The sequence below is a fragment of the Arthrobacter sp. UYCu723 genome, assembly GCF_054059215.1.
This window is the reverse complement of the sequence record NZ_JBSSBW010000001.1, coordinates 3,113,387-3,344,072: the sequence shown is the minus strand read 5'-3', so window position 1 is coordinate 3,344,072 and position 230,686 is coordinate 3,113,387. Positions and strand designations below refer to the sequence as shown.

The 230,686-nt window shown below is 65.7% G+C and carries 186 protein-coding genes, 5 tRNA genes and 16 pseudogenes (2 of these 207 cut by a window edge); 78 read left to right on the top strand and 129 right to left on the bottom strand.

Annotated elements, in window-relative coordinates; translation table 11 throughout:
* Together istA (ACVWZ8_RS15665) and ACVWZ8_RS15660 are read left to right on the top strand one after the other, a co-directional pair.
* Nucleotides 1-555 (top strand): annotated as a pseudogene (istA, locus tag ACVWZ8_RS15665) (IS21 family transposase) (it extends 999 nt beyond the left edge of the window).
* A complete protein-coding gene (locus ACVWZ8_RS15660) occupies nt 552-1,301 on the top strand; it encodes an ATP-binding protein (RefSeq protein WP_058931834.1) in 750 nt (249 codons plus the stop codon). The pseudogene istA (ACVWZ8_RS15665) and the gene ACVWZ8_RS15660 overlap by 4 nt, the downstream one beginning before the upstream one ends.
* Before the next feature lie 372 nt (nt 1,302-1,673).
* Here ACVWZ8_RS15660 and ACVWZ8_RS15655 read toward each other — a convergent pair whose 3' ends face one another.
* Together ACVWZ8_RS15655 and ACVWZ8_RS15650 are read right to left on the bottom strand one after the other, a co-directional pair.
* Complete coding sequence (locus ACVWZ8_RS15655) at nt 1,674-3,419, bottom strand: glycosyltransferase family 61 protein (protein ID WP_456505112.1); 1,746 nt, start codon at nt 3,417-3,419, stop codon at nt 1,674-1,676.
* Nucleotides 3,420-3,977: 558 nt separating this feature from the next.
* Complete coding sequence (locus tag ACVWZ8_RS15650; protein ID WP_456505111.1) at nt 3,978-6,215, bottom strand: fibronectin type III domain-containing protein; 2,238 nt, start codon at nt 6,213-6,215, stop codon at nt 3,978-3,980.
* A 340-nt stretch (nt 6,216-6,555) separates the two neighbouring features.
* Between ACVWZ8_RS15650 and ACVWZ8_RS15645 the strand changes: the two are divergent.
* Nucleotides 6,556-6,894, top strand: a pseudogene (locus ACVWZ8_RS15645) (fibronectin type III domain-containing protein); the annotation flags it as partial.
* Between the two features lie 21 nt (nt 6,895-6,915).
* Complete coding sequence (locus ACVWZ8_RS15640) at nt 6,916-7,905, top strand: endonuclease/exonuclease/phosphatase family protein (RefSeq protein ID WP_456505963.1); 990 nt, start codon at nt 6,916-6,918, stop codon at nt 7,903-7,905.
* Between the two features lie 118 nt (nt 7,906-8,023).
* On the opposite strand, the gene ACVWZ8_RS15635 is transcribed toward ACVWZ8_RS15640, so the two are convergent.
* The 4 genes from ACVWZ8_RS15635 to ACVWZ8_RS15620 form a co-directional block, all read right to left on the bottom strand.
* The gene (locus ACVWZ8_RS15635) at nt 8,024-9,424 is read right to left on the bottom strand and encodes a glycosyltransferase (protein WP_456505110.1); all 1,401 of its coding nucleotides are present in this window, start codon (nt 9,422-9,424) and stop codon (nt 8,024-8,026) included.
* A 331-nt stretch (nt 9,425-9,755) separates the two neighbouring features.
* Complete coding sequence (locus ACVWZ8_RS15630) at nt 9,756-11,252, bottom strand: glycosyltransferase (RefSeq protein ID WP_456505109.1); 1,497 nt, start codon at nt 11,250-11,252, stop codon at nt 9,756-9,758.
* A gap of 121 nt (nt 11,253-11,373) precedes the next feature.
* Entirely contained in the window at nt 11,374-12,648 is a 1,275-nt protein-coding gene (wecC, locus tag ACVWZ8_RS15625) for a UDP-N-acetyl-D-mannosamine dehydrogenase (protein WP_456505108.1), read from the bottom strand.
* 101 nt (nt 12,649-12,749) lie between these two features.
* Complete coding sequence (locus ACVWZ8_RS15620; RefSeq protein WP_456505107.1) at nt 12,750-13,028, bottom strand: hypothetical protein; 279 nt, start codon at nt 13,026-13,028, stop codon at nt 12,750-12,752.
* Between the two features lie 58 nt (nt 13,029-13,086).
* Between ACVWZ8_RS15620 and ACVWZ8_RS15615 the strand changes: the two are divergent.
* Together ACVWZ8_RS15615 and ACVWZ8_RS15610 are read left to right on the top strand one after the other, a co-directional pair.
* A pseudogene (locus ACVWZ8_RS15615) lies at nt 13,087-13,351 on the top strand (UDP-N-acetylglucosamine 2-epimerase); the annotation flags it as partial.
* Between the two features lie 179 nt (nt 13,352-13,530).
* The gene (locus ACVWZ8_RS15610) at nt 13,531-15,225 is read left to right on the top strand and encodes a TIGR03767 family metallophosphoesterase (RefSeq protein ID WP_456505106.1); all 1,695 of its coding nucleotides are present in this window, start codon (nt 13,531-13,533) and stop codon (nt 15,223-15,225) included.
* Between the two features lie 345 nt (nt 15,226-15,570).
* On the opposite strand, the gene ACVWZ8_RS15605 is transcribed toward ACVWZ8_RS15610, so the two are convergent.
* Nucleotides 15,571-17,319 carry a fibronectin type III domain-containing protein gene (locus ACVWZ8_RS15605; RefSeq protein ID WP_456505105.1) on the bottom strand — a complete coding sequence of 583 codons (1,749 nt, stop codon included), beginning with the start codon at nt 17,317-17,319 and terminating at the stop codon, nt 15,571-15,573.
* 508 nt (nt 17,320-17,827) lie between these two features.
* Here ACVWZ8_RS15605 and ACVWZ8_RS15600 point away from each other — a divergent pair.
* Nucleotides 17,828-17,944 (top strand): annotated as a pseudogene (locus tag ACVWZ8_RS15600) (hypothetical protein); the annotation flags it as partial.
* 41 nt (nt 17,945-17,985) lie between these two features.
* Here ACVWZ8_RS15600 and ACVWZ8_RS15595 read toward each other — a convergent pair.
* Nucleotides 17,986-18,626 (bottom strand): annotated as a pseudogene (locus ACVWZ8_RS15595) (IS3 family transposase); the annotation flags it as partial.
* 515 nt (nt 18,627-19,141) lie between these two features.
* Between ACVWZ8_RS15595 and istA (ACVWZ8_RS15590) the strand changes: the two are divergent.
* Nucleotides 19,142-20,820 (top strand): annotated as a pseudogene (gene istA, locus ACVWZ8_RS15590) (IS21 family transposase).
* Nucleotides 20,817-21,633: pseudogene (istB, locus tag ACVWZ8_RS15585) on the top strand (IS21-like element helper ATPase IstB). The pseudogenes istA (ACVWZ8_RS15590) and istB overlap by 4 nt, the downstream one beginning before the upstream one ends.
* Before the next feature lie 391 nt (nt 21,634-22,024).
* Here istB and ACVWZ8_RS15580 read toward each other — a convergent pair.
* Nucleotides 22,025-23,065, bottom strand: coding sequence for an AAA family ATPase (locus tag ACVWZ8_RS15580; protein ID WP_456505104.1), 1,041 nt, complete (start codon nt 23,063-23,065; stop codon nt 22,025-22,027).
* 607 nt (nt 23,066-23,672) lie between these two features.
* Nucleotides 23,673-24,671, bottom strand: coding sequence for a capsular polysaccharide synthesis protein (locus ACVWZ8_RS15575; protein WP_456505103.1), 999 nt, complete (start codon nt 24,669-24,671; stop codon nt 23,673-23,675).
* Nucleotides 24,672-25,199: 528 nt separating this feature from the next.
* Here ACVWZ8_RS15575 and ACVWZ8_RS15570 point away from each other — a divergent pair.
* The gene (locus ACVWZ8_RS15570) at nt 25,200-27,596 is read left to right on the top strand and encodes a CDP-glycerol glycerophosphotransferase family protein (RefSeq protein ID WP_456505102.1); all 2,397 of its coding nucleotides are present in this window, start codon (nt 25,200-25,202) and stop codon (nt 27,594-27,596) included.
* A gap of 111 nt (nt 27,597-27,707) precedes the next feature.
* Here the strand turns inward: ACVWZ8_RS15570 and ACVWZ8_RS15565 are convergent, their stop codons facing one another.
* The 10 genes from ACVWZ8_RS15565 to ACVWZ8_RS15520 all read right to left on the bottom strand — a co-directional run bounded on the left by ACVWZ8_RS15565 (nt 27,708) and on the right by ACVWZ8_RS15520 (nt 43,746).
* A complete protein-coding gene (locus tag ACVWZ8_RS15565; protein ID WP_456505101.1) occupies nt 27,708-31,568 on the bottom strand; it encodes a CDP-glycerol glycerophosphotransferase family protein in 3,861 nt (1,286 codons plus the stop codon).
* A gap of 141 nt (nt 31,569-31,709) precedes the next feature.
* Nucleotides 31,710-31,982 (bottom strand): CDP-glycerol glycerophosphotransferase family protein, encoded by a 273-nt coding sequence (locus ACVWZ8_RS15560; protein WP_456505100.1) that lies wholly within the window; start codon nt 31,980-31,982, stop codon nt 31,710-31,712.
* Nucleotides 31,975-34,905, bottom strand: coding sequence for a bifunctional glycosyltransferase/CDP-glycerol:glycerophosphate glycerophosphotransferase (locus ACVWZ8_RS15555; RefSeq protein WP_456505099.1), 2,931 nt, complete (start codon nt 34,903-34,905; stop codon nt 31,975-31,977). The genes ACVWZ8_RS15560 and ACVWZ8_RS15555 overlap by 8 nt, the downstream gene beginning before the upstream one ends.
* A gap of 103 nt (nt 34,906-35,008) precedes the next feature.
* A complete protein-coding gene (gene wecC / locus ACVWZ8_RS15550; protein WP_456505098.1) occupies nt 35,009-36,283 on the bottom strand; it encodes a UDP-N-acetyl-D-mannosamine dehydrogenase in 1,275 nt (424 codons plus the stop codon).
* Nucleotides 36,270-38,177, bottom strand: coding sequence for a glycosyltransferase family protein (locus tag ACVWZ8_RS15545; protein ID WP_426978435.1), 1,908 nt, complete (start codon nt 38,175-38,177; stop codon nt 36,270-36,272). Before ACVWZ8_RS15545 ends, wecC (ACVWZ8_RS15550) begins: the two co-directional genes overlap by 14 nt.
* Nucleotides 38,177-38,905 carry an ABC transporter ATP-binding protein gene (locus ACVWZ8_RS15540; RefSeq protein ID WP_456505097.1) on the bottom strand — a complete coding sequence of 243 codons (729 nt, stop codon included), beginning with the start codon at nt 38,903-38,905 and terminating at the stop codon, nt 38,177-38,179. Before ACVWZ8_RS15540 ends, ACVWZ8_RS15545 begins: the two co-directional genes overlap by 1 nt.
* 145 nt (nt 38,906-39,050) lie before the next feature.
* Entirely contained in the window at nt 39,051-39,938 is an 888-nt protein-coding gene (locus ACVWZ8_RS15535; RefSeq protein ID WP_426978437.1) for an ABC transporter permease, read from the bottom strand.
* Complete coding sequence (locus ACVWZ8_RS15530) at nt 39,938-41,704, bottom strand: glycosyltransferase family 4 protein (protein WP_456505096.1); 1,767 nt, start codon at nt 41,702-41,704, stop codon at nt 39,938-39,940. The genes ACVWZ8_RS15535 and ACVWZ8_RS15530 overlap by 1 nt, the downstream gene beginning before the upstream one ends.
* Nucleotides 41,701-42,969, bottom strand: coding sequence for a glycosyltransferase family 4 protein (locus ACVWZ8_RS15525; protein WP_426978439.1), 1,269 nt, complete (start codon nt 42,967-42,969; stop codon nt 41,701-41,703). Before ACVWZ8_RS15525 ends, ACVWZ8_RS15530 begins: the two co-directional genes overlap by 4 nt.
* Before the next feature lie 3 nt (nt 42,970-42,972).
* Nucleotides 42,973-43,746 (bottom strand): hypothetical protein, encoded by a 774-nt coding sequence (locus tag ACVWZ8_RS15520; protein ID WP_456505095.1) that lies wholly within the window; start codon nt 43,744-43,746, stop codon nt 42,973-42,975.
* A gap of 266 nt (nt 43,747-44,012) precedes the next feature.
* Here ACVWZ8_RS15520 and ACVWZ8_RS15515 point away from each other — a divergent pair, with 266 nt between their 5' ends.
* Nucleotides 44,013-44,516 (top strand): DUF3515 domain-containing protein, encoded by a 504-nt coding sequence (locus ACVWZ8_RS15515; RefSeq protein WP_456505094.1) that lies wholly within the window; start codon nt 44,013-44,015, stop codon nt 44,514-44,516.
* Between the two features lie 34 nt (nt 44,517-44,550).
* On the opposite strand, the gene ACVWZ8_RS15510 is transcribed toward ACVWZ8_RS15515, so the two are convergent.
* The 6 genes and pseudogenes from ACVWZ8_RS15510 to murA form a co-directional block, all read right to left on the bottom strand.
* Nucleotides 44,551-44,886 carry a hypothetical protein gene (locus tag ACVWZ8_RS15510; protein WP_456506007.1) on the bottom strand — a complete coding sequence of 112 codons (336 nt, stop codon included), beginning with the start codon at nt 44,884-44,886 and terminating at the stop codon, nt 44,551-44,553.
* A 33-nt stretch (nt 44,887-44,919) separates the two neighbouring features.
* A pseudogene (locus tag ACVWZ8_RS15505) lies at nt 44,920-45,224 on the bottom strand (LCP family protein); the annotation flags it as partial.
* Nucleotides 45,225-46,028: 804 nt separating this feature from the next.
* Complete coding sequence (locus ACVWZ8_RS15500; protein ID WP_456505093.1) at nt 46,029-47,177, bottom strand: D-alanine--D-alanine ligase family protein; 1,149 nt, start codon at nt 47,175-47,177, stop codon at nt 46,029-46,031.
* 2 nt (nt 47,178-47,179) lie between these two features.
* A complete protein-coding gene (locus tag ACVWZ8_RS15495; protein ID WP_456505092.1) occupies nt 47,180-48,232 on the bottom strand; it encodes an NAD(P)H-dependent glycerol-3-phosphate dehydrogenase in 1,053 nt (350 codons plus the stop codon).
* On the bottom strand, nt 48,229-49,038 hold the full coding sequence (locus ACVWZ8_RS15490; protein WP_456505091.1) for a lysophospholipid acyltransferase family protein: 810 nt from the start codon (nt 49,036-49,038) through the stop codon (nt 48,229-48,231). The genes ACVWZ8_RS15495 and ACVWZ8_RS15490 overlap by 4 nt, the downstream gene beginning before the upstream one ends.
* A 9-nt stretch (nt 49,039-49,047) precedes the next feature.
* Nucleotides 49,048-50,373: a UDP-N-acetylglucosamine 1-carboxyvinyltransferase gene (murA, locus tag ACVWZ8_RS15485; RefSeq protein WP_426978447.1), complete on the bottom strand. Its 1,326-nt coding sequence runs from the start codon at nt 50,371-50,373 to the stop codon at nt 49,048-49,050.
* 742 nt (nt 50,374-51,115) lie between these two features.
* On the opposite strand from murA, the gene ACVWZ8_RS15480 reads away from it, so the two are divergent.
* The 4 genes from ACVWZ8_RS15480 to ACVWZ8_RS15465 all read left to right on the top strand — a co-directional run bounded on the left by ACVWZ8_RS15480 (nt 51,116) and on the right by ACVWZ8_RS15465 (nt 56,463).
* Nucleotides 51,116-52,570: a purine-cytosine permease family protein gene (locus ACVWZ8_RS15480; RefSeq protein WP_426978448.1), complete on the top strand. Its 1,455-nt coding sequence runs from the start codon at nt 51,116-51,118 to the stop codon at nt 52,568-52,570.
* 84 nt (nt 52,571-52,654) lie between these two features.
* Nucleotides 52,655-54,157: an aldehyde dehydrogenase family protein gene (locus ACVWZ8_RS15475; RefSeq protein ID WP_426978449.1), complete on the top strand. Its 1,503-nt coding sequence runs from the start codon at nt 52,655-52,657 to the stop codon at nt 54,155-54,157.
* 108 nt (nt 54,158-54,265) lie between these two features.
* Entirely contained in the window at nt 54,266-55,486 is a 1,221-nt protein-coding gene (locus ACVWZ8_RS15470) for a D-arabinono-1,4-lactone oxidase (protein ID WP_426978450.1), read from the top strand.
* A 125-nt stretch (nt 55,487-55,611) separates the two neighbouring features.
* A complete protein-coding gene (locus tag ACVWZ8_RS15465) occupies nt 55,612-56,463 on the top strand; it encodes an L-serine ammonia-lyase, iron-sulfur-dependent, subunit alpha (RefSeq protein WP_456505090.1) in 852 nt (283 codons plus the stop codon).
* A gap of 79 nt (nt 56,464-56,542) precedes the next feature.
* Here the strand turns inward: ACVWZ8_RS15465 and speB are convergent, their stop codons facing one another.
* Together speB and ACVWZ8_RS15455 are read right to left on the bottom strand one after the other, a co-directional pair.
* Nucleotides 56,543-57,541 (bottom strand): agmatinase, encoded by a 999-nt coding sequence (gene speB / locus ACVWZ8_RS15460; protein WP_426978452.1) that lies wholly within the window; start codon nt 57,539-57,541, stop codon nt 56,543-56,545.
* Complete coding sequence (locus ACVWZ8_RS15455; protein WP_426978453.1) at nt 57,538-57,693, bottom strand: hypothetical protein; 156 nt, start codon at nt 57,691-57,693, stop codon at nt 57,538-57,540. The genes speB and ACVWZ8_RS15455 overlap by 4 nt, the downstream gene beginning before the upstream one ends.
* Before the next feature lie 186 nt (nt 57,694-57,879).
* On the opposite strand from ACVWZ8_RS15455, the gene ACVWZ8_RS15450 reads away from it, so the two are divergent.
* Complete coding sequence (locus ACVWZ8_RS15450; RefSeq protein WP_456505089.1) at nt 57,880-59,412, top strand: PucR family transcriptional regulator; 1,533 nt, start codon at nt 57,880-57,882, stop codon at nt 59,410-59,412.
* A gap of 278 nt (nt 59,413-59,690) precedes the next feature.
* Here the strand turns inward: ACVWZ8_RS15450 and ACVWZ8_RS15445 are convergent, their stop codons facing one another.
* The 8 genes and pseudogenes from ACVWZ8_RS15445 to ACVWZ8_RS15410 form a co-directional block, all read right to left on the bottom strand.
* A complete protein-coding gene (locus ACVWZ8_RS15445; protein WP_456505088.1) occupies nt 59,691-60,710 on the bottom strand; it encodes an agmatine deiminase family protein in 1,020 nt (339 codons plus the stop codon).
* A complete protein-coding gene (locus ACVWZ8_RS15440) occupies nt 60,707-61,696 on the bottom strand; it encodes a nitrilase-related carbon-nitrogen hydrolase (RefSeq protein ID WP_426978457.1) in 990 nt (329 codons plus the stop codon). The genes ACVWZ8_RS15445 and ACVWZ8_RS15440 overlap by 4 nt, the downstream gene beginning before the upstream one ends.
* A 99-nt stretch (nt 61,697-61,795) precedes the next feature.
* On the bottom strand, nt 61,796-62,407 hold the full coding sequence (locus ACVWZ8_RS15435; RefSeq protein ID WP_426978458.1) for a TetR/AcrR family transcriptional regulator: 612 nt from the start codon (nt 62,405-62,407) through the stop codon (nt 61,796-61,798).
* Nucleotides 62,400-63,917, bottom strand: a complete 1,518-nt coding sequence (locus ACVWZ8_RS15430; RefSeq protein WP_426978459.1) for a purine-cytosine permease family protein — start codon at nt 63,915-63,917, stop codon at nt 62,400-62,402. Before ACVWZ8_RS15430 ends, ACVWZ8_RS15435 begins: the two co-directional genes overlap by 8 nt.
* Before the next feature lie 265 nt (nt 63,918-64,182).
* Nucleotides 64,183-64,317: pseudogene (locus ACVWZ8_RS15425) on the bottom strand (AAA family ATPase); the annotation flags it as partial.
* Complete coding sequence (locus ACVWZ8_RS15420; protein WP_456505087.1) at nt 64,260-64,832, bottom strand: nucleoside deaminase; 573 nt, start codon at nt 64,830-64,832, stop codon at nt 64,260-64,262. The pseudogene ACVWZ8_RS15425 and the gene ACVWZ8_RS15420, both read right to left, overlap by 58 nt.
* A gap of 45 nt (nt 64,833-64,877) precedes the next feature.
* On the bottom strand, nt 64,878-65,348 hold the full coding sequence (gene cynS, locus ACVWZ8_RS15415) for a cyanase (RefSeq protein ID WP_426978461.1): 471 nt from the start codon (nt 65,346-65,348) through the stop codon (nt 64,878-64,880).
* A gap of 34 nt (nt 65,349-65,382) precedes the next feature.
* On the bottom strand, nt 65,383-66,042 hold the full coding sequence (locus ACVWZ8_RS15410) for a carbonic anhydrase (RefSeq protein WP_354240211.1): 660 nt from the start codon (nt 66,040-66,042) through the stop codon (nt 65,383-65,385).
* Nucleotides 66,043-66,156: 114 nt separating this feature from the next.
* On the opposite strand from ACVWZ8_RS15410, the gene cynR reads away from it, so the two are divergent.
* Complete coding sequence (gene cynR / locus ACVWZ8_RS15405; protein ID WP_456505086.1) at nt 66,157-67,029, top strand: transcriptional regulator CynR; 873 nt, start codon at nt 66,157-66,159, stop codon at nt 67,027-67,029.
* 284 nt (nt 67,030-67,313) lie between these two features.
* Here cynR and ACVWZ8_RS15400 read toward each other — a convergent pair.
* The 3 genes and pseudogenes from ACVWZ8_RS15400 to ACVWZ8_RS15390 form a co-directional block, all read right to left on the bottom strand.
* A pseudogene (locus ACVWZ8_RS15400) lies at nt 67,314-67,514 on the bottom strand (IS1595 family transposase); the annotation flags it as partial.
* A 12-nt stretch (nt 67,515-67,526) separates the two neighbouring features.
* Nucleotides 67,527-68,552 (bottom strand): IS30 family transposase, encoded by a 1,026-nt coding sequence (locus tag ACVWZ8_RS15395; RefSeq protein WP_456504426.1) that lies wholly within the window; start codon nt 68,550-68,552, stop codon nt 67,527-67,529.
* A 54-nt stretch (nt 68,553-68,606) separates the two neighbouring features.
* Nucleotides 68,607-69,350 (bottom strand): annotated as a pseudogene (locus tag ACVWZ8_RS15390) (IS1595 family transposase); the annotation flags it as partial.
* Nucleotides 69,351-69,945: 595 nt separating this feature from the next.
* Here ACVWZ8_RS15390 and ACVWZ8_RS15385 point away from each other — a divergent pair.
* Nucleotides 69,946-70,113: a hypothetical protein gene (locus ACVWZ8_RS15385; protein WP_456505085.1), complete on the top strand. Its 168-nt coding sequence runs from the start codon at nt 69,946-69,948 to the stop codon at nt 70,111-70,113.
* Here ACVWZ8_RS15385 and ACVWZ8_RS15380 read toward each other — a convergent pair.
* On the bottom strand, nt 70,110-72,653 hold the full coding sequence (locus ACVWZ8_RS15380) for an AMP-binding protein (protein ID WP_456505084.1): 2,544 nt from the start codon (nt 72,651-72,653) through the stop codon (nt 70,110-70,112). The genes ACVWZ8_RS15385 and ACVWZ8_RS15380 overlap by 4 nt on opposite strands.
* Before the next feature lie 205 nt (nt 72,654-72,858).
* Between ACVWZ8_RS15380 and efeO the strand changes: the two genes are divergently transcribed.
* The 4 genes from efeO (at nt 72,859) to ACVWZ8_RS15360 (ending at nt 76,875) form a co-directional block, all read left to right on the top strand.
* On the top strand, nt 72,859-74,049 hold the full coding sequence (gene efeO / locus ACVWZ8_RS15375; RefSeq protein ID WP_456505083.1) for an iron uptake system protein EfeO: 1,191 nt from the start codon (nt 72,859-72,861) through the stop codon (nt 74,047-74,049).
* Nucleotides 74,046-75,449: an iron uptake transporter deferrochelatase/peroxidase subunit gene (gene efeB / locus ACVWZ8_RS15370; RefSeq protein ID WP_456505082.1), complete on the top strand. Its 1,404-nt coding sequence runs from the start codon at nt 74,046-74,048 to the stop codon at nt 75,447-75,449. Before efeO ends, efeB begins: the two co-directional genes overlap by 4 nt.
* Nucleotides 75,446-76,084, top strand: a complete 639-nt coding sequence (locus ACVWZ8_RS15365; protein ID WP_456505081.1) for a hypothetical protein — start codon at nt 75,446-75,448, stop codon at nt 76,082-76,084. The genes efeB and ACVWZ8_RS15365 overlap by 4 nt, the downstream gene beginning before the upstream one ends.
* A gap of 197 nt (nt 76,085-76,281) precedes the next feature.
* A complete protein-coding gene (locus ACVWZ8_RS15360; protein ID WP_456505080.1) occupies nt 76,282-76,875 on the top strand; it encodes a ferritin in 594 nt (197 codons plus the stop codon).
* 568 nt (nt 76,876-77,443) lie between these two features.
* On the opposite strand, the gene ACVWZ8_RS15355 is transcribed toward ACVWZ8_RS15360, so the two are convergent.
* A complete protein-coding gene (locus ACVWZ8_RS15355) occupies nt 77,444-78,850 on the bottom strand; it encodes an IS1380 family transposase (RefSeq protein ID WP_456503408.1) in 1,407 nt (468 codons plus the stop codon).
* Nucleotides 78,851-79,491: 641 nt separating this feature from the next.
* Here ACVWZ8_RS15355 and ACVWZ8_RS15350 point away from each other — a divergent pair.
* From ACVWZ8_RS15350 to ACVWZ8_RS15335, 4 genes are all read left to right on the top strand, one after another.
* Nucleotides 79,492-79,818: a GYD domain-containing protein gene (locus ACVWZ8_RS15350; RefSeq protein WP_426978470.1), complete on the top strand. Its 327-nt coding sequence runs from the start codon at nt 79,492-79,494 to the stop codon at nt 79,816-79,818.
* Between the two features lie 362 nt (nt 79,819-80,180).
* Entirely contained in the window at nt 80,181-80,579 is a 399-nt protein-coding gene (locus tag ACVWZ8_RS15345; protein ID WP_456505079.1) for a nuclear transport factor 2 family protein, read from the top strand.
* Nucleotides 80,572-80,919, top strand: a complete 348-nt coding sequence (locus tag ACVWZ8_RS15340; RefSeq protein WP_456505078.1) for a hypothetical protein — start codon at nt 80,572-80,574, stop codon at nt 80,917-80,919. The genes ACVWZ8_RS15345 and ACVWZ8_RS15340 overlap by 8 nt, the downstream gene beginning before the upstream one ends.
* A gap of 627 nt (nt 80,920-81,546) precedes the next feature.
* Complete coding sequence (locus ACVWZ8_RS15335; protein ID WP_456505077.1) at nt 81,547-83,157, top strand: DUF222 domain-containing protein; 1,611 nt, start codon at nt 81,547-81,549, stop codon at nt 83,155-83,157.
* 185 nt (nt 83,158-83,342) lie between these two features.
* On the opposite strand, the gene leuD is transcribed toward ACVWZ8_RS15335, so the two are convergent.
* The gene (leuD, locus tag ACVWZ8_RS15330; protein ID WP_426978475.1) at nt 83,343-83,945 is read right to left on the bottom strand and encodes a 3-isopropylmalate dehydratase small subunit; all 603 of its coding nucleotides are present in this window, start codon (nt 83,943-83,945) and stop codon (nt 83,343-83,345) included.
* A gap of 43 nt (nt 83,946-83,988) precedes the next feature.
* Entirely contained in the window at nt 83,989-85,443 is a 1,455-nt protein-coding gene (gene leuC / locus ACVWZ8_RS15325; RefSeq protein WP_456505076.1) for a 3-isopropylmalate dehydratase large subunit, read from the bottom strand.
* 138 nt (nt 85,444-85,581) lie between these two features.
* Between leuC and ACVWZ8_RS15320 the strand changes: the two genes are divergently transcribed.
* Together ACVWZ8_RS15320 and ACVWZ8_RS15315 are read left to right on the top strand one after the other, a co-directional pair.
* Nucleotides 85,582-86,301: an IclR family transcriptional regulator gene (locus tag ACVWZ8_RS15320; RefSeq protein WP_426978477.1), complete on the top strand. Its 720-nt coding sequence runs from the start codon at nt 85,582-85,584 to the stop codon at nt 86,299-86,301.
* An 80-nt stretch (nt 86,302-86,381) separates the two neighbouring features.
* Nucleotides 86,382-86,927, top strand: a complete 546-nt coding sequence (locus ACVWZ8_RS15315) for a DUF1697 domain-containing protein (protein ID WP_456505075.1) — start codon at nt 86,382-86,384, stop codon at nt 86,925-86,927.
* Between the two features lie 26 nt (nt 86,928-86,953).
* On the opposite strand, the gene ACVWZ8_RS15310 is transcribed toward ACVWZ8_RS15315, so the two are convergent.
* From ACVWZ8_RS15310 to ACVWZ8_RS15220, 19 genes are all read right to left on the bottom strand, one after another.
* Nucleotides 86,954-88,570 carry a GTPase gene (locus ACVWZ8_RS15310; RefSeq protein WP_426978479.1) on the bottom strand — a complete coding sequence of 539 codons (1,617 nt, stop codon included), beginning with the start codon at nt 88,568-88,570 and terminating at the stop codon, nt 86,954-86,956.
* A complete protein-coding gene (locus ACVWZ8_RS15305; RefSeq protein WP_456505074.1) occupies nt 88,567-90,348 on the bottom strand; it encodes a dynamin family protein in 1,782 nt (593 codons plus the stop codon). Before ACVWZ8_RS15305 ends, ACVWZ8_RS15310 begins: the two co-directional genes overlap by 4 nt.
* 94 nt (nt 90,349-90,442) lie before the next feature.
* A tRNA-Glu gene (locus ACVWZ8_RS15300) sits at nt 90,443-90,515 on the bottom strand.
* 64 nt (nt 90,516-90,579) lie between these two features.
* Nucleotides 90,580-90,651: transfer RNA gene (locus ACVWZ8_RS15295), tRNA-Gln, on the bottom strand.
* Nucleotides 90,652-90,789: 138 nt separating this feature from the next.
* Entirely contained in the window at nt 90,790-91,542 is a 753-nt protein-coding gene (locus tag ACVWZ8_RS15290) for an HAD family hydrolase (protein WP_456505962.1), read from the bottom strand.
* A 2-nt stretch (nt 91,543-91,544) separates the two neighbouring features.
* A complete protein-coding gene (gltX, locus tag ACVWZ8_RS15285) occupies nt 91,545-93,116 on the bottom strand; it encodes a glutamate--tRNA ligase (RefSeq protein ID WP_456505073.1) in 1,572 nt (523 codons plus the stop codon).
* A gap of 88 nt (nt 93,117-93,204) precedes the next feature.
* Entirely contained in the window at nt 93,205-93,981 is a 777-nt protein-coding gene (locus tag ACVWZ8_RS15280; RefSeq protein WP_426978481.1) for a fumarylacetoacetate hydrolase family protein, read from the bottom strand.
* Nucleotides 93,982-94,499: 518 nt separating this feature from the next.
* Nucleotides 94,500-95,297 carry an MBL fold metallo-hydrolase gene (locus ACVWZ8_RS15275; RefSeq protein WP_426978483.1) on the bottom strand — a complete coding sequence of 266 codons (798 nt, stop codon included), beginning with the start codon at nt 95,295-95,297 and terminating at the stop codon, nt 94,500-94,502.
* An 80-nt stretch (nt 95,298-95,377) separates the two neighbouring features.
* The gene (locus tag ACVWZ8_RS15270) at nt 95,378-96,490 is read right to left on the bottom strand and encodes a branched-chain amino acid aminotransferase (protein WP_426978484.1); all 1,113 of its coding nucleotides are present in this window, start codon (nt 96,488-96,490) and stop codon (nt 95,378-95,380) included.
* Between the two features lie 115 nt (nt 96,491-96,605).
* Nucleotides 96,606-97,658: a 3-isopropylmalate dehydrogenase gene (locus tag ACVWZ8_RS15265; RefSeq protein WP_426978485.1), complete on the bottom strand. Its 1,053-nt coding sequence runs from the start codon at nt 97,656-97,658 to the stop codon at nt 96,606-96,608.
* 158 nt (nt 97,659-97,816) lie between these two features.
* The gene (gene metG, locus ACVWZ8_RS15260) at nt 97,817-99,376 is read right to left on the bottom strand and encodes a methionine--tRNA ligase (RefSeq protein ID WP_426978486.1); all 1,560 of its coding nucleotides are present in this window, start codon (nt 99,374-99,376) and stop codon (nt 97,817-97,819) included.
* 9 nt (nt 99,377-99,385) lie between these two features.
* Entirely contained in the window at nt 99,386-100,153 is a 768-nt protein-coding gene (locus tag ACVWZ8_RS15255; RefSeq protein WP_426978488.1) for an ABC transporter ATP-binding protein, read from the bottom strand.
* Nucleotides 100,150-102,939: an FtsX-like permease family protein gene (locus ACVWZ8_RS15250; protein WP_456505072.1), complete on the bottom strand. Its 2,790-nt coding sequence runs from the start codon at nt 102,937-102,939 to the stop codon at nt 100,150-100,152. The genes ACVWZ8_RS15255 and ACVWZ8_RS15250 overlap by 4 nt, the downstream gene beginning before the upstream one ends.
* Before the next feature lie 215 nt (nt 102,940-103,154).
* Nucleotides 103,155-104,750 carry a phosphoglycerate dehydrogenase gene (serA, locus tag ACVWZ8_RS15245; protein WP_456505071.1) on the bottom strand — a complete coding sequence of 532 codons (1,596 nt, stop codon included), beginning with the start codon at nt 104,748-104,750 and terminating at the stop codon, nt 103,155-103,157.
* Nucleotides 104,751-104,880: 130 nt separating this feature from the next.
* Entirely contained in the window at nt 104,881-105,906 is a 1,026-nt protein-coding gene (gene ilvC / locus ACVWZ8_RS15240; protein ID WP_426978492.1) for a ketol-acid reductoisomerase, read from the bottom strand.
* A 104-nt stretch (nt 105,907-106,010) separates the two neighbouring features.
* Nucleotides 106,011-106,523: an acetolactate synthase small subunit gene (gene ilvN, locus ACVWZ8_RS15235; RefSeq protein ID WP_354239756.1), complete on the bottom strand. Its 513-nt coding sequence runs from the start codon at nt 106,521-106,523 to the stop codon at nt 106,011-106,013.
* 2 nt (nt 106,524-106,525) lie between these two features.
* On the bottom strand, nt 106,526-108,427 hold the full coding sequence (locus tag ACVWZ8_RS15230; RefSeq protein ID WP_456505070.1) for an acetolactate synthase large subunit: 1,902 nt from the start codon (nt 108,425-108,427) through the stop codon (nt 106,526-106,528).
* A gap of 422 nt (nt 108,428-108,849) precedes the next feature.
* Complete coding sequence (ilvD, locus tag ACVWZ8_RS15225; RefSeq protein WP_426978494.1) at nt 108,850-110,571, bottom strand: dihydroxy-acid dehydratase; 1,722 nt, start codon at nt 110,569-110,571, stop codon at nt 108,850-108,852.
* 148 nt (nt 110,572-110,719) lie between these two features.
* Complete coding sequence (locus ACVWZ8_RS15220; protein WP_426978495.1) at nt 110,720-111,658, bottom strand: LysR family transcriptional regulator; 939 nt, start codon at nt 111,656-111,658, stop codon at nt 110,720-110,722.
* A 103-nt stretch (nt 111,659-111,761) separates the two neighbouring features.
* Between ACVWZ8_RS15220 and ACVWZ8_RS15215 the strand changes: the two genes are divergently transcribed.
* The 3 genes from ACVWZ8_RS15215 to ACVWZ8_RS15205 all read left to right on the top strand — a co-directional run bounded on the left by ACVWZ8_RS15215 (nt 111,762) and on the right by ACVWZ8_RS15205 (nt 114,203).
* On the top strand, nt 111,762-112,724 hold the full coding sequence (locus ACVWZ8_RS15215; protein WP_426978496.1) for a sunset domain-containing protein: 963 nt from the start codon (nt 111,762-111,764) through the stop codon (nt 112,722-112,724).
* A gap of 160 nt (nt 112,725-112,884) precedes the next feature.
* Nucleotides 112,885-114,009: a PQQ-dependent sugar dehydrogenase gene (locus tag ACVWZ8_RS15210; protein ID WP_456505069.1), complete on the top strand. Its 1,125-nt coding sequence runs from the start codon at nt 112,885-112,887 to the stop codon at nt 114,007-114,009.
* Nucleotides 114,010-114,127: 118 nt separating this feature from the next.
* A tRNA-Lys gene (locus ACVWZ8_RS15205) sits at nt 114,128-114,203 on the top strand.
* Nucleotides 114,204-114,319: 116 nt separating this feature from the next.
* Here the strand turns inward: ACVWZ8_RS15205 and ACVWZ8_RS15200 are convergent.
* Nucleotides 114,320-114,460, bottom strand: coding sequence for a hypothetical protein (locus ACVWZ8_RS15200; RefSeq protein ID WP_456505068.1), 141 nt, complete (start codon nt 114,458-114,460; stop codon nt 114,320-114,322).
* 166 nt (nt 114,461-114,626) lie between these two features.
* Nucleotides 114,627-115,109, bottom strand: coding sequence for a MarR family winged helix-turn-helix transcriptional regulator (locus ACVWZ8_RS15195; RefSeq protein WP_426979711.1), 483 nt, complete (start codon nt 115,107-115,109; stop codon nt 114,627-114,629).
* Between the two features lie 95 nt (nt 115,110-115,204).
* On the opposite strand from ACVWZ8_RS15195, the gene bcp reads away from it, so the two are divergent.
* The 8 genes from bcp (at nt 115,205) to ACVWZ8_RS15155 (ending at nt 125,794) form a co-directional block, all read left to right on the top strand.
* The gene (bcp, locus tag ACVWZ8_RS15190; RefSeq protein WP_426978499.1) at nt 115,205-115,678 is read left to right on the top strand and encodes a thioredoxin-dependent thiol peroxidase; all 474 of its coding nucleotides are present in this window, start codon (nt 115,205-115,207) and stop codon (nt 115,676-115,678) included.
* 124 nt (nt 115,679-115,802) lie between these two features.
* A tRNA-Leu gene (locus ACVWZ8_RS15185) sits at nt 115,803-115,884 on the top strand.
* A 236-nt stretch (nt 115,885-116,120) separates the two neighbouring features.
* On the top strand, nt 116,121-116,798 hold the full coding sequence (locus ACVWZ8_RS15180) for a fasciclin domain-containing protein (protein WP_426978500.1): 678 nt from the start codon (nt 116,121-116,123) through the stop codon (nt 116,796-116,798).
* 251 nt (nt 116,799-117,049) lie between these two features.
* Complete coding sequence (locus tag ACVWZ8_RS15175) at nt 117,050-118,669, top strand: ABC transporter substrate-binding protein (protein ID WP_456505961.1); 1,620 nt, start codon at nt 117,050-117,052, stop codon at nt 118,667-118,669.
* Nucleotides 118,670-118,748: 79 nt separating this feature from the next.
* Nucleotides 118,749-120,254: a malate:quinone oxidoreductase gene (locus tag ACVWZ8_RS15170; RefSeq protein WP_456505067.1), complete on the top strand. Its 1,506-nt coding sequence runs from the start codon at nt 118,749-118,751 to the stop codon at nt 120,252-120,254.
* 88 nt (nt 120,255-120,342) lie between these two features.
* Complete coding sequence (locus ACVWZ8_RS15165) at nt 120,343-123,588, top strand: efflux RND transporter permease subunit (RefSeq protein ID WP_456505066.1); 3,246 nt, start codon at nt 120,343-120,345, stop codon at nt 123,586-123,588.
* 596 nt (nt 123,589-124,184) lie between these two features.
* A complete protein-coding gene (locus ACVWZ8_RS15160) occupies nt 124,185-125,333 on the top strand; it encodes an LLM class flavin-dependent oxidoreductase (RefSeq protein ID WP_426978503.1) in 1,149 nt (382 codons plus the stop codon).
* Nucleotides 125,333-125,794 (top strand): MarR family winged helix-turn-helix transcriptional regulator, encoded by a 462-nt coding sequence (locus ACVWZ8_RS15155; RefSeq protein ID WP_426978504.1) that lies wholly within the window; start codon nt 125,333-125,335, stop codon nt 125,792-125,794. The genes ACVWZ8_RS15160 and ACVWZ8_RS15155 overlap by 1 nt, the downstream gene beginning before the upstream one ends.
* A 42-nt stretch (nt 125,795-125,836) precedes the next feature.
* Here ACVWZ8_RS15155 and ACVWZ8_RS15150 read toward each other — a convergent pair whose 3' ends face one another.
* Both ACVWZ8_RS15150 and ACVWZ8_RS15145 read right to left on the bottom strand, forming a co-directional pair.
* Entirely contained in the window at nt 125,837-126,643 is an 807-nt protein-coding gene (locus tag ACVWZ8_RS15150) for a transglutaminase-like domain-containing protein (protein WP_426978505.1), read from the bottom strand.
* An 83-nt stretch (nt 126,644-126,726) separates the two neighbouring features.
* Complete coding sequence (locus tag ACVWZ8_RS15145; protein ID WP_456505065.1) at nt 126,727-127,266, bottom strand: hypothetical protein; 540 nt, start codon at nt 127,264-127,266, stop codon at nt 126,727-126,729.
* 16 nt (nt 127,267-127,282) lie between these two features.
* On the opposite strand from ACVWZ8_RS15145, the gene ACVWZ8_RS15140 reads away from it, so the two are divergent.
* From ACVWZ8_RS15140 to ACVWZ8_RS15130, 3 genes are all read left to right on the top strand, one after another.
* Entirely contained in the window at nt 127,283-127,564 is a 282-nt protein-coding gene (locus ACVWZ8_RS15140; protein WP_456505064.1) for a hypothetical protein, read from the top strand.
* Nucleotides 127,565-127,810: 246 nt separating this feature from the next.
* A complete protein-coding gene (locus ACVWZ8_RS15135; RefSeq protein ID WP_456505063.1) occupies nt 127,811-128,485 on the top strand; it encodes a DUF1684 domain-containing protein in 675 nt (224 codons plus the stop codon).
* 108 nt (nt 128,486-128,593) lie between these two features.
* Nucleotides 128,594-129,106, top strand: coding sequence for a GtrA family protein (locus ACVWZ8_RS15130; protein WP_426978508.1), 513 nt, complete (start codon nt 128,594-128,596; stop codon nt 129,104-129,106).
* An 80-nt stretch (nt 129,107-129,186) separates the two neighbouring features.
* Here ACVWZ8_RS15130 and ACVWZ8_RS15125 read toward each other — a convergent pair whose 3' ends face one another.
* Genes ACVWZ8_RS15125 through ACVWZ8_RS15105 form a run of 5 tightly spaced genes read right to left on the bottom strand, consistent with a single transcriptional unit; the run spans nt 129,187 to nt 135,110 of the window.
* Nucleotides 129,187-130,353, bottom strand: coding sequence for a cysteine desulfurase family protein (locus ACVWZ8_RS15125; RefSeq protein WP_456505062.1), 1,167 nt, complete (start codon nt 130,351-130,353; stop codon nt 129,187-129,189).
* An 8-nt stretch (nt 130,354-130,361) separates the two neighbouring features.
* A complete protein-coding gene (gene nadC / locus ACVWZ8_RS15120) occupies nt 130,362-131,318 on the bottom strand; it encodes a carboxylating nicotinate-nucleotide diphosphorylase (RefSeq protein ID WP_456505061.1) in 957 nt (318 codons plus the stop codon).
* Nucleotides 131,315-133,075 (bottom strand): L-aspartate oxidase, encoded by a 1,761-nt coding sequence (gene nadB, locus ACVWZ8_RS15115; protein WP_456505060.1) that lies wholly within the window; start codon nt 133,073-133,075, stop codon nt 131,315-131,317. Before nadB ends, nadC begins: the two co-directional genes overlap by 4 nt.
* Nucleotides 133,072-134,397, bottom strand: coding sequence for a quinolinate synthase NadA (gene nadA, locus ACVWZ8_RS15110; RefSeq protein WP_456505059.1), 1,326 nt, complete (start codon nt 134,395-134,397; stop codon nt 133,072-133,074). The genes nadB and nadA overlap by 4 nt, the downstream gene beginning before the upstream one ends.
* Entirely contained in the window at nt 134,394-135,110 is a 717-nt protein-coding gene (locus ACVWZ8_RS15105; RefSeq protein WP_456505960.1) for an NUDIX hydrolase, read from the bottom strand. Before ACVWZ8_RS15105 ends, nadA begins: the two co-directional genes overlap by 4 nt.
* A gap of 208 nt (nt 135,111-135,318) precedes the next feature.
* On the opposite strand from ACVWZ8_RS15105, the gene ACVWZ8_RS15100 reads away from it, so the two are divergent.
* Nucleotides 135,319-135,933, top strand: a complete 615-nt coding sequence (locus tag ACVWZ8_RS15100; RefSeq protein ID WP_426978514.1) for a maleylpyruvate isomerase N-terminal domain-containing protein — start codon at nt 135,319-135,321, stop codon at nt 135,931-135,933.
* Between the two features lie 41 nt (nt 135,934-135,974).
* Here the strand turns inward: ACVWZ8_RS15100 and ACVWZ8_RS15095 are convergent, their stop codons facing one another.
* Entirely contained in the window at nt 135,975-136,448 is a 474-nt protein-coding gene (locus ACVWZ8_RS15095; protein WP_456505058.1) for an Lrp/AsnC family transcriptional regulator, read from the bottom strand.
* A gap of 187 nt (nt 136,449-136,635) precedes the next feature.
* Between ACVWZ8_RS15095 and ACVWZ8_RS15090 the strand changes: the two genes are divergently transcribed.
* From ACVWZ8_RS15090 to ACVWZ8_RS15065, 6 genes are all read left to right on the top strand, one after another.
* Nucleotides 136,636-138,099 carry an amino acid permease gene (locus tag ACVWZ8_RS15090; RefSeq protein ID WP_456505057.1) on the top strand — a complete coding sequence of 488 codons (1,464 nt, stop codon included), beginning with the start codon at nt 136,636-136,638 and terminating at the stop codon, nt 138,097-138,099.
* Nucleotides 138,100-138,220: 121 nt separating this feature from the next.
* Nucleotides 138,221-139,270: a thiamine pyrophosphate-dependent dehydrogenase E1 component subunit alpha gene (locus ACVWZ8_RS15085; RefSeq protein ID WP_456505056.1), complete on the top strand. Its 1,050-nt coding sequence runs from the start codon at nt 138,221-138,223 to the stop codon at nt 139,268-139,270.
* A gap of 85 nt (nt 139,271-139,355) precedes the next feature.
* Nucleotides 139,356-140,327 (top strand): alpha-ketoacid dehydrogenase subunit beta, encoded by a 972-nt coding sequence (locus tag ACVWZ8_RS15080; RefSeq protein WP_456505959.1) that lies wholly within the window; start codon nt 139,356-139,358, stop codon nt 140,325-140,327.
* A complete protein-coding gene (locus ACVWZ8_RS15075) occupies nt 140,320-140,649 on the top strand; it encodes a biotin/lipoyl-containing protein (protein ID WP_018775751.1) in 330 nt (109 codons plus the stop codon). Before ACVWZ8_RS15080 ends, ACVWZ8_RS15075 begins: the two co-directional genes overlap by 8 nt.
* 4 nt (nt 140,650-140,653) lie before the next feature.
* Entirely contained in the window at nt 140,654-141,481 is an 828-nt protein-coding gene (locus ACVWZ8_RS15070; protein WP_426978521.1) for an alpha/beta fold hydrolase, read from the top strand.
* A gap of 71 nt (nt 141,482-141,552) precedes the next feature.
* Nucleotides 141,553-142,221, top strand: coding sequence for a phosphoribosyltransferase (locus ACVWZ8_RS15065; RefSeq protein ID WP_456505055.1), 669 nt, complete (start codon nt 141,553-141,555; stop codon nt 142,219-142,221).
* Nucleotides 142,222-142,350: 129 nt separating this feature from the next.
* Here the strand turns inward: ACVWZ8_RS15065 and ACVWZ8_RS15060 are convergent, their stop codons facing one another.
* The 3 genes from ACVWZ8_RS15060 to ACVWZ8_RS15050 all read right to left on the bottom strand — a co-directional run bounded on the left by ACVWZ8_RS15060 (nt 142,351) and on the right by ACVWZ8_RS15050 (nt 145,986).
* Complete coding sequence (locus ACVWZ8_RS15060) at nt 142,351-143,682, bottom strand: MFS transporter (protein WP_426978522.1); 1,332 nt, start codon at nt 143,680-143,682, stop codon at nt 142,351-142,353.
* Between the two features lie 261 nt (nt 143,683-143,943).
* Nucleotides 143,944-145,398, bottom strand: coding sequence for a 4-hydroxyphenylacetate 3-monooxygenase, oxygenase component (gene hpaB / locus ACVWZ8_RS15055; RefSeq protein WP_456505054.1), 1,455 nt, complete (start codon nt 145,396-145,398; stop codon nt 143,944-143,946).
* A 48-nt stretch (nt 145,399-145,446) separates the two neighbouring features.
* Complete coding sequence (locus ACVWZ8_RS15050) at nt 145,447-145,986, bottom strand: flavin reductase family protein (protein WP_456505053.1); 540 nt, start codon at nt 145,984-145,986, stop codon at nt 145,447-145,449.
* Between the two features lie 202 nt (nt 145,987-146,188).
* Between ACVWZ8_RS15050 and ACVWZ8_RS15045 the strand changes: the two genes are divergently transcribed.
* The 6 genes from ACVWZ8_RS15045 (at nt 146,189) to hpaD (ending at nt 152,859) form a co-directional block, all read left to right on the top strand.
* Nucleotides 146,189-146,905, top strand: coding sequence for an IclR family transcriptional regulator (locus tag ACVWZ8_RS15045; RefSeq protein WP_426978525.1), 717 nt, complete (start codon nt 146,189-146,191; stop codon nt 146,903-146,905).
* Between the two features lie 94 nt (nt 146,906-146,999).
* Complete coding sequence (locus ACVWZ8_RS15040) at nt 147,000-148,466, top strand: fumarylacetoacetate hydrolase family protein (protein ID WP_456505052.1); 1,467 nt, start codon at nt 147,000-147,002, stop codon at nt 148,464-148,466.
* Nucleotides 148,463-149,152 (top strand): GntR family transcriptional regulator, encoded by a 690-nt coding sequence (locus tag ACVWZ8_RS15035; protein WP_456505051.1) that lies wholly within the window; start codon nt 148,463-148,465, stop codon nt 149,150-149,152. The genes ACVWZ8_RS15040 and ACVWZ8_RS15035 overlap by 4 nt, the downstream gene beginning before the upstream one ends.
* 65 nt (nt 149,153-149,217) lie before the next feature.
* Nucleotides 149,218-150,162 carry a 4-hydroxy-tetrahydrodipicolinate synthase gene (dapA, locus tag ACVWZ8_RS15030; protein WP_456505050.1) on the top strand — a complete coding sequence of 315 codons (945 nt, stop codon included), beginning with the start codon at nt 149,218-149,220 and terminating at the stop codon, nt 150,160-150,162.
* Nucleotides 150,163-150,218: 56 nt separating this feature from the next.
* Nucleotides 150,219-151,724, top strand: coding sequence for a 5-carboxymethyl-2-hydroxymuconate semialdehyde dehydrogenase (hpaE, locus tag ACVWZ8_RS15025; protein ID WP_426978532.1), 1,506 nt, complete (start codon nt 150,219-150,221; stop codon nt 151,722-151,724).
* A 61-nt stretch (nt 151,725-151,785) separates the two neighbouring features.
* A complete protein-coding gene (gene hpaD, locus ACVWZ8_RS15020) occupies nt 151,786-152,859 on the top strand; it encodes a 3,4-dihydroxyphenylacetate 2,3-dioxygenase (RefSeq protein ID WP_426978533.1) in 1,074 nt (357 codons plus the stop codon).
* 88 nt (nt 152,860-152,947) lie between these two features.
* Here hpaD and ACVWZ8_RS15015 read toward each other — a convergent pair whose 3' ends face one another.
* The 4 genes from ACVWZ8_RS15015 to ACVWZ8_RS15000 all read right to left on the bottom strand — a co-directional run bounded on the left by ACVWZ8_RS15015 (nt 152,948) and on the right by ACVWZ8_RS15000 (nt 159,442).
* On the bottom strand, nt 152,948-154,336 hold the full coding sequence (locus ACVWZ8_RS15015) for an MFS transporter (RefSeq protein WP_456505049.1): 1,389 nt from the start codon (nt 154,334-154,336) through the stop codon (nt 152,948-152,950).
* 105 nt (nt 154,337-154,441) lie between these two features.
* A complete protein-coding gene (locus tag ACVWZ8_RS15010; protein WP_456505048.1) occupies nt 154,442-157,558 on the bottom strand; it encodes an AAA family ATPase in 3,117 nt (1,038 codons plus the stop codon).
* On the bottom strand, nt 157,555-158,742 hold the full coding sequence (locus ACVWZ8_RS15005; protein ID WP_456505047.1) for an exonuclease SbcCD subunit D: 1,188 nt from the start codon (nt 158,740-158,742) through the stop codon (nt 157,555-157,557). Before ACVWZ8_RS15005 ends, ACVWZ8_RS15010 begins: the two co-directional genes overlap by 4 nt.
* A gap of 55 nt (nt 158,743-158,797) precedes the next feature.
* Nucleotides 158,798-159,442 (bottom strand): aquaporin, encoded by a 645-nt coding sequence (locus ACVWZ8_RS15000; protein ID WP_456505958.1) that lies wholly within the window; start codon nt 159,440-159,442, stop codon nt 158,798-158,800.
* Here ACVWZ8_RS15000 and ACVWZ8_RS14995 point away from each other — a divergent pair.
* On the top strand, nt 159,380-159,511 hold the full coding sequence (locus ACVWZ8_RS14995) for a hypothetical protein (RefSeq protein WP_456506006.1): 132 nt from the start codon (nt 159,380-159,382) through the stop codon (nt 159,509-159,511). The two genes, ACVWZ8_RS15000 and ACVWZ8_RS14995, sit on opposite strands and share 63 nt — an antisense overlap.
* Nucleotides 159,512-159,561: 50 nt before the next feature.
* On the opposite strand, the pseudogene ACVWZ8_RS14990 reads toward ACVWZ8_RS14995, so the two are convergent.
* A pseudogene (locus tag ACVWZ8_RS14990) lies at nt 159,562-159,819 on the bottom strand (aquaporin); the annotation flags it as partial.
* A 270-nt stretch (nt 159,820-160,089) separates the two neighbouring features.
* Here ACVWZ8_RS14990 and ACVWZ8_RS14985 point away from each other — a divergent pair.
* Nucleotides 160,090-161,265 carry an ADP-ribosylglycohydrolase family protein gene (locus ACVWZ8_RS14985; protein WP_456505046.1) on the top strand — a complete coding sequence of 392 codons (1,176 nt, stop codon included), beginning with the start codon at nt 160,090-160,092 and terminating at the stop codon, nt 161,263-161,265.
* Between the two features lie 92 nt (nt 161,266-161,357).
* Here ACVWZ8_RS14985 and ACVWZ8_RS14980 read toward each other — a convergent pair whose 3' ends face one another.
* Both ACVWZ8_RS14980 and ACVWZ8_RS14975 read right to left on the bottom strand, forming a co-directional pair.
* Nucleotides 161,358-161,921, bottom strand: a complete 564-nt coding sequence (locus ACVWZ8_RS14980) for a DUF4395 domain-containing protein (protein WP_456505045.1) — start codon at nt 161,919-161,921, stop codon at nt 161,358-161,360.
* A gap of 82 nt (nt 161,922-162,003) precedes the next feature.
* A complete protein-coding gene (locus ACVWZ8_RS14975; protein ID WP_456505044.1) occupies nt 162,004-163,023 on the bottom strand; it encodes an exonuclease domain-containing protein in 1,020 nt (339 codons plus the stop codon).
* A gap of 138 nt (nt 163,024-163,161) precedes the next feature.
* Between ACVWZ8_RS14975 and ACVWZ8_RS14970 the strand changes: the two genes are divergently transcribed.
* Nucleotides 163,162-163,929: a VTT domain-containing protein gene (locus tag ACVWZ8_RS14970; protein WP_426979715.1), complete on the top strand. Its 768-nt coding sequence runs from the start codon at nt 163,162-163,164 to the stop codon at nt 163,927-163,929.
* Nucleotides 163,930-163,947: 18 nt separating this feature from the next.
* Here the strand turns inward: ACVWZ8_RS14970 and rdgB are convergent, their stop codons facing one another.
* The 6 genes from rdgB to clpS form a co-directional block, all read right to left on the bottom strand.
* A complete protein-coding gene (rdgB, locus tag ACVWZ8_RS14965; protein ID WP_426978545.1) occupies nt 163,948-164,610 on the bottom strand; it encodes an RdgB/HAM1 family non-canonical purine NTP pyrophosphatase in 663 nt (220 codons plus the stop codon).
* Nucleotides 164,607-165,365, bottom strand: coding sequence for a ribonuclease PH (gene rph, locus ACVWZ8_RS14960; protein ID WP_426978547.1), 759 nt, complete (start codon nt 165,363-165,365; stop codon nt 164,607-164,609). Before rph ends, rdgB begins: the two co-directional genes overlap by 4 nt.
* A 63-nt stretch (nt 165,366-165,428) precedes the next feature.
* Nucleotides 165,429-166,226, bottom strand: a complete 798-nt coding sequence (locus ACVWZ8_RS14955) for an MBL fold metallo-hydrolase (RefSeq protein ID WP_426978548.1) — start codon at nt 166,224-166,226, stop codon at nt 165,429-165,431.
* Nucleotides 166,223-167,263, bottom strand: a complete 1,041-nt coding sequence (gene murI / locus ACVWZ8_RS14950) for a glutamate racemase (protein ID WP_426978549.1) — start codon at nt 167,261-167,263, stop codon at nt 166,223-166,225. Before murI ends, ACVWZ8_RS14955 begins: the two co-directional genes overlap by 4 nt.
* Before the next feature lie 59 nt (nt 167,264-167,322).
* Nucleotides 167,323-167,889 (bottom strand): DUF2017 domain-containing protein, encoded by a 567-nt coding sequence (locus ACVWZ8_RS14945; RefSeq protein ID WP_354239677.1) that lies wholly within the window; start codon nt 167,887-167,889, stop codon nt 167,323-167,325.
* Nucleotides 167,882-168,250, bottom strand: a complete 369-nt coding sequence (gene clpS / locus ACVWZ8_RS14940) for an ATP-dependent Clp protease adapter ClpS (protein WP_426978550.1) — start codon at nt 168,248-168,250, stop codon at nt 167,882-167,884. Before clpS ends, ACVWZ8_RS14945 begins: the two co-directional genes overlap by 8 nt.
* 37 nt (nt 168,251-168,287) lie before the next feature.
* Here clpS and ACVWZ8_RS14935 point away from each other — a divergent pair, with 37 nt between their 5' ends.
* From ACVWZ8_RS14935 to ACVWZ8_RS14910, 6 genes and pseudogenes are all read left to right on the top strand, one after another.
* Complete coding sequence (locus ACVWZ8_RS14935) at nt 168,288-169,616, top strand: nicotinate phosphoribosyltransferase (RefSeq protein ID WP_456505043.1); 1,329 nt, start codon at nt 168,288-168,290, stop codon at nt 169,614-169,616.
* Nucleotides 169,617-170,297 (top strand): isochorismatase family protein, encoded by a 681-nt coding sequence (locus ACVWZ8_RS14930; RefSeq protein WP_456505042.1) that lies wholly within the window; start codon nt 169,617-169,619, stop codon nt 170,295-170,297.
* A gap of 119 nt (nt 170,298-170,416) precedes the next feature.
* Complete coding sequence (locus ACVWZ8_RS14925; protein ID WP_456505041.1) at nt 170,417-170,764, top strand: hypothetical protein; 348 nt, start codon at nt 170,417-170,419, stop codon at nt 170,762-170,764.
* A 161-nt stretch (nt 170,765-170,925) separates the two neighbouring features.
* Nucleotides 170,926-171,243 carry a ferritin family protein gene (locus ACVWZ8_RS14920; RefSeq protein WP_426978554.1) on the top strand — a complete coding sequence of 106 codons (318 nt, stop codon included), beginning with the start codon at nt 170,926-170,928 and terminating at the stop codon, nt 171,241-171,243.
* Between the two features lie 774 nt (nt 171,244-172,017).
* A pseudogene (locus ACVWZ8_RS14915) lies at nt 172,018-172,322 on the top strand (transposase); the annotation flags it as partial.
* 67 nt (nt 172,323-172,389) lie between these two features.
* Nucleotides 172,390-173,600, top strand: a protein-coding gene (locus ACVWZ8_RS14910) for an IS3 family transposase (protein ID WP_456505040.1) whose coding sequence is annotated in 2 segments (ribosomal slippage) — nt 172,390-172,636 and nt 172,636-173,600 — 1,212 coding nt in all. Because the reading frame shifts where the segments join, the coding sequence is not laid out codon by codon here.
* Nucleotides 173,601-173,695: 95 nt separating this feature from the next.
* Here ACVWZ8_RS14910 and ACVWZ8_RS14905 read toward each other — a convergent pair.
* A complete protein-coding gene (locus ACVWZ8_RS14905) occupies nt 173,696-174,940 on the bottom strand; it encodes an ISL3 family transposase (protein ID WP_456503559.1) in 1,245 nt (414 codons plus the stop codon).
* A gap of 255 nt (nt 174,941-175,195) precedes the next feature.
* Between ACVWZ8_RS14905 and ACVWZ8_RS14900 the strand changes: the two are divergent.
* The 3 genes and pseudogenes from ACVWZ8_RS14900 to ACVWZ8_RS14890 all read left to right on the top strand — a co-directional run bounded on the left by ACVWZ8_RS14900 (nt 175,196) and on the right by ACVWZ8_RS14890 (nt 178,258).
* Nucleotides 175,196-175,740: pseudogene (locus ACVWZ8_RS14900) on the top strand (recombinase family protein).
* Between the two features lie 247 nt (nt 175,741-175,987).
* Nucleotides 175,988-177,455, top strand: a pseudogene (gene istA / locus ACVWZ8_RS14895) (IS21 family transposase).
* The gene (locus ACVWZ8_RS14890; RefSeq protein WP_456505039.1) at nt 177,452-178,258 is read left to right on the top strand and encodes an ATP-binding protein; all 807 of its coding nucleotides are present in this window, start codon (nt 177,452-177,454) and stop codon (nt 178,256-178,258) included. The pseudogene istA (ACVWZ8_RS14895) and the gene ACVWZ8_RS14890 overlap by 4 nt, the downstream one beginning before the upstream one ends.
* 177 nt (nt 178,259-178,435) lie before the next feature.
* Here the strand turns inward: ACVWZ8_RS14890 and ACVWZ8_RS14885 are convergent.
* A pseudogene (locus tag ACVWZ8_RS14885) lies at nt 178,436-178,798 on the bottom strand (STAS domain-containing protein); the annotation flags it as partial.
* Between the two features lie 26 nt (nt 178,799-178,824).
* On the opposite strand from ACVWZ8_RS14885, the gene ACVWZ8_RS14880 reads away from it, so the two are divergent.
* Together ACVWZ8_RS14880 and ACVWZ8_RS14875 are read left to right on the top strand one after the other, a co-directional pair.
* Nucleotides 178,825-179,223, top strand: coding sequence for a MerR family transcriptional regulator (locus ACVWZ8_RS14880; protein WP_426978575.1), 399 nt, complete (start codon nt 178,825-178,827; stop codon nt 179,221-179,223).
* Between the two features lie 198 nt (nt 179,224-179,421).
* Entirely contained in the window at nt 179,422-180,510 is a 1,089-nt protein-coding gene (locus ACVWZ8_RS14875) for an IS630 family transposase (protein ID WP_456505038.1), read from the top strand.
* On the opposite strand, the gene ACVWZ8_RS14870 is transcribed toward ACVWZ8_RS14875, so the two are convergent.
* From ACVWZ8_RS14870 to ACVWZ8_RS14830, 9 genes are all read right to left on the bottom strand, one after another.
* The gene (locus ACVWZ8_RS14870; protein ID WP_456505037.1) at nt 180,497-181,024 is read right to left on the bottom strand and encodes a thymidylate kinase; all 528 of its coding nucleotides are present in this window, start codon (nt 181,022-181,024) and stop codon (nt 180,497-180,499) included. The genes ACVWZ8_RS14875 and ACVWZ8_RS14870 overlap by 14 nt on opposite strands.
* Nucleotides 181,025-181,139: 115 nt before the next feature.
* Complete coding sequence (locus tag ACVWZ8_RS14865) at nt 181,140-182,936, bottom strand: DEAD/DEAH box helicase (RefSeq protein WP_456505036.1); 1,797 nt, start codon at nt 182,934-182,936, stop codon at nt 181,140-181,142.
* Nucleotides 182,937-183,202: 266 nt separating this feature from the next.
* Nucleotides 183,203-183,520, bottom strand: a complete 318-nt coding sequence (locus ACVWZ8_RS14860) for a DUF3039 domain-containing protein (protein ID WP_426978578.1) — start codon at nt 183,518-183,520, stop codon at nt 183,203-183,205.
* Nucleotides 183,521-183,590: 70 nt separating this feature from the next.
* Nucleotides 183,591-184,373: a glucosamine-6-phosphate deaminase gene (gene nagB, locus ACVWZ8_RS14855; protein WP_426979716.1), complete on the bottom strand. Its 783-nt coding sequence runs from the start codon at nt 184,371-184,373 to the stop codon at nt 183,591-183,593.
* A gap of 120 nt (nt 184,374-184,493) precedes the next feature.
* Nucleotides 184,494-186,065: a transporter gene (locus ACVWZ8_RS14850; RefSeq protein WP_456505035.1), complete on the bottom strand. Its 1,572-nt coding sequence runs from the start codon at nt 186,063-186,065 to the stop codon at nt 184,494-184,496.
* Nucleotides 186,047-186,868 carry an ABC transporter ATP-binding protein gene (locus tag ACVWZ8_RS14845; RefSeq protein WP_426978580.1) on the bottom strand — a complete coding sequence of 274 codons (822 nt, stop codon included), beginning with the start codon at nt 186,866-186,868 and terminating at the stop codon, nt 186,047-186,049. The genes ACVWZ8_RS14850 and ACVWZ8_RS14845 overlap by 19 nt, the downstream gene beginning before the upstream one ends.
* 124 nt (nt 186,869-186,992) lie before the next feature.
* Complete coding sequence (locus ACVWZ8_RS14840; RefSeq protein WP_456505034.1) at nt 186,993-188,093, bottom strand: NADH:flavin oxidoreductase/NADH oxidase; 1,101 nt, start codon at nt 188,091-188,093, stop codon at nt 186,993-186,995.
* Nucleotides 188,093-189,139, bottom strand: coding sequence for a co-chaperone YbbN (locus ACVWZ8_RS14835; protein ID WP_456505033.1), 1,047 nt, complete (start codon nt 189,137-189,139; stop codon nt 188,093-188,095). Before ACVWZ8_RS14835 ends, ACVWZ8_RS14840 begins: the two co-directional genes overlap by 1 nt.
* A 150-nt stretch (nt 189,140-189,289) precedes the next feature.
* Nucleotides 189,290-191,134: a hypothetical protein gene (locus ACVWZ8_RS14830; RefSeq protein ID WP_456505032.1), complete on the bottom strand. Its 1,845-nt coding sequence runs from the start codon at nt 191,132-191,134 to the stop codon at nt 189,290-189,292.
* Nucleotides 191,135-191,473: 339 nt separating this feature from the next.
* Between ACVWZ8_RS14830 and ACVWZ8_RS14825 the strand changes: the two genes are divergently transcribed.
* Complete coding sequence (locus ACVWZ8_RS14825) at nt 191,474-192,667, top strand: AI-2E family transporter (RefSeq protein WP_426978584.1); 1,194 nt, start codon at nt 191,474-191,476, stop codon at nt 192,665-192,667.
* A gap of 12 nt (nt 192,668-192,679) precedes the next feature.
* Here the strand turns inward: ACVWZ8_RS14825 and ACVWZ8_RS14820 are convergent, their stop codons facing one another.
* Both ACVWZ8_RS14820 and ACVWZ8_RS14815 read right to left on the bottom strand, forming a co-directional pair.
* Nucleotides 192,680-193,495: an alpha/beta hydrolase gene (locus ACVWZ8_RS14820; protein ID WP_426978585.1), complete on the bottom strand. Its 816-nt coding sequence runs from the start codon at nt 193,493-193,495 to the stop codon at nt 192,680-192,682.
* Between the two features lie 23 nt (nt 193,496-193,518).
* Nucleotides 193,519-193,887, bottom strand: coding sequence for an ATP/GTP-binding protein (locus ACVWZ8_RS14815; protein ID WP_426978586.1), 369 nt, complete (start codon nt 193,885-193,887; stop codon nt 193,519-193,521).
* Between the two features lie 60 nt (nt 193,888-193,947).
* Here ACVWZ8_RS14815 and nucS point away from each other — a divergent pair, with 60 nt between their 5' ends.
* On the top strand, nt 193,948-194,643 hold the full coding sequence (gene nucS, locus ACVWZ8_RS14810; protein ID WP_426978587.1) for an endonuclease NucS: 696 nt from the start codon (nt 193,948-193,950) through the stop codon (nt 194,641-194,643).
* 183 nt (nt 194,644-194,826) lie between these two features.
* Here the strand turns inward: nucS and ACVWZ8_RS14805 are convergent, their stop codons facing one another.
* The 3 genes from ACVWZ8_RS14805 to ACVWZ8_RS14795 form a co-directional block, all read right to left on the bottom strand.
* Nucleotides 194,827-195,381 carry a hypothetical protein gene (locus tag ACVWZ8_RS14805; protein ID WP_456505031.1) on the bottom strand — a complete coding sequence of 185 codons (555 nt, stop codon included), beginning with the start codon at nt 195,379-195,381 and terminating at the stop codon, nt 194,827-194,829.
* Nucleotides 195,382-195,495: 114 nt separating this feature from the next.
* Nucleotides 195,496-196,758 carry an IS701 family transposase gene (locus ACVWZ8_RS14800; protein ID WP_456504078.1) on the bottom strand — a complete coding sequence of 421 codons (1,263 nt, stop codon included), beginning with the start codon at nt 196,756-196,758 and terminating at the stop codon, nt 195,496-195,498.
* A gap of 50 nt (nt 196,759-196,808) precedes the next feature.
* The gene (locus ACVWZ8_RS14795) at nt 196,809-197,513 is read right to left on the bottom strand and encodes a Fic family protein (RefSeq protein ID WP_456505030.1); all 705 of its coding nucleotides are present in this window, start codon (nt 197,511-197,513) and stop codon (nt 196,809-196,811) included.
* Between the two features lie 536 nt (nt 197,514-198,049).
* Here ACVWZ8_RS14795 and ACVWZ8_RS14790 point away from each other — a divergent pair.
* Nucleotides 198,050-198,253, top strand: coding sequence for a cold-shock protein (locus tag ACVWZ8_RS14790; RefSeq protein ID WP_024365900.1), 204 nt, complete (start codon nt 198,050-198,052; stop codon nt 198,251-198,253).
* A gap of 196 nt (nt 198,254-198,449) precedes the next feature.
* On the opposite strand, the gene ACVWZ8_RS14785 is transcribed toward ACVWZ8_RS14790, so the two are convergent.
* From ACVWZ8_RS14785 to ACVWZ8_RS14720, 14 genes are all read right to left on the bottom strand, one after another.
* Entirely contained in the window at nt 198,450-200,993 is a 2,544-nt protein-coding gene (locus tag ACVWZ8_RS14785) for a bifunctional lysylphosphatidylglycerol flippase/synthetase MprF (protein ID WP_426978589.1), read from the bottom strand.
* On the bottom strand, nt 200,990-202,336 hold the full coding sequence (locus tag ACVWZ8_RS14780) for an alpha/beta hydrolase (RefSeq protein WP_456505029.1): 1,347 nt from the start codon (nt 202,334-202,336) through the stop codon (nt 200,990-200,992). Before ACVWZ8_RS14780 ends, ACVWZ8_RS14785 begins: the two co-directional genes overlap by 4 nt.
* 5 nt (nt 202,337-202,341) lie before the next feature.
* Nucleotides 202,342-202,773, bottom strand: a complete 432-nt coding sequence (locus tag ACVWZ8_RS14775; protein ID WP_426978591.1) for a DUF2550 domain-containing protein — start codon at nt 202,771-202,773, stop codon at nt 202,342-202,344.
* A 9-nt stretch (nt 202,774-202,782) separates the two neighbouring features.
* Complete coding sequence (locus ACVWZ8_RS14770) at nt 202,783-203,067, bottom strand: F0F1 ATP synthase subunit epsilon (RefSeq protein WP_069952229.1); 285 nt, start codon at nt 203,065-203,067, stop codon at nt 202,783-202,785.
* A 1-nt stretch (nt 203,068) separates the two neighbouring features.
* Nucleotides 203,069-204,523, bottom strand: coding sequence for a F0F1 ATP synthase subunit beta (gene atpD, locus ACVWZ8_RS14765; protein WP_426978592.1), 1,455 nt, complete (start codon nt 204,521-204,523; stop codon nt 203,069-203,071).
* A gap of 81 nt (nt 204,524-204,604) precedes the next feature.
* Nucleotides 204,605-205,495 (bottom strand): F0F1 ATP synthase subunit gamma, encoded by an 891-nt coding sequence (locus ACVWZ8_RS14760; RefSeq protein WP_426978593.1) that lies wholly within the window; start codon nt 205,493-205,495, stop codon nt 204,605-204,607.
* A 76-nt stretch (nt 205,496-205,571) separates the two neighbouring features.
* Complete coding sequence (atpA, locus tag ACVWZ8_RS14755) at nt 205,572-207,209, bottom strand: F0F1 ATP synthase subunit alpha (protein WP_426979717.1); 1,638 nt, start codon at nt 207,207-207,209, stop codon at nt 205,572-205,574.
* Between the two features lie 87 nt (nt 207,210-207,296).
* The gene (locus tag ACVWZ8_RS14750; protein ID WP_426978594.1) at nt 207,297-208,121 is read right to left on the bottom strand and encodes a F0F1 ATP synthase subunit delta; all 825 of its coding nucleotides are present in this window, start codon (nt 208,119-208,121) and stop codon (nt 207,297-207,299) included.
* A complete protein-coding gene (locus ACVWZ8_RS14745) occupies nt 208,121-208,678 on the bottom strand; it encodes a F0F1 ATP synthase subunit B (RefSeq protein ID WP_426978596.1) in 558 nt (185 codons plus the stop codon). Before ACVWZ8_RS14745 ends, ACVWZ8_RS14750 begins: the two co-directional genes overlap by 1 nt.
* Before the next feature lie 53 nt (nt 208,679-208,731).
* On the bottom strand, nt 208,732-208,950 hold the full coding sequence (gene atpE, locus ACVWZ8_RS14740) for an ATP synthase F0 subunit C (protein WP_003804776.1): 219 nt from the start codon (nt 208,948-208,950) through the stop codon (nt 208,732-208,734).
* Between the two features lie 77 nt (nt 208,951-209,027).
* The gene (atpB, locus tag ACVWZ8_RS14735) at nt 209,028-209,828 is read right to left on the bottom strand and encodes a F0F1 ATP synthase subunit A (RefSeq protein WP_426978597.1); all 801 of its coding nucleotides are present in this window, start codon (nt 209,826-209,828) and stop codon (nt 209,028-209,030) included.
* 91 nt (nt 209,829-209,919) lie between these two features.
* Nucleotides 209,920-210,261: a hypothetical protein gene (locus ACVWZ8_RS14730; RefSeq protein WP_426978598.1), complete on the bottom strand. Its 342-nt coding sequence runs from the start codon at nt 210,259-210,261 to the stop codon at nt 209,920-209,922.
* The gene (locus ACVWZ8_RS14725) at nt 210,254-210,739 is read right to left on the bottom strand and encodes a hypothetical protein (RefSeq protein WP_456505028.1); all 486 of its coding nucleotides are present in this window, start codon (nt 210,737-210,739) and stop codon (nt 210,254-210,256) included. Before ACVWZ8_RS14725 ends, ACVWZ8_RS14730 begins: the two co-directional genes overlap by 8 nt.
* A 130-nt stretch (nt 210,740-210,869) precedes the next feature.
* A complete protein-coding gene (locus ACVWZ8_RS14720; RefSeq protein ID WP_426978600.1) occupies nt 210,870-211,994 on the bottom strand; it encodes an MraY family glycosyltransferase in 1,125 nt (374 codons plus the stop codon).
* 296 nt (nt 211,995-212,290) lie between these two features.
* Between ACVWZ8_RS14720 and ACVWZ8_RS14715 the strand changes: the two genes are divergently transcribed.
* Nucleotides 212,291-213,187 carry a glycosyltransferase gene (locus tag ACVWZ8_RS14715; protein ID WP_426978601.1) on the top strand — a complete coding sequence of 299 codons (897 nt, stop codon included), beginning with the start codon at nt 212,291-212,293 and terminating at the stop codon, nt 213,185-213,187.
* Here the strand turns inward: ACVWZ8_RS14715 and ACVWZ8_RS14710 are convergent.
* The 10 genes from ACVWZ8_RS14710 to argS form a co-directional block, all read right to left on the bottom strand.
* Complete coding sequence (locus ACVWZ8_RS14710) at nt 213,184-213,957, bottom strand: WecB/TagA/CpsF family glycosyltransferase (protein ID WP_456505027.1); 774 nt, start codon at nt 213,955-213,957, stop codon at nt 213,184-213,186. The genes ACVWZ8_RS14715 and ACVWZ8_RS14710 overlap by 4 nt on opposite strands.
* On the bottom strand, nt 213,954-214,703 hold the full coding sequence (locus tag ACVWZ8_RS14705) for an L-threonylcarbamoyladenylate synthase (RefSeq protein ID WP_426978604.1): 750 nt from the start codon (nt 214,701-214,703) through the stop codon (nt 213,954-213,956). Before ACVWZ8_RS14705 ends, ACVWZ8_RS14710 begins: the two co-directional genes overlap by 4 nt.
* Nucleotides 214,704-214,718: 15 nt before the next feature.
* Nucleotides 214,719-215,615 carry a peptide chain release factor N(5)-glutamine methyltransferase gene (gene prmC / locus ACVWZ8_RS14700; RefSeq protein ID WP_426978605.1) on the bottom strand — a complete coding sequence of 299 codons (897 nt, stop codon included), beginning with the start codon at nt 215,613-215,615 and terminating at the stop codon, nt 214,719-214,721.
* A 19-nt stretch (nt 215,616-215,634) separates the two neighbouring features.
* A complete protein-coding gene (gene prfA / locus ACVWZ8_RS14695; protein ID WP_354239597.1) occupies nt 215,635-216,708 on the bottom strand; it encodes a peptide chain release factor 1 in 1,074 nt (357 codons plus the stop codon).
* A gap of 248 nt (nt 216,709-216,956) precedes the next feature.
* Nucleotides 216,957-219,125 carry a transcription termination factor Rho gene (gene rho / locus ACVWZ8_RS14690; RefSeq protein WP_456505026.1) on the bottom strand — a complete coding sequence of 723 codons (2,169 nt, stop codon included), beginning with the start codon at nt 219,123-219,125 and terminating at the stop codon, nt 216,957-216,959.
* Nucleotides 219,126-219,450: 325 nt separating this feature from the next.
* On the bottom strand, nt 219,451-220,437 hold the full coding sequence (gene thrB / locus ACVWZ8_RS14685; protein WP_456505025.1) for a homoserine kinase: 987 nt from the start codon (nt 220,435-220,437) through the stop codon (nt 219,451-219,453).
* Nucleotides 220,438-220,439: 2 nt separating this feature from the next.
* Nucleotides 220,440-221,546, bottom strand: coding sequence for a threonine synthase (thrC, locus tag ACVWZ8_RS14680; protein WP_426978611.1), 1,107 nt, complete (start codon nt 221,544-221,546; stop codon nt 220,440-220,442).
* Nucleotides 221,547-222,863 (bottom strand): homoserine dehydrogenase, encoded by a 1,317-nt coding sequence (locus ACVWZ8_RS14675; protein WP_426978612.1) that lies wholly within the window; start codon nt 222,861-222,863, stop codon nt 221,547-221,549. It lies immediately after the preceding gene.
* Nucleotides 222,864-224,375, bottom strand: coding sequence for a diaminopimelate decarboxylase (gene lysA, locus ACVWZ8_RS14670; RefSeq protein WP_426978613.1), 1,512 nt, complete (start codon nt 224,373-224,375; stop codon nt 222,864-222,866).
* Nucleotides 224,376-224,380: 5 nt separating this feature from the next.
* Complete coding sequence (argS, locus tag ACVWZ8_RS14665; RefSeq protein ID WP_426978614.1) at nt 224,381-226,030, bottom strand: arginine--tRNA ligase; 1,650 nt, start codon at nt 226,028-226,030, stop codon at nt 224,381-224,383.
* Between the two features lie 199 nt (nt 226,031-226,229).
* Between argS and ACVWZ8_RS14660 the strand changes: the two genes are divergently transcribed.
* The 4 genes from ACVWZ8_RS14660 to ACVWZ8_RS14645 all read left to right on the top strand — a co-directional run bounded on the left by ACVWZ8_RS14660 (nt 226,230) and on the right by ACVWZ8_RS14645 (nt 229,332).
* Nucleotides 226,230-226,673: an FMN-binding protein gene (locus ACVWZ8_RS14660; protein WP_456505024.1), complete on the top strand. Its 444-nt coding sequence runs from the start codon at nt 226,230-226,232 to the stop codon at nt 226,671-226,673.
* 32 nt (nt 226,674-226,705) lie between these two features.
* Nucleotides 226,706-227,590, top strand: a complete 885-nt coding sequence (locus ACVWZ8_RS14655; protein ID WP_456505023.1) for an FAD:protein FMN transferase — start codon at nt 226,706-226,708, stop codon at nt 227,588-227,590.
* Nucleotides 227,587-229,122, top strand: coding sequence for an FAD-dependent oxidoreductase (locus ACVWZ8_RS14650; RefSeq protein WP_456505022.1), 1,536 nt, complete (start codon nt 227,587-227,589; stop codon nt 229,120-229,122). Before ACVWZ8_RS14655 ends, ACVWZ8_RS14650 begins: the two co-directional genes overlap by 4 nt.
* A 137-nt stretch (nt 229,123-229,259) precedes the next feature.
* Nucleotides 229,260-229,332 (top strand) — tRNA-Arg (locus tag ACVWZ8_RS14645).
* A 69-nt stretch (nt 229,333-229,401) separates the two neighbouring features.
* Here ACVWZ8_RS14645 and ACVWZ8_RS14640 read toward each other — a convergent pair.
* Complete coding sequence (locus ACVWZ8_RS14640) at nt 229,402-230,379, bottom strand: cation diffusion facilitator family transporter (protein ID WP_456505957.1); 978 nt, start codon at nt 230,377-230,379, stop codon at nt 229,402-229,404.
* A gap of 205 nt (nt 230,380-230,584) precedes the next feature.
* On the opposite strand from ACVWZ8_RS14640, the gene ACVWZ8_RS14635 reads away from it, so the two are divergent.
* Nucleotides 230,585-230,686, top strand: partial view of a M4 family metallopeptidase gene (locus ACVWZ8_RS14635; protein ID WP_426978618.1) — the start only. 957 nt of this gene lie beyond the right edge of the window; only the first 102 of its 1,059 coding nucleotides appear in the window; it begins with the start codon at nt 230,585-230,587; its stop codon lies off the right edge, out of view.

The window sequence follows — 230,686 nt, the reverse complement described above, 5'->3', positions numbered from 1 at the left end:
GGGCGCAAAGTAGGCCGGAACGGACACGTGGTCTGGGCAAAAAACTTCTACTCCGTCCCGTTCACCCACATCGGCGCGCATGTTGATCTTCGCGTCACGGACACCATGCTCGAGATCTATCGGGGTGATGAGCGCCTGACCAGCCACCTGCTGCTGCCCGTGACGACGACGAACCAGTATCGGACGAACGAAGCCGACCTTCCCGAGGGGCACAGCTGGCAAGCCTGGGACCGGGCCCGGATCGACGCCTGGGCGTTACGGATGGGACCGGCGACCGGGACCGTGATCGAGAAGATCTTCGAGTCTGTCCGCATTGAGGAAGCCGGCTACGATCCAGCCCTGGCGGTCCTGCGCCTGTCTCGTAGGTTCTCACCAGCCCGGGTGGAAGCCGCATGCCAGCTCGCGCTGCGCGGTCCGATACGATCGCCCCGTTACGCCCACCTGCGGCCGATCCTGGACACCGGGCAGGACAAAACCGGGCACGTCGAGGAGCCTGATGACGAAGATGGCGGATACGTGCGCGGCAGCTCCTACTACGCAGGAGGGACCCGATGAGCCGCCTGGACACGGAAACCAAACGCAAGCTGCGGGAGATGAACGCGGGCGAGCTGCTGGAGGCCATAGATACTCAAGACGAGACGCTGAGCATCAGCCTGCCGTTCGAAGATCGTCTCCGGCTGGTCGTCGATGACGCCTACGCGTCGTTCACCCATGCCAAAGTCACCGGCCTGATCCGGCGGGCGGGGCTGCGCTACCCGAACGCTGACCTGCGCCGCATCGACCTCCTCGACGAGCGAGGTCTTGACCGGCCGCTGCTGAGCCAGCTCGGCACCTGCTCGTTCGTGGCCCGGCAGCAGAACGTTGTCTTCCAAGGGTTCACCGGGTCGGGGAAGTCCTACCTGGGATGCGCGATCGCTAAACGCGCATGCGAACACCGAATCCGCGCGCATTACGTCCGCATGCCCGACCTCGAGGAAGCCTGGGTCGCCGCCCAAGACACCCTTGGCGGATCCGGCAAGTTCCTGCGCAAGTACGCGGCATTCACCCTGCTGGTCATTGATGAGTGGCTGCTGGATCGGCCCACGGAATCGATGCGCACCATGCTGCTGGAACTGATGGAACGCCGCTACGGGGAGACGTCCACAGTGTTCTGCACCCAGTACTCGCAGAAGGACTGGCACCAGCGGCTCGGCTCCGGCGTTCACGCCGACGCGATCATGGACCGGATCATCCACAACACGATCTGGGTCGAGACAGGCAATTACAACATGCGCGAACACACAGCACTCGCAACCGCCTAGCAACTGTCACGGAGGGCGTCAGCGGCGCCAAGGCCACGCGACCGCTGGCGCTCTCTCGCACGAACCCCGGCGCTGAACCGCACGAACAGGTGGCGCTCAAAGCTTCAAATACTCATCCAACAGGGCCTCGGAGGACTTCCCGGCAAGGCGCGCTGGGTGGTCCATGACTGGCTACACAGGTGGTCCCATGAGGGTGGCAGAAAACGGGCTACAACGGTCCCATGCTCGTGGCGGCGACACCGCTGATCATCGAGAGCAGAATTTCGGGACACACCTCAAGCATTCCACCTATCGCGGGCCTAATTTAGAAGACCCAGCCACCTGCTGACATTGCGCGCCCACCGTTATCGGGTGGGCGCGCTTGTGGGTTGCTCAGAGGTCGTTAAGTAGCTGCTCCAAGAGGGCTCCATCTCGTCCGAAGTCGAATTGGTAGTCCCAATTTGTGGTTCCGAGAGGCCGGCCCTTTGAGTCCCGGTCCCGGTTGCCCTCTATGTCATTGCACCAAAAGACATGCATCCGGTGATTCAATGCGGTCGAGATGAAGTACTCGTTGGTCGCAACATACGACGTGTTAACGAACCCGATGATGTCCATGGGCTGGGCTGAAAACATTGCACTGTACAGGGCCGACCCGATGTAGCCGGCAGCGACCTTCGCGTTTGCGAAGGCGGTTGCCTGCTCCTGGATAGACAAGTCTTCCGGGTAGATCACATTGAAACCGTGACGCACGAAAACGGCCTCAAGTTTCTCCATGTTCAGACACTCCCGCCACATACCGGGCCGGCGGGAAACGAAGATCCGGTCACCGAACTCGCTCTGTCCGCTGTTGAGATTCTGCCCGAGCCGTGCGAAGGTTTCGGCGAGCTTGGGGTGGACGTACGTCATGTTGTGGAAGAGCGGCATGGGCGAAATCAGCGATGCTACCTGGACCGGGGCCCGGAACGTGTGGATGTCCTCATCTCGGATTCCATAGGCGTTCAGTATCGCGGACTGGTACGGGAGCAGTGCGCCGTGGTCCGTTGGGGAACTGATCAGGACCTTCAGGTCAGGGTTCTTCGACTTTGCCTCGTCCCATGCGTAAAGCCGCGGAACGGCCTCCGTCATAAAGTGACCGAAATGGCGGTTGTACTCGAGGTCCAGATAGTAGTACTGGCCTGCCAGTCTCTCCGGCTCCTCTTCCGGCATCGGGGACCACGAGGAGTAGTGATTGAGGGAATTAAGTGCGGTGTTATTAAGACGGCCGATGAGACCCAGCCGGAATGTGTCCGGTAGAAGCATCGAGTCCTTGAGAAGGATCTGCCGCGGCAAGGCGACCACGTCATAGTATTCGCGAACGTCGAGTTCAGGGACATTGATTGGGTTGGGGAACTTTTCCTTGGCCACACCCGGCTTGTTCGCGGTTAGGAGCGCCTTTGAAGTGATCACGGTCGTTTCGATTGTCTCTAGGACGCGACCCCACGTTTCGCCGTACCGATCATGAAGGATGTTGTTTGTTTCCCCGTGTCGGAGCTTGGTGGCTTTGTTCCCCTTACTGAGAATGGCAAGGAATTTGCCATCGAACTCGACCCTATCGATAGCCTTGGCCAGTTCCAGGTCGTCAGCGCTGGCTCGAGCCGGGGCCTTGCCGCCGGAACCCTTGAGCATCAACAGTCGATTGACGAGCTGCCAGATGTCTTCTTTGGCATCGTCCAGGAGGGAAGGGATGTAGCTGGCGTGGAGGTCCTCGGAAATGTAGAGCCCACCGTCGCGCACAAGGGGGAAGAACAGCCTGAAAATCTCGCGCTTCTGGCTCTTCCGATTCGGGCTGTCCTCGATCAAGACGTCATAGGGAGATGCTGTGGCCAGGGCCCGGTGCACGCGGATTATGTTCTCAGCGGCGTGCATGCGCACATTTGGCCTCAACCGGGTTAGGTCATCTACAGGCGCGTAGCTGATTGCCGTGATCGTGGCGCCCGGGAGGAACTCGGCGAAGGTGTTAGCAATCTCCACCGGTCGAGTGCCCAAGACGATGGCTAGATGCCGAATGTCTCTGCCCGCGAACAGTGACTCGTACCGGCCGAGGTAGTCGTGCCCTCCGGATGCTTGATCAATCTTGTTGCGCAGGCCAATTTCGTTCAAGCTGATCGCCAAAGTTGAACTCCCATTTTGTCGCTATGGGCCGGTCCTCCGGCACATTTGTCTCCTACTATCGTAGCGCCGCTCCCTGAGTCGTCGGGAAGCTCGTGCACGATGATCAGATGCCTGGAGTTTCCTTGGTGGCCGTAGGAAACACGATGGATGATACCGACGGGGGACTGGTCGTCCCGGACTTCCCCAATGACGGCCATCAGAAGACGGCCATCAGAATAGGACGTAGAGGCCCCGCTCAGCAGGATGTCCTCTGCTTCCTCTCGTCGTTATGTCGAACGCAACAGACAACACGCCTTCAACGTCCTTCACCCCAACCACGTGGGGGGGATCCTTCCCTTTCTGGGTTGAGGCGTTCCTCTTAGACGCGCAGTGTGACTTGTCTTCACCCGGTTCGGGAGTCATTCCGGCAATCGTCAGTGCAGCCGCATAGGTACTCACAACGGTCGACGGAAAGACTTCAGATCGGCAGGACCTGGCTTCATTCCATGCCTCGGGGACGACCAATGGGGCCATCGGAGTGAACCCTTCTCCGCCGCCGAGCTTCCCTTAGGGCAGGCCCACCTTCGCCACAACCATGTTGTGATCGGAGGGAAATATCCCGGTGTAGTTGCCGGCGCTGTCAACGCTGGCCACGGTCTCCCACTGGGATACCCGCATCTTCGACGTCAAGATGTAGTCGATGTAAGTTCCGTTGGCGGCCGGATTGGCGTTGGCCCGCGGGACGGTCCCCAGGCCGTTCCAGCTGTTCAGGTGGGTGTTGATCCGCTTCTCTGCAGTTGCACCCATGCTCGGGAATTCCTGCAGGTAGTCGTTGCCGAGGGGATCCACCAGTCCTGCTGCCGTGAAGACGTCGTAGGGGGCGTTTGACGGTTCCAGCCACTTGCTGGAGTTCAAGTCGCCGGCGACAACAACGGGCAGGCCGGCCGTGTTTTGCGTCCTAATCACCGAGACGATGGCTTCAGCCTGCTTCTTTCGCAGCTCGTAGAAGCCGGCGGCCTTGCTGGAGGACAAATGCGTGTCACCGAAGAAGAAGGTTTTGCCTGTGGATTTTTGCTTCACAACGGCCCAGGCGAAATAGCGCCGGTTCTCCGGGACGCTGCTCGTCGGCAGCGCGCTGGAACCCGACCGGATGATTTGTACAGCAGCGGGGTTGTAGAAGATCCGGGTTCCCTGCGAGGCCCCCCGGTCCTGGAAAACGCAGCCATCCGGCGTCGTGGAGTTTACGCAGTTGTTCCGTTGCGTGTTGGTGAGCTCATATTGAGCGCCCGCAGATTTCAGCCTCTGCAGCAGGTCCTCGAACTGCGAGAGCCCTCCGGCGTGCCCCGCCTCATCGAGCCAGCCCTGAGAGGCTTCCTGGACACCGAGAATATCGGGCATTCGCGACTTGATGGTGCTGACTACAGCTCCGCGCCGCCCGGCCCAGGAAAGGGCATTCGGATTCTCGTCATCCTCCGCGACGCAGTTGGCGCACATGACGTTGAAGCTCGCCACGGTGAGCGGGGACACCAGGGGCGCCGGGGCCGGCGGCAGCGGCTGGGTCTTGATGGGCAGGACCGGAGTGTAGGCGCTGAGTGACACCCCGGCGCCGTCGATGACCCGAACCTGGAAGTAGTACGTAGTTGAGGGGTTCAGTCCCCGCGTTTCGGTTGCCGTAATGCCGGCGTAGCGACGCCAGGTGGCATCCGACATGTCCGGTCGGCTGGCAACAGCCACTCGATACCCGGGAGCATTCGGCACCGCGTTCCACTTTAGGTTCACTGTCCGGTGGGTGGATGTTGCGCTAAACCCCGTGGGGGTGGGATAGGGGTCAACCGGCGTAGTGAACGTCACCGTTGGCGAATACGACGTCAGGTTCAGCCCCGCAGCGTCGATGACGCGCACCCGGGCAAAATACGTTGTTTCGGGCTTGAGTCCGTTGATGGTGCCGGACGAGGTGGTGAAACGGGTGAAGCCCGAATCGCTCATGTCCGCCTTGCTGAAAGTCTGCACCCGGTAGCCCACGGCGTTTGCGACAGGGTTCCAGGAGACTTTCGCGGAGCTGTGGCTTGTGGTGCTCGCCTTCAGACCGCTGGGCACCGCAAAAGCGGGCGCTGCCGCCGTCGTCGCCGACACCGGAGACGAATACGGCGTCAACGATGTGCCGTCATCGGCTATCCCCCGGACCCGGAACTTGTACGTGGTGCTCTTGATCAGATTGCGGATCTCCGCGGCGGAATCGGTGAACCGGAAATACAGCGAGTCACTCATATCCGCCTTGCTGTACGCCTGCACCCGGTACTGCGGCACATTCGCCGACTTCACCCAGGACAAACTCACCGACGTGTCGGTCTGACCCGTGGATTTCAACCCCACAGGCACCGCGAACGCGGGCGCTGCCGCCGTCGTCGCCGATACCGGAGCCGAATACCCCGTCAGAGTCGTGCCGTCATCGGCTATCCCCCGGACCCGGAACTTGTACGTGGTGCTTTTGACCAGATTTTTGATCTCCGCGGCCGAATCGGTGAACCGGAAATACAGCGAGTCACTCATATCCGCTTTGCTGTACACCTGCACCCGGTACCGCGGCACATTCGCCGACTTCAGCCAGGACAAACTCACCGACGTGTCCGTCTGAGCCGTGGATTTCAATCCCACAGGCACCGCAAAAGCCGGCGCTGCCTCGGTGGCGACGCCGGCTGACAGTGCGTGGGCGGAAGTCCCCGCCATCAACAGCACAAGGGTGGAGGCAATCACCGCAATAAGGTATTTCCGGCCGGCGGCCGCTCGTTGCCAGATGTTCGCCATTTCGGGACCGTGCTTTCGATATGGAATCATCCGACGCATCGATTCCGTGGGTGCGAGTTCTATCCCTAGCTATCGGCACGTAAAGCGCATCCGTTAGGCGTGCGAGGTGCAGAATCCAGGCCTGGAACAGGTCCTCCATTTGCGCATTCGATGCGCTCAGCCCGGGCGGTTGCCGTGGCTGCGAGAAGTAAATCGCAGAATGATCCCTGCGCGTTGTACATATGGATTCGCTCGTGCCACACTATGGTGTCCGCTGGCAACTCCTGTCGCTTAACCGCACCTTTTACTCGCGCTCTTTGCCGCCCTTCAGGTGTCCAAAGTCCCACTGATAAGGTCTCGCATGCCAAAAAACAGTCGTGGCTCGACAATTCGTCTTCGCCCGCTTTCCGTTCTGATCATGGCAATACTTCTCCTTCTGTCCGGGGCCCCGGGAGCGTTTGCGGCGACTCCCGCTCCGTCCGGCCTCAAGTCCCCGGCTCAAACAAGCACGTCCGTCTTCATTTCGTGGAACGCCGTTAGCGGCGCGCCGAGATATCGGGTCCAATATTCCACCAAGGCTGACTTTTCGGACTCGACGTACAACCGGTATACAACCACGTCGACCGAACTACGCGGACTGAAGAGCAACACCACCTATTATCTTCGAGTCAGAGTCATCTCTGCAGATGGAACCACGAGCCTAAGCCCCTATTCAGCCGCCATGACAACCAAGACGAAGACTGCACTGGTTATTGCCCCCGTAGTCAATCCACTCTCGGTTGCAAGCTATAACGTGAAGTGCGCCAACTGCTTCTCGGCGGCCGCGAACGAGTTGACGTGGGCCGGCCGTAGGTCCGCAGTGATTAGCAATATCAAGGCCCACAGGCCAGATGTGATCGGCGTACAAGAGGCGTCCCAGGGCTGGCTCGACAATGACTCCAGGGCCGGCGGCATATCCCAATTTGAGGATCTCCAAGAGCGGCTTCAGGCGGCTGGAGCTAACTATCAGCTCACGAACAACAAGCGCAACAACTGCGTGAAGGACACGACGCCCACCGGGTGTGTCTATGCTTATAAGGGCGCCTCGCAAGGCACAAAGCTCTACTACAACGCCACCAGCGTCTCCTTGGTCAGCCAGGGTTCCCTGGCACTGCCGGTAATCCGGGCAACAGACAACCCCCGCTACTTGGCCTGGGGCATATTCACCCAAAAGTCAACGAACAAGAAATTCTTTGTCGGTGACACACATTTGGAGCCCGGCGGCGGAACTGACTACCAGAACCTACGCACGAAGCAGACGCAGGCCATCACTGCAGAAATCAAGAAACGCAACCCCCAGGGTCTTCCCGTGCTCTTGACGGGAGACCTGAACTCGCATAAATGGACGTCGCCGGCCAATGCGCCCTATGACGTCCTGACGGCGGCCGGTTACGTTGATCCGCTCGGCAACACGTACGCCACCGATCTGCCCAGCGGGAAGGCGACAGCTGAGAAGACGGTTGGGGCGAACTATGACAGCTACAACGATTTCAACCGTCGGGCCAACGCCCGCAACGCATGGGGCAACGGGACCTACCTGGATTACATCTTCACGTCCAAAATGCGCGTGGTTGAATGGCGCACGGTGGTGAATGTTGATTCCAGTGGGAACTTCATCGGTACCATTCCCTCTGATCACAACATGGTCAAGGCAACGGTCCAGCTCCCCTAGGAGTCGGTCCCCTCGGACATAAATTGAGGACCCGCGGTTCGGTTAGCGGCCGGACTTCAGAAAAATCCATGCCAACCCAACAGAACCACGGGTCCTCTGCGGTTTCCGGCTCGTGAGACTACTGCGGGACTGAATCCGCCATCTGGCCAAGTTTGCGGTCCACGGCCAACCGCATCACAGTGGCCCACTGCGAGGTCACTGAGTGGTCGTCAAAGCGCTCGGCAGTTTCCCTGGCGGCCTGCCGCATGGACTCCAGCTCGTCAGCCGAAAGGGAGCCTTGCCGGGCGATCCGCTCGGCCAGGCCCTCGATGTCCCCCGCCTCGACCAAATATCCATTCACGCCGTCCTCGATGATGTCGGCAGGTCCATAGGGCATGTCGTAGGCGATCGGAATGCAGCCGACGCTCATCGCCTCCAGGAGCACCAGCGGCAGACCTTCCATTCGACTCGTCAGGAGCACGAAAGACGCCTCCGAGAGCCGTGCCCTCGGATCGTTGTCGAAGCCGCCGAGGCGGACGCTGTCATTCAAGCCAAGTTTGGAAATGAGTGCAGCCATTTGTTCCCGGACCGGGCCTTGTCCGTAAATGGTCAGGTCAAATGGCCCGCCTGCCAGGGTGTTTGCCTTTTCGATTCCCCGAATGGCCTGGTCCACCCGTTTGCGGGTTGTCAGACTTGCCAGCATCACCCCGCGGGTCTGGGAACGCCCGGCTGACGATGGCAGGCTTTCCGGGAGCTCGGTGCTGTTGGGCACAACGAACGTGTTGCCGGGATTGCCGAAGGCCAAATCAACATCGTCCTTCTGGCGCTTGGTCAGCAGCACGATCCCGTCGTACGTATTCAACCGTTCAAAGACATAACGGCGTACGGAGCTCAACTCCCCGTGCGGGGGAACCTGGCCGGATGCCATGTGCGAATTGTGCACGAGATGCAGGGTCACCACATTGTCCCGGCGGAAACGCGTAATAAAATTGGCGGTGGACTTACTGTCCACGATCATGAATGTTTCCTGGGTGCCCACAACGGTGTCCAGCCAGAAAAGATACAGCGCCCACATGCTGTTCCAGGCCGCTACGGGTTCCCCGTTGTGGTCGCACAGGGTGATAAGCCGCCCACCCTCGGTGCCATGTTCCTTGATGTCGCGCTGATCCGCGACGAACAGGCTCCCGTCGGCACGGAAATAGTCCACCTGGAGTGTTTTGTCTCCCGCGGCATCGACGCGTATTTTGCGGCCCAAGGACCCCTCCGAAAGTTCCTGGGTATGAGGCTCATCGTCGGAGATTGGCGCAAAAGTTCCCTTAAGGTTCTTGTCTGCGCGGGCCACGGACAGCCCTTCGTCCGGCAGGGCGGCAAGTTCTTCCCAAAGGTTCCGTAGGCGCATACCCGGAACCAGCTCACCGGCAACCTGCATCTCGCAGCGCACATCATCGAGGGTGTTGTCATACTCGAAGGTGAGAATGTCGACAGGTACTCCGGCTTCGCGGACAAATGCCCTGGAACGCCGAAGAAGAGCGCTGGTCATGCCGCCGAAGTCTACGGGTATCCCCCAGGTGACGGCGCAGTGATAACCCGCCGGAATCTTTATCGGCGACTGAGTTTCGTTATTTGTTGAAGGCATTTCTGGCTCGTATCTGTGGTTGTTCAAGTATCAGGTTTAAGCGAAGCTGATGCTCATGTTGCCGTGCGCCGTTGCGTACGGGCGCGGAGCAGAGCCTTGGCGTCCGTCAACGGCATCCGAGTCACGGCAGTTGCTCCACCTAGCCGGGTTCAAGGTACACGCCTACTGTGCGGCTTCCTATTGCGGCAAGAATATCCGACTCGAAGGCGAATTGGACGGAGTACGCACCGATGAATCATTGGTAATTCAGGGCTCCGCCGGCCCCGTACAGGCATGCGGAGTCGGTTATCTCTACCGTATGATCAACTTTTCTGACCCGTTTCCGGGCGGATGCCTCCTTCATGGCGTCCACCCAGAGCCGGACAACCTTTCCATCCGAGAAGTCATCCGCCCTCCTCCGCGCGGCATCGCGCATCCGCTCCACGTGGGAGAGCGGCATCTCGACGAAGACGGCTATGCATGCCGCAAGCTTCTCGATATTTCCGTACTCCACAAGAAATCCGTCAACTCCATCAGTGATGACGGACGCGGGGCCGTACGGCAGGTCGTACACGATGGGGATACAGCCCGCCGCCATGCTCTCCACAATGACCAGAGGCAAGGCCTCCGAGGTGCTGGTCAACAACGAAAACGACGCTTCCTTGAAATGGGACTGAGCGTTCGTGACGTGACCTATTAGCTTAACGTTGTGGCTTTCCTGCAGGTCGATGATCAGCTCCTCCAACTGGGCGCGCTGGGATCCGTCACCGAAAACTCTTAGCCCGACAGGAGCCGGGAGGAGGGAATTCGCAAGGTGAATGGCCCGGACAGAGTGGTCAACGCGCTTTCGGTGGCTGAGAGTCGCGGCCTGCATACCAGTCCGCGCTTTTCGCGTGCCCATGGATTCTGGTGCAGATTCAAGGGACCTTCCGTTCGGAATGACGTAAGTGCTTCCAACGTCAGATTGCCTCTTGCGCACGTCAGTCGCCTGCTGCTCCGTGAGGAAGACAACGCCGTCGAAGGCGTCCAGCAGCGGGAAGACTTCCTGAGCAGACGCGGTCATTTCTGACGTGAAACCCGCGGTAGCGTCTTCCAGATGGCTTTCATGGACCTGGTAAAACACAACGGCCGTGTCTCGCTGGTAACTCGCCATGAAGCGAGCAGTATTCTTATTGTCCACCACGAAGTACGCTTGTTCCCCTGCCACGACGAAGTCGAGCCAGGAACGATACAAACCCCAGGCGGATCCCCACGCCTGAAAGGGAAGGCCTGCAGAATCACAAAGGGTCAGCGCCCGCCCTCCGTGTACCCCCAGTTGCTTCGCGTCGTGCCGGTCCGACAAGAGGAGCGATCCGTCGGACCGAAAATGATCGACCTGCAACAGCGTTTTTCCGTCGTCCGCGTAGCGCGCCAGACGCTTGTGCGGGCCCTCCAGCTCGACGAGGTTCGGGGCACTCTGGGTGGACAAGGGAGAGTACGCAACAAAGGCGTCAGCCTCGGTGGCAGCGGCATGGGCTGACGGTGACCCGTCCAGTGCAGCCATAGCCGGGAGGTCTTCCCAGAGATTCAGGATGCGGGTGCCGTCCGAGAGGAAGCCCCGTTCTTCCAGGACGCCGCGGAGAACGGAGTAGTCCCGGAAGCCGTCGAAGGTCAGGATGTCGACGGGCGCTCCGCCTTTGGAGGCGAATGACCGCGACCGGTGCAGCATGGCGTTCGTTCGTCCTGCGAATTCTGCCGGCAGGCTCCAGGTCACGGCAAAATGCCTGCCGGCCGGAAGCAGCGTGGCTGCTGGATCAGAGTTCAACTAATCCCCATTTTCTTTTCTTCACAGGAACGTTCCAGTTCACCATTGCGAGTCAGTTTCGACTATTCCGTCAGCGCCAGAAGCCGCGGGTATCGACTATCTGTTTGCCCGCCAGGGCGTCCGGTTCGATCTCCCGGAACTTGTCGTGATCGACCAGCAGCACCACCACGCCGGCGGCCTGAACCGCCGCATCCGTCTCGACGAGGCGGATGTTGGGTATCGCGGCCAGTTCCTGCGGCAGATGATCCTTGTGCGGTGCCGCAACGAGAATCTCGGCATCCGGGTGCTGCGTGGCCACCCGCCGGACGATCTCCACCGCCGGCGACTCGCGGACGTCGTCGATGTTGGCCTTGAAGGCCAGGCCCAGGCAGGCAATAACCGGGCGGCTGACGCTGCCCACGGCCTTCCGGACCTGTTCCACGATGTACCCGGGCTTGCGGTCGTTGACTTCCCGCGCGGTCCGGATCAAGGCGGAATTCTCGGGATCGGCCGCCACGATGAACCACGGGTCCACTGCGATGCAGTGCCCGCCCACGCCGGGACCGGGCTGGAGGATGTTGACGCGGGGATGGTGGTTGGCCAGCCGGATGAGTTCCCAGACGTCGATGTCCAGCTTGTCGCTGATGACGGAAAGCTCATTCGCAAACGCGATGTTCACATCGCGGTAGGCGTTCTCCACAAGCTTGGACATCTCCGCCGTTGCAGCGTCCGTCAGGTGGATCTCACCCTGGCAGAACACCGCGTAGAGCGCCGCGGCAGCCTCGGCAGCCTCGGGCGTGAGGCCGCCCACCACCCGGTCGTTGGTGACCAGCTCAATCATGATCCGGCCAGGCAGCACCCGCTCGGGGCAGTGCGCCACCAGGAGCACCGGCTTGCCGTCCTTGCCATCAAGGCTGAGATCGGGGCGCAGTCCCAGAATCAGCTCGGCGAGCTGGCGCGTGCTCCCGGGGGGCGACGTCGATTCCAGGATCACCAGTTCGCCACCACGCAACGTGGGGGCGATGGCGCGCGCCGCCGCGGCGATGTAGGACATATCCGCGGACTTGTCCGCCTGGAACGGCGTCGGCACCGCCACGATGTAGGCATCCGCGCTGGGGGTCTCGAGCTGGGCCCGCAGCCGGCCCTGGCTCACCGCGCCCGCGACGTGGATGCTCAAGTCCGGTTCCACAAACGGCACGTCGCCGTTGTTGATGGCGGCCACGGTGCCCGGATTGACGTCGACGCCGATCACCTCGAGTCCGTTGGTCGCCAGGATGGCCGCCGTGGGCAGCCCGATGTAGCCGAGCCCGACGACGGCGACCGTCCTGATCGGGGCCTCCGTCGCCACAGTGCTAGATGTCAACATGTTCAGATAACTTTCCATAGAATTTGAGCTCGCCGGAGGCAAGCAGTTCCGCATCCTCGACCTGCCAGGTGTGCCCGTCACCGGTGCGGACCTGAAAGTAGTTAAAGCGCCGCCAAGTAGACGATCTTACCCGCGGCATGGGCGGCCCGGAGAAATCCGGTGTCCTCGCCCACGGCGACGTGCTGGAACGGATGGTCGGTGAAAACCTCCCGGCGGACCATGATGGCCGGCCCCATCACGAAGTCTGTATAGCGGTGCTCCATGCCCGCGAACCGCAGGATCGCGGCGGTCCGATCGCACCAGAACGCCCCGCAACCACCAAACGCGCCGCTGAGCTGGTCCTGGACGTTGAGGAAATGACCTACAGCAGCAAACGCCATCCTTACAAACCACCGCTCGCGCCTCTTGGGGGAGGTCCATGCACAGCCTCATGCCAATCCCAGCCTGGGCAAGCCCGTGCTGGTGATGCGGGAGAACACCGAACGGCCCGAGGCTGACGACGCCGGCACGGTCCTTCTGATCGGAACGGACGAAGACCGGATTGTGGCCGAGGCCCTTCTGCTGCACGAGCAGGACCACTTCACCGCCATGGCGAACGCCGTCAACCCCTACGGGGACGGCAAGGCCGCCGTGCGAACCGTGGCGGCAAATTGAAGATTTGCTCGGCGTCGGCTCACGGATCGGCGAGTTCGCCGGCGGGTAGGCGCTGATAGAATCTTCGGACGATCCTGTCCCGGCGAATGCCGGCATCCAGGGCAGTAAGGGCCACACCAAGACGTGCGACAGCGGGACAAGATGCAAATATCACGACGGGACGCCATTCGGTGGGCATCAACTGGCGCCATCGGGTTCACCGTGCTGGGGCTGTCTGAATCTACCGGCGTGAAACCGCCCGAAACTCCCAGCGCGGCAGGTACGAAACTGCAGGTTGGTGCACCACTGACGACCCTGGACGCCACAGTCACCTTCGGTTCCCGGCGAGTGCAGCGCCTACCCTACCGCCGACTCACAAGCGGACCGGCCCTCGAGACACAAGTACGCGAAGAACTGTGCCCCCGGAACGGCACTCCAAAGAGCCAACGGACAGCTCTGGCGACTTTCGGCCACCTGACTGACACCCATGTCCTCGACGCAGCCAATCCGGGTCGGCTGACCTTTCTCTGGCAGTACGTCGACTTCTCGGATGAATTTCCCAGCTCGACAAGATTCCGGCCGCAAGACCTATTCACAGTCCATGTGTTGGACGCAACGATCCGGAAACTCAATGCCGTCCGGCGTGGCCCCCTTGGTCAACGCACTCTGGACTGTCTGGTGATTACGGGCGATCTTACAAATGCATATGCCCTCAGTGAACTGGCGGCGGCGGTGGGCGTGTTCGAGGGCCTTCCAGTGACCTCGCACCCCGGCGGCGGTTACCAAGGGGTCCAGGATCACGGCCCGGCTCCTCTCGAACTCTCCAAGAGCATCTGGCATCCCGAACCGGAGTATTCGTTGATACCCCCGGACAACTGGAAAACGCTGCACGGTTATCCCACGGTTCCAGGACTCCTCGCGGCCGCAGTCAAGCCAGTAGCAGCGGAAGGTGCCAACTTCCCCTGGTATCTCGGCTTTGGTAATCACGACGAATCCGGGCGTTCGGCGTCCGATTCACCGAAGGATGACTTTTTGGACACTCTGCGGATCGGCAACCAGCTTCCGATCCGCCTGCCTCGTGGCATGGACACCTCGGACTTCTGGAAAAAGGTGGAGGGTTCCAGCGACAGTGAACGCCAGACTCTCATCGCATCTATGCCTTCGCGAAAAGTGCGCGCCTCCACGCTTCGCCGCCCATTCAGCAAGACTGAATTCATTGATGCCTTGCCGGCGAATGCCGCCCAAGCTCCATCAAGTTCCGGCCGAAACGCCAAAGTGGCGCCCTACTACACCTTCGAGATCTCGCAGGACGTTATCGGGATCATGCTGAACACGGCGAGCCCGGATGGCGGCATAAGAGCCGTGCTGGACACCGCCCAGGCGGAGTGGTTGGAGGAACAACTACAGCGCGTCTCCCGGAAGACCTACGATGCAAAGGGCAAGCTCACCACGTCAAAGGTTCAGGATCGTCTCGTGATCCTGTTTAGCCACCATCCCCTGTCCTCCTTTGACAAGGATGAGCGCTCCTCCGACGACGGGCCGCCGCCGCTGAACCGGTCAGCTGTTCTGGATCTCCTCTCCCGTTTTCCCAATGTGATCGCCTGGATGAACGGCCACATCCACAAGCACAGGGTGACCCCCCACGAGGGGAAATATGAATACGGCGGGTTCTGGGAAATCACTACGGCCTCACTCATTGACTATCCGCAACAATCAAGAATTGTTGAACTTCTGGACAACGGCGACGGCACACTGTCCATCGCTGCGACCTTGGTAGACCACTCGGCCCCGGAGAGCGTGGTGCATGAAGGAACCCACACGCCGCAATCCCTGGCGGCCTTGAGCCTCGAACTCGCAGGCAATCGCCCGGGACTTGACCGCGCTGAAAAGATGGGACGCGACGTTGACCAGAATGTCGATTTGATATTGCGGAAACCCTTCTGACGCCTGCTCCCACCAACGGCCGACGAACTTCCCCTGTCGCCGGAACGGGCGCGCGATGGGCGCGTCCGCACCCGAAGCCCAAGGCTAATGCCGCTCGGGGAGATCGCACCCGTCCAGCCGGTCCTGGAGACCGAGAAGAAGCTGCTCAGCCACGCGATCCGGATGGCCGCATTCAACAGCGCGGCCACCCTTGCCCGGGAAATCCGCACCAACACCGGCTGCGCCCGCGCCGGTGAGGAGGCCCACGCCCTGGTCCGGCAGACCCTCACCGGCAGCGGGGACATCGACCCCACCCCACTCTGCGGTAGAGGCGCGGCGGCACGTCAGATCACCTCCGTGTTCGGATCAGGGCAGACCCACTGTAGCGAACTGCATGTTGTGGTCCGAGGGCATCGTTCCTACATAGTTCCCAAGTGCGTCGATTTTGGCGACGTTTTCGTAGTACGGAACCCGCATCTTGGATGTGAAAATGTAGTCGATGTAGGTTCCACTAGTTCCAGCGGCCCCCTGTCGGACGCTTCGTTCAAAGCCGTTCCAGCTGTTGACGCGCCGGTTGACAACCTTCTCAGCCGTCGCCGCACCACTCGGGTACCAGCTCTTGAACGTATTACCCAGGGGATCCACTAGTCCCTGGCTCGTGAGCACGTCGTAAGGGCCGTTGGCCGGCTCCGTCCACTTATTGGAATTCATGTCGCCTACGAGAACGACCGGCATGTTGCCCGTATTCCGGCTCTTAACGGTGTCCAGGACAGCCTGGGCCTGCCGCTTGCGGAGGTCGTTGGAGGCAGCGTCCTTGCCGATCTCCAGGTGTGCGTCGGAAAAAAACAAGTGCTTGCCAGTGGACAGTTGGACTAGCTCTGCCCAAGCAACGAAACGGGGGACGGTCGCCCCCGAAGCTGCGGGGAGTAACTTCGAGCCCGACCGCACTACCTTGACAGTTTTCGCATTGTAAAAGATCCTCGTCCCGGCTGAGGCGCCCTGGTCGGCATAGACACAGCTCGCGGGAAGCCGCGAGTCGACACAGTTGTTACGGTTCGAGTTAGTGAGTTTGTACTGTGCACCCGCGGAAGCCAGGCGATCTCGTAGATCCTCAAATTGTGTGTAGCCGCCTGGTCTCGGATCGTTCAGCCAGGTTTGTGAGGCTTCCTGGATGCCAATGACGTCTGGCATTTTGGAAACGATTGTCTGTACAACGGCGCTTCGGCGATCCGCCCAGGATTTTTCCTCTGGCAGCCCCTCGATACAAGTAGCGCAACGAATGTTGTAGGAGGCAACGGACAGCGGCCGGGTGATAGCCGGCAGAACGGGCACAGCCGCGGTCGTTGCCTTGGCAACGGTGGAGTAGGAAGTGATTCCGCCTCCGGTTGCCGAGAGCGCCCGCACCTGCGCGTAGTACGGGGTTGCAGGCAACAAGCCACGCACCTCGCCTGTAGTGGTCGATGCTGTTGCGTATGTCGGGGCACTCATGTCAGCTTTGCTGCTCAGAGCCAGCCGATACTGTGTCGCATTCGGAACCGCGCCCCAGGCGAAAGTCAAGGTCGTGGTGCTGCGGGCTGTGGACTTCAGTCCCGCCGGTGGAGCGGGTGGGGCCACCAGAGTTTTGGCAGTTACGGCGGCTGAATATGCAGTGAGGTCCGCGCCGGATGATTTCAAGGCCTTGATCTTGACGTAGTAAGTCGTTGCCGGGGTCAGACCTCCGTAGCCCCCGGTGAGGCCGGAGGCGATGTTGCGATAAAAGGGTGCGCTCATGTCGGGCTTGGTTGAATACATGAGGCGATATCCGACCGCCCCCGAAACGGAGTTCCAGCCCATGGTCAAGTAACTTGCGGTCTGAGAAATGGGCTTCAGGCCTGTCGGAGGGGCAGGCATCGGGGGGAGGGTCTTAGCCGTTACGGCGGCGGAATATGCGGTGAGGTCCGCGCCGGATGAGTTCAAGGCCTTGATCTTGACGTAATAAGTCGTCGCCGGCGTCAGTCCGCCGTAGCCCCCGGTGAGGCCGGAGGCGATGTTGCGATAGAAGGGAGTGCTCATGTCGGCTTTGGTCGAATACATGAGGCGGTATCCGACCGCGCCCGTTACGGAGTTCCAGGACATGCTCAGGTAATTTGAGGTTGTCTGAGAAGTCGACTTCAGCCCCGTGGGCGGAGCCGTCGCAGCGACAGCGCTTTGCGCACCCACGCCCAAAACGAGCATTATTGTCATGAGAACCGCTGCCGCGCCCAGTCTTGGGCGTCTTCCTGTTCGCAAGCCGATCAACATCTGAAACCTTCCCTTGGTGCTTGATTCGCGTTGCAACACGTCTATCGTTTTCGCTCCATATTTTCTGGGAACGTTTCTTCCGGCCCGCCTTGGATATCATGCAAGGCCCACCGGTGCTAAATGGAGACATTCCCGCACCAGCTACCATCGGCCATATCCGCCAATTCGTTAGCCAGGACAGGAGAAAAGCGGCGGGTCGCGCATTCAGCCGTAGTGAGCACCGGAGCCAGCAAGCAACCGGCGCAGCCGGTCCCTAGACGTGCTCGAACGGATAGGTGCGGCCGTTTTACGACACGGAACGGGCTATGCCGAATCGGCATGACCCGTCTAGCCTGAGGGCTACGTTTGTCCCCGACGCAAGGGACAGTCCGGGTGGCCGGTTGCGGCTCGCGGGCTGTGGGAATGCGCCGCCTGCCGCTATCAGGTCGCTGACCGCCGGAACTGTGCTCCAGAAGACTGAGCTGCCGCGGAGATTTCGGACAGCGGAATTAGTGGATTCTTCTACGCTGCCAAGGTTGGCTGTTGATAACCATGGTGGACTTCGTTAGGCCGCCGGTAACCGAGCCCGGAATGACGGCGCCCCTCGATGTAGCGAATGACGTCGCTCCGAGCCTGTGATTGAGTCGCGTAAACGGTCCGATAGACGCGCTCGTTCTTGAGCATCGAGAAGAACGATTCAGCCGTGCTGTTGTCCCAGCACACGCCCGTGCGTCCCATCGACGAGCGCATGCCCAGGCCGGTTACCAGGGCCCTGAAATCCGTCGAGGTGTAAGACGCTGCCCCGATCGGAGTGCCAGGTCGCGAGAGGCTCGATCCGGGTCCTAGCGGCCGGCGTTCTTGAGCGCATCGGCGACGAGCTCGGTGCGCATGTGATCGGCGATGGACCAGCCGACGACTTTCTTCGAGTCGCTGTCGATGACGGTGGCGAGGTAGACGAACCCTTGCCGGGAGTGGATGTAGGTGATGTCGCCGACGAACTTCGCCCCCGGGCGGCCGGCGGTGAAGTCCCGCTTGACGAGGTCGGGCATGCCCGCTGCTGCATAAGCGTCAGCCTCGGTGGTGATGCAGAACGGGCGTGGTTGACAGGCCACCAGGCCCTGACAGCGCATGATCTGCCGCACCAACTCGGGAGAGCACCCGGATCCTGCGATTCGAGATCAAAAACCGCGAAACGTCACTCACAAATTAAATGGCAATGTCAGGAGTCCTGGAGCGTCTCGGGGCCCACACCGTACGAGGTGGCCACGTCCTTGATCGGCTTGGACGTGCTGATCACCTCGCGGCACAGCTCGTCCTTGAACTCCTAGAGCCCTAGGCCGTCACCGCGCGGCAGCCGTTCGTGGGAACCAGAGGTCGCACTGGATCCGGAATCCCGGTTCGTGGACCACACGGTCAGCCGAGTCCGGCGCTTCGTATTCCGGCCGGATCGCGGCGGCCTTCGCCAGGAACAGCGACGCGGAACCGGACAAGCCACTTGTTCCGCCAGCGTCGCAGCCGGCATCGTCGGCGCCCTGATTATGGCAGCTTGAGTTGGTACCACTTTCGCAGTCTGTTTGGGACCCACCTGACGGCTCGCCGGGAGATGAATCGCAGTTTCAGCTGAGCCCACCCCACCGTTGATTTCATCAAAGTGTTTTTCCGACGATGGAAGGCAGCGATGGGGTTGAGGGTGGAGTTATTCGCACGGATCCGTCGGGACGCCCGGGTCAAAGGATGGTCGATCCGTTCGCTTGCCCGGGAGCATCGCGTCTCCCGCAGGACGGTCCGGCAGGCCCTCGCAGCGGCAGAACCACCGACCCGCAGGGTTCCCGCCCGTTCCTCCCCGAGGTTGGATAGGTACAGGTCCCTGATCGATCTGATGCTTCAGTCTGATCTTGTTGCTCCGCCGAAGCAACGCCACACGGCCCAACGCGTCTTTGACCGATTGGTTGACGAACACCAGGCGGTGATCTCATATTCGACGGTGCGCCAGTATGTAAAGGCCCGCCGGGCCGAGATCGCGTTCGAGGCCGGAAAAGCACCCTTGGAAGTCTTTGTCCCCCAGGAACACTCCCCGGGCGCGGAGGCTGAGGTCGATTTCGGTGATGTCTGGATCGACATCGACGGGGTCCGCACCCGCTGCTACATGTTCGCCTTCCGGCTGTCCCACTCCGGGAAGTCCGTGCACCGGGTATATCCGACCTGCGGCCAGGAGGCATTCCTGGAAGGCCACATCGAGGCTTTTGAGCACTCGGAGGTGTCCCGGCGGAGCACATCCGTTATGACAACCTCACGAGTGCGGTCACGAAAGTCATCTACGGTGCCGGCCGCCAGAGAGTGGAGAACGAGCGGTGGGTCCTGTTCCGCTCCCACTATGGTTTCGATGCCTTCTATTGCGAACCGGGAATCAAGGGCGCCCACGAGAAGGGCGGAGTGGAAGGGGAAGTGGGCCGGTTCCGCCGGAACTTCCTGACCCCCGTTCCGGCAGTGGATAGCCTGATGGAGCTCAATGAGAAGCTCCGCGTCTGGGACGAGGCCGAAGACCGGCGTCGGATCTCTCAACGCATCCGGACCATTGGTCAGGACTTCGCCGTCGAACAGCCCCTGCTGTCTCGCTTGCCGGCAGAGGACTTTGATCCCGGCCTGATCCTCACGCCCCGGGTGGACAGGTCATCCCTGATTACCATCCGGTCGACGAAGTATTCCGTCCCGGTACGATTCATCAACCGCAAAGTCCGGGTCTCCCTGCGCGCCACCGAGGTGCGCATCTTCGACGGCAGAACCCTGATCGCCTCACACCCCAGGACCGTGGCCAGAGGCGGGCAATGCGTGCAGCTCGACCACTATCTGGAAGTACTCAGGATAAAACCCGGCGCCCTGCCCGGGTCCACCGCCCTGGCCCAGGCGCGGGAATCCGGTGAGTTCACACCCGCCCACGACGCCTTCTGGGCCGCGGCCAGAAGGACAGTCGGCGACGCCGACGCCACCCGGCAACTCATCGACGTCCTGCTCCTGCACCGGACCATGGATGCCCGGGACGTCACCGACGGGATCAGCGCTGCCCTGGGGGTCGGTGCCGTCAGCGCCGACGTCGTCGCCGTCGAAGCCAGGCGGGTCGCCGCCGAAAGGACCGCTCCAGGGTGGGTCCGGCCCGATTGCCATCCCGGCGCGAAAGCCGATGTCCTCGAGCACCGCGTTGTCAGTCTCACCCAACGCCGCCTCACCGACCCCGCAGCCGTCATCGCCGGCCTCCCGCCGGACAAACGCCCCCTGCCTTCGGTGGCCGGCTACGACGAGTTGCTCAAACACCGTGCCAAGTCATCACCCACCCCGCCAGTCAAGGAGCAGGTTTCATGAGCCCCACCGTACCCGTTGTTGTGTCCCAGACCCTTCGACGCCGACGCGGCCTGACAGAACAAGCCGCAGTAGCGGCCGTTGATCAGGCCTTCCGGCGGTTGCGCCTGCCCACCATCAGGGCAGTCCTGGACGAAGCGCTGGCCGTGGCAGGGAAAGAACAACTCTCCTACCAGGGATTCCTCGCTGAGATCCTGCTTGCAGAGTGTGATGACCGGGACCGGCGCTCCTCCCTGAGACGGGTGAAATCAGCGAACTTCCCTCGGACAAGTGGCTCGGCGGCTTCGATTACGACGCGAACCCGAACATCAACCAGGCAACCATTAATACCCTGGCCACCGGAGACTGGATCCGCAAAGGCCAGCCCCTGTGCCTCATCGGAGACTCCGGAACTGGCAAATCCCACCTGCTAATCGGCCTCGGGACAGCAGCCGCGGAGAAAGGCTTCCGGGTCCGCTATATCCTCGCCACTCGCCTCGTGAACGAACTCGTCGAAGCAGAGGACGACAAGGTTCTAGCCAAGACCATCGCCCGCTATGGGCGCGTTGACCTGCTCTGCATCGACGAGCTTGGCTACATGGAACTGGACAAACGAGGCGCCGAACTCCTCTTCCAGGTCCTCACCGAACGGGAAGAAAAAGCATCTGTTGCGATCGCGACCAACGAATCATTCTCCGGCTGGACGAAGACCTTCACCGACCCCCGCCTCTGCGCAGCGATCGTGGACAGGCTCACCTTCAAGGCACCATCATCGAAACCGGCACCGACTCCTACCGCCTCGCCCACACCAAGAACCAACAACTCGCAGACGACTAAAGGCGTCCGGCCGTGTGGAGGGGGTGCCCAACCGGGACTGTCCCACGTTAGGGAACTGAGACGGCAGGCAGTTGAGGTTTACCCTTCGTGCCCATCGTCCCCGGAAGACGAAGAAGGCGGGCACCAGCTGAATGAACTCCCCGAAAGTTGGACTGAAGATTCAGTTCTAACTTTCGGGGAGCAGTTTCATGTTTAAGGGCAGTTCGTTGTCTGAGGAGCAGCGCGAAGCCGCGGTGGCGCTGTTTGTGACCGGTTGGGGGTCCAGGGCCGTAGCGAGCAAGCTTGGGGTCGGTAGGAAAGCTGTCCTCCGGTTGCACGAGAGTGGAATAGTTGTGCTTTTTCCCGCTCGGGGGCGGGACGGGCATTCGCCTGACAGCCGCCGCAGATCCGGTCAGACCAGCCAGCGCCACCAGCGTGACTGCTCCGGTTCCGGTTCCGGCGTCGGTTCCGGCTCCGGCTCCTCGCCCAAGGCCAGCGCGGCCTGGACGATGTCGTCCGCGGTGAGCGTCATGACGGCCTCACGATCGAGCGCGTCGAGACTTTGTTCCTCGTCGAGCGACAGCCGCAGCGCCTGACGGTTGAGCGCCTGCTCGAACAGCGTGCGGGCGAACCGTGCGTTGCCGGAGTCCTCACCCGCGTGGAGCCCGGTGAGGATGCGGCGCAGCATCTGGTCCGCACCCGGCTCCAGCCTGTACTCGTGCTGGGCCAGCATCTGGTGGAAGATCGTCTGGAGTGCGTCGACGGAGTAGTCGGGGAACGTGATCTCGCGCGCGAACCGGGAGCGCAGTCCGGGGTTCGAGAGCAAGAAGGACTCCATCAGCCGCGGGTACCCGGCCACGATCACGACCAGGCGGTGGCGGTGGTCCTCCATCCGCTTGAGCAGGACCTCGATCGCCTCGGGGCCGAAGTCCATCCGGCCGTCCTCCGGGGCCAGCGCGTAGGCCTCGTCGATGAACAGGACCCCGTCCAGCGCACGCCGGATCACCCGGTCCGTCTTGATGGCGGTCGCGCCGACGTACTGCCCCACCAGGCCCGAACGGTCGACCTCGACCAGGTGGCCCTTCTGCAGCAGACCGACCGCGCGGTACATCTCGGCCAGGAGCCGCGCCACGGTGGTTTTGCCCGTGCCCGGGTTTCCGAGGAACACCAGATGCTGTGATGTGGCCACCTCCGGCAGGCCGTGCGCCTTACGGCGGGCCTGAACCTGGAGCAGTGCGACGAGCGCCCGCACCTGTTCCTTCACGGTCTCCAGTCCGACCAGCGCGTCGAGCTCGGCCTGCACCTCGGACAGCGGCCGGGCCGGCCCGGGCCTCGCACCGATGAGATCGCCGACCAGGTCATCAACGCGCTCCGAACCGTGCAGCCTGAGCTGATCGGTCAGATGGCCGATGGTTTCGCGCAGGTCGTCGAGCGGATTGCGGCTGGCAGCCATGCATCCACTGTAGTACTCGATTCCCGACCGGGACGGGGGTTGGCCTCACCAGTATCAACTCCCTTTTGGTCGTAGTATTCACGCGGTACGGGCAGTCTCCGTTGGATAATGCGGGCACTGGCCGTGCTTTCGGTGCTGACTACGGCACCAAGGATGAGGCAGAAGCTGCAGGTCGGGACGCTGGTTTGCAGGGTCGTGGGTGGTCCTGAATCAGGTTGCAACACCGGCCCTGAATCAGGTTTGACATATTCAGGTGGGCCCCGATCAGACTGCAATTTCACCCCAAGGTGGGCTCAAGTCAGATTGACATTCTCAGCGCCCTCACCTACAGCTCGCGCACCTTGGGAGCAAACGAATCAAACTCGACACTCCCGCTGTCCTGCTGCTGCCCGCTGGTAATTCGGCGCCCGGTCCGACTCCGGCGCGCGCTCCACCGTTCCGCGGGAAACTCTTAAGGGCCTGCCGATCTCACGCTTCGAGTGCTTGCCTGTCGAAACCAGGTGGCGCATCAGCCCAATCATCAAAATTGATCACCTTCCAGAATGGTCGGTGGCCCTGTTTTCAATTGGCAGAAATTGTCATGTTTTTTTGGCGTTAGCAGCTCACGCTAGCGCTTGACAAATGATCCATGGATTAGCTCGTGGAATACTGTACCCGGACCCACTTCCGAGGGGTCTCGCTTGTACGACAACTTATGCACAATGCTGGCACCTACGATCTTTTCAGCATCGACTTCATCTGCGCGACGTTTGAGAACGCGACCGAAAGTCCGCGGATCGTACTTCGGCCTTGGAACTTTGGACCAGATCCGGTCCGATCGGCTATCCATGGTATGCAAGAGTTGGAAAATGAAGTGGAGATAGAAGTACGTCACGGGTCGGTCAAACACCCGCCAGTAAAGCCGCAGAGAGTCCCTGACTAGATGCGTCAAATAGTTGTCAGGACGACTCGCGAGGAACCAGCTGGAAATAGTTTTTTCCTTGGTCTCAAAGGCGAAAAACCCTGCCTCGCCGATCAGCTCGTCGAAGTGATCCAGAAGGCGAACCGTGGGAAGGCACGTGGCATCGATCCAGATACCACCGTACTTAGCGAGTAGCTCAAACCGCAGAACATCCGAGAATGCGGTTCGATTCTCCCCAAGCATTTCCCGCAAGTCAGCCGGCAGCTCCACCCAGTCAGATAGGTTTTCGTCCGTGAGGACCACGAGGTCATCGGCGTCGTGTAGACGATGAAGCTCCGCATGGCAGAACTTAACAATGTCCGGGGCATTCTCGAAACCCTGCCCCCAATAGACGAATACCTTTGGCTTCCAATCCTCAGGCATCACATACTCTGCGTTGAAAACCTTGGCCGCACGGGTCATAGGAACCATTCGAAGACGAAGTAGGTTCCTTAACTGCACGCGAGCCCGGAATGCCCGGGTGGATTCCGCAAGGAGGTCCCAGTCGTCCTGGCATGCATACACGTCCTTGCCCAACGCTTCGGCGAAGAGCTCCCGCGCTTTCGCTTCGCTATTTTTTTCCCGCGCTGCGAGGGTTCCTGCACGATTAATTCGGTCAGTTTCGCGACGCAACTCAAGGCCCGGTATCACGATGTCTTTCCCCATTTGCTAGATGTAATCTCAAGATTCTACCGGCGACGAGCCTGACGGGCGTTGTCCTCCATCCTCACCTTCGCTGTGGGGGTGGGGCCGTTCGTCCGTTCGGACACAATGCCCGGGGTAAACCCCTGACTGGGTGAGGAACGCCTCCACGCTGTGCCATATTCTGCGGAGATAACTATACCCCAGCACTCATGCCACAAGCTAACACAGCTAAAGCCACGCCCGGGTCCCTGCGTCATGCTCCCGGCAGGCGGAGGGCGGCGTCGCCGATGACCTGCTGGACCAGCCACCACGACGTCCCGAACGCCATAGCGGCCTCGGACACAGGAAACACTAAACGCTGGCTAATCTACTGGCCAGTCCTCACCCTCTACGGAGGTACAGAGGCAGCCACTCGGCTTCGGTGACCACCGTCAGAACGGCGACATCCCTGTTGCGAGGAGGCTCCCCTCGAAGCGGCCGAAAATCGCTCCACGGTACAATTTGGAAGCGAACCACAACAGAACCTAACCAAAGGCGAACTTTCCCAAGATGAACAAGGAAGTAACAAACGAAGCCCTTCCCGCGAGGGCCGAGCTTCGCGCGGCTACCTGGACGGGCGCACGGACCTACACCATAAGGCTCTGGGCCTACCTGCTGTCTGCAACCTCGAAGTCTGCGACGACGGAGGTCGAGGTCTGGCTGGAGGACGACAATGGGCGCCGGACGAATGCGTTGGTCCGCCCATACACCGAGCCGGCAGCCAACGAGCGGAGCTCGAACACTTCGTTTGACGTTTCAACTTGTGCCTTTGAAGCAGTGTTCGACTTTGACAGTCATCTGGCGGCGGCCACTTTGCAGGGTAACGTCTTGACCGCTCATGTCGCCATATCTGACGGCCGGCAGACACACGAATCGAAATTGACTGATCGATATAGATGGGGTTCGGCAGGTGCACTGGATGCGTGCGGCTTCGACAATGGCGTACAAGTCGTTCCCAGTTGGACCGTGAACGGGTTGCAATTTAAGGTTGCCCAACGCATAGCAGTCGCCCATGCAGCCTCATTCGTCGGAGAGGAACTTCGGCTTTGGGTCAAAAGCATCGGACGCTTCACGCCGGACTTGGCCGTCCTCAAGGATGAGGCCGAGCGTGAGGTAGACGCCTCATTCTTCAACCGCGAGGGAAGCTGGGTTGAAATCGCTTTCAACACCGCAAACCTTCCGGATTTTGCGGCAGACGCCCAGGAAACCTGGCGAATCTACCTCCAGGCAGGCGACAAAAGCAGACTCGTGCATTGGACCAATGCCCCTATACAGGCTGGTCAGCGTGAGGACGGGCTCGTCCTGACTACCGGTCCCAGCGGTGTACTGCGGTTGGACCGTCTCCAACACAATATCGAGGCAAGTAGCATCGATTTTTACCCTCTTCCCAGCCCGCACCTAACCGTCTCGGGGTCCTACTCGGGCGAGCAGTCCAAGCCGGTAGGGCTGTCCCTCGACGGGCAACGTACCAGCGTTCCGGGGGCACTCGTTACCAACGAGGCCGGCCGCTTTATCTTTTCGATTCCCCTCCTCAGTCCGCTGGAATCCGGCACAGCTCCCGTACCGTCAGGCGGTTACCGGGTTACTGTCCAGTTCAATGATGAGTCATACGACCGTTTGCGCCCCGCGAAGTCATTAACGGCCCGGCTGTATAAGGCCCACTACTCGGACAGCCTCAACATTCGCTTGGAGCGTTCTCCGGCAAACGAGGTTTATGTGCATGTCAGTCCGCCAATGTTGCCTACTGAGTTGGGTGAGTACAACCAACGGAAAGTTAGTACGGCAAGTCGTGATTCGTCCGAACTACGGAACGATTGTTTCTATTTTGAAAGTTGGTTTGGAAAGAACTTCTCCGACAGCCCGTTGGCTCTCTTCCATGAGGCGAGGCGGCGGCTTCCGGACGCCCGACTCTATGTCGGTGTGGCAGACCTGTCCGTTTCGCTGCCCGAAGGTGCCACGCCGGTGGTACGCAACAGCTCACAGTCGTGGAAGGCCCTTGCTGAATCCAGATTTGTCATCACGAACTGCTGGGTGCCTGATAAGTATCAGCGGCACCCGGAACAGATCCTAGTGCAAACATGGCACGGAACCCCCTTGAAGCTCCTAGGATTAGACCGGCCGGGCACCAGGGACAAGGCCAGCCGGGCGGCGAAAATAGAGCGGGACGCCAACGAGTGGAGCCTCCTGGTTTCCCAGAACCCTCATAGCACCGAAGTCTTCAAACGTGCGTACGCCTATTCTGGGGAAATCCTGGAGTCAGGCTATCCGCGCAACGACGCGTTGTTCGACAGCGACGACCTCGGACAACAAGTCCGTGCCTCGCTGAACATTCCTGCCGGGAAAACGGTGGTACTCTACGCGCCCACGTGGAGGGAGGAAAGCGCCGGCTCTCCGGACCTCATCCAAGCGGGAGCAATGGCCGAAGCGCTGGGTCCGGACTTCGTTGTTCTCCTCCGCGGTCATTCCGTGAGCCTTCGACGCGGCCAGAATGTGCAAGCCACGGGGGTCATTGACGTGACCTCATACAATGACCCGTCGGGCCTCATGGCCGCCGCCGACGTCCTGGTGACAGACTATTCATCCATCATGTTCGACTTCAGCGTCACCGGAAAACCCGTGGTCTTCTTCGTCCCGGATTGGGATTTCTACACCGGATCAGGTCGGGGAGTGTATTTTGACTTGGCGGACAAGGCCCCCGGTCCCCTGTGCCACACCCGTGAAGAAGTGATTGAGGTTCTTCGGGACCTGACGGAGTCTCGGAAGACATACCAGGAGTCGTATGCCGCGTGGACCAAGGAGTTCAATCCTTGGGACAGTCCCAGGTGTTCAGAAGTAGTATTTTCCCGCATGCTCGAGCTCGGAAACTACCACCCCGCGGGCCGCATGACATCCGTCCGGGACAACTAACCGGCTCTGGTCCGAGGCGGCGTGCGCTGAACCAACTAGGCGCTGCGGAAGGGCCAGAACAAAGAGCGGCTAACGGATTCACCTTCCGTTAGCCGCTCTTGTCGTATCCTCTTATCGGGTTAGTGCAACTTCCGAGCCAACAACACTTTCAAACTTGGCTATTGCACCAGCCACATACTGTTCGGCATCAAACGTGGCCGGCTGGACATTCCCGGCCAAATATTCCCGCATGCCTGCAACGAGCCCGTCCACCGAGTTCGGTACCAGCAGCCCGTGATCTCCGTCCGGACCTGCGAGGACGCCGCGGGAGCCGTCGATATCTGTGGCAACGATCGACATGCCCAGGACCATGGCTTCAAGTAAGACCATTGGCTGGCCTTCATGATTGGACGACAGGATGAAGCAGTCACTGCTTCGCAAAATTGCGAAGGGATTCTCCTGCATTCCGGCAAAGAAGACGGAATCCGCCAGCCCAAGGTCGTGGGTCAATCTCCGCAGTTCCCCTGCCAGAACCCCGTCACCGATCAAGACAAGTCGCGTTTCCGGCGATTCATCTACGATCTGTTTGAACGCACGCAACAACTTGGCGTGATCCTTCTCAGGGGATAGACGCGCGCTTATGGTGAAAACCTGGCCCGGGCCGGCCATCCATTCAATAACAGGGGACACGATTGGCTCGGAGGCCTTGGCCAGAATAGTACTCGGAATGATGACGTTCGGCGTGAAGCCAAACTTTTCATTCGGAATGTCGAAGCTGCCCGACAACTTCGAGGAGTTGACCTCGCTAAGAGCTTCCGATACCGATATGACCCCGTCAAACTCGCGGTATAGCGCAAACATCTCACGCAAATATGGGTACTTCGACTGGTTCTCGGCCAGCATGTCGTTGTGCAGGAAAATCTCGCTATTGTTTGCCCCGCTGCGACCGCCAAGCAGGATTGAAGCCATAAAGGGAGAATAGCCATCGAACTCCACAAGAGCGTCGAACGCCGATTTTCCAAAGAGTCGCCGGAATTCCCGGTTGAACGCATTGAAATATATCTGCTTTTGCTCATCAGTTGAAAAGCTGTTCAACCGATTGAAGGTCGAAATTATCCAGCGCTCCTCCACGCTGGAGATCTGACGACCCACTCGACCCACGGTGCGTACGTTTTCCGGAAGCGACTTGAACGCGGCGAACCGCTGGGGATCGTTCGACACCCCGGCTGCGTCAATGAGAAGGGTCAGGGCATGGCGGTCAGCATCGAGCGCCTGCAGCAGATTGAGCAGGGAAGCCGTCATGCCGTTAGGGTTCATTCCGTGCCTGAAGAGAAGCGAGCTTTCCTTCTTCTGGAGAGCGACTTCATGTTGGGCGTCGTCTTCGAAGAAGAACGCTATTGCCCTTTCTGCCGCGTTACCATCTTCTGCGGGCGTGAAGCGCGCCTGGTTGGCTGCGTACCTTGGATGCGTTTGGTCGGCGGCCAGCCCGCTGCGAACCCCCTCCAGAACCTCTTCGACAGTGCTGCAGACAGGACCGGGGAGGCTTTCCATATCGAAGTACAGCCCGCGTTCCGCCGCGTATTCCTCTTGGTCCGGAGCGTACAGCACCACAGGGCGACCGGTCGCCATGAAGTCGAAAACGACGCTCGAGTAGTCCGTGATAAGGACGTCGACAACGGAAAGCAGATCGTTAGTCGTCAGGGTCCGCGGGACCACTGCGATTGGCTGGTCGCTCCCGACCAAGAGGTCCTCGGTGTAGTGGTGGGCACGCACCATCAAGTGAAAATCAGACGACGAAGCCAACGCTTCAATGTCGTGAGCCATCGCCTCTGCGTCCAATACCTTGGCGTTCATACTTCCTCGCCAGGTGGGTGCGTAGAGCACGATTGGCTTGTGGTCCTCGGGGTCTATACCCAGCGCGCCGAAGACGGCGTCACGGCGCGCAGCCGAAGATTTCACCGTCTTATCAATTCGGGGGTAACCGGTGAGCGCTATGCGACCGGCGAAAAGCTGGTCCACTCCGAACGCACGGGTGAGCACATCGGTGGTGTGCTCGTTCGGGCTGAGAAGGTGGGTGGCCTGAAGAAGATTTCGAGTGACGTTGGCATGTTCAAGGGCAGCACCTTCTACATCGGTGCCCATCTTCTTCATCGGGGTCCCGTGCCAGGTATTCAGATAAGACTGGCCGTCTTTCAGAACGAAGTAGGAGGGAAAGGTTGAGTTGTTGATGAGGTACTCGGCGGTCGCCAGGTACCTCAGATACAGGTCCGACTGCTTCACTACGATGCGGACATTTTCCCTGCCCAAGAGGCTGGCAGGCAACGACACTTTCCCGTTTGCCACAGTCCAAATATGGACGTATCCGGAGTATTTTGGATCTTCGACGATTTTTTCGTACATTGATAGGGGGTTGCAGTCAATAGACGTGCCCAAGTTGCTTTCGTACAGAATAGTGTTTTCAACGATCGGCAGGCTCTCGTAGTATTCCACGTATTCAATGACCGTCTTCACGGCGGGCGACTTTGAGTAGCCCTGCTCGCTTACGCCATACGGACGTGCGAAGATCCGGCTCTGCCGAAAAGCATCGCAGGCTTTTTCTGCCTCTCCGGATTTAGCCAAGGCATGGCCGAGCCTGTTATACCACCCGGGTTTGTGATCGTTGCTCCGCAGAACGGCTTGGCTGTAGAGGTTGGCTGCAGCCGGCCAGTCCCCAAGCTTTTCTGCATCCGCGCCGACGTCGAAATACGACTTTGCGTCCAACTTGCTCTTCACAGATCCGGCCAACTGCCTCACCAAACTCAGCAGCCGCTCATGCACCTCTGACGTTTGCGCTTCACCGGACTCATCGAAAATCTGATCTATCGGCGTCAGTCCTGCTGCCGCGACATAGGATTCAGTAGCTTCCCGGTAGCGCCCCATTTCGTGGAGCACATAGGCCAGCCGAAATAGCCAATACGGTTTCTGCGGCTCACTGACTCGTATCGCCTCTCCATACGAATCAGCAGCTTCCTGCAAGTGGTGAAGGCGCTCCTGGGCAAAACCGAGCCGGTAGTGCCAATATGCTTCATCCGGCTTCAGGGCAACTGCAGCCTCATAGGAGGAAACCGCCTCAGACCACTTGTAGCAACGATCGTTGGCGAAGCCGTGGCGGTAGTGCAGCTCGGCATCCAGCGGCTTGACCTTGAGCTGTTCCAGATACGCGCCGGCAGCACCGTCCCAGTCCCTCAAGGCTTCAAAAAAGACGCCATACCCGAAGCGGGCCGCCCCCAGTTCCCGATCAGCGGCCACAGCACGGCTGAACCATTCCTGTGCCACGGTTGGAGCACCTGTTCCTGCATGCGCGAGACCTGTAGCGAACAGCAGCCGGGCATCCTTCGGCCGCAGCTGAATGGCGCGCTCGTACAGCTCCGACGCCGCCGAGAAGCGTTCCATTTCAAAGTAGGCCCCGGCGAGCTTGACCAACCAGTCCGCATCTTGCTGGTGCAGCGCCAAACCGTCCTCCAGCGCCTCGATCTCCTGCCAGCGCGCAGCGCCTTGGCCCAATTGCTTTCCCAATGCCTTGTGGAACTTGGCGTTGTTAGGGTCTAGATGCACGGCAGTGCGGAGGGACTCTTGGGCTGCCTCCTTTGCCCCCAGGGCCTGTTCGCACTGGGCCTTCCTGTAGAACCACTCGGCACTCTGAGGCTCAAGGTCAGTGGCCAAGGTGTAGGAGTGCAGCGCCTCGGCCCACAATTTCTGGCGTTCGTTAATGAATCCGAGCCGGTAGTGCCAGGTGGCGATCTTCGCATCTAGCTCGACCGCTGAGGCGATGTACTTCTTCGCCAGGTCGAGGTGGTCGAGCCGGAAGTATGCATGGCCGAGTTTGTAGGCAACCCTCGCGTTGTCAGATCCCCCCTGATCCCACAACTTCTGATAGACGGAGGCAGCCATCTTCCAGTTGCCCCGCTTCTCGAACTCGCGACCTCCCCAATAACCGAATTGCCAACCAATCATTATTTTCCTCCATGTTCTAGAACCACCGAGCAGACGCGCTGCCGGCACTGTCCACGCCTAAGTTTAAGTTGCCAGCAGGCAGAGTGCAGGATCGCACTTTGCCGGTTTGACGGCCAGCCGGCTTCAGTCCGCGCATCATCCTCATAGGATCGGCGCTCCTGCTGAGGGCCAGATTTTTTCCACGACTCTGTCCGTTGCCCCGCCGTCATCCATGGCCGCATAACTCGCCTTGAATTGTCGATAGGCCGCGTCATTCGATGCGGTACCCGCTTCCTTGATGGCTTCACAGAGCAGGTCAGTGTCTGAACAAAGCGGGCCAGGGGCTATCGCCTCCCAGTCCAGATAGAACCCGCGAGTCTCGTCCCGGTACTGGCCCAGATCGGGAACCAGGAAGTACATGGGCTTGTCAGTCACGCAGTAATCGAAAGAAATCGAGGAGTAAATAGTCTGTCACCAGGAGATCCGAAACCATGATCAGATCATTGATCTCGGGATACATAGAGACGTCTATCACGTTCGAACCAACTTGCGTGGAGGAGTTGTGGGCCACGTTGTGGTGCCCGCGAATCAGGAACACATAGTTTGATCCGAGGCTCTTCCGTGCCCTCGCGAAGTCCAAATGGCTCACAAGACTGTGCCGCTGCGACCCGTCCCGGGCATCATCACGCCAAGTAGGCGCATACAAGACGACAGTCTTTTCTGGAGCTATCCCCAAAGATTGTCGAACCCGTTCTGCCCTGATTTCCCGACCCGGGCGCACCAACGCGTCCGTGCGGGGATAGCCCGCAGTCAGGACACAGCCGGTGTAACCAAACGCCTCGGGCAAGACATTCGACGCAAACTCGTTTTGTGCAAGAATCAGGTCCCACATCTGCGCCTCCCGTTCCATGATCCGTCGGTACGAGGCAGAGATATAACGGCGGGGAGCATGCCGTGCCAATTTCTTCAGCGGTGTGCCATGCCACGTCTGGATGTATCGTTGTCCTGCAGATTTTCTGAAGTAAAACGGGAAATTATTGTTATTGACCACCGTCTTAGTGGTCCTAAGTCTGTGGAACCATTCCCGCGACCCTCGAAGGACCGGGATGGCGTACGCGGGATACTCCACCGAGAAGTCATTGATTGACCAATAAACGGGCACGTTGGCGAACTTTGTCTGCAGGGCGTCGGAGAGGGCACGTGGATTGTCGGTGCAGCTCTTGCCGGCAAAACTCTCAAACAAGACGCCATCGGTAAGGGCATCCGGTTCTGGCGCGCTTGCGTATTCATCTCGGAGCTGCCGCTGGTTGTACTTTCCGCGCTCCCCGCGTTGAAATGGCGGTGCGATTCCCACAGCACAAGCTCCGGATTGAGCCCGAAACACCGTGACTATCGCATGCGAAAACTCGTGTTCCAAGGGAAGATCGGTGGTCAATCGATCATCGACCAGGACCGGTAGCGACGATTTGTTGAGGACCTCGCCCTCGTTCGCATAACGAAGTGTATAGGCACCTGGAAATGGCGCAGCGACTTCTCTCCCCCAGTGGATCTGTTTTAGCGGGAACTTGAATATCCTGGAATCCGGAACATGCTCGTCAACCGAGATCGGGCGGACCGTATTTCGGGCCGTGACCAAAGCGAGGTCCAGCCGCGGTGGCCCTCCCTTCGTTGATCGCGGGATCCTCACACAGACGCTGAACTGCTCCTGGCGTTCGTCAAACGTGACGTCCGTGACCGTGGGCCGGCGAGGTGCAGCACCGGCTGCGACGTCCCTCGAACCCGCAGGAGGAAGGCTGAGAACATGTCTTCGCTCATAGACCTCCTGAGCCACAGCAAATCTGACCACCAGCTCAACCGACGTCGTTCGGAGCTCGCGCAAGCGGTCTGCACCGATGCCGCAGGTGAAGGCGGCAGCCGAGTGACGGGCGTAGGGATCGGTGCCGAGCGTATCTATCTGCGAATCTTCAGAGCGTTTGACCTCCACGTCCCGGAGGTTGCCCGCGCCATCCCTCATCTGGACATTAATGTCCCCGGGATGGGCTGCAGAGTCGAGTCCGGGCAGGTAGAAATGGCCACTGATCATGAGGGCGCCGTCGTTGGACCATCCCCGGCTGCTCATCTGAGAGACAGGCGTCAATGCAGAGGCTGGGAACTCCAGCAGGTCATCCGGGTAAGACGTGGTGAGCTGCTCCAAATATTCAAGACGAGCAAGAAATCGATCATTACGAATCTGCGTTTCAAATCCTGTGCCGTTTTCGAATCGATGGATGAGTGCGTCTTCGAGGTCAGCACGGGCTCCTAAGGCCGTCAGGCTGCACAGAATTTGCTCGTGAGGACCGATGTTCTTCAGCACAGCAGCCGAAAATTCCATGCCCACGCTCTGCACCGAGGCGAGGATTTGAGACAGGCCAATATGGAGCGTGTGCCAATAGTCCTCACCCGCGTACGGCACCTGATCGAAGTATGGAACGAGGTCCGAGCCGAGAACCCTGGTGAACCAGGGCATAAGCACATCAGGCCCTGTCTCCTTCAGCAGCAGCTTGCTGACGGAGTCCACCACACCTAATCGATCTTTCAGGTCGCGAATTGAATGCTTACCCTGTGTAATGGAGGAGCCGTCCTGACGAGAACGCCAGCTGTAGACGACATTCGGGATGACGTCGAACGCCTTGGCTCTTGCGTATGCCCGAGCCGTTGTCTCCTGATCCTCATAGAGGACATCCTGAGGAATAGCCGCGACCGCAGAATCCCAAAAATCCTTGCGGAACATCTTGTTCCACAAGAAGACGTCCGAAATGATCTCGGGATAATCTGACAGGCTGATTCCGTTTCGCGGGATTGCATGAAGCTTCTCCATCATCCGCACGCTGTTTTTCCTGCGCCCCACCAGCCGGTCTGAGGACCCCACAACGAACTCGGAGGATGTCGCTTGCAGCTTCGTGATCATGACCCTGTAGGCGTCCGGGGCCACAATGTCGTCAGAATCCGCGAATGCGATGTATTTGCCCGTCGCTCTTTCGAGGCCTGCGTTCCGTGCCCGGCCATTGCCCCCGTGCGGGACATCGAGAATGTGGAACCTACGGTCGCGCCGGGCGAAACCCTCCACGATGGCCCGTGAACCGTCGGAGGAGCCATCGTCAACAACGATGATCTCCAAGAACGGGTAATTCTGGGCCGCAATGCTGGCCAGACAGTCAGCCACATAGGGCTCGACATTAAATACCGGCACGATCACGGACAGACGCCCCAGGTACTTTCGACGGCCACTGACGAGGCGTTGCAGGCGGGATTTGACGGCCGGATGCATACCGCCGCTGACACGCGAAGCCAGGCCTCTTAGCCGGGAAGCCAGTCCCAAGCGGGACCTTCCCGCGCCAATTAAGTCCATCGTAACGCAACGCCTTTCTTGCCAAATGTCAATGTTCGCATCCCCTTGGAAACGGAGTTCAGGGATGCAGCGCTCAGCGCCAGAAGCCGCGGGTGTCGACTATCTGTTTGCCCTGCAGGGCGTCGGGTTCGATCTCCCGGAACTTGTCGTGATCGACCAGCAGCACCACCACGCCGGCGGCCTGAACCGCTTCGTCCGTCTCGACGAGGCGGATGTTGGGTATCGCGGCCAGTTCCTGCGGCAGATGATCCTTGTGCGGTGCCGCAACGAGAATCTCGGCATCCGGGTGCTGCGTGGCCACACGCCGGACGATCTCCACCGCCGGCGACTCGCGGACGTCGTCGATATTGGCCTTGAAGGCCAGGCCGAGGCAGGCAATGACCGGGCGGCTGGCGCTGCCCACGGCCTTCCGGACCTGTTCCACGATGTAGCCGGGCTTGCGGTCGTTGACTTCCCGCGCGGTCCGGATCAGGACGGAATTCTCGGGATCGGCGGCCACGATGAACCACGGGTCCACCGCGATGCAGTGCCCGCCCACGCCGGGGCCGGGCTGGAGGATGTTGACCCGGGGATGGTGGTTGGCCAGCCGGATGAGTTCCCAGACGTCGATGTCCAGCTTGTCGCTGATGACGGAGAGCTCATTAGCAAACGCGATGTTCACATCGCGGTAGGCGTTCTCCACGAGCTTGGACATCTCCGCCGTGGCAGCGTCCGTCAGATGGATCTCACCCTGGCAGAACACCGCATAGAGCGCCGCGGCAGCCTCGGCAGCCTCGGGCGTGAGGCCGCCCACCACGCGGTCGTTGGTGACCAGCTCGATCATGATCCGGCCGGGCAGCACCCGCTCGGGGCAGTGTGCCACCAGGAGCAGCGGCTTGCCGTCCTGGCCATCGAGGCTGAGATCGGGGCGCAGTCCAAGAATCAGCTCGGCGAGCTGGCGCGTGCTCCCGGGGGGCGACGTCGATTCCAGGATCACCAGTTCGCCGCCACTCAGTGTGGGGGCGATGGCGCGCGCCGCCGCAGCGATGTAGGACATATCCGCGGACTTGTCCGCCTTGAATGGCGTAGGCACCGCCACGATGTAGGCATCCGCGCTGGGGGTCTCAAGCTGGGCCCGCAGCCTGCCCTGGCTGACCGCGCCCGCGACGTGGATGCTCAAGTCAGGTTCCACAAACGGCACGTCGCCGTTGTTGATGGCGGCCACGGTGCCCGGATTGACGTCGACGCCGATCACCTCGAGTCCGTTGGTCGCCAGGATGGCCGCCGTGGGCAGCCCGATGTAGCCGAGCCCGACGACGGCGACCGTCCTGATCGGGGCCTCCGTCGCCAGGGTGCTAGATGTCAACATGTTCATATAACTTTCCATAGAATTTGAGGTCGCCGGATGCAAGAAGTTCGGCATCCTCGACCTGCCAGGTGTGTCCATCGCCCGTGCGGACCTGAAAATAGTTGAAGCGGTCCGCAGAGTAGATGATCCTCCCGGCGGCGTGGGCGGCCCGGAGAAATCCGGTGTCCTCGCCGACGGTGACGTGTTGGAACGGGTGATCCGTAAAGACCTCCCTGCGAGCCATGATGGTGGGTCCCATCACGAAATCGGTAAAGCGGTGCTCCCTGACCGCGAACCGCAGGATCGCGGCGTTCGAGGTCTCAAGGTGCATGTAGTGCGCCTGCTTCCCCACGACGTCGGCGCCTGAGTAGGACAGCGCGTGCAGCTGGTCGCTGAGGTAGTGCGGCCCGTAGTGGTCGTCGTCGTCCATCTTGGTGAGCACGTCCCCGCTGGCGGCGGCGACGCACCTGTTCAGGCACTCCCCCAGCGAGACCTCCCGCGGTGCCTCCAGGAGCACCACGTTCCGGAGCCCGAACTCCTCGGAGAGTTCAGCCAGCCGTTCGGTGGAGAGCCGGAAGCCGTGCGTGAGCAGCACCAGCTCGGGGTCTACGCCGCGCTGACCGGCGAGGGTGCGGAAGACGCGTTCCAGGTTCTGCGGCCTGATGGTGGGCAGCAGCACCGAGACTGACGGCCGCGTGACGCCCGTGGCACTTCCCGGCACGGCGTGTTGCAGCACCGTCTCCGCCCGGTGGGCGTAGGTGTGGGCCGCCCAGATGGCGCGTTGGGCCAGGTGCGCCGTGCGGTCGTTCAGCTCCGGGTTGGCAACCAGGGCCCGGGCCAGGTGCTCGGCTTCCTTGCGGGTGGCCGCCACGGGCACCGCTGCCGGCGTGAAGAACTGTCCCATGGCCTGGCTGGGCGCCGTAACCACCGGTGTCCCGGACGCTGAGATCTCGAAGATCCGCCGGGCGCACATGCTGGGCGAGTCAACCACCGAGTTGACGTTGAGGAAAACCTTGTACGCCTTGTAGGCGGACAGCGTCTGGGCATAGCTCAGCGAACCGACCACGCGAGAATCCAGCGGCGCAGGGAACTGGTACTCGGCGTTGCCGCCCAGCTGGCGCGAGAATATTTCCAGGCCCGTCCCCATCCGGGCGGACGCGTCCAGCGCGCCGCCCAGGAGCAGGTCCATCTGGGCCCGGCGCTCGGGGTATTTGTGGGCGAAGTACATTCCCGCAAAGGCGACGTCCCTCGTGTGCCGGCCATGTGCCGGCCGGACCGGGTTGTGAATGGCCGGCTGGGCCGCGAACGGAAGCACAGCGACGCGTTCGTGCCCCAGATCGGCTGTGTACTGCGCGATGCGGCCGGAATCGGAGGTGAAGACCTGGTCAAACAGCCGGGCAGCAGGCAGGAAGTCCTCATAGTGCGGCGGGTCTTCCTTGTTCCAGAAAACCGTGGGGATCCCTTGCTCCCGGCACCACTGGACCAGCTCGCGGAATTCCTTGCTGGGCCCGCCGGGACCGGTCAGCTTGCCGCGCCACAGGCCGCCGTTTCCGGCCCAGGCCGACTCGACAAACAGGAGGTCAACTGCCCCGGAGGCAAGGTCGCTGCGCCAGGTGTGCGGATGGACGGGGCTGGTTGCCCACTCGTAACCGAAAGCCAGCGCCGAAAAGTCGTCAAGGATCACCGCAGCACGGATGTCCGGCCGGGAGGGCTGCTGTTGCGGCAGGCTCGCCGGCATCAGCGAGAGCCGCCGCCTGCGCCCGCGGCCGGTCCAGGCCGCTTCCACGCCCTGCACGTTGCGCGGTGCGGCGAAACCCTGTTCGATCCGCTGGCGGGAACGCCACGAATTGAACTGCGCAGGCCCGCCCCTGCGCAGATGCCACAGCCCCGTCCGGAGCTCCCGGAGATCCGCCATCAGCCTCGGCTCCGGCGTGAGGACCGCCCGCGGACCTCGGTGGCCACGAGGTCCGCTTTGGCATCGTCGAGAATCTTGGCGGCTGAAATATTGTTGCCCTTGGAAAGGTGACGGGTGAACTCCTGATAAGCCTTGACCGCTACGTCCGTGTCCCCGTCCATGATCAGATCGCCCTTGTCCAGCCAGACCACCCGCGTGCACATGTCCTTGATGGTGTCCAGGCTGTGGCTGACCACGAAGACACAGCCCGCCTGCTCGCGGAGCTCATCCATCCGCAGCTTGCTGCGGTCGCCAAACTGGGCGTCACCGGTGTTGAGTGCCTCATCCACCAGGAGAATCTCGGGATCAACGCTCGCCGCAATGGCAAACCTGAGGCGCGAAGCCATGCCGGAGGAATAGGACTTCATCGGCAGGTGGATGGACTTCTCAAGTCCGGACAGTTCCACGATGCTGCTGAACTTTTCGTCCACCTCGGCCCGGCTCATGCCCATGGCCAGGCACCCGAGGATCACGTTCTGATCACCGGAGAGGTCCTGGACCAGGGCTGCGTTGACGCCGAGCATGATGGGGGTGCTGGAGGCATACACGGCCCCCGACGTCGGCTTGGACTGGCCGCTGATGATCTTCACCAGCGTGCTCTTTCCGGAGCCGTTCCTCCCGATGATCCCCACCGACTCGCCGCGTTCCACCACGAGCGAGAGCTCGTTGAGGGCGTGGACGGTCACCATGTTGGGCTTCCGTACCGCCCTGCGAAAAAGGCGGGGTGCTGAGCGGTCAGCGTCAGGATCCGAAGCCGCAGTGGAGGCCACGCGATAGCGCATCCGCACGCTGTCCACCACCACACACGGATGTCCTTCGATGAAAATCTCCCGTTCACCCTCGTCCATAGGATTCCTCCCCTTTCCAGAAATAGACCAGGCCGACGGCCAGCGCCCCCAGGGCCCAGGCGGCAAGAGTGGCCCAGGACTGCCACTGCGGAACCCGGGCATACAGCACGCAGTCCCGGATGATGTCGATCACGTTAAACAAGGGATTGAGCTTGATGACGGCAAGAATTTCGGGGTGGGTGACGAAGCGGTCATACGTGTAGAAGATGGCCGAGCCGTACATCCAGGCGCGGAGCATGAAGGGAAGCAGGTGGGTGACGTCGTGGACGCGGGAGATGATGCGGGCCAGGATGAGCCCCACCCCAAGGTTGAACAGTGACTGCAGGAGTACGGCTGGTATTACCAGGATCCACAGCCAGGTGATTTCCTCGCCGGGAGGCAGCACCACCACGATCAGCAGCATCGCAAGGATCAGCGGCACGGCAGACAACAGCTCGCGCACATTGGCACCGATGGGCAGCGCCGCCCGCGGGAAGTTGAATGCCTGCACCACGGACTTGTTGCTGCGGATGGAGCGCGCGCCGGAGGTGATGGCACCAGAGCTGAACTGGAAGACGAAGATCCCCACCACAAGGTAGCCGAGGAAGTTGTCGATGCCCCGGCTGGTTTTCAGCAGCAGCCCGAAGATCAGGTAATAGGTCAGGCCATTGAAGATCGGGTTCAGCAGCAGCCAGGCGCTGCCGAGGCGGTCCCTGCGCGTGCCGCTTTGAACGCGGGCACGGGCATCGTAAAAAATAAACTGCCGGAAGTCCCAGAGCTGGACAAGATAGTCCAGGAAACTTGGCCGCGAACCGACACGGGTCAGCCGCCGCATATCCACGGAGAGGGGCTGTACGGCCACCGGCTCCGGGTCAATTGCACTATCTGCGGACACTACTGATTCTCCTCATGTTCATGGTGCAGCTCGGCGTAACGTGTGGCCAGGGCATTGGCGTTGGCCGCCCAGGTCCTCTCGGCGAGAACTGCAGCCCGCCCAGTTTGCCCCATCGACGCCCTCCGGCTCCCATCCGAGAGCAGCGCCGAGATCGTGCTGGCAAGTTCGCCCGGGGACGCGGCAGGGGCCAGAAGCCCGTTACCGCCGTCGTCTATTATCTCCCGAAGTGCGGGCAGGTCAGTGCCAACCACCGGCCGGGCACTCGCCAGCGCCTCCACAGGCTTGAGTGGAGTTACCGCACGGGTCACGTCAAGGTCCTTGCGTGGGACCACGAACACGTCCAGGGACTGGTGGTAGAGCGGGGTCAGATCCCGCGGTACCCGCCCCGTGAAAATTGCCCTGTCAGCCAGGCCCAGGCCGCGGACCTGCTCCCGCAGCGCGGGGCCGGCCACGCCGTCGCCCACGATCAGCAGGCGCAGCTGTGGGAATTCCGGTACCAGGAGCGCGAAGGCCCGAACCAGGTCATCCAGGCCTTCATACTCGACCAGGCTGCTGACCGTGCCGATGTAGAGTCCGTCCTCCGGCAGCCCTAGCTCGCGGCGCGCACTGGTGGTATCCAGCGGCTCCTCGAGGAAGGCTCCGCCGACGGCGTTCGGGGCGATGAGGACCTTCTCCCCGGGGATGCCTGCTGCGACGATGTTGGCCTTCATGGCCTGCCCCAGCGTCACCACCAGGCCGGCGTCCCGCATGACGTCGGTTTCCCGTTCCTGGAACAGCCGGTACTTCTCGCTGTCCCGGGCCTGAGGTCCCCGCGTGGCTGCCCAGGTGTCCGCCAACTGGCCGCGCACCTCATACACCCAGGGGATGCCCAAGGCCCCGGCCACCGCCCGGGCCACCATTCCGTTGACGAAGTGCGTGGTGGTGTGGAGGACGCTGGGTTTGAATTCCAGCGCCACGGCCAGCAATTCCTCGGCCTGTTGCTGCAGGCGTGCGTCCATGGTGGGCGCCAGCCGTGACGGAAGGAGACGCCGGTACTCCACCCCGTCCACCGCGTCGCTGGCGTGTGCCAGGAGCTTCCCCACCTGCACCGGATACCCGAGCCGCGTGACGGCCAGGACCTTCCAGCCCGCTTCCTGCTGGGCCGCCATGATGGAGTGGGACCGCTGAGCGTAGCCGCTGGCGGTGTGGGGTAAAGAATTCGTCAGCAGATGCAGGACCCGGCCCGGAACGGGCGTGAACTCCTGCGGGGCCAGTGAGGGTGCCGTGCCGGTGTACAGCGCCGCTTCGCCGGCAAGCCGTGCCTGCTGCCGCCGTCCTGCCGGGCCGGAGCCCTCGAGGACCGCGACGGCTCCGCTGAGGTTGCCGTCATGCCACAGCCTGCGCGCCAGGGCCGACTTGAACCCGCGCGCCTTCCGTGCGCCGGCCAGCAAGCGGTCCGCGAGCTCCGGACGGCTGGCGGCCAGCGCGATGTCCGCCAGCCTCCTCGACTGGTCCGCCGTGAGGTTCCGCCCCGTGACGTTCCGGTCTGCGGCGAGCCGGAGACGGCGAGCGACGTCGCCGTCGTCCCCGAGCAGGAGCGCTGCGAGCAGCACGGGCACAGCCACGGAGCTTTTGGCTGCCACGGCGCAGGTGAGGCGGGCAAGCGGGCGGACCACCGCGGGCGGGAGCCGGCGGGACAGCTGGAGGAAAAGCACCATCGGATCGTCCGTGAGGTGTTGTCCCGCAGTGTGTGCGGCGAGCCGCGCATTTTTAAAGACTTGGATCATCGTGTGGTTACGGGCGCCTTGGCCAGGACTTGCTCAATGAGCTCCATGTAGCGGCCGGCCAGCTGCCCATACTCGGCGTGCGATTTGACCCACTGCCGGCTGTCACCGTTGCGGACCAGCCGGCCACGGTCGGCGGCAAGGTCACGCCACAAAGCGGCCAGGGCCTCAGGATCGCTGGCCACGATGTCCCCCGCCTCGGCGTCGGCGATGATTCGTGCCGCCTCGCCGCGCACCATGGCCGTCACGTGGCGGCCCACGGCCAGGACCTCATAGGTCTTGGAGGGAACGGTGGTTTCGAAGGATTTCCAGTCATCGCGGAGGGTGACGAGGCAGGTGTCCGCGGAAGCGTAGCGCTGCATCATGGCCTCGCCGTGAAGAGGCGCGTGGAAGGTTACCGGCGCCTTCAACTCGCGGGCGAGCTTCTCCAGCGCCGGGCGCTGGGTCCCGTGACCCACCATGTGCAGGTGCATCGAGTCACCCACCAGCGCACTGGCCCGGATGGCCACATCAAGCCGTTGGCTCTCGCCATGGTTTCCCAGGTACAGGGCCTCGAAGACGGGCCGTTCCATTTCGGGGGCATCCATCACCGGGATGGCGTCCAGATGCAGTCCGTTGCTGACGGTCGCCACCTGGCGGATCCCGCGGGCGCGCAGCGTGTCAGCGAAACCCTCGGTCACCGTCACCACGAGGTCCGCCCGCTGCTGCACGAACTCCACAACGTGTTCAATGACACTCTTGACTTGTCCCTGGACAAGGCGGGCGTCCCGGGCGAGGTCCGGCCAGGCGTCGCGCATTTCCACGATCAGCGGCACACCGCGCAGCTTGGCCAGGATGTAGCCGGCGGCGAGGGACGGCAGCGCCGGCGCGGTGACAATCACGACGTCGGGCTTCCGGAGGAGCATCCCGGCCGGAATGGAGAGCGCTGCCGAAAAGCACTGGTCCACCAGGCGGGCAGCGCGTGAGTTGCCGTGCCGGAGGTAGGGCACCCGGAGGACCTTCTCGGTGAATTGCCCTTTCTGCAGCTGGAACGGCTGGCCCGCCAGTTTTCGTGGCAACGCCCGCCGGCCAAAGGGATAGTGCGCAACCGGCGCCACGACGTCGACGTCCCAGCCGGAGCGGGAAAATTCCTTGATCATCGCCGTCCAACGGCGCTGGGGCGGGCTCTGCTCCGGCCAGTAGGAGTGGGTCAGCAGTGTGATCCGTACCGTTGGGGTATCGGTTCCAGTGCGGGCACGTTCAGTCCCGGCGTTAGTTTGCGTGGCCATTGCTTACTTGCTGGGCTTGGGGGCAATGCTGGGGCTCTTGCCAGCGAGGAAACGGAAGTAGAGGAGGCCGGCGCCCAGCAGAATCAGCACGGTGATCAGCTGGACCACCAGCGGGCTGCCGGTTGCGACAGCCACGGCGGCCTGGATTTCGGACTTCATCACGGCAGGCGGTTGCGCGACGGCGGCAATCGCCGCATGTGCCTTTGCCAGTTCGGGCACGGGGGAAGGTGAGGGTGAGGGCTCCGCGGTCGGTGCTGCGTCGACGGTACTCTCGTCGACTCCGGCGGGCACGACTGCCGGCGGCACCGGTGCAGGCACGAGCGCAGGCGCAAAGGATGGCGGGGCGACGACGGCGGTGGCGGCCGGCGACGCAGGAGGGGCCGGCGGCGTCTGGACGACCGGAGGACTGACGGCGGGAGGCACCTCGGCGGCAGGCGGGACCTCACCGCCCGGCGGGACCTCACCGCCCGGCGGGACCTCACCGCCCGGCGGGACCTCACCGCCCGGCGGGACCTCACCGCCCGGCGGGACCTCACCGCCCGGCGGGACCTCACCGCCCGGCGGGACCTCACCGCCCGGCGGCACCTCACCGCCCGGCGGCACCTCGCCGGGCGGGACCGCCGGTAAAACAACGATCGGGGGCGCCGTTGGACTCAGCGTCGGAGGAGGCGTGCCGATCACTGTCAGCAGATCATCAGCGCGCGCGGCGGTCGCGGGTCCGGCAAGGGCCAAACCCATCGCCAACGCCAGCATTCCGGCGCGTGCTGAATTGGCCATGCGGCAACGTACAGTCATAGCTAGTGCCTCCCCCTTGGGTGCGAGATTTTCCCAACCGTGCCTAGTTTCCGGCCAGAACTGACCTCGCTGTCGGCAGTGCCCCAGAATACACGATCCTTCCATTCTACTGGAAGGCACCAAGCGCACCCGCCAACGCCGTCCGGGCAGGGTGTCCGGCGCGTCCCGGCAGGGAGCCCGGGACGGGCGGTCCGGGCAGGGCGCCGGGCGCGTCGATTCGGCGCGTCGAGCCGGGATAGGCTGGAATAATGCACCAGTTCCGCCCCCCGGCTTCCGCACGCCTGTTCCGTACCCTGGCGATCGCCACAGCCTCCGCAGCGGTCCTTACGGCCTGTTCTCCCGCCGTGGACGTTTCCCCGGCGAAGGACAGCGCAAACGCCGCCTGTGCCCCCATGATGGTGGCCCTGCCGGATGCCCTGGGCGAGGCCAAACTCCGCAAGACGAACAGCCAGGGAACGGCTGCCTGGGGGGATCCGTCACTGGTAATCCTGCGCTGCGGCGTCAACGTCCCGGGACCCACCACGGACCGCTGCGTAACGGTGAACGGCGTCGACTGGGTCATCAAGGAAGGCAGCCCGGTGTGGACCTTGACAACGTTCGGGCGCGAACCAGCCACTGAACTCCTGATGGACCCGGACAAGATCAGTTCGGCCACCGTCCTGGCCGACCTTTCCGCCTCCGCCTCGAAAATCAAGGCGACCCGGGGCTGCGTAGGCCAGGAAGAGCTCCAGAACCTGCCGCCCAGCAAGTAGGGCACTGGCGCTTACCGGGCCGGTCCAGGAAGCACTACGGCTTAGAGGCAACGCCGGACTGTTGCAGATAGGTACCGAGGGTGTCGTTCTTCAGAGCGTCCCTGATATCAGCAATCGCCGCGTCATCGCGGAGGACGATGGACTGGCCGTCGGCCGAGGTCCCGATACCCAGCGTGGGCAGAGTGAAACTGGTGACATCGGACGCTCTGACATCGCGTAGCTCCACCGCGAGGCCCGCCACCTTTCCGGCGTCCAGGGATGCGTCCACACTGACATACGGCGAGACGGTGTCCACCAGTTTGCTGAGCGTCATGGGATTGGAGAGCGTCTCGGCCGTGAGGAACCGGGACAGGATGGCCTTCAGGAACACCTGCTGGTTCTTGACCCGCTGGTAGTCACCGTCGCTGAATGCCTTGCGTTCGCGGACGAAGGCCAGCGCCTGCTCCCCCGTCAGCTCCTGTTGCCGGCAGGGAAGGCGAACTGCTGGGTATTGAACGCCACGGGGACATTCACGTCGACGCCGCCCAGGGCGTCGGTCATGGCTTTGAATCCCTCGAAGTCGATGTTGGCCACGTTGTCCAGCCGGGTATCGAACATGTTTTCCAGGGTCTGCACCGTCAGGGGTATGCCGCCGAAGGCCATCGCGGAGTTCATCTTGGACTCCCCGTGGCCGGGAACATCAACCCAGGTGTCGCGCAGAATGGACATGATGTAAATGTTCTTCCGGTCCGCCGGAATGTGGACCCACATCATGGTGTCTGACCGCTGGTCGGTCGGAGCGCCGGCTTCGGCCTCATCCACGCTTGCCGCACCGCTATCGCTTCCGAGAAGCAGCATATTGGTGGCACTGGGTCCCGCTGCTGCCTCGACCTTGTCCGGCCGAGTCGATTCGTCGGGGAACGCGTTGTCGATCTTCTGCGCCTTGGAATCGAAGCTCTGGGCGAGGTTGAAGGCGAACACCCCGGCCGCGGCGGCGGCGACGAGGACGAACGCTACGAAGCCCAGCAGCACGTTGCGGCCAGTGTGCCGTTTCCGGTTCTTCCGCCGCCGCGGCCGGAGCCTGTCTGAAGTCTGCTGCTCGGTTTCAAAACTCATGTGTTCTTTCCCAAAAGTGTGGATCCAGAGGACAAAAAAGCCGTGCTAGTGGGCATTTTCGTTAGTTCGTCGGGGGTCAGGTCCAAGCGGTGGGGTCGTTGAGGTAGACGCCACAGGCGGTGGCGCGACCGGCCATCACCGGCGGCGGTTTCAAGGTCCTCGACCAGCCTGCCGGGTCGACCGGAATACACCACCGGCCCAACGACTAGCTGCTACGCCTGAGCAGCCACGAGCACGCACCGGCAGCCTGACCCCGACGGCCTAAGCGAAAATGACAACCGGACAGGACATGCCCCGCGCCGGGGCCGGCCGATGGACATATTCCGGCTAGGCCCGGTCCCGGGCGCGAAGACTGGGCATGTCCTCCCGGGCGCGAAGACTGGACCTCAACCCCCGACGAAGTAACGAAAATGACCACTAGCGCAGCCCGGTCCTGCGGTGCAGGGCAAGGTAGATCAGCTCGTCGATCAGCTCCGCGTAGCTCAGGCCTGAGGCCTTCCACATCTGCGGGTACATGCTCTTGGGCGTGAACCCCGGCATCGTGTTGATTTCGTTGATGATCAACTCGCCGTCAGGCGTGTAGAAGAAATCGACCCGGCTCAGTCCCTCGGCGCCGACGGCGTCGAAGGCGACGGCGGCCAGCTCGCGGACCCGGGCGATGGCCTCTTCGGGGAGATCGGCCGGGCAACTCAGCGCGGCGGCGTCGTCCTCCACATATTTGGCGTTGAAGTCGTAGAACTCGTGCCCTCCGCCGGCGACAGAGATCTCCCCGGGCATGGACGTGCGCGGAGCATCGGTTCCCCGGCCCTCCAGCACGGCGCATTCGATCTCGCGGCCCACGATGCCGGCCTCGATGACGAGCTTCGGATCATGCTTGCGGGCTTCCTGGATGGCGGCGTCGAGTCCCTCGAGGGAGTCGACCTTGGAGATGCCCATGGAGGATCCTGCCCGGGCCGGCTTGACGAACACCGGGAAGCCGAGCTGGTCCACGCGCTTGCGGACGGTCTCCGGATCCTTGCGCCACTGCCGGTCTGTGACGGCGATGTACGGCCCGACCTGTAGCCCGGCGGATTCGAACACCACCTTCATGAAATGCTTGTCCATGCCGACGGCGGAGGCCAGCACTCCTGCGCCGACATAACGGGTGTCGGACAGCTCAAGAAGGCCCTGGATGGTGCCGTCCTCGCCGAACGGCCCGTGCAGCAGCGGGAAGACGACGTCCACAGAACCCAGTTCCTGAGGGACCTCGTTCGGGGAGGCCACAATGAGCTGGTGTTCGCCGCCGATCTCGGCCAGCGCCACGGTCTGCTCCGAGGGAGCGACCTCCGGCAGCGAGGACGCCGATAGCGACCACTCGCGCGTGTCGCCGGAAACCAGCACCCATTGGCCGGTCTTGGCGATGCCGATGGGGATGACCTCGTACTTGGTCTGGTCGATGGCGCCGAGGACTCCCGCCGCGGTCACGCAGCTCACCGCGTGTTCGCTGGAGCGTCCGCCGAAAAGCACCGCCACCCTGGGCCGGGGCCGGGCGGGGCGGACCTCTGTGCTCACGTTATCTTCCGACACTGTCAGTGATCGCCTTCAGGTTTCAGGTCCCGGGACAGCAGCAGCGGTCCCAGTTCGTCTACGGTCAATTTTCCGGCCAGCACGGCGACGACGGCAGCGGTGATCGGCATCTCGACGCCGAGCTTTCCGGCCAGTTCGTGTACGGCCTGGCTGGACTTGATGCCCTCAGCCGTTTGATTCATTTCAGCGGTGACCTGCTCGAGGGTGAGGCCCTTGCCCAGCAGCCGGCCGGCGGTGTGGTTCCGGGACAGCGGGGAGGAGCATGTGGCCACGAGGTCACCCAGACCCGCGAGCCCGGCCATGGTCCGTGCCTCGCCGCCCAGCGCGAGGGTCAGGCGGGAGGTCTCCGCAAGGCCGCGGGTGATGACGGAAGCCTTGGTGTTGTCCCCCATCCGCTTGCCTTCGCAGATTCCGACGGCCAAGGCAATGACGTTCTTGACGATGCCGCCAATTTCGACCCCGATCACATCGGTGGTGGTGTACGGGCGGAAGTAGGGCGCCGTGCAGCTGCGGGCGATCCAGCCGGCGGCCTCGGAGTCGGAGCACGCAACAACGGAGGCTGTGGGCTCTTCCCGCGCGATCTCCATGGCCAGATTGGGGCCGGAGACCACGGCCACCCGTTCGGCGGGAATCCCCAGCTCCGCGCAGATGACCTCGCTCATGCGCGCGTCGGAGTGCAGCTCGAGGCCCTTCATGAGGGACACCACGAATGCGCCCGGAGGCACGAGGTTCTTCCATTCGCGCAGCTGCGGCCGCAGGGTCTGGGCCGGAACGGCAAGAATGACCAGCTCGGCGCCGTCGAGGACCTCCGCGACGTCGGTCGAGGCGCTGATGCTGGGTGGAAGGACGATGTCCTTGAGGTACTGCTCGTTCCGGTGCTTGAGGTTGATTTGGTCCACCACTTCGGCGCGCCGGCCCCACAGCCGGATCCTGCGTTCGACGCCGGAGGCGGTGGCCGCGTCGGCGACGACCTTCGCGAAGGTGGTTCCCCACGAGCCTGCCCCGAGGACGGCTACGGTGCTGGCGGATGTTGTTCGTTCAAGATTGACCGTCATTCGGTGCTGTCCCCAATATTCTCGTTTGACGCGCCGCCCTCACGGGTGGCCTTGCCTGGACCGGATTCGCCACGTTCGATGAAGCGGCCGTGCGCGGACTGGTTGTGCGCCGAAGGATCCCAGCGTACCGTCGGCGGCTTTTCGCCGCGGAGTATGACAAGCAGTTCCGTGATGGCGTCCATGATGACGATTGTTACTTCGGTGAGGGTCGCCTTGTCCAACGGGCGTCCGGCGAAGGCACTGAGGTCCACCGGTTCACCGACGATCAGGCGCGAGGTCTTCCTCGGGAAGACGTGGAACCGCTTGGCGTAGCGGGGAAAGACCTCGTGGGCTCCCCAGTGGGCGATCGGCACCACGGGGATGCCACTCTCCAGCGCCATCCGGGCGGCGCCCGTGTGGCCCCTCATCGGCCACAGCCCGGGATCCCGGGTCAGCGTGCCCTCGGGGTAGATGACGATGGCACCGCCCTCGTCAACTACCTCCTTGGCGATCTGCAGCGCTCGGTTGGCGCCCGACGACGAGCGTTCCACCGGAACCTGCTTGGTGGCCCGCAACACCGCCCCCACGACCGGGACCTTGAACAACCCTGCCTTGGCGAGGAAGTGCGGCATCCGTTTCTGGTTGTAGAGCATGTGCCCGACTACGAGCGGATCGATTTCGGTGCAGTGATTGGGCGCGGCGATGAAGCCCCCTGCCGGGAGCTTCTCGAGGCCCTCCCATTTCTTCCTCATCAGGAGGTTCATCGCAGGCCGGACGATGCCGGCCACAATGACAAAGGTGATGTGGCTCTTCGCCGGTTCCTTCACAGGTCCCAACTACTCGGCTGAGGAGATGTCGAAATCGGCGCCAAGCCCGGCGAGCTTCTCGGTGAAGCGCTCATAACCGCGGTTGATGATGTCGATTCCGGTGACCCGCGAGGTGCCGGTGGCCGCGAGTGCCGCGATCAGGTGACTGAAACCGCCGCGCAGATCGGGCACGTCGATGTCGGTGCCGGTCAGCTGCGTCGGGCCGGAGATCACGGCGGAATGCAGGAAGTTGCGCTGGCCGAAGCGGCACGGCACGCTGCCGAGGCATTCACGGTGCACTTGGATGTTGGCGCCCATCCGGATCAGGGCGTCGGTGAATCCGAAGCGGTTCTCGTAGACGGTCTCGTGAACGATCGAGACACCCTCGGCCTGTGTCAGGGCGACGATCAACGGCTGCTGCCAGTCGGTCATGAAGCCGGGGTGCACGTCCGTTTCGAGGACCAGCGGGTTGAGCTTGCCGCCGCGGTGGTAGAAGCGGATACCGTCGTCGCCGATGTCCATTCCGCCGCCGACCTTGCGGTAGGTGTTGAGGAAGGTCATCATGTCGCGCTGGGTGGCGCCCTGGACAAAGATGTCGCCGCGCGTGACAAGGGCCGCTGAGGCCCAGGAAGCGGATTCGTTGCGGTCCGAGAGCGCGCGGTGGTTGTAGCCGCCGAGGTCCTGGACGCCTTCGATCCGGATGGTGCGGTCCGTCTGGACGCTGATGATCGCGCCCATCTTCTGCAGCACGGCGATGAGGTCCACGATTTCCGGCTCTGTGGCCGCGCCGGAAAGCTCGGTGATGCCTTCGGCGCGGGTGGCGCTCAGCAGCACCTGCTCGGTGGCACCGACGGACGGGTACGGCAGGGAGATTTTGGCCCCCTTGAGGCCTTGGGGCGCAGAGATGTGGATGCCGCCGGGCCGCTTTTCCACGACGGCGCCGAACTGGCGGAGCACGTCCAGGTGGAAGTCGATCGGGCGGTCGCCAATCTTGCAGCCGCCGAGGTCAGGGATGAAGGCCTCGCCAATCGCATGGATCAGGGGCCCGCAGAGCAGGATCGGAATGCGGGAGTCTCCGGCGTGGGCATCGATTGCCGTGTGGGAGGCCGTCTTCGCGTTGGTCGGGTCCAGGGTCAGGTCCCCCGTGACGGGATCCTTCTCGACCGTGACACCGTGGAGCTGGAGCAGGCTGGTGACAACCTCGACGTCCTTGATTTCAGGGACGTTGCGCAGCACGGACGGCTCGTTGCCCAGCAGGGCGGCGACCATTGCCTTGGGGACAAGATTCTTGGCCCCTCGGACGGTGACGCGGCCAGTCAGCGGGACGCCTCCGCGGATTGTCAGAACACTACTCATTTACCGGTTTCCTCACGACTACTCGCCCCCAAATCCTTACAAAGGCTCCAGCTAAGCATAGGAGCTTGCCCTACCGATCTGAAATATGGGTTGGTTTGACAGGGGCCACGCTGGCCCGGTCCGAGTGCTTACGACCCGCCGTCCCGGCTGCAGAACCGTACTGTGCATCGCGTGTTGGAATGCGCGGAGGCAGGCTGGGGTCTCACGCCCGCTACAATCACGAGGTCCGTCGTTCGTGGACGCAAGAAGAATTGCGGCGGTCTCGCCGCGAGAGCCTGGGGACCCGTTGGTGACCACCAACATTAGATCTGGAACTGCCGTCGCCGTTTGTTTGGCGATCTTTACAATGCTTTCGCTTATCAAGGCGCCGGTCGCCAGCGCAGCTTCGGATGTGACTGGACCCGGCACTCAGTGACGACTCCTGACCCCTCTTGCCATCACGCGCAAGCCTGCGCGCAGGTAGCGCTGACCGGCTCACCTTCGGCGGGAACATCATTGAGACCATGATGCCTCAACTCCTGACAGCCCCAACATCATCTGCCCCTGGGGCAGTCGTCCGGGGCCCAAAACCCAGGACAGGATGCTGATCTGTACACATGTCTAAACGCCCTCGACATATCTATCCAATCGCAGAATACCGCCAGTGATGCAGGTCACGAATAATTGGATGATCAGCTTCCTAGCTCAGTGAGGGCATTCAGGGAGAGAACAAAGAGGTTTACATGAACTCCTGGAGCACATCATGAACACGAACACGCCCTCCCCCGCGGCAGAGGTGCCCCGGCTCGAGGATAAGACCATTCAGCCCATTCCTTTGAACGAACGACATGGAAAGGCCAGAGACCTTTTCACCATATGGTTCGGTTCCAACATCATGATCATGACCATCGTGACTGGTGGGCTTGCGACCACGGTGTTCGGACTCGACTTCGTCACCGCCGTTGTCGGCATCATCATCGGCAACGTCATCGGTGGCGTCTTTATGGCCCTGCATTCCGCGCAGGGACCACAACTGGGCGTCGCGCAGATGATACAGACCCGCGGCCAATTCGGTTCCTATGGAGCGCTGCTGATTGTTGTCATCGTCGTGATCATGTATGTCGGGTTTTTCGCCGCAAATCTGGTCTTTGGTGGCCAGGCGATGGCCGCGGTCACCCCCGGCATCAGTGTCGATGCCGGCATCATTATCCTCGGCGTGGTAAGTGTCGTAGCAACGATCTTCGGTTACCGTCTCATCCACGCCTATGCCCGCGTCTTAAGCATTGTCGCTGGCGTGGCCCTGCTGCTGGCGTTTGTTTGGATTCTCTTCGTTCATGGCTTGCCTGCCGGATTCCTGGACCAGGGAAATTTCAACTGGGTCGGGTTCATGGGAACCATCTCCGTTTCCGCCCTCTGGCAGTTGGCATACGCCCCGTACGTCTCGGACTACTCGCGCTATATGCCGCACGGGACCGGCTCGCGCCCGGCTTTCTGGGCCTCCTACTCGGGCTGCGTCCTGGGGACGCTCTTTCCGATGGTGCTGGGCGCGTTGGTGGGATCTCTTGCGATGGTGGTGGCCGAGGATGCCGCCAACGTGGATATCGTGGGGAGCCTGGGTGCCCAGCTGGAGCCATGGACACTGGTGATCATCGGCATTTTCTGTCTCGGTGTTGCCGCCTCGAACGCGATGAACCTCTACTGTGGGGTCCTGTGCACCCTCACTATTGGGCAGACTTTCAAGCCGAGCTGGCTGCCACGCGCCAAGACGCGAAGCGTGGCAGCAATCATTCTCTTCACACTGGCCCTGATGATCGCGTTGTTTGCACGCGAGAACTTCATGGTCTTCTACCAAAACTTCCTCTCGTTCCTGCTCTACGTCCTGGTCCCGTGGACGGCCATCAATTTGGTCGACTACTACCTCCTCCGCCACGGCGACTACAGGGTTGAAGACTTCTTTCGGCGCGATGGCGGAGTCTATGGCCGGTTCAACTGGGTTGCTATTGGGTGCTATGTTGCTGGCGCGCTTATCCAGGTCCCATTCTCATCAACGGCCATTTACACGGGACCCGCCGCCGCAGCCATGGGCGGTGTCGACCTGTCATGGATTGTCGGTCTGGTCGTCGTCGCCCCTCTCTACTACTTTGTCGCACGCCTGTTCCGGAAGACGGCGGACCCCGCACCCGTCCAGTCCCCAAATTTGGTGACTGACCTGATCTGAAACTGCGCGGGCACGATACGCCCGCGGCCACCGCTGAGAACCTCCCAACGCCGACTACGGCACAGAAAGCAAAGGCGAAATACTATGACACTCACTGACATCGAGCGGTTTACAGTCCGGCGCCCCTCCGCCGATCAGAGCTCTGCGGCAGACTTGCCGCCGGCGGGGCACTTCATCGGCGGTTCGTTTGTTCCGGGTTCCTCCACGGATGTCATCGACGTCCTGGACCCGGCTACGGAAAACGTCATTGCCTCGGTGCCGGCGGGAACCGCCGCGGACGTGGATTCGGCCGTTGAAGCCGCCGTGGCGGCTCAGAACGCCTGGGGTTCCACAACGCCCAAGGAACGGTCCGAGGTGCTGTCCCGGATTGCCAACATCATCGAAGCCAACCGCGAAGCACTTGAGCTGCTCGAGTCCGCAAATACCGGCAAGCCGCGCAGCGTCGCGGAAGATGATGTCTCCAGCACCATTGACACATTCCGTTTCATGGCCGGGGCATGCCGGACACTGACCTCGCTGGCAGGCGGAGACTACGCGACCGGACACACCTCGGTCATACTCAGGGAGCCGGTGGGGGTAGTCGGCGTCATTACCCCGTGGAACTATCCGCTGCTGATGGCGGCCTGGAAAATTGCACCCATCCTGGCCGCGGGAAACAGCGTCGTCCTGAAGCCCTCCGAACAGACCCCACTGTCGACCCTGAAACTGGCAGAACTCGTGGCCGGACACATTCCCGACGGAATCTTCAACGTCGTGACGGGACAGGGCAGAACCGTCGGGCAGCGTCTGGCGGAACACCCGGACATCGCACTCGTCGCGCTGACGGGGAGTGTCGTCAGCGGACAAGCCGTGGCAGAAACAGCGGCACGGTCCGTCAAACGTGTCCACCTGGAACTCGGCGGCAAAGCACCCGTGGTCATCTTCCCCGACGCTGACCTCGCCGCGGCCGCGGCCGGCGTGCGCAACGCGGGGTTCTGGAATGCGGGCCAGGACTGTGGCGCTGCCTGCCGGGTGCTGGTGCACGAATCCGTGGCCGAAGAATTCACCAACCTCCTGGTCAGGGAAGTCGGTACCCTCGTCGTCGGCGCGCCAGGAGCAGGGGACGACATTGAAATCGGTCCCATGATTTCGCGCCCGCACTTCGAGCGGGTACGGGACTCACTGGCAGAAGCAAAAGCAGCCGGGCTTAAGGCCGCTATCGGTGGCTCGGTCCTGGAAGGACCCGGCTACTTTATCGAACCCACCGTGTTCAGCAACGTGCCGGCCGGAGCGGAGATTGCCAGCCACGAAATCTTTGGTCCCGTGGTCAGCGTCGAGTCCTTCAGCACCACCGAAGAGGCAATTTCACGGGCGAACGAGACGCCTTACGGCCTGTCGGCGTCGGTCTGGACCAGGGACGCGGGACTTACCCTCAGTATTCCCAAGCAGCTGGATTTCGGTACGGTCTGGGTCAACTCGCACCTGGTGCTGGCGTGCGAGGTTCCGTGGGGCGGATTCAAGGGCTCCGGCTACGGTCGCGACCTCTCCCTGTACGCTCTAGACGATTTCTCCCGGACCAAACACGTCATGATCAACCACGGCGCATGAGCGTTGAGACCAGCACTGGAGCCTGACATGACAACGAATCTTCGACACTCCGCGCCGTCACGCCCGTTGACGGGTGCCGCAATCCCTTCCATCCCTTTTGATACGGAGGTGCCATGGACCAACTGGGGCCGGAACCAGTGCGCCACACCGGCGTTCACCGTCCGGCCGCGGACGGAACAGGAAGCGCTCGACGCGGTCCGCTTCGCCATCAAGGAAGGCCTCCCCGTTCGCGCCGCGGGTGCCGGTCATTCATCGTCACCGCTCGTCCAGACCGGCGGCGTCCTGATGGAGATGTCCGCGATGACGGGAATCACCGGAACCGACAAGATGCGCCGCCGCGCGCGGGCGTTGGCCGGCACGACCATCAGCGCCTTCGGCGATCCGCTGTGGGAGCGGGGGCTGGCTCTGGGCAACCAGGGCGACATCGACAAGCAGCAGATCGCCGGGGCGCTCTCGACCAGCACCCACGGCTCCGGGAAGGACCTGGGCAGCTTCTCCTCCAGCCTGCGCTGGGTCAAGCTCATCAACGGCTACGGCGAAATCGTCGAAATCGGTGAAGGGCAGCTGCGCGAGCTCAGGGCGGCGCAGGTCGCCCTGGGCACGCTGGGAATCTTCCTTGAGGTCGAGCTGGCCGTGGAGGAGCGCTACTACCTGCAGGAGCAGATCACCTATCCGACCTGGGCCGAGACCGCCTCGACATGGGAGGAAGATATCGCCGGCAACAGGCACTACTCCTTCCTCTGGTGCCCGGGAGAAGGGTCATCCGAACTCCTCGACCTGCCGGGCACGCCCGGACAGAGCATGACGAATCGCAGCTACACCAAGCGGTACAACATCGTCCAAGTCCAGGATGAGAGTGAAATTTCCTGCAGGGAGGGGTCACGGCTGGACCGGTCCTACCGCATCTACCCCGGCGGATTCACGACACCGTTCCATGAACTCGAGTACTTCGTTCCCACCGAGCACGGCCTGGCCGCCACCGAAGCTGTACAGGAGCTGATCCGCACCAAGCACGCAGACCAGAAGTACCCCGTTGAAGTCCGCTGGGTGAAAGCCGACGATGGCTACATGTCCCAGTTCCAGGGACGCGACACTACGGTCATCACGCTCACCACTGAGCCAGGGACGGACTACTGGCCGTTCTTCCGTGATGCGGATGCATTGCTGCAGGACTTCGAGCCCCGCGCACACTGGGGCAAGATCCATTTCATGACCAGGGAACGTCTGGAGCGGCTCTACCCGGATCTTGACACCTTCATCCAGATCCGCCGGGAATTCGATCCCCACGGGGTGTTCCTCAACGACCACACCCGCGCCCTGGTTGGCTGAACAGCCAAATCCCCGGAAGCTGCCCCCGACCCACGGGTCGGGGGCAGCTTCTCCGCCGCGGGGGCGCTACGGGCGGCCCTGCCGGCCCCACGTCGGAGCGCCGAGCTCTCCGGCCGCCCTCTTGCTTGGCGGTGCAAGCAACCCCCGCCGCATTCGTTGACCGCCACATTGGCGTGCGCCGCCAGGCCGATGTCGACACCATGCTCAAGTCCGTCGGCTACGACACGCTGAAATCCTTGGTGGATACGGCCGCGCCCACCGACATTCGCCAGAATACTCCCCTGACCCTGCATCGGGCCCTCAGCGAGGTTGAGGTGCTGGCCGAGCTCCGCAAGCTCGCCACGAAGAACAAGTCCGCCGTGCAGATGATCGGCCAAGGCTACTACGACACCGTGACTCCCCCGGTGATCCGTCGCAACATCCTCGAATCCCCGGCCTGGTACACGGCCTACACCCCCTACCAGCCGGAGATCTCCCAGGGTCGGCTCGAAGCACTGCTGAACTTCCAGACCATGGTCCAGGACTTGGTGGGCCTGCCGATCGCCAACGCCTCCCTGCTGGACGAGGCCACCGCCGTGGCCGAGGCGGTCCTGCTGATGCGCCGCGCCAACAGGTCCACCGGACACAAAGCAGCCGTCGTCGACGGCAAGACTGTCCTGGCCGCCGCCGGCCTGGCCGAGGTCATGGGCGGCACGCCCGAGCAGGTGGAGAACGCCGCGGAGATCGCCATGGAACACAACCTGGGCTTGACCTGCGCCCCCATCGGCGGCCTGATGCAGATCCCCTGCATCGAGCGCAACGCCATTGCCGCAGCCAAGGCCATCAACGCCGCCAAGATGGCACCCTGGGGCGACGGCACCCACCGCGTCTCCCTCGACGAGGTCATTGTCACCATGCGCGAAACCGTCAGGGACTTGTCCTCCAAGTACAAGGAAACCGCCATGGGCGGCCTCGCCGTCAACGTGGTCGCATGCTAGCCCCAGCCCGGTCGGCACATGGGAAAGTCGTGGCTCGGCGGTTTGACCACAGAGCCACGACTTTTCCCGACGGGTTGTCTTAGACGGTTGCTACTTCCAAGGATGCATCGTCGGCGAGGGAAATTCCCTTGCTCCGGTTGACCATCAGACCCAGCAGGTCAAAGACGAGCGTCGCGGCGGCCACCGAAGTGATATCTGCGTGGTCATATGCGGGCGACACTTCGACGACGTCGGCACCAACGATGTTGATGCCGTTCAGCCCCCGCAGCAGGGCCAGCAGCTCGCGGGAGTGCAGCCCGCCCATCTCCGGAGTACCGGTGCCCGGAGCGTAGGCCGGGTCCAGCACGTCAATGTCGATGGAGACATACACGGGGGTGTCCCCGAGCCGGTCCTTGACGCGCTGGATCGCGGCCGGAACACCGATGACGTCCAGATCAGAGCACCGGATGATCTGGAAGCCGAATTGGTGGTCACGGAGGAAGTCGTCACGGTCGTAAACCGGGCCGCGGATTCCCACATGCATGGACTTGTCCTCGACCAGCAGGCCCTCCTCGAAGGCCCGGCGGAAGATGGTGCCGTGGGTGATCGGCTGGTCGAAGTAGGTGTCCCAGGTGTCCAGGTGCGCATCGAAGTGCAGCAGCGCGACGGGTCCGTGGACCTTGTTCAGGGCCCGCAGCATCGGCAGGGCGATGGTGTGGTCGCCGCCGATCGAGATCAGCTTCTTGTCCTGGCCGAGGAGCGGGAGGGCCTGTTCCTCGATTTCGCGGACTGCGCGGGTGATGTCGTAGGGGGTGCAGGCAATGTCGCCGGCGTCCACGACCTGCGCCTCGTAAACGGGCTCAACATCGAGTTCGGGGTGGTAGCCGGGGCGCAGCAGCCGAGACGCCTCACGGACGGATGCCGGACCGAACCGGGCACCGGGGCGGAAGGAGGTGCCGCCGTCGAACGGGACGCCGACGATGGCGATGTCGTAGTCCGGGACACGGTCGATCTGCGGAAGCCGGGCGAAGGTGCCCAGTCCGGCATAGCGGGGTACCTTCGTTGCGTCAACGGGGCCGATGGGCTTGTGCGTGGTCATGGCAGGGATCCTTCAGATACATCGGCCGCGGTCGCCCGGGCCTTTTTGCGGGTGGTCAGTTCGTGGAGGGTCTTGTTGGCGGTCTCGGTGGCCAGCGGCCCCGTCGGGTTCCGGCGAGAGGTCCCCGGCGGGGCATTATCAATGAGGTTCATCGTCACGTCCATCTAAATCCTCTCCCCGGATAGTCATCACCGAACACGGAACCCATTGAGTTAATGATCGTTGGCCCGCATCACGGCGAACATACTGCGATTGACTACATCTGTCCGCAGCATCTATACATGTGTACAGACCGTCCGGTTTCAAGCCGGCGGCTCCCGCAACGAAAGGAGCGGCGCGTGACAATTACCGTGGCAGAACTGCTGGCTGAACCCCAGCTTGGCCTGTCCCTGCTGGCAGGTTCCAGCGGCCTGGACCACCCGATAGCCTGGGCCCACACTTCGGACCTGCCGCGGCTATGGGAATGGGTCACCGGCGGGGAACTCATGATGACCAACGGCCTGTCCCTGCCGGCCGATGCTGCCGGGCAGGTTGCCTTCGCGGAGGCTCTGGCCGGCGCGGGCGCCAGCGCCCTGGCCATCGGGGAGAAAATGCATGCTCCACCACTGTCACAGGAATTCCTGGATACCTGCGACCGGCTGTCCCTTCCGGTCCTGAACATCCCCTACCCATTGCCGTTCATCGCCATCGCCCGCTCCGTTGCGGAATCCTCCCTGCTTGAGCAATCGCACAGGCTGCGCCAGACCGCCAGAATTTACGATCTGATCGGCCGCGCCGGGGCAGCCGAACAGCACTGGCAGAATCTCATCTCGGGGCTGGCTGCAGAGCTAAACACGACGTTGTTTGTCATCGACCGGCACTGTCTGCATCCCTGGTATCCCGACGGCGAACCCTTGCCCGCGGAGGTGGCGGCCGGGTTGGAACTGCTAGTCCGGATCCCAGCAACAGCCTCAAAGAGTTTTCAGTGGCACATTCTCCCAGACGGCCGGCACATTCTCCTGATGGATATCCCCACGCACCCCAACGCACTGCTGGTCGTATTACCGAAGGCGGAAGCGCACCCGGACGCCGTCATCTTGCTGCATGCCGCTACGGTTTTGGGTTTGGAATTGTCCCGGACGACACTGGACCTTGAAAACCAGCGCCGGCTCGGGGCTGAATTCCTGAGCCAGGCCTTCGAGGGCGGCTACTCGACCGCCGACGTGGAGCGGAGGCTGCAGGAATTTGGCGTCACCGCGCGGCAGTTCCTCATTGTCACCATGGGTGCGGAGGATCTGCACGATCTTGACCCCATCCACATCGGACTCTGGCGCCATGGCTACCCCAACGCCTGCCTGCGGCGGTTCAACCGCCTCCACCTTGCCGTCAGCCCGGACTGTTCCGATGAAATTCTGCGCCATGTGGTTTCGGCCCGAGTCCGGATCGGAGTGAGCCAGCTGGCGGACGCGGCCGGCATCGGCCGGGCACTGCAGGAATCCCTCTGGGCATCAGGCACAGCGGCTAGCAACTCCGAGCAGCTTGCCCACTATGCGCAGGGACCCGCATGGCTCGGGCTGACCAGTTATGAGGAAGGCAACGCGTTGGTGCGGAGATTGCTCGGCCCGGTCTTTGACTATGAACGCGGCCGCCAGCCGGACCTGATGATCACCCTGAAGACATTCCTGACCCTCCAGCGGTCATGGCAGAAAACCGCTGCAGAGCTGTTCACGCACCGGCAAACGATCATCTACCGCATTCGAAAGATCAGCGAACTGACCGGGCTGGACCTTACCGAAACCTCCTCCATCGCTCAGCTGTGGTTTGCTCTGCAGATCCATGAAGCCATGGAAACGCACGGCCACCAACCCAATTTTCCGGCTGGTGGCCGGTAGGACTGCATGGTTGCTCATGCAGGCCCGGTTCGATCACCGGATCTTGCTGTGTGGCGGATCTGCCAGACGTGCAGTTTGGTATATTGGCGGATCCTGTCGGCCGACATTCCGTGCTGGGGGCAGCCGGTATGGCCACAACTTGCGCGACTGGCCGCGGGACACCATCAGCTCGCGTCGGGGTCCGGCCATCCCGGAGGTCTCCTTCGGCTGAGCATGTAGCCCCCTGCTGCGGGCGACGGGTACGACGGCCGCAGCAGGGGGCTACATGGCTGCCGCGGTCAGACGGCCGGCTGATGCTGGGTGATGCAATGGATGCCGCCGCCCCGGGCGAAGATGGGGCGGGCATCGACCATCACCACTTTGCGGCCCGGATAGGCCTGCTCCAGGATCCGGCGGGCTCCCGCATCCGCCGGGTCATCGAAACTGCAGGCAATGACGCCGCCGTTCACCACCAGATGGTTGATGTAGCTGTAGTCGACCCAGTCGAGCTCGTCGCGCAGCGTGTCCGGGGCCGGCACCTCCACGATGTCCCAGGCACGGCCCTGCGCATCCCGGGTCCCGGCGAGCATCGCGATGATGTCGGCGGTGATCTCGAAGTCCGGGTGCGAGGGGTTGCGCTGGGAGTGGACCAGCAGCACACCGGGTGACGGGATGGCGGCCACGATGTCCACGTGTCCGCGGGTTCCGAGTTCCTGCGTGTCACGGGTCAGCCCGCGCGGCAGCCAGATGACGTGCGTGGCGCCGATGGTGCGGGCCAGCTCGGCTTCGACGTCCGCCTTGGTCAGGTGCGGGTTCCGGAGCGTATCCAGCTGCACCGTCTCGGTGACCAGCACTGTGCCCAGGCCGTCCACCTGGATCCCGCCGCCTTCGTTGACCAGCGGGCTGTCCAGAAGCTCCGCCCCGGCCTGCCTCACCACTTCGGCACCGATCGCGGAGTCCTTGCCCCAGCTGGCCCAGTCCTGCTGCCCCCAGCCGTTGAAGACCCAGTCCACCCCGCCCAGCCGGCCGTCGTCGCCGGTCACGAATGTGGGCCCGATGTCCCGCATCCAGGCGTCGTCGAGGGGCGCTTCGACCAGGTCAATGCCGGCCGAAAGGTATGTCCTCGCGGCAGCCATGTCCGGTGGGTCCACCACCATGGTGACCGGCTCGAATTCCGCGACGGCGTGCGCCACCGCGGACCAGGCCGTGCGTGCCTCGTGGGTTTCCTCCGGGGTGTGCCCGATCGAGGAGCGCTCCGGCGGAAAGGCCATCCAGACCCTTTCCTGGCGGGCCGTTTCGCTTGGCATCATCCAGCTCATGGCTGGGCCGCGGTCTGCCGGGCGGACACCGCGCCGTACGGGCGGTCGACGTCGACGTCGCGGGTGAGCTCGGCGTAGGTGTCGGGGCGGCGCGTGGTCAGGAACGGGAACAGGTCCAGCCAGTCCTTGCGCTGGTCCAGGTCGAGGTCGGCCACCAGGACGGCTTCCCGGTCCCGTGGCGCCTGGACCAGGACGCGGCCGTAGGGGTCGGAGATGAATGAGGAACCGTAGAAGTTGATGTCGCCTTCGTCGCCCGTCCGGTTGGGGACCACCATGAACGTGCCGTTCGTGATGCCATGGCCGGTGATCACGTGCTGCCACAGCGGCTGGTGGTCGAACGTCGGGAAGCTCGGCTCCGAGCCGATGGCCGTGGGGTAAACCAGGATTTCCGCACCGGCCAGCGAATACAGCCGGGCGACCTCCGGGAACCATTCGTCCCAGCAGGTGGGGAGTCCGACGGCGGCCCCGTCCAGTTCCGCGGGGCGGTGCACGGGGTAGGCGTCGCCGGCCGGTCCGGCGCGGAAGTAGGTGTCCTCGTAGTAGCCGGCACTGACGGGAATGTGGGTCTTGCGGGTGCGTGCCAGCAGCTCGCCCTGGGGCGAGACGAGGATGGCGGTGTTGAAGCCCAGTCCGTCGTTTCCGTCTGAGCGCTCGTAGAGCGAGGCGTGGACGGTGACGCAGTGTTTCCGGGCCGCGTTGGCGGCGAACTCGAAGGAGGGGCCGTTGAGCAGGTCCTCGGCATCCTTGGCGGGGTTGATGCCGGCCCGGACGTTGGCAGGATATTTGGACAGCGTCAGTTCCGGCAGGAACACGGCCCTGGCTCCGGCGTCGGCGGCTTTGCCGATGGCCTCGGTCAGCACCGACCTCAGCTCGGCGGCGTTCTCCCGCCAGTGGTGCTGGACCAGTGCCACGCGGAGGGGCCGGCGGCTGCTGTCCCCGCTCCGGGCGAAGGATACGGGCGGAGTGGCGTTGGCAATGATGTCCATGGTGGTGCTTCCTAACGGGACCCTAGGGGTCCTTGCATGATCGCGGGATTCCGTTGGAATCACGTCGCTTGATAAGTGGGTGAGAGTTGGGTTGGTGGTTCATTTGCCCAGACCCTGTCCGGAAGGTTCCTGCAAGGTGGCCGGGCGTGCTGTGGTGAGTGAGCCGATGGCCGTCGTCAACAGGGAACGCGCGTGGTCTGTGGTGATGAAACCGTTGAGCCAGCGGCCGGAGATCCCTTCCACCAAACTGGTGAGGATCTCCGCAGTGACTGCGGCCTCGTCCTCGCTGGTGCCTTCGCTGGCGGCCACGATGGCCTGGGCGATCTCACGGTTCCATTCCGCCGTTGTCCGGGAAAGCGGTTCCGCCAGCTCCTGTTCGAAGATGGAGCAGGCCCGGAGCTCGTTCCAGGCCACCGAATTCCGGCGGACATCAGCGTCGTCCTTGATTTCGTCAAGGAGCAGGTGCCTGAAGTGCCGGGCGCGGTCTTCGGCGTCAGGGGAGGCGGGAGCGGCGTCGTCCTTGCTGACCTGCTTGTTGATGTGTTCAAGCGTTGCGGCAAGCAGGCCGGCCCGGTCGGTGAAGTGGTAGTACAGGAGGCCCGGCGAAACTCCGGCTTCTGCAGCCACATCGTTGACCCGCATTCCCCGGACGCCGTTCCTGGCGATGCAGGTGGTGGCGGCGGTGAGGATCTTGGCTAGTTTGTCAGTCATGGTTTGACAGTAATACGTGCTCACCCCGCTCCGGTGCGGCCTCGACCAGGGAGGCATGCGGTTCGGGCCAGAGCCGGAGCGCCGCGAGATAGCCGACGGCTCCGATGACTGTGGAGCCAAGGAAGCTGAGGTCGATTCCCCCGGCGAGTTGCGAGAGCGGGCCGGTGTAGAGGGACGTGTCCGTGGCCAGCAGGCCGAATACTGATCCGATGGCCCAGGGGATCACGGCCCTGAGGTTCCAGCCGTTGCTGAACCAGTACCGTCCGCGCGGTCCGTTGGCGCGAAAGAGCTGGAGGTCTGCGGCGTGGTATTTGCCGCGGCGGGCGACCAGGAAGCCCAGGACGTTGATGGCCACCCAGGGGCCGGCGAATCCGTTGAGCACCAGCGTCATGGCCGTGATCGAGTCCACCGCGTTGAACACGAAGACACCAAGGTAGAGGAGTCCGACGGCGATCACCGACGTGATCAGCGTGGTGTGGATGCGGCGCAGGCGCGGGAAGAGTGCTTCGAGGTCCAGGCCGCTGGCGTAAAGGTTGAGCACGCCCTGTCCGAGGCCGCCGGCAAGGGCGATGACGAGGATCGGCAGCAGGTACCAGGCCGGGGATGATTTCACGAGATCGGCGACGTACGAGCCGCCAAGCTCCGGCAAGGCCGAGGCCGTGAAGGCACCGAAAAGGGCAGTGACGAAGAGCCCGAGGAAGACGCCGAGGCATGCCGAGGTCACCACCGAACGGTCCGAGTGCCTGGTCCGCGAGATGCGCCGGCTGTAGTCGCCCAGCGTGGGCGCATAGGAGAGGGGGCCGCCGACGGAAATGACGGCCGAGAGGATCCACGTGGGCCAGAAGTCGCCCAGGAGGTAGTCGGCATGGACTGTTGTGGGGCTGAACGTCGGTGCGAAGGCGACGACGCCGATGAGCAGCAGAACGCCGACGACGGGTGCGACGAACTTCTGCATCGCCACCACGGTGCCGTGGCCGAAGAGCGCCACGAGAACGATTTCCACGGAGATCACGGCGTAGCCGATGGAGAGCGTGACGCCGTCGACGGGTATCCCGAGCAGCCGTTCGGCGGCGGCAACCAGTGCGTCGCCCGAAGTCCAGACCGCGATGGCGGCGTAGGCAAGGGCGAACAACAGGGTCAGGGCGGAACCGATCAAGCGCCCGCGGGTGCCGAAGTGTGCGGCGCTGGAAACGGTGTTGTTGGTGCCGGTCCGCGGTCCGAGGAGGGCCATCGGGCCGATCAAGGCCGTGCCAACAAGGAGCCCGGCGAGGCTGGCCGTGGCGGCGCCGACGAAGTTCAGGCCGAAGGTGATGGGAAGCCAGCCGAAAACGATGACAGAGAAAGCGAAGTTGCCGCCGAAGAACACGGTGAACAGGTTCCGGGGGCGGGAAGTGCGTTCCGCGTCGGGAATGAACTCAATGCCGGCCGACTCAATGCGGCCAAAGCGGTCCTTGTGCGCCGATGCGGCACCGGCGGAATCCGCGTCTTTGCGGAAGCGCGTGCTGATCATGGCAAGCCTTTCGTGAGATACATCACGGTGATGTATTGCCTTAACCATAATCCTGACTGAATTTTCAGTCAATAGTCCGACGGGACTCATCACAAATGCTCGCGAAATGGTGTCATTTTCCGAAGACGATTGCACGGACTGTCCAAAGCCGGCGGCACGACCGTCCGGTTGGGGGTATACCCCAACCCAACGTCAGGCAGGACTCCCTGTCACCTGTGACTGTTGGTTCGGAATGGCGGTTTTTTCACAGTTCGGTTTGGCGGTTTTAGCTGATTCCGATGACGAGGGTGGAGCGTGCGGCCTCGATGACGTCGTCAGTGATGGTGCTGAGTTCGTTGATTTTCATGACGCTTTCCACTTGGGTGAAGAGCCTGTCGATGAGGCGGAAGTTGCCCCGGGTGGGGGTGGCGGGGTGAGTACGTGGCGGTTGCCCGAGTTGCATTGCTGCCATTCGCGGTAGACGTCGATCGCGGCGTCCCACGGCTGGTACTTCATCGGCAGCCGGCGTTCGGTCCAGTCCTTGTCGAACTCGGCGTAGAAGGTGGCCAGTTCGAAGTACTTGCGGTCGTCGACGTAGTGCGGTTCGTAGTCGTCGCGTTGGGTGAGGAAGACGACCTTCTCGGGGCTGCAGTAGTACAGCGAGCCCAGGCACATCGGGCAGGGATGGGCGAGTACGTAGATGGTGCACCCGGTCAGGTGCTCGGTACCGAGTCGGGAACAGGCCTCGCGGATCGCGAGGATCTCGGCGTGCGCGGTGGGGTCGTTCGTCTGGGACGCACGGTTGGGGCTCTCGGCGAGGATCTCGCCGTCGGTCGCAAAGGGTCGCCCACCTTCCTCGACGTTGGCACGGGCGATGTCGATGGTGCGTTGAATGAAGTCCGTGATGTTCCTTGGCTGAGAGGTAAGTTCGGGCACAACCGTGGCTGTGTCCTCACTTCGAGGACACAGCCACGGTGGGGATCAGAACGGTTTGGTGGGCAGGTATTTTCCGTCGAGGGTGATCACGGCACGTGAGCCGCCGTCGGGGTCTTCAACTTTCTTGATGTCCAGCTTGAAGTTGATGGCACTGATGATGCCGTCACCGAACTGTTCGTGGACCAAGGCCCTCAGGGTGGAGCCGTAGACCTGCAGCATTTCGTAGAACCGGTAGATGGTGGGGTCGGTCGGGATACCGCCGGGGATGCTGCCGCGCAGCGGAATGGTCTGCAGCAGCATTACGGCGTCCTCGCCCAGACCCAGGCGCTCAGCGACGATTTCCGCAGCGGTTTCAGGCAACGGATGCTGGCCGAGCAGGGCGGCGGTGACGAAGGCAAGGCTCAGACCAGTGCCATCGGTCAGTTCCTGCCAGGAGAGGTCCTTGCGCATCTTGGCGTCGATGATGGCGGCGGTCAGTTCCTCGCGCGGAGCCTGGGTGTTCTGGGAATGAATCATGGTGTTTTCCTATTCTTTCGGTGATATCAGGTGGTTAGGCGGCCAGGCCGGATGTGGCCGGCGTGGCACAGGTCTGCGGGTTGTCCGCAAGTGGGACAAAGAGGCCGGTGGCACCGTCCAGGGTGTCGATGGAACCGGTTTCGATGTCGTAGACCCAGCCGTGGAGGTTCAGCCGGTTCTGGTCCAGGGCCAGGGCGACGGAGGGATGGGTCCTGATGTTGGTCAGCTGGGCGATGACGTTCCCGCGGACCATGGCCTCCAGTCGCTCCTGGGCCGATCCGTGGGTGCGGGCGGCGTTGACGGCCTTCGCCGCGTCGGCATGGGCAAGCCAGCTGGCCACGGCCGGCAGGTGGTCCAGGTTCGTGTCGGTCGAGATGGCAGTCATCGCTCCGCAGTCGGAATGGCCACAGATGATGATGTCCGTGACGCCCAGGACGGCGACCGCGTACTCGACTGTCGCGGAGACACCGCCGGGCTCCGGGCCGTAGGCCGGCACGATGTTGCCGGCGTTGCGGATCACGAACAGGTCACCCGGTTCCCGCTGCGTCAGCAACTCCGGCACGACCCGGCTGTCCGAGCAGGCAATGAACAGAGCCCCAGGGTTCTGGGCGGTGGCCAGCTCCTTGAAGAGTCCAGAGCGCTCCGGAAAGGCTTCCCGTTGGAATTTCAGAAAGCCTTCGATGATGTCTTGCATGGGCCGTCTCCTTATGTTTTGGGGGATAACTCAAGGATGACGGAAATGAACTATAGTGTCCAAGACTTGTTTACAATGAAATCAATAAGTAATTCCTATAGTTGGAGGGTCGTAATGCTACGCCACATTCGTTACTTGACCGCGGTCGCGGAACACCAAAACTTCACCCGCGCGGCCGAGGCACTGCATGTCTCCCAACCGACGCTGTCGCAACAGATCAAGCAACTGGAGAACTCGCTGCACGTCCGGCTCTTGGACAGGTCCGGGCGGACCGTGCGGCTGACAGACGCCGGCGAGACCTACCTGCGCTATGCCCGCCGCGCCCTGCGGGAGCTTGACGCCGGAACCCGGGCCATCCACGACGTGCAGGATCTGAGCCGTGGATCGCTCCGGCTGGCGATGACGCCCACGTTCACCGCTTACCTGATCGGTCCACTGGTCGAACGCTTCAGCACCCGCCATCCCGGCATCACCTTGAGCGTGCAGGAGATGACCCAGGACCGCATCGAGGCGGCACTGGCCGAGGACACCCTCGATCTAGGCATCGCTTTCGCCGAGGGGCGTTCGTCCGAGATCGAGACCCAGGCATTGTTCGTCGAAACCCTTGGCCTGGTCGTCGGCAATAACCACCCCCGCGCCGGCGCGCAGGCACCCATGGCCCTGCGGGAGTTGGAACAAGAGGGGCTTGTGCTTCTCAGTAGCGACTTTGCAACCCGGCGCCACATCGACCTGCACTTCCGGGACCACGGCATTGCCCCCCGCATCGCGATTGAAGCCGACTCCATCAGCGCGATCGTGGAAATCATCCGCCGCGGCCAGCTCGCCACCGTGCTGCCCGAAGCCATTGCCCGCGAACAGCCTGGGCTCCACCCAGTTGACCTGTCGCCGGTCATTCCACACCGCACCGCAGCCCTACTCAGAAGGAAGGGCGCCTACGTGAGCGCAGCCAGCCAGGCTTTCACCGAGCTGTCATCGACGTGGAGCTAGTCGCCTGACCCGGCCGTGGCCAACGCAGCCACCCTCAAAAGACTTGCCCAACGCCATCCATGCGTCACAGAGGAAACCAACGAGGGCGCTGGGTGGCGCGAATTGTCATCGCTGGGGTTCTGCTGGTGTTCCCGGCTTCCGCCTACTCGATAAGGAACCCGCGGAGGAAGGGCGCGGCCTTCATGTCTGGGAAGAAAGCCAGGCCTTGGATCCGTCATTCCTGACGGCTTGCACAAGTAGCGGTAGCGGTATCGGCATCGGTGCTTAGTGGGTATCCGGTTAGCTCAGGTTGTGCTTTTCGACCCCGGACCGTGGGCGACGATTTGGCGATAGGTGGCTGGCGCCTGCTGTGCGCCGAGACCGAGCAGGGATTGGAAGGCCGCCATGGGTGTGCTGCGCCGGTTGTAGCGGAACGTGAACTCGTCGAGGTACACCTGCAGGTGTTCATTGCCCACGGAGCGGTGGGTTCCCCGCAGCCATGGGCGGTGTCAACTCGTCTAAGCAACGTTGTCGTTGAGTAGCTTGTTGAATACTTCCCGTGGCGTGTAGAAGCCTAGAACTTTTCGTGGGCGGTCGTTGAGTTCGTCGGCGATGGAGTCCAGGTAGGGCTGGTGACTGGTCAGCTCTGTGCCCTTGGGGAGGTACTCGCGGATGAGCCCGTTGGTGTTCTCATTCGTTGGCCGCTCCCATGGTGAATGCGGGTGGGCGAAGTAGACGGGCAGATCCGTTGCCACGGTCAAGGCGGCGTGGCGGGCCATCTCGGTACCCTGGTCCCACGTCAGGGAGCCACGCATCAGGGCCGGCAGATCGTGGACCCGGTCAATGAGAACGTCCGCCAGGCCGTGTGCCTTCTTACCTTCGGGCAGGCCGAGCATGATCACGAACCGGCTCGATCGTTCCACGAGCGTTGCCACAGCGGATTTACCGCCCTTACCCACGATGAGATCCCCCTCCCACGCGTCAGGAATACGCCGGTCGGTCGCTTCCTCGGGCCGGTCATCGATGCTGACCATCCCGATGATCCGGCCGCCGGTCCGCTCACCCAGGGGCTTACGGCTTTTCCGCTTCGTGCGCTTGGATTGCAGCAGTATCCCGGCCTTGGCCAGCTCGCCTTTAGGCAGGGCGTAGATCCACCTGTAGAGGGCCTCGTGGGAGACGGTAGCGCCGTCGGCATCAGGGGATTTGGTCATGATCTCAACGCTGGGCTCTGACGCTTCCAATTGCAAACGCCCAGCGATCTGCCGTGGCGTTCTCGACCTCTTCAAATCAGCGCGAATCCGGGCTTCCAGCACCGGATTCCCATCGATCTTCCGTGTCTGCGGACGCGACCTCCGCTTCTCCGCGTTCACGTCCGCCGTGACCGGCCGGTATGCCCGCGTCTTCGTGGAATTGCGGCGTCGCTCCCGCCACACGATCGTGTGATCACGGCCAATATCCGCACCGATCCGCCGGTCCGTCCAGCCCGCCTTGATGCCTACCGCAATATCCGCCCTGTCAGACATCGCCAACGCCCTGCGAACCACCAGCAACTCCCACCGCTCAAACCAATGTTGTTGCTACGACGGTATGACACCGCCGCTGATGGCGCGGTGCACGCGGGGAAGGACAAGGTCGGGGTCGCCGGCTCTTTTGGCGGCCCGCTGGGATCGCGGGCGGTGGTCGTAGCCTTTGTTCCTCAACGGGACGTACCCCATCCAGCCGTCGGTGTGCACGATGGCGCCGGGAGCCACAGTGTCTGTCACGAAAGTGCCCAACGTGTCGCCGGACGCGTTGGGGATCACCTTCATCCGGACGCGTCCGGAGCCCTGACCACGCACCTCCACCGCCACGACTATCTGCGCGGCCCGGGCCGTGAGATTTCTGCCGCCGCGCCGGCCCACCTCCGGGCCGCCGACTTCGCATTCGTCCACCTCTACCTCGCCGGTCAGCAGGGTGCGTTCGGGGTTGACCATGGCGCGGCGCAGTTTGTGGAGCATGGTCCAGGCCGTCTCGTAGCGGCTGAGTCCGAGCTGGCGCTGCAGCTGCCTGGCCGAGATCCCCGGAGTTCCCGTCGTCATCAGGTAGGCCGCCCAGAACCACAAATGCAGTGCAGTGTGGGTCTTGTGGAGCACGGTACCGGCTGTCAGCGAAACCTGGTAACGGCATGCGGCGCATTCCCACAGCCCCCGCGCCGCCACGGGCCAGGCGGACTCCCCCTTGCACCGGGGACACGAATAGCCATCCGGCCAGCGGCACTCAAACAGATAGCCCAGGCAAGCCTGCTCGTCGCCGAATCTCGCCTGGAACTCCAGAATCGTCTTCGGAAAGTCCGGTCTCGACATTTACGCAGTCTACCTGAGCTAACCGGATACCCACTGGTGCTTTTATGAGCCGCAGCCGGCTTGGTCACTCCCCGCGGCGCCGGAGACCGCTGGCATCCTCGCCAGTTCGATTCGTGCCGGTTTGGGAAGCACGCTTCATTGCAACATGTGTCCGGTTGGGGTATACGTCAACCGGACGTCAGGCAGTACGGCCAGGACAGTTCCGCGGTCGCCGAATTCGGGATGCAAGTCCAGAACGGCGTCAGGACCGGTCACCGGGGACATGAACGGGAGGACTTCCGGTCGGCCTGCCAGGGACCGGTGTTTTCCAGCCAGATTCGGGGTCCGATGCCTTGAAGTGCGATCCTGCAGCCGGGCGCTGAGGCGACCTAGAGCCGTCCGCTCAGCCAGCAGCATCCCTCGGCAAGGCCGGCCAGGGCGTGGCGGAAGCGTTCCGGGTCCAGGGGCCGCTCAATCCGGTGCACGACGGTGGTGAACAGTGAGGAGGATCCGGCGGGTATCCGGACGGAGCCGTGCCCGGCACCTATGGCCGCGCCGAACGCACCATCGCCGGCCTCGCCTCCGCCCGCACCCGAAAGGTGGACGCCCCTTCAAAATGACCCCCGCCAAAGTCCGGCTCGCTCCCGCCTCCATGGGCCGGCCCGGCACCACAGTCAGCGACCTCTGCCAGGATCCGGGAATCACCCAACAGACCCGGTACCGGCACGTATCACCCACCCGGGAACTCCGTCCGGACGGTACAAAGCTCCTCTCAATAAGTTAGGTCTGCGGATCCAACTTGGGAAGGGAGCTCGTCGAGCGGGTCCGCCGGCGGATGACCGCGCTGATCACGCGCATGTACAGTGCCCAGTACGCAACCCCGGCGGCGAGCGATGCTGCCACGGCCAGCAGTGGACTGATCGGGGCCAGCGGCGGGTAGACCAGCCAGTGGACCAGGTACGCGTAGAGGGAGGCGCTGGCCAGCAGTATCGTCAGGCGGCGGAACCCCTTCGGCACGGGAATAGCGGGCAGCCAGATGAGCAGCAGGATTCCGACGAGGAGCGTGTATTCCCGGTTTGCGTCCTCAAAGAACCCCGGGACCGTCAGGGCTGCGACGGCTGAGACGGCGCAGCGCTGGGCCACGTTCCGGGTCCGCGCAATGGCCCAGCCCAGCGCGAATAGCCAGAGGGCCGGCGCCGTGTGCGGCACGCCGGGATCAATCACGTCATAGCGCGTGAGGAGCCCGGCTCCCGTAAGGGCCAGCGGAAAGAGGAGGGGGAATCGCCGCTCAGCGCGGTCCGCCCAGGGAACCGCGAGCAGGGCAGTCATTCCCACGAGCAGGTAGACAAGTACTTCGATGAACCAGAAATGCCACTGAGTGGTCACCGCCTCCGGTCCGAGGACGGCATTGAGGAGCACGATGTTGGCAGGGGTGTAGTTATCCGTGATCAGATAGGCCACACCGATGAAGGCCACGCTCGGCACGACGACTCTGGCCAGGCTGGCCAGCTGCCGCCGGAGGCGCGGAAGCCGCTCCCCGGAAAGCTGGAAACGCGCGAAGTTGTAGCCCGCCACCGCCATGAGCACATGGGCCGCGCCCTGCCACCTGAAAAGGCCGACGTGGGTACTGACGATGAGGATGATCGACACGGCCCTCAACACAATGCCGGTTTCGATCGGTGCGAAGAACCGTCGCAGCTTCCGGACCGGCATATCCCGTCGGCGCGGTTCCAGATCCCGGACCGGCGTCACGTGCCAATCCCGCGGGAGATGCCCCAACGCCTGTTCCAGCCTTACGGACGCTGCCACGTAGGACAGCGAGTCCCCGCCGAGCGAGACGAAGGTGTCGTCGTCGGCGATGTCCGCGCGCTCCAGGGTGTCCTCGAAGATTTTTCGGACGTTGTCGGGACCGGCTGCAGGGTCAGTCCCGGGCGCGGGCTCTGCCGGGTCAGGCCGGGACAGCGCAAGGACCGCCGGGTAGTCCAGTTTGCCGGTGGCCAGCCTGGGGAGATGTTCGACGGCGTGCACCTCGAGTGCCGCACGCGGCAGGCCGACGCCCTGGGCCAGGACCTTGCCCAGCAGGTGCGGGTCGTGCCCGCCTTCGACGGCGACAACCAGCCCGTCGTCCGTACCTGCGCTGGCCGCGTGCACTCCGAGGTCGGCAAGGATCCTCTCGACCTGACCGAGGTCAACGCGCAGTCCCACGATCTTGACGAACCGGCTGCGGCGCCCCACAACTTCGTAGACTCCGGCGGGATGCTTCCGGGCGAGGTCGCCGGTGCGGAGCTCGGTGATGGTCCGGCCCTTTCCGAGGTCCTCAGGGCTTTCGGCGTAGCCGAGCATGACATTCTGGCCGGTGTACACGAGCTCCCCGTGCTCCAGCCCGGGGACGGGATCGATCCGGAATGCGCCGCCGGGCACCGGGATACCGACGGCGCCGGGGACTGCGGCTGCGAGTTCCGGCGGCAGATAGGCCATCCGGGCTGTGGCCTCCGTCTGGCCATACATCACGAAAAGTTCCCATCCCTGCCGGCGGCCGAGCTCGGCGTAGCCTCGCACCATCTCCGGTGCGAGCCGGCCTCCGGCTTGGGTGACGTAGCGAAGGTTGGGCAGCTCCATCTCGGGGAACCCCACCCGCTCCAACAGTTCGAACGTGTACGGGACGGCCGCGAACGACGTCGCACCCTCACGGCGGAACAGGTCCCAGAAACAGGGATCAACGACCGAAAGGTTGGTAAGGACCAGGCCTGCCCCGCGGAGCAGGTGACTGTTGATCACGGACAGCCCGTAGCAGTAGGACATCGGCAGGGTCGTAGCCGCCCTGTCGTCCGTGCCAATCCTCAGGTATTGGGCAATGGACTCCGCGTTGGTCTGCAGGTTGGCATGCGAGAGGCGCACGAGCTTGGGAGAGCCGGTGGAGCCGGACGTGCTGAGCAGCAGGGCAAGGTCCGGGTGCAGCTCGTGCCGTGTGCCGGGCCTGCGCTCCTCCAGGACAGTCTGCCCGTTCCCGGACCGCACAATGACGTCGGGATCGTACGCCGCCACCAGGGACTCCAGGGCTGCGGGTTTGTCTTCCGGCAGGAGGATCAGCGGGTGCCCGGACACCAGGGCCGCCAGGTAGGCGACCAGCGAGTCGACGTCGTTGGCGGCAGCCAGCGCTACGAGGCGCCGCCCGGTGCCGAGGCGGAGGGCGAGGGCATCGACGCGCTCCGCCAGCTCCCGGTAGGTCAGGGTGAGGCTGTCAGTGAGAATTGCGGGTCTGTCCCCGTAGCTCGCAAGATCCGAGGCAAAGGACACCCGCGCGAAATCAAGGTGCGTTGTCACTCGGACGATGTTATTAGATAAGCCTTACCTAAACAAAATTAGGGTATAAAAAGTTTGCGTAATCGTTTTGGATAAGTATCCTCCTTACTTAGGTGCGCCTAAGTAAGGGTTCCGTCAGCTCCTTCACCTAGGGACGTCCCCACGCGTCACGGTTCCGCAACCGCCGCCCTCCGCCGTTTCTACCAACCGACCAAAGGAAACACCCATGCCCGGCACCCCCTTGCCCAAAACAGCCCCCCGATTCCGGAAGTCGCTTGCCCTGGTAGCGGCGGCCGCTGCCGTTCCACTGGCTCTGGCCGGCTGCACGGACAACTCCAAGACCCGGGGCGCGGCCTCCGGGCCGATCCAGGTCACCAGCACCAAGACCGAATGCAAGGTCTCTGCGAACCATGTCTCCAGCGGCAACCTGACCTTCGCCGTCAGGAACGAAGGCGCCGAGGTCACCGAGTTCTACCTTCTGGCCCAGGACGGGCTGCGGATCATTGGCGAAGTCGAGAACATCGGCCCGGGCCTTACCCGCAACCTCGTGGTCACGGCGGCCGCCGGCAAGTACACCACGGCCTGCAAGCCCGGAATCCAGGGGGACGGCATCCGTGCAGCCTTCGACGTCACCGACTCCGGCACCAATCCCATCGTTGACGCCGACCTCCAGAAGGTCCTGGACACCGGCACCGGCCAGTACTCCGCGTATGTGAAGGATCAGACCGAACAACTGGTGACCGGCACGAAAGCGTTCGCCGAAGCCTACGCTGCCGGAGACGCAGCGAAGGCGCGCGGACTCTACGCTTCCACCCGCATGCACTGGGAGCGCATCGAGCCGGTCGCGGAGTCTTTCGGGGACCTTGACCCCAAGCTCGATGCCCGCGAAGCCGACCTTGAGCCCGGCCAGGAATGGACCGGCTGGCACCGCGCGGAGAAGGACCTGTTCCCGCCCGCTGGCTACACCCCGCTAACCGCGGAGGAGCGCACCGTCATCGCGAAGCGGCTCGTCGCCGACACCGAGGACCTGGGCCAGCGCACCGGTGAGGTAAAACTCACCGCCGATATGCTCGGCAACGGCGCCAAGGAACTGCTGGACGAAGTGGCCACCGGCAAGGTCACCGGGGAGGAAGAAGCATGGTCACACACGGATCTCTGGGACTTCCAGGCCAACGTGGACGGGGCCCGGATCGCCTTCGAGAGCCTGTTGCCCGTGCTGCAGCAGAAGGACCCAGCCCTGGCCGAAAGCCTCGACGAGAAGTTCTCGGCATTGCAGGCCGGGCTCAAGAAGCACGCCAAAGGCGAGGGGTTCACCTACTACACCGAGCTCAGCCAGACCGAGATCCAGCAGCTCGCCTCCCTGGTTGATGCCCTTGGCGAGCCACTCTCCAAGCTCACCTCGGCAGTGGTCCTGTGAGCGGCTGCCCCTTCAACGGCCACACCGCCGAAACGCCCGACGGCGCCGCCCCGGATTCCGGCGCCGCCCCGGGTTCCGCCGACGATCCGGCACCTTCGCCGGCTGCCGCGGCAGCTCCCCTGCCCGGAAAGGGCCGGCTGTCCCGCCGCGGGCTGCTGTCCCTCGCAGGTGTGGGTGGCGCCGGGGCCGTGGCCGGCCTGGCCGCCGGCCTCCTGGGGCCGGACGCGCTGGCTGCGGCGGCAACCCCTGCCGCGTCCGGCAATATCATCCCTTTCCACGGTGGCCGCCAGGCCGGCATCATCACGCCGGCCCAGGACCGCCTGCACATTGCGGCCTTCGACGTCGTCACCGAGGATCGTGCAGCGCTCATCCGGCTCCTGAAGGCCTGGACCGCCGCTGCGGAGGCTATGACGGCAGGGCGCACGACGGGAAGCACGGGCGCCGTCGACGGTCCCTACGACGCCCCGCCAGAGGACACGGGCGAGGCCCTGGACCTTGGGGCCGGAAATCTGACCCTCACGTTCGGCTTCGGCTCCGGCCTGTTCGAGAACGACCGGAAGGCACGCTTCGGCCTGGAAGGACTGCGCCCGGATGCACTCATCGACCTGCCGCACTTCCCCGGCGATGACCTCCAGCCGGGGCGCACCGGCGGCGATCTTGTGGTCCAGGCGTGTGCCGACGACCCCCAGGTGGCTGTCCACGCGATCCGAAACCTCGCACGAATCGGATTCGGGCAGGCGCGGGTCCGCTGGTCGCAGCTGGGCTTCGGCCGGACCTCCTCCACGTCGCGGTCCCAGCCGACCCCGCGGAACCTCTTCGGCTTCAAGGACGGCACCAGCAACCTCAAAGCGGAGGACACCGCCCTGCTTGATGAGCACGTGTGGGCCGGAGCGGGAACCCGTCCGGGCGAGGCCTGGATGGCCGGCGGCACCTATCTGGTGTCCCGCCGGATCCGGATGCACATCGAAATCTGGGACCGGACCTCGCTGCGCGAGCAGGAAGGCCTGATCGGCCGCACCAAGGGCGCCGGCGCCCCGTTGTCCGGCGGCGGGGAATTCACCGCTCCTGACTTCGAGATCCAGGGGCGCGGCGGGGAACCGCTGATCCCGCTGGACGCCCATGTCCGCCTGGCGCACTCGAGCCGGAACGACGGCGTGAAGATGCTCCGGCGCGGCTACAACTACACGGACGGCTCGGACGGCCTGGGACACCTCGACGCCGGCCTGTTCTTCATCGCGTTCGTCAAGGACCCGCGGACCCACTACGTGCCCATGCAGCTGGCCATGGCGAAGGAAGACACGCTGGCCCTGGAATATCTCAAGCACACCGGCTCGGGCCTGTTCGCCGTTCCGCCGGGAACCAGCGCCGGCGGCTTTATCGGTGAGGGGCTCTTCGCATGAAGCCTCCAGTCGCCGAGCCCGGTGGCGGCAGCGCGTCCGACAGTACGGCAGTCTGTGAACCGAACGGCAGCGGGCTAGCCAGGCCAACCGGCAGGCCCTCCCTGAAAACGGTGCTGCTGGCACTGCTGTGTTCGGCCGCATGGCTGGCCTCGGTGCTGCTCGGCGGCTTCCTCGACTGCGGGACGGAGATCCACCGGATCGCCCTCGCATGCCATATTCTCGCACTCGTGGTGTCCTTCGGAGCCATACTGGTGCTCGACTGGGTGGGCCTGCTGTGGCTCCTTGGCCGCCGGGACGTCGACGACACCCGCCGCCTCGAATCCGCCGCGCAGCCGCTGATCTGGGGCGGCCTGGCCCTGCTGCTCGCTTCCGGGGCGATGCTGCGTCCGGATCTGTCCAGCCCTCTGACGCAGATCAAACTTCTGTGCGTCCTGATGCTCATGCTCAACGGCTTGGCCCTGGCTCAAACCATGAAGCAACTGCATCTACTGCCACAGGGAACATTGTTCACGAAGGTGGCCACGGGGCTGCGCGTGCGCTTGCTGGTTGCACTGTGCATCTCGCAAGGCTGCTGGTGGACGAGTGTGCTGGTCGGGCTGCTCAACAGCACACTGCGGCGCTGGGCCAACGGCTAAATGTACCAGTGCATGGCTGCCCCGCCTCCGAACGCCAGGGACGGTGAACTCGCTGCTGGAAACAGGAACGGCAGGGCATTGACCGGCAGGGCAGCAGCGGAGGACTCTCGTAAATAGGCGAGCCCCCGCCAGTCCAGACCCGACCGCGCCCGGCCAGCCCGGTCCGCGACTTTGAACACCAACCCGAGGAGATCCAGATGAGCACCCCTAAATTCAACGAACTGCTGACCCGCCAAGTGGGCAACGAATTCGCCGCCTCCCACCAGTACATCGCTGTAGCCGCATGGTTTGACAGGCAGGACCTTCCCCAGCTGGCCAAGCACTTCTACCGCCAATCCCTGGAAGAACGAAACCACGCCATGATGATGGTCCGGTATGTCCTGGACCGCGGACTCAAAATCGCCGTCCCCGGCATTGGGCCTGTCCGCAATGACTTCGCCAAGGTCGAGGAACCCCTGGCCCTAGCCCTCGCGCAGGAACAGGAAGTCACCGAGAACATTAAGGAACTCTTCGCCGCAGCCAGATCGGAAAACGATGCCCTGGGCGAGCAGTTCATGCTCTGGTTCCTCAAGGAACAGGTCGAAGAAGTGGCCTCGATGACCACTCTGCTGAACATCGCCCGCCGCGCGGACAACCTATTCGACATCGAAAACTTCCTCGCCCGCGAACGGGTCGGCGCCCACGGACATCCCGGTAGCCACGCCGGGGGCCACTCTGGCGGGCACCACACAGGCCAGGGCGGAGGAAGCCACGACTCCGGATCGCCGGAAGCCGCGGGAGGGTCACTCTGATCTCTTCGCCCGCCGCAGCGAACCGGGGAGACTGGCCCTGCTATCAGGACTCAAGGGATACAAGGCCGAGCAGCAGCACGGCGAGGGAAGCGAAGCCTCCGACAAGTAGCGCCCCCGGCATCCTGAACTTCCCGCCCGGCTGGGCCGAACCCATGGTCCGGCCCATTCGTTCCAGAGGAGCTCCATCTACGACAGGGGCAAAGCCCGGCGCGGCGGAGGCGATGAAAAACGCTACGGCACGGACCGGGGAAGAGTTGGGAGTTTCTGCTACGAGATCGGGCAAGTTGGCCAGGCCTCTGTGCGCAGCAGATGGTCAGGCCTCTCCTCTCACGGGACAGACCAATGGGGACCAGGAAGATCAGCCACTTCCAAGACTGCGGCCAGGAGAAGCCGACGCCGCACAGCAGGACGGTGAGCCTAAGCCTTGATCCACCGATCGGCAGCCGGTCCCGGGCGTAATTCCGGGCTGGCTGCGGTGAGGTGTTTGGGCATGGTGGATCATCCGGCCTCGCTGTCGGGGTGTTCCACTGGTGGTCCTGGTTGCGCCGTGTGGCTGGTTGGTGTGGGTTCAGGCCGGTTGTGGCGGCGGGTAGAGGTGCTCGAAGAGGCCCTGCCATGCTGTTTGCCAGGGCCAGGCTTCGGGGAGATGAAGCCGGATTTTCCGGGCGCTGGTGGCGATGCGGGCCGGGACGTGGATGAGTTTGCGGCGGATCGTGCCGGTCCGGGCCTTGCCGAAGGGGCCTGCGGCGAGGAGCCCGGCGGCGCGGGTGAGGTTATAGGCCATGACCGCGGCAACCAGCCAGGCGGAGTTCGCCGCGAAAACACCTGAGGGCATATGAGCCAGCGCACTGTCCTTCAGATCGGCGTTCACCTGCTCGATCTGAGCGTGTTTGCGGTGGGTTTGGTCCGCGGCGACAGTGTCCAGAACCTTGGCGTCCACGGTGGTGAAGAACGCGTGGTGCCGATGGGTTTCAAACAAGGTGGGTTGTCCGTCGCTGGCTTTCTTGTTCAGTTCCGGGATGCGGCGCACCACCAGCCGGCCGGTGACCTGCTCGGCCTTTTTCCGGGAGGAGAACGCGGTGAACACGGTTTCGGCGACCTCAGCCTTCGAGACCCAGGTGTTGGTGGTCTCGTCGAAGACCGCGTCGGTGTATTCGATCATTTCCCATGCCGTCTCCGGGATCCCGGCGATAGCCCGTTTGACGGCCGGGTCCATGCGCACGGTCACCGAGACCTCGGCCCCGCCGGCCAGCGCGGCGGAAACCGCTGCATGGCCATAGAAGGCCGAATCGAACCGGCAGAGCACCCGCCCGCGACTCTGCCCTCCGGTCTGGAGGCCTTTGAGCGTGGACAGGGCATCGGTGATCAGGCGTTTGGCTCCGCGGGCCGAGTTCGCCGCGCCCTTGCGCAGCCGCTGGGCCGCGATTACCGGGGCGGTGTCTTTGGTGGAGACCGTGGCCAGCAGGGCGTTCAGGCCGCGGACCCCGGAGTACCCGTAGCCGGAACCCTGCTTGGCGTAGCCGTGGACCTCGATGATCGTGTCGTCAACATCGACGAACACGAAGTCCTCCGCCCCGGGGCTCCCGAGCAGCGGGGCCCGGGTCCCCAGGCCGGCCAGGAAACGGGAGGCGACAGCGTCCAGTTGGCGCACGTGCCCGAACGTGAAGGACCGCAGGAACGAGCCCAGGGTCGAGGGCGCGTAGCAGGCGGTGAAGAGCCGCTTCATCCCGCCGTGGCGCAACAGGGTCATGTCATCAATCGAGTCTGCCCCGGCGACCATCCCGGCGACCAGGGAAGCGACTTTCAGCCCGGCGTTCGCGCCCTTATCCGTCGGCACCGTCAGCCAGTCCTGGGCGAGCTCGTGCAGCCCGGCGTCCCGGGCCAGCGTCATGACCGGCAGCAGCCCGGCAGCCGACACGAGATTGGGCTCGTCAAAGGAAACCGACACCGCGGATGGTTTGTGGGAAACTTGCATCTACGAGATGGCCTCTTTTCGGTGAAAAATGAGTTCTAGACAAACTTCATTTTCCTTGAAAAGGCGGCCATTCTCGGTTTAAAACGCCGACGTAGCCCCAATCAACATCGGTGGATCAAGGCTAAGGTAGTAGCGGATGTTGCGGTCGCCGTCTTCGAGGGTTAGCACGAAGCTGGCGCCGATCAGAGAGAACAGCAGCAGGATGAATCCGAAGAGCCAGGGGACCCATGCCGGCTGGCATGGACCAGAGCCGCTAGGGTCGGCAATATTCCCCAACTGAAGAACAACTTTTCTGAGCTCAACATCCCCAGAACAGATGCAGGACGTCCTGCCATGCTTCCTTCGAGAGCAGCGGGGGCATCTCACTCCCTTGGAACTAAGCCAGTCCAGCACCAGCCGCTCCCCGGCAATTGTCATTTTTCTCGTCTGCACGGATTGTCCGAAGTCGTCTGCGCGACTCCGGCTGGCACTATGGTCAGCTCAGAGTCGATCCAGTTGCTTGGACATGGGACATCCGTAGTGCGGCGCCCCGCTGCCGACATTTCAGCTGCTCAACTTAGATGTGGCTCATTGCTGACCTGGCGGCAGACTGCCATTCTGGGTGAATCCGCACTTCCGGCAGTGAACGAAAGGAAGAGACGATGCCGCTCTATCTGTCGAAATTCAGCTACACACCGGAGACCTGGGCGAGGCTGATCAGCAACCCCGAGGACCGCGGAAAGGCCGCCCAGGCATACATCGAATCGGTCGGAGGGAAACTCCATGGATTCTGGTACGCCTTCGGCGCCCACGACGGCTATAACTTATGGGAGGCTCCTGACAACGTGTCCATGGCCGCGGTTGCACTGGCGATCAGCGGAGGCGGCGCACTGAGCTCGTTCGATACGACAGTGCTCTTGACCATCGACGAAACGATGGAAGCCCTGCGGAAAGCCGAGCAGATTAAGTATCGGCCTCCCGGCACCTGACATTTCCGGCGAACCTGCACCGAATGTCCGAAGTCCTCTGCACTTAGGCCGGATGGGAGTTCCCCGAGTGAGGAGGCCCGATGGTCGTCATTCGTTTCATGGTGCGGTTCCAGCCAGGCAGGGCGGAAGAGTCATGGCCGCGTTGAAAGATGTCGTTCCGCCGAGCCGGGCGCTGGATGGTCTTATCAGCTTCGACATCGGGCGGGACGTGACTGATCGGGTTCAGAACGGGAAGTGGGCAGTTTTCATGGCCGCCAACCGACGTCAGCGAGGGCATGTTGCTAAGACTGATTGATCCGATTGTGTGGCTATTCTTCGGGGGCCATAATCATCTTGGGCCCTGCTGATGGAAGGGATCGGTCATGCAACGTTCTCCGGAATTGGAAGCTCTGGTGGCGAGCTTGTTCGAGGCGGCCACTCGTAGCGAGGCGGCGGTGGTGGACACATTAATCTCGACGAACCCTGGTACGTGCCTGATTGGCAGTGACCCTGGCGAATGGCTTAGTGGTGGTGAGGCCGTGGCGAAGTTCCTGCGTGGTGAGCTGACCAACGCCGGGGGCCAGGCGCGGTTCTCCCCGGAAGGCACCGAAGCTTATGAGGAGGGCACTGTGGGGTGGGCGACCACTCGGCTCACGATCACCCTGCCCGACGGCGGGCATGTTTCGCCCCGATGGAGTTCCGTTTTCCACCGCGAAGGTGACACTTGGCGCTTCGTTCAAACACACGCCTCGATCGGGGTCGGCAACGATGACGTTGGGTGAATCTACTCCGGCTGAGGCCGATCATGAACGACACAGCGGATCCAAGGTCCGCGACTGCGGGGAGCTCTCGCTCGAGGACGAAGTTGGTGCAACGGCAGGTCTACCATCACGGGGCGCGATGCAGACGTTCCCGGGCATGGGCCTGTTCTGGATCATGGACGCCCGGACCGGCGCCCGCAGGCTACTGGACGTGGAAGCCCTGGACATCGTCCGTCAGCTCCCTGTGGCGTTCGACTCACCGCGGCCCAGACTCTCCAGCCCGGTACCGGTCAGCCGCCAGCCGGAGATCCGTCAGTCTCACTGGCCTGCTCCTCCGACATCCTCCGCCACAGGACCGTGAGGACGAAACCCCCGCACGTCCGCCGGGCGGCTGGACATGGCCGGGCTGATCGGCGGAAAGCGTTCCCTAATGAAGACGATGCTTTCGGATAAGTACGTGGACCTGATCGCGGACCACGGCTGGGAGCTGTGCTCGGGCTATGCCGCGTTCGCCGGCACCCAGGAGGATCCAGTCCTGGAATCACCGGACAGGACGGCGTCCGGGAATCCGTCAATGCCGCGCTCTGTCTGGTGGCCACCGGGTCCGCTCCAGGAACTCCATGGCGGCGAGGCGTGCATCGGATTCGCTGATGATGGCCACCTAATGTGTGTCCGATGGGTGTCGTTCCCGGCGATGACTTTCAGACGTTCATTTGCCATGATGAAACTGTCCTGACCGCTCCATTGCGTGAGGTGGAACACGAAGGGGCGCGCCGGCCGGGTGGGCAGTCAAGACGGTAATGGGACTCTTCGAGCAGGCTCCCAATGAGGTCATGTCCGCCTGGCCGCCGCGTCCACTGCAGTTGTGGCGGAGGACAGATCACAATGGCAGACAAACCAACTCCCGGGGCGTCAGTCGCATCCACAAGCACGCAGCAACACAACCAATTCCATCATTATTGTCGGTGGTGCCTGAAAGACTCTTCTTATGGACGGCAATCGGGAGCCCGAAGTGGTTCCGGGAGGACACGGTGGCGCTGTAAGCGGCGCGACGGTCCCGGATGTCGCCCGCCTGCTCGCTACCGTCCGCCTCTGCCACGCCACGGACGACGGCGACGGCGGCGACGGCGGCGCCGGCGGCGACGGCGGCGCCGGGCTGATCGACCAGCTCCGGCAGCTGGAGGATCTGAAGTCCGCCGCGGCCGCGCTGCAGGCCCGGATCACGGTCGCCTTCGATGCCGCACAGCGCCGCACCCGGCGCGCGCAGGGGATGCCCGCGGCAGAGCTCGGCACCGGGGTCGCGGCGCAGATCGCCCTGGCCCGGCGCGAATCCCCCGCCCGCGGCGGACGGCTCCTGGGCCTGGCGAAAGCCCTCGTGACCGAGATGCCGCATACCCTCACCGCCCTGCACACCGGCCAGCTCAACGAATGGCGCGCCACCCTCCTCGTGAAGGAAACCGCCTGCCTGAGTGCGGCGGACCGCTGCGCCGTCGACGGCCAGCTCGCCGCCGACACCGGCACCTTCGCCGGCGTCGGGGACCGGGAGATCATCGCCGCCGCCCGGACCGCCGCCTACCGGCTGGACCCCCGCTCCGTCACCCAACGCGCCAGCCACGCCGCCACCGAACGGCACGTCAGCCTCCGCCCCGCACCGGACACCATGGCCTACCTCACCGCCCTGCTCCCCGTCGCCGAAGGCGTCGCCGCGTACGCGGCGCTGAGCCGCCACGCCGATTTGTTGCGCGCCGCCGGGGATCCGAGGGGCCGGGGCCAGCTCATGGCCGACGGCCTCGTCGAACGCCTCACCGGCACCCCCGGCGGGATCACCGGCATCGAAATCCAGCTCATCATGACCGACCGCACCCTCCTCCAGTCCGACAGCGAACCCGCCCGGCTCCCCGGCTACGGCATCGTCCCCGCCGGCTGGACCCGCGACCTGATCAACGACACACGTGCCCAAAACGCCCCCGCCGGGGACGCCGGCACGCGGGACGGCGCAGGCGGAGGCCCGGCCGGTGACGGCACGCGGGACGGCCGCCGCCGCGGGGACGGCACAGGCGGCGACACAGAAGCAGGCGGAGACAAAGAAATGGAGATCTGGCTCCGCCGGCTCTACACCGCCCCGGCAACCGGCAGCCTCATCGCGATGGACTCCCGCGCCCGGCTCTTCCCCGCCGGACTCCGCCGCTACATCCAGGCCCGCGACGACACCTGCCGCACCCCCTACTGCGACGCCCCGATACGCCACCTGGACCACATCATCCCCTGGCATCAAGGCGGCCCCACCACCAACATCAACGGCGCCGGAACCTGCGAAGCCTGCAACCACACCAAGGAAAAGCCCGGCTGGAAAGCCCAGCCACGACCCGGGCCCGCCGGCACGAACGAACTCAGACACAGACACACCCTCGAACTCACCACCCCCACCGGCCACAGCTACCACTCCACCGCACCACCTCTGCCGGGCACGGCCATGACCCGGGACCCGGGCGGACCTCCCGACACCGCCGACCCCGCCGATGGACGCCACAGGAGGGAACTCAGACACCGCGCGAAAGCACAAAAACGGCCGCGCCCCGTGAGGCAGCCAGCCGCCTGATCCGGCCTTGCGCAGTGAGTGGCTCTTCAAATCGAGGGCCTCGTTTACGCACAGAAGTGCCGCCGTCGAACTCGACGGCGGCACTTCGACAATCGAGGCGGACCGGGGACAAGGGTGCAGGACGGGCGGAACCGTGACAGTGTCCTGGACAGCCGTGTCAGGACAGCCGTGTCAGGACAGCCGTGTCAGGACAGCTTGGCAGGCAACGTCTTGGGCATAAAGGCGGGCCGGGTGGCCTCGAAGGCGGTGATGTCTTCCTCGTGCTTAAGGGTCAGCCCGATGTCGTCCAGGCCTTCAAGCAGGCGCCAGCGCGTGTAGTCGTCGATCTCGAACGGCGCCACGATGTTGCCGCACTGAACTGTCTTGGACACGAGGTCCACGGTGACCGCCGTGCCGGGGGCGTTCTCCAGCTCTTTCCAGATGAGTTCGATGTCGTCCTGGGCCAATTCGGCCGCCAGGAGTCCTTGTTTCCCGGAGTTACCCCGGAAGATGTCCGCAAAGCGCGAGGAGAGGACAGCCTTGAAGCCGTAGTCCTTGAGCGCCCAGACGGCGTGTTCCCGGGACGAACCGGTGCCGAAGTCAGGGCCGGCAACCAGGACGGAACCTGCGTCGAAGGGCGCCTGGTTCAGGATGAAGGCCGGGTCCTTGCGCCACGCGGCGAAGAGGGCGTCCTCGAAGCCGGTGCGGGTGATGCGCTTGAGGTAGACGGCGGGGATGATCTGGTCCGTGTCGACGTTGCTCTGGCGCAGCGGTACACCGATTCCGGTGTGGGTGGTGAACTTTTCCATGGCGGATCCTTCTTCGGCTGTGTGGATCGGGGGCTGCCGGCAGCTATGCTGCGTCGACACGGACGGCGGCGGACTCCGGAGCGGGCTCCAGGTCCGACGGCGAGCTCAGGGTGCCGCGCACCGCCGTCGCCGCAGCCACCACCGGGGAGACGAGGTGGGTCCGGCCGCCCTTGCCCTGGCGACCCTCGAAGTTGCGGTTGGATGTGGAGGCGCAGCGCTCCCCCACCTCCAGCTGGTCCGGGTTCATGCCCAGGCACATGGAGCAGCCGGCGAAGCGCCATTCGGCACCGAAGTCCTTGAAGACCTTGTCCAGCCCTTCGGCCTCGGCCTCGAGGCGCACGCGGGCGGAGCCGGGAACCACGAGCATCCGGATATTGGGGTCCTTGGTACGGCCACGGATGATGTCCGCGGCCGCGCGGAGGTCCTCCATCCGGGAGTTGGTGCAGGAGCCCAGGAAGACGGTGTCCACCCGGATTTCCTTCATCGGGGTGCCGGCTTCCAGGCCCATGTACTGCAGCGCGCGTTCCGCCGCGGCCTTCGCGTTCTCGTCACCGAAGTCCTCGGGCGAGGGCACCTTCGCGGAGAGCGACACGCCCTGGCCGGGGTTGGTTCCCCAGGTCACAAACGGCTCCAGGGTATCGGCGTCGAGGTCCACCTCGACGTCGAACGTGGCGTCGTCGTCCGTGCGCAGGGTGTTCCAGTACTCGACGGCGGCGTCCCACTCGGCGCCCTGCGGCGCGTGCGGGCGGCCTTCCATGTAGTCGTACGTCGTCTGGTCCGGGGCAACGAGCCCGGCGCGGGCGCCGGCCTCGATGGACATGTTGCAGACCGTCATCCGGGCTTCCATGGACAGCGCCCGGATCGCGGAGCCGCGGTATTCAAGCACGTAGCCCTGCCCGCCGCCCGTGCCGATCTTGGCGATGACGGCCAGGATGATGTCCTTGGCGGAAACTCCCGGCCGCAGGGTGCCCTCGACGTTGATGGCCATGGTCTTGAACGGCTTCAGGGACAGCGTCTGGGTGGCCATGACGTGCTCCACTTCGGAGGTGCCGATGCCCATGGCCAGCGCGCCGAACGCCCCGTGCGTGGAGGTGTGCGAGTCGCCGCAGACCACGGTCATGCCCGGCTGGGTGAGGCCCAGCTGCGGGCCGACCACATGGACGATTCCCTGCTCGGCGTCACCGAGGGAGTGCAGGCGGACGCCGAACTCCTGGCAGTTGTTGCGCAGCGTCTGGATCTGGGTGCGGCTGGTCAGGTCGGCGATCGGCTTGTCGATGTCCAGCGTCGGCGTGTTGTGGTCCTCGGTGGCGATGGTGAGGTCCGGCCGGCGCAGCTTGCGCCCGGCCAGGCGCAGCCCTTCGAAAGCCTGCGGGGAGGTCACCTCGTGCACCAGGTGGAGGTCGATGAAGAGAAGATCGGGCTGGGCGTTGGCTCCTTCGCCGTCCCCCTTGCGCACCACATGGGCGTCCCAGACTTTCTCGGCCAGTGTCTTTGCCACGGCCTTCTCCCTTCAAAGCAATGTTTTCTGATGAATGTTCATTGATGCCTGCTGATTGTGTCCACTGAATCAGCAGTCCCCCGTAATACGCCAGCGCACTGACTTGCATCTCAGATAATGAGACGGCAATATCATTACATGGACAATTCTAGTGGAGTCGGCGTCATCGATAAAGCGGCCCATGTGCTTGACGCACTTGAGGCCGGCCCCACCACCCTGGCGCAGCTTGTTGCCGCTACGGGACTGGCGCGGCCCACCGTGCACCGGCTTGCGCTGGCGCTGGTCCACCACCGGCTGGTCAGCCGCGATATCCAGGGCCGGTTCGTCCTCGGCAGCCGGCTCGTGGAACTCGCCTCCGCCGCCGGCGAGGACCGCCTGATCGCCTCCGCCGGACCGGTGCTGATGCAGTTGCGCGATGCCACCGGGGAGAGCGCCCAGATCTTCCGCAGGCAAGGCGAATGGCGCGTGTGTGTCGCCTCCGCCGAACGTCCCATCGGCCTGCGCGACACTATTCCCGTCGGCACGCAGCTTTCCATGAAGGCCGGTTCCGCCGCCCAGGTGCTGCTCGCCTGGGAAGACCACGACCGCCTGTTGGAGGGGCTCCAGTCAGCCCGCTTCACGCCCACCGTCCTGGCCGGAGTCCGACGCCGGGGCTGGGGACAGAGCCTCGGTGAACGCGAGCCTGGGGTCGCCTCCGTGTCCGCCCCCGTCCGCGGACCGTCCGGCCGGGTGATCGCCGCCGTCTCGATTTCCGGGCCCATCGAGCGCCTGACGCGCCAGCCCGGCCGGCTGCACGCCGAAGTCGTGTGCACCGCCGCCCGCGTCCTGACCGAAGCGCTGCGCAAGACGAACGACTGACCGCCGCGCTTCGGCTGAGGCTTAGGCTGGCGCCGATAGCTGTGCTGACCGCAGCCCGGCGGAGAGCATAGGCTGTGCGCATGAACAGCTATGCGGTGTTCCTACGCGGCATCAACGTGGGCGGGATCAGCATCAAGATGGCCGAGCTCAAGGAATCCTTGAAGGCCCGGCCTTTTTCCGGAGTGAAGACGCTCCTCGCCAGCGGCAACGTGGTGCTTGCCAGCGAACTGCCACCGGCTGGGGTCAAGCAGGAGTTCGAAGCCTGCCTCCGCGAGACGTTCGGCTACGACGCGTGGGTGGTGGTGCTGGACGCGGACCGGGTCGCGGAGCTCGTGACGGCGTGCCCCTACCCCGCCGACGATTCCTCCACCCACACGTACCTCACCCTTGCCTCGGACCCGGACGTACTCACGGACCTCCACGACGCCGGAACAGCCTTGGACGGGGTGGAGCTGACCCGGCTGGGGCCGGAGGCCATGGCTTGGCTGGCTCCCGCAGGCGGTACGCTGGACAGCCCTTTCAGCAAGCTATCCGCAAAGCCGAAGTACAAAGCCGCCACCACCACCCGGAACCTGCGGACCATGATCAAAGTCCGCGACGCCGCCTGGGCCCTGTCCGGGTCCTAAAGCGCCGGGTCCTAAAGCGCAACGGCCTAACGCGCCGCGGCCTGCAGGGCCTTCCGGAAGGACCGCAGCCGGCCGGCCTCGGCCTCCACCGGCTCCACCACCAGATCCTGCGCCACAGCTGCGACGGCGGCCTTGAGCCGCTTCCGGGCCGCCGCCCCGCGGGCCCGCGCGGCGGCGCCCGCAATGAACTTCGCCGCGATCGCCAGGACGATGCCCAACAGCGCTCCCCCGGCGATCATCACCGTGGGAACCGGCCACCCCTGCACCAGCGGAACGTCCGGGACGGGCAGCTGCAGATACCCCAGTGCAGCCAGGACACCGAGCCAGGCAAACCCGCCCAGCGCCGTCAGCAGAGCCAGCCACTGGATGACGTTGAAGACCGTCCACCACCATGATTTCCTGCCCGCTTTGAGATCCGTGGCCGCGATCGCCTGGTCAAGGGCATCCGGCAGCTGTTCCCTGCCGTCGCGGGCCGCACCGCGGATGACCGCCCGCCACGGTCCCGGCGCGCCGTCGGATGCCGCGTCAGCGAATTCGCGGACCGCGGCATCGGTGCGGGCCCGCTCCGGAGCGCCGGCCGGCGGCAGTGAGGTCCGGTTCAGCTCCGGTTTGGCACCGTCCCGGCGGAGGTTCAGGCGTCTCAGTGGATCGGGGCGGAACCGGACCAGCCAGCGCGTCACCGGCCAGCCGGTGCGGCGGGTGGCTTCCTGCCGGTAGGAGCGGACCACGGCGTCGACCACGAGCGGGACGTTGGCGGCAACCGACAGTTCCTCCGCCAGCCGCGCCTTCGAGGCGCCGTTCACGCCTGCCGTTTCCCCCTCGCCCGAGGCTTCGGCGAGCCGGGCCGAGACGCGCGTGACATCCGCGGCCAGACGCCGGGAGAGGGCCTGGCGCTCCGTGGCCGCCTGGCGGATGGCGGCGCGGACCTTGTCCACCCCGGTGCCCACCACGGCCGAGGCGCAAAGGACCTGGACCTTGCCCAGGCCGTCGCGCACCAAGATGCCCTGCAGGGATTCCAGCACGGGCCGCACCTCGTGATCGGGCAGCCGGTCCACCTGGTTGAGCACCACGAGGGTGACTGCCCCGTGGGATGCAAGGGGCGCCAGGAAGTCATTGTGCACGGCGGCATCGGCGTACTTCTGCGGATCGAGGACCCAGACGAGGACATCCACGAGCCCCACCATCCGTTGCACGATCTCCCGGTTGGCTGCCCGTGTCGAGTCGAAGTCCGGCAGGTCCAGCAGGATGAGGCCCGTGCTCTCGTCGGCGAAGCCCGGCACCGCGGCTGCGAGGTGCCTGTTGCGGACCTCAAGCCAGTCCAGCAGGGGCTCGCTGCCGTCGGCGCCCCAGATGCCGGCGAGCGGTTCCGAGGTGGTGGGCCTCCGGGCCGCCGCCGTCGCAATCTCTTCGCCGCTGACGGCGTTGAAGAGGGAGGATTTTCCGCTGCCGGTCGCGCCGAAGAAACCCACCACGGTGTGCTCCGCCGAGAGCGAGCGCCGCGAGCTGGCACGCTCGATCACCTCCAGGGCTTCCTGCAGGATTTCCTCCGGGAGGGCGCCCGCTGCCAGCCCGCGTGCCTCGTCCAGGGCTTGGAGCCGGCGGTGCAGTTGGGAGGCCTCGCGGGCGGCACCGTGGCGGCTCATGCGGCGGCCGCCAGGCGGCGGAGCGCGGCGGCGCGGCCGGCGAGGACGTCCGGGGGAACCCCTTGTGGGACGTCCAGCCGGGAGAGGAAGCGCTGCTGTTCGGTGCGGAGCAGCTTCTGGCAGCGGGTGTGCAGGTCCTCGCGTGCCGTCCGGGCGAGCCGGCGGACCGCGTCCTCGCCGAACACTGCTTCCAGCAGCCGCTGCCCGACGACGGCGGTGCCGCCGGCGACGCCGATCTCAAGTCCGGTCAGGCCGGCGGTCATCGAAAACACCACGATCATGAGGGCCGCACCGAGGCCGTTGATGCCGAAGGACAGCCAGCGGGCCTGGGTGCGTTTGCCCTGGCCTTCGGTCCGGATGAGCTCCATGAGGCTCCCCTGCCATGCCCGGATCTCGGCAGCCACTGTCTCGGAAAAGCCCTCCGACGTCCCGGAGAGGTCGTCGCTGCCCAGCAGCTGGCGGCCGGCCGGGTCGGAACGCCAGCGCTGGTCCGCATCCTCCGCGGCGTTGGCGGCTTCATCGATGATGACGGCCTGCAGCCCGGTTTCGATGGCTGTCTCCACCCTGACCGCCGGGGTCGGCGCGCCGCGGAAGAAGGCACCCATCCGGTCCCGGAGCCTGCCGATGTTCTGCTCCATGGCCCGGAAGAACTCGCCGGTGCCGACGAAGTCCTGCCAGCGGGCCAGGACCTCACCGCGCAGCAGCGCTCCGTCCCGGGTGGCCTCGAGGATTCGCGCCACGGCATCCTGGTAGGCGCCGCGGGCATCTGCAGCGAGGATCCCGGCCGCACGCTGCTGGGCCCCGGCCGCCAGCGCCACCGCCTCCACGCGTCCGCCGAGCGCCTTGACGGTTCCGTTCAGGGTCCGCCGGGCGATGTCGGACCGCCCGGCGGCGTCCGCGGCGAGTTCCCGGAGCCAGGTCCGCAGCGGTTCCACGGCGTCGGCGGGCAGCATGCCCATCGGGTCCAACACCACCTCGGGCACCACGAACAGCCGGGCTTCGCCCAGTCCCTCCCTGCTGAGCATGGCCCGGAGGTCGGCCCGGACCTCCGCCTCGGCGGCCGGCGGCACCCGGTCCAGCACCACGGCCACCATGATGTCCCGCGACGCGGCATCGAGCAGCAGCCGCCAGGGGACGGCGTCGGCGTAGCGGTTGGCGGTGGTGACGAACACCCACAAATCGGCCGCGGCGAGCAGCTGGCCGGCCAGCTTGCGGTTGTCATCCGAGATGGAGTCGACGTCGGGGGCGTCCAGCAGCGCGATCCCCGGCGGCACAGCGCCGTCGGAGACGAGCACGAGGGAGGAGATCGCGGCGGCGTCGGGAGTTGGCCCGGCCTGGGTGGCGGGCAGGGGTCTGCTCACGAGGGTGCCTCGGATCCGGTGGAGGCTCGGCAGGACCCGCTGGTCCTCGAACCAGGCGGCGTCGGAGGGGTGGTGCAGCAGGATCGGCTGGCGGGTGGTGGGCCGGATGGCGCCGGCGCGGGTGACGGCGTGCCCCACCAGCCCGTTCACCAGCGTGGACTTCCCGGCACCGGTGGAGCCGCCCACCACGGCGAGCAGAGGCGCGTCGAGGCTGCGGTAGCGGGGCAGGATGTAGTCATCCAGCTGGGCCAAGGCGTTGCGGATGTCCTGCCGGGCCTGCTCGGCGTCCGGCAGAGCCAAGGGCAGGGCTACGGCGGCCAGCTCGGCGCGGACCGCCTCCAGCAGTTCGACGGCGGCGCCTGGCAGACCTGCCGGTACCTGGCTCCCGGTGTGACCGGGGATCTCTTCGGACGTCACTGCATCATCATGCCAGTTCTGCTCCGGTACCCGGGCTCCGGTCTCAGGGGAATGAAAAACGGCCCCGGGCTGATGCCCGGGACCGTTTGATCTGTGACCCCAGCGGGATTCGAACCCGCGTTACCGCCGTGAGAGGGCAGCGTACTAGGCCGCTATACGATGGGGCCGCGTACTCTCCAGAACAGCTTCGCAGCCGTTCGTGCTCAGTGATTATTTCATACACTCAGCAAGCTGGGATACCAGGACTCGAACCTAGAATGACGGTACCAGAAACCGTAGTGTTGCCAATTACACCATATCCCAATGGAACTTTCGGGCCGGTTTCACGGGTTCAAACCCGCGCTCCCGGCGCCTCAGCACGAGTAATTACTTTACCCGAGAGTTTTCCATCGCACAAATCGGCCTCGCCCGGCCGCCCGTCGGCCGCCCGTTTGGGGACTGTCAGGCCAGCAGTTCCAGCAGGTCCAGGAGTTCCAGCAGGGAGCCGACCTCGTGGCCGGTATAGCCCGGGGCAGGCTCCCCGCCGCGGTTCAGCCAGACTCCCAGCAGTCCCGCCGCCGTCGAACCTTCCGCGTCGAGCAGGCGGTTGTCCCCGACGTACAGGGTTTCGCCCGCCCCGGTACCGAGGCGCCGCACTCCCTCAAGGTAGATGGCAGGGTCCGGCTTCGGCACGCCGAGGGTGTCCGTCCCGACCAGCACGCCGATTCGTTCCAGCCCGGCGGCGTCGAGCTTGACGCGCTGGTAGTCGTGCACGTTGTTGCTCACGGCGCCGTACGGGATGCCGGCCGCGTCCAGGGCGTCCAGCAGCGGAGTGACGTCGTCGAAGGCCCGGATGTAGCCGTGCTGCTGGCTCGCGTAAGAGCTGACCCAGTGGTGGGACTGCTCGCCCTCCTCCAGCTCGACGCCGAAGTGCCCCAGGGCCGCCCGGCCGCGCAGCAGCCGCTGCTCATTGAAACTCAGCTCGCCGGACAGGTAGCGGTCGTAGTAATGCGTGGTCTCGCGGGTGAAGATCCGTCCGAACTTCTCCCACCCGGCCTGGTCCAGACCGGGCAGGAGATGCTCGCTGGCGTCACGCACGGCGGCCGTCATCGCGAATTCCAGGTCCACCAGGGTGTCGTCGATGTCGAACAGGATCCCGCGGATGACGCCCAGTCCGCTCGCCAGGACGCCGTTCCTGGTCTCGGGCGCGGGCATCATCAGCCGCGGAAGGCCCGGAGGCGGGCCAGGGAGGAATCCCTGCCGAGGATCACCATGGATTCGAACAGCGGCGGGGAAATGCGGCGGCCGGAGATGGCCGTGCGGACCGGCCCGAAGGCCAGGCGCGGCTTGACCCCGAGCCCCTCCACGAGTGCCTCCTTCAGGGCAGTCTGGATGTTCTCCGCGGTCCAGTCGGCAACCGGCTCCAGGGCGGCGAGGGCGGCGTCGAGGACCTCTGCCAGGTTCTCCGGAAGCCCCTTGCGGGCGTCGTCCGCGACGTCGATCGCGTCGTCGTTCTTGAACAGGAAGGCGAGCATCTCGGGGGCTTCGCCCAGCAAGGAGATCCGCTCCTGGATCAGCGGCGCCGCTTCGGCGAGGATCCCTTCCTGGCGCGCGGTGAGGCTCTCGCCGACGAAACCGGCGGTGCGCAGGTACGGAACCAGCCGGGCACGGAAATCCTCCGGATCAAGCATCCGGATGTGGGTGCCATTGATCGCCTCGGCCTTCTTGATGTCGAAGCGGGCCGGGTTGGCCAGCACGTCCTTGACGTCGAAGTGCTCGATCAGCTGCTCGACGGTGAAGATGTCCTCATCCGCGGAGAGGCTCCAGCCCAGCAGCGAGAGGTAGTTCAGCAGGCCCTCGGGAATGAAGCCGCGGTCCCGGAGCAGGAACAGGTTGGACTGCGGGTCGCGCTTGGAGAGCTTCTTGTTGCCCTCGCCCATGACATACGGCAGGTGGCCGAAGACGGGCATGTAGCTGGCGAAGCCGATGGCCATCAGCGCGCTGATGAGGACCACCTGGCGCGGGGTCGAGGAGAGCAGATCCTCGCCGCGGAGCACGTGGGTGATGCCCATCAAGGCGTCGTCCACCGGGTTGACGAGGGTGTACAGCGGGGAACCGTCCGCGCGGACAATCACGTAGTCCGGGATGCTGCCGGCCTTGAAGGTGATCTCGCCGCGGACGAGGTCGGTGAAGGTGACGTCCTCGTCCGGCATCCGCACGCGGAGCACGGGCTTGCGGCCCTCGGCCCGGAACGCGGCGAGCTGCTCCTCGGAGAGCTCGCGGTCGAAGTTGTCGTAGCCCAGCTTGGGGTCGCGGCCGGCGGCGCGGTGGCGGGCCTCGACTTCCTCCGGCGAGGAGTAGCACTCGTAGGCGTAGCCGGCATCCATCAGCTGGGAAACGACGTCCTTGTAGAGGTCCAGGCGCTGCGACTGGCGGTACGGTTCGTGCGGGCCGCCGACTTCCACGCCCTCTTCCCAGGTGATGCCGAGCCATTTGAGGGCCTCGAGCAGCTGCTGGTAGCTCTCCTCCGAGTCGCGCGCCGCGTCCGTGTCCTCGATGCGGAACACGAAGGTGCCCTTGGTGTGGCGGGCGTGGGCCCAGTTGAAAAGGGCCGTGCGGATCAGGCCGACGTGCGGGGTGCCGGTCGGCGAGGGGCAGAACCGGACACGGACCGGGGTGTCGGCGGTGACTTCACTGGTAACTTCACTGGTGACTTCACTGGTAACTTCACTGGTAACTTCACTGGGGGCGGAGCTGGAGACGGCGTCGGGCGCAGTAGGAGTAGTCATAGTGCCACCAACTTTACCGCCTGCCCGGCACGCATTACCGGCGGCCGGCGGGGTGTCCCCTCCGCGGCCCGCTCCCCCTGCGCTCTGGCTAGCGGCGGACGACGGGGTTGGAGAGGCGGCCGATGCCCTCGATCTCCACCTCGAAGCGGTCACCGGCCTGGACCAGGCCGACGCCGGCCGGGGTGCCGGTCATGATGACGTCGCCGGGCAGCAGGGTGAAGGCCTGCGAGACGATGGAGACGAGTTCGCGGACGCCGCGGATCATCTGGCTCGTGCTGCCGTCCTGGCGCAGCTCGCCGTTGAGCCGGCCCTGGATCTGGAGGTCTTCGGTGTCGAGTTCGGTCTCGATCCACGGCCCCAGCGGTGCGGAAGTGTCGAAGCCCTTGGCCCGGGCCCACTGCAGGTCCGTCTTCTGGACGTCGCGGGCGGTGAGGTCGTTGCCGCAGGTGTAGCCGAAAATGACGTCGTCGACGCGTTCTTCGGGCACGTCCTTGCAGATCCGGCCGATCACGACGCACAGCTCGGCTTCAAAGGACACGTCCTCGGAGAACTCCGGCAGGATGATCGGATCATTCGGGCCGATCACCGAGGTGTTCGGTTTCAGGAAGAGCAGCGGCTGCTTGGGGACCTCGTTGCCGAGTTCGTGGGCGTGCTCGGCGAAGTTCCGCCCCACGCCGACCACTTTGCTGCGCGGAATGATCGGGGCCAGGAGGCGCACGTCTTCCAGCTTGTGCCGGGCGGCGGTGCGTTCCACGCCGTGGAAGAAGGGGTCGCCGACGATCACAGTGACTTCCTCACTGCCGGGCTCACCTTCAACGATGCCGTAGAGGGGATCAGAATCGACTACAAACCGGGCGATACGCATGGGTCCAAGCGTACCTTCTCGCTAGCGGGCATTTTCGTTGGTTCGTCGGGGGTCAGGTCCAGGCGGTGGGGTCGTTGAGGTAGAGGCCGCAGGCGGTGTCGCGCCCGGCCATCACCGGCGGCGGTTTCAAGGTCCTCGACCAGCCGGCCGGGTCGACCAGAATACACCACCGGCCCAACGACCAGCTGCTACGCCTGGGCAGCCACGGGCACGCACCGGCAGCCCCGACGGCGTCAGCGAAAATGACCACCGGACAGGACATGCCCCGCGCCGGGGCCGGCCGATGGACATATTCCGGTTATGCCCGGTCCCCGGGGCGAAGACTGGACACGTCCTCCCGGGGAAATGGCCCGACGCCCCCAGCGGAGCCACTGCACGTGCCCCCGGATCAGGACATGCCCCGCGCCGGGGCCGGCGGATGGACATATTCCGGTCATGCCCTGTCCCGGGGGCGAAGACTGGGCATGTCCTCCCGGGCGCGAAGACCGGGCCCCCCGACGAATTAACGAAAATGACCGCTAGCCCGTGATTCCGCCGGACCGGAGGTAGTGCAGCTGGGCCGCCACGGAGAGTTCCGCCGCCGGACGCACGGCAGGGTCGACGGCGGCGTAGACGGCGTCGGCCACGTCCGTCACCTCGGCACCTGCGCCCAGGTCCGCGAGGGCGGACCGGATCTGGGCGAGGCGGTCCTCGCGGTGGTCCCGGTAGGCGCGGACGATCTTGTCCAGGGCGGGCAGCATCGGCCCGTGGGCCGGCAGGACGGTCGCCGGGCCCAGCTGTTCCAGCCGGTCCAGCGAGGTCAGGTAGTCGCCCAGCGTACCGTCGGGGTAGTCCAGGACCGTGGTGCCCAGGCCCAGGATGGTGTCGCCGGTCAGGACCGAGCCTTGGGCGCCGTCGTGCGGAAGGTGGAAGCAGACCGAGTCCGAGGTGTGCCCCGGCGTCGCCAGTACCCTGATTTCAACCCCCGCGGCGTGCAGGACTTCGCCGTCCTGCAGAGGGCTGCCGCCGAGGCAGTGGGCGGGGTCGGCTGCACGCACCGGCGCGCCGGTCAGTTCGGCGAACCTCGCGGCGGCCGCGCTGTGGTCGGCATGGCGGTGCGTGATGAGGATGAGTTCCACCGCTCCGGCGTCCGCGAGCTCCTGCAGGTGCTGCTCGTCCAGGGGGCCGGGGTCGACGACCACCGTGGCCGCGGATCCGGGGGCACCGATGACGTAGGAATTGGTGCCGTGCAGGCTCATCGGCCCCGGATTGGGGGCGAGCCGGAACCGCGTCAGTGCTGTGCTGCGGACAACGTCGCGGGAGTCTTCGGGAATCACAGTTCCATCTTCCCAGAACGACGGCGGCCCCGCACCAAAGGTGGGAGGCCGCCGTCGAACGCTGATGGAACCGGACGCTGCTAGGCGAGGCGGGTCAGCCAGCCGTGGGTGTCCTCGACGGTGCCGGTCTGGATGCCCAGGAGCTGCTCGCGGATGGCCATGGTGGCCTCCCCCGCCGTCGCGTCCTCGGAGCCGATGAACTCCGTGGTGTCCTTGAGCACGCCGATGGGCGTGATGACGGCGGCGGTGCCGCAGGCGAAGACTTCGGCGATCTCGCCGGATGCCACGCCGTCGCGCCATTCATCGAGGGTGATCTTGCGTTCCGTGACTTCGCGGCCCATATCCCTGGCCACCTGCATCACGGACATCCGGGTGACGCCCTCAAGGATGGTTCCGCTCAGCGCCGGGGTGACGAGCGAGCCGTCCTTCATCACGAAGAAGACGTTCATCCCGCCGAGTTCCTCGACGGCGTTGTCGTTGAACTGGTCCAGGAAGAGGACCTGCTTGCAGCCGTGCGCTTCAGCTTCCTGCTGGGCGATGAGTGACGCGGCGTAGTTGCCCCCGCACTTGGCGGCACCGGTTCCGCCGCGGCCGGCGCGGGCGTACTCGCGGGAGATCCAGATGGAGACGGGCTTGAGCTCGCCGCCGAAGTAGTTGCCGGCCGGGGAAGCGATGACGCGGAAGGACACCTCACGGGCGGCCCGGACGCCGAGGAACGCCTCGGTGGCGATCATGAACGGCCGCAGGTACAGGGACTCGCCGTCGCCGGAGGGCACCCATTCCTTGTCCGCCGAGACGAGCTCGCGGATGGCGGCCAGGAAGTACTCCTCGGGGAGTTCGGGGAGGGCCAGCCGGCGGGCGGACCTGTTCAGCCGGGCGGCGTTCGCTTCGGGGCGGAAGGTCCAGATGGAACCGTCGGCGTGGCGGTAGGCCTTGAGGCCTTCGAAGATTTCCTGGCCGTAGTGCAGCACCGCGGCGGAGGGGTCCAGCGAGATCGGACCGTAGGGCTCAACCCGAGCACCGTGCCAGCCGCCCTTGCCCTCGGGGTCGACGCTGTAGTCGACGATCGCGGTGTGGTCAGTGAAATAGTTGCCGAAACCCGGGTTCGCCAGGATGGCTGCACGCTCTTCAGCGGACTTCGGGGTTGCCGAAAGCTGCTGGGTGAATTCGACGCCATGGGCAGTCTGAGTCATGGTTCCTCCACGGTCGGCTGCCTGGCGTGTGAACGTGGTTCATCCTCGGACCACGGCAGCAATGTTGGTGATTCGAAATAAGCTTACGCCCGAACGCGGGCCCCGAAGGGCGTCCCTACAGGGCTGCGGCGATGGCGTCGCCGACGGCGCTGGTGCTGCGGAAGCCGCCGTCGCGGTTGGCGACGTCGGCGGCCACTGCTGCCTCGATCTTCCGGGCCGCGCCGGCATGGCCGAGGTGGTCCAGCAGCAGCGCGGCGGAGAGGATGGCTGCGGTGGGGTCGGCCTTCTGCTGCCCCGCGATGTCCGGTGCGGAACCGTGCACGGGTTCGAACATGGACGGCGCGGTGCGCTCCATGTTGATGTTGCCGGAGGCGGCCAGCCCGATCCCGCCGGTCACCGCGGCGGCGAGGTCGGTGAGGATGTCGCCGAAGAGGTTGTCGGTGACGATCACGTCGAAGCGTGCCGGGTCCGTCACCATGAAGATCGTGGCGGCGTCGACGTGCAGGTAGTCGTGGGTGACCTCGGGGAATTCCTGCGCCACGGCTTCCACTGTGCGCTTCCAGAGGTGGCCGGCGAACACCAGGACGTTGTGCTTGTGCACGAGGGTCAGGTGCTTGCGGGGGCGGTCGTTGGCGCGGCGGAAGGCGTCCCGGACCACGCGCTCCACACCGTGGGCGGTGTTCAGCGAGACCTCGGTGGCGACCTCGTGCGGGGTGCCGGCGCGCAGCGTGCCGCCGTTGCCCACGTAGGGTCCTTCGGTGCCTTCGCGGACCACGATGAAGTCGATGTCCCCAGGGTTGGCGAGCGGGCTGGCGACGCCGGGGTAGAGGCGCGAAGGCCGCAGATTGACGAAGTGGTCGAGGCTGAAACGCAGCTTGAGCAGCAGCTCACGCTCGATGATGCCGGAGGGGATCCGGGTGTCGCCCGGGGCCGCCCCGACGGCGCCGAAGAGGATGGCGTCGCGGGTGCGGAGGTCTGCGAGGGTCTCCTCCGGCAGCGTCTCCCCCGTCTCGAGCCAGTGCTGGGCACCGAGCTTGTAGTGGGTCTGCCGCAGCACGATCCCGTCGGCGGCGGCCGCCTTCGCCAGGACCTTCAACGCTTCGGCCGTGACTTCGGGCCCAATGCCGTCGCCGGGGATAACGGCCAGATCAATCGTGGATGCGCTCATGTTTTCAGCGTAGCCAAGACATCCACATGCTGGTCAAGTCGTCTCACTATTCGAACCGCAGCGTTCCCGCGTTAAGACGACGTCGAGGTGAGACTTCGCGCCCATGTTTGCCCGAAAATCATGGGCGCGAAGTCTCACCTCGGCGGGTTGCAAGGCAGTCAGGCCTTGGCGGGTTCCTCGTACTTGGGGAAGACCGGGGCGGGTGCGGGCAGCACGGTGCCCGCCACGATCGGTTCCGTCAGGGCCGCGAACTCGCGCGCCTCCCCCTCGGGCTGGCCGAGCGTGTCGAGGATGGCCGCGGCGGCAGTCGGCATCACCGGCTGGGCGAGGATCGCGACGATCCGGAGCACCTCGAGGGTGACGTAGAGGACCGTGTTCATGCGTTCGACGTCGGTCTTCCGCAGCACCCAGGGCGCCTGCTCGGCGAAGTAGGCGTTGGTGTCGCCCAGGACGCCCCAGATCGCTTCCAGCGCCCGGCTGAACTCCTGCTTCTCGAACGCGGCACGCGAGATGTCCAGCAGCCCGTTGGCCTGGCCCAGCAGCGCGGCGTCCTCGGCCGTGAACCCGGCCGGAACGGGGACGCGCCCGTCGCAGTTCTTGGCCACCATGGACAGCGAACGCTGCGCCAGGTTGCCGAAGTTGTTGGCCAGGTCCGCGTTCATCCGGCCCACGATTCCATCGTGGCTGTAGGAGCCGTCCGCGCCGAAGGGGACCTCGCGGAGCAGGAAGAAGCGGACCTGGTCCAGGCCGTACTGCGCAACCCAGTCAGCGGGCGCCACCACGTTGCCCAGCGATTTGGACATCTTGACGCCCTGGTTGTGCAGGAAGCCGTGGATCATGACGCGCTTGGGCAGTTCCAGCCCGGCGGACATCAGGAAGGCCGGCCAGTAGACCGCGTGGAAGCGCGAGATGTCCTTGCCGATCACATGGACGTCGGCCGGCCAGTACTTCTTAAAGGCCTCGGACTCGGTGGCGGGGAAGCCGACGCCGGTCAGGTAGTTGGTCAGCGCGTCCACCCAGACATACATGACGTGGTCCGGGTTGCCCGGGACCGGGACGCCCCACTTAAGGGAGGTGCGGCTGATGGACAGGTCCTCCAGGCCGCCCTTGACGAAGCTGACCACCTCGTTGAAGCGGTTGTGGGGCGCGCCGAAGCCGGGGTGGTCCGCATAGAGCGCCAGCAGCCTGTCCTGGAAGGAAGAGAGCTTGAAGAAATAGCTTTCCTCTTCGGTCCAGGTGACTTCGGTGCCGGTTTCGCGCGCGTAGCGCAGGCCGTCGGCCTGCACCTCGGTCTCGTCCTCCACGAAGTACCGCTCGTCCCGGACGGAGTACCAGCCGGTGTACTTGGACAGGTAGATGTCCCCGTTGGCTTCCATCCGCTGCCAGAGAGCCTTGGCCGCCTCGTAGTGGTCCGGATCGGTGGTGCGGATGAAGCGGCTCAGGGAGATGCCCAGGTCATCGCTCATCTGGCGGAACGCGGCCGAGTTGCGGTCGGCAAGCTCCTTGACCGGGATGCCTTCCTTCTCCGCTGTCTGCTGCATCTTGAGGCCGTGCTCGTCCGTGCCCGTCATGAAGAAGACGTCATAGCCGTCCAGCCGCTTGAAGCGCGCCATCGCGTCCGTGGCGATGACCTCATAGGCGTGGCCGATGTGCGGCACGCCGTTGGGGTAACAGATGGCCGTTGTGATGTAGAACGGGGTCTTTTCAGAAGTTGTCACGGGCTTAACCTAGATCAGTTCGGTCAGGGTATCGCTCTGGCGGACCAGTTCGTGGTCATGTGAAGCGACCAGGACGGCGATGCCGTCCGAGGTGGTGTCCTTGAGGATGCTGATGATGCGGTTGGCCGCGGAGCGGTCCAGGCTGGCCGTCGGTTCGTCCACCACGAGCACCCGGGTGCCGAGGATCAGAGCCCGGGCGATCGCCACGCGCTGGCGCTCACCGCCGGACAGCTGGGCCGGGCGGTGGCGCATGCGCCGTCCCAGTCCCACGAGGTCCAAAAGGTCCTTGGCCATGTCGCGGCGCTTGTCCACCTCGCCGTCCGGAACGGCCGGGAGCAGGACGTTCTCCAGGGCGCTCATCCCGTCGATGAGGGCACCGCCCTGGTCGACGTAGCCGATCAGGGCCCGGCGGCGGTCGGCGATTTCGTCGTCGCCCATGCTTTCGAGCGAGTCGCCTTCCCAGAACACCCGGCCCGACGTCGGCAGGGTCAGGCCCGCGCCGACCGTCAGGATGCTGGTCTTGCCGGAGCCGCTGCGGCCGGCGATGCAGTGCATCTCGCCGGCATGCAGCGTCATGTTGAAGTCGTCCACCACGTTGACCGCTTCCGCGCCGCCCTTGCCGCCGCCGTAGTGGATGGTGATGTTGCTCAGCTCCAGCGGCGTGGCGTGGTCCGTCGCCTTCACGATGGTGTTGGCGCGGGTCTTGTGGGCCCCGCGACGGGTGCTCGCCGTCATTCGGTCATGAGCCGCCCGGTCAAGGTTCAGGTCGTTATTCATCGGACCACTTTCGTTGCAATGGGAATCCAGCAGAGTACAGCCACGAGCCCGGCGATGGCGGCCCAGAGCGCGGCATAGGGAGCGAGGAGCAGGCCGATGCCCAGGGCGCCGACAACACCCAGCGGCAGTGCAACCGCACCCACCATGGCGTTTTCGAAGAACCGGACCTGGCCGAGCATGTCGGGGTTCCAGCCCATCGCCTGCAGCGTGCCGAGGTACTGGCGCTTGGCCTGCAGCTCGAACCGGCCGGTGACCATCGTCAACAGCAGACCCACGGCCACGCCCGAGAGTCCCAGGATGATGCTCGGCAGCGCGATGCTGGCCGCGGCCAGCCCGCCGAGCGCACTCGCGCCGGCCGCCCGGGGGATGTCGATCAGCAGCGCGATCAGCCCGCCCACCGCCGCCCCGAAGACGCCGACGGCGACGGCCAGGGAGATGGTGTTGAACTTGTTGGTGCTCAGCTGCCGGTTGGCGAACGTGAGCGGCGAGTCGACGGCGATGAGGCGTTCGTCGTGCTGCGGTTCCTGGTCGATGACCTCACGGTGCCGCAGCTGCTGCGCCGCGAAGAAGGCAGCGCCCACGTAGAGCGCCACGACCGAGGCGGAGACAATCGCTGTTGCAAGGTTCCAGCTGATCAGGCTGAGGACAGTTCCGGCGATGGCCAGCAGGCCCGCTCCGACGCCGAATTCTGCCAGCACCCAGGAGCGGATCTTGCGCTGGGTCCAGCCCATGGCACGCAAGGTTCCGGCCTCGCTGCGGCGTTTGCGCACGTAGCTGACGGTGGAGGCACCGGTCAGCAGCGCGGCGCCGCAGAGTGTGATGAACAGCAACGTCAGGTTTGTCCCGGTCAGCGATCCGGACACGGCGTCAGCGGCGTTCTGCCGGACCCATGACTGTTGCACCGTGCCGAGCGGGGATTCCTTGCCGGCGTCGTCCTTGGAGTAGCCGGGAACGAAGATGCCGGCGTCCTCGCGGGCGGAACCGGCAACGACTGTCGCCTGCAGGCCCATGTCGCGGATCTCGTTGGCGAGCTTTTCAACCTCGGGCTGCGCCTGCTTCCAGCTGCCGGGCACCTTGGCGCGGACGCGCACGGCATCGATCACGTTGGCGTTCTGTTCGAAGCCGCGGGCTGCGGCCAGGCCGTAGTAGTCGGTGATGGCACCGGCGGACTGGCTTGCCAGTCCGGTCGCGCTCAGTGAGGGCTTGAGTTCGGTGTTCGGGACGTCCTGGCCGGACGCGTCCTTCGTCAGGGTGAAGGGAGTCGGATCATAGCCGCCGAGCGGGAGGCGGTTGACGTCGCCGGCAGCATTCTTGACCTGGCCGGCGTCGAAGGTCCCGTAGACCATGGCGAGCGGCGTGGCCAGCTTCTTGCCGGTTTCAAGGTTGTCCCGGTAGGAGCGCTCGTCAACAGGTTCGCGCTGCGTCTGGTCGACGGCGTCGCCGTTGGCGGCCTTCTCCGGCAGGCGGTTCACGGTGACCCACTCGCCGGGGGTGGCGCTCTTGTCCACGGCACCGTTGCCGGCGGTCTCCCCGTCCTTGTATTTGGGGGCGGAAGCGAAGTTGGTGCTCCAGGTGGCCGGATTGTAAAGGCCCTGGCTGAAGGTACCGGTGTCGCCCATGAGCTGCGACAGGTCCTTGGAACCAGGCCATGCCAGGGAGAACGGGGACTTGGAGACGAACGGGAGGTAGTCCTTGTCCAGCGAGCGGGTGACCGTGCCGACGTCCTTGGTGACCTTCCCGGACGCGTCGATCTCCTCGATCTTGACCGAGTACTTCAGATCAAGCGAGGTGCCCGAGCGGACGATCAGCGGGATGGCCTGCGAATCGGCGGTCAGTTGTCCGATGCGCTTCGCCTGCTGGTACTGGGACATCAGCGGGGCCCAGTACTTGAGCTTGACGCCGAGGAAGTCCGGGCCTTCCTTCAGTTCGTCCATGCCGATGCCGCTGGTGAAAAGGCTTTCGAAGTGGCGCCCGATCGCGCCGGCGTTGCGGGCGTCTGCGGGCGGTGCCTTCTCCAGCGGGGCCAGGAAGTCACCTGCCGTGCCGAGCAGGGCGCGTTCCGAGACGGGGTCGACGGCGACGACGGATTCGCTCACCTGGGGCGCCTGCGGCAGCGCGACGGAGAGGTTGAAGAGGTTGTGCTCCGAGCCCCCGGCCGGGGCTGGGAACTTGATGCCGGTCTCCCCCGCCGGGCCGGCGATGCGGACGTTCTTGCCGCCGGCTACCTGCTCTTCGATGAGCTTGGCCTTGCCGAGTGAGCCCTCGGCCATCGTCTTGAACAGGGTCTGGTCGGAGTGTCCGTCCGAGCTGACGGCGCTGGCCGTGAGGCGGTACTTCTTGGGCGCATCGGACAGGACGGACTCGGCGGCCGGCCACTTGCTCGGGTCGGTGGCGCTCGGATCTCCGGCGGTGCCGGCCAGTCCGGCGTTGAAGCCCAGGTAGTCGGTGGCTTCCAGCCGCGGGGCTTCCAGGTTCTGGGTGACCCGGGAGACGAGGCTGATCGGGGCAGCCACGGAGGTGCCGGAGACTTTCCGGATGGAATCCAGCTGCTCGAAGCTGACGCCGCCCTGGCCGGTGGCGATCTCCGGCTGCATCAGGCCGCCGTTGTCGTCGGCCTTCGCCTGGACGAGCACGTCGTAGAGCCCCCGGGAGTTCTGGTCAACGGTCCGGTTCAGCGCAGCCTGCGACTGCCCCTGGACGAGGACCGAAAGGCACATGGCCACGATCAAAATGGACGCGGTCAGCAGAAGCACTCTGCTTCTGATGAACCTTTGGACGGCGTTCATTGGGCTCCTGAAAGCTGGATTGCGTGCGCACACCGTAATTCATTCCGTGCGGAAGTGAAGGCGTCCCCTGCCGGGTGTGCAAAAGTAAAGGCCGGGCTGCCGGCCGGATCCGAAATTCGGACCTAGCCATTGTACGCAGACCGGCCGCTCCTTCGCGGACGCCGGAAGCGATCTGCCCGCCGCCGGCGCCCGCTGAGGGGGTGTCAGAGGGGGTGTCAGTCCTCGAGGTCGACCTCGCGGACCATGTCCGCGCCGATTCCGGCCTTGATCGCGTCAAGGACCTGCTGCGGAACGGCGGTGTCAATGGTCAGCAGGGCCAGCACCTGGCCGCCCTCCGCCTGGCGCGCCACCTGCATGCCGGCGATGTTGATGTTGTTCATGCCCAGGATGTGCCCGATGGTGCCGATCACGCCGGGGCGGTCCGAGTACGCGACCACCACGAGGTGCTCGCTGATCGGGATCTCCACCTCATAGCCGTTGACGCCCACGAGCTTCTGCACCTGCTTGGGCCCCGTCAGCGTCCCGGCTACCGAGATCTGGCTGCCGTCACTGAGCGCTCCGCGCAGGGTCAGGACGTTGCGGTAGGACTCCGTGTCCGGCGTCGTGATGAGGCGGACGTTGATGCCGCGCTGCTCGGCGATCACGGGGGCGTTGACGTAGGAGACGTGCTCGGTCACGACGTCGGCGAAGATGCCCTTGAGGGCCGCCAGCTCCAGCACCTTGACGTCGAGGGAGGAGATTTCGCCGGCCACCTCGACGTCGAACTGCGTGAGCGAGGCGTGGGTCAGCGCTGTGAAGATGCGGCCCAGCTTCTCGATCAGCGCGATGCCGGGGCGGACGTCCTCGTCGATGACGCCGCCGGCGACGTTGACGGCGTCGGGCACCAGCTCGCCGGCGAGGGCCAGGCGGACGGATTTCGCGACGGACACGCCGGCCTTCTCCTGGGCCTCGTCGGTGGAGGCGCCCAGGTGCGGGGTCACCACCACGTTGTCGAGCTTGAAGAACGGCAGGTCCGTGCTGGGCTCCTTGACGAAGACGTCGACGGCGGCCCCGGCGATCTCGCCCGACTCCAGCGCCGCGTACAGAGCCTCTTCGTCCACCAGGCCGCCGCGGGCGACGTTGACGACGTAGGCGGTGCTCTTCATTTTCTTGAAGGCGTCGGCGCCGAGCATGCCGACGGTTTCCGGCGTCTTGGGCATGTGGATGGTGATGAAGTCGGACTGCGCGAGGAGCTCGTCCAGGGTCACCAGCTGCACGCCGAGCTGGGCGGCCCGGGCGGAGGTGATGTAGGGGTCATACGCGAGGATCTTGGTGTCGAAGCCCTTCAGGCGGGCCGCGACAAGGGCGCCGATCCGGCCGAGGCCGATGATGCCGATCTTCTTCTCGAACAGTTCGATGCCGGTGTACTTGGAGCGCTTCCACTCACCGTCCTTGAGCGCGGCGCTGGCCTGCGGAATGTGCCGTGCGAGGCTCAGGATGTGGCCGACGGTGAGTTCGGCGGCGGAGACGATGTTCGAGGTGGGCGCGTTGACCACCATGACCCCGGCCAGGGTGGCGGCTTTGATGTCCACGTTGTCCAGGCCCACGCCGGCGCGGGCGATGACCTTCAGGTTCTTCGCGGCGGCGATCGCCTCGGCGTCGAGCTGGGTGGCGGAGCGGACGAGGATCGCGTCGACGTCGGCGATCGCAGAGAGCAGCTGGGAACGGTCGGCGCCGTCGGTCTGCCGGATTTCGAAGTCCGGGCCGAGGGCCTCGACTGTGGCGGGCGAAAGTTCCTCAGCGAGGAGTACTACAGGTTTGGTGCTTGTCACCGGTGACCTCTTTAGCTCTCTTGTATTTCAGGTGGGGATTTTGGTGAAACGTCTGGTGCAAAAGGTGCTGCTGGAACGCAGGAAAGCCGGACCCCAGTCAATGGTGTCCGGCTCCCCTGCCGGTCGGTGCCTAGCGGGCTACCGAGCCTTCGGTGTAGTCGTCTTCGTTCTTGATCCAGGAGAACAGCTTGCGCAGTTCGCGGCCGGTGGCCTCGATCGGGTGGTCTTCGCCCTTCTTGCGCAGGGCCTTGAACTCGGGGGCCCCGGCGTCCTGGTCGTCGATGAAGCGCTTGGCGAAGGTGCCGTCCTGGATGTCCTTGAGGACAGCCTTCATGTTTTCCTTCACCTCCGGGGTGATGACGCGCGGGCCGGAGACGTAGTCACCGTACTCGGCGGTGTCCGAGACGCTCCAGCGCTGCTTGGCGATGCCGCCTTCAACCATGAGGTCCACAATGAGCTTGAGCTCGTGCAGCACCTCGAAGTAGGCGACCTCGGGCTTGTAGCCGGCCTCGGTGAGGGTCTCGAAGCCGTACTGGATCAACTGCGAGGCGCCGCCGCACAGGACTGCCTGCTCGCCGAAGAGGTCGGTTTCGGTCTCTTCGGTGAAGGTGGTCTCGATGACACCCGCGCGGGTGCCGCCGATCGCCTTGGCGTAGGACAGGGCCAGTTCCTTGGCCTTGCCGGACGGGTTCTGCTCGACGGCGATCAGGTCCGGCACACCGCGGCCGGCTTCAAACTCGCGGCGTACGATGTGGCCCGGGCCCTTGGGGGCAACGAGGGCGACGTCCACGTCGGCCGGGGGCTTGATGTAGCCGTAGCGGATGTTGAAGCCGTGTCCGAAGAACAGCGCGTCGCCGGGCTGCAGGTTCGGGGCGATGTCCTCGGCGTAGACGTGGCGCTGGACCTGGTCCGGGGTGAGGACCATGATGAGGTCGGCTTCGGCAACGGCGTCGGCGACGTTCAGGACGCGCAGGCCCTCGGCCTCGGCCTTGGCGCGGGACTTGGAGCCGTCCTTGAGGCCGACGCGGACGTCAACACCGGAATCGCGCAGGCTGAGGGCGTGGGCGTGGCCCTGGGAGCCGTAACCGATAACGGCGACGGTGCGGCCCTGGATGATCGACAGGTCGGCGTCGTCGTCGTAAAACATTTCAGTCACTGGGGTGTCTCCTTTTAAGTGGATTCTTGTGTTGGCTTGTGTTGGCTTGTCTGTGGTGCTCGTGTGCGGTGAATATCTGCGGTGCTCGTGGTGCTTACGCGGCCCTACGCGCTGCGCAGGGCCCTGTCACTCATGGAGCGGGATCCCCGCCCGACGGCCAGGGTGCCGGACTGCACGATTTCGCGGATGCCGAACGGCTCGAGCACTGAAAGGAGTGCCCTGAGCTTGTCGGGGTGGCCCGTTGCCTCAATGACTACCGACTCTGTGGAGACGTCGACCACTGAAGCGCGGAACAGGTCTGCAGCCTGGGTGACCTGCAGACGTGTTGCGGCATCCGCACGTACCTTGACCAGGATGTGGTCGCGCTGTACGGAAGTTTCTGGGGTGAGCTCAACGATTTTGAGCACGTTGACCAGCTTGTTCAGCTGCTTGGTGACCTGTTCGATCAGCTCGCCGTCGGCGTCGACGACGACGGTCATCCGGGACATGCCGGGGACCTCCGTCGGGCCGACGGCCAGGGAATTGATGTTGAAGGCACGGCGGGCGAAGAGGCTGGCGACGCGGGTCAGTACACCGGGCTTGTCTTCGACCAGAACGGACAGTGTGTGGCGGGTCATGTTCAGTCCTCCTCTTCCCATTCCGGGGTCATGTTGCGGGCAACCTGGATCTGGTCATTGCTGACTCCGGCGGGGACCATCGGCCACACCATGGAGTTGGGGCTCACGACGAAATCGATGACCACGGGGCGGTCGTTGATCGCCAGGGCCTGCTGGATCGTGGCGTCGATGTCCTCGTCGCGTTCGCAGCGGAACGCGGCGCAGCCGTAGGCGTCGGCGAGCTTGACGAAGTCCGGGATCCGGACGGTGTCGTGGCCGGTGTTGAGGTCGGTGTTGGAATAGCGGCCCTCATAGAAGAGGGTCTGCCACTGCCGCACCATGCCCAGCGAGGAGTTGTTGATGATGGCCACCTTGATCGGGATCTTGTTGATCGCGCAGGTGGCCAGTTCCTGGTTGGTCATCTGGAAACAGCCGTCGCCGTCGATCGCCCAGACCACGCGGTCCGGTTCGCCCACCTTGGCGCCCATGGCGGCCGGCACGGCGTAGCCCATGGTGCCGGCCCCGCCGGAGTTCAGCCAGGCGTGCGGGCGCTCGTATTTGATGAACTGGGCGGCCCACATCTGGTGCTGGCCGACGCCCGCGACGTAGATTCCTTCCGGACCGGTGAGCGCACCGATGCGTTCGATCACGCGCTGCGGGGCGCTGAGGCCGTCCTCCGGTTCGGTCCAGCCGAGCGGGTAGGTCTCCTTGAGGTTGTTCAGGAAGGCCCACCAGTTGGTGAGGTCCGGCGTACCGGAAATCTCGAACTGGGCGCGGACCGCCTCGGTGAGCTCCGGAATGATCTCCTTGACCGAGCCGACGATCGGAACGTCGGCCGCGCGGTTCTTGGAGATTTCCGCCGGATCGATGTCCGCGTGGATGACCTTGGCGTTCGGCGCGAAGGATTTCAGGATGCCCGTCACCCGGTCATCGAAGCGTGCTCCCAGGGTGATGAGCAGGTCGGACTGCTGCAGCGCCGTCACCGCGGACACCGTGCCGTGCATGCCGGGCATGCCGACGTGCTGGTGATGCGAATCCGGGAATGCGCCACGTGCTGTCAGAGTGGTGACCACAGGCGCGCCTGTCAGTTCGGCCAGCTCGCGGAGCTCGGCGGAGGCGTGCGCCTTGACCACACCGCCGCCGACGTACAGGACCGGCTTGCTGGCTGCGGCAATGAGCTTGGCGGCTTCGCGGACCTGCTTGTTGTGGCCGCGGGTGACCGGCCGGTATCCCGGCAGATCGATTTTTGGCGGCCAGGAGAACGTCATCTGTCCCTGCTGGGCATCCTTGGCGATGTCCACCAGCACCGGGCCGGGGCGGCCCGAGGACGCGAGGTGGAAGGCCTCGGCCATGACATGCGGAATATCCTGGGCGTTGGTGACCAGGAAGGAGTGCTTCGTGATCGGCATGGTGATGCCCACGATGTCCGCTTCCTGGAAGGCATCCGTGCCGATCACGGCGCTGGACACCTGGCCGGTGATGGCAACGAGCGGCACGGAGTCCATGTGGGCATCCATGATGGCGGTAACGAGGTTTGTGGCACCCGGGCCCGAGGTGGCGATGCAGACGCCGACCCGTCCGGTGACCATGGCGTAGCCTTGCGCGGCGTGGCCGGCTCCCTGTTCATGACGGACCAGAATGTGGTTCATTCGGGAAGCCATCAAGGGGTCATAGGTGGGCAGGATCGCGCCACCGGGCAAACCAAAAATATCGTCGACGCCGAGTTCTTCGAGCGAGCGGACAATTGCTTGTGAGCCGGTCATCACCGTCGGGGGTACGACGTTGTTCGGCCCGAGGACAGGAGAGACGGCAGCAGCAGTGTCGACGCCGGCATCAGCCGGACGTTCGACGCGGTCCGGAGCCTTGGGGGCTCCAGCGGACTTCGTGGCCATCAGCGAGGGGCTGATCGGCGATCCTTTGCTCATCGGACTCTTCCTTTGGGGATCTGCTGTGGTGATCATCTCTGATCGTGGAACTGCGGGAAATCTCTGGTGCGGGTGATGCAGGTGGTGCGGAAATAAAAAAACCCCTCAGCCTGACGGCTCTTCGAGGGGTTGCGCGTGACGGTTCGTTACCAGTTGCGGCTATTGAGCCACGCGCTTGGCAAGGACGACGACTAGGCCGGCGGTAACGATCTCGATCATGCCCCCAGTTTTCCCTCTTAGTGAGACGGGTGTCAACGAGCCCCGCTCCCGTCTCACTATCTGGACAACACTGTCCACGTACTGGCCCTCTTTCGTTTCCTCTGGTCACCCTGCCGCACTGGCGGCAGGGCTTAATAAGGGAGATTCCGAGGGCCCCTGGCGATGCGGCGGCCGCGCCGCATCGCCAGGGTAGGAATCACCCGCTACCCGCAATACGCGCCGGTGGAGGCGCTGTGGACGAGCTTGGCGTACTTGGCGAGGACACCCTTGGTGAACTTGGCCGGGAGCGGCTCCCAGCCGATCTTGCGGCCTTCGAGCTCCGCCTCGTCGACCAGGAGGTCGAAGGTGCGGGCAGCGATGTCCACGCGGATCTTGTCGCCGTCCTTGACGAAGGCGATGGGGCCGCCGTCGGCCGCTTCCGGTGCCACGTGGCCGATGCACAGGCCGGTTGTGCCGCCGGAGAAGCGGCCGTCGGTCAGCAGCAGGACGTCCTTGCCGAGGCCGGCGCCCTTGATGGCGCCGGTGATGGCGAGCATCTCGCGCATGCCGGGGCCGCCCTTGGGGCCTTCGTAGCGGATGACGACGACGTCGCCCGCCTTGATCCCGCCCTTGTCCAGGGCATCCAGGGCGCCCTGTTCGCGTTCGAACACGCGCGCGGTGCCCTCAAAGACGTCGGCGTCGAAGCCGGCGCTCTTGACCACGGCACCCTCGGGGGCCATGGACCCGTGCAGGATAGTGATGCCACCGGTCTTGTGGATCGGGTTGTCCAGGGCGCGCAGGATCTTGCCGTCCAGGTCCGGCGGGTTGATCGCGGCGAGGTTCTCGGCAACGGTCTTGCCGGTGACGGTGAGGCAGTCGCCGTGCAGCAGCCCGGCGTCGAGCAGTGCTCGCATGATGACCGGCACGCCGCCGATCTTGTCCACGTCCGTCATGACGTAGCGGCCGAAGGGCTTGAGGTCGCCGAGGTGCGGGATCTTGTCGCCGATGCGGTTGAAGTCCTCGAGGTTGAGCTCGACTTCGGCTTCGCGGGCGATGGCCAGCAGGTGCAGCACGGCGTTGGTGGAGCCGCCGAAGGCCATGGTGACGGCGATCGCGTTCTCGAAGGCCTTCTTGGTCATGATGTCGCGCGCGGTGATGCCCAGGCGCAGGAGGTTGACCACGGCTTCGCCGGACTTGTGCGCAAAGGCATCGCGGCGGCGGTCCGCGGAGGGCGGAGCTGCGGAGCCGGGCAGGGACATGCCCAGTGCCTCGCCGATGCAGGCCATAGTGTTGGCCGTGTACATACCGCCGCAGGCGCCTTCGCCGGGACATATGGCCTTTTCGATGCGTTCCAGGTCCCCGAGGCTCATCTTGCCGGCGGCGCAGGCACCCACGGCCTCGAAAGCGTCAATGAGGGTGACTTCCTTTTCGGAGCCGTCCTCAAGCTTGACCCAGCCCGGCATGATGGACCCGGCGTAGAGGAAAACGCTGGCCAGGTCCAGGCGGGCGGCGGCCATGAGCATGCCGGGCAGGGACTTGTCACAGCCGGCCAGCAGGACCGAGCCGTCGATGCGCTCGGCCTGCATGACGGTTTCCACGGAGTCGGCGATCACTTCGCGGGACACGAGGGAGAAGTGCATGCCTTCGTGGCCCATGGAGATGCCGTCGGAGACGGAGATGGTGCCGAACTGCATCGGGAACCCGCCGCCTGCGTGGACGCCTTCCTTGGCGCCCTGGGCCAGCCGGTTCAGGGACAGGTTGCAGGGAGTGATTTCATTCCAGGAACTGGCGACGCCGATCTGCGGCTTTGCGAAGTCGTCGTCGCCCATGCCGACCGCCCGTAACATGCCACGCGAGGGCGCGGCGTGGATACCGTCGGTGACCACCCGGCTACGGGGTTTGATGTCAGGTTTGGCGTCTGTTGCTGTTTGGGTGTCCTCACTCATGGCTCAAAGTCTAGGGCTCCCCCGAGGACGGCAACGACCTGAACAGGCGGATTAAGCGGAAAACCGGGAATATTTCGATCAAATAGTGGACTCTCGTCTCACCTGATGGAATCAGTACTTTGCTCCGCGTCAGTTGAGGTGGGCAAGGTCAGTTGAGGTGGGCAGCGTCACGCAGTTCCGGGGCCTCGGCAACGGCCTGTGCCTCGGCTTTGAGCAGGGACAGCACCTGCTGGATGGTGGTCCGGGCCGCGACGTCGGGGCGCGCCAGGGCGACGATGCTGCGGCTGGCCTTGACCCCGGCCAGCGGCCGCAGGACGAAGCCCTTGCCCTGGTTCTTCAACGCCGTGTAGCGCGGCAGCAGGCTCAATCCGTGCCCCGCGCTGACGAGGGCCTCCAGCACGCGGAGATCGGGGTAGAGCTGGGCGCGGACGGCCGGTGAATCCGCCTGCACCTCGATCTGCCGCAGCACGGTATCGAACGGGAAGCCGTTGGGCACTCCCATCCAGGGATGTCCGATGACATCCTGCGCGCACAGCGTGTCCTTGCCGGCGAGGACATGGCCTGCCGGCATGGCGACGTCCAGCGGCTCGTCCAGCAAAGGCTCCACAACAAGTCCCAGCCGGGCAAAGACGTCCGGGCCGTCGACGCTGTGGGCCAGGACGATGTCGTAGTCCGCCGTCAGCCCCGCGAATCCGGCGACGTTCGGGTCCTCGAAGTGGGCCTCGAAGCGGAGCCCGTCGATCGCCTTGACCCGGTGCAACAGCCCCGGCAGGAACATCTCCGCGGCACTCGGGAAGAAGGCGGCCTTGACGTGCGTCTGCCAGCCCAGCCGGTAGGTGTCGATGGTGGCTTCCGCGCGCGCCATCGCAGTGGACACCTCTGCCGCTGCCGAGGCCATGGCCAGCCCCGCCTCGGTCAGGCGCACTCCCCTGCCGGACTTCTCCACGAGGACCACCCCCAGTTCCTCCTGCAGGGTCTTGAGCTGCTGGGAGACGGCCGAGGGCGTCACGTTCATCGCCTCGGCAGTGGCGCCAACCGTGCCGCGGTCGGCGAGCTCCCGGAGAATCCGCAGTCTCTTGAAATCCATGAACAGAGGCTACAGGCCGGGTGCCGGGAGGGTGGACAGCCGCCTAAGGCAGACGTACGGTCAAGCAACGGCAACCTTGCCTCCTGGACAGAAGGGTTCTGCTATGGATTGGATTATCTGGCTCATCGTCATCGTGGTGATTGTCGCCATCGTCTGGTGGCTGTTGAACCGCAATTCCCGTAGCGGCACGGGCACCTCGGATGCAGGGACAGGCGCGAATGCGGGGGCGGGAACGGCCGGCCGCCCAGGCGCCGACGCGTCACCGCAGGCTCCCCAGGGCAACGGCACGCACGACGGCGCCCTGTCCGGCGGAAGCGCCGCGGCGTCGGCCGTTGCGGCCGCCACCACCGGCATACCGACAGCTGCAGGATTCAGCAACGCCGAGCCCGCGGCGCCTACCACCGCACAGGACTCCGCGGCGGCCAGGCCGTCCGCCCAAGAGCCTGCCATGGAGACTTCCGACGGCGGCCGCGGAGCCGCCGGGACCGCGCCGGCCGAGTGGGAGACCCAGTGGTCGGAGACCCCGCCGGCCGAACCGCACGCCCCCGTCCATCACGAGCCCTTGTCCGGAGCGCACGCCGGCCAGGGAGAGCGTATGACGCCGACAGGAGCGGATGCCGCCGCGGCGGAAAACGCACCCGTGCATCACCCCGAATACACCCAAACGCATGCTCCTACCCTTCCCGGTGCGGAATCGGCCGCGGCCGAGGCTGGTCTCCTGGAGGAAGGAGACACATCCGCGCCCGCCCCATCCCGGGAACCGCAGGCGCAGGCTGAAACGCAGCAGACGGCGTCGTCGGCAGCCGCCTCTGAGGGATTCGCCAGCCACTCCGCGGAGCCGTCGGGGCACCTCGCCCTGGATCAGCCCTACGGGGAGGGATCGGCGGCACCCGCGGCGGACGGCAGCGGTCCGGCTGGCTTCACCGTCAAGGGCAATGCTTCCTCGATGATCTACCACGACGAGACCAGCCCCTTCTTCGAAGAAACCCGGGCGGAGGTGTGGTTCCTGTCCGCAGCCCATGCCGAAGCCGCCGGCTTCCGCCCGCCCCGCCGGTCACGGCAGTAGGGTCCGGCGGGCGGGCCGCGGTCACCGGCGCACAGGACTGGGAGAGCTGATGAACGGCACGGGGGCGGGACGCGGGCAAACACCCGTGTCCCGCCTTTTCTCGTACCCCGGGCACCTCCGGGGCAGTCGCCGTCCGGGCAGGCACGCCAGGGCGGCATTGGTGGCTGCGGCGACGATCCTGCTGGCTGCATGCACCCCGGGCGGCAGCGGAACGCCGGGCACCGCGTCCGCGGGCTCCCCGCAGCCGGCAAGCGGCAGCCCCGCCGCCGCGAGCAGTTCCGCAGCAGCTCCGGCCGGCCAGCCGACGGTCGCTGGCAGAATAAATGCTGGGCTCCAGGTGCCGTGGTCCACGGTTTTCCTGCCCGACGGCACGGCCATCATTTCCGAACGTGACAGTGCCCTGCTCAGAACGGTCAGTGCTGGTTCCGGGACCGCCGGCGCCGCCGGCGACAGCCCGGCCGGAACGCTGGGCAAGGTGCCCGGCGTCGTGCCCGGCGGCGAAGGCGGGCTGCTGGGACTGGCTCTCTCCCCGGACTTCGCTGCCGATCGCTACCTGTACGCCTACTTCACAGCCGCGGGGGACAACAGAATCGCCCGCCTCCGCGTCGACGAAGGCAACGGCCAACTGCAGCTCGGCGCCCCCGGGGTCATCTTCACCGGGATCCCGAAGGCGTCGACGCACAACGGCGGAAGGATCCGGTTCGGACCCGACGGGTACCTCTACGTCGGGACGGGCGATTCGCAACGGCGCGAACAGCCCCAGGATCCGAAGGCACTGGGCGGGAAGATCCTGCGGATCACTCCCGAAGGCCGTCCCGCCCCGGGGAACCCGTTCGGCGACAACCCGGTCTACAGCTTCGGCCACCGCAACGTCCAAGGCCTGGCCTGGGACAGTGCGGGCAGGCTGTGGGCCAGCGAGTTCGGTCCCGACGTGGATGACGAGCTCAACCTGATTGTGCCCGGCGGCAACTACGGCTGGCCGGAGGTGACCGGGGCCCCGCACCGCGCCGGCTTCCTGGACGCCAAGGTCGTGTGGCCGTCGACGGCGGACTCCTCCCCCAGCGGACTCGAAATCGTCGGGGATACGGCGTATATGGGTGCCCTTCGCGGCCAGCGCGTCTGGACCGTGCCTCTCCGCGGCGAGTTCGCCGCCGACCCTGTGGGCTATTTCACGCGGACGTACGGGCGGATCCGGGACGTTTCACTGGCTCCGGACGGCCGTCTGTGGGTGCTCAGCAACAACCAAAACCCTGATTTTGTACTGATTTTGGAGCTCCCCGGCTAGGGCCACCCGTGGCACCCCTCGCCGATTTCACAGTGTGTCCAAACTCGTGTAGAGTTTCATGTCGTTGCGGAGAACAACGAGGGAAACAAAAAGCCCCCGATGAACGAAAACAACAGCTGCACCTCTAGCTCAACTGGCAGAGCAATTGACTCTTAATCAATGGGTTCCGGGTTCGAGTCCCGGGGGGTGCACCAAAGAAAACCCCGTCCTGACAGGCTGAAAAGCTCGTCGGGACGGGGTTTTTGTTGTGTCCTTGGTTCGTCAGGAGTGACTGGTTGCTGGCGTCACGGATTCCTGGCTGCCCAGGCTTTTAGGACACGCGGCGGGCTGCCACTTCCCAGGCGAAATGGATCGGCAGCGGCAGCTGGACCGGGACGGTGCCGATGGGATCGTCGAGCAGCTCGTTTATCGAGGTCTGCCCTTCCAGCTCCACAGGAGGGTTCGCGTCCATGACATGAGCCTAGGTGCCGCCGGCGGGCGGGCGGGTGAGGGACACGCCTAACGCCAAGGCGACGAACCGGCGCGGTGCGCGTCTTCGGCGTCGTAGGTCCATGTGGTGGTATTCGTTGAAGAAGGCGAGGCCGGTTCCGGGATAGACGCATCCGCGGATCGGGAACTCAGTTGAGCCGGGTCGCCTCGACGGCTATGCCGGGCTCCGTGACGGTGACGATGGCCTTGGCTTCTGGAGAGGAAATATGCGTGGCCAGCTCTCTGACGACGGCTTGGAGTTCCTGCCGCAGTACGTCTGGGTCAATCGAGGCGGCGGCCAGCACGGCGCGCTCCATGTCCGCGGCTTCGGCGACAGCCTCGCGGCCCCGGTCCGTCAGGGACACGACGTGACTGCGTCGGTCGGAAGTGCTGCGTTGCCGGGAAATGTGGCCGTGCGTTTCCAATCGGCTCAGCGTCTTCCCCATGGTCTGAGCTTGAACCCGAACCAGTTGGGCCAGTTGGGCCTGCGTCATGGGTCCGTTGACGGAGAGCACTTCAATGGCGATGACCCCGGCGTGCGTCAGGCCGATGGCCCCCAACTTTTCGTTCCAGGAGTGCTCAACAAGGCGTGCCGCCGTGGACAATAGGCGCCCAGTGGGCCAGCGATCCATATCAGGCATATCAATGAGTATAGCGAGCGGCGGATTCGCCGCCCGCACGAACGCTCATTAGGCTGGTGTACCCGCACCCTGCGAAGGAGAATAACTTGCCTCAACGACTCATTCCCGGAACCCCGGCACCGGACTTCACGCTGAAAAATTCGGACGGGGAGGATGTCAGCCTGCGCGACTTCCGGGGCCGCAGCACGGTGATCTACTTCTACCCGGCCGCTTCCACTCCCGGGTGCACCAAGCAGGCCTGCGATTTCCGGGACTCCCTGGCGTCCCTGCAGCAGGCCGGTTATGACGTGGTGGGGATCTCCCCCGACGCGGTCGGCAAGCTCGCCACGTTCGCCGCAACGGAGGGACTGACGTTTCCCTTGCTCTCCGACGAGGACCACGCCGTGGCCGAGGCCTACGCGGCCTGGGGTGAGAAAAAGAACTACGGCCGCACCTACGACGGGCTCATCCGGTCCACCGTCGTCGTCGATCCGGAGGGCAGGGTCGTCGTGGCGCAGTACAACGTCCGGGCCACCGGGCACGTCGCCAAGCTCCGCCGGGACTTGAAGGTGGACGCCTAAGCCGGCACTGGCCCGGGACGTCCGCTGCAGGTGAAGGCAACCGGCGAACTGTGCCGGTCAACGGTATGATGGAGCCTTGGCATCCGCCGTCGAGGGTCAACTGACCCGCAACGGCCGGCGCCGCGCGCGAGTGGTGAAATTGGCAGACACGCAGGATTTAGGTTCCTGTGCCTTCGGGCGTGGGGGTTCAAATCCCCCCTTGCGCACAGATCACAGAGAGAACCCCGGTCTTCGGACCGGGGTTCTCTCTGTTAAAAGCGGATATCAGGCTGCCGTCCGCCGTCCGAAAAAGAATTTCAACACTGCACCCATCCGTTTCCTCCGACCCCGCGAATACCCATTGAGACACCAACCACGGGTCGGTGCCCAACCAGTCGGAAAAGGGCCAGAGCGGCAAAGTACGCCGCAGGCAACGATCGGCACAACAAAGGAGAAACCAAAAATGCAGACCATCAAGCGCACGACTTTCGCCGTTGCAGGTATCGCTGCTTCGGCCATGCTCAGCCTCACTGCCTGTGGCGGTTCCAGCAGCACGGCGCCCAGCTCGTCGGCTCCGGCTTCCACGCCGTCGGCCTCCAGCATGGCGCCGTCGCCGTCCAAGAGCTCCTCCGCCGCCGCCATGGATCCGGCCGCCGACCTCGTCGGTGCCGGCTGTGCCGGCTACGCCGCCCAGGTTCCCAGCGGCGCCGGCTCGGTATCCGGGATGGCCCTCGATCCGGTAGCCACCGCCGCTTCCAACAACCCGATCCTGACCACCCTGACCGCCGCCGTCTCCGGCAAGCTCAACCCCAAGGTGGACCTGGTAGACACCCTGAACGGCAGCGAATTCACGGTCTTCGCCCCGACGGATGACGCGTTCAAGAAGATCGACGCCGCCACCATCGAGACTCTCAAGACCGACGACGCCCTCCTGAGCAAGATCCTGACCTACCACGTGGTTCCCGGCAAGATCAGCCCGGACAAGATCGTGGGCACGCACAAGACTGTTGAGGGCGGTTCCGTGACGGTCACCGGCACCAAGGACGCACTCAAGGTTGACGACGCCAACGTGGTCTGCGGCGGCGTCAAGACCGCCAACGCCACGGTCTACATGATCGACTCCGTCCTGATGCCCAAGTAGGCAACACGAAGCGCTCCTGCTGCGGTTCCAGCCTGACTCCCTGGACCAACTAGGAGAAACGAAGGCCCGCGCCGATGGTGCGGGCCTTCGCCTTTGCCCGGGGCTGACGGACCCGGCCGTCAATTAGACTGGGGCTGTTCCGCAGCCGGCGGGCCATCCAGACTCCCAGAGGTGATTCACGAGTGCCCAGCAGTTCAGTGGCCAGCAATACTTTGCGCCGCGTTGCAGCCGGTATCGGTGCCGTCCTACTCATGCTGCCGCTGGCATCCTGCACCGGAGCCCCTACGCCCGGCCCGGCTCCGTCGACTGCCGCGACAAGCACCGCCAGCCCCGACCCCAGTGCCGTGTTCACGTTCGGCACGGCCTCGCGGCCACTCGGCCTCGACCCGGCCCTCGTCTCGGACGTGGAGTCCTACAGGATCACCCGCCAGGTGCTGGAAGGACTCGTCGGAGTGGACCAGACCACGGGCCAGCCCACGCCGCTGCTCGCCACCGAATGGCAGAACGGCGATGAGGGCCGGAGCTACACCTTCAAGCTCCGCGACAAGGTGACCTTCCAGGACGGTTCCCCGTTCGACGCGGCCTCCGTCTGCAGCAACTTCAACCGCTGGTTCAACTTCCCGGAGGCCCTCCGGCAGCAGTCCACCGGGAGCACCTTCAAGGGCGTCTTCAAGGCGCACTCGGACCAGGCCGCGCTCTCCATCTACAAGGGCTGCACCGCACTGGCCCCGGACAACGTCCGGATCGAGCTCACCCAGCCCTTCACCGGGTTCATGCAGGCCCTGACACTCCCCGCCTTCGCCATGTCCTCGCCCCAGGCACTCGCCGCGCAAAATGCGGACGTCCTGAACCAGAGCCGCGACGGCCAGGCCGTCTCCTCCTACGCGCTGCACCCGGTGGGCACCGGACCCTACGTCTTCAGCTCCTGGGACGAGGGCAGCATCACGCTCTCCAGCAACACGGACTACTGGGGAGACAAGGGCCAGATCGGAACCATTAAGTTCGTCACGTACGATCACCCGCAAACGCGGATGCAGGCCCTGCTGGACGGCAAGATCGATGGCTATGACACCGTGACGGTGGGAAACTTCGACCCGTTGGTCAAGCGGGGCAAACAGATCATCCAGCGCGACCCCTTCTCCGTTATGTACCTGGGCATGAATCAGGAAGTACCCATCCTGCAGAACCTCAAGGTCCGGCAGGCCATCGAAATGGCGCTGGACAAGGACACCCTGATCCGGCGGTTCTTCATCGACAACACCGCCCAGGCCACCCAGTTCGTCCCGCCCAAGCTCAGCGGCTTCAACAACAACGCCCCGTCCCTGGGCCATAACCCGGCCAAGGCCAAGGAGCTGCTCGCCGAAGCCGGCTATCAGGGCGAGGAACTGAAGTTCTACTACCCGCTGAACGTCACCCGCCCCTACCTCCCGACGCCGGAAAAGGTGTACGCGGAGATCAGCAGTCAGCTGACCGCCGTCGGGCTGAACATCAAGCCGGTGCCGGTGGACTGGTCCGATGGGTATCTGCAGAAGGTCACGTCTCCCGGCGACCATGCCCTCCATCTGCTGGGCTGGAACGGTTCCTACGCGGACCCGGACAACTTCGTGGGTCCGCTGTTCGGCGAGAAGACCGGTGAATTCGGCTACCAGGATCCCCAGGTCTTCTCCAAGATCGCCCGGGCCCGCGGCCTGCCCGACGGCAAGGAGCGGACCGAGCAGTACCAGACCATCAATGCGCAGATCGCGGCGACGGCTCCGGCCGTTCCGATTGCCTTCCCGATCTCGGCCCTGGCCCTGTCCGACCGAGTCCTGAAGTACCCGGCATCGCCGGTCCTGAACGAAGTTTTCACCAAGATCGAGCTAAAGCCTTGACGGACAGCCCCAATTTCAGTTAGTAGGCCACGCGGGGATATTCTGTGACAGCCAGACCCGCTGCTATCGGAGACTGATTGTGACCTTCATTTCCAAGACCCAACATGCCGACGTCGTCCTGATTGGCGGCGGCATCATGAGCGCCACGCTGGGCGCCTTCCTCAAGCAGCTCGAGCCGGACTGGACCATTTCCCTCTTCGAAAAGCTGGACGAACCGGGCCTGGAAAGCTCCGGACCGTGGAACAACGCAGGCACCGGGCACGCCGCACTGTGTGAGCTTAATTACTCACCCGCCGCCAAAGACGGCTCAGTGGATCCTTCCAAGGCCCTGCTCATCAACGAGCAGTTCCAGCTCTCCCGGCAGTTCTGGTCCCACTTCGTCACGAACGGCATGATCGGCTCACCCAAGGGCTTCATCAACACGGTTCCGCACATGAGCTTCGTGATCGGCGAAGCCAACGCCAAGTTCCTGCGCACCCGCTACGAGGCGCTCAAGCCGAACCCGCTGTTCCGGTCCATGGAGTACTCCGATGACCACGCCCAGATCGCCAAGTGGGCCCCCCTCATCGTCAAGGGCCGCGACCCGAAGCAGCGCATCGCGGCAACCCGCGCGGCGGAGGGAACCGACGTCGACTTCGGTGCCCTGACCCGCGAGCTGACCGGCTACCTCGGCAACAACGGCGTGGAGGTCAACTACGGCCACGACGTCTCCGGCATCAAGCGCGCGTCCGACGGCGGCTGGGACCTCGCGCTCAAGCACCCGCAGTCCGGTGAGCACGGCTCGATCCACGCGAAGTTCGTCTTCGTGGGGGCCGGCGGCGGCGCACTGCACCTGCTGCAGGCCTCGGGCATCCCGGAAAGCAAGGGCTACGGCGGATTCCCCGTCTCCGGCCAGTTCTTCCGCTGCACCGACGAGACGCTCGCGGCGCAGCACAGCGCCAAGGTCTACGGCCAGGCCTCCGTCGGCGCCCCGCCGATGTCCGTGCCGCACCTGGACACCCGCTACGTCAACGGCAAGCGTTCGCTGCTGTTCGGCCCGTACGCCGGTTTCTCGACGAACTTCCTGAAGAACGGCTCGTACCTGGACCTGCCGCTGTCCATCCGGCCCTCCAACATCATTCCGATGCTGGCCGTGGGCAGGGACAACATGGACCTCACCGCATACCTGGTCAGGGAAGTTGCCAAGCGGCACGGCGCCAAGGTGGAGGCCCTGCGCGAGTATTACCCGGAAGCCCAGGACGGCGACTGGGAACTCATCACGGCCGGCCAGCGTGTCCAGATCATCAAGAAGGATCCGAAGAAGGGCGGCGTGCTGCAGTTCGGCACCGAGGTCATCGCCGGACGCGACGGCTCCATCGGCGCCCTGCTCGGGGCGTCCCCGGGCGCATCCACCGCAGTGCCGATCATGATCGAGCTGCTGCAGAAGTCCTTCCCGAAGAATTTCAAGGGCTGGCAGTCCAAGTTCAAGGAGATGATGCCCGGCTACGGCGTCAAGCTCAACGAGAACCCGGAACTCGCCGCCCGGCTGGAAGCCGGGACGGCCAAGGCCCTGCAGCTCGAACCGGTCGGCGCCGCACGGAGCTGATGCCCCCCTCCGGGTTGCGGCAGGTTTGATCCCTTTTCAGGTTTAACCCCGTTGAAGTACCTCCGTCGACCCATCAGGAGACCATAAGATGTTCCGGCTGGCAAAGCTGTCCCTGGCAAACCGGGCACTGATCGCGCTGATCACCGTGTTCGCGTCGGTCTTCGGCGTGATCACGATGTCCTCGCTCAAGCAGGAGCTCATCCCGTCCATCGAGTTCCCGCAGATCACGGTCATCACCTCGATGCCGGGGGCCTCGCCGGAAGTCGTGGACAAGCAGATCAGCGGACCGCTGGAGACAGCGCTGAAGGGCGTCGAGGGCCTGGAGTCGACGTCGTCGACCTCGCGCAACGGAGTGTCCCAGATCAGCATGGTGTTCACCTACGGCTCCAATCTGGACCGTGCCCGGAACCAGATCGACCGCGCCATCTCCAACGCCAAGCGGTCCCTGCCGGACGACGTCCAGCCGCAGGCCATCGCCGGCAGCATCAGCGATTTCCCGATCGTCTTCCTCGCCGTGTCCTCGGACAAACCGCTCAGCGAGCTGAACGCGGACCTCGCCCGGCTCAGCGTGCCGCGGCTGCAGAAGCTCGACGGCGTCCGCGGCGCCGAGGTGACCGGCGGCGCCACCCAGCACATCGGCATCCTCCCCCGCGCCGACGCCATGGCGGCGTCCGGGGCGAGCATCCAATCGATCAGCAATGCTCTGAAGAACAACGGCGCCCTCGTTCCGGCCGGCACCATCGAGGAACAGGGCAAGACGCTTTCGCTGCAGATCGGCAGCCCGGTGGACTCGCTCGACGCGATCAAGGCCCTCCCCTTGTCCGGCGCCAGGAACGCCGCCACGATCGGCAGCGTTGCTGACGTCAGCATCACCGAGGACGCCCGCACCTCGATCACCCGGACCAACGGCAAAGAAACCCTGGCCCTGTCCGTCACCAAAAAGCCCGAGGGCGACACGGTGGGCATTTCCCACGCGGTGAAGGACTCCATCCCCCAGCTGGAGGCCGAGCTGGGCTCCAACGCGAAGTTCACCCCGATCTTCGATCAGGCGCCGTTCATCGAGAAGTCCATCAAGGACCTCACCACCGAGGGCCTGCTGGGCCTGGGCTTCGCCGTCGCGGTGATCCTCGTGTTCCTGATGTCCGTCCGCTCCACCCTGGTGACCGCCGTGTCCATCCCGCTGTCCCTGCTGATCACGTTCATCGGGCTTTCGGCCACCGGCTACTCGCTGAACATCCTGACCCTGGGGGCACTCACCATCGCGATCGGCCGGGTGGTGGACGACTCGATCGTGGTCATTGAGAACATCAAACGCCACCTCAGTTACGGCGAGCAGAAGATCACCGCCATCCTGACCTCCATTCGCGAGGTCGCCGGCGCCATCACGGCGTCGACACTGACCACCGTGGCCGTGTTCCTGCCGATCGCCTTCGTCGCAGGCCTCGCCGGGGAGCTCTTCCGCCCCTTCGCGCTCACCGTGACCATCGCGCTGCTGTCCTCGCTGCTCGTCTCGCTGACGATCGTCCCGGTGCTGGCGTACTGGTTCCTGCGGACGCCCGCCGTGTCCGGCGCCTCGGAAACCGGCGGCGGGGGCGCCCCGGAAGCCTCCGCCCGGGAGATCGCGGCCAAGGCCCACGAGGCCGAGCAGCGCACCCTCCTGCAGCGCGGCTACCTGCCTGTCCTGACCAAGACCCAGAAACATCCGGTGGTCACCCTCGTCGCGGCCGTCCTGGTGCTGGGCGGCACCGCCGCCATGACCCCGCTGCTCGCCACCGATCTGCTGGGCCGCTCCGGCGAAAACAGCATGACCGTCCGGCAGGCCCTGCCGGCCGGCACCAGCCTGGCCGAGGCCAGTGCCGCCGCCGTCAAGCTCGAAGACGTGCTCCGTGACATCGACGGCATCAAGGACGTCCAGGTCACCACCGGAAACGCCCAGACCGGCTTCTCCGCGCTGCTTTCCGCCGGCGCCTCCAATTCCAGCTTTACCGTGGTGACCGACGGGAAGGCCAACCAGGGCAAGCTTCAGGACACCGTCCGCAACGAGCTCGCCAGGGTCCCCGACGCCGGCAAGATCACCGTCGGTTCCCAGCAGGGCGGCTTCGGCACGAGCTCGACGGTCGACATCACGCTCAAGGCCGCGACCACGGCCGATCTCCGCACCGCCAGCGATGCGCTGGTCAAGGCCCTGGACGGGGTGCCCGGCAGCAGCGAGGTCGCCACCAACCTGGCCGCCAGCCAGCCCGTGGTCCAGGTGAAGGTGGACCGTGTCAAGGCCGTTGCCGCAGGCCTCAACGAGGAACAGGTCGCCGGCGTGCTGGCTTCCACCATCAGCCCGATCCCGGCCGGAACCGTCCGCATCGACACCAACGACTTCCCGGTGCGGATCGGCGAAGGCACCCGCTTCACGAGCATCGATGCCGTCCGGGCCATCCCGCTGCCCGCGGCGGCAGGAACGGTTCCCTTGGGCAGCATCGCCTCCGTACAGCAGGTGGACGTGCCTGTCTCCATCACCGCCAGCAACGGCCAGCGGACCGCACGGGTGTCCGTCACGCCGTCGGGCTCCAACCTCGGCGCGGTGAGCACAGAAGTGCAGGCCCGGCTCAAGACCGTCGGGCTGCCGCCCGGCGTCACCGCCACGATCGGCGGCGCGACGACGCAGCAGGCCGAGTCCTTCGGACAGCTTGGACTGGCGCTGCTGGCAGCCATCGCCATTGTCTACGTGATCATGGTGGCAGCGTTCAAGTCCCTCGTGCAGCCGCTGATCCTGCTGGTCTCCGTCCCGTTCGCCGCCACCGGGGCCATCGCCCTGCTGCTCGTGACCGGTGTGCCGCTGGGCCTGCCGTCACTGATCGGGATGCTGATGCTCGTGGGCATCGTGGTGACGAACGCGATCGTGCTGATCGACCTCATCAACCAGTACCGCCAGCCGCGCAACGGCGCGCCAGGAATGAACGTGGCCGAGGCCATCACCCATGGCGCCCGCCAGCGGCTCCGGCCGATCCTGATGACGGCCCTGGCCACCGTGTTCGCGCTGACGCCGATGGCGCTGGGCCTGACCGGGGGCGGCGGTTTCATCTCGCAGCCGCTCGCGATCGTGGTGATCGGCGGACTCATCTCCTCCACCGCCCTGACGCTGGTTTTGGTGCCGGTGCTCTACCGGCTGGTGGAAGGACGGCGCGAGAAGCGGGCGCTGCAGAAGGCCGATGCTGCCCCGCCGGTCCCCGCCACCCGAGGCCGCCGGGCAAAGCCCACGCCGCCGGATGCGGAGGCCGGTTCTCACACCGACTTCGACCCTGATTCCGAAGAGCTTCCCCTCCCGACCGGCTCGCACTAGCCCCTCCCGCCCACCCAGCCCTGGCCCCTCCGTTGAGCTGGCACTTAACGTCGCCAAGATCGGCTCAGCACGACGTTTACTGCCAGCTCAACCGGCCCGGGCAGGGACGACGACGACGGGAGCCGGGTCGGAGTATGCCAGCCGCGGCACCAGGACCAGCGCCGCGGCTGCGGCCGCCGGGGGCAGTGTCGCGACCAGCGCTCCGGAGCCACCGCCATGTTCGCCAGCGCTTCGGCCAGGCTGCCGTGGTAAGGGCAGGAACAACAAGTAGCCCAGGCCCACAAGGGTCCAACGCGGTGGCGCCCACAAGGGTCCAGCGCGGCATGAGCCGCCGGGTCACGAGCGGGTAGAGCAGGGCACCCACCAGCAGGGCCGGCGCATAGACGCCGATGATGATCGAGACCTAGCCGGTGCGCAAGCCCAGGCCGTAGCCATGCAGCGCCGGGCCGGGTTTCCCCGCGCCTGCCCACACGGTGGAACGGCGGCGGGAATATTCATCCGTTGCGGGCGTTGTACAGGACGTTACATGCAAATGCATGTAAATCCGCTATAGTGGAAACAGCTTCCGGATCAGACCGGCCACGGAAAGGCACATCATGCAGATCGGCGTATTCAGCGTCAGCGACATCACTACCGACCCCACCACGGGCCGCACCCCCACGGAGCACGAGCGCATCAAGGCGTCCGTGGCGATCGCCAAGAAGGTCGAAGAAATCGGCATGGATGTCTACGCCATCGGCGAGCACCACAACCGGCCGTTCTTCTCTTCCTCCCCCACCACCACCCTGGCCTACATCGCGGCCCAGACAGAGCGCATCATCCTGTCCACGGCCACCACGCTCATCACCACGAATGACCCGGTGAAGATCGCCGAGGACTTCGCGATGCTCCAGCACCTCTCCGACGGCCGCGTGGACCTGGTCCTGGGCCGCGGCAACACCGCCCCCGTCTACCCCTGGTTCGGCAAGAACATCCAGGACGGGATCGAACTCGCGATCGAGAACTACAGCCTGCTGCGCCGCCTCTGGGACGAGGACACCGTCAACTGGTCAGGCAAGTTCCGTACCCCGCTGCAGAACTTCACCTCGACACCGCGCCCGCTCGACGGCGTCGCCCCCTTCGTGTGGCACGGCTCCATCCGCACGCCGCAGATCGCCGAAGTGGCCGCCTACTACGGCGACGGCTTCTTCGCGAACAACATCTTCTGGCCCAAGGAGCACTACCAGCAGCTGATCAGCCTCTACCGCGAACGCTACGAGCACTACGGGCACGGCAAGGCAGACCAGGCGATCGTGGGCCTCGGCGGCCAGTTCTTCATGCGGAAAAACTCCCAGGACGCCGTCAAGGAGTTCCGCCCGTACTTCGACAACGCCCCGGTCTACGGCCACGGCCCGTCGCTCGAGGACTTCACCTCGCAGACCCCGCTGACCGTCGGCAGCCCGCAGGAGGTCATCGAGAAGACCCTCGCCTTCCGTGAGTACTTCGGCGACTACCAGCGCCAACTGTTCCTGGTGGACCACGCGGGCCTGCCGCTGAAGACAGTGCTGGAGCAGCTTGACCTGTTCGGCGAAGACGTGCTGCCGGTGCTGCGGAAGGAATACGCCGCCCTCACCCCGGCCCGTGTTCCGGAACCGCCCACCCATGCCGGACGCGTTGCAGCGTCGCTGCCCGCAGCATCCCTGCCCGCAGCCTCCCTGACCGGAGCCGGCCAGCCTTCCAGCGAAACCGCCAGCCAGGAAGCGTGATGTCCGCCAAGACCACAGAATCGCCGGTGCGCCTGGCCGCGGAGACCTGGGAATCCCTGTTCCGCGCCCAGGTGGCCGTGATGCGCAGGCTGCAGGCGGGCCCGGCGTTCAAGAACCTCGCCCTCAACGAGTACGACGTGCTGTTCACCCTCTCCCGCTGCCCGTCCGGGTGGCTCCGCCTGAACGAGCTCAACGACCACGTCCTGCTGAGCCAGTCCAGCCTGAGCCGGCTCGTGGAACGGCTCGAAAAGCGCGGATTCGTGGAGCGGATGCCGGCCCCCAACGACGGCCGCGGAGTCCTGATCAAGCTCACTGAAGCCGGCTGGGAGCTCCAGAAGCAGATCGGCCGGGAACATGTCCGCGACATCGCCGCGCTCGTGGTCCCGGCCCTCACGGCCGCCGAACAGCAGGAGCTGCTGCGGCTGACGGAGAAGCTGCGGGCCTCGGTGGCCACCCGCTGAGGACCGGAGATGGGACCGCGACGGCGCCTCCCGGCGCCGTCGCTAGTGGATGGCGACGAGCTCCGCCGGATCCTCCTCCGGCAGTTCGCCGTGGACGATCGCCGTGACCTTGAGTTCCTTGAGTACCAGGCTGCCGCCCACCGTGGACAGGAAGGCCGTGTCGGAGGAATCGCGGCCGGCCGTGATCCGGAGCATGCTCGCGCGCGGCGCCAGACCTGTGGGGTCAATGACGTGCCACGCCCCGTTAATGTGCGCCTCGGCGACGGCGTGGAAGTCCATCGGGCTCAGCCCGGGCGCATAAACCGCGGCCAGCCGGGCCGGGACGTTCTTGGACCGGAGCAGCGAAATCGCCAGGTGGGCGAAGTCCCGGCAGACCCCGCGGCGGTGCAGCAGGGTCTCGACGGCGCCGTCGGTCCCCCTCGAGGAACCGCTCACGTAGCGCAGCTCGCTGAAGACCCAGTTGCGAACGGCGTGCAGCAGCTCTACGCCCAGCAGCCCGCCGAATTCCGCGTAGGCGGTCGGCAGCAGCCTGTCCGACTCGGCGTAACGGCTGGGCCGCACGTAGCGGATGAGTTCCATCAGCCCCGGTTCTTCCGGCAGCGCAAAACCGGCGACCGTGGCGGAGTAGTCCACCAGCACCTCGGCGGGCCCAGCGAATTCCATGTAGTGGAACCGCCCGCCGTGGTGGTCCGAGAGCTCCGTCAGGGCGACATCCACGCCGCCGGCCGTCACGGATAGCGATTCCTCGAAGCCGCTGTAGCCGGCGTTGCGCGCCACCGACACCGCCAGGGCGACCTTGGTGTCGGCCACGGTCTTGAAGGCCAGACGTGCGGCGACAGAGCGTTCCATGGATCTCCGGGGTGTGAGGAAGCAACAGATTGGCAGAAGGTCGGCCGCGGTCGCCTGCCCGTCGGTGTGCGGGGCGTGCGGTACTAGTTTTTGACCTTCAGAGACATTAGCATCCGCTGGACATTGGCGAATTCAGAGCCCTGGTTGACGTATTTGTCTGCCTGGTCGAGGGTGTCGAAGGCCTTTGCCGGGGCCACCTTTTGGTCCGGGGCGAGGACCTTCAACACTGTCAGGTCGCCGAAGGAATAGTCGCCCTTGCCCTCGGGGCCCCGGACCACGTTCTGCAGCCCGCAGGACTTTTCCCCGGCGCCGCCCACCACGTTGGTGATGCCGTAGGAGCCGAAGAACTTGTAGCCCTGGATCACCCGGAACACGACGTGGGGGTCGATGGTCCCTTCGCCGCCGCGGTGCGGCAGTTCCACCGGCACGCTGCTCACGACGACGTACGGTTTGGCCGCGTCATCGGGGCAGGCCGGGACCGGCTGCGGCTGGAGTCCGGTCTGCAGCGTGGCGACGTAGCCTCCCTTGGCGTCCTTGACCTCGATCTTGAGCGCGCCAGGCATGCTTCCCTGCTCCGGTGTCACGGACTGGGCAACCCATTCCTGCGGGAGCTCGAAGCTCACGCTCCTTGCCGGATCCGTGAAGACTTTCCAGGCCGACGCCGTCGAGCCGGGCGCCGCCGTGCCGGACGCCGTCGAGCTTGTCCCGGAGGCCGTGGCCTCCGGCGACGCGCCGGGCGAGGCGGTGCCCGCGGACGGATCCGCCGACGCCGTGCTTGCGCCCGGGCTGCCGCCTGCCGTCCAGGCCGGCGTGCCCTTGCCGTCGCTGCTGCAGCCGGAAAGTGCGGCCGCGGCGACCGCCAGCACCGCAGCGATCCGGATCCCGAGGGAGATAGCCATCCCAGTCATGCTGCCAGCGTAGCCCGGTCCGGGACGGCTCAAAGTTTCCGGATCCGCGTTTCGTAGAATCTGACCCCACGGCCAGCGTCTCCAGCGAAATCCTCTCGTCCACGGCGTGGAGGCGCGGGCTTCGATGTCCGGCGGCGGTGGCACGGGTGGCGGTTTCTTGCATGCGCGAAAGTCCATGTCCCGGCGGCGTCCTTGCCAGGCCGTAGCCGGGCATTCGGCCCTAGAGAATGCCGCGGAGAAAGAGGGATACGCTGGGGGCATGGCGGAACAGCATTTTGACGGAACGCATTTTGGGGATCAGGACAGTGTGGCGGATATCTCCGCCGTCGACATCGCGGACTGGCGGCTCCGGACCTTTGCGCTCTATGCCAGCGTGCGGAAGCTCGCCGCGGAGGACCCGGCCGAGGCCCATACCTACTGGCGTCACGAGCGGGACCGGATGTTCGGCACGCACCCCGCTTCGCCGCTCACCGCCGAGGCCAGGTCAAGCTTCGGTGGGCTCAACACCGCCCACTACGATCCGATCTACCGGTTCCACATCCCGCTGACGAGCGAGGGCGCCGGGCGCGAAATGAACGTCGAGACGGGGACTGACGGCCTGGTCCGGTTCGTCCGGCTGGGTACCTTCGACCTTCCCGAGATGGGCCAGCTCGCCGTCTGGAAGCTGAACGGCTACGGCGGTGGCATCTTCGTGCCGTTCCGTGACGCCACGGCCGGGCATCCCGGCGGCAGTTACGGCGCAGGGCGCTACCTGCTGGACACTATTAAGGGTGCCTTCCACGGCGTCCGCGGGTCCGGCCCGGAGGCCGAATTCGTGGTGGACTTCAACTTCGCCTACAACCCGTCCTGTGCCTACAACGAGGCGTGGGCATGCCCCCTCGCCGGCCCCTCCAACCGGCTTGCCGTGGAGATCCCGGTCGGCGAACTGTACTGACGAGCCTGCACCGACGGTTCCTGCACCGACGCCGTTCCGGGGGCCCGGTGTGATCCATTCGCGGCGGCGTCATTCGGGAACCGCGCCGTCGTGTGACAGGCTGGACGGATGGAATCCCCTGCTGCGCCCGCCACCGAGCTTGAGCAGCAGCCCCCTCCCGCTGGCACAGTCCGCGTCCGGCCCGACCGGCACCACCACCGACACCGCGGGATCCTCCGCTATCCGCTGGTCCGGCAACTGATCCGGTTCACCGGCGTCGGCATGGTCTGCACCGTCACGTCCCTGGCCCTGTATGCCTTCCTCCGGCCGTGGATCGGCGCCCAGCCGGCCAACGCGGCGGCCCTCATCCTCACCTCGCTGATGAACACCGCGCTGAACCGTCGCCTGACGTTCAAGATCACGGAGCGCCGGCGGATGAAACGCGACCATCTCAACGGGCTGATCGTGATCCTTGTGGCGCTGCTGATCACCGGCGGCAGCCTGGCCGTCCTGCACTGGTTCAACCCGGACGCCACCGTGGCCGATGAGCTGTGGACCACGACGCTTTCCGGTTTCGTGGCCACGGCCGTGCGCTTCACTATGCTGCGGCACTGGATCTTCCGGCGGGCCCGGCACCGTTGAGCCCGGCTCGAGCTACAACCCCGGCGTGAGCTATCAGTTGATGTCGCTATTCATGCCCGATAACGACCTCTGGTGATAGCTCAACCGCAAGAGGGGCTGCCCAGCGCCCGGACGCTGCCGACGGCGGTGCGGACCGCGGCCGCCGCTTCGTGCAGCTCGGCTGCCGTGATCGTTGAATCGAAGCTGAAGCGCACCGCTGTCTGCGCCACTGCGGCCTCGATGCCGAGAGCGAGCAGCACCGGGGACGGCTCGTCCGAACCCGCCGCGCAGGCGGAGCCGCTCGAGCAGATGACCCCCTGGCGCTCGAGTTCCAGCAGCACGGACTCGCCGCTGGTCCCGGGGAAGCAGAACGACGCCACTGAGGGAAGCCGTCCGGTGCGGTGCCCGGTGAGGACGGCGCCCGGGACCCCCGCCAGCACGCTGTCGATGAAGTCATCCCGCAGGGCGGCAACCCGGGCAGCCAGCTCAGGCTGGGACACCCGGGCCAGAGTAAGGGCCGTGGCGAGGGCCATGGCTCCGGCGACGTTTTCGGTGCCCGAGCGGCGCCCGCGCTCCTGCCCGCCACCGTGGATTACCGGTTCCAGCCGGGTCCGGCTCCGGACAAACAGGGCGCCGTTTCCCTTCGGTGCGCCGAGCTTGTGGCCGGAAATACTCAGCGCGTCCACGCCGAGCGCGGCGGTATCCAGCGGCAGCCAGCCGGCGGCCTGGACGGCGTCGGTATGGAACGGGATGCCCTGCGCGCGGGCCAGTCCGGCAAGCCGGGCTATGGGCTGCACCGTGCCCACCTCGTTGTTGGCGTACATGATGCTGACCAGGGCGGTCTCCGGCCGGAGCACCGCGGCGAGGGCTTCCTCGGTGACGCGGCCGTAGCGGTCCACCGGGACCACGTCGACGGCGAAGCCGTGGACCCGCTCCAGATACCGGGCCGATTCCACCACCGCAGGGTGCTCGACGGCGCTGATCACCACCCGGTCCAGCCGCGGGTCCGCGGCGCGGCGTGCCAGGGCAAGGCCCTTGACCGCCAGGTTGTCCGCCTCCGTGCCGCCGGAAGTGAAGACCACCTCGCCCGGGCGGCATCCCAGGGCCTTGGCCGTGGCTGCCCGCGCCCCGGCGAGCGCCGTGGCGGCCGCATCACCGAGGGAATGGTGGCTCGAGGGGTTGCCGAACTCGCCGGTGAGGTACGGCCACATGGCCTCAAGTACCTCACGGCGGACCGGAGTGGTGGCGGCGGCGTCCAGGAAGATCATGACGTCCCTCAGCCGGCCGTCTGTTCCGTGGCATAAACGGGCTCGAGCTCGATGTCGAGCCCGAGGTCCAGGGCGGCGACGCTGTGCGTGAGCCCGCCGATCGAGATGACGTCCACCCCGGTGGCGGCGATGCCGGCCACGGTGGCCAGGTTGACGTTGCCGCTGGCTTCCACCCGCGCACGCCCGCCGACCAGCGCGACCCCTGCGGCGAGCTCCTCCAGGCTGAAGTTGTCCAGCATGATCGTGTCCACTCCGGCGGCCAGCACCGGTTCGATCTGCTCCATGCTGTCCACCTCCACCTCGAAGTGCGTGGTGTGGCCCAGGCGGGCCCTGGCATCCCGCAGCACCGCCGTGAGCTTCGAGGGGTCTCCCCCGGTGAGGACGGCCAGGTGGTTGTCCTTGGCGAGCACGGCGTCCGAGAGGCTGAAGCGGTGGTTTGCGCCGCCGCCGCAGCGGACGGCGTAGCGTTCCAGCACGCGCAGCCCGGGCGTCGTCTTCCGCGTGTCGGTGATCCGCGCGCCGGTGCCATCAACGAGGGCGACGAACTCCGCCGTCCTGGTGGCGATGGCGCTCATCCGCTGCACCAGGTTCAGGGCCACGCGTTCGGCCAGCAGCACGGCGCGGGCGTTCCCGCGGACCCTCGCCAGCGGCGTTCCGGCGGCAAAGGCCGCACCGTCCGCGACCAGGAGTTCGACGGCGGCGTCGGCGTCCGTGAGCTTCATGGCGGCGGCAAACACCTCGCCGCCGCTGAACACGCCGGGCACCCGGGCGGCCAGCACCGCCGTCGCGCGCGCGTCGGCGGGGATGAGCGTCTGGGAGGTGATGTCCCCGTACGGTGCGTCTTCCTGCAGGGCGGCGCGCAGCACGGCGTCGACGGCGGAGGCCGGCAGGGTGCCGGCGAGCGCCTGCACGGACAGCGCGTCCGGACGGGCAGCGGTGCTTGCAGCGGCAGCGGGTGCGCTCATGAGGAGATCCTTTGCTTGGAACGGGAGCCGGCGGCGTACCGGTGGCCGGACCTGCCTGCCGCCGACGTTGAGCGGGCAGGGGCAGCGAGCACGGCCGGGAGGGTGCCGTTGACGTTGGCGTCGGCACGGTAGTGGGCACCGACGGAGCCGCTCCGGTTCCGCGCCGCGTCCACGAGCAGTTGCGCGGCCAGCAGCAGGTTGCGGTCCTCGTGGGCGGACTGATTGAGGCTGGCCCCCTGATCCGCGGTGCGGGCGGCTGCCGCCCACTCCGCGAGCCGGGCCGCGGCGGCGTCGAGTTCGGCACCGCTGCGCATCACCCCGGCGGCGCCGGTCATGAGGCGTCCCAGGGCTCCGCGGCTGAAGGGAACTGTTGCCTGCGCCGGCTCCGCGGCCGGAAGTACATTCCGGCTGCCGGAGCCGGATCTGCCGGAGCCGGAACTGCCCGAGCCGGATGCCGCCGGGGCCGGCTCCATGCCCGGTCCGCGCAGGAAGTCCTCCACCGCGCGGCGCCCGAAGACGAGGCCCTCCAGGAGTGAATTGCTCGCCAGCCGGTTGGCGCCCTGGACGCCGGTGCACGCCGCTTCACCGGCGGCGTACAGCCCCGGGACGGAGGTGCGTCCCCAGAGATCCGTGGCCACGCCGCCCATCCAGTAGTGGGCCGCCGGGGAGACCGGCAGCGGTTCCGTGGCCCAGTCGTAGCCGGCCGCGCGGGTGGCCGCGTTGATGGTGGGGAAGCGCCGGGCGAGGAAGCCCGGTCCGCGGGCCGCCTCGACGCCCCGGGCGTCCAGATAGACCGGGCTGTCCGCCGCCGCGCCTGTGGCGGCCAGATGCAGGGCGATGCTGCGGGAGACGACGTCGCGCGGGGCCAGTTCCGCGTCCGGGTGGTAGTCCGGCATGAAGCGGTACCCGGCCGCGTCCAGCAGCACGGCCCCCTCGCCGCGGACCGCCTCGGAGATCAGCAGCGCCGGGGGCCCGCCCGGGACCTCACCCGCGGCCAGGGTGGTGGGGTGGAACTGGAAGAACTCAAGGTCCCGCACGGCCGCGCCCGCACGCCAGGCCAGGGCCAGGCCGTCGGCAGTGGCAACGGAGGGATTGCTGGTCCGGGCATACAGCCGTCCGGCGCCGCCGGTGGCGAGCAGCACCGCGTCCGCGGCGAGCCGCCTGGGCTGCGCGTTGGCGAGGTAGGCGACGCCGGTGACGCCCCCTGTCTCGCTCCCGGTCAGGAGGTCGGTGACGAAGGCGCCGGTCTCGACCCGCAGCCTTCCCTCGGCTGCCCGCTTCAGGACGGCGGCAACGAGTCCGCGGGCGATGCAGGCACCGGTCGCGTCGCCGCCGGCGTGCAGGATGCGGGGGGCCGAGTGGGCGGCCTCGAGCCCCAGTGCGGGGCCGCTGCCGGGACCGGCGTCGAAGTGCACGCCGAAACGCCGGAGTCCCGCGATGTCCCGGACTGCTTCGGTGCACAGTATCCGCACGGCCTCCGGGTCATTCAGTCCGGCCCCTGCCGCAAGGGTGTCGGCGATGTGGGCAGCCACCGAATCGCCCGGGAAGGCGTTCCCGGGCTCCAGCACGGCCGAGACGCCGCCCTGGGCGTAGAAGGTGTTGCTCTGCTCGAGCGTGCCCTTGCTCAGGAGCACCACCTCGACGGCGGGGCTGCCGCCCGGGGCGCTCCCGGCGGCGGAAGCTACCGCGTCGGAGGCGAGCAACGCGGCGTAGAGCCCGGCGATCCCGCTGCCGACGACCACAAGCCGTCTGGTCATGGCCGCGCCGCCAGCATGCGCTCCAGGGCGACCTTTGCCGGGGCCGCGACGGCTTCTTCCACGGTGATGCGGTTGATGACCTCGCCCCGGACGAGTGCCTCCAGGACCCAGGCGAGGTAGCCGGGGTGGATGCGGTACATCGTGGAGCAGGGGCAGATCACCGGGTCCAGGCAGAAGATGGTGTGCTGCGGGTACTCGGCGTCGAGGCGGTTGACGAGGTTGATTTCCGTTCCGACGGCGAAGGTGGTCGGTTCGGTCGCGGCGGCGATGGCCTTGCGGATGAAGTCGGTGGAACCGGCGGCGTCTGCCGCGTCCACCACTTCCATGGGGCATTCGGGGTGGACGATCACCTGGACGCCCGGGAAACCGGCGCGGGCCTTTTCGATCTGGCCCACGTTGAAGCGCTTGTGGACCGAGCAGAAGCCGTGCCAGAGGATCACCCGGGACTCGAGCAGGGTCTGTTCCTCGTTGCCGCCGAGGTCCTTGCGCGGGTTCCACATCGGCATCTGCCCCAGCGGCACGCCCATGGCCTTGGCGGTGTTGCGGCCCAGGTGCTGGTCCGGGAAGAACAGCACACGCTGGCCGCGCTCGAAGGCCCACTCCAGCACGGTCGCGGCGTTGGAGGACGTGCAGACGATCCCGCCGCGCTCGCCGCAGAAGCCCTTGAGGGCGGCCGAGGAGTTCATGTAGGTGACCGGGATGACCGGGACCCGGCCGTCGGCGTCGGGCTCGGTGCCGAACAGTTCCTCGAGCTGTTCCCAGCACTCGGTCACGGAGTCGATGTCCGCCATGTCCGCCATCGAGCAGCCCGCGGCGAGGTTCGGCAGGATCACGGCCTGGTCCGGCCGGGACAGGATGTCCGCGGTCTCGGCCATGAAGTGCACGCCGCAGAAAATGATGGCCTCGGCGTCGGGCCGGGTCAGGGCAGCGTTTGCCAGCTGGAAGGAGTCGCCTACGAAGTCGGCGTATTCCACCACCTCGTCGCGCTGGTAGAAGTGGCCCAGGACAACGGCGCGGTCCCCGAGCGTCGCCTTGGCGGCCCGGATCCGGACGTCGAGTTCGGCGTCGCTGGCGAGCTTGTACTCCTCCGGGAGCTGGCCCTGCCGCGGAGTCGAGGCCGGGGCGATGTCCGCGACGGAGGCACCCGGTCCGTAGGCGGGCACGCCGGCGAGGGCCTCGGCGAGGTCGTAGTCCCAGGGACCGCGGGCCAGTGCCGGGCTGCAGGTGGAGGCGGCTGTTGCAATGCCCTTGGCGCTGCTGGCGGCCAGCGCGGCGGCCTGTTCGCGCGTGATCAGCTGGATGGCCGTGTTGACGCTGCTCATGGTGTGCTCCTGTTGTCTGGGTCAAGGCCTGGGCGGCCGGAAAAGCGGTAGAGGCGGGGCGGCCGGTGTTTACCGCCCTGCAGGTACTGGTCGGTCTCTTCGATCTCCGGTGTGGCTTTGACCTGGCGGCGGAAGTTTGCCGGGTCCAGTTCGCGGTCCAGGACGGCCTCGTAGACCTCCCGGACCTGGGCCAGGGTGAAGTATTCGCCCAGCAGGTGATACGCGATGGACCCGTAGGCCATCTTGTTGCGCAGCCGCCAGAGGGCGTAGTCGATGATCGCGTTGTGGTCGAAGGCCAGCCCGCCCAGCCGGTCCGCCCGGAACCACCGGACGTTTTCGGATTCGTCCGCGAGCGCGGCCTCGGTGGGCTGGACCAGCGCCCAATACACAATCGACACGACGCGCTGGGTGGGCGAGCGGTGCAGGCCGCCGAAGGCGTAGAGCTGTTCGAGGTAGCTCGGCGCCAGCCCGGTGGTCTCGCGCAGGTTCCGGGATGCGGCGTCCTGCAGCGACTCGGAGTGGATCAGCGGGCCGCCGGGGAGCGCCCACAGGCCCTTGAACGGCTCGCGGATCCGGCGTACCAGCGGGATCCAGAGGGTGGGGCGTCCGGAGCGCTCGCTCGGGCGAAGCGCGAAGATCACGGTGGAGATGGCCAACGACGGCGGTGCAAGCTGACGCTCGGCGACATTGGCTGCTGCTGTGTAAACGGTGATTCACCCCGCATTCTTAGGTTCCGGGCGGATCCCCGGGGACTGCCCGGACGGTTCGGGCCCGACGCCGGAGTAGTTATAGTCAAATTGACTAGAACTAATTCTACGACCTGATGGCCCGGGCGCAAAATGTTTCAGCGCACACTTCGCGGGCATTGCCGTGAGCACGGGGGTTGAACGCACCCGCCGGCATCCGTATAACTCTTGGGTTATGGACACTGAAGCAATCAAATCCTGCTACCTCGCTGCGGCCTCTGCATTCCTGGAGCTCGTTGAGGCGGTACCGGAAACCGCCTGGACCGAACCCGCGCTGGGCGAATGGGACGTCCGCGGACTGACCGGCCACACGAGCCGTGCCCTGAGCACCGTCGAGAGTTACCTTTCGACGCCGGCGGCCGGGGAACGCGTGGACGGCCCGGTGGCGTATTTTCTCACTGTCCGAGGCGCCACATCGCCGGCGGCGATCGCGCAGCGCGGCCGCGAAACCGGGGGCACCCTGGGCGAGGACCCGGCCGCAGCCGTCAGGGAGCTCGTCCAGCGGGTCAGTGCACTTGTCAGGAACACTCCCGACGATGCGCCCGTCGCCACCCCGGCGGGAGCCATGACGTTGATCGACTACCTGCCGACCCGCACCTTCGAGCTGGCCGTACACGGCCTGGACCTCGCCCGGGCCCTGAAGCTCGAGGCGCCCGCTGCTTTGAACCCGGCTATCGCCGCGTCCCTGGAGCTTGCCGCAGCCATCGGCGCGCACCTGCCCTCGGCGCCGGATCTGCTGCTGCTGCTCACCGGCCGGACCGGACTGCCCGGAAACCTCAGCGTGCTCTAGCCCACCGGCCTTGGGCGGAGCTCACCGGCCTTGGGCGGAGCTCACTGGCCTTGGGCGGCGGCTTCCAGCAGCGGCAGGGTGCGCCCCTGGAAATGGGTGTTGAGCACAATCACCGAGGAGGAGCGCAGCACCGTCCTCGTCGCGATCATGGCATCCAGCACCCGCTGCAGATCCGGGTTGGAGCGCGCTGCAATGCGCGCCATCAGGTCCGAGCTGCCGGAGACGGTGTGGATCTCGATCAGTTCCGGGATCTCCGCGAGGGCCTCGACGACGGCGTCGTGCCCCAGGTCCTGGTTGATCGTCAGGGAACAGAACGCCACGACGGGAAAGCCGAAGTGCGCCGGGTCCGGCTGCGGCACCCACGAGCCGATGACACCGCCGTGCTGCATCCGGTCCAGCCTGGACTGCACGGTGGCGCGGGCAACTTTCAGCACGCGCGAGGCTTCCAGGACAGAGGCCCGCGGCGAGTCCGTGAAGAATCGGACAATCTTCGCGTCCAGAGGATCAACGTCCATCGGATATCCCTCCCAAGGCGGCATCCGCCGCGCAAACCGCTGCCGATACTCCGTTTTCAGCTAACAAACTGCCACCATATTCTCACGCCGATGGTCTCCGGGCAGCCCACTGCTGCGGTTCAAAGGCGGTAAATTCAATACGTCCCACAAGGACTCACAAATCCAAACCACACGAAGGTTCGCCAGCATGACAATGAAGTCCGCCGCGCAGCACACCGCAGAGCCGGCCCAGAAACTGGGCCACAGCATGAAGCCACGCCAGCTCACCATGATGGGACTCGGCAGCGCCATAGGCGCCGGCCTGTTCCTCGGCTCGGGGGCAGGAATCCAGGCCGCCGGGCCGGCCGTCCTCATCTCCTACCTTGTCGCCGGAACACTCATCATCCTCGTCATGTGGGCCCTCGGTGAGATGGCCGCCGCCAACCCCAACAGCGGGGCCTTCTCGGTCTACGCGCAAAAGGCGATGGGCCCGACGGCAGGCGCCACCGTCGGCTGGCTCTGGTGGCTGCAGCTCGTCGTCGTGATTGCGGCCGAGGCGCTCGGTGCCGCCGGACTGCTGTTCACGGTGTGGCCGGTGATCCCGGTCTGGGCGCTGTCGCTGGTCTTCATGGTGCTGTTCACGGCCATCAACCTCGCCGGCGTGAAGAACTTCGGCGAGTTCGAGTTCTGGTTCGCCATCCTCAAGGTTGCGGCGATCGTGGTCTTCCTGGCCATCGGCGCGGCCCTGCTGCTGGGCTGGCTGCCGGACGTCCCCTCTCCCGGCCTGAGCAACATCACCTCCGATTTCGCCCCCGCAGGCCTCGGCGGCATCGCCCCCGCCCTGTTCGTCGTGATCTTTGCCTTCGGCGGCACCGAGATTGTCAGCGTGGCGGCCGCCGAGACCGAGAACCCGGAGCGCAGCGTCGCCCAGGCCATCCGCACCGTCGTCTGGCGGATCCTGGTCTTCTACATCGGCTCCATATTCGTCATCGCCGCCGTCCTTCCCTACACCTCCGAGGCGCTGAAGTCCCCGTTCGCGGGCGTCCTCGACGTGGCCCGCATCCCCGGCGCCGGCGCCGCCATCACCCTCGTGGCCGTCGTCGCGCTGCTCTCGGCCCTCAACGCGAACCTGTACGGCGCGTCCCGCATGGTATTCTCGCTCTCCGAACGCGGCGAGGCCCCGCGGATCCTGTCAAGGATCAACAATGCCCGGGTTCCCGTGGTGGCCGTCGGCGTCTCGGTGGCCTTCGGCTTCATCGCCACCGTGCTCGAACTGCTGTTCCCGGCGCAGATCCTGCCCGCGCTGTTCCAGCTGGTCGGCTCCACGTGCCTCGTGGTCTGGGGTACGGCCCTCGTGTCCCAGCTGATCCTCCGGCGCCGCGCGGACCGCGACGGCACCGCGCTGCCGCTGCGGATGAAGGGGTTCCCCGGACTGACGATCTTCGGGCTCGTGCTCCTGGCGCTGATCTTCGCGGTCGGCTTCAGCGGCCCGGACAGCAGCAAGCAGCTCTTCAGCACCATGGGCCTCGTCGCGGGGATCGCCGCAGCCTGCTGGATCGGCGCCCGGCTCACCCGCAACCGCGGCACCGAGCTATCCGATGCCGGCAGGGATGGCACCGGCGGCACCGAGCCGGCCGAGGTCGGCAGGGACGGCGCGGAGCTGCCCAAGTAGTCCCGGACGGACTGCACAAACTGTAATGCCCGACGGCGGTCCGACCGGCAGCATTGTGCAGTCTGGTCAGCGTCTACCGCGCTGATTGCCCAGCCGTGCGGGGGTGACTAGGGTCACAGGCATGGATACATTCCCTCCCGTGGCTTCCGGCGACGCTGCCGGGCCGCTCACCCCCTCCCAGCTCCGCGAGCTCTATTCGCTGATGGTGGCCGTCCGCCACCTCGATACGTCCGCCATCGCCTGGCAGCGGCAGGGCATCATCCCCGGCTACGCGCCCGAGCTCGGCCAGGAAGCGGCCCAGGTGGGCAGCGGCTATGCCGTGGACACCACCCGTGACTTCGTTTTCCCCACCTACCGCGAGATGGGCGTCGCCCGGACCATGGGCGTGGACATGATCGCCTACATGTCCACCCACAAGGCCACGTGGCACGGCGGCCTCTACGACCCGATGGAATCCCGCCTCGCCCCGATCCAGGCCGTCGTGGCCGGTTCGGTGCTGCACGCCGTCGGCTGGGCCCACGGCCAGACGCTCGCCGGCAGCGCCGACGGCACCCTCGGCGTCGCCATGACCTACTTCGGCGACGGCGCCTCCTCGCAGGGCGACGTTCACGAGGCCATGAACTTCGCCGCCGTGATGAAGGCCCCCGTGGTCTTCTTCGTCCAGAACAATGGCTGGGCCATCTCCGTCCCCACCGAACGCCAGGTGGCCGGCGGCTCCGTCGCCGCCCGCGCCGCCGGCTACGGGATCCCGGCGCTGCAGATCGACGGCGACGACATCGTCGCCGTCGTCGAGGCCACCCGCCGGGCCTTCGCGCACGCCCGGTCCGGAAACGGCCCGGTGCTGATCGAGGCCATGACCTACCGCCGCGGCCCGCACTCCACCTCCGATGACCCGGGCCGCTACCGTTCCCTCGACGAGGAGCGCGACGGCGCCGGAGCGGACCCGCTGGAACGCTTCCGGACGCGGCTGCTCGCCGACGGGATTGCGGACGAGGCGTTCTTCGCCGAAGCCCTCGACGCGGCGAAGGCCGAAGAGGAGCAGATCCGCACCGGCATCCAGGCGCTCGGCCCGCGCCCCGGCACCGAAATGTTTGACCTGGTCTTCCAGGAAACCACCCCGGCCCTGCAGGCCCAGGCCGCCAACTGGCGCGAGGAGTCCGAACATGTCTAACTCGATTCTCGAAGGCGCAAGCTCCACCGGCGAGAGCACCGCCGAGGGCACTGCCGAGGGCACTGCCCCCGCAGCCACCACCGTGATGTCGATGCAGCAGGCGCTGAACCGGGCCCTCGACGAGGTCCTCGCAGACAACCCCAAGGCCGTCATCTTCGGCGAGGACTGCGGCCGGCTCGGCGGCGTCTTCCGCATCACCGACGGCCTGCAGGCCAAGCACGGCGAGCAGCGGGTCTTCGACACCCCGCTGGCGGAATCGGGCATCCTGGGCATGTCCGTGGGCCTGGCGATGGCCGGCTTCCACCCCATCCCCGAGGTCCAGTTCGACGGCTTCGCCTACCCCGCCATCAACCAGATCGTCTGCCAGATCGCCCGGATGAACTACCGCAGCCGCGGCACCATGCCGATGCCCATCACCCTGCGGGTGCCCAGCTTCGGCGGAATCCGCGCCCCCGAACACCACGGCGAAAGCCTGGAGGCGCTCTTCGCGCACGTCCCGGGCCTGAAGGGGGTCTCGCCGTCGAACCCGCATGAGGCCTACCACCTGCTCAAGTACGCCGCCACGCGGCCGGACCCGGTGATTTTCATGGAGCCGAAGTCGCGCTACTGGCAGAAAGGCGAGGTAGACGTAAACCACGCCGGCTCCCCCACCGGCGCCAAGGTGATGCGCGAGGGACGCCACCTCACGCTCGTCGCCTGGGGCGCCATGGTGGCGCGCTGCCTGCAGGTGGCCGAGCTCGCGGCCGAGGACGGGATCGACATCGAGGTCCTGGACCTGCGCTGGCTCAAGCCGATCGACGCCGAGGCGCTGGCCGCCTCCGTGCGCAAGACGCGCCGCGCCGTCGTCGTCCACGAAGCGCCGCTGACCTCCGGCCTCGGCGCCGAAGTGGCGCAGTTGATCACGCAGGGCTGCTTCGACACCCTCAAGGCGCCCGTGGAGCGCGTCACCGGCTTCGACGTCCCGTACCCCTCGGGCGATCTGGAAGACGAATACATCCCGAACATTGACCGGATCCTCTTTGGCATCCAGCGAGTATTGGAGTACAAACGTGGCTGAAATTTCCTTCCCGCTCCCCGATCTCGGCGAGGGCCTGATCGAGGCCACCGTGCTGGAATGGCTGGTTTCCCCGGGCGAGCAGGTGGAGCGCAACCAGCCGCTGGTGGAGGTCGAAACCACCAAGTCGGCCGTTGAATTGCCCAGCCCGCAGGCAGGTAAGGTAGTGCGTATCTACGGCGGGCCCGGCGACAAGATCAATGTCGGCGAGCCCCTGATTGTGTTTGAGGTGCCGGACAACACCGCCGGCATCGTGGGCACGGTCCCGAAGGAAGAGGCACCTAAGCGCCGGGTCCGCCTGAGCGCCGTACTTGATGAGGACTGAGAGCATGAGCGGCAGACACACCGGCGAACAGCATTCCCACACCGTGGAGGGCACCGACCCCCAGCTGTACGTGGGGGTGCACGATCCCAAGGACGACGCCGGGCTGCGTCCGGTGCTGCTGCTGCACGGCTTTTCCTCCTCCTCGAAGCTCAACTGGGAAGACTCCGGCTGGATCGCGGCCCTGCTTGAGGCCGGCCGCCGGGTCATCACCGTGGACCTCCCTGGCCACGGCCGCAGCGGCGCGCCCGAGGACATGGACTCCTACGCCCCCGGCCGGATCCGGGCGGACCTGCTCCAGATCGCGTTCGACGCCGGAGCCCGGCCCCTGCGCGACGGCGACCCGAGCAGCGGCCTGGATGTGATCGGGTACTCCCTGGGCTCCCGGCTGGCCTGGGAATTCGGTGCCACCCAGCATGAGCTGGTGCACCGCCTGGTCCTGGGCGGGCCGAACGTCGCCGATCCCCTGGCCGACTTCGATCTGGTGGCCGCGCAGCGCTACCTGGCCGACGGTACCCCGATCGCCGACGAATCGACCGCCGGGCTACTGAAGATGGCCATGCTGCTGCCCAGCAACAACATCTTCGCGCTGCTCTCCCTGGTCGAGGCGATCAAGAGCGAGCCGTTCGACCCCGCCGAAGCCGTGCCGCACATGCCGATGCTCCTGGTGGCGGGCGAAAACGACGAGCGCGCCGCCTCCATGCCGGAACTCGCCGCTCTCGGCGCCAAGGCCGGGGCCATGGTCGAACAGCTCGTCCTGCCGGGCCGGAACCACACCAACGCCGTCACCAGCCGCGCCTTCAAGCAGGGGGCGATCGGCTTCCTGGGCGTCTAGCCGCGCCGGACGTAGGCCGGCCCGGGCAGGCGCGGGCCAGCAGGCCGGGCCTGCCACCGGAAGAGGAACCGATGGGCATGCGCTTCACAGACCGCGAGCAGGCCGGCAGGCAGCTGGCCGCCGTCCTGCCCCAGTTCCGCGGCCGGCCGGACACCCTGGTCCTGGGCCTGACCCGCGGCGGCGTTCCCGCGGCGGCGGCCCTCGCCCAGGAGCTCGGGCTGCCGTTCGGCGCGCTGCCGGTCCGGAAGCTGGGGATCCCGGGCCACGAGGAAACAGCCTTCGGCGCCTTGGCCTGGTCCAGCGGACGGGTGGTGCGCATCCTCAACCGGTCCCTTGTGGCTCGGCTGCTGGGGATAGGCATCCGCCAGTCGTCCCTGGACGAGGTGGAACGCCGCGAGCGGGCGGAGCTGGAGCGCCGCGCGGAGAGCTATCCGGATTCCGGGCACGATCTCCGCGGCAAGACGGTCATCCTGGCCGACGACGGCGTGGCCACCGGCGCGAGCATGCTGGCCGCCGTCGAAGCGGTGCGCGAAGCAGCCGCCGCGATGGTCGTCGTCGCGGTGCCGGTCGCCTCGCTGGAGGCGCAGACGTCGCTGCAGCAACCCGCCGATGCCGTCTTCAGCCTCCATACCCCCGGACAGTTCCGCGCCGTCGGAAGCTACTACCGGACGTTTGAGCAACTGAAGGACGACGACGTCGTGCAGCTTCTCGGTGCCCGGCCGCCTGGGCCGCGCACATAGCAGCGGGGCCGCGCACGACTGGCCCGGGCGCGCCATGCGGGGGCACTTTGACACGGACGCGCCGGTGAATCCCGGTGCGGCCGCCGAAAAATCCCTCAAAGTGCCCCGGCACGGAGCCATGAAAGCGGGTTAGTGCTTGCTGACTCCGAGCGGACGGCCCTTGGTTTCCTTGGCCAGGAGGACGCCGACGGCGGAAATGACGCACAGGATCATGATGTAGATGCCGATGGAACCGGTCCACTTGGTGCTCTGCAGGAGGGCCTCCGCGATGGTCGCCGCAAACGCGCCGCCGAGGATGGCGCCGAAGGCGTAGCCGATCGAGATGCCCGAGTAACGCACGTTCGCCGGGAACATCTCGGCGTACATCGCGGACATCGGACCGTAGGACAGGCCCAGGCCGATCGTGAGGACGAACAGCGCGACGCCGTACAGCACGATGTCCTTGGTGTCGATCAGGGCGAACATCGGGATCATCCAGGCGAAGACGATGCCGTAGCCGATCAGGAAGGTCTTGACCCGGCCGATCTTGTCCGAGAGCCAGCCGCCGACCAGCGTGAAGATGAGCCAGCCGAAGGACGCCAGCGTGGTGGCCAGCAGGATCTGCGGGGTAGGCATCTTCAGGGCCCTGGTGGCGTAGGAGATGAAGAAGGCGATCAGCAGGTAGCCGGCAGCGTTGTTGCCGATGAAGATCATCGTCGAGTAGAGGACGGCCTTCTTGTGCTTCCGGATCAGCTCACCGAGGGGCGCCTTGCTTTCTTCCTTGCGGGCAGCCATCTCCTTGAAGACGGGGCTCTCGGCAACAGCGCGGCGGATCAGGTAGCCGACCACGATCAGGACGATAGAGAGCAGGAACGGCACACGCCAGCCCCAGGAAGCGAAGTCTTCCTTGGACATGCTGGTGTTGAGGAAATACAGCAGGCCGGTGGCGAGGATCATGCCGACCGGAACACCGATCTGCGGGTAGGCGCCGAACAGGCCGCGTTTGCTCTTGGGCGCGTGCTCGACGGCCATCAGGGCGGCGCCGCCCCATTCGCCGCCGGCGGAGAAGCCTTGGATGATGCGGAGGATGATCAGCAGGATCGGGGCCAGGACGCCGATCTGGGCGTACGTCGGCAGCATGCCGATCAGCGCCGTGGCGGCGCCCATCATGATGAGGGTGAAGACCAGCATGGCCTTGCGGCCGAGGCGGTCGCCCAGATGGCCGGCAATGATGGCGCCGAGCGGGCGGAACAGGAAGCTGATGCCGATGAGGGCGAACGACAGGATTTGCGCCAGGCCCGGGTTGGACGCGTTCAGCGGCGCCAGGAACAGCGGTGACAGCAGCGTTCCGGTCAACTGGGCGAAGATGAAGAAGTCGTACCACTCGATGGTGGTCCCGACCAGCGTCCCGGCCAGGACTTTGCGTTCCTCATGCTTGCTGCTGGGGCCCGTCTCGGAATCGACGGTTGAAGCTGCGGTCATTGAAACTCCGTTGCTGGGGGCAGAGGTACTGCCCAGGGTGGGTGCGAAGTGAATAACTGAATGACTCTGGATTTACTGATCGAACGGTCAGTTAGTATCCAAGATACTACTACGGATCGTGTGATGGAGCACACAACTTTCGAATAAACCTTCGCCGCCCCCAATAAATGAGGGCGAAGTGGGCCGGGGCCCAGCCTTCGCTGCGCCCCGACTCCGCGCCCTGACTCCTGCCCCGCGGCCGGCGGTGGAAGGGCGGCTGTGTCAGTCCTCGCGGTTGAGCAGTTCGCGGACCCTGGCCCGGACGGGTTCGCGGTCGTAGCTGTTCACCAGGGCACCGGCCATCCGGACCGGGTCACCGAAGAAGAAGTACTCGTACAGCGACTGGCGGCCGGAGAACCCGGAAATCGAGGCGTCGAAGGCCAGCTTGAACAGCCGGACACGCTCGGGTCCGGTGAGGGTCTTGCCCTGCAGGTACAGCTCGATGTCCGCCCGGGCCTCGCTGTTGACGTCTGCCTCGCCGGGCAGCGCCATGAGGCCCGAGGCGGAGAACTTCCGGATGATCTGCGGGAAGCGCTGGGCGATCTTCGGGTACCAGTTGCGGGCCGCGTTCAGCGTTGACCACTTCGGCAGCATGACACCCGCCTCGTTCAGCTCGGCGTCGGCCTCCGAGGCGCGGACCAGCGCCTTGCCGATTTCGACGTCGACGATTAGCTCCGCGATATCCTCCTGGATGTGCTGGAAGCCGTCGATGCCGATCGAATCGGCCAGCTCGGAGGCCAGGCCCAGGAAGAACTCGCTCTTGGCGATGGTGCGGGTGACCACCTGGTGCGTCATGAGCGCGCCGGCGCCGGTTTCGGCGTAGAAGCCGTTGCACAGCTGCGGGTTGCCGAGCATGAAGATTCGCTCGCTGGGCACGAACACGTCGTCGAAGATCGCGACGGCGTCCATCTCCTCGTAGCGCGAGGCCAGCGGCTCGTCGTGGGTGCTGCCGCCGTTGTACAGCGAGGTGCGGCAGAGGTAGCGCAGGCCCGGCGCGTCGTTCGGGATGGCGAACGCATACGAGTACGGGGCATCCTCCGGGGTTCCGCGGAGCACGGTGGAAGGGAAGACCAGCAGCTCGTCCGCGATCGGGGCGATGGTGGCGAGCATGCGGGCACCGCGGATGACAATACCGTCCTCGCGCTCCTCAACAATCCGGGCCGAGAGCTGGCCGCCGAGCTGTTCGGAGCCGGACACCGATCGGTTGACCTGCGGCGGGATCAGGGTGTGCGTGGCGAGGACGTCGTTTTCGCGGGCCCACTCGTAGTACTTGCGGATGTTCTCGGCGAACTTGGGGTCGGCCTGGGAGAACCACTTCTCGGCCGTGCTGAGTGCGGTGAGAGAGGAGTTCATGTAGTCGCCCGAGCGGCCCAGGAAGCCGTTGGAGGACTCGGCCCAGGTGGAGATGGCGCGGCGCCGGTGCTTGAGATCCTCGATGGTCTTCGGCACCAGGAACGAGGCATTCACCAGATCGCCGGTGGTGGGCGAGGTGTAGGTCAGCGCCTCCTGGTACTGCGGATCATGCTGCATGTCGAAGAGCTTCGCGTAGGAGCGCGCCACATTGCGGAATGCCGGGTGCTCGGCGATCTTTTCGCTGACCACCTCGCCGTCGATCACCACGTGCGGCGTCATTGAGTTGAGCTTGTCCAGGTACTGCTGTCCGGTACGGATACCCATTTTTGTTTCTCCAGTCGTCTTTGAGCGGTGTCTTTGAGCGGTGAGGTCTTAGAGCAGGTCTTCCATGCCCAGCTGGCTTTCCGGGATGGTGGTGAAGGTGCTGTTGGCGAAGGCCAGGGCATCGCCGTTGCGGTAGTTGAAATCCACCACCTCGCCGATGTAGAGGGTGTGGTCGCCGCCGTCGTACGCCGCCCAGGGCTTGCATTCGAAATGCGCGAGGACATTGGAGAGCCGAGGCGCCGTTTCGCCTTCCACCCAAAGAGGTTCGGGGCCGGGACGCCCAGCGAAGTGCATGGCCAGCTGACGCTGTTCGGCGCCGAGGATGTTCACGGTGAAGGGCCGGCCGGCGAGTTCGTCGTGCGCCTTGGTGGTCCGGGCGATGCTCACCAGCACCAGCGGCGGGTCCATGGAGACCGAAGTGAAGGAGTTCACCGTGATGCCGTGGCGCTTCGTGACGCCGTCGAACGTGACGATCGCGACGCCGGTAGCGAATCGCCCCAGGCTGCCGCGGAAATGATGGGCACGGGGCGCGGAGATCCGGCCCGGAAGATCCGGAGCGGCTTCGGCCCGAGGCTTGGCAGTCATCATTGATCCCTTTAACTCTTGGTGATGGTGGTTTCGGTGGACTGTTCCCGAAGGGGCTGTTCCAGAATCGGATTTGTTTCTATACTTTGTTCTATAATCGAACTTATAGTTCCCATATAGAACGCTAGCGCACTGTGACCGGGAACACAAGGGTCTGCTCACGGCGTCCCCGGCACCGCGACAGCCCGCCCCTAGGATGGACACCATGACCCCGAACGCCGGCAGCGCCCAGGCCTCCCCCTCCCAGACGCTGTCCCGCGGCATCCGGGCGCTTGAGATCCTCGCCGAGGCCCAGCGGCCGCTGACCATCGCCGAACTCGCCGACGCCATGGGCGTCCACCGCTCCGTGGCCTACCGCATCCTGCGCACCCTGGAGGACCACTCCCTGCTGGTGCGCGACGACGGCGGCCGGGTCCAGCCCGGTCCCGGGCTTGCCGTGCTGGCCAGGGGGGTATCGCGCAGCCTGCAGACGGCGGCCCTGCCGGAGCTGACCCAGCTTGCCAACGCACTGACCATGAGTGCCTTCGTGGCGGTCTGGGACCACGAGGACTGCGTCACGCTCGTCACGGTCGATCCGCGGCATACGGGGGCCACTGTGGTCCAGCACCCCGGCTCCCGGCATCCGATCAGCGCCGGCGCCCCCGGCATCGCCATACAGTCGGCACACTCCGAGCAGGAATGGAACGCCGCCGCGCCCGGGGTCCCCTACCGCGCCGAAGCCGCCGAGGCCCGCCGCCGGGGCTACGCCACCAGCCATGACGAGGTGATAGCCGGGGTATCGTCGCTCGCCGTGCCGATCCGGGTGCCGGGCGGACGGCCGGCAGCCCTCGCCGTCGTCTACATCCGCTCATCCCAGAACCCGGAGGAGGTTGCCGCGGCTCTGACCGCGAGCGCCGGGCGCATCGAGGGCCAGCTGGGCTGACGCCTCCGGGCGCCGTAACAGAAGATGCTTGACAAGCCGCCCGCTCTCGGGCAGTTTGTATCGTATACGATTTCATACTCAATGAGGAGATGCGATGGAGCAGCTTTCGCAGGACACCCTTGATGCCGCGGGCAAGGTCATCGCCGTCCACATCAACTACCCCAGCCGCGCCGCCCAGCGCGGCCGGACGCCGGAGCAGCCCTCCTACTTCCTGAAGCCCTCCTCCTCGCTGAGCTTCAGCGGCGGCACCGTCGAACGGCCCGAGGGCTGCGAACTCCTGGCGTTCGAAGGGGAGGTGGCGCTGGTGATCGGCACCCGGGCCCGCCGGGTCTCCCCCGGGGACGCCTGGAACCATGTCGGCGCCGTCACGGCCTCCAACGATCTCGGCGTCTACGATCTCCGCTACGCGGACAAGGGCTCGAACCTGCGGTCCAAGGGCGGCGACGGTTTCACCCCCGTGGGCCCGGCACTGCTCTCCGCCCGCGACGTGGACCCGGCCGGGCTGCGGATCCGTACCTGGCTGAACGGCACGCTGGTCCAGGAGGACACCACCGGCACCCTGCTCTTTCCGTTCGCCCGGCTGGTCGCGGACCTGTCCCAGCTGCTCACCCTCGAACCCGGTGACATCATCCTCACCGGGACTCCTGCCGGGGCCTCGGTGGCCCAGCCGGGAGACGTGATGGAGGTCGAAGTCGATGCCCCGGAGTCCGCCCTCAGCACCGGGCGGCTCGCCACCAAGGTGGTCCAGGGCACGGTTCCGCTCGCCGGCTTCGGCGCCCGGCCCCGCAGCGATGACACCCAGCGCGCCGAGGCCTACGGAACCCCTGCCCCCGCAACGGCCGCGCAGCCCGCGCTCAGCCCGGAGCTCAGGGCCAAACTGGAATCCGTCGGAACCGCCACCCTGAGTTCCCAGCTGCGCAAGCGCGGACTCAACAATGTCAGCATCGACGGCCTGCACTCCACCCGCCCGGACCGGAAGGTCGTCGGCGTCGCCCGCACGCTGCGGTACGTCCCCAACCGCGAGGACCTGTTCAAGTCCCACGGCGGCGGCTTCAACGCCCAGAAGCGCGCCATCGACTCCCTGCGGGAGGGCGAGATCCTGGTGATGGAGGCCCGGGGCGAGAAGGGCACGGGTACGGTCGGGGACATCCTCGCCCTCCGCGCCGAGGTCAACGGGGCAGTGGCCATCATCACCGACGGCGGCGTCCGTGACGTCACCGCCGTCGGCGCCCTGGAGATGCCCACCTACTTCGCCAACGCGCACCCCGCCGTCCTTGGCAGGCGCCATATCCCCTGGGACATTGACCTGACGATTTCCTGCGGCGGTGCCACGGTGCAGCCCGGCGACATCATCGTGGGTGACGCCGATGGCATCCTCGTGATCCCGCCGGCCCTCGCCGAGGAGGTGGCCAGCGACTCTCTGGTCCAGGAGGCCGAGGAGGCCTACATCGCGGGGATGGTCGCGGCCGGACACAGCGTGGACGGGCTGTACCCGATGAATGCGCAGTGGCAGGAAAAATACCGCGAATGGTCCGCCGCCCGGGAGCGTGACGGGCGGTGACCAGCGCGGTGACCATCCCTGCAGCGGCCAGCAAATCGGAACAGGCCTACGCCGCGATCAAAGCCAGCATCCTCAGCGGCGAGTACTCCCCCGGTTACCGCCTCGTGCTGGCCAAGATCGCCGAGGACCTCGGCGTCAGCGTCGTGCCGGTCCGCGAAGCCATCCGCCGGCTCGAAGCCGAGCGCTTCGTGCTGTTCGAACGCAATGTCGGCGCCACGGTGGCCGGGATCGAACCCACCGAATACCTGTACACCATGCAGACGCTGAGCATCGTGGAGGGTGCCGCCACGGCCTTGTCCGCACCTCTGATCTCCGCCGCGGACATCGCCCGGGCCCGAACCGTCAACGCCCTGATGCGCGATTGCCTCGAGAACTTTGACCCGGTCCGGTTCACGAGCCTGAACCGGGACTTCCACAGCGTCCTCTTCGAGCACTGCCCGAACCCGCACATCCTGGACCTTGTGCATCGTGGCTGGAACCGGCTCCAGGCCCTGAGATCCTCCACCTTCAGCTACGTTCCGGGCCGTGCCAAGGAATCCGTGGCGGAACACGAGGCCCTGCTGGTGCTGCTCGAGACCGGCGCTCCGGCGGACGACGTCGAACGCGCCGCCCGCGCCCACCGCGCCGCCACCCTGGACGCCTACCTTGCCCACAGCCGCACGGACTCGGCACCTGCCCTGTCCTGACTGCATTCCCGAATGACACCACTCCCGGCCCGCCGCCGGACACACCGAACGATAAGGAAGAAACGATGAAGTTCCGTTCCGATCCCCAACTGCACCTCAAGGGCTCCCTCGCCGCGATGTTCACCCCGTTCACCGAGGCCGGGGACGTGGACCATGCCAGCCTGCGCAACATGGTCGAATGGCAGATCGCCAGCGGTTCCTCCGGGATCACGATCGGCGGCTCCACGGGCGAACCCAGCGCCCAGTCGGTCGAGGAGCGCGCCGAAGCCATCCGCGTCACCGCCGCCGCGATCGGCGACCGCGTCCCGTTCATGGCGGGCACCGGCACCGCGAAACTGGCCGAAACGCTGGAACTGACGCAGGCCGCCGTCGACGCCGGTGCTGACGCGTCGATGATCATCACGCCGTACTACTCCCGTCCCACGCAGGAGGCGCTGTACCGCTGGTACGCCACGATCGCCACCGAGTTCCCGCAGATGCCGTTCGTGATCTACAACGTGCCCTCCCGCACGGCAGTGGACATGGCCCCGGAGACGGTGGCGCGGCTGTTCCGGGATTTCGAGAACATCGTCGGGATCAAGGAGACCACCAAGGACTTCGAGCACTTCTCCCGTGTGATGCACCTCGCCGGCAGGGACCTGCTGGTGTGGTCAGGGATCGAGCTGCTCTGCCTGCCGCTGATGGCGATCGGCGGGGTCGGCTTCATCTCCGCGCTGGCCAACATCGCGCCGAAGGCATCCGCGGACATGTACAAGGCCTGGATCGAGGGCGACTTCGAGACCGCCCGCAGGATACATTACGGCGTGCACCCGCTGGTGGATCTGCTCTTCGTCGAGACCAACCCGGCCCCCAGCAAGTGGCTGATGGCCGAGGCCGGCCTGATCACCTCCGGCTATGTGAGGCCGCCGCTCATCACGCCCACCGAAGCCGGGCTGAAGAAGATCAACGAACTGATGGAAGCGGGCCGGGACTACCTCACCCCCGTCGACGCCTTCCGGATCACTCAGTAACACCCTCCCACCCGAATTCCACGCAGAATTCCACGCAGAAGCAAAGGATGATTCCCATGGCCGAGCACTACGTTCCGGACGATCTGCCCACGCGGATCCGCCACTACATCGACGGCGAGTTCGTCGACTCCGTCAGCGGCAAGACCTTCGACGTCCTGGACCCGGTGTCCAACGAAACGTACGCCACCGCCGCAGCCGGGCAGAAGGAGGACATCGATCTCGCCGTCGCCGCCGCCCGCAAGGCCTTCACCACCGGGCCGTGGCCGAAGATGAAGCCGCGCGAACGCGCCCGCGTGCTGAACCGGATCGCGGACGCCGTCGAGGCGCAGGAGACGCGGCTGGCCCAGCTGGAAACCTTTGACACCGGGCTGCCCATCACCCAGGCCAAGGGCCAGGCGCTGCGGGCGGCGGAAAACTTCCGGTTCTTCGCCGACCTCATCGTGGCCCAGTTCGACGACGCCATGAAGGTTCCGGGCGCGCAGATCAACTACGCCAACCGCAAGCCGATCGGCGTCGCGGGCCTGATCACGCCGTGGAACACCCCGTTCATGCTGGAGTCCTGGAAGCTGGCCCCGGCGCTGGCCACGGGCAACTGCGTGGTGCTCAAGCCGGCCGAGTTCACGCCGCTCTCGGCATCCCTGTGGGCGAAGATCTTCAAGGACGCCGGGCTGCCGGACGGCGTCTTCAACCTGGTCAACGGCCTCGGCGAGGAAGCCGGCGACGCGCTCGTGAAGCACCCCGATGTGCCGCTGATCTCCTTCACCGGCGAAACCACCACCGGAAAAACGATCTTCCGCAACGCCGCGGAGAACCTCAAGGGACTCTCCATGGAACTCGGCGGCAAGAGCCCGGCCATTATTTTCGCCGACGCCGATCTGGACGCCGCGATCGATTCCACCCTGTTCGGGGTGTTCTCGCTCAACGGCGAGCGCTGCACGGCCGGCTCCCGGATCCTGGTGCACCGGGACATCTACGAGGAGTTCTGCGAGAAGTACGCGGCGCGGGCCCGGAACATCGTGGTGGGCGACCCGCACGATCCTGCCACCGAGGTCGGCGCGCTGGTGCATCCCGAGCACTACGAGAAGGTCGCCAAATACGTGGAGATCGGGAAGACCGAAGGCCGCCTGCTGGCCGGCGGCGGACGGCCCGAAGGCCTGCCCGAAGGCAACTACATCGCCCCGACGGTCTTCGCCGACGTCAAGCCGGACGCCCGGATCTTCCAGGAGGAGATCTTCGGGCCCGTCGTCGCGATCACGCCGTTCGAGGACGACGCCGAGGCGCTGGCGCTGGCGAACAACACCAGGTACGGTCTGGCCGCCTATGTCTGGACCAACGACCTGACCCGGGCGCACAACTTCTCCCACAGCCTGGAGGCCGGCATGGTCTGGCTCAACAGCCACAACGTCCGGGACCTCCGCACCCCGTTCGGCGGCGTCAAGGCCTCGGGCCTCGGCCACGAGGGCGGCTACCGCTCGATCGATTTCTACACCGACCAGCAGGCCGTCCACATCACCCTGGGCAGCGTCCACACGCCGAAATTCGGGGCTTCGGCCCCGCGCTAGCGCGTCCCCTGCCAGCCGCCCCGCCACCTGCTTCGCCACCACTCAATGAGGAGTCCCGGCCATGGCCAATGACATCATCACCCCCACCGTCCCGGCACCGGACATCGTCCGCTGCGCCTACATGGACCTCGTGGTCACCGACCTGGAAAAGTCGCGCGCGTTTTACGTGGACCTGCTCGGCCTGCACGTCACCTACGAGGACGCGGACGCCATCTACCTGCGTTCCTTCGAGGAGTTCATCCACCACAACCTGGTCCTGCGCAAGGGGCCGGTACCGGCTGCCGCCGCGTTCGCCTACCGGGTGAAGTCCCCTGCCGAGGTGGACGCCGCGGAGGCCTACTACAAGGAACTGGGCTGCCGCACCGAGCGCCGCAAGGACGGCTTCACGAAGGGCATCGGCGACTCCGTGCGGGTCGAGGACCCGCTGGGGTTCCCCTACGAGTTCTTCTACGAGGTGGAGCACGTGGAACGCCTCACCCAGCGCTACGACATCTACAGCGCCGGCGAGCTCGTCCGGCTGGACCACTTCAACCAGGTCACCCCCGACGTCCCGCGCGGCCGCAAGTACCTGGAGGACCTCGGCTTCCGCGTCTCCGAGGACATCAAGGACTCCGACGGCGTGACCTACGCGGCCTGGCTGCACCGCAAGCAGACCGTCCACGACACTGCGCTGACCGGCGGCGACGGCCCGCGGCTTCACCACATCGCCTTCTCTACCCACGAGAAGCACAACATCATCCAGATCTGCGACAAGATGGGCGCCCTGCGCATCTCGGACCGGATCGAGCGCGGCCCCGGGCGGCACGGCGTGTCCAACGCCTTCTACCTGTACATCCTGGATCCGGACGGCCACCGGATCGAGATCTACACCCAGGACTACTACACCGGCGACCCGGACAACCCGACCATCACCTGGGACGTGCACGACAACCAGCGCCGCGACTGGTGGGGCAACCCCGTGGTCCCGAGCTGGTACACCGAGGCCTCGCTGGTCCTGGACCTCGACGGCAATCCGCAGCCGCTCGTGATCCGGACCGAGAGCAGCGAGATGGCCGTGACCGTCGGCGCCGACGGCTTCGCCTACACCCGCGAGCCGGGCGAGGAGCGCGGCTTCAAGCTCGGCGCCCAGCTCTAGCGCCGTCCCCCCGATGCGCTATCGCTCCACGTCGCTCTGAGGGCCCCGGAGCGACCACAGGTGATAGCGCAACCCGGGGTCGGGGATGCTAGGCCGGGACCGCCGTCGTCCTCTTGCTGTGCAGGACGACGGCTGCTGCCGCTCCCAGCAGGAACAGCGCCGAGGCGGCGCAGACTGGCACGAGGAAGGCCGTGGAGTAGCCGTAATTTTGAGCCAGCGGCCCGGCAATGGAGGATCCCAGCGCGGTGCCGGCGACGATGCCGCTGGCCAGCGCCGTCATGACCGTGCCGAGCTTGCCGGCCGGGGCGACGATTCCGCCAATCGCGAAGACGGTGACCATGAGCGGGCCCACGGGCAGCCCCAGGACCAGCAGCACGAGGATCATGGGCAGCGCCGTCGAGGGCAGCAGCAACAGCAAGGCGATGCCGGCCATGAGCGCCGCGCAGGCCAGCCAGCGGGCATTGGCCGTGAACCGCTGGGGCCAGTAGGCGACCGAGAGCGCGGTCACGGCCGAGCTCAGGCCCATCACCGCGTACAGCAGCCCGGCCAGTTCGGAGGTGGCAAAACTGGCGGAGAAGGAACTCAGCGAGGACTGCGTCGAGCCAAAGAAAGTGCCCATGCAGACCATCGCCAGCACGGGAAGGGCGACGGCGGCGAAGGCCCCCACCCGCTGGCGGACCGGCATGGCGCTGCGGCGCTGTTTCTCAAGTGCCGAAGCGGCCGGGGTGCGCGCCGGCGTCCGGATGACCGCGTGGTGGGTGGGGTGCACGGCGAACGCGGGGACCAGGGTGATCGTGAGCGCGGCGGCGAGGGCCAGCGGCAGCCAGGGCGCGATCAGGCTGGCCAGGATCCCGACCAGCGCCGGGCCCAACACGAAGGTCAGTTCGTCGGCGGTGCCTTCGTAGGAGAGGGCCGTGTCCAGGTCCGCGGTGTTGGCTTCGCGTCCGCCCCGGGAGGTCAGGGCCATCCAACGGACCCGGGCCAGCGGGCCGACCTGCGGGCAGCTCGCGCCGGCCACGAACGCGGCCGCAAGCACGGGGACGGCCGTGGCCATCTCCTGTCCGTCGGGGATCAGGTACGCGGCAAGGATCAGCGCGATGACGGCGACGGTGTTGAAGACCGCGGCAAACACCAGCACCGGGCGCTGGCCCAGCCGGTCTGCCAGCGCGCCGAGAACGGGAGCGCCCAGCGCGGAGCCGATGCCGACCGCGCCGGCCGATACACCGCCGACTGCATAGGAACCGGTCACGGCCGTGACCAGGGTGAGGGCGCCGACGGTCAGCATGGCGAGGGGAAGCCGGGCAAAGAGTCCCAGCGGGATGAAGCTGCGGCCTGCCAGCAGCGGGAGCCGGGCGAAGCGGCCGGTGCGGGGCGCGGACACAGGCGCGGGCTCAGGGTAAAGGGCGGCTTCGGGAGCTGGCGCTGTGGACTTTGGCGCTGTGGACATAGGCCTCGTGGAAAACGTTGAAGGGTTCATGATTCCGGGTTCGTTCAATGGTGCGCATCGTCCCTCCTCCCGATGCGCGCAACCCGGTAACCCTCCGATTATAGCCGAGCCGGAGGTCCTAGAGCTGGGAGGTCCTTAGAGCTGGGCGTCGTCGGAGATGTGGAGGGTGGAGCCGTTGCGTTGCTTGACCACCTGCAGCTGGGTGCTGATGCGCTGCTTCATCTCCGCCACGTGACTCACGAGCCCGACCACCCGGCCGCCGTCCCGGAGCCCTTCGAGGGCGTCCATCACCTGTTCCAGGGCCTGTTCGTCGAGGCTGCCGAAGCCCTCGTCCACGAAGAGGGTCTCGATGTCCACGCCGCCGGACTCCTGCTGGACCACGTCCGCCAGCCCGAGCGCCAGCGCGAGCGAGGCCATGAACGACTCGCCTCCGGAGAGCGTCGCAGTGTCGCGGCGCTGCCCGGTCCACTGGTCCACGACCTCCAGGCCAAGCCCGGATTTGGCCCCCCGGGCTGCCTTGGCGTCTGTGTGCTGCAGGGTGTAGCGGCCATCGCTCATGCCGATCAGCCGTTCCGAGGCGGTGACAGCCACCTGTTCGAGCCGGGCCGCGAGCACATAGCTGTTCAGGCTCATCCGGTAGTTGTTGTCCCCCGCACCGCGGGCCGCGTCGGCGACGGCGTTCAGCAGTGCCGCCCGCTCGCGCGGCTCCCGGCCTGCGGCGGCAAGCTCCGCATAGGCGGCGGCAATCCGCCCCACCGTCTGCAGAGACTTCTCCGCGAGACCCGAGGCGAGAACTGCCTGCCGTGCAGCGAATTCCGCGGTGGCTGCGCCGGAGCGGAGCTCTGCCAGGGCCTCTTCCCCGACGGGGCCGCCGGATTCCAGCTCACGGACGGCGAGCGCCAGTTCCTCGCCGGCGAAGAGTTCCTCGATCCGGGCAGCCTCGTCCTGGGTCGCCCGGATGGAGGCTTCGAGGCCTGCCGCATCGCCCGCAGGGAGCATGACGGCCCGGGCCGCCTCCGCGGACTCGAAACCGGACGCCGGCAGTGCCTGCTCCAGCTGCGTCCGGGCCTCCCCGGTGCGGGTCTCGGCCTGTTCCAGCCTGCTCCGTGCCTCCTCCGCCCGCTCAAGGATGGCCGCGGTCCCTTTGAGCGCGGTGATGCGCTCCGCCAGGGTGGCATGCCCGGCACGCCGTTTATCGAGCGCGAGTTCGAGGGCGTCCGCCTGTTCTTGGACTTCGGCGATCATGGATTCTGTCTGGGCCGTCCCGGAGGCGGCGGCCACCAGTGCCGCTTCGGCGGCGGTGATTTCTTCTTCGAGCTCCGTCTGCCGGGCCCGGCTTGTTGAAAGCTCCTGTGCCGCGCGTCCTGCCGCGGCCGCGCGTTCCGTGGCCAGCGCGGCCTCGAACCGGGCGTCTTCGGGCGCCGTGTTGCCACCCTGGGCCGCCAGTACGGCAACTTCCTGCTGGGCGTCGGCCAGTTCGCGTTCGAGCGCGGCCAGGGTTGTTTCTGCGGCCTCGCACGCGTCCTGCGCCGCCTGTTCCGCTTCGGCGACGGCCAGGGCGGAGGCTGCGGCCGGGGCGGGGGCCGGGTGTTCGGGGCTGCCGCAGACTGCGCAGGGGATGCCGGGCTGCAGCTGGGACGCGAGCTCGGCGGCGGCGTTGGCGAGCCGTTCCTCGCGGAGATCAAGCCAGCGCTGGCGCCGGTCCTGGTGCTCGTCCCGCGCGAGGCGGTGGCGTTCCGTGACCGCGCCGCAGGCAGCCATGGCGGCGGCGTAGCGCCCGACCAAAAGGACAAGTTCCTCGGCGGCGTCGGCTTCCTTGCTGCGAAGTTGGAGTTCTGCCGCGAGCTCTTCGAGCGGGCGCAGTCCGGCGAGCAAGGCGTCGGATTCAGCCCGGAGCGCCTGCAGAGCCAAAGCGCCGGCGCGGCGTCCTGCTTCCAGTTGCTGCAGCGTCGTGCGCAGCTGGGTGGTACGGGTCTCCAGCCCGGAAAGCCTGCCCTCGTCGGGCAGCCGTTCCTCCAGCACCGCCCGGACAGACCGGAGACCCGCAAGGGAGGTCCGCAGGCCTGCACTGTCGATGAGCCCGTCGATGAGCCCGCCGGCGAGACTGCCGCTGAGACCGCGGCCGGGGGTACGGCCGGCACCCTCGGGATTGTCCGTGGCTCCGCCCCGGAGGGAGGACAACTCGGGGTCGGTGAGGGCCGCGGTGCGCAGTTCTTCGGCCGCACCGGTCATGGCCGCGGCTGCGAGCTTCTCGGCCGCTTCGGCACTTTCCACGGCCTGCAGCTGTCCGCCGAGCACTTCCGCCTTGCGGTGCAGGCCGAGCTTCTCGATCTTGACCGTCAGCAGCGGGGCGGCGGACTCTGCTTCGGCCCGGCGGCGTTCTGCGGCGGTGAGTTTCGTGTGGCGGGCGGCGCGGGCGGTGGCTGCGTCCAGTTGGGCCGTGTGTTCGGCGCGCAGCCGTTCGGCCAGGGCTGCGGCCGCCTGGCGCTCTGCCGCCGCTGAGGCGGCATTGGCCTCGAGCCAGGCCAGGAGCGAGTCGGGATCGGCCCGGTCCGGCGCTTCCGCGGTGCAGAGCTCGAGGGCCGCCGTCTCCGCCTCGGCCTGGGCAAGGAGCAGGTCAAGCCGGCTGTTGAGGCTGGCGACCTCGGTGCCGGCGTCCTTCGCCTGCCGGGTGAGTTCCTGCTCCACGGACTCGAAGCGTTGGGTGCCGAACAGGCTCTGGAGCAGCTCGAGGCGGTCCGTCGGCTTGGACCGGAGAAAGGCCGCGAAGTCGCCCTGCGGGAGCATGACCACCCGGGTGAACTGTTCCCGCTTCATCCCCAGAATGTCCGCGATCTCGGCGCCGGCCTCGTCGTTGCGGCCCGATTTTTCGATCCATTCGCCGTTGACACGCTCGCGGAGCAGCGTGTTGGCCTGCTGCACGGTGAAACCGTTTCTGCCGCGGGCGCTGGGCTTGTCCCAGGCGGGAGAGCGCGAGACTTCGAAGTGCCGGCCCCGGGCGGAGAACTCACAGGTGACGCGGGGCTCGGCGGCGGCCTCGGCGTGGTCGCTGCGCAGCCGTTTGCCGTCTTGGCGGGCGCCGGGCACCGAGCCGTAGAGCGCGAAGCAGATGGCGTCCAGGACGCTGGTCTTTCCGGCGCCGGTAGGGCCGTTCAGGAGGAACAGCCCGTGCGTGCTGAGGCGGTCGAAATCGATGTGTTCGGTTCCGGCGAACGGGCCGAAGGCGGAGATTTCGAGTCGGTGGATCCTCACAGGGATGTTCCTTCCAGGCGCACGTTTTCCAGGGCTTCGGCGAGGACGGCGGATTCGGCGTCGTCGGCCCCACGGCCGCGGACGTGCTCGAGGAAGCCGCAGCAGATGGAGAGGTCGTCCTCGGCGTCGGCAAGCCTGCTGCTGTAGCTGGTCCTGGCGGCGGCGCCGGCGCCCTCCGGGTCGAACCCCAGCACCAGGGTGTCGGGGAAGCGGGCACGCAGCCGCTCCATGGCCTGAGCCGGGCGCTGCGCGTCGGTCAGGGTGGTCTGGCAGTAGGCGGTTTCGGCCCAGGCGAGGCCTTCGGCGGAGAGAAGTTCGTCCAGTTTGCCGCGCAGCACCGCCAGGGCCCGCGGCGGCTCCCAGAGCACTTCGCGGATTTCGCCGATTCCGGCGGCCTCCACCTCGACGAGCCAGCTGCCCTTCCTGTGCTTTGCCTCGGAGAAGGAGTAGGCGAGCGGCGACCCGGAGTAGCGCACGGCGGAGGACAGTTCCTGCCGGCCGTGCAGGTGGCCCAGCGCCGTGTAGCCGAAGCCGTCGAAGAGGTCCAGCGGGACGGCGCCCACGCCGCCGATGCTCAGGTCCCGTTCGCTGTCCGAGCTGATGCCGCCGCTCGCGAAGGTGTGCGCCAGGACCACCGAATGCACGGTCCGGGTCCCGGCCCGGGCGGCGAGATCGGTCCGGATGCGGGCGGTGGCGGCCCGCGTCACCTCGAAGTGGCTGGCGGTCTCGACCCCCAATTGCCCGGCCACGAGCCGCGGCTCCAGCCAGGGAATGCCGTAGACAGCCAGCACGGGCCCCGTGGCGTCGTCGGCGCCGTCGGCGCCGTCGAGCGGGAACAGCACGGGTTTGTCCAGCTCGGCCAGGCGCGTGCGAAGGTGCACTCCGCCGCGTTCCAGCAGCCGGGAAGCGAAGCCTAGCCGGATGGCGGAATCGTGGTTGCCGCTGGTCAGCACCACCTGGGCGCCGGCACCGGTCAGGCGCACGAGGGCGTCGTCGAGGAGGCCGACCACGTCCACCCCGGGCAGGGCGCGGTCGTACACGTCGCCGGCGATGAGGACGACGTCGACCGATTCATCCTGCACGAAATTGACGAGCTGGTCGATGAACGCGCGCTGGGCGTCAAGCATCCCGACGCCATGGAACGACCGGCCCAAATGCCAGTCCGAGGTGTGCAATAACCGCATGTTCCTACGGTATCGGCTGCCACCGACAGTATTGCGCCACCGCTCCGGATGGGGACTACTCGCCGCGCTCGCCGCGATTTCCGCGCTTGCCGTCGAAGAAGTCACGCGCGTCGTCGCCGCCCTCCACATCCGCGGTCCCCACCCCGGCGGTGCGGCCAGTGGTACGGGCCTTGGCCGTGCGCGGCCGGGCAGCCGTGCCGCCCGGCTCAGTGATGTCGGCGTCCCCGGTGTCCAGCTCGTCGTCGTCGTCGCTTTCCGGCTCCGGCGCCGTGTCCGGCTCCGGTGCCGTGTCCGGCACCGACGCCATGGCGGGCCGCGTGGCCTGCGCGAAGCCGCGGAAGACCAGTCCCGCGAGGGCCGCGCCCACCAGCGGAGCCACCCAGAACAGCCACAGCTGGCCGAGTGCGTCCGCGTTGCTGAAGATCGCCGAGGCGGTGGCGCGGGCCGGATTGATGGGGGTGTTGCCGATTGCCTGGCCGAGCTGCAGCAGCACGGCCATGGTCAGGCCGACTGCGAACGGTGCCGCTGCCCGGGACGGGTTCCGCCCCGAGGCGGTGCCGAGGTAGACCGCCACCAGCAGGGCGGCGCCGAGGACCTCCACCAGCAGGGCGCCGGCCATCGGGGCCTGGATGATGGAGTGCCCACCGAACCCTGCGGTGACGGTGTCAAACGCGGCCCGGGTGTCGCTGATCTTGGGGATGGTGCGCAGGATGCCGAACAGCGTGACAACACCGAGCAGCGCGCCGAGCAGCTGGCCGCCCAGAGATAGGCCGCGGCGTCCGTGAGGCGGATGCGGCCGGCGACGGCGTTGCCCACGGTGACGGCGGGGTTGAAGTGGCCGCCGGAGAGGTAGCCGAAGGCCAGCATCGACGCGGTGACGGCCAGGCCCGCCGCCAGGGAGGCGGAGAGCGGGTTCGACTGCGGAATGGTGAACAGCGGAACGCCCAGGCCGGCAACCACCACGAACAAGGTCCCGAGGGCCTCGGCGGACACCCGGGCCAGCAGCCGGGGCTGCCGCGGATCCTCAGGGGTGGCGGCCGGCCGGGCGGCCGGCTCGGGGGCTGACGGCGTGCTCATGTTCAGGAAGTCCTTCGCTTGGGGTCTGCGGTGCGGTCTGCGGGCCTGCAGCCCGCACGCTGCCCGGCGCGCGGCAAGCCGACGTCCGGGAGTATGGTCTGCGAGCAGTCTGCCAGCGGAGTCTGGACGTTGCCTGGACCTGGGCTTAACGCCCCCGGCCTAACGTCCCAGCGCAATCGCGGCGGGGGTCCGCCTCCGCCGGCCCGGCGGCAAAGGGCCTGTCCCCTGTTGCCTCAATGCAATACCTCCGGGTGGGTAAAATTGGAAGTCATGAGCAACGAGCCCCGCACCACCGCCGCAGCGGCCCCCGCCCCGCCACCCGCCCCGACCCACGAATCCCGCATCCACGGCTGCCTGCTGGGCGGCGCCCTCGGTGATTCACTCGGCTACGCCGTCGAGTTCGACGACATCTCCACCATCCGTGCGAAGTTCGGCCCCGAAGGGCTGCAGGACTTTTCAGCGCTCGACGGCGGCAGCCACTTCTCCGACGACACCCAGCTCACGCTCTACACCGTGGACGGGCTGCTGGAGGCGCTGGAATGGGCGAACTCGGGCGTGGGCGCGGACACCAATGCCTGCCTGTGGCTCGCCTACCTGCGTTGGCTCGGCACCCAGGGCGTCCCGGTTCCGGAAGCGGCCCCGTTCCAGCCTCCCCGCTGGATCGATTCGCACGAGGTCCTCAAGCACCGCCGCGCCCCCGGGAACGCGTGCCTGAGCGGTCTGGCCACCGGTGAGATGGGAACGTTCTACCGGCCGGTCAATCCGGAGTCCAAGGGCTGCGGCACGGTGATGCGCTCGGCGCCGTTCGGCCTGGTCCCCTACATCGGCGCCGAGGCCGTCTACAAGCTCAGTGCCGATGCCGCCTCATTGACCCATGGGCACCCCGCGGCGCGGCAGAGCGCCGGCGTTTTCAGCCTGGTCATCCATGCCCTGACCGCCGGCCAGGGCCTCCGTGAAGCCGCCGACTTCGCGCTGGGACAGCTGGACGCAGGTCACCTGCGCAAGGGTGAAAAACCTGATCCGGACCTCATCGCCCGGCTCGAAGCGGCCGTGCGCCTGGCCGGGGCCGGGAAACTCCTGGACCCCGAGGAGCTGGTCCGGGAACTCGGCGCAGGCTGGGTGGCCGAGGAGGCACTCGCCGTCGCACTCTACGCTGTGCTCGCCACCACACCTGATCCCACCGAGCCTTATCAAAGCGAGCCTTATCAAAGCGAGCCGGACCCGACGGCGGCGGCCGCCGGCCGCCCGGAGGCCCACTTCCGCGCGGCGATCGCCCTCGCGGTGAACCACAGCGGGGACAGCGATTCCACGGCGTCGATTGCCGGGAACATCCTGGGCGCGTTCTACGGCGAGGAGTGTCTGCCGGAAGCGTGGCTTGAGGCATTGGAAGCCCCGGACGTCATCCGGGGCATGGCCTCGCGGCTGGCAGCAGCCACCGGCCCCTGACCCGGCGCCGGTCGCACCGACGCACGGACGCACGGACGCACGGACGCGGCATGCTACCCGGCTGATGCCTGCGGCGTCTGTGGTGAATGTGTCTAGGCGCGCCGGAGCGGGATGTTGTTGCAGGCCTCGCACACGTCTTCGGGGATCAGGCCGCGGCGCTGCAGGACGCCAAAGATGGCGCAGCCGAGGCAGAAGCCGGCGAAGGATTCCAGCGAAGCGGCCACAATCAGGAGGCCCAGCAGGATCCAGGCGGCCGGCGCCAGGCCGGCGGCCAGCAGGATGGCGGCCGCGGTGGACAGGGCGGCACCGATGCCCTGCGCGAAGCGCTTCGGCGGCCCGGGAACCAGCCGGGTCTTCCCCAGCAACGGCGTCAGGACCTTGACCGAGAGGATCCCGAACGGCGAGATCCGCGGGCCGAACCCCAGGCGCAGCCAGAAGCCGACGGCGATCACTGCCAGTCCCCAGCCGAAGCCGGTCAGCAAGGTCACCACGGAGAGCAGCACTACGAGTCCGGCCGTGATGCGGGCGGAGTACTCATTCACCGGGTTGGGGAACGCGAAGACTTGTCCCCAGTCGATCCCGGTCTGTGCGGCAACGGCGGTCGCGGAAGCTGCAGTCGTCGGTGTAGCAGCCGGGGTCCCGGTCGGTTTGCTCATCACCCAAGGCTAGATACAGCCGCAGCCCGGGCGAAATGATTGTTGCGCCGCATGACCCTTCCCGCCATCCTCGACGGCGGCGTCAGCCGATCGTCGCCGGGGCCACGTGGCCTCCGACCATCTGCAGGAATTCGCCTTCGGAGAGGACTTCGATCCGCTGGCCCCGCTCGTGCAGTTCCAGGACCCGCCGGGCCTTGCCGGTGAGCCGTCCGGAGCGCAGGTCGGCGGCCACGAAGCCGTCCCCCACCACCAGGACGGTGGTGCGGGCGGTGACCCGGCTCTCGGGCCTGGCTCCCAGCTCGGCGGAGCGGTTCTTCGCTTCCGGCCGGGGTATCGCCAGTTCGCCGGTGAACACCACGGTCTGGCCGAACAGCGGGTGGCCAGGTTCTGCCGCGGCGTTCGGGAGCGGGTTGGCGCCTTCTTCGGGCCAGCCGGCCTGGAAGGGCCGAATCACGGGAACCAGGCCCTGTCCGGCGGCAAGCGCCTCGAGGGCCGACTGGCTGGGCTTTGACAGCGGGTCCCGCAACGGGTCGAAGGCCGGCTGGCGGGACACGGTCAGGCCCAGGGACAGGTAGAGTTCCGCGATGCTGCCGGCGCCGTTCCGGGCGGCGATGTCAATCAGGATGCCGGCGCAGGCGCGGGCATCCTCGGCGGCGTCGTGGTGGTTGACCAGCGGGACGCCGGCTTCCTCGGCCGCGTAGGGCAGGGAGTTGGACACCAGCGAGTAGCAACGCCGGGACAGCATCACGGTGCAGACGTAGTCGTAGGCGGGGCCCGGCAGCCCGGAGACTTCCAGTCCGGAGCGGATCACGCCGAGATCGAAGGCGGCGTTGTGGGCCGCGAGCACGTCGCCGCCGATGAAGGCGCCGATCTCCGGGAACAACTCGCCGAAGCGCGGAAGCCCGGCCACCTGCTCCGGACGGATGCCGTGGATCCGGACGTTGTGGTGGTCGAAGCGGTCGTGGTTTTCCGGCGGCCGCATCAGCCAGGAAGCTTCCTCGACCACGACGCCGCCGCGGACTTTGCTCAGGCCAACGGCGCACGGTGAACCGCGGAAGCCGTTCGCGGTCTCAAAGTCGATCGCCGTAAAGTCCAAACCCACGCCCCGACTTTACCGCCCGCCGGCCCTCCCGCCCGCATCGACCGCTGGCCCGTCGCCCCGGCCGCCGACGCCTGCAGAACGCCGGCGCAACGCCCGACGGTGGCCGTCCAGTAGGCTTGACGGGTGAACCTTTTAGCTATCAGCGACTTTGCCGTGTCCACGATCGGAGGGGCCGGTCCGGTACAGCCACACCTTTCCTCGCTCCTTCCCGACTGGCTCAACCCGCAGGTCTTCCTGGCCGATCCGGCCCTCGCGCCCTGGGTTGTGCTGCTGGTCTGCGGCATCATCTTCGCCGAAACGGGCCTGCTCGTCGGCTTTTTCCTGCCGGGCGACTCGATGCTGTTCACTGCCGGACTCCTCGTCGCGACAGACACGATCAAATTCAACATCTGGGCCTTCGCGGCCCTGATCATCGTGTCCGCCATCATCGGCAACCAGGCCGGCTACCTGATCGGTTCAAAGGCCGGCCCGGCCATCTTCAACAAGCCCGATTCCAAGCTCTTCAAGCGCGAGAACGTCGAGAGCGCCCACGCCTTTTTTGAGAAGCACGGCGGCAAGGCCCTGATCCTGGCCCGCTTTGTGCCGATCATCCGGACCTTCGTCCCGGTGATCGTGGGCGTCGCCCAGATGAGCAAGCGCAAGTTCCTCCTGTTCAACGTCATCGGCGCCGTGCTCTGGGGCGGCGGCGTCACCCTGCTGGGCTACCTGCTCGGCGACAAGGTGCCGTGGGTCCGCGAGAACCTGGACATCATTTTCATCGCCATTGTGCTGGTGTCCGTCATCCCGATCGGCATCGAAGTGATCCGCGGCTTCATCGCCAAGCGCCAGGCCGAAAAGTACGGCACGGATCCCGTGGAAGGGTTCATCGAAGAGCACGAGCCCGAAGAAGAACGCAAGACCCCGTAGCGCACTGCCGTGGCCAGGCTACTTCCCGGCCAGCGCCTCCACGATTGCCGGGAGCAGCGCCCGGAAGGCCTGGCCGCGGTGGCTGATGGCGTTCTTCTCCTCGGGGCTCAGTTCCGCGCAGCTGCGGTCCAGGCCGCTCGGCTGGAGCACCGGATCGTACCCGAACCCGCCGGCACCCCGGGGCGCGCGCAGCAGCGTCCCTTCCAGCTGCCCGTACTCCACGACCTCGCGGACCTCCTCGGGGGAGGATCCGGGCACGGCCAGCGCCGCCGCGCAGACGAACGCGGCGCCCCGGTACTCGTCCGGCACATCGGCCAGCTGGGCGAGCAGCAGCCGCAGGTTGGCGGCGTCGTCCCCGTGCCGGCCGGACCAGCGGGCCGAGAAGATGCCCGGCGCGCCGCCGAGCACGTCCACGGCGAGCCCGGAGTCGTCGGCGATCGCCACGAGTCCGGTGGCCTGCGCCACGGCACGCGCCTTCAGCAGCGAGTTTTCGGCGAAGGTCACGCCGGTCTCGGCGACGTCGGGGGCTCCGACGGCGCCGGCATCCACCACCTGGGTGTCGACGTCGAGCCCGGGCACCTGGCCGCGCAGCAGTTCGCGGAGCTCGCGCAGCTTGCCCTTGTTGTGCGTGGCCAGCACCAGAACCGGCGCCTGCCCCGGTTGGTCAGGACTTGCTGTCACGGGGCTTCCGCCAGCGTTTCGCGCTGGATGGCGGCGAGCTGTTCGGTGCCCAGCAGTGCCAGGTCCAGCAGCTTGTTCAGCTCGTCGCGGTCGAACGGGGCACCCTCGGCCGTGCCCTGGACCTCCACGAACTTGCCGGAGCCCGTGACCACGACGTTCATGTCGGTCTCGGCCCGGACGTCCTCGACGTACGGCAGGTCCAGCATCGGGATGCCGTCGATGATGCCGACGGAGACGGCGGCGATGGTGTCGATCAGGGGCTCGGCGTTGCGGGCGAGCATCTTGTTCTCGCGGGCAAAGCGGATGGCCTCCGCGAGGGCCACGTACGCGCCGGTGATGGCGGCGGTGCGCGTGCCGCCGTCGGCCTGCAGGACATCACAGTCCAGCACGATCGTGATCTCGCCCAGGGCCTTGGTGTCGATGATGGAGCGCAGCGAGCGTCCGATCAGCCGGGAGATCTCGTGGGTGCGGCCACCGATCTTGCCCTTGACGGACTCGCGGTCCGAGCGGGTGTTGGTGGCGCGGGGCAGCATGGCGTACTCGGCCGTGACCCAGCCCCGGCCCTCGCCCTTGAGCCAGCGAGGGACGCCTTGGGTCAGGGAAGCCGTGCACAGCACCCGGGTGTTGCCGAATTCGATCAGGGCCGAGCCTTCGGCCTGCTTGGACCAGCCGCGGGTGATGCTAATCGGCCGGAGTTGGTCGGGGGTGCGGCCATCGGCGCGGATGACGGGGGCAATAAGGGCTTCGGAAGTCATGCCTTTAGCTTATCGACTTGGCGAGACGCCGCCGTGCGGCTGCCTGTCCCGCAGCGATGCGGCTCAAATCGTGTAGTGCACGCCCGCGACGGCTACGGCCACGTCTTCGCCGAACACCGGCCTGGCCTCCGCCATGACAGTGCTCGGGGACGTCCAGACCGGAATGTGGGTCAGGAGCAGGCGGCGGGCACCGGCGGCCTTGGCGGCTTCCCCTGCGCGTTTGCCGGTCAGGTGGACGTCCTTGATGCCGTCGTCACGGCCCTCCTCGAAGGCTGCTTCGCACAGGAACAGGTCGGCGTCCCGCGCTGCGTCCTCAAGCCCGCTGCAGGAGTCCGTATCCCCGGAGTAGCTCAACACACGGCTGACCGGGGTGCCGTCCTTGCCGGGCTCGGTGACCTCGACACGGAGCGCATACGCCTCCTCGACGGGGTGGTTCACCGCGAAGGGTGTCACCGTGAACGGCCCCATCGTAACGGGCTTGCGCTCGGCCCAGTTGCTGAAATCGAACTCCTCGTGCATGCCCGGGTCCAGCTCCAGGCCATAGGCGGTGGCCATCCGGTCCGCTGTCGCTGCGGGTCCCCAGACCGGGATCCGGCCCCGGCCCCAGCCGCCCGGCTTCCAGCGCACCGCAACGTGCAGCCCGCACAGGTCCATGCAGTGGTCCGGGTGCAGGTGGGTGAGGAAGATCGCGTCGATGTCCTCGAGGTCCGTGTACCGCTGGATGGCGCCGAGCGCGCCGCTGCCGAGGTCCAGGACGATCTTCCAGTTCCGCTCGCCGTCGCTGGCGGTGAGCAGGTAGCACGACGCCGGCGAGCCGGGGCCCGGAAACGATCCGGTACAGCCAACGATGGTCAGCTTCACAGGCCCGGACCCCCAACGAAGTTGGAGATCCGCGGCCGGCCCGCGCCGGCCTGCGCGGCGGCGATCATTTCCGGGGTGATCCGGGCCAGGCTTCCGGTGGGGTACTGCGCCGCGACATGGTCCACGTGGCGGACGCTGAGGACTTCCGGGCCCAGGAAGCGGCGGGCGAGGTGCTCAAACTGCGCGGCGTCCCCGGTGGCGATGAAGGTGTGCCCGGGAGGGGTGGTGTCCTGCCGTTCGAGGCCGCGGGACGCCAGGGCCCGGTAGACGTCCTTGGCAGTTTCCTCGGCACTTGAGACCAGGGTGACGTCCTCGCCCAAGACGAAAGAGATGACGCCGGTGAGCAGCGGATAGTGGGTGCAGCCGAGGACCACGGTGTCCACTCCGGCGGCCCTGAGCGGTGCGAGGTATTCGCGGGCGACGGCGAGCAGCTCCGGACCGGTGGTGATGCCTGCCTCCACGTAGGGCACGAACGCCGGGCAGGCCACGGAAGTGATCTGCAGGTCCGGGGCGGCCGCGAAGGTGTCCTCGTAGGCGCGGGATCCGACCGTGGCCGAGGTGCCGATCACGCCGACGCGGCCGCTGCGGGTGGCCGCGACGGCGCGCCTTACAGCCGGCTGGATCACCTCGATCACGGGGATCCCGTACCGGGCGGTGTAGCGTTCGCGGGCGTCCCGCAACACGGCGGCGGAGGCGGAGTTGCAGGCGATCGTCAGCAGCTTGACGCCGGAGTCCACCAGTTCGTCCATCACGCCCAGGGCGTTGGCCCGCACCTCGGCGATGGGGAGCGGTCCGTAGGGGCCATGGGCTGTGTCGCCGACGTACAGGATGGATTCGTTCGGCAGCTGGTCGATGATGGAGCGGGCAACCGTGAGTCCGCCGACGCCTGAATCGAATACACCGATGGGCCGCGACCCCAGCTGGCTGGTTGCGGTGCTGCTCACCCGGGAGTCCGCAACAGCTTCCGCTGCCGGATCAATGTTCGATGCTGAAGTCATGATTATTCGAGGATAGGGCTTAGCCGGGGGTGCGGCCATCACATTGTGGCGTGCGACTCATGTCTAGTGAGTCACACGACGTGCGCAAACGCGCCCGTTCAGCCGCGCGGTTCGATCGACTGCAGCATGGCCTGGACCAGGGACTCCTGCAGCCACGTCGTGAAGTTGTAGACGAGGGCCAGGTAGCTTTCCACGTCCTCGGCCTGCGACCAGTCCTGCATGAGGTGGACATGCTCCGCGTCCGCGTCGTCGCGGATGTCGAGGCGTTCGGCCAGCACCAGCCGGACGTCGTTGAGCGCCGTGGACCAGTGCCGGGCATCGGCCGGGGTGAGGAGCAGTTCGTCCTTGTCCAGGCCCAGGGCCGCGGCCTTCAGGGCGCCGATCTTGTTCTCCCGCAGCGAGCGCTCGGTGTACCGGCGGAACTCGAGGGAGGCGTCGTCGTCGTTCTTCATGACGTTGGGAAGCAGCCGCTTCAGGGCGCGGTCCGAGGGTTCGCGGGCCTCGGTGTCCAGCCCGACCAGCGCGGCGAGGGGATCCTGGTTGGCGCGCTCTTCCGGCTCCAGCATGGAGATGACGTCGTCGAAGAGGCTGCGCAGCAGTTCCCGTTCGGCCGGCTCTAGGTAGCCGGTGATGCCCTTGAGTCCGTAGGTGAATGCCTTAGCCACGTTTTCCCTTGCCCTTGCCTGCTCCTGTGCCGTCGCCGCCGCCGGTCGCCTTTTCCACCGTGGCCCAGAGCCCGTAGCCGTGCATGGCGACCGCGTGCTGCTCCACCTGCTCCTTGCTGCCGTGCGCCACGATGGAGCGGCCCTTCTTATGGACCTCCATCATGAGCTTGTTGGCCTTGGACTCCGAATAGCCGAAATAGCTGCGGAAGACGTAGCTCACATAGCTCATCAGATTTACCGGATCGTTCCAGATCACGAGGTTCCAGGGGATGTCTGGGGCGGTCAGGACGTCGGTGGACGTCGCTGTTCCGGTCTGGGTGCCCGCCTGTGTATCAGGGCCGAGCGCAACGCTGAGGGTCATCTGTCCATTCTATGGGGATGCGCACTAGAGTGAATTTGTGAGTACCTCAGCTGGCCGGGGCCGTCCCCGCACGTCCCTGTACACCGACCATTACGAGCTGACCATGCTGCAGGCCGCGCTGCATTCCGGCGCCGCCCACCGCAAGTCAGTGTTCGAGGCCTTCGCCCGGCGCCTGCCGGACGGCCGCCGCTACGGGATCGTCGCCGGCACCGGCCGCCTGCTGGAGGGCATCGCGGACTTCCGTTTCGGCGACGCCGAGATCGACTTCCTGCGCCGTACCAAGGTGGTCAACGAACAGACACTGGACTTTCTGGCAGGCTTCTCCTTCTCGGGCGATATCTGGGGCTACGCGGAGGGCGAAGCGTACTTCCCCAACTCCCCCATCCTCATTGTCGAATCCACCTTCGCCGAGGCCTGCATCCTTGAGACATACATCCTCTCGATCCTCAACCACGACAGCGCTATCGCCTCCGCGGCCTCGCGCATGATCACCGCGGCCGGCGGCCGGCCCTGCGTGGAAATGGGCTCGCGCCGGACCCAGGAAGAGTCCGCCGTCTCGGCCGCCCGTGCCGCCATCATCGCGGGCTTCGACAGCACCTCCAACCTTGAGGCCGGCCTGCGCTTCGGGCTCAAGACGGTGGGCACGGCCGCGCACTCCTTCACCCTCCTGCACGACACCGAACGCGAGGCCTTCGAGGCACAGATCGCCTCGCTGGGAGCCGGCACCGCGCTGCTCGTGGACACCTACGACGTCGAGGCGGCCGTCCGCACCGCCGTCGAACTCGCCGGGGACAAACTCGGCGCGGTGCGCCTGGACTCCGGGGACCTCGTGACGCAGGCGCAATGGGTCCGCCAGCTCCTCGACGAACTCGGCAATGAACGCACCCGGATCATCGTCACCTCGGACCTGGACGAGTTTGCCATCGCGGCGCTGCAGTCCGCCCCGGTGGACTCCTACGGCGTCGGCACCTCGCTCGTGACCGGCTCCGGCGCCCCGACGGCGAGCATGGTCTACAAGCTGGTCAGCCGCACGGACGATGCCGGCGAGTTCGTCCCGGTGGCGAAGGCCGCCAAGAACAAAACCAGCAAGGGCGGACGCAAATACGCCCTGCGCAAACTCAACGAACGCGGCACAGCGACGCAGGAGATCGTGGGCGTCGGCCGCCGCCCGGAAGACGACGGCAACGACCGTCCGCTGCTCCAGCAGTTCATCAAGAACGGTGAGCTCCTGCCCGGCTGGACCGGCCCGGACGGCGTAGTGCGCGCCCGCCGCCGCCACGCGGACACCATGAAGGAGCTTCCAGCCGTAGTCAACCGGCTGCAGCGCGGCGAGCCAGCCATTCCCACCATCTACGAGGAGTACTGAATGTCCCGCGCCCTGATCATCGTTGACGTGCAGAATGATTTCTGCGAAGGAGGCTCGCTGCCGGTCGAGGGCGGGTCGGAGCTTGCCGCCGAGATCAGCGAATACGTCGACTCGCACCACGGCCAGTTCGACCACATTGTCGCGACCCAGGACTGGCATATCGATCCGGGTGCGCATTTCTCCGAGGAGCCGGACTTCGCGGACAGCTGGCCGCGGCACTGCGTGGCAGGAACCCGCGGGGCCGAGCTGCATCCGGATCTCGACACCGAATACATCCAGGCCTACTTCCGCAAGGGCCAGTACACGGCGGCCTACTCCGGCTTTGAGGGGCTGCTGGCCCCGGACGATGCCGTCCCCACCGGCGACCGTAAGCCCGGAGCCATGCCCGTCTCCGGAATCGGGGTCGGCACGGCCGACGCCGGGGACGCAGCGGCCTTCGCCGCCAATGACTTCGCCGCTGGCGAGGACGCGATCGGACTCGATGACTGGCTGCAGAGCCACGACGTCGAGGACGTCGTGGTGGTGGGGATCGCCACCGACCACTGCGTGAGGGCCACCGCGCTGGACGGCGTCCAGGCCGGATACTCGGTGACGGTGCTGCGCGGCCTGACCGTGGGGGTGGCCGAGGACCTTGACGATGCCGTCGCCGAAATGGAACTCGGCGGCGTCGACATCGCCTGAGGCCACCAGCAGTCCTTAGCGTGCAGCATTGTTGCGACGCCGGGCCGGAAGAAGCTGTCCCCCACAGTAGACTCGACAAACTGCCACTATCGTCTGACCCGTGAAACCCGGAGTACACCATGAAAAAGATCCTCACCGTCCTGATCGCTGCCGCGGCCCTGCTCGGCGCCGCCGGCTGCTCGGCCGCCCCGGCAACGAGCAACGAGGAGACCTGCACCCGGATCCAGTCCGTCGGCTCGGGCCCGACGTCCAACTCGGACAAGGCAGGCATGATCCGTCTCGCCAACCGGCTCAGGCCCGTCCATGCGACCGCCTCGGATGAGCTGAAGGCTCCGCTTAAGTCCATCATCGAGTACCTGGATGAGTCCGCGAAGGCCAACCCGGACTCCGCGAAGGTCCAGGATCTCCAGGCCCAGTACACGGCTGCCGGCCAGACCCTCGGCAAGGTCTGCGGCGGCGGCCAGTAGCAGGCGGGAAGCTGCCCTGACAAGCGCTGTTTATACTGACCGGGCCACCGGTGAATTCCACGGTGGCTGCAACACCCTTGGTTAGGACTCCCGGCGCGTTCCGTCAAAAGACCTATCATTCGACGGGCAGACGGTCGAACGAGGAACAGAAGGAGATACGAATGGGCGCCGACCAGTACCACGAGCCACCCGAGGAACTATCTGCAGAAACCCGCACCTTTGCGCGGATGTGTGCGTCGCTGAGTGAAGAAGCCGAAGCGATCGGCTGGTACGTGCAGCGAATCTCGGTTGAGCCTGATGCCGAAGCGCGCGCCATCATGGAGGACTCCATGGGAGAGGAGTTCAAGCACTTCAGCATGGAGCTCGAGTTCCTGCTGCGACGCACGCCGAAGTGGCGAGAAACAGCCAAGGGCATCTTGTTTAAGACTGGTGACATCGTGGAACGGGGCGAAGCCGCGGAAGAAGCTGCTTCGGACTGAATCGCTAGCGGCGACGCGGCTGGTCCTCCGAGGGATCTCCGTACAGCGATCCCCTCTGTGGGCTGATCAAAGGCTAGCCAGACGTATAACGGGTGTCCCGATCCGCGGATGCATTTCAACGCTAAGTAATGCCTTCCAAGCCGTGAGTTCCTGCCGGACACCACCTCAAGGAGGACGGGTCCTCGAGGTGAGCGAATTACCTTTGTCGCATGGTGAACCCCGCGCGGATCACGCAAAAGTGCGAACGTGGATGACGAGCTTCGCGATGAGATCGCCGAGCAACAGCCGCAGGTCGGGGTGAGTTGAGAACCGGATCTCTCGCCCCGCCCAACTGAACCAGCGTGCTGCAACCACGGAAATTCAGGAACAAGCGCCGATTCCGGGGAGCACGTTCGGAGGAATCCGGTCATTCCCGCCTGCGATGAACTCCGCCCGGCCGACTCCTCCTGAAATTCCGTGGTCGGGTTCGAGCTCATCCAGCTCAGGTAACGCATCGCCTGTGGACTGTGAAGGGCGCCTCCAGAGAGCGGCCAACCATCTGTTTCCGAAGCGATCCTGCCGTTCGCCGAGCATCGACGGGCAATCAACCCGCTTCGCAAGCCGGTCGCCCAAGGGCGCAAATTTCGTTGAAAGTTTCTGGATCTCGAACGCCGGGTTTCTGTAACTGTTGGTTGAGAATCTGGCTAACAATCACAGAAAATCAAAGGCGTGTCGTGTTTCTTTCGAAGACGCCGACCGGCCGTCTCAGTTCCTAGGAATTGAGACACCCCCGAGCTCGTGGGCCCGGGCGGGCTGTTGAACCGGTTGACGAAGAACGTCCTGGAGACCGCTTTGGAAGCGGAGATGGACGAGCATCTGGGATACGGCACACACACGACGTGTCCGGGCGCGGGAGCGGGAACTCCTGCAACGGCACCCGCACGAAGACCGTACTGACCGAGATCGGGCCGGTGGAGATCGACGTGCCGCGGGACACGGGCTCGACGTTCGATCCGCAGATCGTCAGGAAACGGCAGCGCCGGCTGACGGGCATGGAGGAGATCGTTCTGGTGGGCCATGTCAGTGCTCCTTTCAAGCAGTGGGCTGTGAATGACCACTTGCGGCCGTATGGTTTTGTGAGACAGCTTGTTAGGAGCCCTTTCTCGCATGACCGATCGTAAGAAGTACACGCAGCAGTTCAAGGACGAAGCCGTTGAGCTGGTGATCTCCTCGGGCCGTCCGATCGCACAGGTGTGCCTCGATATAGGCGTCCTGGAAGGCACGCTGGGGAACTGGGTGCGCAAGTACCGGGAGGATCATCCGGAACGGTTCACCGCTGGCGAGGAGAAGGCGCCGGTGTCCTGGGAAGAGCACCAGAAGGCGCTGGCTGAGATTGCCAAGCTGAAGCAGGACGTCGATTTTTTGGGAAAAGTCAGCGCCTTCTTTGCAGCGAAGCAACGGTAGAGGATTTCTACGAGTTCATCGAAGCAGAGAAGACGAACCACCCGATCGTCTGGTTGTGCCGGGCCCTGAAGGTCTCCCGGGCCTCGTTCTACCGGTGGCGCAGCCCCGAGGGCCCGTCTCCGCGGGCCCTCCGGCACCAGCGCCTGGTTGCCGAGGTGACTGACCTGTTCGAGCAGGAAAAGGGCCGTGCCGGCCGTGACCAGCTGACCCTGATGCTCAATGCCAAGGGCGTGCAGGTCGCCGCTCCGACGGTCGGGGCGATCATGCGCGAGCAGGGCCTGCGGGCCGTACGCACCAGGGCGTGGAAGCAGACCACCGTGCAGGACCCACAGGCGAAGACCGCGCACATCCGCAATCACATGCTCGACCAAAAGGGGAAGCGGGACTTCACCTCCTTGGTGCCCGGGACCCGGCTCTGCGGGGACATCACGTATCTGCGCACCGGCGAGGGCTGGCTCTACCTGGCCACCGTGATCGACCTGTGCACGGGCATGGTCATCGGCTGGGCCATGGCCGATCACATGCGCGCCAGGCTGTGTACCGACGCGCTGGGAATGGCCCGTGACCACGGGTACTTCGCCGGGGGAACAGTCGTTTTTCATTCAGATCGCGGCTCCCAATACACCTCTGACGAATTCCAGAAATGGTGTGGAGGGAACCGTGTTACCCAGTCCATGGGAGCCGTCGGGGTGTGCTGGGACAACGCTGTCGCCGAAAATTTCTTCTCGCATCTGAAGACCGAGATGTACCACCAGCACACCTTCGGCAGCAGGCTTGCCGCGAGGACCGCTGTCATGGAATACATCGAGGGCTGGTACAACCGCCGTCGGCCAAACCGAAGGGCCGGCGGCATCCCTCCGACAGCGGCCCTTGCTACCCATCAAACCTGCGACCCGGAAACCCTGGCCGCGTAACCCGAATCAACTACGAAACTGTCTCAAAAACTTGACGACCGCAGTCCCATATAGACCACCAAAATCGGGCTCTCCTGACGTGAATGTGGGTTCGGTTATTTCTGGTATGGGAGTTCGATCTCGACGGGGCCGCAGGCGAGCATTATCAGGGCGAGGGCGGCTTCGGGTGTGTGGAATCCGTAGGAGCGGCGGGTCATGGTGCGGATCTTGTTGTTCAGTCCTTCGTGGCGGCCGTTGGAGAGTTTCCTGGTGACGGCGGCGTAGATCCCTTCGGTGTGGGATCGGATCGTGGCGGCGGCCCTGGCGAACTCGCGGATGTTGGATTTGGCGGCGAGGTCGCACCAGGTGGTGATCATCTCCATCACGTCATTGGGGTTGAGGTCGCCGGCGAAGACTTCCCGGAGGGATTCCTTGAGCTGGTAGGCGTCCCAGAGCAGCCCTCCGGTGCGTTCGAGCCCGGCCAAGGTGACTTGTTGCTTTTCGGTCAGGTTCTGCGGGTTTTTCAGCAGCACCCAGCGGGTTCCCTTGAACTTCTTCGCGATGTGCTGATCGGGCAGTTCACGGGCGCGTTGCCAGATGGAACGGCGGAAGGATTCCAGCGCGTTCGTGGCTAGCTGGATGACGTGGAACGGGTCGTAGCAGATGACCGCGTCCGGGGCGTTGGTCTTCACGGACTTGGCAAAAGCGGGCCCCATGTCCATGCTGACGGCCTCGATGGCCGTCGTGTTCACCGGTCCGATTTCTTTGAAGAATCCATCCAGTGTCGCCGCGTTTTTCCCCGGTGCACCCCAGACGATCTTCGAGGTGGAGTGGTCGGAGACGAGGGTGAGGTAGCGGTGGTGTTTGCGCCAGGAAATCTCATCCACCCCGATATTGAGCAGGCCTTCGAAGCGGCTCTCGTCGAGCTGTTCGGCCACGACGCGTTCACAGATCGCCCCGACGGTCCGCCACGCTATCCGGGCGAACTGGGAGACGGTGGTCTTGTCCGCCCGGATGACCAGCCAGGCGATCATGTCCTCAAAGTCCGTGCTGAACCGGGAGCCGGGCCGGGCGAACGGCACGCCCTGCACCACGACGCCGTGGCCGGGGCAGACCAGGCGCCGGCGGAGCATTGTGAGCACCAGGACCCTGCCGGAGAAATCCAGATGCCGCCACGTGGATTCCGCCCAGCGGGTGTCATATCCCGCCATCGTTGAGTAACTGCAGTGCGGGCAGTCAAGGCGCTTGCGGGCCTTCAACGCCACCCGCACCAGCATGGGACCACCGGAGCCGGGATCAACATCAACAACCCGGACCCCCGTCAGGTTCAAGACGCGGTTGAGTAGAGTAGTAGCACGCATGGGTAGCTCCGAAATTTGGACAGTGTGAGAACTCCCAAATCTACCGGGCTACCCATGCCCTCATAGCACACAAACCCTGACCCACACGTACGTCAGGAGAGCCCAAAATCGTCCCGTAAGAGGGTCGCTCAAGGGCGAGAATTTCGTTGAAGTTTCTGGATCTCGAACGCCGTGTTTCCACGGCCACTCAATTCCCATAGGACCGGCCCGAGAAAATGCCCGGTGATGCGGGGGATAAACGGTGCATTCAGAACCATGACCGGACTCATGATCGGATACGCCCGATATCCACCAACGACCCAGACCTCACCGCCCAGAAAAACGCCCTGGTGACTCCTGGGGTGACGCCGGAGAAGACGTTTACCGACCAGGGCCTGACCGGCGCCAACCGGGCACGACCGGGAATCAGGGAAGCACTGGCCGCCTGCCGGGCCGGGGACACCCTGGTCGCGACCGAACTAGACCGCCTGGCCCGGTCGCTCCGCGACGCGAAGGACCTTGTCGACGAACTCACCCGCCGCGAGGTCAAGCTCAGCATCGGGGCTCCGTCCACGACCCCACCGTTCCCGTAGGCCGGCTTCTCTTTGACGTACTGGCCATGGTCGCCGAATTCGAAGCAGACCTGATCCGCACACGAACCCTGGAGGGCATGGCGGTCGCCAAGGCGAAGGGCCGTCTCCGGGGGGACGCAGCCCAAGCTCTCCAAGACACAGGAAGCGCGCCTGGTCTCCGTTCACCGGGCGGGGTCACACACAACGGTGGAGATTGCCGAACTCTTGTGTGTGATCGACTATTTGTAGGCCGTTTCAGCCGAGAAATCCTGCCGAGTTGGTGGCTGGTTTCCTGCCAAAAGAGCGCTAAGAATCAGGCCAGGCAATGCCCCTCCAAATCATGGATTCGGGGATTGCGCAGAGATTGAGATCACCCGGTGGCCCGGTCCGATGTCCTGTTGGGGACATGGGCCCGCCACCCCCAGATAGGTTCCTTACGGCGCTGCCATTGCGAAGCGTGTGCGCCGGAAGGGCTGGAAAGCAGATGACGGTACCCATGTCCGTTCAAGAAAATATCAGAAGACTCGACTCTCAGGGAGTCCCGGGGCGTGAGATCGCCCGCACGCTGGGCATCAGCCGTGATTCGGTGACCAAGTACGCCGATCAGCAGGACTTCTCCCCGGAACCGCCGGCACCGTTTGCACGGCCCGGGGCCTCGGTGTTGACCGGGTTCGATCACATCATTGAGCAGTGGCTGGGCGAGGACCAGCGCCGGCCGCGGAAGCAACGGCATACGGCCAAGCGCGTCTTTGATCGGCTGGTGGCCGAGCATGGTTTCACCGGCACATATTCTCCTGTCCAACGTTTTGTAAAGAAATGGAACGCCCGCAACAGGACCACGGGTGAAGGGTTCACCGAGTTGGTCTGGCCCGCCGGCACCGCGCAGGTCGACTTCGGGCAGGCCGAGGCCATCATCGCCGGGATCCGCCAGGTCCTGCACATCCTGGTGGTCACCTTCCCGTTCTCCAACATGCGCTTCGTCCAGGCATACCGCGGCGAAACCGCCGAATGCGTCTCGCCACGGACTGCGGAAGGTGTTCGAACACATCGGGGCCGCACCGAGGCACCTGGTCTTTGACAACGCCACCGGCATCGGGCGCCGGGTGGGCACCAAGGTCGTGGAAACGAAACTGTTCGGGGCGTTCAAGCTGCACTACCGCTCCGAATCACGCTACTGCAACCCGTATTCGGGCCACGAGAAGGGCAACGTGGAAAACGCGGTCGGGTTCCTGCGCCGCAACCTCATGGTTCCCGAACCTGAGGCCTCCAGCCTGCAGGCTTTGAACGAGGTGCTCATGGCCCGGTGCGAGGCGTTGGCCACCACCACGCATTACCGCAAGGGCCTACCCTTGGGCGAGCTGTTCGCCCAAGACATTGCCTCCTCCCTGGCGTTGCCCGGGGTCGGGTTCGACCCGGTCCGCTACGAATCGCGCAAGGCCGACAAGACCGGGAACCTGCTCATAGACGGGAACACCTACGCCGCCGGGCCATCCTTCCATGGGCGTATGCTCACCGTCGGGCTGCGCCACGACGTGGTGCAGATCCTCGATGAGCACTCCGAGCCGGTCCGGTCCTTTGACCGGGTGTTCGGGCGGCAGGCCGAGACGATCTTCGACCCCGCGTCCCTGGTCCCACTGCTGGTGACCAAGCCCGGCGCGTGGGGCCATTCCCCGCTGCGGGCCCTGGTCACCGACCCGGTCCGCGACTGGCTCGATGCCGCGGCGCCCACTGAGCGTCGCCGCCTGCTCAACGCGGTGGACGCCGCGTCCGGGTCCACCGGCTTTGATGCCGCGATGGCCGCCGCCGACACGCTAATCCGGCGAGGTGACACCCCGGACATGGCGGCCCTGGGCATGCTCGCCCGCCGGCTGGCCCACGGCACCGAACCGGCGGCAGCAAACGTGGACTTGAGCGTCTATGACGCCTTCACCACCGTCAACACGAGCACGGGAGAAGTCGCATGAACCCAATCACCGTCCAAGACATCATCGAAGCGGGCAAGCATTCCTCGCTGACCGGCAGCGTGTTAACCGAATGGGCAGAGAAGGGCACCCCGAAGCAACGCGAATACCTCCACGGGGTGCTGATGGCCGAACACGAATCCCGGCAGGAATCACGCCGCCAACGGCTGCTGAAATCCGCGAGACTACCGGCCATGAAAACACTCACCGGATTCGACTACACCAGCGTCAGGTTCCCCGAGGACTACGGCCGTGAGCCCCTCGAGTCCTTGGACTTCATCAACCGGGCCCAGGATCTGGTCCTCTACGGGGACGTGGGCACCGGCAAAACACACATGGCCACCGCCCTGGTGGCAGCCGCCTGCCGGCAAGGTATCCAGGCACGCTTCTTCACCACCTCTTCCCTGGTCATGATGCTGCGGCGGGCCAAGGACGAGAACCGGCTGGACAAGGAGCTCGCTTCCCTGGCCAAGAATCAGCTCCTGGCCATTGACGAACTGGGCTATCTTCCGATCGACACCGAAGGGGCCAGACTGTTGTTCCAGGTCATCGCCGAGACTGTTGTTCCAGGTCATCGCCGACGGCTACGAAAAACGCAGCCTCATCATCACCACCAACCTGGAGTTCTCCCGCTGGGGAACGGTGTTCGGAGACGACAACATGGCCGCCGCCGTCATCGATCGGCTGGTCCACCACGGACGCCTCCTGCAATTCCGTGGCGAATCCTACAGAGTCAAGAACGCCCTCATGAAATAGGCCAAACCCCAACATGGCAGGAAACCGCGCCCACATGGCCGGATTCTTAGCGCTGAAATGGCCGACTTGAAGTTGACGAAACACAACTCTTCGCGGTAGCGCGCTCAACCGCCTACCGCGCCATCAAGCGCGCCAGCGACACCTCCGTCTAGAACCGAGAGATTCCGCCATCAGAAGCCGGAATTCGCACTGCCGCCCCTAAACGTGAATGTCCGTACCGATCCTCCTCAGACTCCGAGTTTGCCGCCGAGGCGTTCGCGCATGAGGATGCTGGCCTCGTTGAGGCCGATGATCAACACGACCCTGCCGTTGTGGTGGTACTTCTCGGTGATTGCGTCCAGTGCGGCGATGGTGGAGGCGTCCCAGAGGTGGGAGGCGTGCATGTCGATGACGACGTGCTCGGGGTCCTGTGCGTATTCGAACTGGGTGTAGAGGTCGTTGGAGGATGCGAAGAACAATTCGCCGTCCACCACGTAGGTCGCCGTTTCCTGGCCGTCGATCGTCTTGACGGAGCGTTCCACAGTGACGAAGTGGGCGACGCGGCGGGCGAACATGACCATGGCCACGAGCACGCCGACGCCGATGGCGAGGTTTCGGAACAGGATTGGAGACCCGAATGGCGGCAAAGACCAGCAGCAACACCATGCACATCGGTGAACTCGCTGACAGGACGGGGCTCTCGCTGCGGACTATCCGTCACTACGACGACGTCGGGCTGCTCCCTGCCACCGCCCGCACCGATGGCGGCTTCCGCGTGTACTCAGGGGACGACGTCGAACGTCTCATGGTCATCAAGCAGATGAAGCCCCTGGGATTCTCGCTGGAGGAAATGGCAGAGATCCTCAGCATCCTTGCCTCTCAGCACACAGAGGAACCGAACACAGCGGAACCGACGAGCGATGGGACGGACAGAATCGCCGAATTTCTCGAGAAGGCCGTTCACCAGCGGACCAAGATGGCCCGCAACCTGGCCCAGGCTGACGAATTCATCGAGAGGCTCAGCGTGCGGAGCTAAAGGACTGTGCGTGCGCTGCAAGGCCGCTCCTGGCCCTGGTGTGGCGGTTTTATCCGGTCAGGACCAGATCTTCGCCTTGGTTGCTGCCGGCGTTGGTGATGGCGAGCCTCAGCTCGGAGAGCACTTCGGCCGGTGTACCACCGGCAGCTAGTGGTGTGTCTCCAAAATAATCTATGAGACTTCCGTTAAACTGAAGGTATGTCGAATCCAGCTCCTGCTTTGGTGGTCTCCGATGGTCAGCGTGCCGCGTTGGAGGTGCTGTCGAAATCGCAGACGGCGTCCCATCGTGAGGTGCAGCGGGCACAGGTCTTGTTGTTGGCCGCGGAGGGGCTGGCCAATGAATCGATCGCGAAGGTCGCCGGGACAAGCCCGGGGACGGTGCGTGCGTGGCGGGACCGGTTCGAGGATGAGGGCCTGGCGAAGCTGGGGAAGGTCCGTGCCGGGCGGGGCCGTAAGCCCTCGATTCCGCAGTCGAAGATCGATGAGATCGTTGAGCTGACGCGGAACTCCAGGCCGGAAGGGCATACGCACTGGTCGGTGCGGACCATGGCCGCGAAGGTCGGGGTGTCCCCGGCGCAGGTGCAGCGGATCTGGGCCGCGCGGGGGCTGAAGCCGCACCGGGTGGAGGCGTTCAAGCTTTCCACCGATCCGCGGTTCGAGGAGAAACTCATCGATGTGGTGGGCCTGTATCTGAACCCGCCGGAGCAGGCGATCGTGTTGTGCATGGATGAGAAGTCCTCGATCCAGGCCCTGGACCGGACCCAGCCGTCACTGCCGATGAAGAAGGGCCGGGGCGAAACGATGACCCATGACTACAAGCGCAACGGCACGACCACCCTGTTCGCCGCCCTCGATGTGGCCACCGGCAAGGTCATCGGTTCCTGTCTGCCCAAACACCGGCACAACGAGTTCCTGACGTTCCTGAAGACACTCGAGAGGGAAGTCCCGGACGGACTGGAGGTGCACCTGATACTGGACAACTACGCGACACACAAACATGCCAACGTGAAGGCCTGGCTGGAGAAACATCCCCGGTTCCACCTGCATTTCACGCCCACCTCCTCGTCCTGGCTGAACCTGGTCGAGCGGTGGTTCCGGGAACTGACGGACAAGGCCCTGCGGCGCGGAGCGTTCCACTCAGTCCCGGACCTGATCACGGCGATCGAGGGATACCTCGCCGCCCACAACGATGAGCCCAAGCCCTTGGTGTGGACGGCGACAGCGGAATCCATCCTCGAAAAAGTCGCCCGCGGCCGCGTCGCACTCCAAGCCGTCAAGCAAAACTGAGACACACCACTAGTTCGGTGAATTGCGTGTATTCGGGAATCGATTGGTAGGCGGCACGGAATGAGTTGAGATCATCGAGGGTTTCCGCGTCCGTGCCGCGTGCCGACACTCTTCGGTGTGCCTGCTCAGGGTCAAGGACGAGGTGGAGGACCAGGTCAGGCTTTGGAAGCTTCCGGAGGAGGAAAGGAAGAAAACGTCCCCGGGGAAGGCCCCGGGCCTTGCGCAACGCCAGCTGGCAGTGCAAGTGCCGGTCCATGATGACCAGGCCCGGATACCTGTGGGCCCTGGCATGGGAAATCAGCACATTCGCAGTGCGGATAATTGTCTCCCAGGCATCCGCCAGGCGTGGATGGAACTGTACGCCGCACCTCGCGCTCAGCAGGGACATCCTGCGCCGGCCGGCATAGTTGCTGAGCAGGAGCGCGTCCCTGCCTGCCCGGCGGGAGGCAGCGACCGTCGCCCGTGCTGCCGTTGTTTTTCCTGAGCCATCAATTCCTGTCAAAACAATCAGCAAACAAACTCCTTCTCATGACGGGGCGTTCGAGCCCATCCGCCTACTACTTCAACGGTAGATGCCGCCGAATCGTCCCTAGAGCGTATTTATTCGGACAGCAGGCCCAGGACTTGGGCTACTTCCGGCCGATAAACCAGTCCTGGAGCTTCCGCAGCCGGGTCTGCAGCTGCTCCTCGTCGGCCTGCGCCACGGCCGGGCCGCCGCAGACCGTCCGGAGCTTGGTGTGGATGACCCCATGCGGCGTGCCGGTCCGGGCGGACCAGGCCGCCACGTTCTTGGCCAGCTCCGTGCGCAGGTCCATCAGCATCCGGTGGTCCGGGACGGCCGGCGCCGCGGCGGCAGCAGCACCAGCTGAAGCTGCCTGCGGGGCGCGGGCGTTCTTGCGGTTCAGCTGCTCGTGCTGGCGCTGGCGCAGCAGTGTGCCGACCTGTTCGGCGTCGAGCAGGCCGGGGATTCCGAGGAAGTCCAGCTCGTCCTCCGAGCCGACCTCGCCGCCGGTGCCGAACTCGCCGCCGTCGAACAGCACGCGGTCAAAGGAGGCCTGCGAGTCCAGGGCCTCAAACTTGCCCTTCGTGAGGCTGTCGGAGGCCTTCTCCTCCCGGTTCGCCTCGTCCATGAGCGAGTCTTCGGGATTGAACAGACCATCGCCGTCTTCCTTTTCCGGGCGGTCCAGGGCATGGTCCCGCTCGGCTTCCATTGAGTTCGCCAGCGCCATCAGTTGCGGCACCGAGGGCAGGAAGACCGACGCCGTCTCACCGCGCTTGCGGGCACGCACAAATCGTCCCACGGCCTGGGCGAAGAACAGCGGAGTGGACGTGGAGGTCGCATAGACCCCGACGGACAGCCGCGGGACGTCCACGCCTTCCGACACCATCCGGACGGCCACCATCCAGCGCTTCTCGCTGGCGGTGAATTCCTCGATCTTGCTGGAGGCCTTGGCGTCGTCGGAGAGGATGACGGTGGGCGATTCGCCGGTGATTTTCTTCAGCTGGCCGGCGTAGGCGCGCGCGTCGTCGTGGTCGGTCGCGATGACCAGACCGCCGGCGTCGGGAACGGTCCTGCGGACCTCACTGAGGCGTTTGTCGGCCCCGGCGAGCACCGCAGGGATCCATTCTCCCGTGGGATTCAGAGCAGTGCGCCAGGCCTGCGAGGTGACGTCCTTGGTGACCGCCGCTTCGCCGAGCGAGGCCGCCATTTCCTCGCCGCCGCTCGTGCGCCAGCGCATCTGGCCGGAGTAGGCCATGAACATGACCGGCCGGACCACATGGTCGCGGAGCGCCTTGCCGTAGCCGTAGGTGTAGTCGGCCTTGGAACGCCGGATGCCGTCGCGGTCCTCGGCATACTCCACGAACGGGATCGGCGAGGTGTCGGAGCGGAACGGCGTTCCTGTCAGGGAGAGCCGGCGGGCGGCGGGCTCGAAGGCCTCGCGGAGCCCGTCGCCCCAGGACAGGGCCTCGCCGCCGTGGTGGATTTCATCCAGGATGACCAGGGTGCGGGCCGCCTCGGTCTTGGCCCGGTGCAGCATCGGTTTGCTGGCCACCTGCGCGTAGGTGACCGCGACGCCGATGAAGCCGCGGCCATGCTGGCCGTCGGCGTTCTTGAAGTTCGGATCGATGGCGATGCCCACCTTGGCGGCGGCGTCGGCCCACTGGCGCTTCAGGTGGTCGGTCGGCGCCACGATGGTGATGCGGTTGACGACGCCGGCCTCGATCAGCATCGATGCCACCCGCAGCGCGAAAGTGGTCTTGCCGGCGCCCGGCGTAGCGACCGCGAGGAAGTCTTTCGGGTGGGTGCCGAAGTAGCTGTCGAGCGCTTCCTGCTGCCAGGCACGGAGCTTCGGCGCGGTGCCCCAGGCGGCCCGCTCCGGATACGCGGGAGGCAGTGTGGGGCCGCCAAAGAGTGTCTCTGTCACCTAGGTGCCCTCCATCCCGCGAATGTCTGCCGCTGCCGGAGAGACCCAATTAAGCACAAAAACACCAATCTTTTTCGGATGAACCGTAAGCATGTGCCGGGAGCGTGCCCCGGACACCGTGAACCACGCAGCACTTCACAACGCCGTGCGCAACTGCGCACGGAAGAATTAATGGCCCGCCGTGGGAGATCCCTCAGCCGGGGGCGGTCATGATGGTCACGCGCGGAAGCAGGGCGGCGGGCTGCGCCGCCCTGGGCGTGGTCTGCCTATTTGTCGCCGGAGCCCTTGCCGCCGTCGCTGCCCGGGCGGAGTCCGTCATAGACCTCTTTGCATTCCGGACAGACGGGGAACTTCTTCGGGTCACGGCCGGGGGTCCACACCTTGCCGCAGAGAGCGATGACAGGCTCCCCCGACAGTGCGGATTCCATGATCTTTTCCTTGCGCACGTAGTGCGAGAAGCGGTCCCGGTCACCCGGTTCCACCTCCTGGCGCAGTTCCTCGCGCTCGATCGTGGCCGTCGACGTTCCGGCTCCGGAGAGCTCGCGCATCGGGTCGTTTTCGAGAGGATCGGTCATGCTAGTCATGACACCCATCCTAGCCGCTGGAACGGACAGAATTGCGACGGTATTCCGACAACATCCCAACAACGGGGCCCTACAGGCCCTGCCAGGAGGGCTTGTTGTCATAGCTGTGCCGGTAATAATCGGCGAGCCGGAGCGAGGATGCGGCAGCCTCGTCCACCAGGATCGTGGCATGCGGATGAAGCTGCAGCACCGAGGCCGCGCAGATGGCAGCGACGGGGCCTTCGACCAGGTCGCGGACGGCCTGCGCCTTTTGCGCCCCGGTCGCAATGAGAATCACATGCCGGGCGTCCAGGATGGTGCCCAGCCCCTGCGTGACGACGTGGTGGGGCACCTCGGCGAGGCTTCCGAAGAACCGCGCGTTGTCCCGGCGCGTCTGCTCAACCAGCGTCTTGATCCTGGTCCGGGAAGCGAGTGAGGAACCCGGCTCATTGAAGCCGATGTGGCCGTCCGTGCCCACGCCGAGGAGCTGCAGATCCACTCCCCCGGCCTCCCGGATGGCATCCTCATAGGCCTGGCAGGCGGCGGGGATGTCCGCCGCCGCGCCGTCCGGCCCGTGCACGTTGGCCTCGCCGATGTTCACCCGCTCTGTGAATTCGCGCCTGATGACCTCGCGGTAGGACTCGGGATGCCCCGGAGGCAGGCCCACATATTCATCGAGGGCAAAGCCCCGTGCCTGGCTGAAGTCCAGGCCGTCCCGCTCATGCCGCAGCGCGAGCTCAGTGTAGACCGGAAGCGGGGAGGAACCGGTGGCCAGGCCCAGGACGGCACCTGGCTTGCGCCGGAGCAGCGCCTCGATCGCGTCCGCCGCGAGCATGGCGATCGCCTTGCTGCCGGGAAGGATGACGACTTCCATGGTCCGGGCCCCTCTCCTGGTGTAACGCTGCCGTGCAGCCATGGTTCGCTGCATCTCGGGTGCCTTGCGTTACTGGCAGGCTATCCCACAGCGGTTCGACGGCACAGCCGTCCAATATCGTCAACGGTTGACGGCCAGCTGTGCCAGCAGCTCCGGCCCTCGTGCGTCGAGCCACTTGCCGCCCAGCCGGACGCCGCCCGCAAACAGCGCCAGGCCCAGGACCGGCCCGAGGACCAGGTTGATCCAGCCAGGCACCGCGCTTCCCGTGACGAGCTGTGCAGCCACGAGTGCCGCTTCCGGTGCCACCAGGAGCAGGAGCGCCGCCATGCCGCCGAACTGCACCGCCATGGTCTGCGCCACGTTGCCCGGCGGCTTCTTGAAGGGGCTGTCGCCCGGGAGCGGAACGGTGACGGTGTAGCGCGCCGAGACCACCGAGGACAGGCCCATGCCGCTGAACAGGACGCCGAGGGAGAGCCCCAGCACTCCCGGCAGCAGGACCCAGTCCCCGCTGAACAGGAACGGCAGGATGCTGAACGCCAGCGCCACGGGCAGCGCGAAGACCAGGCACGCCACGGCCCGGCCGAGCCTGTCGTGGACTCCGCGCACGCCGGTGGACAGGTGCAGGGCAAAGGCCGTGCTGTCGTAGGACACGTCAGAGGAGATGGACCAGGCCAGCAGGAACGCGGTCAGCGGGCCGATGAAGACCAGCATCCCGTAGGACCCCGTCTGGCTGGCCTGGAACATCAGCAGCACCGGCAACAGCGGGACGACGACGAGGGCTCCGGCGTAGCGGGGGTCGCGCAGCCAGTAGCTCAGCGAGCGGGCAGCGACCGCTCCGGTCGGCGTCGCCGGGAACCGGGCGAAGAGTCCCAGCCCGCCCGCCCGTTTCTTGGCGCTGCCGGCGAAGGGCGGGGTGACGAGGGCGCGCTGCAGCAGGAGCTTCCAGCACAGGGCCAGCCCGGCGACGGTGGCCAGCGAGATGACGAACTTGCATGCCGCGGCCCCGTAACTGCCCGCGGCCAGCTCGCCGCCGAGCGACCAGGCAGCCCCAGCGGGAGTCCAGGACAGCGAGCCGGCCAGTTCTGCCAGGAAATCGCCGGAGCCCGCGATACCTTCGGCGACGCTGGCCACGATCGGCCCCGTCAGCACCAGCGGGATCAGGAAAACGATGGCGCTGACGTCCTTGAAGCGGCGGGAAGCGGCCAGTCCTGCCGTCGCCGTCGTGACCACCTTGGACAGCAGAACACAGCTCAGCACGCCGAGGACGGCCCCCGCGAGGGCGCCTCCCGCGGCCGGGATGCTCCGGGACCAGGTGCCCACGGTGGCCAACGCCACGAGCGAGGTGGCCACGCCCGGGATCCCGACCAGGCCGCCCAGTGCCAGACCGGCCAGCAGCTGCGGCATCGGCACGGCGGAGGTGGTGAACCGTGCCGGGTCCAGGGTCATGTCCGCGGCGGAAGCCGCCACCGGGATGATGGCCCAGCCCAGCAGTGCCGCCGCACCGCCGAGCACCACGACAGTCTGGGCCAGCGCGATGTCCGCCTGGCGAAGGAACAGCAGCACGGTGATGCCCAGCCCTACAATTCCCAGCGCATACAGGGCCCCGATGCCGAGGCCCACGAGCTGCCAGGGACTGCGCCGGACGCTGTTGCGCAGCAGGGTGAGCTTGAGCCTCAGAAGGTGCGCAACCATTCCAGCCCCTCTGTGTGGCTGCGGCCGCCGACCAGCTGGACGAATCGGTCCTCCAAGGACTCGCCGGCCCGGACCTCGTCCACCGTGCCGGCCGCGAGCAGCCGGCCCGCGGCCACGACGGCGACGTGGTCGCACATCCGCTGGACCAGGTCCATGACATGGCTCGAGACAATGACGGTGCCGCCGGACGCCACGTAACGGTCCAGGATGTCGCGGATGTTTGCTGCGGAGACGGGGTCCACGGATTCGAAAGGCTCATCGAGCACCAGCAGCCGCGGCGCGTGGATCAGGGCCGAGGCGAGGGCAATCTTCTTGGTCATGCCGGCGGAGTAGTCCACCACCAGCGTGGCGGCGTCCTGGCCCAGGTCCAGGGCGGAGAGCAACTCCTTGACCCGGGACGCCACCACGTTCTTGTCCATGCCGCGCAGCAGCCCGGCGTAGCTCACGAGCTGCTCGCCGGTCAGCCGGTCAAAGAGCCGGACGCCGTCCGGCAGGATGCCCATCAGCTTCTTGGCGTCCAGGGGCCGCTGCCAGACGTTCACTCCGTGCACGAGCGCCGTGCCGAACTCGGGCCGCAGCAGACCCGTGGCCATGGACAGCGTCGTGGTCTTGCCTGCCCCGTTGGGGCCTACGATTCCGTAGAACGAGCCGGCCGGAACGTCCAGGCTGATGCCGTCGACGGCGATCTTCTCGCCGAAGCGCTTGGCGAGCCCGCGCAGCGACAGGGCGGGAACCGGCGGGGCCGACAGATTCGACGCCGGCAGGTTCTCAGGGGCATGAGGATCCGGTTGCTGATAAGTCATGTCGTTAGACTAACTGCCGCCGGGCGGGAAAAGGATCGTCCGAAAGGCGTACTCCGGGCGGTCCTTACCGGGGCGTGCTCCCCTGCGGACGCAGACTCCGGAACCGGTCTCCCGGTCCCGGCCCTTAGAACGAGTGGCGCGGCCTGGCCCGCTCGTACTGCGGGGGCCAGGCCAGCTCGTGGCCCAGCTCAAACGCCGCCCGCAGCCACCAGTGCGGGTCCCGGAGCGCGGCCCGGGCGATGAAGACGCCGTCCGCCTGGCCGGTGGCCACGGCGTGCTCGGCCTGGCCGGCCGAGGTCAGCAGGCCGACGGTGCCGGTCCGGACACCGGTTTCGCGCCGGATCCGGGCGGCGAAGCCGGTCTGGTAGCCCGGGCCCACCGGAATCTGCTGGTGCGCCACGGCGCCGCCGCTGGAGACGTCAACGAGGTCCACGCCGTGTTCCGAGGCGGCCCTGGCCATCCGGACCGAGGCCTCGGCGTCGATCCCGCCCTCGGCCCAGTCGGAAGCGGAGATCCGCAGCAGCAGCGGCATGGAATCGGGAATGACCTTGCGCACGGCATCCACAACGGCGAGGGTGAGCCGGTTCCGGCGTTCCTCGTCGCCGCCCCAGGCGTCGGTCCTGTCGTTGACGAGCGGGCTCTGGAACTGGTGCAGCAGGTAGCCGTGCGCGCCGTGGATTTCGATGGTGTCGAAGCCCGCGTCGACGGCCCGGACGGCACTGGCGGCGAAATCGGCGATCACGCCGTCGATCTCCTCCGCCGTCATGGCCGAGGGCGCCGCATAGCCGTCAAAGGCACCGGTGCTGGGGGCCACGGTCTCCCAGCCGCCGTCGGCGGCGGGGACTGAGCCCTGCTTCCCGGAAAACGGCCAGTAGGAGGACGACTTCCGGCCGGCGTGCGCCAGCTGCGTGCCGATCTTGGTGTCCCCGGTTCCGTGGCGGTGCACGAAGGAAGTGATCCGCTCCCAGCCTGCAGCCTGCTCGTCGTTGTAGAGGCCGGCGTCCCGGGGACTGATCCGGCCTGCGGCGTTCACCGCTGCCGCTTCGGTGAGGATGAGGGCCGCGCCGCCGGTCGCGAAGGAGCCCAGATGCATGAGGTGCCAGTCGTTGGGGACGCCTTCCCCGGTCTCCGGCCCGCAGCTGTACTGGCACATCGGCGAGACCCAGCCGCGGTGCTGCAGCCGCAGGGAGCGCAGTTCCAGCGGCGTGAACAGGGCCGACGCCATCAGAAGAGCACGCGGGCAAGGTTCTGGCGGGCCTTTGCGACGCGGTCATCATGGATGCCCACGACGTCGAACAGCTCCAGCAGGCGGACCCGGGCGGTCTCGCGCTCGGGGCCGAAATTCCTGCCGATGAAGGAGACGATCCGGCCGAGGCCGTCCTCGACGTGGCCGCCGGCGACGTCCAGATCCGCCACGCCGAGCTGGGCGTCCAGGTTGTCCGGCTCGTCGGCGGCCAGGGCGCGCAGGGCGTCGGTGTCCGCGGCGGAGAGCGGCTGGAGGCGGCCCATCAGCTCCACCTGAGCCAGTCCGGCCTTGGCCTCTGCGTCCGCCGGCATCTCCAGCAGGGCCTGCCGGTAGGCAGCGGCCGCCGTTGCGTAGTCCCCGGCTTCGATGGCGTCGAACGCCTCCTGGTGCAGGGGCGGCAGGGGCGGAGCCTCGGCCTCGTCCGCCCCCGGGCCACCGGCACCGATCCGCCCGGACACACCGTTGGCGGCGGCAACCTTGAGCAGTTCATCGAGCAGGCTGCGGATCTGCTGTTCCTCTGCGCCGCCCTGGAACAGGGGAACCGGCTGGCCCTTGACCACCGCGACGGCGGTCGGGACGGCCTGGACCTGGAAGGCCTGGGCGAGCTGCGGGAAGGCCTCAATGTCGGCGGCGCCCAGCACGAGCTGGCCGTCGTAGCTGTCCACGATCTGGGCCAGGTCGTCCACGAGCTGGCCGGAGCCCGGTGAATAGGGGGCCCATAGCGCGATCACCACGGGGACCTGGGCGGAGAGCTCCACGAGTTCCTGGAAGTTGGCCTCGGTGACGTCCACCCGCAGGGGGCGCACTGAGTTTTCCGTTCCGTCGGCCCCCGTGCCGTCGGCCCCCGACGCGCCGGCTCCCGGGGCCGGGGAACCCGTCCCGCCTGGGGCGGCAGGACCGGCGGCGGGACCCCCGGCAGGGGGCGCTGGCGGCCGCTGCTTCAGCGAGGAGAGGTCGACGGCGCCCCGCAGGTTGAGCGGGTTGGCGGCAGCTGGCGGGACCGGGCGGGAAGCTGGCGAAGTCATAGCTCCACTCTAACCACTGCGGCCCCGCCCGTTAGCACCCCGACGCCCGTCACCACCCGAAAACGCAGCGGCACGGCGGCAGCGGCCCGGCCGCTGACGCTGTTACGGCTACTGCTACTGCTACTGCTACTACTGCTACTGGCGCAGGGGCTACTTGAAGCTTGCCCCGACCAGGCCACGGGTGGCGGCAATGAGCTTCATCGGATCCGTGGACCCAGCCGGCGGAACGTAGACCGCCATGGACTCGGCAAAGTTCAGCACCATGCCGGTGCTCGTTTCCTTGCCGCCCGCGAGGGCAGCCGCGTCATCGCCGATCGTCAGCTTGTCACCGGAAGCCTTGGGAGTGCCGTCGAACCCAAAGTTCAGCCTCCCCAGCACAAGAGCGCCGCCGTCGGCGGTGCGGAACACGACGGTGCTCTCCGGGACCACCTTGTGCGTGAAGGCGAAGGTGCCGTTGACACCGGAGTTGACCGCGTCCGCCTGGTAGGCGAGCGTGTCCGCGATGTACGGGGAGGACTCTCCCTCCACGAGCTTGTCCTTGAACGCGGAATCGGCGCTGGTCAGGCGGTCGCCCAGCCCGGCCAGCGCTTCCTCACCGCTGTACAGGAGCCCCGACTTGTCGGACGGTGCAAGCGTCTCGGTGCCGTCCCTCGCGATGGCCGGGAACGTGGTGCCCGGCTGCAGCGGCGTGGTGGCAACGAGTTTGTAGTTCTCCCGCGGTGAAGGCTGGGTGAGCGTGAGCAACTGCGGGACGACATTGCCTTCGCCTTGTGTCACCGCCAGGACCGAGCGCGGCCAGCTTCGCTTGCTGGTGACGACCGTGGTCAGGAGCTTGGTCGCCCGGACCGGCATCCTCGCCTCGTAGGAGCCGACCTGGGAACGGATCTTGTAGTTCGCCGTGCGGACTTCGAGCTCTGTCTGCGCCACTCGCGGCTCGAGTTTGGAGGCGTCCTTCGCTGCATCGCCGGCGTCGACCGCCCCGGCAGCCTGCTCGAGGATCCGGCGGAACTGCACATCGATCAGCACCGGAGCGTCCGGAGCCGTGTCGGCAGCGGCGGACGACGGCGGCGCGGGAGCGGCGCTGGTCGAGGTGCCCGGGGCCTGCGCGGGGGTCTGGCTGGCCTGCGCGGCCACGCCGGTGCCGGCGACGGCGGAAGCCGTCAGTACGGCCAGGACCGCGCCGGACCGGCGTAGGCGCCGCCGCGCGGTGCGCGGACCGGCAGCGCTGTTTTCGGCCGGATCCTTGGGTTCCACCGTCGGGATGGCGGATGTTGTACCGGCTGCTGTATCCCCGGCCGGGGCGGCTGGCGTGCGTCCGGCGGCCTTTGCCCCCGGACGGTGACGGAACCGGTTGCCGCGAGAACCGCCCTTGCCGTTTCCGGCACCGGGCTTGGGCTTCGGGACCAGCAGCGCGGCACCGGCGACGATCAGCAGGCCGCCGAGCACCATGAACGGTATGGCCCATGGAGTGGAGGTGTCATTCGGGAACGTCATGGTGATCGACGTCGGGGCCGGTTTGGTGCCGTCCGTCGCGAGCAGGAGGGACCAGTCGCCATCGGCCGGGGGCGTCCACGAGTAGTTCATGTCGCCGCTGGCGTTCTCGGTGGTGACCCACAGGTCGGAACCGGCGGGCGACGGCGCGGTTGCTTCGCCGTCGGTATGCGTCAACTGCAGCGCCTTGCCGTCGTCGGAGACCCCCGAAACGGTGTTGTGAGCGGTCGGGCCGACCCACGCATCGACGTCGTCCGGCCGGCCGGCGGCCAGCATGAAGCTGCCCTCCCCCTTGACCTTGATCTTGACCGTGCCGCCGTGGAGTGTGCGCAGCTTCTCGTCGAAAACGGTCAGCGGCGCCGCGGCGGCGTCGGCAGGGGCGGTAGCCGTGACGGTCTCGGCCGGAGCCCAGAATGTCTTCTGGCCGATTCCCGCCAGCAGTGTCAGGAGGCCCAGCAGCACTAATGCAACTGCAGTCTTGAAACGCAAAATATTACCTATCATCAGCGGACACTTAACTTCAATAGTAACCATTTTGTTACCCGGGAGTCAGATCGGCAGATTTGTCAAGCCCTCCGGCTGCGAGCCCGCAAGCAACAGACCCGCGCGCTAGCAAGCCTGCTGATAGTCTTTGCGGTGATCATCACATCCGGCCCGCGACCGCGGCTCCGCAGGGGACAAACAGAGATAAAGGGCTTCAACGCAGTGAGTGAACACACGGATTCGTCCCCCGCAGGACAAGAACAAAGCCAAGAATCCGAATCCGACGGACGCGAACACGAACGCGGACCCAGGGAACACGGACGCGGACCCCAACAGCAGGTTTCGAACCGCCGGGCCGCTGTGGCTGGAGTGCTCATCACGCTGGCGCGCCGCCTGCGCCAACCCCTCCCGGGGGCCCAGCCGCGGCTCCGTTTCGAAATGCCGCCGGAGCATGAAGCGGAAGCCCCGACGCCGGAGATGGAGAGCAGCGCCCGCTTCGGCGACCCCGGACCGCGCATGTCCTCCCAGCACCCCCTCTACGTCGGGTTCATGGGGACCGTCGGCGTCGGCGTTGCCCTGCTGGTGTACTGGATCGGATCCAACACCACCCAGTTGCTGCTGTGGATCGTGGCCGCGCTGTTCATCGCCCTCGGCCTGGACCCCGTGGTGCGCTGGCTGGAGGGCAGGAAGGTCCCCCGGGCCGCCGGCATCGTGGTGGCCGTCTCTGCCCTGACCCTGGCCGTGGGCGGCTTCTTCGCCACCCTCATCCCGACGATCGTCCAGCAGGTGACCCAGATCGTGCAGCAGGCGCCGCGCTGGATCCAGGACTTCATCGACTCGGACTTCTTCCGAAGCGTCGACAACCAATTCGGCGTGCGGGAACGCATCACCCAGGAACTCGAAAAGTTCGTCAATAACCCGGAGGCGATGGGCGGCATCTTCGGCGGCGTCGTCGGCTTCGGCTCCACCGTGGCAAACGGCCTGTTCGGGGCGCTGATCGTCCTGGTCCTGAGCCTCTACTTCCTGGCCGCCCTGCCTGCCATGAAAAAATGGGGCTACCGGCTGGCGCCACGGTCCCGGCGGGCCCGGGTCGAGGCCCTCTCGGAGGAAATCACCGGCTCGGTCGGCAACTACGTGATCGGCCAGGCCGTCGTCGCCCTGCTGAACGCCACCTTCGCGTTCATCGTGATGTCGATCGTCGGCGTCCCGTTTGCCGTGCTGCTCGCGTTTGTCGTGGCCTTGCTGGCCTTCATCCCGCTGGTCGGCGGCATGATTGCCGGTGTGCTCGTGACGCTGATCGCCCTGACCGCGGGCTGGCAGACGGCCGTCGTGTACGCGATCTGCTACTTCGCCTACCTGCAGTTCGAGGCCTACTTCATCTCGCCGCGCGTCATGCAGAAGGCCGTCGCGGTGCCGGGCGCCGTGGCCGTCATCTCGGTGATCGCCGGCGGCAGCATTCTCGGCGTCCTTGGTGCGCTGATCGCCATCCCTACTGCCGCGGCGATCATGCTGCTGGTGAAGGAGCTCTTCATTGTGCGCCAGGACAATCACTGACGGGAAGTTGCCTCAGGCGTGCGCCGTGGCCACCGGGCCGTCCCATTCCTGCGGCAGCGCAGTACCCGATCCGCCGGCCCCGCCGGATCCACCGGGAAGGACCTCGTCCACGATCTCGTTCAGGACGCGGCCCGCGTACTTCTCGCCCACCCACAGGTGCTTGGCGCCGTCGACGCCTACCACACGGGCCTGCGGCACCAGGCTGAAGCGCTCCGCCGCGGCGGCCGGCTGCAGGTAGTCGTCGTGTTCCGGAACCAGGACCTTCAGCGGCTTGCCTGAGCCGGCCCATTCCTTGAGGTCCGCATCGGTGGCGCGGTGCAGCGGGGGCGAAAGCAGGATGGCGCCCTCGATCTTGGAAGCCACCGGCCCGGACGCCCCGTACATCAGGGCGAGCTCCGTCCCGAACGACCAGCCCACCAGCCAGCGGTTCGGCAGCCCGCGGTCCACGGCGAACTGTACGGCGGCCTCGACGTCGAGGCGTTCGCCGATGCCCTCTTCAAATGCCCCTGAGCTGGTGCCGCGGGGCGAGGCCGTGCCCCGGGTGTTGAACCGGAGCACGGCGATTCCGGCCAGGGCGGGCAGGCGGTAGGAGGCCTTCCGGTAGACGTGGGAGTCCATGAACCCGCCGTGCGTCGGCAGGGGGTGCAGGGTGATCAGGGTCGCCTTGATCTCGCCGGATTCGGGCACCGCCAGCTCGCCGACCAGCCGGTGGCCGTCCCCGGTGCGGAGCTCCACGTTTTCCCGATGCGCCGGGAGCACGGTGGAGGCGCGGATCGCGGTGGGTTCGGAAGGCTGGCTGAAAACGTACGACGCCGGGTCAAAAGTCATGCTGTCCAGCTTAGCGAAACCGGTTAGCGATACCGGTAGCTGCGCGAGGTCCAGCAGTTCGAATGCCAGTGCCGGCGCTCGGCCAGACCGGCGGCCGCACCGAAGATATGGTCTTCGGACCAGACCACAAGATGCGCCACCCCCGGCAAAACAGCGGTGAAGCAGCCCGGGCAGATATAGCTCTTCTCGGCCCGCGCCGCCGTGATGGCGCGGACCATCCATTCCCCGTCCGGCGCACTCTCCCGGCGGGCAAATCCCGAGCGTGCGCGCTCCAGGTCCAGCTCCGGCACCGGCCCGCCCTTGGCCCCGGGCCTCGCGGTTTTTCCGGCGGCCGTTCTTCCGGCGGCTGTTCTTCCGGAGACGGCTCGGCGGGGTCGGTTGGAACGGGGCATGCTTCCATTCTGCCCCAGCCCGGATGCCTCCCGCTCCCTCCAGACGGTAGTGTTGACCGGGTGCGTTTAGTCATAGCCCGATGCTCTGTCGATTATGTCGGCCGGCTCAAAGCCCATCTTCCGCTGGCCACCCGCCTCCTGCTGGTCAAGGCCGACGGCTCCGTCCTTGTCCACTCGGACGGCGGATCCTATAAACCGCTGAACTGGATGAGCCCGCCGGCGTCCCTGCGCGTCTCCACCCCGGACGAGGTGGACGTCGAGGTCGGTGTGATCGAGCAGTGGACCGTCCAGTCCGCCAAGACCGACGACCGGCTGATCATCAACATCCATGAGCAGCTGCATGAGACTTCCCACGAACTGGGCCAGGACCCGGGCCTGATCAAGGACGGGGTCGAGGCAGACCTGCAGCGTCTCTTGGCCGACCAGATCGAGCTTCTCGGCACCGGCTTCTCCCTGATCCGCCGCGAGTACTTCACCGCGATCGGACCCGTGGACATCCTGGCCCGGGACGCCGACGGTGCCACCGTGGCCATCGAGCTAAAACGCCGAGGCGACATCGACGGCGTCGAGCAGCTCACGCGGTACCTGGAACTGCTGAACCGCGACCCGCTGCTGGCCCCGGTGCGCGGGATCTTCGCCGCCCAGCAGATCAAGCCGCAGGCCAAGGTCCTCGCGAAGGACCGCGGCATCGACTGCATCACCCTCGACTACGACGCCATGCGCGGTGTCGACGACGTCGAGTCCCGGCTCTTCTGAGGCCACGCCGCCAGCCCGTTCCCAGTAACCCAGCGGCCTTGACGTGGTCCGCGGGCATGGCGGAGCCGCAATTCTTACCAACGTTTTGTCATGCCGTCAGAAGGAAAAAATCTTGCGCACCCAGCGCGGAAAACTCCCATGCGCGCCAAGACAGGCAGTCCCATATTTCGAGTAGAGCAGGCCTTAGGTGTGCGTCGCGGCGTCGGCTTTGACCTGTTGGTGGACGATGTAGGAGCGCGCGGCAGGACTAAGGAGGTCTGCGCTGGACTCGTTGATCCGCTCGACGAGGTTCTCCGTCTCATCCAGCACGTCGCCGGCCGCCCAGGCTTGGGCGCGGGGGCCCTTGCCGATGTTGCGGAGCACGCCGGCCTCCTCCAGCTTCGCGATGGCGTTGTACGCCGCCTGTGGGGTGCAGTCCGCGCGTTCAGCGGCGAGCCCGGCGGTGAGGAGCGGCTGGCCGAGCAACGAGTCGATCAGCTTCAGGGCTGCGGAGCCCGAGCGGGGATTTACGGCGTCCCTCCACTGCTGGGGTAGCCCGGCCAGGGTGGTGGCCGATTCGGATGCAGCCCGGCAGGCAGAGAGCGCGCAGCGGGCGATGTAGTCCACGAACAGGTCTGCCTCCCCGTCCCTGTAAGCGCCGAGGAGCGCGAAGTAGGTGTCGCGGCTGGCCATGAAGGCCGATGCGATGGGTACGATTGCGGCGGTCGTGACCCTCCGGTAGCGGAGAACCGCGTTCAAAAGGGCCCGCCCTAGTAGTACTTAGTTAGGTTGGAGCTCGCGGTTGGCAGTAGGGGCAGTAGCCGGTCCGGACGGCGACGAGGTGTTGGAGCTCGCGGAGGATGCCGTAGAGACTCAGGCTGCCCCAGGCGCTTTTGGGCGTGTCAGGCGCAGCGTGGTGATGAAGAGGTGGGCGGCGGTGACGAGGGTGGCGTGGTGGTGCCAGCCCAGCCAGGTGCGGCCTTCGAAGTGGTCGAGGCCGAGACCGGTCTTCAGTTCGCGGTAGTCGTGCTCGATGCGCCACCGGATTTTGGCGATCCGGACGAGTTCCTTCAGCGGTGTCGTCTCCGGCAAGGTGGAGAGCCAGTAGTCGGTGGGCGCGGGTGCGCCTTTGGGCCATTCGGCGAGCAGCCACTCGGCGGGGAGGGAACCGTCCTCGGCGCGGGGGATATCGCGGTTGGCTGCCCGGACCCGCAGTGCGATGAACCTGGAGGTCATCGACGCGGGTTTGTTGCTGGTGGTGGACTTGGTGCCGTGCCGCCAGGTGACCTGATGTAGCTTCCGGCGGCCGGCGTCCATGACGAGGTCTTTGAGTGACTTTGGGGCGTCCAGGTATCGGCGCTGGTTTGAGCGGGGGCCTTTGCCGGCGTACTCGGCCACGCCGATGGCTGCGTCTTGGAGGTGCGCGGTCGTCGAGTGCTTGACGGCGACCATGTAGGGGATCGTTCGTTCGCTGAGCCCGGACCGGAACGCGGTGATCTCGCCATAGCCGGCGTCCCCGACCATGATCGGGGGCCGGTACCCCCAGGCGCCGAGTTCGTCGATCATTTCCAGCGCCATCGCCCACTTCGTACGATGGCGTTGCATCTCGGGGATCTGCGCCTTGGCCCGGCGGGCGGCGATCATTTCGGCGTGGGCGTTCGTGTCTGCGGACGTGTCATCCCAGGCTTCCGGCACATAGAGCCGCCAGTCCAGCGGGCAGGACGCCTGGTCGGTGGCCGCGTGGATGCTGACGGCGATCTGGCAGTTGCCGATCTTGCCCAGGGTGCCCGAATACTGCCGGGCAACGCACGGCGAGGAGCCGCCGTCCTTCTTGAAACCGGTATCGTCAACCACCCACGCGTCGGGGCCGATCACCTCGACGGCCTTGCGCACCAGGACCCGGCGGACCGGCTCGAGCTTCCACGGCGAGGACGAGACGAACTGCTGCAGCTGCTGGTAATCGACCCCGAGCCGGCCGCCCATCGGCTGCATCGATTTCCGCCGCCCGTCCAGCATCAGACCGTGCAGATACAGGTTCCCCTTGTTCCGCTGATCCTTACGCGGAAGCGACGCGAACACATCCTGAACGAACGCTTCCAGTTCCGCTTTGGTCTCGGCAAGCTCATCCGGTTTCATGCCTCGAAAATTAACAGGATCGGTCAGGGATTAAAAGCCGCCACGCCGACCTAACTAAGTACTACTAGGCGACCGTTGCCGTCGGTATAGGGGTGGATCGTCTCGAACTGGGCGTGCGCTATCGCGGCCTGCGCGAGAGCGGGCAGGTCCTTCCTGTCGCAAAAGTCATGGAGATCGGCCATCAGGGTCACGACGCGGCCCGGCTCCGGAGGAACGAACAAGGCACCACGAGGGGTATGGTCTGAGCCGCCGATCCAGTTCTGCTGATCGCGCAACCCCCCTGCGAATTTCTGGTTCAGCGCGTCCGGCCGCATCAGGATGGCGTGAGCGTGGTTGAGGTTCGCTGGATCAGCCGGATTGGTCCTCTCCCCCACGGAAATCAGGTCCTCGATGGCCGCGGCCGCCGCGAGGGTCGATATGGCGGCGTCCGAGCTCCTGATGCCAAGCGTCGCGCGTGCCAGGGCCAGCGGCGTGGACTGTACAAGCTCGATCTTCGAGGAAGACTCGGCCTCGTTGCGCAGCAGGAACCCGCATAGAGGGGCGAGCACCTGGCCAGCCGTCGCATCAAGCCGGACGATCTCCGCGATCGCCTCCTCGGCCACCGTGGCCGTCTTGGCCGAAGAGCGCCATTCCAGATCGGAAATGAACGCAGGGATACTAGCGTCATATCGGCGGAAGTGTCGGTCAGCTTTCGGCCCTTGGTCGGAGGGCTCCCATGGCAGCGTTTCGTACCTTAGTGCGGGCCAGGTATCCATAGGAGTGCCTCCTGAGTGATGTCGACCAAACTTGAAAGTCTGTGGCATAGTTCAAGTTTAGCTGTCAAAACTTTACGAAAGCGCCGGTAATTCAAGTTGGCGGCTGCGCGGACTCGGGCTGCCACCGGCCTGCCCGACGGCCCGTTCAGGCCTGGCCCCACCGCTGTCCCTGTCAAAGACGGAGTCGCTTTCGAAGGTAATGCGCCGGGCAATGGCTGGCGCCGCTTTCCTGGCACCGCTTTCCTGACACCGGCACCGTTCCGGGAATTCGTTCCCGCTCGGGTTCGTCCGTTCTTTGTACAAAATTTATGGAATTCTCTGCCGCGCCCGTTGACCTGACGCAACTGGCATGAAATTCTTATACGAGTCTTTGTGTAGGTGTTTTTTCATGCTCGCAAGACATGTTGCGAGCGTGAAGCTCCTGCCGCCGAAGCCCGGTTGTCCCGGTCCGAAAGCCAAGGTTCTTCTCGCAGAGTGACCAAGTCCGGCGCGAAGTGTGCCGGACTTAAACAAGATCCACAATGAGGAGAAATACAATGGCACAGGGAACCGTCAAGTGGTTCAACGCTGAAAAGGGCTTCGGCTTCATCACCCCGGATGACTCCGATGGCGATGTCTTCGTTCACTACTCCGAGATCCAGACCGGTGGCTTCAAGACCCTCGACGAGAACGCTCGCGTTCAGTTCGAAATCGGCCAGGGCGCCAAGGGCCCCCAGGCTACCGGCGTTACGCTCGTCTAGTCACGCACTTCTAGTCGCGCACGGGGAACTGCCTGAGGCAGGCTCCGAGCGGAAATGATCCCCGGCATTAGTGCCGGGGATCATTTTTTGGCCTCTTTGAACACCTCGTTGAACGCCTCGTTGAACGAAGTCTCAATTCGCATTCCCGCCGGACAGCGCGGAATGACCCGGCCCGCAATGGGGCCCGCTCGCGCAATTAGCGCACGAGGGTCCGGAGCAGCCGCGCGCTCTGCCGCACCGACAGGCCGGGAAGGTAGGCCCGGCTCAGGGCCCGTCCGATGGCAGGCAACTGCAGCGGGTCCTGGTAATAGAGGTAAAGGGTACGGTAGTCGGGTTTAAACCTTGATTTGAACGTGGCGAGGGAACGGAATCCATAAACCGGTTCCAGCGCCAAGCCCACCACGTCCAGGATGCCCGCCAGGCCTTCGGGTTTGCTGGCGGCCGCCTCCTTGGCGAGCGGCGATCCGGACAGCGAAATTACCTCCACCGAGCTCCGTAGCTCCTGCACGGCGGAGGCGATCAGGAACTCCATCACGCCGGGGAACGCCTCGCCGCGCCTGCGCATGAAGTCCAGGGTCCAGCTCACGAGGTTTCCGTCCTCATACACCGGCAACCAGCTGGTGACGCCCTGCACCTGCCCGTCGGCATCCACCGCAAGGCAGCAAAGCACATCGTCGTCGTCGAGTTCGTCAATTCCCCCCAGGGTGAAGCCCATCTCGGGGACTGACTTCTGCGCAGCCCATTCTTCGGAGACCTCGCTCAGCTGGGCGCGCAGCGGCACCGGGAAGTCGCTGTAGCGGCCCCAGACCGCCTGAACGCCCGTCTTTGCGGCCCGGTTCAGGGCGGTCCGGACGTTTTGCCATTCCTTGCCCTTGAACTCGAGTTCGCGCACGGCCAGCCTGGTTTCCTGGGCCACGGCCACCCGGCGGAAGCCGCGCGACTCAAGGGTCGGCCACAGCCCGTCCGTGCAGGAGTAGAAGCACGGAATGAGGGCGTGCTCCGCGCAATAGCGCATGAACCCGGTTGCCGTGTCCTGGTGCAGCGCGGCCGGGCCGAACGGGCCGGCAAGGGTCAGCGCGACATTGCCGTGTTGCTGGTAGGCGACCCCGCTGCGCCGGTCCGGAGCGAACCAGTACTTGTTCGGTTCCCAGAGAGCCATCCAGGACAGCGCGTCGCCACCCTGCCGGATCAGGCCGCGGGCCACGTCCCGGTCCCCCGAGCCTGCATCGGTGCGGTGCAGCCGGCGCAGCAGGACCAGCCACACCGCGGCCAGGGCAACAACCCAGAACATGATGCCGGAGTATGCGAAGAGGAAGGCCTCGAGGGCGTTGCGGTTCTGGAAGATGCGGTTGTAGGCACCGGGGATCGGAAGCGGCAGGTACTGCCGGGCCAGCTCGGCGGCCAGTCCCTGCAGGCCGCCGTCGCGGTCCATGCCTCCCGCGGCGAGCCAGGCCGCGGTGTAGCCGGCCGCCAGCAGCAGCCAGGTGCCGCCCACCACCACGCCGAGGGTGCGACGGGCCCGGGGGGTGGTCTCGACGCGGAACTGCCGGCGGTTGGCCCAGAGCAGCACAACCAGCAGCAGCGGGACCGCTACGAGTGGCAGCACGTGGACAAACCCGGACCCCATCACCGCGGTATGGGGCCGGCTGTTCGGGTAGTGCGGAATCCGGGCAAACAGGGCGAGGTACACCGCCGCCATCGCCGTCACCGCGAGCTGGACGATCACGGCGATCCGGAGGGCGACCCGGCGGCCGTGCCGCATGCCGTCCGCGCAGATGAGCAAAAGCACCACGGGCACTACCGCCAGCGCGAGGCCCAGCGGGCCGGCGAAGCCCGCCCGGCCGACCTCGAGGCATCCGACGTCGATGGTGCCGCCGCAGTTCTGCTCCAGCTGGCTCAGCGTGGGCAGGGGGTTCAGGACAACATCCCGCAACAGGGCCAGGGGCCCGGTGGGGCTCCTCACCGCGGCGGTGAGGATGGGTCCGACGGCGAAGATCGCCACGGTGAGGGCCAGCAGGTTGCGGGTCTCGCGCCCGGTCGAGCGGTGGCGGTGGAGAGTGCCCTTGTCGCCCTGGATCCACCAGCCCGCCGCCATCCCTGCCAGCGCACCCGCGAGCCCGACGATTGTTTCCGGGTGACCCACGTACAGCACCAGCAGGAGCGAGGCCGAGACCACGGCGGTCCGCAGCCGGCGCTGCCAGAGCGTGGGCAGCAGACCGCTGGAGGCCAGTGAGACGGCGAGGACCGCGGCATAGGGGCCGATCAGCCCGGCGTCGACCATGAGGCCCAGCCAGCCGTCGCCGGCATAGCGGGCGAGCTGGGTCAACAGCAGGAACAGGGTCACGGCGGCAAACTGGCCGGCAAAGAAAAACGCGGCCGTGCGCCTCGAACCGAGCCGCCGTTCGGCGAGGCCCAGCAGCAGCAGGATCATGAGCGCGGCCGAGAGATAGGCCAGCAGGTTGGTCGCGAAGAACAGCGAGGTGAACAAGGACCACCAATGGCCCGCCTTCAGGCCCGGGGCGCTGACGGAGGCCACGTTAAGCAGCGGCTCCGGCGGCCCGGAGAGGAAACTGCCCGTGACCGCCCCGGTGACGAGGAAGACGCCGAGGACCGCGAGCGTGAACGGTACGGCCCGGAAGTGCGCCAGGACCCCGCGCAGCCACTGCCGCGAAACTCCCCCGAGCGACGCCCCGCCCTGCCCCGCCCCCAGTTGCCCTCCGGTGGCAGCTACCGGCCTCATGGCTGGATTCCCCAACGCGCCGCCAGGAAATCGAGGCCGCCGGGCAGCCCGCTGGAGGCCGTCTGCCACGAATGCCCCGCGTTGGCGATCCTGCGGGTTTCCACGGTGAAGCCGGCTGTCCGCGCCGCATCTGAGAGCACGTCCATATAGCCGATGAACTCGGAATCGCGGGCACCGGCCGCAAAGTAGATGGCGTCCCCCTCGAAGCGGCGCTCCGCCATCAGGCGCAACGGCGTCAGGCGGTCGAAGGCTTCGGCATCGCCGCCGAAAGAGGCGCCGATTGTCTTGTCGCGCTCCTTGGCAATGGCCGGTTCCTTTTCGCTCGAGAAGGCCAGCGCGGCGCTGTAGATCTCCGGATGGCGGGTCACCATCTGCATGGCGCAGGTGCCTCCGAAGGAGAATCCGCCGACGGCCCACTGCCGGTGGTCCTGATCGACGTCGAGCGTCTGGCTGATCCAGGCCGGGACATCCTGGGACAGAAAGGTGTCAGCCTGGGCGATCCTGCTGTCCATGCACATCGTGTTGCCCGAGGCGGAGCCGTTCGGATCGACCACCACCACCACCGGCGACACGCCCTGGTGCGCAGCCGCGAAGCGGTCCATCCGGCTGCGGAGCGCGCCCCCGGTAAGCCAGTCGCCCGGAGCCCCCGGTTGCCCGGAAAAAAGCACCAGCACGGGCAATGCCGGCCGCGGGGACGCCTGATAGGCCGGCGGAAGATAGATGTACGCCGCGCGGCTCTGGAAGCCAGAGTCCGTACCGGGGATCGAGGCCCGCCAGAACCCGCCGCCGTCAGGAAGGCCTGCCGGCGCTTGCCAGCGGGACAGGCTCACGCCGGAGGGTGCCGCGGGGGCGCGCTTCAGGCTGTCCTCCAGCGGCTGGATCCGGGCCACGGCCGTGCCGGTCAGATCGCTGACGGTGTGGTTCAGCCCGAAATAGTCGTTGATCTGAACTGCGGAAAGCGACACGACGCCCAGGACGGCAGCCGTCGCGGCGGCGGTTTTCCGCCAGGGCCGCGCGGCGCGCTCCGCTCCCCAGGTCCTCCGGAGATGAAGGGGCAATAACAGCGCGGCAGCGACGGCGGGAACTGACCAGGCGAGGACATCCAGCGGAAGTACGTCGGGAAAGACCGAGAAAACGTAGATCAGCAGCCAGTGCACGCCGGCCACGAGGGCGGCAGCGAGCAGGGCGGAGACGAGGGCGGCGGCGCCTGCCCCGAGCGCGCGTCGAGTCCAGGACGCCTCTGAACGCCACCAGAGCAGATAGAGCAGGCCGGCAGCGCCGGCGGCCCAGGCAGACCACAGCACCGGGCCGTCAACAAGCCTGAGGTCTTCAATGAAGTCCACCGGGGCTAGCGCCAGGTGCCGACGCCAATGACCGGTCCCGCCTCGAGCCAGGAGGACAGGCCGGTGTAGGCGTCGAACTTCATCGCGAGCAGGACGTCCTGGCCTTCATGACGGAGTTCAACGATCACCGCGTCCGGCTGGACCTTCACGAGTTCGGACTCCGTGGGCCTGCGCCGTCCCAGCAGTTCAAGCGAGCTGCGGCGGAAGGTGTGCTTGGGCCGCGTGCTGAGCGAGGCCAGCCGGAACCACTCCAGCTCGTTGTCCTGATAACGACAAACCCCCATCTGCCAACTGTTTCCAGCCGTGCAAATGGAGGCGTCCACCGTGCCGAGGGCACGCCGCAGATTGAAGCGGCGCACCCCCGAAAGGCACAGTGCAAGTACCAGCAACGCAAAGATCGTTGCCAGGACGATGAACGGAAAACCAGGAACGTTCATCAGGTCGTGCTAGCGGATCCCCGCAGTAGCCGCGTCACCCATTTGGGCGTTGTCGGCAACAATGACGACCCGGTTGTTATCGACCGAGAAGAACCCGCCGTCGACAACTACGGCAATGCGGTCACCGGACACCGGCTGGATTGCCAGTTCACCTTCGGCCAGAATCGCCAGCAGGGGCGAGTGGCCGGGCAGGATTCCGATTTCACCATCGCTGGTGCGGGCCTTGACCATCTTGGCCGCTCCGGACCACACGAAGTGGTCCGCTGCGACAATCTCAACCTCAAGCTCAGCCATATTACTTGGTCTGTTCCTGGATCTTGGCCCACTGGCGCTCGACATCGTCCAGGCCGCCGATGTTGAAGAACGCCTGCTCTGCAACGTGGTCGAGGTCGCCGTCGCAGATCGCGGTGAAGCCTTCGACCGTGTCCTTGATGGAAACGGTGGAGCCCTCGACGCCGGTGAACTGCTTGGCGGTGTAGGTGTTCTGTGAGAGGAACTGCTGGATGCGGCGTGCACGCGACACGACGATCTTGTCCTCTTCGGAGAGTTCGTCAACGCCGAGGATGGCGATGATGTCCTGGAGTTCCTTGTTCTTCTGTAGGATCTGCTTCACGCGGACGGCCGTGTTGTAGTGGTCGTTGCCGATGTACTGCGGATCCAGGATGCGGGAGGTCGACGCCAGCGGGTCAACGGCCGGGTACAGACCACGGGAGGCGATTTCACGGGAAAGTTCCGTGGTCGCGTCGAGGTGTGCGAAGGTCGTGGCCGGAGCCGGGTCGGTGTAGTCATCTGCGGGGACGTAGATGGCCTGCATCGAAGTGATGGAGTGGCCCTTGGTGGACGTGATGCGCTCCTGGAGGAGACCCATCTCGTCTGCCAGGTTGGGCTGGTAGCCCACGGCCGACGGCATGCGGCCGAGGAGGGTGGAAACCTCGGAACCTGCCTGGGTGAAGCGGAAGATGTTGTCGATGAAGAGCAGCACGTCCTGGTTCTGCACATCGCGGAAGTACTCCGCCATGGTCAGTGCGGACAGTGCCACACGCAGACGCGTTCCCGGCGGCTCATCCATCTGGCCGAATACAAGGGCGGTGTCCTTGAGGACGCCTGCCTCTTCCATTTCAACCCAGAGGTCGTTGCCTTCACGGGTACGCTCGCCGACACCGGCGAACACCGAGGTGCCACCGAAGTTGCGGGCAACACGGGTGATCATTTCCTGGATCAGCACGGTCTTGCCGACACCGGCACCACCGAACAGACCGATCTTGCCACCCTTGATGTACGGGGTAAGAAGGTCGATCACCTTGATGCCGGTTTCCATCATCTCGGTGGAACCCTCGAGCGTCGCGAAGGCGGGAGCCTTGCGGTGGATCGGCCAGCGTTCGGTGATCTCGAGTTCGGACGCGGGCACGTCAAGCGGCTGTCCCAGGACGTTGAAGATGTGACCCTTGACGACGTCGCCGACGGGCACGGAGATGGGGGCTCCCGTGTCCACCACAGCGGTGCCGCGGACCAGGCCGTCGGTTGCCTGCAGGGCGATGGCGCGGATGACGTTGTCACCGAGGTGCAGGGCAACCTCGAACGTGATGGTCTTGGTCTCACCGTAGAGAGTAATCTCGGTGGTGAGGGCGTGGTAAATCGAGGGGATTGCGTCAGCCGGGAATTCGACGTCGACAACCGGGCCAATAACACGTGCAATACGGCCGGTAGCACCGGTCGTTGCGGCTACGTGTTCGGTAGCAGTGGCAGTCATCTCTCTCACTTCACTCAGTAGATGGCGTGGGGGTTAAGTTCATTCTTTGGTGCAGGTACAGCTGGATCCGAACCGTGCTGGCTAGGACGCGTTCAAGGCGTCGGCGCCGGCCACGATTTCGGAAAGCTCCTGCGTAATTTCAGCCTGGCGGGCAGTGTTGCGCAGACGCGTGTACTTCTTGATGAGGTCCGTGGCGTTGTCGCCGGCGGACTTCATCGCCCGCTGGCGGGAAGCGAGCTCCGAAGCTGCTGCCTGCAACATGGCGGCGAAGATCCGTGATTCGATGTAGCGCGGCAACAGAGCATCGAGAACCTGCTCCGTTTCCGGCTCGAATTCGTAGAGCGGAAGGAGGTCCGATTCGGACGCCTTCTCTTCAACCACCTCGAGCGGGAGGAGACGGACAACCGTCGGCTCCTGGACAACCATCGACTTGAAGCGGGTGTACACGACATGGATCTCGTCGACGCCGCCCTCTTCATAGGCAGCCGCAAAATCAGCCAGCAGTGCCTCGCCGACTTCCTGCGCGGTAATGAACTCCGGGGAGTCCGTGCCGCCGGTCCATACCCGCTCGTAAGGACGGTTCCGGAAGTCGAAGTACGCCTGTGCCTTGCGGCCCACCAGGTACGTCTTGACTTCCTTGCCTTCCCCGTGAAGCAGCTCGTTGAGGCCTTCCGCCTGCTTGAGCACGCTCGCCGAGTAAGAACCTGCGAGGCCACGGTCCGAGGTGATTACCAGGACGGCGGCCCGGCGGATCTGCTCCGGCTCGGTGGTCAGCGGGTGGTCGATTTCGCTCTGGCTTGCGACAGCAGAAACGGCACGCGTGATCGCGTTTGCGTAAGGCAGTGAAGCTGCTACGCGTGCGCGGGCCTTGCCGATGCGCGAGGTAGCGATCAGTTCCATCGCCTTGAAGATCTTGCGCATCGACGTCGTCGAGCTGATCTTCTGGCGGTAGACCCGGATCTGGGCTCCCATACTTATCCTTTCCTAAGATCCCGATGGCCGGGACTGCCGGAACCCGGTGGGGCCCCGGCAGTCCCTGCCAGCGAAACTAGCGCTTCTGCTTGACGATTTTTTCCTGGTCGACCTGCGCCTCGTCGATGGGGGCGTGCTCCTCGTGCCCCGCACCTACCAGGTAGCTGTCCCCCTCGCCGAAGAAGCCCTTCTTGAAGTCCACGATCGCGGTCTTCAGTGCTTCCGCAGTGTCATCGTCCATGACGTTGGTCTGGGCCAGCGTCGTCAGGATGGAGGACTTGTGCTTGAGGTGCTCCAGGAACTCGGTCTCGAAGCGGTTGATGTCCTCAACCGGAACCTCGTCGAGGTGGCCGTTGGTGCCGGCCCAGATGGAGACGACCTGGTTCTCAACCGGGAACGGCGAGTACTGGCCCTGCTTGAGCAGTTCCATCAGGCGTGCTCCGCGGGTCAGCTGCTGGCGCGATGCGGCGTCGAGGTCCGACGCGAACATGGCGAACGCCTGCATGTCCCGGTACTGGGCCAGTTCCAGCTTCAAGGTACCGGAGACCTTCTTCATGGACTTGACCTGGGCGGCGCCACCAACACGGGAGACGGACACGCCCACGTCAACAGCTGGACGCTGGTTGGCGTTGAAGAGGTCCGACTGCAGGAAGATCTGGCCATCGGTAATGGAGATCACATTGGTCGGGATGTAGGCGGAAACGTCGTTTGCCTTGGTCTCGATGAGCGGCAGGCCGGTCATCGAACCTGCACCGAGTTCGTCGGAGAGCTTGGCACAACGCTCCAGCAGGCGGGAGTGCAAGTAGAAGACGTCACCCGGGTAGGCTTCGCGTCCCGGCGGGCGGCGGAGCAGCAGCGACACAGCGCGGTAGGCTTCGGCCTGCTTGGAGAGATCATCGAAGACGATGAGGACGTGCTTGCCGCCGTACATCCAGTGCTGGCCGATTGCCGAGCCGGCGTACGGTGCCAGGTACTTGAAGCCCGCGGGGTCGGACGCGGGGGAAGCCACGATGGTCGTGTACTCCAGTGCGCCGTTGTCCTCGAGGGTCTGCCGGACAGCTGCGATCGTGGATGCCTTCTGGCCGATGGCCACGTAGATGCAGCGCACCTGCTTCTTGACGTCTCCCGAAGCCCAGTTGGCCTTCTGGTTGATGATCGTGTCGATGGCAATTGCCGACTTGCCGGTCTGGCGGTCACCGATGATCAGCTGACGCTGGCCGCGGCCGATCGGGATCATGGCGTCGATAGCCTTGAGGCCGGTCTGCATCGGCTCGTGGACCGACTTGCGCTGGGTCACGCCGGGCGCCTGGAGTTCCAGTGCACGGGTTTCGGTGGTCTTGATTTCGCCGAGGTCGTCAATGGGCTCGCCCAGCGGGTCAACAACACGGCCGAGGAAGGCGTCGCCCACCGGCACAGACAGAACCTGTCCGGTGCGGTGAACTTCCTGGCCTTCTTCGATTCCGGTGAAGTCACCGAGGATGATGACGCCGATCTCGCGGACGTCGAGGTTCTGGGCCAGGCCCAGCGTGCCGTCTTCGAAGCGAAGCAGCTCGTTCGCCATGACCGAGGGAAGGCCCTCAACACGGGCGATGCCGTCACCTGCGGTTGTTACACGGCCGACCTCTACGCGCTCTGCGTTTCCGGGTTCGTAGGACGCCGCGAACTCGTTCAACGCAATACGGACGTCGTCGGCGTTGATGGTCAATTCGGCCATCTGCAGTCCCTGCTCTCCTGTTTTCGTGATCATCGTTGCTCACGATGACCGGGGTTTCGTTTCGTTAAGTTGTGCTTGTCCGGCTAGCTAAGCAAGCTGACGGTGAAGCTGGCCCAGGCGGGCAACAACCGAAGCGTCAACCACTTCGTCACCAACCTGGATCCGGATGCCACCGATCAGCTCCGGGTCAACGTTCATGTTGATCTTAAGCTCTCGCCCGTAAAGGGCGTTCAGAGCCGCGTGCAAGCGACTGGCCTGTGTCTCCGTCAGCGGACGGGTGACGCCGACCGTAGCAATCCAGCGCTGCTGGCGCTTTGCTGCAAGCTCAGCGAAACGACGCACGAGCTTGGTGACCTTGAGGCCGCGGGGCTGCGAGACTGCCTGTCCGATAAGGACTTTCGCTTCCTCGCTTGCACCGGGAACAAGCTTTTCGGCGAGGGAAATCTTGGCAGCCGGGCTCGCCTGCGGCTCTGACAGGGCACGCTGTACCTCGTGGTTTGACTCGACGGCCTGGCTGAAGGCGAACAGATCGTTCTCCAGCGCTTCCAGGCCGCTGATTCCCGAGGCAGAGATGGCCGACTTGTTTTCAGCAACGGCGATTACCACCGAAGCGGCAAGAGTCTCGAGTGCATCGCCGATATCCCGTGCCGCTGCCCAGCGTGAGCTGGCCAGTCCGCTCGCAATTTCCGCAGCATCCGCGGAGACTTTTCCGCCGAAGAGCTGCTTGACCAGCGCCGACTTTTCGTCACCGCTACGGGACGGGTCAGTCAGGGCGCGGCGCAAGCCAGCCGAGCTGTCCACCGTTCCCAGGATTCCGAAGAGGTCCTTAGCCAACTGCAGCGATGTGCCAGGAAGCTTGGCTTCCAGCGACACCAGGGCTGCGGCCAGCGATTCGCTCGATACACCTGCCATTACTTGGCTGCACCTGCGTTCTGGGTCTCCAGATCTGCCAGGAAGCGGTCAACCACACGGGCCGAACGCGCGTCATCGCTGAGCGCCTCGCCGACGATGCGACCTGCCAGGGTGGTGGCCAGCGTGCCTACCTCCGCGCGGAGGGACACTACGGCCGCCTGACGCTCGGACTGGATCGCCGCGTGTGCCTGCGCCGTGATACGGGCAGACTCTGCAGCTGCCTTCTCCTTCAGATCCGCCAGGATCTGAGCGCCTTCGGCACGGGCTTCCTCGCGGATGCGGTTGGCCTCGGCACGGGCATCAGTGAGCTGCTGCTTGTACTCTTCGAGGGCGGCGGATGCCTCTGCCTGGGCCTTTTCAGCCTTGGCAATGCCGCCTTCAATGGCCTCGGCACGCTCTGCGAAGGTCTTCTCGAACATCGGGACAACAAACTTGACCACGATGTAAAAGAGGACAACAAAGCCGGCGAGGACGACGCCCATTTCCCAGGGATTGGGAACGAGCGGGTTGGCCGCCTCGGCGCCTTCTGTGGCGGCTGAGATGATCATTTGATGCATAATTCACCCGTCCTTATCTACTCGGTTCTGGATGTTCGCTTGGTTCTGAAGGTTTACTTGAGAACGAAGGCGAAGACCAGGCCGAGGATGGCGAGGGCTTCAGTCAGCGCGAGGCCAAGGAATGCAATCGGCTGCAGTACGCGCTGCGCTTCCGGCTGGCGTGCCACACCGTTGATGTAGGCAGCGAATACGAGACCAACACCGATACCACCGCCGATGGCGGAGAGGCCGTAGCCGATGAGGTTGAGGGAGCCGTTGATGGAGCCTTCCATTTTTTTCCTTTCAAGATGCCATCTATGTGGCAGGTTGTTTGGTTGCTTCGTCCCCGCGAGGGGAAGTTTGTGGGTGCCTAGTGGCTGTCCGCGTGCAGGGCGCCTTCGATGTAGATGGCGGTCAGCAGCGTGAAGACGTAGGCCTGCAGCGCCATGATCAGCGCTTCCAGCATGTACATGGCGATCGAGCCGGCCAGTACGAGTACGGAGGCGCCCTTCAGGAGCACGCTCTCCTGCATGACGAGGAATTCGATTCCGGATCCCGCGATCATGACGATGAGGTGGCCGGCCAGCATGGTGGCGAACAGACGGAGGCTGTGCGTGACGGGACGGACCAGGAAGTTGGAGATGATCTCGATCGGGATCACAATCGGCAGGATGTACCACGGAACGCCGGAAGGAACGGTGGCCAGCTTGAAATACCTGAGGCCGTTCTTCTTGATGCCGATGCCGATCCAGGTGACATACACGATCGCTGCGAGCACATAGGCTCCGCCGACGTGCGAGAAGCTCGGCAGCTGGATCAAGGGGATCGCGCCGTAGATGTTGTTCACCAGGATGAAGAAGAAGAGGCTGAACAGCAGCGGGACGAACTTCATGAAGTCTTTGCCGCCGATGATGTCCTTGGCAATGCTGTTGCGGACGAAGCCATAGGCCATCTCGCCTGCGAACTGCAGTTTGCCGGGAACCAGCTGCTGCTTCCGCGCAGCTAGCAGAAAGAATGTGGCGATAATAACGACCGACAGGATTACCAGCAGCATCTGCTTGGAGAATCCGTCTGCCGCGCCCCACGGCAGGATTGCCGGCAGGTGCAGTTCTTCAATTCCAGGAGGAGTGAACTCTCCTGAATTTTGGGCCGGGAGCGCAAGCGCGATCAACGCGTTTCCTCTCTGCAGTGTCCATCATTGGGCGTTGGTCGGGGACCGGCGACATTCCTGTCAGCCATTCCCCCTGTGAAATTGTTTGGCATTACTGTTCCTCGTCCTTGGACGGGCCACGTGCAGCATTGTCCCCGCCAGCCGAATTAGCCGAACTGGTGAGGCCGTGCATATGAGAAAGATAGAACCCTCCCGCGGCTCCAAGCAGAGCGCCTGCGAGCACAATCCAGCGGGTTCCCCACAGATTATCCAGACCCCACCCTATCAAACTCCAGACGACGATTCCGCCAACAATGTAGCTGAAGACGGCTATCCCGGCGTTGTATCCGCCGTCCCTGCCGTTCTCGGATACACCGGGGGCGCCGGCCGTGGTTTTGGGGGCATCGGGCTTGGTTCCGGGCTTGGTTTTGCGTCCGGCTTTGCGGCTAAACATCGGTGCCGCCTTCTGTGTTTTCGGGGTCGTTATAGATCTGAAGCCGCGCCTTGCTGAAGCCATAGATCTCTGCCGCCTGCCAGAACACCACGGTCACGACGGCGCCGATCAGGAACCAGCGGCCGTGCAGCCACGCCGGCGCCCCAATGGCGAAAAGAACGACGGCAAACCCGACGACCTTGACGAAGTAGGTCGCGACGAAGAGGCCGATGGCTCCGGAGGGGTTGTTGCGCCCCGCTATGTGGCCGATCAGCAGACTGATGGCGAAAAACGCCATCACCAGGGCTCCCCCGAAAACGCACGACAACATGCCGGACGCGCCGTTGAACAGGAAGGCGGCAATTCCTGCCAGCACCAAGGCGCCGCCTGCAACGGCTGAACTCATGGCCAGCAACCGTAACCACAGGGACTTTGTGGGGCCGGAGACACCAACAGGTCCGGTGCCGGACGCGGGTCCGGGATCGGCGTCGGAGGTCATAAGATCCCAATCGTCGGGGGTGGGTGCTGGTCAGGATGGCGCGGCGACTGGCCGCTCCTGAATTCTACAGCAGATAGAAATTATTCGGAAAAGGGTGTCAGCATCCCGGTCCGCTGTACATTTCCGCGGTTCACTCCTGCGTCCCTGTCACCTGTCCGGGGGCGCGCTGGCGGAGGTAGGGCCAGGCCGTCACCACGGCCATGATGGCGGTGGCTGCCGCGTCGACGGCCACCACGATCTGCCAGGGGAAGATGGCAAAGGCCAGTCCCCCGAAGGCCAGGATGCAGGTCCACAGGTACATCAGTACCACCGCACCCCGGTGCGAGTACCCGATGTCCAGGAGTTTATGGTGCAGGTGTCCGCGGTCGGCAGACCACGGCGAACGGCCCAGGGCCGTGCGCCGCACCACCGCCAAGCTCAAGTCCAGCAGCGGCAGGAACAGCACGGCGAAGGGCAGGAGAATCGGGATGATGGTGGGGATACCGTTGGCACGGTCGTAGAGCCCGGAGCCGATCTGCCCGGTGGACACGACACCGGCCGAGGCCATCAGCAGGCCGATCAGCATGGCCCCGGAATCGCCCATGAAGATCTTCGACGGAAACCAGTTGTGCGGCAGGAAGCCGACGCAGCTGCCGACCAGCACGGCGGTCAGCAGTGTCGCAAGATCGGACTTGTCCAGCACGTCCGAGTTGCGGTGCACCCAGTAGGCCGTGAGGAAAAATGCCGCACCCCCGATGATCGCGACCCCTGCGGCCAGGCCGTCCAGGCCGTCGATGAAGTTGAAAGCGTTCATGGTGGTCACGATCAGCCCGGCTGTCAGGATGATGACCAGCGTCGGGTTCTCGACCACGATTGGCTCGGGGATGAAAGGGATGATTGTCATCCGGACACCCCAGATCGCCACGACGAGCGCTGCGGCGCTTTGGCCGATCAGCTTCACCCACCAGCGCAGGTCCAGCAGGTCATCTGCCACTCCCACCAGCACAATCACGGCCGCACCCGCCAGGATCCCCCAGGGCGCGTCGTTGTTCCGGAAGATGTCCTTGACGAAGAAGGACTTGCTGGCGATGAGCAGCGCGACGAGGAATCCGGCAAAGATGCCCAGGCCGCCGAGCCTGGAGATCGGGGTGGAATGCATGTCGCGGCTGCGGATGGGCGAGAACAGTTCCAGCTTGTTGCCGACCAGGCGGGCCCCCCACGTCGCCGCATAGCTCACGACCGCGGCTGTCAGGGCCATGAGCAGGTACATAATCACGGCAAAGCCACCTGCCCGGAGACGTCAGCGCACGCGGCACCCGGCTGCACATTTCGCAGCCACGGTGTCCGTAGCGGGTTTGGGGAGGGGGGTGACGCGAATGGCCGTGGGACTGTCTTTCGGTAAATGAAACTTCTCCGTCGCCGGGCTCAGGGCAGGCAGTGCGTAGTGCCTGACAGGGCTGTATTACAGTGGACTCTAGTCAAGATACTAATGCCAACGGCCACCTGTCTTCGCGTCACACGGCCCCTCGCCGGCGGGAAAAACACTGCCGGCCTGCTGAAAGGACCCCCGCGATGACCCTGTCGGTTGCAGTTGCCGCCGTGACGTTTGACCGTCCCCGGGAGCTGGCGGTTCTGCTGAACGCCATCAACAACCAGACGGCTCCGGTGCACTCCATTTGCCTCGTCGACAGCGGCACGGTGCCCGCCCGGGACGTCGCAGAAGCACACGGCAACGTGGATTATGTGCGGTCCGAAGCCAACCTCGGAGGGGCCGGCGGCTTCTCCCTCGCGGTTCTCAAGGCGGTTGCCAGCGGGGCGGACTGGATTTGGATGATGGACGACGACGCCGAACCGGCCGATGCCCAGTGCCTCGCCACCCTGCTACGGGAGGCTGAGGCCCGGAATCTCGACGCCGTGGTCCCGCTCGTGGTTGCCCCCGGGCACCCGGACCGGCTGTCTTTCTTCTTCCGTCTGGACGGCAAGGTCACCCATGAGCGGGCCGAACTGGAAAAGGTCGGGTTCCTCCCGGATGACGGACACTTCTTCAACGGCGCCCTCATCCGTTCCGACGTGTTCTTCAAGGTGGGGCTGCCTGATATGCGCCTCTTCATCCGCGGCGACGAAGTGGACTTCACGATCCGGTTGCGGAAGGCAGGCATCCGCTTTGGCACCGTGACGACGGCGGCGATCATGCACCCCCACGCGTTAGCTGAGACCAAGCATGTCTTCGGTGCCCGCTGGCACGTGATCGTTCCGGAAACCGCCTTCAAGCGCTACTACTACTACCGCAACCGCGGCTACCTCATCCGCCGCTATTTCCGCGTCAAGTCCCTTGTCGCGGATGTCGGCGGTTACCTCGGGTACTTCCTGCGCCGCGGTGATTTCCGCGGCCTGGCAGACTGGTTCCGGGCGTTTTCCACTGGCCTCCGCGGCAAGGGCTTCGGGCCCCTGGAGGACCAGAAGTTCTAGCGTTTGCCGCGTAGCCGCCGGCGACGCCGGATCAGCAGTCCCAGCAACACCCAGGGTTCGCCGAAAACGCGATACGCCACGCGCTTCGGGTGCAGCAGCAGCCGCCAGGCCCATTCGAGTCCGAGGCGTCCGATCCAGCGCGGTGCCAGTTTCTGGATCCCCGCAATCTGCTCGATGGCTCCCCCCACGGTGCAGTACACCGCCGGGGGCAGGGACGGGAGGCTGCGGTGGAGTACCTGCTCCTGCAGGGGCATTCCGAGTCCCAGCAGCACCAGCTGTGGGCGGATGCCCTCCAGCCACGCGATGGCCTTCTCCTCCAGCTCTTCGTCCCAGCCCTCGCCGGGCATTCCGTCCACCTGCGCATGCGGGACGACGTCCTTGAGCCGCGCCACGGCCTGGGCGTTGGCCACGCTGCCGGCCCCGATGATGGCGATGCGTTCGAGTCCCTCGACGTGCGCCAGCGCAGGGATCCAGTCGGTAGAGCCCAGCCGGTAGTCCATGGCACGATCCTTGGCGCCGTCGCCTTCCAGGCTCTTGGCCCAGAGCCACAGCACGGGGGCGCCATCGATGAGCACCACGTCGCTCTGCTCGTAGAAGGAACGGAATATTGGATCGGAATGCAGCAACGTGACGCTGTGGAGGTTGTGGCCCACTATGGTCCTGGTGCTGCCCTCGGCGATGAACCGGTCGAGGACGTCCGTCAGTTCGACGACAGTCAAGGGTGTCGCGTCCACCTCGAGAACGGGGACGTGCTGCCGGTGCAGGGTCATGCGGTGCCGGGACCTTCGACGGATCGGGACGGGTCATTCTCCGGCCCGGCGGTGGCTCCGGTGTCGGGAGTCTCTTCAGGGGCGTTGCCGTCCACGTCCAGCAATCCGGGGACCACTTCGCGCAGGCGTTCCAGGCTGATCGCGCCCTGGCGGACCACCCGCAACGGCAGTGCGGTGGCGTCAACGATCGTGGAAGGCAGGGCATCGGCACCTTTGACAGGCCGGTGTCCGTCTTCAAGGTAGACCTCGACGGACTCCGCGAGCTGTTCCTCGGCCTCCGCGGCGGTCTGCGCTGCCGCGTGTCCCGTGCGGTTCGCGGAAGACACCGCCAGGGGTCCGGTGATCGTGAGGAGGTCCTGTGCGATGTCGTCGGCCGGGATCCGGAGCGCCACGGTACCCTTGGTCTCCCCGAGATCCCAGTCCAGCGAGGGCTGGGCATGCAGGATCAGGGTCAGCCCGCCGGGCCAGAAGGCCTCGGCAAGGCGCCGGGCCTCGGCCGGGACGTCGGTGGCGAGGCCGTCGAGGGCATTGAGCCTGGGGATGAGCACGGGCGGCGGCATCTTCCGGCTCCGGCCTTTGGACGCCAGCAAAAGGGTCACGGCCAGGGGCGAAAAAGCATCGGCGGCGATCCCGTACACGGTGTCCGTGGGAAAAACCACGCACTTGTGTTCCCGGATGGCCCGCTGCGCGTGCTCAAGTCCTGCGGCGCGCTGCTCAGCTGCCGTGCAATCGTAGCTAGTCGTCACTGCCCTATTCTTTCATCACTGCCGGGCCGCTCTGACCGCTGCGCCCCGGGCCGTCAGGACCGCGCTCGTTGCGCGTTCCTTGCCGTTGAGGTCCAGGTGCGTGGTCACCTCGGACCACACGCCGGAACTGTTCATCATCCCAGCTATCCAACGCGCCTGGACCTCCGCGTGTTCCATCACGAAGTAGCCGCCGACTTTCAGCAGCCGCGCGGCGGAGGCCGCCGCCGCCGTCGGAAGTTCCATGCCGTCCGCTCCCCCGCCGTAGAGCGCCTCGGGGGGGTCGTGCAGCGCCACTTCCGGCTCGTTCGGGATGGCTTCGGCGGGGATGTACGGAGGGTTGGAGACGACGACGTCGAAGCTGCCGTTGTGCTCGGGAAGGGCATCGCGCAAATCGCCACGCACCAGTGTGACCCCGAGCGGCAGCAGGTTCTTCGCCGCCCACGCGTGCGCGAACTCGCTGAATTCCACCGCGTGGACGTCGGCGCCGGGCACCTCGTGGGCGATCGAACCGGCAATGGCGCCGGATCCGGTGCCCAGGTCCACCACTTTGGGGTGCGCCAACCCGTCCCTGCCTTTGAGCCAGTCCAGCACCAGCTGCACCACGGATTCGGTTTCCGGCCGCGGGATAAACACGCCGGGACCGACGGCAAGTTCGAGGTAGCGGAAGTGCGCCACGCCCGTGATGTGTTGCAGCGGGATCCGCTGCGCCCGCTCGGCAACGAGATCGGCATAGCCCTCCGGCGCCGGGGAGTCGCCGAGCATCAGCGCGCGCAACCGGCCGAGCCCGACGCCGAGGAGGTGCTCGGCGAGGAGTTCGGCGTCGACCCGCGGGCTGGGCACCCCGGCGGCAGCCAACACGGCTGTCGCCTCGCGGACTGCTTCCGCAAGGCTCAGCCCCGGGCCATCTGTCATCAGCAACGGTACCTGGGGCTTATTCGCCGATGGCGTCGAGCCGGGACTGCTCGTCCAGCTCGATGGCCGACTGGATCACCGGTTCCAGATCGCCGTTCATGACCTGGTCCAGGTTGTAGGCCTTGTAGCCGGTGCGGTGGTCCGCAATCCGGTTTTCCGGATAGTTGTAGGTGCGGATGCGCTCGGAGCGGTCCATGGTGCGGATCTGGGACTTGCGCTGGGCCGAGTTCTCAGCGTCGATCTGTTCCTGCTGGTGCGCCAGGATGCGGGCGCGCAGCACGCGCATGCCGGCTTCGCGGTTCTGCAGCTGCGACTTCTCGTTCTGCATGGCCACGACGATTCCGGTGGGAAGGTGGGTGATGCGGACGGCCGAGTCGGTGGTGTTGACCGACTGCCCGCCCGGGCCGGACGAACGGTAGACGTCGATCTTGAGATCGTTCTGGTTGATCTCGAGTTCCTCGGGCTCATCCACTTCGGGGAGCACCAGCACGCCGGCAGCCGAGGTGTGGATACGGCCCTGGGATTCCGTCACGGGGACGCGCTGCACGCGGTGCACGCCGCCTTCAAACTTGAGCCGCGCGTAGACGCCCTCGGCCGGGTCGTTCGAGTTGCCCTTGATGGCCACCTGCACGTCCTTGTACCCGCCGAGGTCCGATTCGTTGGCCGAAATCATTTCAGTCTTCCAGCCGCGGGATTCCGCGTAACGGGTGTACATCCGCAGCAGGTCAGCGGCGAACAGGGCAGCCTCGTCACCGCCTTCACCGCCCTTGACCTCGAGGATGACGTTGCGGGCATCGTCCGGATCCCGCGGGATCAGCAGCCGCCGCAGTTTCGCGGCCGCCGTCTCCAGCGCAGCCTCCAGCTCGGGCACCTCCGCGGCAAACTCCGGGTCCTCGCCCGCCATTTCCTGAGCGGCCGCCAGGTCGTCCTGGATCCCGTGCCAGGCATGGTAAGCCTCGACTATGCCGTTCAGCTGTGCAGAACGCCGCCCCAGTTTCCGGGCCAGCCGCTGGTCCGCATAAACAGCCGGATCCCCAAGCTGCGCCTGGATAGCATCATGCTCATCCAACAGCCCCTGTACGGACTCAAACATTTTCAAAACCTCTTTCGACTCTTACAAGTCTAGTAACGCGACAGCGAAGGTGGGCAAACAGCGAAGCCGTTCGGTTTTCTGCCGCCCCGGGAGTGGCATCGGGCCTGCCGGAGCTGGGAGGCCTGCGATCGAAGATCGCAAGCCTCCCAGCGTAGGGGCGGGGGCGGCAAAAACCGAACGGCGAAGGCGGGGGCGGAATCCCGCACGGCTAACCGCGCGAGATTTCCGGCACCCCGCCTTGGACTCAGCTACTTGTCGTTATCGGACTTCGCACCAAGCGTCGTCTTCTGCACCTGCATGAGGAACTCGACGTTGCTCTGGGTCTCCCGGATCTTGTTGGTCAGCAGTTCAAGGCTCTGCTGCGTTTCGAGTCCGGACAGGACACGGCGCAGCTTCCACATAATCTTGACTTCCTCGGGGGAAAGCAGGTTTTCCTCACGGCGGGTACCGGACGCGTTGACGTCCACTGCCGGGAAGATGCGCTTGTCCGCGAGCTGGCGGGACAGGCGCAGTTCCATGTTGCCGGTGCCCTTGAACTCTTCGAAGATGACCTCGTCCATCTTGGAGCCGGTCTCGACGAGAGCCGTTGCCAGGATGGTGAGCGAGCCGCCGTTTTCGATGTTGCGGGCTGCACCGAAGAAGCGCTTCGGCGGGTACAGGGCTGCGGAGTCCACCCCACCGGACAGGATGCGGCCGGATGCCGGCGCTGCCAGGTTGTAGGCGCGGCCCAGGCGGGTCATCGAGTCGAGGAGCACCACGACGTCCATGCCCATTTCCACGAGGCGCTTGGCACGCTCGATGGAGAGCTCGGCCACGGTGGTGTGGTCGTCGGCGGGACGGTCGAAGGTGGAGGCAATGACCTCGCCCTTGACGGTGCGCTGCATGTCCGTGACTTCTTCGGGACGTTCGTCAACGAGCACCATCATGAGGTGGACCTCAGGATTGTTGATGGTGATGGCGTTGGCGATGGACTGCAGGATGAGCGTCTTGCCGGCCTTCGGCGGCGAAACGATCAGGCCGCGCTGGCCCTTGCCGATCGGGGCAACCAGGTCGATGACGCGGGGGCCGATCTTTTTGGGGTCCGTCTCGAGGCGCAGGCGCTCGGACGGGTACAGCGGGACGAGCTTCGCGAATTCGACGCGGTCCTTGAGTTCCTCGGGCGTCTTGCCGTTGACCGAGGTGATACGGACCAGCGCGTTGAACTTCTGGCGGGCGGACTGCTGGCTGCGGTCTTCCCCTTCACGCGGTGCACGGATCGCACCGACGACGGCGTCGCCCTTGCGCAGGTTGTACTTCTTGACCTGGGCGAGGGACACGTAGACGTCGTTCGGGCCCGGCAGGTAGCCGGAGGTGCGGATGAACGCGTAGTTCTCCAGCACGTCAAGGATGCCGGCGACCGGCAGCAGGACATCATCCTCGGTGACCTCGACGTCGTCGACGTCCGGTCCCTGGGCGCGTCCCCGCCGGCGGTCGTTGCGGTCGCGGAAGCGGTCGTTGCGCGAGGTGTTGTCGCGGCTGTCGCGGCTGTCCCGGCTGTCCTGGCCACTGGAGCGGTCATTACGGTCGTTGCGGTCCCGACGGTTACGGCGGTTACGGCGGCTTCCGCCGTCGCTGTCATCGTTGTCGCGGAGGTTTTCACGGCTGCCGGCGGTGTCGTCGCGGCCGCCACGGGTGCGGGTGTCGCGGCGCTGGCCGTCTTCGCTGGGCTCGCCCTGGCGCTGTTCACGCTGTTCGCGCTGCTCAGTGCGCTGTTCACGCTGCTCAGTGCGCTGTTCACGCTGTTCAGTGCGCTGTTCAGTGCGCTGTTCACGCTGTTCAGTGCGCTGCTCGGCGGCGGGCTGTTCGGCCTGGGCCTCGACGGCAACCTGGCCAGCGGCCTCGGTGGCCTGGCCTGCGGCTTCGCCACGGCGGCGATTGCGGGTGCGCGGCTGGCGGGTGCGGTCGGCGCCTTCGGTGGCCTGCCCGGCAGGGGCAGACTCGGCAGGGGCAGTCTGGGTCTCCGCCGGGGCTGCAGCGGCCGGAGCCGTGATGACGCCGTCGCTGCCGGCGCGGCGGCTGCGACCACGTCCGCGGGCACGGGTGATTTCCTGGGCAGTCGCTTCCGGTTCGGCGGCGACTGCAGGCGCAGCGGCCGGAGCCGCGGCGCGGGCAACGGTGCCGTTGTCGCTCGCCTTTTCAGAAGCACGGGCCGGAGCCTTGCTCACCGGAGTGCCCGCACGGTGGGCCGAAATGGCTGAGACCAGATCGCCCTTGCGCATGCGGGATCCGCCTGAAATACCAAGCTGGCTGGCAAGCGCCTGCAGCTGGGCGAGCTTGAGGCCTGCAAGGCCGCTGCTCTTGGCGGGTGCGGCCGTTGACGATCCGGCAGCAGAAGATGATGTTTCCACAGCTGAAGACAGCTCAGTGGTTTCGGTCACGAAGGATCCTTCCCCCTCGACGGCGTCCAGACTGGGAGCTGGACGCGATGATTTGATCTGGGCTGCAGTTCAGATCTGCAGCCGGGATTTCGGCCCTGCCGGATGGATATCGGCCAGCAAGGCCGGATACTGCGTTACACCTAGCGCGTTCCGAAATTAAGGAACGGCGGGCTGACATTTCAGGGGTGCAGAGAAAGTTTCCGCTGATTCCTGCGTCAGACCAAAAGCAGGTGGCACCGGAGAGCATTGCGCAGTAAAAGATGAGAGAGGCAACTTGGCCAACATCGCGGTCATATGCACAGTTGCTGATTTACCGCCTGCGTGATTACCGCCGGTGCACTTCCACTTTAGCACCTTCGACGTCCACGGCCAGCTTCATCACTCGCCAAGCGACCTCCGGCGTGTTGTCTGCGGCATGGGAGCCGATGAAGTCGACGATCGTCCCGGCTTCCGCTTCCCCGTCGGCAAGGACCAGCACCGTGGGTCCCGCTCCGGAGACGACGGCGGCGTGGCCGGCGTGGCGCAGGGCTGCGATCAGCTCTGCGCTGGGCCGCATCGCCTGGGCACGGTAGCTCTGGTGCAGGTAATCCTCCGTGCCGGGCAGCAGGAATTCGGGCTTTTGCGTCAGCGCATGGATCAGCAGGGCCGCCCGGCCCGAATTCATGGCCGCGGCGTGGTGGCCCACCGAGGCCGGCAACAACGCACGCGCCGCTTCCGTGGAGAGCTCAAAATCCGGAACGGCGACGACCGGAATCACCGAATCCGCGACGGTGGCACACGTGCTGCTGTACTGGTCACTGTCCTGCCACGACAGCGCCAATCCGCCGAATATGGCAGGTGCGACGTTGTCCGGATGGCCTTCCATTTCACTCGTCAGCTGCAGGATCCAGTCCTTGCCGCGCCGGGACGCCCCGGGGACCAGCGCATTCGCAGCCGTCACCGCCGCGACCACGGCGGAAGCAGAAGAGCCCAGCCCGCGGCCGTGCGGATTGACATTGTCGGCTGTGATCCGCAGTCCGTCGTGCCGGTAGCCCAGGCGGTGCAGGGCCTCGGTGATGGCCTTGACCACGAGGTGGCTCGCGTCCCGCGGCAACGTTTCCGCGCCCTCGCCGCTGAGTTCGAACTCAAGCTCACCGCTGGCCAGGGTTTCCACCGTCAGCGTGTCGTGCAACGACAGCGCTAGTCCCAGGCTGTCGTAGCCGGGTCCCAGGTTCGCGCTGGTGGCCGGCACCCTCACGGTGACCAGTTGACCGGCCGGTACGGCCGGCGCGTCGGCGGGAGACTCGGCCGGGATCGTGAGCGTGGTTTCCAAGGCTATTTTTCTTCCAGTCCCAGTGCGGAGGCTACCGTGACGACGTCGTTGGAGACCTTTACGGGCTCAACGTCGCTGCCGTCCTCGGTCCGGAGGGCCCACTGCGGGTCCTTCAGGCCGTGCCCGGTGACGGTGATGACGATCGTCTTCCCGGCGGGAACTTCCCCGGCGGCGTGCTTCTTGATCAGTCCCGCAACCCCGGCAGCGGAGCCGGGCTCCACGAAGACGCCTTCGCGGGCGGACAGCCAGCGGTGCGCTGACAGGATTTCCTCGTCGGTCACGGCCTCGATCACGCCACCGGACTCGTCCCGTGCTGCAATAGCGGTATCCCAGGACGCGGGGTTGCCGATCCGGATCGCCGTCGCGATGGTGTCGGGTTCGGTGATGGGATGGCCGGCGACGAACGGTGCCGCGCCGGCGGCCTGGAAGCCCCACATCACCGGGGTCTTCGTGGCCACGGGGGCCAGGGTGCCGGCCGTAGCCGACTCGAACGGTGCCGAGTACTCCTTGTAACCCTTCCAGTACGCGCTGATGTTGCCAGCGTTGCCCACCGGGAGGATGTGGTAGTCGGGGGCGTCGCCGAGGCAGTCGACAACCTCGAAAGCGCCGGTCTTCTGCCCCTCGATCCGCGCTGGGTTGACGGAGTTGACCAGGAACACCGGGTAGGACTCCCCCAGCTTGCGGGCGATGTCCAGGCAGACGTCGAAGTTGCCGTCGACCTGCAGCAGCGTGGCTCCGTGCGCGATCGCCTGGCTCAGCTTGCCCATGGAGATCTTGCCTTCGGGCACGAGCACTGCGCACTGGAGTCCGGCCGCCGTCGCATAGGCCGCGGCGGACGCGGAGGTGTTTCCGGTCGAGGCGCACACGACGGCCTTGGCGCCGGCGGCGACGGCGGCCGTCATGGCCATGGTCATGCCGCGGTCCTTGAAGGAACCGGTCGGGTTCATGCCCTCGACCTTGAGGTAGACGTCGCTGCCGGTCAGCTCGGAGAGGTGCCGGGCGTGCACGAGCGGGGTGCCGCCCTCGCCCAGGGTGATGACCTTCGTTGCCTCGGTGACAGGCAGACGTTCAGCGTATTCGCGGATGACACCGCGCCATTGGTGAGCCACTTAGACTCCTTCTACCCGCAGTACGGATGTAACGGAATTGATAACGTCCAGGCCCTTCACGGCCTCGACGGTGGCTGCCAGTGCAGCCTCGCTTGCACGGTGCGTGACGATCCGCAGCTCCGCTGATTCGACCTTGGAATCGGCATCGCGGTGGATGGTCTGCCGCATGATTTCAATGGAGACGCCGTGCTCCGCGAAGAGCTGGGCGATTCTGGCCAGCACGCCGGGCTGGTCCGCGACGTCGAGGCCGATGTAGTAGCTCGTGACGGCGGCGTCGATGGGCAGGGCGGGGACGTGGCCGGTGGTGGTTTCGGTGCGGCCGGGGCCGCCGAGGACCAGCCGTCGGGCGGCGGACACGAGGTCGCCCATCACCGCTGACGCCGTCGGGGTGCCGCCGGCGCCCTGGCCGTAGAACATCAGTTCACCGGCATTTTCGGCTTCGATGAAGACGGCGTTGAACGCGCCGCGGACGGCGGCGAGGGGGTGTTCGCGCGGCAGCAGGGTGGGATGCACGCGCACGGAGACGCCGGTGGCACCGCCTGCGGCAGTCAGTTTCTCGGCGATCGCGAGCAGCTTGATCACAAACCCGGCGTCCTTCGCGGCGGCAATGTCCGCCGCGCTGACCGAGCTGATGCCCTCGCAGTACACGTCCTCCAGGGCGAAGCGGGTGTGGAAGGACAGCGACGCGAGGATGGCGGCCTTCGCGGCGGCGTCGTGGCCTTCGACGTCGGCCGTAGGATCCGCTTCCGCGTAGCCCAGGCGCTGGGCCTCGGCCAGGGCATCGGCGAACTGCGCGCCGGTGGAGTCCATCTGGTCCAGGATGAAGTTGGTGGTGCCGTTGACGATTCCGAGCACCCGGGTGATCCGGTCACCGGACAGGCTGTCCCGGATGGGGCGCAGGATGGGGATGGCCCCGGCCACGGCGGCCTCGTAGGACAGCTGGACGCCGGCCTTGTCCGCTTCCTCGTAGAGGGTCGGGCCGTCCTGTGCCAGCAGGGCCTTGTTGCCGGTGACCACGCTGGCTCCGTGGCGGATCGCGGTGAGGATCAGGGTGCGGGCGGGCTCGATGCCGCCCATCAGCTCGATCACCAGGTCGGCGTCCTTGACCAGGGTCTCGGCGTCGGTGGTGAACAGCTCGTGCGGCAGTTCGACGTCGCGGGGCGCATCGACATTCCGGACGGCGATGCCGCCCAGTTCCAGGCGGGCCCCGGTGCGGGAGGCCAGCGACTCGGCGTCGTCAATGAGAATCCGCGCAACCTGGGCCCCAACGTTGCCACAGCCCAGCAGGGCTACTTTCAGGGTTCGCAATTCGGTCATTCAGACTCCCATGTCGCGGTTCAGCAGATCTTGTTCGGTTTCCCCGCGGACAATGAGCCGGGCAGATCCATCGCGCACAGCGACAACGCCCGGCCGGGCCAGATAGTTGTAGTTGCTTGACAGGGCCCAGCAGTAGGCGCCGGTCCCCGGTACAGCGAGCAGATCACCGGCTGCCACGTCCTCGGGCAGATATACATCTCTAACAACTATGTCGCCGCTCTCGCAATGTTTGCCCACCACTCGGGACAGCTGTGGCGCCGCGCCGGAGGTCCGGGAGGCCAGAATTGCCGAGTAATCCGCGTCGTACAGCACCGGACGGGCGTTGTCGCTCATGCCGCCGTCCACTGACACATACCGGCGCGGGTACGTAACGTTTTCCGGTTGGGTTTCGAGCGTTTCTGCTGTTCCGGCGGACGGCGCGTCGACCCGCACGGTCTTGAGGGTGCCGACTTCGTACAGTGTGAAGGTGCTGCTGCCCACGATCGCGCGGCCCGGTTCGATCGAGATCCGCGGGGCGGTGATGCTGAGCTCGGCACATTTGGAGCGGACGACGGCGGCCATCGCCTGGGCGATCTCGGCGGCCGGTCGAGGCGTGTCCACGGGGGTGTAGGCGATGCCGTAGCCGCCGCCCAGGTCCAGTTCCGGGAGCACGATGGAGTACTTGGCCTGCATCGCGGCAAGGAAGTCCAGCAGCTTCTCCGCCGCGAGGGCGAAGCCGTCCGGCTCGAAGATCTGCGAGCCGATGTGGCAGTGCAGGCCCAGGAGTTCAACGCTCCCGTAGCCCGACGCCGCGGCCACGGCCTCCTCGGCCGCGGACAGGCCGGCCTGCTCCGTGGAGTCCCCGGCCATGGAAAGGCCGAATTTCTGGTCCTCATGCGCCGTGGCGATGAACTCGTGCGTATGGGCGTGCACGCCGGGGGTGAGCCGCAGCAGGACCTTGGCGGTTTCGCCCCGGGCTGCGGCGATCGTGGCAACGCGGTCGAGCTCCACGAGGCTGTCCACGACGATCCGGCCCAGTTTCATGTCCAGGGCACGGTGGATCTCGGCGTCGGACTTGTTGTTGCCGTGCAGCGCGACGTCGGCGCCGGGAATACCGGCACGTGCCGCGACGGCGAGTTCCCCGCCGGACGCGGTGTCCAGGCGCAGACCCTCTTCCTCCACCCAGCGGACCACTGCGGTGCACAGGAAGGATTTCCCGGCGTAGTAGACGTCCACTCCCCCGCAGATGTCGGCGAAGGCGTCGTTGAACGCGTCGGAGAAGGCGCGGGCCCGGGCCCGGAAGTCGTTCTCACTCATGACGAACAGCGGCGTCCCGAACTGGCGCTGGAGCTCGCTGACCGCAACGCCGTCGAGGGCGAGTTCGCCGTCGTCGTTCCGGGCGGCGCCGGCAGCCCACAGGGGCTCATGCAGGGCGTTGAGGTCCGTAGGGACCTGCAGCCAATCCGGCGCAAGCGGCGAGCCTGCAGTACCGGTGTTGCGTGAGCTGGCAGATTTTCCTGAAGCAGCGGCCATGGCAGTTACATCCGTTCCGGCGCCGAGACGCCCAGCAGTTCCAGTCCGTTGGCCAGCACCTGGCTCGTGGCGTCGTTGAGCCACAGCCGGGTACGGTTCACATCGGTGATGGGCTCGTCACCCTGCGGCGCCACGCGGCAGGCGTCGTACCAGCGGTGGTAGGCGCCGGCAATGACCTCGAGGTGGCGGGCGATCCGGTGCGGCTCGCGCAGCTCGGCAGCCCTGGCCACGATCGAGGGGTAGCTGCCCAGGTAGGAGAGCAGCTCGTTTTCCGTCGCGTGGTCCAGCAGCGAGGCGTCGAAGGCGCTCCGGTCAACCCCGGCCGCCACCGCGTTGCGGGCCGTGCCGCGGGACCGGGCGTGGGCGTACTGGACGTAGAACACCGGGTTCTCATTGCTGTGCTTCTTGAGCAGCTCGGGGTCCAGGGTCAGCGGCGAGTCGGCCGGGAAGCGTGCCAGCGAGTAGCGGACGGCGTCCTTGCCGAGCCAGGAGATGAGGTCCTTGAGCTCGATGATGTTGCCGGCCCGCTTGGACAGCTTGGCGCCGTTGACGGAGACCAGCTGGCCGATCAGGACCTCGATGTTGACCTCGGGATCGTCGCCGGCGGCGGCGGCGATGGCCTTGAGCCGGTTGATGTAGCCGTGGTGGTCGGCGCCGAGCAGATAGATCTTCTCGGTGTAGCCGCGGTCCTTCTTGGACAGGTAGTAGGCGGCGTCGGCGGCAAAGTAGGTCGGCTCACCGTTCGCGCGGATCATGACGCGGTCCTTGTCGTCGCCGAAGTCCGTGGTGCGCAGCCAGACCGCGCCGCCGTCGTCGTAGACGTGGCCCTGCTCGCGGAGCCGCGCCACGGCGTCCTCGATCGCGCCGGCGTCGTGGAGTTCCTGCTCGGAGAAGTACACGTCGAAGTCGACGCCGAACTCGGCAAGGGTCCGCTTGATGTCGTGCAGCTGCGCCTTGTAGGCCGCGCCCCGGATGACCGGCAGCGCCGCCACGTCGGTCAGTTCGCGGATGTCCGGGTGCTGCGTCAGCACTTCATGGCCGAGGTCCGCGATGTACTCGCCCGGGTAGCCGCCCTCCGGCACGCCGCGGCCGTGCAGCCTGGACAGCACGGAGTGGGCAAAGACGTCCATCTGCGAGCCGGCGTCGTTGACGTAGTACTCGGCCGTGACATCGGCGCCGGAGGCCCGGAGCACGCGGGCGATCGAGTCGCCCAGGGCCGCCCAGCGGGTGTGCCCGATGTGCAGCGGGCCCGTGGGGTTGGCGGAGACAAACTCCATGTTGACGGTGTGGCCTGCGAGCGCCGTGTTGGTGCCGTAGCCCGCTCCTGCTTCGACGATCGCCCTGGCCAGGGCGCCGGCGGCCCCGGCGTCCACCGTGATGTTCAGGAAGCCCGGTCCGGCGATGTCGACGGCGGACACGCCGTCGATGGACTTCAGCCGGGCGCTGAGAACGGCAGCGAACTCGCGCGGGCTGGTACCGGCGGCCTTGGCCAGCTGCAGGGCGATGTTGGTGGCCCAGTCGCCGTGGTCCCGGTTCTTCGGCCGCTCCACACGCACCTCATCCGGGATCTCGGATGCGGACAGCCCGATTTCGCCGGCGGCGACGGCGTCCTTGAGGCAGGCGGAAATGGCGAGGGAGAGTTCTTCTGGGGTCACAGTTCCAGCCTACCCGTGGCCCGCAGTGTGGCGGAATTTGGCGTGACAGCGGGGAGACGGCCCGGGGGCGGCCGGAAGAAGGCCAGGGTTTTCCCAGTGATGCCCCGCACTGAACGATTACGCTGGGGAGAACGTTGTCATCGGTGTCACCGCCTTGAGTCACCGCCCCATCCGATCAACACCTGAAACGAGCCGCGGCATGAATGTCCCTCTCCGTAAAAGCGTCCTTGTCGGCATTGCCGGCCTGTCCCTGGCCGGGACCGCAGCCGGCTGCGCACCGGGCGGCCAGGGCACGGCCGCCCAGGGCGCTGCCCCGGCCGCGACGTCCGCGCCCGCTGCCGGGACCGCCAGCTACAAGGACGGGATCTACTCCGCCGACGGCAACTACGTGTCGCCGAACGGCACCGAGACGGTGGGTGTGAAACTGACGCTGGCCGGCGGGACTGTGTCCGATGTCACGATCACCCCGCATCCCTCCAACTCCAACACCAAGAAGTTCCAGGGCGAGTTCGCCGGCGGCATCAGGTCCCAGATCGTCGGTAAGAAACTCGATGAGATCAAGGTCTCCAAGGTGGCCGGTTCCTCGCTGACAAGCGGCGGCTTCAACCAGGCCGTGGAAAAGATCAAGGCCGATGCCAAGTAGAGGCCCGGCAGCCGGGCGGTAAGGGAGGCCACGTGCCGCATCCGGGCTGGACGGATTTCAGCTTCGACGGGATCGGTACCCGTTGGGAGATTTCCACGCCCTCCCCGCTCCCCGGCAGGCACCGCCGTCGCTTGCTTGAGGTCGTAGCGGACTACGATGCCGCCTGGTCCCGTTTCCGGCCGGACTCGCTCGTCGCCGGGGCAGCCCGGCAGCCGGGGAGCTATCGGCTGCCCGCGGGGGCCGCTGCCCTCGGCCCGCTCTACGGGACGCTGTACCGGCTCAGCAATGGCGCCATGACCCCACTGATCGGCGGCAGCCTCGAACAACTCGGCTACGACGCCGCGTACTCCCTCCGCCCCGCCGGACCTCCGGTCCCCGCCCCGCGCTGGGAAGACGTGCTGGACTGGGACGGGACGGTGCTGACCACCCGGGCGCCTGTGGTGATTGACGTCGGAGCGGCAGGCAAAGGGCAGCTGGCTGATCTGCTCTCTGCCGAGCTCCTCGCGGGCGGGATCGATGACCATTTCATCGATGCCAGCGGGGACCTGTTGAACTCCGCTCCGGACCCCGGTACGGCCCCGGTCGAGGTGGCCCTGGAACATCCCTACGACTCGTCCCGGGCGATCGGCACCGTCAGCCTCGGTGCCGGCGCCCTGTGCGCGTCCGCCGCCAACCGGCGGGCCTGGGGCGACGGGCTGCACCACGTTCTGGACGGCAGCACGGGGGTCCCGGTGCGGACCGTCGTGGCCAGCTGGGCAATGGCCGGGACCGCAATGGTGGCTGACGCGCTGGCCACGGCCCTGTTTTTCGTCGAAGGAGCCCGGTTGCGGGAGGAGTTCGATTTTTCCTGGCTGACCGTCTACACGGACGGCCACGCCGAGTATTCGACCGATTTTGAAGGGGTGCTTTTCTCATGACTGCCGTTATCTCCACTCCCATCGGCTCTCGGCTGGACTCTGCGCTGGGCCGGTTCACGATGTATCGGCTGGTGCTCTGGGTCCTGGCCGTGCTCGCGGTCTACAGCATGCTGCTGAACGTGCTCGGCTGGCTGAGCTTCGGGCTGCCGGAGATGCTGGCGCACCTCGCACTGTGCCTCGGACTGACGTACGGCTCCAACCGCGTGCTGGCCGTCCTCTTCCATGTGCAGCCGCATAGCGAGTCGTCCCTGATCACAGGCCTGCTGCTGTACTTCCTGTTCTGGCCGACGCAGTTCTCAGCCGGCTTGCAGCTGACGGATCTGGCCGGGGTGGCGCTGGCCTGTGTACTGGCCTCCGTGTCCAAGTACGCGCTGGCCTGGCGCGGCCGCCATATCTTCAATCCGGCGGCGGCCGGCGCCTTCATCACCGGGCTGACCGGGCTCAACATCGCCACCTGGTGGGCCGCCACGCCTGCCATGCTCTGGCTCCTGCTGCCGGGCGCGCTCCTGGTGCTGTACCGGGTGCGGAAGCTGCTGATGGCCGCCGTGTTTACGGTGGTCGTCGTGTCCATCGTCTCGGCCGAACTCCTCCGGGCCGGTTCGGATATCGGCGAGGCGCTGTGGCAGCCGCTCGCCCAGCGCCCGGTGCTCTTCTTCGTCGGGTTCATGCTCAGCGAGCCGCTCACGCTGCCGCCGCGCCGCTGGCAGCAGCTGGCGCTGGCCACCGTCGTCGGGCTGCTGTTCGCTATCCCCTACAACCTCGGCTTCGTCGCCAACTCCCCCGAGCTGGCGCTGCTGGCGGGGAACGCACTCGCCTTCGCGGCAGGCCAGCGCGGCCGGGTCCGCCTCCACTTCCAGGGCTCCCGGCCGCTGACGCCGACGACGACGGAATTCCGCTTCCAGCCGGAGCGTCCCGTCCGCTACAGCCCCGGCCAGTACATGGAACTGCACCTGCCGCACGAAAAGTCCGACGGAAAAGGGCTGCGGCGCGTTTTTAGCCTCACCAGCCCCCCGGAGTCCCGTGTCCTGACGATCGGGGTGGGGACGGCCGAACCGCTGTCCTCGGCGAAGCGCACGCTGCTGGCCCTGGAACCCGGCGACGAACTGACCGGCACCGCCGTGGGCGGCGATTTTGTCCTGCCCCGGAAGTCAGGCGCGCCCGTGCTGCTGATAGCGGCCGGGATCGGCATCACGCCGTATCTGGCCCAGCTGGCCGCGGGCTCCGCCACGGACCGGGATGTCATCCTGCTGTATCTGGCAAGGAATGCAGCCGAGCTCGCCTACGCGCAGGAGCTCGAAGGCTCCGGCGCCCGCGTCGTGGCCAGGCTCGCGGACGGCTCCCCGCCCCCGGCCTTTATGCAGGATGCGGGCAGGGCCCGGATCGACAGCGCCATCCTGAAGGAACTGGTCCCGGACATCGCCGGCCGGGACGTTTTCGTGTCCGGTTCGCCGGCCAGCGTCCGCTCGCTCCGCGCCGCCGCGCGGGGTGCCGGGGCGCGGAGGATCCACGTGGACTCCTTTGCCGGCTACTGAGCCCGGCGCCCGGCACGGCGCCCGGCAGCGTGCGGGGCAACGCCGGGCAGGGCGTCGCGTCGCGTCGATTTTCCCTTGGAGCCCACCTTCCTGCTAAGCTCTAGGACGTCCCGCCGGTAACGGCAGGATCCCTGATTGCCCTCGTAGCTCAGGGGATAGAGCGTCTGCCTCCGGAGCAGAAGGTCGTTGGTTCGATTCCAATCGAGGGCACAGAATCCTGGCAACACAGCAAGAACCCCGTCGTTTCAGTGAAGCGGCGGGGTTCTTTGCATCCGGACATCAGGACCGGACCGTGCTTCCTTCCGTCCGGAAGCCGAGGGCCGGCTCATCAGGAGTGGCCAGGGTCAGCACCGCTTCCTCGACCGTTTCATGATCTTCAAGTTCGCGTTCAATGCGGCGCAGGGCTACGGCAACTTCATGCTCGGGCCGGTCGCCCCGCAGGTCCACCGCCGCAACAAGGTACAGCTTGCGGGGCCCGACAAACTCCAGATGCAAGTACGTGATCCGTTCAATCCCGGGGTGTTCCAGCAGCCGCCGCCCCATCGACTGCTCGATGTCCGCAGTCACGCCCTGCCCCACCAGGAAGCGGCGGTTGCGGTCGATCAGCACGACGGCGACCACCGCCAGCAGGAAGCCGACGGCGATCGATCCCACCGCGTCCGGGACGGCCGAGCCGGTGAGCTGATGCAGCAGCACTCCCAGGAAGGCCAGGACGAGGCCTATCAACGCCGCCGCGTCCTCGGCAAAAACGGCGCGCAGGGTGGGGTCTGAGCTGATGAGCACCTGTTCGAGCGTGTGACGTTCCAGCTCGCGCGCGGTACGGCGCGTCTGCCGGAAGGCCTGCGCGAAGGAAATGCCTTCCAGCACGAAGGCAACGGCCAGGACAATGTAGGCGACGAGGAACTCCCCGGCCGGCTCCGGGGTGACGAGTTGTTGGATTCCGTGCATGATCGACACCACCGCGCCGGCCGTAAAAAGCCCGAAGGCGGCAAACATGGACCAGACGTAGGCCTCCCTGCCGTAGCCCAGGGGATGGCTCTTGTCCCGTTTCTTGGCCGATTTCCGTTCGGCCAGAAACAGGAAGACCTGGTTTCCGGTGTCCGCCCACGAGTGCGCCGCCTCAGCGGTCATGGACGCGGAGCCGGTGATCAGGGCGGCCACGGTCTTCGAACCGGCCACCAGAAAATTCGCCACAAAGGCGATGACGACCGTCAGCAGCGTCGAGCCGCTTTTCTTTTCCTCGCCTAATGGGTCCATGGAAGCCACGGTATAGGAAGCCACGGTATGGAAGTCTCGGTTCGATAGCCCGCTTTGGCCGGCAGAGAGTTGGTCCTGCCAAATGTCGGTGCCCCCTCGTAGGCTGTCAGCATCGGCAGCGGGGTTCCGGCGGCCGGCGGGCGGCGGGACTCCGTGCCGGTTGCCTTCCGCGTCAGGACTCCGCCGAAGCACAAAGGGGTCTCACATGTACTGTTCCATCGTCCCTCCCTACCTGCTCCGCCGCCTGGCGGCGCAGCGTGAACCACGGCTCTCCGAGGCTGCGCGTGCGGCCCGGGAAGCACTGCTG

Excerpts from the sequence above, each read along its gene's own strand:
- wecC (WP_456505098.1), bottom strand. The coding sequence starts at position 36,283 with ATGTTGACATCTAGCACCCTGGCGACGGAGGCCCCGATCAGGACGGTC.
- ACVWZ8_RS14880 (WP_426978575.1), top strand. The coding sequence starts at position 178,825 with ATGGCGGCAAAGACCAGCAGCAACACCATGCACATCGGTGAACTCGCT.
- ACVWZ8_RS15050 (WP_456505053.1), bottom strand. The coding sequence starts at position 145,986 with ATGATGACTGCCAAGCCTCGGGCCGAAGCCGCTCCGGATCTTCCGGGC.
- ACVWZ8_RS14875 (WP_456505038.1), top strand. The coding sequence starts at position 179,422 with ATGTCGAATCCAGCTCCTGCTTTGGTGGTCTCCGATGGTCAGCGTGCC.
- ACVWZ8_RS14640 (WP_456505957.1), bottom strand. The coding sequence starts at position 230,379 with ATGGACCCATTAGGCGAGGAAAAGAAAAGCGGCTCGACGCTGCTGACG.
- ACVWZ8_RS15085 (WP_456505056.1), top strand. The coding sequence starts at position 138,221 with ATGGATACATTCCCTCCCGTGGCTTCCGGCGACGCTGCCGGGCCGCTC.
- ACVWZ8_RS14820 (WP_426978585.1), bottom strand. The coding sequence starts at position 193,495 with ATGACTTTTGACCCGGCGTCGTACGTTTTCAGCCAGCCTTCCGAACCC.
- ACVWZ8_RS15040 (WP_456505052.1), top strand. The coding sequence starts at position 147,000 with ATGGAGCAGCTTTCGCAGGACACCCTTGATGCCGCGGGCAAGGTCATC.
- ACVWZ8_RS15045 (WP_426978525.1), top strand. The coding sequence starts at position 146,189 with ATGACCCCGAACGCCGGCAGCGCCCAGGCCTCCCCCTCCCAGACGCTG.
- ACVWZ8_RS15480 (WP_426978448.1), top strand. The coding sequence starts at position 51,116 with ATGAACACGAACACGCCCTCCCCCGCGGCAGAGGTGCCCCGGCTCGAG.
- ACVWZ8_RS15520 (WP_456505095.1), bottom strand. The coding sequence starts at position 43,746 with ATGGCCAATTCAGCACGCGCCGGAATGCTGGCGTTGGCGATGGGTTTG.
- ACVWZ8_RS15350 (WP_426978470.1), top strand. The coding sequence starts at position 79,492 with ATGCCGCTCTATCTGTCGAAATTCAGCTACACACCGGAGACCTGGGCG.
- ACVWZ8_RS14930 (WP_456505042.1), top strand. The coding sequence starts at position 169,617 with ATGTCCCGCGCCCTGATCATCGTTGACGTGCAGAATGATTTCTGCGAA.
- leuD (WP_426978475.1), bottom strand. The coding sequence starts at position 83,945 with ATGGAAAAGTTCACCACCCACACCGGAATCGGTGTACCGCTGCGCCAG.
- ACVWZ8_RS15215 (WP_426978496.1), top strand. The coding sequence starts at position 111,762 with ATGGATTGGATTATCTGGCTCATCGTCATCGTGGTGATTGTCGCCATC.
- ACVWZ8_RS15435 (WP_426978458.1), bottom strand. The coding sequence starts at position 62,407 with ATGACTGACAAACTAGCCAAGATCCTCACCGCCGCCACCACCTGCATC.
- cynR (WP_456505086.1), top strand. The coding sequence starts at position 66,157 with ATGCTACGCCACATTCGTTACTTGACCGCGGTCGCGGAACACCAAAAC.
- ACVWZ8_RS14890 (WP_456505039.1), top strand. The coding sequence starts at position 177,452 with ATGAACCCAATCACCGTCCAAGACATCATCGAAGCGGGCAAGCATTCC.
- ACVWZ8_RS15445 (WP_456505088.1), bottom strand. The coding sequence starts at position 60,710 with ATGAGCTGGATGATGCCAAGCGAAACGGCCCGCCAGGAAAGGGTCTGG.
- ACVWZ8_RS15525 (WP_426978439.1), bottom strand. The coding sequence starts at position 42,969 with ATGGCCACGCAAACTAACGCCGGGACTGAACGTGCCCGCACTGGAACC.
- ACVWZ8_RS15160 (WP_426978503.1), top strand. The coding sequence starts at position 124,185 with ATGCAGATCGGCGTATTCAGCGTCAGCGACATCACTACCGACCCCACC.
- ACVWZ8_RS14980 (WP_456505045.1), bottom strand. The coding sequence starts at position 161,921 with ATGAGCAAACCGACCGGGACCCCGGCTGCTACACCGACGACTGCAGCT.
- ACVWZ8_RS15090 (WP_456505057.1), top strand. The coding sequence starts at position 136,636 with ATGACAATGAAGTCCGCCGCGCAGCACACCGCAGAGCCGGCCCAGAAA.
- nadC (WP_456505061.1), bottom strand. The coding sequence starts at position 131,318 with ATGAGCGCACCCGCTGCCGCTGCAAGCACCGCTGCCCGTCCGGACGCG.
- ACVWZ8_RS15125 (WP_456505062.1), bottom strand. The coding sequence starts at position 130,353 with ATGATCTTCCTGGACGCCGCCGCCACCACTCCGGTCCGCCGTGAGGTA.
- ACVWZ8_RS14760 (WP_426978593.1), bottom strand. The coding sequence starts at position 205,495 with ATGGGAGCCCAGATCCGGGTCTACCGCCAGAAGATCAGCTCGACGACG.
- ACVWZ8_RS14715 (WP_426978601.1), top strand. The coding sequence starts at position 212,291 with ATGACCCTGTCGGTTGCAGTTGCCGCCGTGACGTTTGACCGTCCCCGG.
- ACVWZ8_RS15290 (WP_456505962.1), bottom strand. The coding sequence starts at position 91,542 with ATGCCCGCGCCCGAGACCAGGAACGGCGTCCTGGCGAGCGGACTGGGC.
- gltX (WP_456505073.1), bottom strand. The coding sequence starts at position 93,116 with ATGACTACTCCTACTGCGCCCGACGCCGTCTCCAGCTCCGCCCCCAGT.
- ACVWZ8_RS15605 (WP_456505105.1), bottom strand. The coding sequence starts at position 17,319 with ATGTCCTGGAACTCCGTAACGGGCGCGGTCGGATACCGCCTCATGTAT.
- ACVWZ8_RS15220 (WP_426978495.1), bottom strand. The coding sequence starts at position 111,658 with ATGGATTTCAAGAGACTGCGGATTCTCCGGGAGCTCGCCGACCGCGGC.
- ACVWZ8_RS14845 (WP_426978580.1), bottom strand. The coding sequence starts at position 186,868 with ATGACTTATCAGCAACCGGATCCTCATGCCCCTGAGAACCTGCCGGCG.
- ACVWZ8_RS15150 (WP_426978505.1), bottom strand. The coding sequence starts at position 126,643 with ATGGAACGCTCTGTCGCCGCACGTCTGGCCTTCAAGACCGTGGCCGAC.
- ACVWZ8_RS15565 (WP_456505101.1), bottom strand. The coding sequence starts at position 31,568 with ATGATTGGTTGGCAATTCGGTTATTGGGGAGGTCGCGAGTTCGAGAAG.
- wecC (WP_456505108.1), bottom strand. The coding sequence starts at position 12,648 with ATGTTGACATCTAGCACTGTGGCGACGGAGGCCCCGATCAGGACGGTC.
- ACVWZ8_RS14660 (WP_456505024.1), top strand. The coding sequence starts at position 226,230 with ATGAATGTCCCTCTCCGTAAAAGCGTCCTTGTCGGCATTGCCGGCCTG.
- ACVWZ8_RS15065 (WP_456505055.1), top strand. The coding sequence starts at position 141,553 with ATGGGCATGCGCTTCACAGACCGCGAGCAGGCCGGCAGGCAGCTGGCC.
- ACVWZ8_RS15575 (WP_456505103.1), bottom strand. The coding sequence starts at position 24,671 with ATGGGGAAAGACATCGTGATACCGGGCCTTGAGTTGCGTCGCGAAACT.
- ACVWZ8_RS14650 (WP_456505022.1), top strand. The coding sequence starts at position 227,587 with ATGACTGCCGTTATCTCCACTCCCATCGGCTCTCGGCTGGACTCTGCG.
- prfA (WP_354239597.1), bottom strand. The coding sequence starts at position 216,708 with ATGTTTGAGTCCGTACAGGGGCTGTTGGATGAGCATGATGCTATCCAG.
- nadB (WP_456505060.1), bottom strand. The coding sequence starts at position 133,075 with ATGACCAGACGGCTTGTGGTCGTCGGCAGCGGGATCGCCGGGCTCTAC.
- atpE (WP_003804776.1), bottom strand. The coding sequence starts at position 208,950 with ATGGAAGGCTCCATCAACGGCTCCCTCAACCTCATCGGCTACGGCCTC.
- ACVWZ8_RS15100 (WP_426978514.1), top strand. The coding sequence starts at position 135,319 with ATGGACACTGAAGCAATCAAATCCTGCTACCTCGCTGCGGCCTCTGCA.
- ACVWZ8_RS14730 (WP_426978598.1), bottom strand. The coding sequence starts at position 210,261 with ATGTTTAGCCGCAAAGCCGGACGCAAAACCAAGCCCGGAACCAAGCCC.
- ACVWZ8_RS14775 (WP_426978591.1), bottom strand. The coding sequence starts at position 202,773 with ATGAACGTTCCTGGTTTTCCGTTCATCGTCCTGGCAACGATCTTTGCG.
- nadA (WP_456505059.1), bottom strand. The coding sequence starts at position 134,397 with ATGAGCAGCGTCAACACGGCCATCCAGCTGATCACGCGCGAACAGGCC.
- ACVWZ8_RS15620 (WP_456505107.1), bottom strand. The coding sequence starts at position 13,028 with ATGGCGTTTGCTGCTGTAGGTCATTTCCTCAACGTCCAGGACCAGCTC.
- ACVWZ8_RS15410 (WP_354240211.1), bottom strand. The coding sequence starts at position 66,042 with ATGCAAGACATCATCGAAGGCTTTCTGAAATTCCAACGGGAAGCCTTT.
- ACVWZ8_RS15310 (WP_426978479.1), bottom strand. The coding sequence starts at position 88,570 with ATGAGCCGCCACGGTGCCGCCCGCGAGGCCTCCCAACTGCACCGCCGG.
- ACVWZ8_RS14770 (WP_069952229.1), bottom strand. The coding sequence starts at position 203,067 with ATGGCTGAGCTTGAGGTTGAGATTGTCGCAGCGGACCACTTCGTGTGG.
- ACVWZ8_RS15495 (WP_456505092.1), bottom strand. The coding sequence starts at position 48,232 with ATGACGGTCAATCTTGAACGAACAACATCCGCCAGCACCGTAGCCGTC.
- ACVWZ8_RS15385 (WP_456505085.1), top strand. The coding sequence starts at position 69,946 with ATGACCCCCGCCAAAGTCCGGCTCGCTCCCGCCTCCATGGGCCGGCCC.
- ACVWZ8_RS15320 (WP_426978477.1), top strand. The coding sequence starts at position 85,582 with ATGGACAATTCTAGTGGAGTCGGCGTCATCGATAAAGCGGCCCATGTG.
- hpaB (WP_456505054.1), bottom strand. The coding sequence starts at position 145,398 with ATGGGTATCCGTACCGGACAGCAGTACCTGGACAAGCTCAACTCAATG.
- ACVWZ8_RS14745 (WP_426978596.1), bottom strand. The coding sequence starts at position 208,678 with ATGCATCAAATGATCATCTCAGCCGCCACAGAAGGCGCCGAGGCGGCC.
- ACVWZ8_RS15635 (WP_456505110.1), bottom strand. The coding sequence starts at position 9,424 with ATGACCAGCGCTCTTCTTCGGCGTTCCAGGGCATTTGTCCGCGAAGCC.
- dapA (WP_456505050.1), top strand. The coding sequence starts at position 149,218 with ATGAAGTTCCGTTCCGATCCCCAACTGCACCTCAAGGGCTCCCTCGCC.
- ACVWZ8_RS15540 (WP_456505097.1), bottom strand. The coding sequence starts at position 38,905 with ATGGTGACCGTCCACGCCCTCAACGAGCTCTCGCTCGTGGTGGAACGC.
- ACVWZ8_RS14750 (WP_426978594.1), bottom strand. The coding sequence starts at position 208,121 with ATGGCAGGTGTATCGAGCGAATCGCTGGCCGCAGCCCTGGTGTCGCTG.
- ACVWZ8_RS15640 (WP_456505963.1), top strand. The coding sequence starts at position 6,916 with ATGACAACCAAGACGAAGACTGCACTGGTTATTGCCCCCGTAGTCAAT.
- ACVWZ8_RS14725 (WP_456505028.1), bottom strand. The coding sequence starts at position 210,739 with ATGACCTCCGACGCCGATCCCGGACCCGCGTCCGGCACCGGACCTGTT.
- ACVWZ8_RS14795 (WP_456505030.1), bottom strand. The coding sequence starts at position 197,513 with ATGGATACCTGGCCCGCACTAAGGTACGAAACGCTGCCATGGGAGCCC.
- lysA (WP_426978613.1), bottom strand. The coding sequence starts at position 224,375 with ATGGCCGCTGCTTCAGGAAAATCTGCCAGCTCACGCAACACCGGTACT.
- ACVWZ8_RS15345 (WP_456505079.1), top strand. The coding sequence starts at position 80,181 with ATGCAACGTTCTCCGGAATTGGAAGCTCTGGTGGCGAGCTTGTTCGAG.
- cynS (WP_426978461.1), bottom strand. The coding sequence starts at position 65,348 with ATGATTCATTCCCAGAACACCCAGGCTCCGCGCGAGGAACTGACCGCC.
- ACVWZ8_RS15060 (WP_426978522.1), bottom strand. The coding sequence starts at position 143,682 with ATGACCGCAGCTTCAACCGTCGATTCCGAGACGGGCCCCAGCAGCAAG.
- ACVWZ8_RS14815 (WP_426978586.1), bottom strand. The coding sequence starts at position 193,887 with ATGCCCCGTTCCAACCGACCCCGCCGAGCCGTCTCCGGAAGAACAGCC.
- ACVWZ8_RS15250 (WP_456505072.1), bottom strand. The coding sequence starts at position 102,939 with ATGAACGCCGTCCAAAGGTTCATCAGAAGCAGAGTGCTTCTGCTGACC.
- ACVWZ8_RS15265 (WP_426978485.1), bottom strand. The coding sequence starts at position 97,658 with ATGAGCGCATCCACGATTGATCTGGCCGTTATCCCCGGCGACGGCATT.
- ilvN (WP_354239756.1), bottom strand. The coding sequence starts at position 106,523 with ATGACCCGCCACACACTGTCCGTTCTGGTCGAAGACAAGCCCGGTGTA.
- hpaD (WP_426978533.1), top strand. The coding sequence starts at position 151,786 with ATGGCCAATGACATCATCACCCCCACCGTCCCGGCACCGGACATCGTC.
- ACVWZ8_RS14675 (WP_426978612.1), bottom strand. The coding sequence starts at position 222,863 with ATGACCGAATTGCGAACCCTGAAAGTAGCCCTGCTGGGCTGTGGCAAC.
- ACVWZ8_RS15135 (WP_456505063.1), top strand. The coding sequence starts at position 127,811 with ATGGCGGAACAGCATTTTGACGGAACGCATTTTGGGGATCAGGACAGT.
- ACVWZ8_RS15315 (WP_456505075.1), top strand. The coding sequence starts at position 86,382 with ATGAACAGCTATGCGGTGTTCCTACGCGGCATCAACGTGGGCGGGATC.
- efeO (WP_456505083.1), top strand. The coding sequence starts at position 72,859 with ATGCCCGGCACCCCCTTGCCCAAAACAGCCCCCCGATTCCGGAAGTCG.
- ACVWZ8_RS14985 (WP_456505046.1), top strand. The coding sequence starts at position 160,090 with ATGAGCAACGAGCCCCGCACCACCGCCGCAGCGGCCCCCGCCCCGCCA.
- ACVWZ8_RS15660 (WP_058931834.1), top strand. The coding sequence starts at position 552 with ATGAGCCGCCTGGACACGGAAACCAAACGCAAGCTGCGGGAGATGAAC.
- ACVWZ8_RS15155 (WP_426978504.1), top strand. The coding sequence starts at position 125,333 with ATGTCCGCCAAGACCACAGAATCGCCGGTGCGCCTGGCCGCGGAGACC.
- clpS (WP_426978550.1), bottom strand. The coding sequence starts at position 168,250 with ATGACCCTCAGCGTTGCGCTCGGCCCTGATACACAGGCGGGCACCCAG.
- ACVWZ8_RS15130 (WP_426978508.1), top strand. The coding sequence starts at position 128,594 with ATGGAATCCCCTGCTGCGCCCGCCACCGAGCTTGAGCAGCAGCCCCCT.
- ACVWZ8_RS14835 (WP_456505033.1), bottom strand. The coding sequence starts at position 189,139 with ATGACTTCGCCAGCTTCCCGCCCGGTCCCGCCAGCTGCCGCCAACCCG.
- ACVWZ8_RS15335 (WP_456505077.1), top strand. The coding sequence starts at position 81,547 with ATGGACGGCAATCGGGAGCCCGAAGTGGTTCCGGGAGGACACGGTGGC.
- ACVWZ8_RS15515 (WP_456505094.1), top strand. The coding sequence starts at position 44,013 with ATGCACCAGTTCCGCCCCCCGGCTTCCGCACGCCTGTTCCGTACCCTG.
- ACVWZ8_RS14920 (WP_426978554.1), top strand. The coding sequence starts at position 170,926 with ATGGGCGCCGACCAGTACCACGAGCCACCCGAGGAACTATCTGCAGAA.
- ACVWZ8_RS15015 (WP_456505049.1), bottom strand. The coding sequence starts at position 154,336 with ATGAACCCTTCAACGTTTTCCACGAGGCCTATGTCCACAGCGCCAAAG.
- ACVWZ8_RS15070 (WP_426978521.1), top strand. The coding sequence starts at position 140,654 with ATGAGCGGCAGACACACCGGCGAACAGCATTCCCACACCGTGGAGGGC.
- ACVWZ8_RS14860 (WP_426978578.1), bottom strand. The coding sequence starts at position 183,520 with ATGACTAGCATGACCGATCCTCTCGAAAACGACCCGATGCGCGAGCTC.
- ACVWZ8_RS15355 (WP_456503408.1), bottom strand. The coding sequence starts at position 78,850 with ATGCAAGTTTCCCACAAACCATCCGCGGTGTCGGTTTCCTTTGACGAG.
- ilvD (WP_426978494.1), bottom strand. The coding sequence starts at position 110,571 with ATGAGTGAGGACACCCAAACAGCAACAGACGCCAAACCTGACATCAAA.
- murI (WP_426978549.1), bottom strand. The coding sequence starts at position 167,263 with ATGGCCGCACCCCCGGCTAAGCCCTATCCTCGAATAATCATGACTTCA.
- ACVWZ8_RS15650 (WP_456505111.1), bottom strand. The coding sequence starts at position 6,215 with ATGGCGAACATCTGGCAACGAGCGGCCGCCGGCCGGAAATACCTTATT.
- ACVWZ8_RS15230 (WP_456505070.1), bottom strand. The coding sequence starts at position 108,427 with ATGAGCAAAGGATCGCCGATCAGCCCCTCGCTGATGGCCACGAAGTCC.
- ACVWZ8_RS15180 (WP_426978500.1), top strand. The coding sequence starts at position 116,121 with ATGCAGACCATCAAGCGCACGACTTTCGCCGTTGCAGGTATCGCTGCT.
- ACVWZ8_RS15095 (WP_456505058.1), bottom strand. The coding sequence starts at position 136,448 with ATGGACGTTGATCCTCTGGACGCGAAGATTGTCCGATTCTTCACGGAC.
- ACVWZ8_RS15440 (WP_426978457.1), bottom strand. The coding sequence starts at position 61,696 with ATGGACATCATTGCCAACGCCACTCCGCCCGTATCCTTCGCCCGGAGC.
- ACVWZ8_RS15165 (WP_456505066.1), top strand. The coding sequence starts at position 120,343 with ATGTTCCGGCTGGCAAAGCTGTCCCTGGCAAACCGGGCACTGATCGCG.
- ACVWZ8_RS15360 (WP_456505080.1), top strand. The coding sequence starts at position 76,282 with ATGAGCACCCCTAAATTCAACGAACTGCTGACCCGCCAAGTGGGCAAC.
- ACVWZ8_RS14850 (WP_456505035.1), bottom strand. The coding sequence starts at position 186,065 with ATGGTTGCGCACCTTCTGAGGCTCAAGCTCACCCTGCTGCGCAACAGC.
- ACVWZ8_RS15175 (WP_456505961.1), top strand. The coding sequence starts at position 117,050 with ATGCTGCCGCTGGCATCCTGCACCGGAGCCCCTACGCCCGGCCCGGCT.
- ACVWZ8_RS14925 (WP_456505041.1), top strand. The coding sequence starts at position 170,417 with ATGAAAAAGATCCTCACCGTCCTGATCGCTGCCGCGGCCCTGCTCGGC.
- ACVWZ8_RS14800 (WP_456504078.1), bottom strand. The coding sequence starts at position 196,758 with ATGAAACCGGATGAGCTTGCCGAGACCAAAGCGGAACTGGAAGCGTTC.
- murA (WP_426978447.1), bottom strand. The coding sequence starts at position 50,373 with ATGAGTAGTGTTCTGACAATCCGCGGAGGCGTCCCGCTGACTGGCCGC.
- ACVWZ8_RS14710 (WP_456505027.1), bottom strand. The coding sequence starts at position 213,957 with ATGACCCTGCACCGGCAGCACGTCCCCGTTCTCGAGGTGGACGCGACA.
- ACVWZ8_RS14905 (WP_456503559.1), bottom strand. The coding sequence starts at position 174,940 with ATGCGTGCTACTACTCTACTCAACCGCGTCTTGAACCTGACGGGGGTC.
- speB (WP_426978452.1), bottom strand. The coding sequence starts at position 57,541 with ATGACCACGCACAAGCCCATCGGCCCCGTTGACGCAACGAAGGTACCC.
- ACVWZ8_RS15430 (WP_426978459.1), bottom strand. The coding sequence starts at position 63,917 with ATGATCAGCACGCGCTTCCGCAAAGACGCGGATTCCGCCGGTGCCGCA.
- ACVWZ8_RS15530 (WP_456505096.1), bottom strand. The coding sequence starts at position 41,704 with ATGATCCAAGTCTTTAAAAATGCGCGGCTCGCCGCACACACTGCGGGA.
- ACVWZ8_RS15270 (WP_426978484.1), bottom strand. The coding sequence starts at position 96,490 with ATGACTCAGACTGCCCATGGCGTCGAATTCACCCAGCAGCTTTCGGCA.
- ACVWZ8_RS15200 (WP_456505068.1), bottom strand. The coding sequence starts at position 114,460 with ATGGACGCGAACCCTCCTGTGGAGCTGGAAGGGCAGACCTCGATAAAC.
- ACVWZ8_RS15570 (WP_456505102.1), top strand. The coding sequence starts at position 25,200 with ATGAACAAGGAAGTAACAAACGAAGCCCTTCCCGCGAGGGCCGAGCTT.
- prmC (WP_426978605.1), bottom strand. The coding sequence starts at position 215,615 with ATGACAGATGGCCCGGGGCTGAGCCTTGCGGAAGCAGTCCGCGAGGCG.
- ACVWZ8_RS15255 (WP_426978488.1), bottom strand. The coding sequence starts at position 100,153 with ATGAATAACGACCTGAACCTTGACCGGGCGGCTCATGACCGAATGACG.
- ACVWZ8_RS15475 (WP_426978449.1), top strand. The coding sequence starts at position 52,655 with ATGACACTCACTGACATCGAGCGGTTTACAGTCCGGCGCCCCTCCGCC.
- ACVWZ8_RS15280 (WP_426978481.1), bottom strand. The coding sequence starts at position 93,981 with ATGCGTATCGCCCGGTTTGTAGTCGATTCTGATCCCCTCTACGGCATC.
- ACVWZ8_RS15005 (WP_456505047.1), bottom strand. The coding sequence starts at position 158,742 with ATGCGGTTATTGCACACCTCGGACTGGCATTTGGGCCGGTCGTTCCAT.
- ACVWZ8_RS15365 (WP_456505081.1), top strand. The coding sequence starts at position 75,446 with ATGAAGCCTCCAGTCGCCGAGCCCGGTGGCGGCAGCGCGTCCGACAGT.
- atpD (WP_426978592.1), bottom strand. The coding sequence starts at position 204,523 with ATGACTGCCACTGCTACCGAACACGTAGCCGCAACGACCGGTGCTACC.
- ACVWZ8_RS15080 (WP_456505959.1), top strand. The coding sequence starts at position 139,356 with ATGTCGATGCAGCAGGCGCTGAACCGGGCCCTCGACGAGGTCCTCGCA.
- ACVWZ8_RS14785 (WP_426978589.1), bottom strand. The coding sequence starts at position 200,993 with ATGAGGCCGGTAGCTGCCACCGGAGGGCAACTGGGGGCGGGGCAGGGC.
- ACVWZ8_RS15195 (WP_426979711.1), bottom strand. The coding sequence starts at position 115,109 with ATGGATCGCTGGCCCACTGGGCGCCTATTGTCCACGGCGGCACGCCTT.
- hpaE (WP_426978532.1), top strand. The coding sequence starts at position 150,219 with ATGGCCGAGCACTACGTTCCGGACGATCTGCCCACGCGGATCCGCCAC.
- ACVWZ8_RS15580 (WP_456505104.1), bottom strand. The coding sequence starts at position 23,065 with ATGGCTGCCAGCCGCAATCCGCTCGACGACCTGCGCGAAACCATCGGC.
- ACVWZ8_RS14790 (WP_024365900.1), top strand. The coding sequence starts at position 198,050 with ATGGCACAGGGAACCGTCAAGTGGTTCAACGCTGAAAAGGGCTTCGGC.
- ACVWZ8_RS15455 (WP_426978453.1), bottom strand. The coding sequence starts at position 57,693 with ATGAACCTCATTGATAATGCCCCGCCGGGGACCTCTCGCCGGAACCCG.
- ACVWZ8_RS14840 (WP_456505034.1), bottom strand. The coding sequence starts at position 188,093 with ATGGCGTCGGCCCTGTTCACGCCGCTGGAACTGCGCTCCCTGCGGCTG.
- ACVWZ8_RS14830 (WP_456505032.1), bottom strand. The coding sequence starts at position 191,134 with ATGATAGGTAATATTTTGCGTTTCAAGACTGCAGTTGCATTAGTGCTG.
- rph (WP_426978547.1), bottom strand. The coding sequence starts at position 165,365 with ATGACTTCCGAAGCCCTTATTGCCCCCGTCATCCGCGCCGATGGCCGC.
- atpA (WP_426979717.1), bottom strand. The coding sequence starts at position 207,209 with ATGGCCGAATTGACCATCAACGCCGACGACGTCCGTATTGCGTTGAAC.
- ACVWZ8_RS15545 (WP_426978435.1), bottom strand. The coding sequence starts at position 38,177 with ATGGCGGATCTCCGGGAGCTCCGGACGGGGCTGTGGCATCTGCGCAGG.
- nagB (WP_426979716.1), bottom strand. The coding sequence starts at position 184,373 with ATGGAAGTCGTCATCCTTCCCGGCAGCAAGGCGATCGCCATGCTCGCG.